The following is a 167,994-nucleotide window of genomic DNA, read 5'->3' on the forward strand; positions in this document are numbered from 1 at the left end:
ACGCGCTGGAACAACTCCCACAACTCATCCGGCACCAGCCGCTCAACGATCGAAACCACGATCGACAGGCTACCGATCCAAATGAGATGACGTCTTACTGGGGACGCAGGAGGCGTGGGCCGGGAGCCCGGTGCTGGGCAGCACCGACTGGGCCACCGTCGAGGCCAAGGGCAAGCCTCTTCGGCGGAGCTGGGCGCATTTCGCGCGGTACGGGTCGCCGAGCACCGCCGAAGTCGAATGGCCGCGATGGAATGGCGACGAGATGTCCGTCCAACGGATCAATTAGGCATCCGTACATGGGTGGACACTCCTGGCACTCGCTCGAAACCCTAAGTGGCCTGCGAAACAGACGGGTTGGCCAAGCCGAGCTTCTAGGCACCGGCAGCGAGAAGGGGCGCAGGGATTCACGGGTTCAGTGGCCGAGGTGGGGGCGCCACCGCCGGGCGCCGCGCAAGCCCTCTTCGAGGGTGGGGTGGAACCGGTCGACCGGACCGGAGTTGCGGCAGTACCAGACCGCATCCAGGCCGGGCTCCTTCGTCTCATGGCCGGCCCGGCACCGCAGCCATATCGAGTCGTCGCGCAGGCAGAAGACGATCCAGTCCTGGTACACGCCGCACCCGGGGCACGTACGAACCTCGCCGCCGATGACGTGCGGCTGCTGCCAGCGCATCATCAGCCCGGCCGCTTCCTGGCAGGACGGCACCGCACCCGCAACTCCGGCGGCGGGAGGTCACTCACCGCCGATTCCTCCGCATCCGGTGCGGGAACCGGTGTGGCCGGCTCGGGGAAGTCGCGCCACGGTTGGGTGGCCTGTAGCTGCAGCGGCAGCGCGCAGTCGGCACGCTGAGCTTCGCCGGAATGCGCGGTCCTCGCGAGCGCGTCAAAAGAACAAGATCTGTTCCTCTCTGTCAATCCTCTTCGCCCCCACCCTGGTCGGGACGATCTACGGCATGAACTTCGACGACATGCCGGAACTGGGCTGGACCTTCGGATGCCCCTTCGCGATCAGCCTGATGGGCGCGGTGTGTGTGAGCCTGTACTTCATCTTCAAGCGGCGGGACTGGCTCTGACGACCCGCGCGTATCAGCCCGTTCTCGCCCTCCGGGAGTCGGCGGCAGCACGTTGCGGAGTACGGCAGGGGGTGTCCGGCAGGTCTGTCATCGACCCGCCGGACACCCCCGTTTCACCGCGTCACCGGTCGGCGGACTCACCCGGTGAGAGCGGTCAGAGGGGAGGGGCAGGGACAGTCGTCCCGCCGTTGGTCATGCCGGGGGCCGGCCGCATGTTCACCTCGGCCCAGGCAGCGTCGCAGGTCAGGGCGGGGGTTGGCGGCCTGGGTCCCAGCGCTTGGCTGCAGAGGATCTCATAGACCCGCCCGGTTGTGGTGATGAGGTCGAACTTGAGGCGCTCACTGGTCTGGTGCTCGTTGACGGACACGCCGCAGGCGAAGCCTGTCTCTCTGCTGTTCGGGTAGTTGGTCCTGCCGCTGAGGTCGGTCCACACGAAGGGACTGGGTCGACTGCCCCGGAGGTCACGGATGCCCGCGTAGTAGATCCCGCCGGTCAGGGCGGCCCGGAGTTCGTAGTTGCCCGAGTCCTGTTCCGCGTCGATGTCGGAGCACGGTCCGGTGGGACCCCTCTCGCCATCCTCGCCGTCCTCGCCGTCCTCGCCGTCGGCTCCCGGCGGACCGGTGGGTCCGGTCGGGCCCTTCTTGCATTCGTTGCTTGCGCTGTCGCGCTCGCCCGGATAGCCCTTCTGCTTGCCCGGTCGGTCCTTGCACCAGTCTTCGGTGTGGTCGAGTGTCGTGGCCGTGTGGTCAGTCACGGTCCGCTCGGCCGCGGCGGCGGGGCCGACAAGGCCGGCTGCCATGACCAGCGCGAGGGAGGCAAGCGCGCCAACCTTCGCGATCCTGTCCCGGGCCAGCGGCCCCAGCGACGAGTTCGTCCTGCGGTCAGGACTCATCTGCATGCTCCTTGCTTCAATCGGTTCGGTGTTTCCTCCCGTTTGATCGCGAGCCTGAACCGTGCGGGCCGGGTCAACCACCGCGCTGGCCCGGACGTGTACGCAGATCAGTAAATCGGCCCAACCGCAGGCCCCGTTTGGTCTACTTTCTGCGCATTGGCAGACATTTCCGAGGTATGGGTGCCGCATAGGACGCACAACGGCCAACGAGCGGTGCTCCGGCCCCGCCCTTGGTCAGGAAGCCAACCCCGGGACCGGTGAGGCCATGAAGCAGCAGACCATCTGCCTTTGCATGATCGTCAAGAACGAGGCGCGCGTGATCGAACGCTGCCTCGCCTCTGTCCGCCCCCTGATCGACACCTGGGTGATCTCCGACACCGGCTCGACGGACGGTACGCAGGAGTTGATCCGCAAGGCGCTCGACGGCATCCCGGGCGAGCTGCACGAGGACCCCTGGGTGGACTTCGGCCACAACCGGACCCGGAACATCCAGCATGCGCGAGGCAAGGCCGACTTCCTGCTCACCATCGACGCCGACCACGTGCTGCGCCAGGACGCCCCACTGCCACGCCTGACGGCGACGTCCTATCTGCTGCGCTACGACGCTCCGGGCAAGCAGCACCGCTTCAAGCACCTGATGCGGGGCGACCGGGCTTGGCGCTACGTGGGCGTCACGCACGAGTACCCGTACACCGACGAGCCCGACGTCCAGGAGAGGCTGGACGCGCTCGTGATCGAGGATCACGCCGACGGTGGCTGCCGCGGCGACAAGTTCGAGCGGGACGCTCGTCTGCTGAGGGCCGAACTCGAGCGGGACCCCGACAACGCGCGCACTGTCTTCTACCTCGCCAACACCGAGCGCGACCTGGACCGTCCGGAGGAAGCGATCGCGCTGTACGAGCGCCGCGCCGGGATGGGCGGCTGGACCGAGGAGGTCTACTGCTCCCTGCTCGAGGCCGGCCGCCTCAAAGCCGAGAAGACAGGTGACTGGCCCGGAGCAATGGACTCGTTCTCCCGCGCCTGGGAGTCACGTCCGCAGCGGCTTGAGGCGTGCTACGAACTTGCCTCGCGTCTCCGCCGCCAGGGCCGCTATCACACGGCGCACGCCATCCTCTGCAACGCCGTCGACAGACCGGAACCGGATGACCTCCTCTTCACCAAGAGGTGGGTGTACCGCTGGGGTCTGCTCTTCGAGTTCTCGATCACGGCCTACTGGGTGGGTGACCACGCGGCCTCGCTCCAGGCTTGCGACCGGCTGTTGGCCATGCCGGACCTGCCTGAGCGAATCCGCAGCCAGACAGCCGTGAACCGCGAGTTCTCGGTCCGGCACATCGCCGCCCTCCCCGGACCGTCCTCCGCCACGAGCCGCCCGAAGACCTCCCGGGCCAGGAAGTCACCCCGCACCTCGGGCGCCGCCAAGGCCAGAAGGAAATGACGGGGGCAGGGAGAAGCGGAGGAGAAGCCTCCCGCCACAGGACACGAGGGCGTACGTGCCGCCGTGGCCCGTAGTACGAACCCGACCCAAGGTTCAAGACAACCCCTGGGAGGTCAAGGTCACAGCGGGTTCCTCTGCTGCTCACCTGTGGATCTGACCTAGCATCCGAGCATGACGGTCCTGCCTGACGACGGGCTCTCGCTGGCCGCCGAGTTCCCTGACGCGACCCATGAGCAGTGGCAACGCCTCGTGGCGGGCGTACTGCGCAAGTCGGGCAAGGAAGTCTCGGACGACGCAGCTGAGGACGCCCTGTCCACCACGCTCGAGGACGGGCTGCGCGCCCGGCCCCTCTACAGCGCACACGACTCCGCGCCTGATCCCGGCCTGCCCGGTTTCGCCCCCTTCACCAGGGGCGGCCGTGCCGAGGGCAACACCCTCGGCGGCTGGGACGTACGGCAGCGGCACACGGCCGCCGACAACTGCGCGGTCCTCGCCGACCTGGAGAACGGGGTCGCCTCGCTGTGGCTGGCCGTCGGCGCGGGTGGCTTCCCCGTGTCGTCGCTGGGCCCGGTTCTCGACGGCGTCTACCTCGATCTGGCACCGGTTGTCCTGGAGGCGGGCCGTGAAGTCGAGCCCGCCGCACGGGAGTTGCTGCGGATCTACGAGGAGCGGGGTGTCGCACGCGATGCCGCCCGGGGCAACCTCGGCGCCGACCCCCTGGGCCATGAGGCCCGTACGGGGGACGACGGATTCGACTTCGCGCCCGTCGCCGCTCTCGCGCGGCTGTGCGCCGAGGAGTATCCGGGGCTGCGGGCGCTGACGGTCGACGCGTTGCCGTACCACGAGGCCGGCGGGTCCGCGGCCCAGGAGCTGGGCTCCTCGCTGGCGACCGGTGTCGCCTATCTGCGGGAGCTGACCGGGGCGGGGCTGAGCGTCGAACAGGCCGCCGCCCAGCTGGAGTTCAGGTACGCGGCCACCGCCGACCAGTTCCTGACCATCGCCAAGCTGCGCGCGGCGCGCAGGCTCTGGGCCCGGGTCGCCGAGGTCTGCGGGGCGCCGGGCGGGCAGGTGCAGCACGCGGTGACCTCGCCGGTGATGATGAGCCGCCGGGACCCGTGGGTGAACATGCTGCGTGCGACGGTCGCCACGCTGGCCGCCGGAGTGGGCGGTGCCGAGTCCGTCACCGTGCTGCCCTTCGACCACGCCATCGGCCTGCCGGACGCGTTCGCACGCCGGATCGCCCGCAACACCTCGACGATCCTGGTCGAGGAGTCTCATCTCGCCCGGGTGATCGACCCGGCGGGCGGCTCCTGGTACGTGGAGCGCCTCACCGACGAACTCGCCCACGCGGGCTGGGAGTTCTTCCAGTCCATCGAGCGGGCGGGTGGCCAGGCGGCCGCCCTGCGGTCGGGTCTCGTCGGCGAGGAGCTGGCCGCCACCTGGGCGGCCCGCAGCGCGAAGCTGGCCAAGCGGCGTGAACCCGTCACCGGGGTCAGCGAGTTCCCGCACCTCGCCGAGCGGACGGTGGCACGCGAGCCCGCGCCCGAGCCGCCGTCCGGCGGACTCCCCCGGGTGCGCCGCGACGAGGCGTACGAGAATCTGCGCGCCCGCTCCGACGCCCACCTCGCTGCCACGGGCATCCGGCCGCGGATCTTCCTGGCCGCCCTCGGACCGGCCGCCGCCCACACCGCCCGCCTCACCTTCGCCTCCAACCTGTTCCAGGCCGGCGGCATCGAACCCGTCACCGACGGCACGTTCGAGGACAGCGGGGCCACCGAGGCCTGCCTGTGCTCCAGTGACGCGCTGTACGAGGAGCAGGCCGAGGAGGTCACCGCGTCCCTCAAGTCGGCGGGCGCCGCGCAGGTGTTCCTCGCCGGGCGTCCTGGGCAGTACCCCGGTGTCGACGCCTACGTCTTCGCGGGCTGTGACGCCGTAGCCGTGCTCTCCGCCACCCTCGACCGCATGGGAGTGTCCTGATGAAACCGACGGGACCGATCCCCGACTTCTCCGGGATCGAGCTGGGGGTCCCGGCCGTGGACGGCGGCCCCGACGAGTGGCGCGACGCCGTCAAGAAGGCGGCCGGCGGCGACGACCTCCTCTGGGAGACCCCGGAGGGCATCGCGGTCAAGCCGCTCTACACCGGGCAGGACCTGGAGGGCCTGGACTTCCTGGGCACGTACCCGGGTGTCGCCCCGTATCTGCGCGGCCCGTACCCGACGATGTACGTCAACCAGCCCTGGACGATCCGCCAGTACGCGGGCTTCTCCACGGCCGAGGAGTCCAACGCCTTCTACCGGCGCAACCTCGCGGCCGGCCAGAAGGGTCTGTCCGTCGCCTTCGACCTGCCCACGCACCGGGGTTACGACAGCGACCACCCGCGCGTGACCGGTGACGTCGGCATGGCGGGTGTCGCCATCGACTCCATCTACGACATGCGGCAGTTGTTCGACGGGATCCCGCTCGACAAGATGACCGTGTCGATGACCATGAACGGGGCTGTACTGCCCGTTCTGGCGCTCTACATCGTCGCCGCCGAGGAACAGGGCGTGCCGCCCGAGAAGTTGGCCGGGACCATCCAGAACGACATCCTCAAGGAGTTCATGGTCCGCAACACCTACATCTATCCGCCGAAGCCGTCGATGCGGATCATCTCCGACATCTTCGCCTTCACCTCGCAGCGGATGCCCCGCTACAACTCGATCTCCATCTCCGGCTATCACATCCAAGAGGCGGGCGCGACGGCCGACTTGGAGCTGGCGTACACGCTCGCCGACGGCGTGGAGTACATCCGGGCGGGCCGGGACGCGGGGATGGACGTGGACGCTTTCGCGCCCCGGCTGTCCTTCTTCTGGGCGATCGGCATGAACTTCTTCATGGAGATCGCGAAGATGCGGGCCGCGCGGCTGCTGTGGGCCAAGCTGGTCAGGCAGTTCGATCCGCAGAACGCCAAGTCCCTTTCCCTGCGCACCCATTCGCAGACCTCGGGCTGGTCGCTGACCGCGCAGGACGTCTTCAACAACGTGACGCGTACGTGCGTGGAGGCGATGGCCGCCACCCAGGGCCACACCCAGTCGCTGCACACCAACGCCCTCGACGAGGCGCTCGCCCTGCCCACCGACTTCTCCGCACGCATCGCCCGCAACACCCAGCTGCTGATCCAGCAGGAGTCCGGGACCACGCGAGTGATCGACCCGTGGGGCGGCAGCGCGTACATCGAGAAGCTGACGTACGACCTCGCGCGCCGGGCCTGGCAGCACATCGAGGAGGTCGAGGCGGCGGGCGGCATGGCCAAGGCCATCGACGCGGGCATCCCCAAGCTGCGCATCGAGGAGGCCGCGGCCCGCACCCAGGCCCGAATCGACTCCGGGCGCCAGCCGGTGATCGGAGTCAACAAGTACCGCGTGGAGACCGACGAGCAGATCGACGTCCTCAAGGTCGACAACTCCTCCGTACGCACCCAGCAGATCGAGAAGCTGCGGCGGCTGCGCGCGGAGCGCGACGAGCGGGCCTGCCAGGACACGCTGGAGGCCCTGACCCGGGCGGCGGGCGGTGAGGGCAACCTGCTGGAGCTGGCCGTGAACGCGGCCCGCGCGAAGGCCACCGTCGGGGAGATCTCCGACGCCCTGGAGAAGGTGTACGGGCGGCACGCGAGCCAGATCCGTACGATCTCCGGTGTGTACCGCAACGAAGCCGGCGCGTCCCCGTCCGTCGAGCGCACGCGCACGCTGGTGGAGTCCTTCGAGGAGGCCGAGGGGCGCCGCCCGCGCATCCTGGTCGCCAAGATGGGCCAGGACGGGCACGACCGCGGCCAGAAGGTGATCGCGACCGCCTTCGCCGACCTCGGCTTCGACGTGGACGTCGGCCCGCTGTTCCAGACGCCGGGTGAAGTGGCCCGCCAGGCCGTCGAGGCGGACGTGCACATCGTCGGCGTCTCCTCGCTGGCCGCCGGGCACCTGACCCTCGTACCGGCGCTGCGGGAGCAGCTCGCCGAGGAGGGGCGCGAGGACATCATGATCGTGGTCGGCGGGGTGATTCCGCCGCAGGACGTGCCCACGCTGATCGAGATGGGCGCCGCGGCCGTCTTCCCGCCCGGGACGGTGATCCCGGACGCGGCGTACGACCTGGTCGAGCGCCTGACCACCGACCTCGGCCACGGCCTCTGAGCCCCATGGCGATCGACCTCGACACCTATGTGAAGGGCGTGCTCGACGGGAAGCGGGCGCTGGTGGCGCGTGCCATCACGCTCGTGGAGTCGACGAGGCCCCAACACCGGGCGATGGCACAGGAGTTGCTGACCGAGCTGCTGCCGCACAGCGGGAAGGCGCGGCGGATCGGCATCAGCGGTGTGCCGGGCGTGGGCAAGTCGACGTTCATCGACGCGTTCGGGACGCTGCTCACCTCGCTCGGGTACCGGGTGGCGGTGCTCGCCGTCGACCCGTCGTCGAGCCGGACGGGCGGGTCCATCCTCGGCGACAAGACACGCATGGAACGCCTGGCCGTCGACCCGGCGGCCTTCATCCGGCCCTCCCCCACCGCCGGGACGCTCGGCGGAGTCGCGAAGGCGACCCGGGAGTCGATCGTGGTGATGGAGGCGGCGGGCTACGACGTCGTCCTGGTCGAGACGGTCGGCGTCGGCCAGTCCGAGACCGCCGTCGCGAACATGGTCGACTCCTTCCTGCTCCTGACCCTCGCCCGGACCGGGGACCAGTTGCAGGGCATCAAGAAGGGTGTCCTGGAGCTGGCGGACGTGATCGCCGTCAACAAGGCGGACGGACCCCACGAGCGTGAAGCCCGGGGCGCGGCAAGGGAGTTGGCGGGCGCTCTGCGGCTGATGCATCCCGCCGATACCGCCTGGACGCCACCGGTGCTGAGTTGCAGCGCCCGTGAGTCGACCGGCCTCGACACGGTCTGGGAGCGCCTCGAACAGCACCGCGCGCTCCTCGACTCGACCGGCCGCCTCGCCGCCAAGCGCCGTGACCAGCAGGTCGACTGGACCTGGACGATGGTGCGCGACGAACTCCTCGGCCGCCTGCACGCCGACCCCGCCGTACGAGCTCTCGGACCCGACCTCGAACAGCGGGTCAGGGACGGCGAGTTGACGGCCACGCTCGCCGCCGAGCGCATTCTGCGGGCGTTCGGCGGCGATACGGACTGAGCCGCCGGACCGGGCCGGGCTGAGCGGCACCGGGTCGGAGTGGGAAGTGCGCAACGCGTGTTCACTCCGGCCGGTGCGCCACCGGCTGAGGGGCCGGTGGCCGTTGGGGGACCAGGGCGGGCGGCGCCACAGGAGTGGGGCGGTACCCGCCCGGTTCACCTGGGCGGTGTCTCGTACGACCGTCCGGCATATGGGCAAAGTTCCGCGTCGCGCGGCCGCGCCCCCTAGGCTGGCCGGTGCAGCTGGTTCGCCCCGTCCGCCAGGCGGGATGCGTCGCAAGAGGGAACCCGGTGGGAATCCGGGACTGCCCCGCAGCGGTGAGCGAGAACGACCGCCGTCATACGCACTGGGCCCCGAGAAGCGGGACCTGGGAAGCGACGGCCAGTAGGTGTCCTCCGTACGGAGGACGTGCTCGCGAGTCCGAAGACCTGCCATCTGCCCGTACGTGACCGATCGCGTACGGACATCCCGATGACCTCGTGGGCGGGTCGGCGTACATATCCGGTGGACGACCGCGCCTTGCCGCGCGAGGTTCCTCGGCCGGGTTCGTCACCCCTTCGCGCTCACGTCCGTCCCGGGATCTCAGGGAGACATCTCGCGAAGGAGAGTTCCGTGACATCGAAGTCCGCAGCCGCGGCGGCACGGGCCACCGTGTACGGCTACCCCCGTCAGGGCAGTGGCCGGGAACTGAAGAAGGCGATCGAGAGGTACTGGAAGGGCCGCGTCGACGCCGACGCCCTCCGGGCCACCGCCGCCGAACTGCGCCGCACCAACTGGCGGCAGCTGGCCGAGGCAGGCATCCACGAAGTGCCGACCGGCGACTTCTCGTACTACGACCATGTCCTGGACACCAGCGTCATGGTCGGCGCGATCCCCGGGCGCCACCGCGCCGCAGTCCAGGCCGACGCGCTCGACGGCTACTTCGCGATGGCCCGCGGCACGCAGGACGTGGCGCCGCTGGAGATGACGAAGTGGTTCGACACCAACTACCACTATCTGGTGCCGGAGTTGGGTCCGGACACCGTCTTCACGGCCGACTCCGCCAAGCAGGTCGCCGAGCTACGCGAAGCCCTCGCCCTCGGCCTCACCGCCCGGCCGGTCCTCGTCGGACCCGTCACCTACCTCCTGCTCGCCAAGCCCGCGCCCGGTGTGGCCGCCGACTTCGACCCGCTGACCCTGCTGGACCGGCTCCTGCCGGTGTACGCCGAGGTCCTCTCCGACCTGCGGGCGGCGGGCGCGGAGTGGGTGCAGCTCGACGAACCGGCCCTGGTCCAGGACCGTACGCCCGCCGAACTCAACGCGGCCACGCGCGCCTACCGCAACCTCGGCGCGCTCACCGAGCGTCCGAAGCTGCTGGTCGCCTCCTACTTCGACCGGCTCGGCGACGCGCTGCCGGTGCTGGCCAAGGCCCCGGTAGAGGGTCTCGCCCTCGACTTCACCGAGGCGGCCGCCGCCAACCTGGACGCGCTCGCCACCGTGGGCGGGCTGCCCGGCAAGCGCCTGATCGCGGGCGTGGTCAACGGCCGCAACATCTGGGTCAACGACCTCACCAAGTCCCTCGCCACGCTCGGCACCCTGCTCGGGCTGGCCGACCGGGTCGACGTGGCCGCGTCCTGCTCGCTGCTCCATGTGCCGCTCGACGCGACCGCCGAACGGGACATCGAGCCCCAGATCCTGCGCTGGCTCGCCTTCGCCCGGCAGAAGACGGCCGAGATCGTCACCCTCGCCAAGGGACTCGCCCAGGGCACGGGATCGATCACCGGCGAACTCGCCGCCAACCGGGCCGCCCTGGCCTCCCGCGCGAACTCGCCCATCACCCGCGACCCGGCCGTACGGGCGCGGGTCGGTGCGGTCACGGACGCCAACTGCCGCCGCTCCCAGCCGTACGGCGAACGCGCCGCCGCGCAGCGCGCCCACCTGGGTCTGCCCCTCCTCCCGACCACCACCATCGGCTCCTTCCCGCAGACCGCCGAACTGCGCGTCGCCCGCGCCGACCTGCGCGCCGGGCGCATCGACACGGCCGGCTACGAGGAGCGCATCAGGGCCGAGATCCAGGAGGTGATCTCCTTCCAGGAGAAGACCGGCCTGGACGTCCTCGTGCACGGCGAGGCCGAACGCAACGACATGGTCCAGTACTTCGCCGAGCAGCTGACGGGCTATCTCGCCACGCAGCACGGCTGGGTCCAGTCGTACGGCACCCGTTACGTCCGTCCGCCGATCCTGGCCGGCGACATCTCCCGCCCCGAGCCGATGACCGTGCGCTGGACGACGTACGCCCAGTCGCTAACCCCGCGCCCCGTCAAGGGCATGCTCACGGGGCCGGTCACCATGCTCGCCTGGTCCTTCGTCCGCGACGACCAGCCGCTCGGCGACACCGCCCGCCAGGTGGCCCTCGCCCTGCGCGACGAGGTCAACGACCTTGAGACGGCCGGGACTTCGGTCATCCAGGTCGACGAACCCGCGCTGCGCGAGACCCTGCCGCTGCGCGCCGCCGACCGCCCCGGCTATCTGGCGTGGGCCACCGAGGCGTTCCGGCTCACCACCGCCGGGGTCCGGCCGGACACCCAGATCCACACCCACATGTGCTACGCCGAGTTCGGCGACATCGTCCAGGCGATCGACGATCTCGACGCGGACGTCATCAGCCTGGAGGCCGCCCGCTCCCACATGCAGGTCGCCCGCGAACTGGCCGCCCACGGCTATCCGCGCGAGGCCGGGCCCGGTGTCTACGACATCCACTCCCCGCGCGTGCCGAGCACGGACGAGGCGGCCGCCCTGCTGCGCAAGGGACTTGAGGCCATCCCGGCCGAACGGCTCTGGGTCAACCCCGACTGCGGCCTGAAGACCCGAGGCTGGCCCGAGACCCGAGCCTCCCTGGACAACCTGGTCGCGGCAGCGCACGCGGTACGCGCCGAACTGCCCACCACTGACTGATCCGACTCATCCGATCCGAACGACCGCCGGCCGGCCGGGGACATCCGTGTCCCCGGCCGTCACGTCGGCACGTCGGCACGTCGGCACGTCGGCACGTCGGCACGTCGGAGGGTCAGCCGGTCGGAGGGTCAGCCGGTCGGCAGCCGGGCGGCGCCGTGCCCCGGAGGCGCGTCCCTCCCTGCCTCCTGCGCCGCGGTGAGCGCGCGGACGACGAACACGCATGCCACGGCCGCACCCACGACGGCCGCGTCGGCCGCCATAAGCAGGTGTACATCCGTGTAGGCACGCGCGATGACCTCGTCCGTGGAGTCCGCGTACATCAGCCCCACCCCGCTCAGCATCCCGGCCAGCCACAGACCCCACCACCAGTTCACGGCACGTGGCAGCCGCGCCCCCGGGGCGCTCGCCCGGTGGATGTCCGCGACGATTCCGCGGGGTATCCACAGGTTCGCGACTGGCACGATCCAGCCCGCGTACACCCATGGCCAGGCGTATCGCGGCGGTCGTCCCGACAGGACGTGCGCGTTGTCCCGCACGCGCCACAGCCATGCCAGGAACGCGATCGCGCAGAGCACCGTGGCACCGTCCCCCAGGGAACCGACGATGTGGTAGCCGTCCTCCAGTGCGGTCAGCGGGCGGTGCTGCCCGTCACCCTGGTCCGGTGGCCCTGAGGCCGGCAGCCCGGTCGCGGCGAGGCGGAGCTGCCACACGGCACGGGCCGCCCACGCGATGCCGGCCAGCACCAGGGCGGCGACGGCGATACGAGCGCTTCCCCGCACCGGAGTCAGTGCGGGCAGGGCTGTGTGATCTTTCATCGGGCCATCCTTGCGCAGGCGGGGCCCGCGTCCGACGGACGGGGGTCACGCACCTCGGGAACCGGGCGAGGAGCGTCGGCGACGCACGGCCGCCGGAGGCGAGTTGCGCGTCTCCCCTGCCCCGTCAGGTGAGTTCCGCCGCCACCAGTGCGGCCGCCCTGGCGACCAGCGGGTTCTCCGTGGGTCCTTCGGCGGCGTGCTTGGTCGACAGGACGGCCAGCACCAGGGGCGGACGGCCGGGAGGCCACACGACGCCGACGTCGTTGGCGACCCCGTACGACGGGCCGCCGCCGGTCTTGTCCGCGAGGGTCCAGTCGCTGGGCAGGCCGGCGCGGAAGCGCTCGATGTTGGTGGTGTTGGCGATCAGCCACCCGGTCAGCCGTTCGCGGTCCTCGGCCGGGAGCGCCCTGCCGATCACGAGCCGCGCGCTGGTCTGCCCGATGGCGCGCGGGCTGGTGGTGTCGGTCCTCCGCCAGGGTTCCGCCGAGTTCAGCTGGGGCTCCCACCGGTCGAGCCGGGTGATCCTGTCCCCGGCCGAACGGGCGAACCGAGTGATCGCGGTCGGTCCACCCAGCTCGCGCAGGAGGAGGTTCGCGGCGCCGTTGTCGCTCTGGGAGACGGCGGCGGAGCACAGCTCCTCGACCGTCAGACCGTTCGCGACGTTCTCGTCCGTGCTCGTGATCGGGGCGTAGCCCGCGGCCGTGACGTACTTCTTGGTGTACCGGATGCGCCGGGCCAGGAACTCGCCGTCGCGGTCGAGGTCTCTCAGGACGGCCGCGGCCGTGAGCATCTTGAACACCGAGCACATCGGGAAGCGTTCGTCGGCGCGGTAGGCCACGGTCCGGCCGGTGGCCGTGTCGTGGGCGAAGATCCCGAGGCGCGCGGAGTACTCCCGCTCCAGGTCAGCCAGCTGTCCGGCGAGACGCTCTCCGCCGGCGCCCGAGGCGTGCGCCGCGGTCGGGACGGCGACCGCGAGCGCCGCTCCGGCACCCAGGGCCAGTGCCGTGCGGCGGCTCGGGCGCGAGCTGAAGCGGGCGGCACGAGGGCCGGGACCGAAACTGGAGCTGGAACCGGTGCTGGAACTGGAGCTGGAACTGGAGCTGGGACCGGAGCGGGATCCTGTGGTGTCCAAGGCCGTACTTCCTGTTCGTGCGGGCGGGACGTTCCTTCCGATGATCAAGACGCCACGACACGACGAACCGGTTGCCCCACACCCCATACGTCCCTTACGCCACATACGCCTCTACGCGTCGGCGGCCTCGGCGCGTTCCTCCGACGCCACGCTCTCGACGACCGCGGACGCCTCCTTCTCCGGTACGCCCGCAGCAACCAGCGTGGCGATGGCGGTCCGTGTCCCGTCGTCCTCCCACGCCCCCGTGTTGACGCTTTCGAGCAGGGAGATGGCGAGGGCCTCCAGGCCGGAACTGAGGACCACCGCCGGCAGGTGATCGTGGAACACACCCGCGCGCTGCCCTCGTTCGAGGACGGCCGTCGCCACGTCCCGGGCCGGGGCCAGCACCTCGGACACCCGCTCCACTCCAAGATCCTGGCGGGCGAGTGCCAGGAGCAGCCGGTACCGGTCTCCCACCGACCAGATCGCCAGAACGAACCGCGCGAACGCACGATCTGGTGCCTCAGCCGCGTCCGGCAAGCCGGCCACGACGCCGCGCAGGGCCTCGGACGCCTCCTCCGCGAGAGCGTCCAGCAGGGCCGCGCGCCCCGGGAAGTGCCCGAAGAGCGTACGGCGGACCACGCCGGCCGCCCGCGCGATCTCCTCCAGGGTGACGTCAGGGTTCCGCCCGAACTCCTGTCGGGCGGTGGCGAGGATGCGGGCCCGGTTGGAACGCGAATTGCTTCGCAACGGCTCACGGACCACGGGCTTGGGCACGGCACGACCTCGCGGGTGCAGGGGGTGAAAGGGCATTCCGATTCTCCCACGGTGGAGGACCACGGCTCCTGGGCCTGCCCGGACCCGTTCGTCGGGCGAGGTCGGGGTGGCCGCCGGGCGGGGTCGGGGAGAGTGGCCGCCGGGCGATCGTCGGCCGGTCCGGCCGTTCATGAGATGGGCGGTACCGGGCGTCCCCTCCCGGCACCGCCCGGGGCGTGCGCCGCTCGGGCACGCCCCGTCATGGGTGAAGGCAGGCCGGACCCGAGGTCCGGCCTCCTTGTGGCCGGCTCCGTCGGGAACCGACCCCCGCGAGCGTCCTCAGCCGACGTCCACGCGCTCCTTGGTGCTCTCTTCCGGCTTCTCCTGGTCGCGCTTCGCGGCCTTGCGGCCGGGCAGGACCGCGAGGACGATCATGGTTCCGGCGGCCATGATGATCCCGCCGATCAGGCTGGTGTGCGCGACACCGTGGGCGAAGGCCTCGTGCACCGCGTCGATCAGGGCCTGCGCCTGCTGGGGTCCGGCGGAGGGGGTCTTCGCGATCTGCTCGGCGACCGCCAGGCCGCCGCCGACCGAGTCCTTGGCCGTCTCCATCGCGGAGGCCGGCAGCTGCCCGCCGACCAGGTCGGTCAGCCGGTCCTGGTAGGCCGTGGCCAGCAGCGAGCCCAGTACGGCGATACCGAGGGAGCCGCCGAGTTCCAGCGCGGTGTCGTTGGCACCGCCGCCGACGCCCAGCTCGCTCTCCGGGAACGAGCCCATGATGGTGTCGGTGGCCGGGGACACGCTCAGACCGATCGCGAACCCGAGCATCATCATCGGCGCGACGAAGTCGGCGTACGTGGAGCCCGTGTCGATCCGGGTGAGCAGGAGCACGCCCGCGGTGCCGATCACCATGCCGGACACCACCATCGCCTTCATGCCCAGCTTCGGCGTCAGCCGCCCGGTGGCCGCGGCGCCGACGAACACCGCGCCGGCCAGCGGCAGCAGACGGACGCCGGTCTCCAGCGCGCCGTAGCCGAGGACGAACTGCAGGAACTGGGTGGAGTAGTAGATCGCCCCGAAGGTGCCGAAGAAGAAGAACAGCACCGCCAGCATCGAGCCGCTGAAGGGACGCTGGGCGAACCTGCGCACGTCCAGCATCGGGTGCGGGTGACGCAGCTCCCAGAGCACGAAGGCCGGCAGACCCACGCCCGCGACCACCGCGGCGGCGACCGGGCCGGTGCCCCAGCCGAAGTGCGGGCCCTCGATGATCGCGTAGACCAGCGCGCCGACCGAGACGATCGACAGCAGTCCGCCCACGTAGTCGATCCGGCCCGCGTTCGCCGCCTTCGACGGCGGCACCAGGACCAGCGCGCCGATCACGGCGAGGACGGCGATGGGGACGTTGATCAGGAAGGTCGAGCCCCAGGCGTGGTCCTCCAGAAGCCAGCCGGCCACCAGCGGGCCGACCGCGATGGCGAGGCCGGAGGTGGCGGTCCAGGCCGTGATCGCCCTGGCCCGCTCATGCTTCGGGAAGATCGCGACCAGCAGGGACAGCGTGGCCGGCATGACCACCGCCGCGCCGATGCCCATGATCGCGCGGGCCGTGATCACCAGGCCCGTCCCGTCGACCAGGCTGCCCATCACCGAACCGCCCGCGAAGATCACCAGACCGGCGATCAGCGCGCCACGACGACTGTACTTGTCGCCGATCGAGCCGAGTACGAGCATCAGCGCGGCGTACGGAACGGTGTAGCCGTCGATGACCCACTGCAGGTCGCTGCTGCTCAGGCCCAGGTCCCTGGTCATGTCCGGCGCCGCCACGATCAGTGACGTGTTCGCCATGACCACGATCAGCAGACTCAGACACAGCACCAGTAGGGCGGGCCAGCGCCGCGGGTACGGCCCTGTCATCTTCTCGATGGGTGTATTGGCGAAGAGCGGCATCGGAGGCTCCCAGGGGGTGAGCGGGACGAGTAGGGCGACTTAATTGCCCACTGATGTGCAGACTAGTTTATTGCCCATCGATGTGCAAATATTGCGCTCACCGCTCCCTGCCCACCCGCTCACCTGCCTGTCTGCCTGTCCTTCTGCCTGCCTGCCCGCCTGTTGTCTGCCGAGGTACCGATGTGACCAGCCCGCCGACGGCGCACGAGCCCCTCAGCCGTACGGCCCGCGCCACCCGCACACGCATCCTGGAAGCGGCCCTGCGGGAACTGGGGCGCGACGCCGACAGCAGCCTCGGAGACATCGCCGAGGCCGCGGGGGTGGCACGTCGGACCGTGTACGCGCACTTCGCGGGGCGGGCCGCTCTTGTCGGGGGGCTCGCGGCGGAAGCCGGGGAGGCGATTCGCGGTGCGATCGCCGTCGTCGACGCGTCGACTCCGCGTCGAGGTCCGGCTCCGGATGCCGCGAGTGCCCTGGCGCGCGTCGTTCTCACCCTCTGGCCGGTCGGTGACCGCTATCGCACGCTCATCGGGCTCGCCCGCCAGGACCTGGAGGCCAACCGGGTCAGCGGACTCCTGACTCCCGTCCGCGACACGGTCGCCGGGATCCTGGCCCGCGGCCAACGGCAGGGCGTCTTCCACACCGGCGTCCCGCCCGGCCCGCTCAGCAGAGGCCTCGAAGCGCACATCCTGGCCCTCCTCGACAGCGTCAACTCCGGGACCTGGGCCGACGACGGCACGGGCGCCGCCACCACGACCTTGATCGCCGCGGGCGCCGATCGCGATGTCGCGGCCTCGACGGTTCACCACCTCCGCGATGCCAACCAGCCCGGGTGCGATGCCAACCAGCCGGGGTGCGATGCCCGGTAGCCCGGGTGCCAGGCAACTCGCGCCCCCGGCAACCCCGTACACGCGACAGGAGAGTTCATGTACCGCCCCCATCCCGAATACCGCGACGACTTCGCGTACCAGGAGGACTTCTCGTACCAGGACGACTTCTCGTACGAGCCGGACGCCGCGCGGAACCACCGGCAACCGCTCGTCATCGCCCTGGCCGCCCTGTGCGCGCTGATCCTCGTGCCCGTGGTGGTCGACCGTGTCGTGGCGGCGCGGGTGGAGTCGGGTACGGCCGAGGCGTTCCAGGAGGGCATGGGTACGGCCACGCGGCCCGAGGTCCATGTGCGCGGGATCCCTGTGCTGACACAGGTGGCCTCCGGCACCCTGCGGCATGTGGACATCAGCGCCCACGACATACCCGCCGACGAGGCCATCCGCCCGCTCCCGGTGACCGAACTCGACCTGAGGCTCGACGACTTGCGGAAGTCGGACGACGGCGGCGAGGCACGGGCGCGGAGCGCCGAGGCGACCGCCCGATTGTCGTACACCGACGTGTCCAACGCCCTCGGCCTGGAGGTGTCCCAGGGCGACCGGCCCGGCCGGATCAGCGCGAGGATCGCGATGCCGTTCGGCGACGGGATCACCGTGACGGTGAAAGTATCGGCGGTCTCCGGCAACCGCATCGCCTTCGAGGACTTCCAGGTGACGAGCGGTGTACTGCCCGACGCCGGTCAGGCACTGCTCGACAGGGTCTTCGAGCAGCCAATCCAGCTGCGGAACGTCCCCGACGGCCTGCGTCTTCGCTCGGTCACCACCTCGGCCGACGGCCTCTCCGCCCGCTTCTCGGGCACGTCGGTCACCTTCCGCCCCGACAACGCGGCGCAGGGATGACCGTCCTCGTCCTCGCCCTCGCCTCCGCTCAGCGGCTGCGCAGCGCGGCCAGCGTGGCCTCCAGGTCGGCCGCGCGAGGGCGGTTGTGCGGCAGCTTGCCGAGCAGGACGGCCATGGTGCAGGTGTCGGTGAGCGCGGAGAGGACCAGGCCGCCCGCGACCCCGGCCGAGAGGAGCTGGAAGGCCGGGTGGACGAGCGGTCCCAGGGCCAGTCCGGCGAGTACGAGCGTGCCGGCGGCGAAGCGCACCTGTCGTTCCATGGCCCAGACGGCACGGGTACCGGAGTTCGCGGGGCGGTCCAGGTCGTTCCCCTGGGCGGCCCACGCGGTCGTGCCACCGGCGAGGGTCGCCGCGGCGATGCCCTCTCCGGCCAGCAGTTCACAGGCGGCCTGGGAGCGGTTGCCGGAGGCGCACACCATCAGGACGTCACCGCGCTCGGCGGCGCGCCGCAGGTCCGGAAGCGCCCGCCGCACCTGGTCCAGCGGGACGTTCAGGGCGCCGGGCACATGACCCGATACGTACTCGCCGGGCGTCCGTACGTCGATGACGGTGAGGTCGCGCAGCCGACTGCGGGCCTCGCCAACGCCGAGGACGACGGGCCTGGGGGGAACGGTCATGACTGAGGTGCTCCTGTTGTGTTCGGAGGTGCTTGGGGTACGGGGCGTACTGGAGGTACGAAGGAGTACTGGAGGTACGCGGAGTACTGGAGGTACGCGGAGTACTGAAGTGCTCGAGTAGCTGTGGCTGTCCGCTGTCGCTGTTGTTGTCCGCTGTCGCTGTTGCTGTCGCTGGAGCCGGTCACACCGCCGTGTCGATGACCATGAAGGCGGCCACCGCGAGCAGAACCAGGGCGAAGACCCGTTGGAGCGTGGGGCCGGACACCTTCGCGGCGAGGCGTCTGCCGTCCCACGCGCCGAGGATCGCGGCTCCGGCGAAGGGTGCGATGACGGCCCAGTCCAGGCCGTCGGCCGTACCGGCGCGCATCACGAGCGCGGCGAGCGAGTTGACGGTGATGACGAGCAGGCTCGTGCCCACCGCCTCCCGCATCCGCAGACCGAGTACGCCCACGAGCGCCGGTACGGCGAGGAAGCCGCCGCCGACTCCGAGTACGCCGGTGACCGCGCCGAGCCCGCCACCGGCCGCCGCGGCCCGCCCGGACCGGACCGGCCGGGCGTCGTCCGAACTCTTCCGGGAGCGCAGCATACGTACCGCCGCCGTCACCGTGACCACGGCGAAGGCGCCGGTCAGCGCGGCGTCCGGCAGCCGGCCCGCGACCGCGCCGCCCAGCAGCGCCGGGCCGATGCCCGCCGCCGCGAAGAGCGCTCCCGTACGCCAGCGGACCTGACCGTCGCGTGCGTGGCCGAACAGTGCCGTGGCCGAGGTCGCGGTGACGATGACAAGGCTCGCGGTGCCGGCCGCGGCCGGGGTGAACCCGAGCAAATAGATCAGGGCGGGGACGGCCAGGACGCTGCCGCCGCCCCCGAGCGCGCCGAGCGCCAGACCGATGACGGCGCCGGCTGTCAGGGCGAGTATGAGAGGGCTCACGCCACCGTGCCGTTCTCAAGGCTGTCGGCGCGGCCGGGAGCACGGGGCAAGGGGAGGGGGTTCGTCGGCACGGTCTCGCTTCTTTCTGGTGACGGAGGGCAGATGCCGATCGAGGGCTGAGCGCGCGCCGGAGCCGACCACACGGGGACTGGTCCTCGTACCGATGCGTGTTCAGGCGGTCCGGACAGTGAGGCCGGCCTTCGCCGCCGCGGCGAACGCGTCGTCCACGGCGACGACTTCACGGCCCGCCGCGTCCAGCAGGGACGCGGCGATCGCGGCGCGCATGCCACCCGCGCAGTGCACCCACACCTCGCCCGCGGGAATCTCGCCGAGCCGCCCGTGCAGGGCGTGGACCGGGATGTGGACCGAGCCCTCGATGAAGCCGCCGGCGCGTTCGGACGACCGCCGGACGTCCAGTACGACGCAGCCGTCGCCGGGGTGCCGGGCGGCAAGGTCGGCGAACGTGGCCCGGCGGAAGGCGGCCAGGGGCTCGCCCTCGCGTACCCATGCCGAGGGTTCACCGGTGGCCGCGGCGGCCGGGCGGTCGACGCCGACCCGAACCAACTCGCGCTGGGCGGCGGCCAGTTGTCCGGTCGATTCGGCGAGCAGTGTCACCGGTTTGCCCCAGGGGATCAACCAGGCCAGATAGGTGGCGAGTTGCCCCGCGGCCTCGAAGTTGAACGAGCCCGCGACATGCCCTTCGGCGAACGCCACCCGGTTGCGCAGATCGACCACCCACTCCCCCGCGGCCAGCCGGGCGGCGATCTCGTCGGCGTCGGCCACGGTCGGTGGAGTGAGGTCGACGGGTGCGGGCCCCGCCGCGTTTGCCGGGCCCATGTGCGCGTAGTAGGCGGGGACTTCGTCCAGCCCTGCCAGCAGATCCGCGACGAAGGTGTCCACGTTCCGGGTGAGCGCCTCGTTGGCCGACTTCTCCTTGCCGATGGTGGTGGCGGTGCCCTCGGCCCGGCCGGCGGAACAGAAGCTGCCGAAGCCGTGGGTGGGCAACACCGTTGTCTCGTCGGGGAGTTCGTCCGCGAGTCGGCGGGCGGAGGCGTGCTGGGCGCGGGCGAGGTCCTCGGTGAGGCGCGGCTCGACGAGGTCGGGGCGCCCTACCGTTCCGATGAGCAGCGATCCACCCGTGAAGACCGCGACCGCCGCCCCGTCCGCCTCCAGCACGTACGAGGTGTGGTGCGGGGTGTGGCCGGGGGTCGCGAGCGCGCGCAGGGCCAGACCCGCGCCGGCGTCGACGACCGTGGTGTCCCCGTCGTGCACGGGTGTCCGCTCGAAGGAGACGCGGGCTCCGGCCGGAACGAGGTAGGACGCGCCCGTGATCCGTGCCAGCTCCGGGCCGCCGGTGACGTAGTCGTTGTGCACATGTGTCTCGACCACATGCGATATCCGCACGCCCCGCCGGGCGGCCGCCGCGATCACCTGGTCGACGTCACGCGGCGGGTCGACCACCAGGGCCTCCCGCCCGCCGCCCGCCAGATAGCTGCGGTTGCCGAGCCCCGCCACCTCGATGGTGTCGACGAAGAACACGTCGGGCACTCCTTCCGAACGAAAATTACCCCCGGGGGTATATGAGAGACACTAGCATGTACCCCCGGGGGTATTTGAAAGCTGTTCGAAAGGGCGCGGAGAAGGTCGAGGAACGGGCCGGTCAGGCGGCCCGTTCGCGCGCCTCGAACGCGGGATCCGCGTGCCCGCCGTGCTCGCCGTGCCCGCCGTGCCCGCGTGCGGCCGACGCGTCGGCCTCGGCGAGCAGGTCGACGAGGGTGGCGCGGGCGCGGGCCACGCGGGAACGGACGGTTCCGACGGGGCAGTCGCTGAGTGCGGCCGCCTCGGCGTAGGGCAGCCCCATCAGCTGGGTGAGCACGAAGGCCTCACGGCGCTCGTCGGGCAGCGCGGCCAGCAGATCGAGGAGCGCGACCCCGTCGTCGAAGCCGGGCAGGCCGTGCGGCTGGGCGTGTTCGACCGCCAGCCGCCAGTCCTGTACGTCGGCCGGCCGCGGCCGGGCGGCGGCGTACCGGAAGCTGTCGATCACCGCGCGGCGCGCGATGGACAGCAGCCACGTACGGGCCGAGCAACGCCCCTCGAACCGGTGCAGGCTGCCGAGCGCGCGCAGGAACGTGTCCTGGGCCAGGTCGTCGGCAGCCTGCGGGTCGGCGGAGAGATGGGCGACGTAGCGCACGACATCGCGGTGCAGGGCGCGGACGAAGCGCTCGACGGCGTCCGGGTCGCCGCCACGGGCGGCCAGTGCCCAGGCGGTTATCGACTCGTCGCTTCTGTCGTGCGAAGCGGGCGGGGCTGGAGTGATCACCAGTGGTCCTTCTCGGGTCATCCGTGATCCGGACCGAGGCGCGCGTGGGTACGTGAACACGTGGGCCATGGGCGCGTGGGCGCGTTGGCTCCGCGTGGGCACGTGGACGGTCGGCGCATCGGTCCGGCGCGTGGGGGACGGCCGGCCGTACGGGGAGGTACGGCCGGTGCCCGAGGCGCGCGGGGAGGCGCCTCGGGGATCCGGCTGTCTCAGGCGACAGCGGTCCCGGCGGGCGGACCTCGCGAGGTGATCGCGTGGACGAGAAGGAGCCGCCTCGGTGAGCGCTCCGGGGCGCGGCGGCGGGGCAGCCGGGCGCACGGCCGGTGCGGCGGTGCGGGCAGGGCGTGCAGCAGTCGCAGCGGTGCGGCGAGCCGGCCGGCCACCGCCCGCAGGATGCGGAAGGCCGCGCGCTCGCCGTACGCGAGCCACAGACCGCACAGCAGCGCGGCCAGCAGGTGGGCGGCCGGCATGCCGAGCGACGACATGCCGTCCATGTCGTGTGCCAGGTGAGCCATGGGTCCTGAACCCATGTGTCCCATGTCCATGGCGTCGGTGGAACCCGTGTGTGTGGACCCCATGGGTGCGGAGCCCATGTTGGCGGAATCCATGGGCGCAGAGCCCATGTGTGCGGAAGCCATTCCACTCCCGGCGGAGCCCATCGGCATGGAGCCCCTGCCGACCGATCCCCGACCCACCGACGGCGCGGCGGACTGTGCGAAGGAGAACCCCGTGTGGAGCAGCCCTTGAGCGACGACCACCACGGTCACGATCAGCGGCAGTCCGCGTTCACGGCCGGCCAGGCACCAGCCCGCGCCGCCCGCCACGACACCCCCGGCGGCCATCGTCCACCAGGGCACGGGGGAGCCGGACATCATCACGTGCCCGAGGGCGGCGAGCACCACGCAGACGGCCGCGAACACCGCGGCCCGTGCCGTGCGTATCCCCCACCCCACGGTCATGACGGGCCTCGTCCTCGCATCCGTCGGCCGGCCGTCACGGTGAGGCACGTACATCGCCCGGGGCGACCACGACCGCCTCCACCGTGACCGGCCCGCTGCGCCGGAAGTGCAGCGTGAACGGGACCGGATCGCCGAGTTCCCACCGCGGGCCCGCCCGCAGGATCACATCGAGACCGTGCGGGGACATGGTGAGACCGCCGTGGGCGGGGACGGCGGCCGAGTCCACCGTGTCCCGGTACGCGGCGCCGGCGCCCGTGGTGCGGTGGCGCCCGAGCGTGATCTCACCGCCGCCGGGCGACTCGACACGGACGAGCCGGTCGTCCGCGTCCCCCGAGTTGGTGATCCGGAAGAACGCGGCGGTGTCCCGGGTGTCGCCGTACGGGAGGAAGACGCGTCCGGCGGTGACCTCGATCCGCGCCGGATCGCCCGCTCGGCCGGCGGCGACCCAGGTGGTCAGGGCACCGAGCGCGACGCTGCACGCGGCGACGGGCGCGAGTGCGGTGAGCAGGGTGTCGGTGAGACGGCGCCGGGTCGGACGCCAGGGATGCGGGTCGGTCGTCCGCGTCATCGTCCCCGTCATCGTGTGCGGCTCCGGGTTCGCGTCGGCTGCCAGGCGCGCAGCCGCAGGCTGTTGCCGACCACGAGCAGCGAACTCACCGACATGGCCGCCGCGGCCACCATCGGATTGAGCAGGCCCACCATGGCGAGCGGCACGGTCACCGCGTTGTAGCCGAAGGCCCACAGGAGGTTGACCCTGATGGTGCCGAGGGTGCGCCGGGCGAGTCGTACGGCGTCTCCCAGTGCCTCGATGTCACCGCGTACGAGCGTCACGTCGGCGGCGCCGAGGGCCGCGTCCGTCCCGCCGCCCATGGCGATCCCCAGGTCGGCACCGGCCAGCGCGGCGGCGTCGTTCACCCCGTCGCCGACGACCGCGACCCGTCGGCCTTCCTCTCTCAACTCCCGTACGAGGGTGGCCTTTTGCTCGGGAGTGCAGCGGGCGTGCACCTCCTCGATGCCCAGCGCGGACGCGACGGCCCGGGCCGGGGCCTCCCGGTCCCCGGTGGCGAGCACCGGCCGCACCCCCAGCCTCCGCAGCCGGTCGACGGCCCGATAACTCCCGGGCCGCACGACATCACCGATCTCGATCAGCGCCTCGGCCACACCGTCCACCAGGACGACGACCGGCGTGTACGCGGCGGCCTCCGCCACCGGCAGCGCGTCCGCGAGCGGCGGGGGCAACTCGTCGTCCGGCGCGCGAACTTCGACCAGCCTGCCCTCGACCCGGCCCCGGACACCGCGGCCCGCCTCGGCGCCGAACTCCCCCACGTCCGGCAACGGCCGCTCGGGCAGGGTCCGTTGTGCGTACGAGACGATCGCGCGCCCCAGCGGGTGCTCGGAGCCCTGTTCCACCGCACCGGCCAGCCGCAGCACCGCCTCCCGCCCGAGTCCGCCGGGCACGGCGGTGACCCTGGCGACGCTCATGTGGCCGGAGGTGAGGGTGCCGGTCTTGTCGAGTACGACCGTGTCGATGTGCTGGAGCGACTCCAGGGCCTGCGGTCCGCCGACCAGGACACCCAGTTGGGCGCCGCGCCCGGTGGCGGCCATGAGCGCGGTCGGTGTGGCCAGACCCAGCGCGCACGGACAGGCCACGACCAGCACCGCCACGCACGCGGTGACCGCCGCCTGCGGATCGGCCCCCGCACCGAGCCAGAACCCGAGCACGGTCGCGGCGAGCGCCAGCACGACCGGCACGAACACCCCGGCCACCGCGTCGGCCAGCCGCTGAGCGCGCGCCTTCCCCGCCTGAGCCTCCGTCACCAGCTTGGTGATACGGGCGAGTTGGGTGTCGGCGCCGACCGCCGTGGCCCGTACGAGCAGCAGCCCGCCGGCGTTGACGGCCCCGCCCACCACCGCCGAGCCCGGACCGACCTCGACCGGCTCGCTCTCGCCGGTGACCAGGGACATGTCCACGGCGGAACTGCCCTCCGTCACCTCCCCGTCGGTGGCGACCCGCTCCCCGGGACGTACGACGAAGACGTGCCCCGCCCTCAACTGCTCGATGGGCAGCAACCGTTCGGCACTACCCTCGCGTACCGAGACCTCCTTGGTGGCGAGTCGGGCGAGCGACCGCAGTGCCGCCCCCGTCCCGTGCCGGGCCCGCGCCTCCAGAAAGCGCCCGGCCAGCACGAACAGCGGTACTCCCACGGCCGCTTCGAGATAGATGTGCGCGGCGCCCTCCGACGCCGAGGGCAGCAGACTGAACGGCATCCGCATCCCGGGCTCGCCCGCGCCTCCGAGGAACAGCGCGTACGCCGACCATGAGAAGGACGCAACAACACCCAGGGAGACCAGCGTGTCCATGGTCGCCGTCGAGTGCCGCAGCCCACGCGACGCCCGTACGTGGAACGGCCAGGAGCTCCAGACCGCGACCGGGGCGGCCAGCACGAAGCACAGCCACTGCCAGTTGCGGAACTGCCATGCGGGCACCATCGACAGGACGAGCACCGGCACGGCGAGCAGCGCGGTGACCGTCAGCCGCTCGCGCTCCCGCCGGGCGTCTTCAGGCTCCGCCTCGTCCTCGTCCTGGCGTTCCGGTTGCTCGGGAGGGGCGGGGAGGGTGGCCGTGTAGCCGGCCTTCTCGACCGTGGCGACGAGTTCCTCGGGAGGGACATGGGCCGGATGGCTCACCCGGGCCCGCCCGGTGGCCAGGTTGACGGTCGCGGTGACGCCGTCCAGCTTGGCGAGCTTCTTCTCGACACGGTTCACGCAGGCCGCGCAGGTCATCCCGCCGACGGTCAGGTCGGTCGTCACGACGACGGCCACCGGTTCGGCACTCATCCGCCGCCGCTCCCGTGCGTGCCGCCCATGTCCATGTCCATACCGCCCCCGCCGCTGTCGCCGCCTCCACCCCCGCCGTCGTCTCCGTCACGGCTCGTTCCGGTTTCGTGCATGCCGGGCGCCACGGGACCGACGGCGGCACCGGCCGCGTACGACGCCACGAACATGAGCGCGAGCAGGAGCAGGAAGCCGCACAGCGCGGGCGGCGGCACCAGCTTCCGCAGGGCCGAGACGGCGGCCACACCCGCGCCTGCAGCTGTGGCTGTGCCCGTGCCGGCACCCGCGCTCGGGGAGGATTGTCGGGACTCGCCCATTCCGGTTCTCCAGATCGCACGGCGTCGGCCGGTCCGGGCCGTGACGGTCCAGAAGTCGGGCGCGCACCCCTGTGAGTTCCGGCGGGGGCTTGTGGCGTACGTCACTCTGGCAGGGCTGTCACCCCTCCTGGCCGGTGCGGCATCCGTACGTCGACCGCCGTGAGCGCCAACGCCAGGGGCCCCGGCGCCAGGAACGCCAGCGGCAGCAGCATCCAGGCGCACAACGCGGCCGCCGCGACGGCGAGCACGACGAGACCGCTGCCGCCCACATCCCGTACGGAGTCCCGGGCGGCCCCGCCGACGGCCGCCCGCCAGTCGGTGAGCGACTCGGGGCGCCCGCAGGCGCGAAGGCCCACGACAGCCGCGTACACGCCGATGGCGGCGGCGACGATCGCGAACAGCGGGGCACCCGGCAGTCCGGCGCGGGCCAGGGCGAGGTCCGCCCAGAGCAGCAGGACACCGGCCAGGGACAGTGCCCCGGCCACGAGGTCCCCGGCGCGCAGGCGTCGCCGCAGCATCGCCAAGTACCGTCCGGCGGTGGCCGGTCGGTCCTCGCGGGCGCCGCGCAGGACCGCGCACGCCGTGGACAGTGCCGCCGGCAGGGTGACGACCGGCAGCGACACGAGGGCCGTGCAGACGCCGACGCTCAGCACGTCCGCGAAGAGCGTCATGCGCGGTCCGAAGATCTCGCCCGTCTCGCGGGCCTGTCCGGCGCTCATCCCTTGATCCCGGAGTTCGCCATGCCCTCGACCAGGAACCGCTGGAAGGCGAGGAAGAACAGGACGATCGGGAGGAGGGCGATCACCGACATCGCGAACATCGGGCCGAACGCGGACTGGCTGGACGCGTCCACGAACGACCTGAGCGCCAGCGTGAGCGTGAACTTCTCCGGCGAGAAGAGGTAGATCAGCTGCGTGAAGAAGTCGTTCCAGGTCCAGATGAAGGTGAAGATCGCGGTCGTGATCAGCGCGGGTCGCGTCAGTGGCAGGATCACCAGGAAGAAGCTCCTGAAGGGCCCGCAGCCGTCGATCCGTGCCGCCTCCTCCAGCTCGCGTGGCAGCCCTCGCATGAACTGCACGATGAGGAAGACGAAGAACGCCTCTGTGGCAAGGAACTTGGGGAGGATCAGCGGCCAGTAGGTGTTCACCATGCCGAGCTGGTTGAAGATGATGTACTGCGGGATCAGCACGGCGTGGTGCGGCAGCATGATCGTCGCGATCATGAAGGCGAAGAGCGGGCCGCGGAAGCGGAATCGCAGCCGGGCGAAGGCGTACGCGGCCAGTGAGCAGCTCAGTACGTTCCCGACGACCGCGCCGCCCGCGATGAACAGCGAGTTGCCGAGCAGCTGCCACACGGAGACGTCGTTCACTCCGTCGAGGGCTGTCGTGTAGTTGGACCATTCCAGGCTGCTGGGCAGCAGGTCGAGGCTGGCGATGACCTCGTCGGCGGGCTTGAGCGAGGTCGCGAGCAGCCACGCCAGCGGGTACAGCATCACGAGCAGCGCGGCCAGACAGCCGAGGTGCAGGGCGATGCGACGCCAGGCAACCGGCTTGCGTACGGCGACGGTTGAGGTGGTCATCGGACGCCCCCATCGGTGTCTGACGCGTAGAAGACCCAGGAGCGCGAGGTCCGGAACAGTACGGCGGTGACCGCGCCGATGACGAGGAGCAGTACCCAGGCCATCGCGGAGGCGTAGCCCATGTGGGAGGCGACGAAGCCGCGGTCGTAGAGGTAGAGCGTGTAGAAGAGCGTCGAGTCGGCCGGACCGCCCTTGCCCGCGCTCACCGCGAACGCGGGGGTGAAGACCTGGAAGGCCTGGATGGTCTGGAGCACCAGGTTGAAGAAGATCACCGGGGAGAGCATGGGCACGGTGATGGACAGGAACCGGCGCCAGCGGCTCGCTCCGTCCACGGCCGCCGCCTCGTACAGCTCCGAGGGGATCTGCTGGAGACCGGCCAGGAAGATGACCATGGGGGCGCCGAACTGCCACACCGTCAGCAGGGCGACCGTGAAGAGTGCCCAGCCGGGTTTGTTGACCCAGCCGCCGGTGCCCAGGAGGTTGTCGACCGTGCCGCCGTCGTTGAAGATGGCCCGCCACACGAGGGCGATGGACATCGAGGTGCCGAGCAGGGAGGGCGCGTAGAAGGCGGATCGGTAGAAGCCCTTGCCGCGCCGCATGGACTTCAGGGCGAGCGCGACGACCAGGGCGAGGCCGAGTTGGAGGGGTACGGCGATGACCACGTAGGTGAGGGTCGCGACCACCGAGCGCCAGTAGCGCGGGTCCTCCGTGAACATCTGTGTGTAGTTGCGCAGGCCCACCCACTGGGGCGGGTTGAACAAGTCGTAGTCCGTGAAGGAGAGATAGAGCGAGACGGCCATCGGGAGCAGGGTCAGCACGGCGGCGCCGAGAACCCACGGGGAGAGGAACACCCAGGCGGCGCCCTCGCGTTGGCGCTTACCGGGTCGCTTCGGTGGTGTGGAGGGCTTCCCGGTGCGGGCGGGCGCCGGTATCTCGGTGGTGGTCATGACCTCAGCTCCGCCTTCGCCTCGGTGATGTAGTTCTCGGCCGCCTCGCGGGGCGACAGCCGCTCGTACGACACCTGGTCGTAGTCGCGCTGGAAGGTGGTTTGCAAGGCGCTGTCTCCCGAAGGGGGTGCCTGGGGCGGGGCGTTGAGCTTGCCTTCGAAGGGCGCCTGGTATTCGTAGATGGTCTTGTCGAAGTCCTTGAGGTCCGAGGAGATCTCGTCGCGGATCGACTCGTTGACCGGGATGCCGCGGCTCGCGCCGACGATCTTCGCCGCCTCCCTGTCGTTCAGCATGAAGTCGACGAGCTGGGCGGATTCCTTCGGGTGTCCGGTGTCGGCGGCGACGCCCATGAACATGGAGGGCTTGAAGTACTGGCCCGGTGTGCCGTCCTCGTTCGACGGCATGGGGGCGAGCGAGATCCCGTCCGGGATGAGGGCGAGGTAACCGCTGGCCGGGGCGTCCCAGTTCGTCTCGGAGAGTGCCGTGCCGCGGCCCAGCGGGGTGTTCTCGACCGAGCCGTCGAGCTGTGTCGTCTGCTCGGCGGACGAGACCGCGCCCTCGCGCCGCAGCTTGTCGGTGAAGGTCCACCAGCGCGTGAGGTCGTCGGCGGTGAAGCCGAGTTGGTTGTCCTTTGTGTACAGGGACTTGCCCTGGCCGCGCAGCCAGATCTCGAAGGCGTCCTCGCTCTGCCCCGGGTCGGTGCCGCCCGGCTTGCCGGTCCTCTCGGCCAGCTCGCGCATGGCGTCGGCCCATTCCGTCCAGGTCCAGCCCGCCTTGGGCAGCTCGACTCCGGCGGCCTTCCACTTCGTGGTGTCGTAGACCATGGTCTCGGTGCCGCGGCCCTGCGGGATGGCGTACAGCTTTCCGTCCACCTTGCCGGTGGCCAGCAGCCCCGGCTCGAACTCCCCCGTTTTGAGGACGGACCGCTGCTTGCCGAGGTCGAGGAGGACGCCGCCGGACGCGTACTGGTCGATCATGCGGTAGTCGAGCTGCATCACGTCGGGGGCGTCGCCGCCGGCGGCCTGGGTGGCGAGCTTCTGCTTGTACGGCTCGTAGCCCGCGAAGGAAGTCTGTACTTCTATGCCCGGATGTTCCTTCTCGAAGAGGTCTACGGCCTCCTGGGTTCGGGCCGCTCTGTCCGGATTGCCCCACCAGGTGTAGCGCAGCGAGACCTTGCCACCCGCACTGGTCGACTCGCCCTCGCCTGAGCAGGCGGTGAGTGCCGCGGCCGCCACGCAGAGCGCCAGGGCCGCCGCCGCCGTGCGAGGTGCCAGGGCCGCCGCCGTGCGGGGCGGCCGGGACTTGGCTGCCCTGCGGGACGGCCAGGACTTCCTTGTCCTGTTTCCGGGCATGAGTGGGTCACCTCTTTCGCTAGAAAGCGCTTCCACCCCCCTGATACGACCCTAGGGAAGGTCCTGATGTCAGAACAAGACCCGTGCATCGCTTCTGTCGCGACCGCCGCTTCCGCCGCGACCGTGGCTGCCGCCGCGACCGTCGCTTCTGCCTCGTCCGGCGCGGGGAGGCGGCGTTGTGCGGTGGTGGGGTTGGGTGCTCGTGCCCGGATGTTCACCGAGGCGATCACCGGGCCGTACTCGGACCGGATCGAGTTGGTGGGTTTCTGTGACGTCAATGGCCGGCGTATGGCCGTCCACAATGAGTGGATCGCGGCCGATCATCCTGGGCGTGGGCCCGTGGCTGCTTACACCGCTGAGGACTTCGAGGTGATGTTGCGGCGTGAGCGGGTCGATCTTGTTGTGGTGTGCAGTGTCGACCGCACCCATGACGACTACATCGTGCGGGCGCTGGAGGCGGGGTGCGACGTCGTCACGGAGAAGCCGATGACCACGGACGCCGACAAGGCCCGCCGCATTCTCGATGCCCGGCGGCGGACCGGGGGCGATGTGCGGATTGCCTTCAACTACCGCTACAACCCGGTGCATTCGGCCGTACGGGAACTCATCGCGGGCGGGGAGATCGGTGAGGTCGGGTCGGTGCACTTCGAGTGGCTGCTCGATCTGCGGCACGGTGCGGACTACTTCCGACGGTGGCACCGGGACAAGGCCAACTCCGGTGGGCTGATGGTTCACAAGGCCACGCATCACTTCGATCTCGTCAACTGGTGGTTGGGGACGGAGCCGGAGACCGTGTTCGCGCAGGGTGGGCTGTTCTTCTACGGCGAGGAGGCCGGGCGGCGGCGGGGGCTTGCTCGGCCCTATGCCCGGGCCCATGGGGCCGCTGCCGCGGAGGGGGATCCGTTTGCCGTGCGGCTTGCGGACTCGGAGGTGCTGCGTGCGCTCTATCTGGAGGCGGAGCGGGAGGACGGGTATCACCGGGACCAGAACGTGTTCGGGGCCGGGGTGAGCATCGAGGACGATATGGCTGTGCTTGTGCGGTATGCCTCTGGGGCCTCGCTGACCTATCACCTGACCGCCTATTCGCCCTGGGAGGGGTATCGCGTTGCCTTCAACGGGAGCGAGGGGCGGTTGGAGCTGTTGGTGGAGGAGTCGACGTGGGTTCGGCCCTCGGTGCGGGCCGATGGTGCGAGTCCTGTCATGCACGGCTCTGCCGTCGGCGATGAAGTCGGGCGTACGGAGTTGTTGTTGCGGCGGTTCTGGAAGCCGGCTCGTGTGGTGGAGGTCGGGGGCGGGGAGGGTGGGGCTTCGACTGAGGGTGGGCATGGGGGTGGGGATGTGCGGATGTTGGCCGATCTGTTCGGGTACCGGGCCGGTGGGGACGCCTTGGGGCGGGCAGCGGATGCGGTTGACGGGGCGAAGTCGTTGGTTACCGGGCTGGCCGCCAACGAGTCGTTCGTGACCGGGCTGCCTGTTCGGGTGCGGGATCTGTTGGATGTCGTCGGTCCGGCTTACCTCACCAAGTGACGTGCAGGCTCTGGGGTGAGCGGTGGATCAGGGTCGGGCGCATGGTGACCGGGTGGTCGTCGGTCAGGCGGAGGGTGGGGAAGCGGGTCGTCAACTGTTCCAGGGTGAGGCGGAGTTGCTCTCTTGCCAGTTGTGATCCTGGGCAGGTGTGCACGCCCAGGCCGAATGCCAGGTGGCGGCCCGGGGTGCGGGTGATGTCGAACTCGTCCGGGCGGGGGTGGCGGGATCCATCGCGGTTGGCCGCGCCGAATGCCACGAACACCGTTGATCCGGTGGGGAGTTCTGTGCCTGCGAGGGTGATCGCGCGGGTGGTGGTTCGGCGGAAGCCCTGTAGTGCCGTGTCGTAGCGGGCCGCCTCCTCAATTGCCGCGGGGATGCGGTCCGGCTCTGCGCAGAGGAGGTTCCACTGGGGCGGGTGGCGGAGGAGGTGCAGGACCGTCGTGCCGATCAGGGCTGTGGTGGTGAGGTGGCCTGCCAGGAGGAAGTTCTGCAGGTGGGCCACCAGTTCGTGGCGTTGGTCGAGTGTCAGGTCGGTGGTGGGTGGGGGCTCAGGTGTGAGGGAGGTGATCAGTTCTGTGCAGAGGTCGTTCTGGGGGGTCGTTTTGTGGGCGCGGATGAAGGCGTCCAGTGTCTGTTGCATTGCTACGACGTCCTGGGCCGCTCTTACTTGTTCGGCCTCCAGCATGGGGCGGAAGAGCAGTTCCTCTGCTCGGTAGCCTCCGTGTACTGCTTTGGGGACGTCTTTGGGGTCCAGGCCTACGATCCTGCCGATGACTTCGCCCGGGAGGCGCTGGGCGTACGCCGTCATCAGGTCGGCTTGGCCCTTATCGGCGAAGGCGTCGATGAGGGCCGATGCTCGTTCCGCCGCGTACGGGAGCACTGCGGCGACTCTGGCGGGTGACAGGCCTCGTACGATCGGGGCGCGTAGGTGCTGGTGGTGGGAGCCGTCGGCTGTGACGACCACGGGGCGGCCGCCGAAGCCGCCGCCCAGGACCGCGAGGGCGGCTGGGGCCGGCATCACGTCCGGGCGCAGCGCGTTCGCCGAGGAGAAGTCGTCCGGGCGGCGGAGGATCTCTCTGATGTCCTCGTCCCTCGCCGCCAGCCAGGCGTCCAGTTCCGGGATGAACGTCAGGCCTTTGGCCCGTCTCGCGCGTTCGTAGTGGGGGTACGGGTTGCGTTGCAACTCGTCTAGCCTGCCGTGCAGTTCACGGTCCACGGGGTCATGGTGCCGGATGGGGTGGGGCGTGGGTAGGGCGCTTCTGGTCCGGTGGGTGGGGCGGGGCCGTGCCGGTATGTCACGTTCGCGACTGCTGGGCATACGGCCCTGAGTTTCATGGTGGGCGTTTCCAGCGGGAGCCGTACGTCGCGAACGTTGACACACCGGCACGGCCCCGCCCCGCGCGCGCTGGCGGCTGCTGCGCCGTTGAGTGCCTACGATCCTGGCGTGGTTCGGTTTTGTGTGCGGCGGGACAGTGGCCTCGATGCCGGTGAGGCGTGGCGGCGGGTCACGTTGTGGGAGCGGCATGGGGATGTGGTGCCGTTGACCCGGATCACTGTTGTCGCGGGGGCGGCGGAGGGTGGGGTGGGCAGCGTGTTCGTTGCTCGGTCCGGGATTGGGGCCCTTGCGTTTGATGACCCCATGGAGGTTGTCGTGTGGCGGCCGCCTGTGGGAGGGCGGGCCGGGGTCTGTCGGCTCGTCAAGCGGGGGAGCTTTGTCACTGGGTGGGCCGAGATCGAGGTGCGTTCGGGGGGCGGTGGTGGTGGTTCGCGGGTGGTGTGGCGGGAGGAGTTGAGGGTGCGGGGAGTGCCCCGGGTTTTTGATTCCTTGGTGGGGTGGGTGGCCCGGTGGGTGTTCGGGCGGGCGGTGCGTCGGCTGTTGGGGGCGTCCTGACCGCGGTGGTCCGGGGTTCAGGAGTTACTGAATTCAGGCATTGCTGTACTGTTGGGGTGTGCTGACTGCTGCCTCCGACATCGACGTGCTGGTCCGTTTCGGCCGCGCGCTCGCCGATCCCATCCGCTGCCGGATTCTGCTCGTCCTGCACCAGGCTCCCGCCTACCCGGCCGACCTCGCCGACCAGCTCGGCATCTCCCGTACGCGGCTGTCCAACCATCTCGCCTGTCTGCGCGACTGCGGTCTGGTCGTCACCGTGCCCGATGGCCGGCGCACGCGTTACGAGCTCGCCGACGAGCGCCTCGGTCACGCCCTCGACGACCTGCGTGCGGTGGTGGTCGCGGTGGAGGCGGACAGAAGCTGCCCCGACGCCGACGCGAAGGGCTGCTGCTGATGACCGCGGTGTCCCTCGGGCCCTCGTCGGCCCGCCGTGAGACGCTCGCGCGGCGAATACGGCTACTGGTCGCCGCGACGATCATCTACAACGTCATCGAGGCTGTGACGGCCCTGACCGCGGGCATGGTTGCCTCGTCCACCGCGCTGATCGGATTCGGGCTGGACTCCGTCATCGAGGTCTCCTCCGCCGCCGCGGTCGCCTGGCAGTTCTCCGCCCGCGACCATGCGCTCCGCGAAGCCCGGGAGCACAGGACCCTGCGGATCATCTCGGTCTCGTTCTTCGTGCTCGCCGTGTACGTGACCATCGATGCCGTCCGCGCGCTGACGGGCACCGGCGAAGCCGAGCGTTCACTGCCGGGCATCGTGCTCGCCGCCCTCTCCCTGGCTGTGATGCCGTTCCTGTCCGCTGCCCAGCGGCGCGCCGGAAGGGAACTCGGCTCCGCCTCCGCGGTCGCCGACTCCAAGCAGACCCTGCTGTGCACGTACCTCTCGGCCGTGCTCCTGGCCGGCCTCGTCCTCAATGCCACCCTCGGCTGGTCCTGGGCCGACCCCGTCGCCGCCCTCGCCATCGCCGCCCTCGCCGTCAAGGAAGGCCGCGACGCCTGGCGGGGCAAAGGCTGCTGCGCCCCGGCTGTCGCACCCACGGCTGCCCCGTCCAACGACGACGCGGGCTCGTGCGGCTGCTGCTCGTGAGCATCTCGTCGAGCGAAAGTCTGTGGAGTGCGGTTGTGTGGAGTTGCGAGACTGGGACCCATGAGCGACATGGAGAGATTCCGTCGGGCCGTTGTCGCGTGGGCGGCCAGTGGGGTGGGAGCCTCGGCGGCCGGGGAAAGCGCGCGGGAGCTGGCGGTCGGGGTCGGGCTGCGTACCGTCGTGCTCGTCGAAGGCGGTAGTGATCAGGTCGCCGTCGAGGCGTTGGCCGCGCGGCGTGGTCGGGATCTGGACACTGAAGGTGTGTCGGTCGTGCCGCTCGGGGGTGCTACCAGTGTCGGCAGATTCGTCGATCTGTGCGGGCCCCAGGGACTTGGCGTGCGGCTGGCCGGCTTGTGCGATGTCGGGGAGGAACGCTTCTTCCGGCGGGCCTTGGAACGGGCCGGGCTCGGTTCCGACATCCCGCCCGACGGGCTGGAAGCGCTTGGTTTCTACGTGTGCGACGTGGACCTGGAGGACGAGTTGATCCGCTCCCTGGGCGCCGAGGGTGTGCAGCAGGTCGTGGTGGATCAGGGGGAGTCACGGCCGTTCCGTACTTTCCGGAACCAGCCCGCCCAGCGGGAGCGGACCCTGGAGCAGCAGTTGCGGAGGTTCCTGGGCACGCACAGTGGTCGCAAGGCCCAGTACGCGCGCGAGATGGTCGAGAGTCTCGATCTGGAGCGGACGCCTCAGCCGTTGGAGCGCCTCCTCGCCCACGTCTGACGCCCACGTCTGACGCCTACGTCTGACGCCTACGTCTGACGCCCACGTCTGACGCCCACGTCTGGTTCCCGGCCGCTTCTGACTCTCGCCCACGTCTGGTTCTCGGCGGCCTCGGCAGCGGCAGCTTCTGACTCTCGGCCGTGTTCGGCTCCCGGCCGTGTTTGGCTCCCGGTCGTGTTTGGGCTCTCGCCCCGGCCTGAGCAGACACGCGTCGGCCTTGGCCGCAGCCTGCGTGCAGGTGTGCCTGTCAGGCCACCGAGCCGATTCTCGCGGTGGGCTTCGGTGTTGATGAGCTGTCGTGGTGGATGGGGGTGTGCGCGCCGGTCAGTGATACTCCGGTGCCGCCTCGCCTGTTCGCGACGATCTCCGCTGCGATGGAGAGGGCCGTCTCCTCGGGCGTACGGGCTCCCAGGTCAAGCCCGATCGGGGAGTGCAGGCGGGTCAACTCCAGCTCGGTGACGCCGACTTCGCGGAGGCGTTCGTTGCGGTCCAGGTGGGTGCGGCGGGAGCCCATCGCGCCGACGTAGGCCACGGGGAGGCGGAGGGCCAGTTGGAGGAGGGGTACGTCGAACTTGGCGTCGTGGGTCAGGACGCACAGGACCGTGCGGGCGTCGACCTGGGTTCGCTCCAGGTAGCGGTGCGGCCAGTCGACCACGATCTCGTCCGCCTCCGGGAAGCGGGCCGCTGTCGCGAAGACCGGGCGGGCGTCGCACACCGTGACGCGGTAGTTCAGGAACTTGCCGATGCGGACCAGGGCGGAGGCGAAGTCGATCGCTCCGAAGACGATCATCCTGGGTGGCGGGACCGATGATTCGATGAGGAGTGTGAGGGGTGCTCCGCAGCGAGAGCCCTGCTCTCCGATTTCCAGGGTGCCCGTGCGGCCCGCGTCCAGGAAGGCGCGTGCCTCGTCCACGGCCGTCCGGTCCAGTTCGGGGTGGGCGCCGAATCCGCCCTCGTACGAGCCGTCCGGGCCGACCAGCAGGGCTCGGCCCAGGAGTTCCGGAGGTCCGGATGCGATACGCGCCACGGCCGCCGCCTCCCCTCGCGTGGCGGTGGCGAGGGCCGAAGCGAAGATCTCCCGGTTGGAGTCCTCGGTGCGTACCGGCGTCACCAGGATGTCGATGATCCCGCCGCACGTCAGACCCACCGCGAACGCGTCCTCGTCGCTGTAGCCGAAGCGTTCGAGGACCGGTTTACCGTCCGCCAACGCCTGTTGGCACAGCTCGTACACCGCGCCCTCCACACAGCCGCCGGAGACCGAGCCGATCGCCGTGCCGTCGGAATCGACGGCCAGTGCGGCGCCCGGTTGGCGGGGCGCGCTGCCGCCGACGGCCACCACGGAGGCCACGGCGAAGTCGCGCCCCTGCTCGACCCACCGGTGCAACTCTTCGGCGATGTCCAGCATGTCTCGGTCTCCTGACGGTGGTTGGGGATGGGGTCTTCGGCTGGGCGGGCGGGCCGTCGCGGACGGCCCCGCGCTGCCGCGCCCCGTCAGGGGCGCGGGGAACTGCGCGCCCGGCCACATCGGACCCGCAGACGAACCCCGCACCCCGCGGAGCGCCTAGTGGACGCCCATCCAGCTCTCGATCGGGTTCAGAGCAAAGTAGACGATGAAGATTGCCGTGAGGCCCCACATGAAGGCCCCGATCTCCCGGGCTTTGCCCTGGGCGACCTTGATGGCGACGTAACTGATGACTCCGGCCGCGACGCCCGCGGTGATGGAGTACGTGAACGGCATGATGACGACCGTCAGGAAGACGGGGATCGCGGTGGCGCGGTCGGCCCAGTCGACGTGCCGGGCGTTCATCATCATCATGGCGCCGATGACGACCAGGGCCGCGGCCGCGACCTCGCCGGGGACGATCGCCGTCAGCGGGGTGAAGAAGAGACAGGCCGCGAAGAACAGGCCCGTGATGACGGAGGAGAGGCCGGTGCGGGCGCCTTCGCCGACGCCTGTGGCGGACTCGACGAACACCGTCTGGCCGGAGGCGCCCGAGACGCCGCCGATCGCGCCGCCCGCGCCGTCGATGAACAGCGCCTTGGACAGGCCCGGCATCCGGCCCTTGTCGTCGGCCAGTTTGGCCTCGGTGCCGACGCCGATGATGGTGGCCATCGCGTCGAAGAACCCGGCGAGGACCAGGGTGAAGACGATCATTCCGACCGTCATCGCGCCGACCTGGCCCCAGCCGCCGAACTCCACGTCTCCGAAGATCGAGAAGTCCGGCATGGACACCGCGCTGCCGTGCAGCTCGGGCGCGCCACTGGCCCACTGCTTGGCGTCGATGACGTCGAGTGCGTTGAGGACGACGGCGAGTACGGTGCCGCCGACGATGCCGATCAGGATCGCGCCGGGGATGCCGCGCGCCTGGAGCATGAAGATGGCGAGCAGGGTGACGGCGAAGAGCAGGACCGGCCAGCCGGCGAGTTCACCGGTCGCGCCGAGGGAGAGCGGGGTCGCCTTGCCCTGGTGGACGAAGCCCGCCTTCACCAGTCCGATCAGGGCGACGAACAGGCCGATGCCCATCGTGATCGCGTGCTTCAGTGCGAGGGGGATCGCATTCATGATCATCTCGCGCAGCCCGGTGACCACCAGGAGCATGATCACGACGCCGTACATCACACACATGCCCATGGCCTGCGGCCAGGTCATCTGGGGTGCGACCTGCGAGGAGAGGACACCGGAGACGGAGAGTCCGGCGGCCAGGGCGAGCGGCACCTTGCCGAAGAAGCCCATCAGGAGCGTGGTGAAGGCCGCCGCGAACGCGGTCGCGGTGATCAGGGCCTTCTGGCCGAGCGTGTCCCCCGCCGCGTCCTTGCCGGACAGGATCAGGGGGTTGAGCAGCAGGATGTACGCCATCGCCATGAAGGTGGTGACGCCGCCGCGCACCTCACGCGCGACCGAGCTTCCTCGCTTGGATATGTGAAAGTACCGGTCGAGCCAGGACCTGCCGGCCGGGATACGGGTTCCTTCACCCGCATCGTCGGCGGTGGTCCTCGGCTCCAGTGACTGCTGGGTCATGTGGGCCTACTCCCAAGGTTCACAGGGGCACCCGCTGTCGCCTTCGGCGTGTGCGGGATTTGGGAAGGTGCTTCGGCCGCACGACCCGGGGGACGGCCCGAGACGAACGAATCGTGGTGCTGCACGTGGACCGGTGCCGGGGGTGCCGTTGGACGTACGGTCACCCGGTGCCGGGGTGCCGTTGTTGTGCCCACCCGTTCCGCCCTGCGGAACGCCTGCCCACAACAACGGCGGGGCGCTATGCCGTGCCGGTGAGGTGTTCCGGTCGGACCGGCGTCCTGTTGAGCTCCAAGCCCGTCGCGTTCCGGATTGCCGCCAGTACGGCCGGAGTCGACGACAGAGTCGGTGCCTCGCCGATGCCACGGAGCCCGTACGGCGCGTGGTCGTCGGCGAGTTCGAGCACGTCGACGGGGATGGTCGGCGTGTCGAGGATCGTGGGGATGAGGTAGTCGGTGAAGGAGGGGTTCCTGACCTTCGCCGTCTTCGGGTCGACGATGATCTCCTCCATGACCGCGATGCCCAGGCCCTGGGTCGTACCGCCCTGGATCTGGCCGATGACGGACAGCGGGTTGAGCGCCTTGCCGACGTCCTGGGCGCAGGCCAGTTCGATGACCTTCACCAGGCCCAGTTCGGTGTCCACCTCGACGACCGCGCGGTGGGCGGCGAAGGAGTACTGGACGTGGCCGAAGCCCTGGCCCGTACGGAGGTCGAAGGGCTCGGTCGGCCGGTGCCGCCACTCCTCCTCGACCTCGACGGCCTCGCCTTCGAGTACGTCCACCAGGTCGGCCAGTACCTCGCCGCCGTCGGTGACGACCTTGCCACCCTCCAGGAGCAGTTCGGCGGTGGCCCAGGCGGGGTGGTACGTACCGAACTTGCGGCGGCCGATCTCCAGGACCTTCTCGCGGACCAGCTCGCAGGAGTTCTTGACGGCACCGCCGGTGACGTACGTCTGGCGGGACGCGGAGGTCGAACCGGCCGAGCCCACCTGGGTGTCCGCCGGGTGGATCGTCACCTGGGCGACACCCAGCTCGGTGCGGGCGATCTGCGCGTGGACGGTGACGCCGCCCTGGCCGACCTCCGCCATCGCGGTGTGGACGGTGGCCACCGGCTCACCGCCGACAACTTCCATGTGGACCTTGGCCGTCGAGTAGTCGTCGAAGCCCTCGGAGAAGCCGACGTTCTTGATGCCGACCGCGTAGCCGATGCCTCGTACGACGCCTTCGCCGTGGGTGGTGTTGGAGAGGCCGCCGGGCAGCTGGCGGACGTCCGCCGCCTCTCCGGCCGCGAGCCACTGCTGCTCCGGCGGCAGGGGCATCGCCTTGACACGGCGCAGGAGTTCGGCGACCGGGGCGGGCGAGTCGACCAGCTGGCCGGTCGGCATGACCGTGCCCTGAGACATCGCGTTGAGCTGCCGGAACTCGACCCTGTCCATGCCCACCTTGTCGGCGAGTTTGTCCATCTGGGCCTCGTAGGCGAAGCACGCCTGGACCGCGCCGAAGCCGCGCATGGCGCCGCAGGGCGGGTTGTTGGAGTAGAGGGCGATCGATTCGATGTCGACGTCTTCGAGTACGTACGGGCCGACCGCGAGGGACGCCGCGTTGCCGACGACCGCCGGGGACGCGGAGGCGTACGCGCCGCCGTCCAGGACGATGCGGCACTTCATGTGCGTGAGCTTGCCGTCCTTGGTCGCCCCGTGCTCGTAGTGGAGCTTCGCGGGGTGGCGGTGGACGTGGCCGAAGAAGGACTCGAAGCGGTTGTAGACGATCTTGACTGGCTTGCCCGTGCGGAGTGCCAGGAGGCAGGCGTGGATCTGCATCGACAGGTCCTCGCGGCCGCCGAACGCGCCGCCGACGCCGGAGAGCGTCATGCGGACCTTGTCCTCGGGGAGGCCGAGGACCGGAGCGATCTGCTTGAGGTCCGAGTGCAGCCACTGGGTGGCGATGTAGAGGTCGACGCCACCGTCCTCGGAGGGCACGGCGAGGCCGGACTCGGGGCCGAGGAAGGCCTGGTCCTGCATGCCGAAGGTGTACTCGCCCTCGACGATGAAGTCGGCGCGTTCACGGGCCGCCTCAACGTCGCCGCGGACGATCGGCTGACGGTGCACGATGTTCGGGTGCGGGACATGGCCGATGTGGTGGTCGTCGCGGTTCTCGTGGACGAGGATCGCGTCCGGCGCGGTCGCGGACAACTCGTCGGTGATGACGGGGAGTTCGCGGTACTCGACCTTGATCTTGGCGGCGGCGCGGCGCGCGGTCTCCGGGTGGTCGGCCGCGACGATCGCGACCGGCTCGCCGTGGTGGCGGACCTTGCCGTGCGCGAGCACCGGCGTGTCCTGGATCTCCAGGCCGTAGTTCTTCACGTCGGTCGGCAGGTCGTCGTACGTCATGACGGCGTAGACGCCGGGCGTCGCGAGGGCCTCACCGGTGTCGATGGAGACGATCTCGGCGTGCGCGACCGTGGAGCGCAGGATCTGGCCCCAGAGCATGTCCTCGTGCCACATGTCGGAGGAGTACGCGAACTCGCCGGTGACCTTGAGGATGCCGTCCGGGCGGAGCGTGGACTCGCCGATGCCGCCCTTGGTCCGGGAACCCTGGGTGACCTTGGTGGGGGTGCCGAGGGGAGCGCTTTTGCCAGTCATGGTCAGACCGCCTCTCCCTGACGGGCGGCCGCCAGGCGGACCGCGTCCATGATCTTCTCGTAGCCGGTGCAGCGGCAGAGGTTGCCCGACAGCGCCTCGCGGATGTCCGCGTCGCTCGGGGTCGGGTTGCGCTCCAGCATCTCGTCGGCGGCGACCAGCAGGCCGGGCGTGCAGAAGCCGCACTGGACGGCGCCGGCGTCGATGAACGCCTGCTGGATCGGGGAGAGTTCGGTGCCCTCGCCGGCCTGCGAGTCGGACGGCCTGGCCTCCCACCGCTTGGCCGCGTCCAGGGGCGTACCGCAGGCTCCGGAAGCTCCGGAGGCACAACCCCCGTGCTCCGCGCGCTGTTTGGCGAAGTCGGCGAGGCCCTCGACCGTGACGACCTCGCGGCCCTCGACCTGGCCGGCCGCGACCAGACAGGAACACACCGGCACGCCGTCCAGGCGGACCGTGCAGGAGCCGCACTCGCCCTGCTCGCAGGCGTTCTTGGAGCCGGGAAGACCCATGCGCTCGCGCAGGACGTAGAGCAGGCTCTCGCCCTCCCAGACGTCGTCGGCTTCCTGCGGACGGCCGTTGACCGTGAAATTGACGCGCATTACGCGACTCCCTCCGAATGGGCGGCGGTGCCGCGGTACGACTCCCAGGTCCAGGTCAGCGTGCGGCGGGCCATGATGCCGACCGCGTGGCGGCGGTAGCTCGCCGTGCCCCGGACGTCGTCGATCGGGTTGCAGGCGGCCGAGCACAGCTCGGCGAACTGCTTGGCGACCGACGGGGTGATGATCCTGCCGTTGTCCCAGAAGCCGCCCTCTTCGAGCGCCGCGTTCAGGAACTCCTCGGCGGCCTTGGCCCGTACGGGTGTGGGGGCTGCCGAGCCGATGCCGGTGCGGACCGTGCGCGAGGAGGGGTGCAGGGCCAGACCGAAGGCGCAGACCGCGATCACCATGGCGTTGCGGGTGCCGACCTTCGAGTACTGCTGCGGGCCGTCGGCCTTCTTGATGTGGACCGCCCGGATGAGTTCGTCGGGAGCGAGCGCGTTGCGCTTCACGCCGGTGTAGAAGGCGTCGATCGGGATCAGGCGCGTGCCTCGTACGGACTCGGCCTCGACCTCCGCGCCCGCCGCGAGGAGGGCGGGGTGGGCGTCGCCGGCCGGGGAGGCGGTGCCGAGGTTGCCGCCGACGCCGCCGCGGTTGCGGATCTGCGGGGAGGCCACCGTGTGGGAGGCGAGGGCCAGGCCGGGCAGCTCGCCGCGCAGCTGCTCCATGATCGCCGTGTACGGGACCGAGGCGCCGAGGCGGACGGACTCCTCGCCGACCTCCCACTCACCCAGTTCGCCGATGCGGTTCAGGTCCAGCAGGTACTCGGGCCGGCGGTGGTCGAAGTTGATCTCGACCATCACATCGGTGCCACCCGCAATCGGCACAGCGGTGGGGTGCTCGGCCTTCGCGGCGAGCGCCTCCTCCCAGCTGGCGGGGCGAAGGAAGTCCATGACCGGCTCTCTTCTTCGTCTCGTGGATGGTTCTGATCAAGCCAGTTCGTGTGCGGCGGGCCCGGCTCGTTCATACGTTGTTCACGTTGATTGAAATCAGTACACAGCGCCGTCGCGCACCTGGGTCAGTCACCGAAACCATGAAGGAGTTCGCTGGCCAGGGCGCGCATCTTGTAGATTCGTATGAATGGAGGGCATCAGCAACCTCCTTGTTTTCCTCCGGAAACACCACACGCAGCCTCGGGAATGAGCGACCACCTGTCGCGAAAGCCCAGGACACGGGCCATGAGGGCCGGAAACATCGTCCACCGGACCCCTCGGGCCCACTCTGCGGAGCCCGGGAACCCGTGCACGGGGCACCCATACTCGGGTCCCTCCGGGAATCATCCAGATCCATCGTAGTTTTCGAGACAGAACGGCGGCGACGAGAATGCGGCTGCGCGCACTGCTGGACACGGACGCGCTGGGCTTGCGGCTGCTCGGCGGCGAGGACGAGCTGGACCGCACGGTCCGTGGCGTGATGACCACGGACCTGCGGGACCCCAGCCGCTATCTCTCGGGCGGCGAGCTGGTGCTCACGGGCCTCGCCTGGCGCCGCGACGCCTCCGATTCGGAGCCCTTCGTACGGATCCTCGCGAGCGCCGGGGTCACCGCGCTGGCCGCCGGTGAGGCCGAGCTGGGCCCCATCCCGGAGGACCTGGTGGCGGCCTGTGCGCGGCACCGGCTGCCGTTGTTCGCCGTCAACGAGTCGGTGGCCTTCGCGACGATCACCGAGCACGTCGTACGGCAGGTGTCGGGCGAGCGTGCCGGGGATCTGGCGGCCGTCGTGGACCGGCACCGCCGGATGATGACCTCGGGTCCCGCGGGCGGCGGCCCGGACGTGGTCCTGGACCTGCTCGGCTCCGACCTGGACCTGCGGGCCTGGGTGCTCTCCCCCGCCGGGCGCCTCATCGCGGGCTCCCCCGGTGCCGAGCCGGGGCTGCCCTCCGCGGTGTGCGCGGCACTGGCCGGCGAGCACCTGGCGGCGGTCCGCACCGGGCGGCGCGGGCCGTACCGGGTGGCGGTGGGCGGCACGACATACTCTCTCTTCCCGATCCGAAGCAGTGGGCGGGGCACGGGCACGGCAGCAGGCACGGCGGTCACAACGGGCGCACCGGGCTCGCGGGACGTCCGCGAGACCGTCCTGTCGGACTGGCTGCTCGCGGTCGAGGCCGATGCCGGGGACTGGCCTGCGGAGCGGCTCGACCTGCTGGAGGGCGTGACCCAGCTGATCTCCGTGGAGCGGGACCGGCGGGACGCGGCACGCACCGTACGGCGGCGGCTCGCACAGGAGGTCCTCGAACTGGTGCAGACCGGTGCCGCGCCCGGCGAGATCGCGGCACGGCTGCGGGTCGCGGCGCCCGTGCTGCTGCCGGGGCTCGGCGCGGCCCCGCACTGGCAGGTCGTGGTCGCCCGGGTCGAGTGGGACGGCGGGGAGATCGAGGGCGGTGCGGTGGCGCAGGCGCTCCTGGAGGAGATCCTCGTCGACCCGCTGTCGTCGGGTCCCGAACCGTCCGACCGGATCGCGGTCGCCCATACGGGTGAGGAGGCCATCGCGCTCGTACCGCTTCCGGCGGTTTCCTCGGAGCACGACGGCTCGGAGGCCGGGCTGCACGCGGACACCCTCCTGGCGGCCGTACGGGACCCGCTGTCGGCGGGCCTCGACGACGACGGGCGGCTCACGCTCGGCGTCAGCGCCTCCGTGCACTCGGCGGAGGGGCTGCGCGGCGCCCTGGAGGAGGCCCGGCACGCGCGCCGGGTCGCCGCGGCGCGGGCAGGGCGGGTGTGCGCGGCCGGGCACCAGGAGCTGGCGTCGCACGTCCTGCTGCTGCCCTTCGTGCCGGACGACGTGCGTCGCGCCTTCACGGCGCGGCTCCTCGATCCTCTCCGCGACTACGACCGGCGCCACCGCGCCGAGCTGATCCCGACCCTTGAGGCGTTCCTCGACTGCGACGGCTCCTGGACCCGGTGCGCCGCCCGTCTGCACCTGCACGTCAACACGCTGCGCTACCGGGTGGGACGCATCGAGCAGTTGACGAGTCGCGATCTTTCCCGCCTGGAGGACAAGCTCGACTTCTTCCTGGCGTTGCGGATGAGCTGAGGTCACAAGCGTGTGCGGCCGGTGGCACCAAGTGCCTCCGCCGCCGCACCCCTTGTCCCACGACTTTGTGAAATCCTTCACCCACCCCCTTGGCCGGGCGAGTGCATTCGTGCTGAGATGCCGCCACCACTCAACAGCTCAATGGCGTGCTCGGGGAGGGCAACGTGGCGCATACCGCCATGTCTGGTTACGGGACGACTGCAGGGGACGATCCACTCCAGACCGCGGTGTGGCGGCTGCGCTCGCGCGCCTGCTGGGCCGACGCGGCGGCGCTCCTCGAACCGCACACGGCATCGGCCGCGCTCCAGCGGGCCTCGCTCCTCGTCGAGCGGTGCCTCTACACCGAGCAGGGCTGGGCGGAGGCGGAGGACGCGCTGCGTACGGCTGAGGCACTGGCCCAGTCCGACGACGAGCGCGGCGCCGCGGCGTGCGAGCGCGGGCAGCTCGCCTACGCGTCCACGCTGCTCGCCGTCCGCGACCGGGCCGACGAGGCACGGGCCGCACTCGGCCGGGCCGCCGCACTGATCGCGCCCGGCGCTCCGGGCCGGGCTCTGCTCGACTTCCGGCGCGGGCTGCTCGCCGAGAACCTCGCCCGTTCCCCGCAGTCCGCGCGCGCCGCCTACCGTCGCGCCCATGCCGGCGCCACCGCCCAGGACGACCCGCTCCTGCTCTCCTTCACCTGGCGCCATCTCGCCGGACTCGCCCTGCGCGAGGGCGAGTTGGCGGAGGCCCGGCACGGCTTCGGTGAATCCCTGCGCATCCGGGAGGAGTTGGGCTATCTGGTGGGCACGGCCCCGGCGTTGGCCTCCCTGGCCGACGCGGAGACCGAGCCGGAGGCCTCGCGGCTGCGTGCGGAGGCTGGGCGTCTGTTCCGGCTGCTGGGTGGCGTACCGACGTGGCTGGCGGACCAGTTGACGCCTCCGGCTGCTACGGCCTGAGCCGTGTGGCTGCCGCCGGCTTTTGTGTCGTGTGCGGGTGCGTGGGGGCTGGTCGCGCAGTTCCCCGCGCCCCTGACGGGGCGCGGCTCAGATGCTGACGAAGTGCTCCCGCAACAGCGCCTCTACCGCCGACAGGTCCTGCGCTGACAGGGCGTCCAGAAGGGCAAGATGCTGCGCCGCGTCCGCCATCAGTTCGAGGCGGGCGCGAGCGGTCGGGCTGCCGCCGAGGGGCCACTGCGCACGCCGGTGAAGCTCGTCCGCGATACGTACGAGCTGCTCGTTGCCCGCGAGGTCGAGGATCGCCCGGTGGAAGGCGCGGTCGGCCTCGGCGTACGTCGCCCGGCAGCCGACGGCCGCCGCCCGGGCCGTCTCCTCCGCGAGCGGGCGCAGGTCCTCCCAGTCGTCGGCCGGCAGGGCGCGGGCGAGCCTCAGCATCACGGGCGCCTCGATCAGCCCGCGGATCTCGGCGAGTTCGGCCAGCTCGCGGGCGCCGCGCTCGACGACGCGGAAACCCCGGTTCGGTACGACCTCCACGGCGCCCTCGGTGGCGAGCTGCTGCATGGCCTCGCGCACGGGCGTCGCCGAGACACCGAAGCTTTCGCCGAGCGCGGGGGCCGAGTAGACCTCACCTGGGGCGAGTTCGCCGGCCACGAGGGCGGCCCGCAGCGCGTCGAGGATCTGGCCGCGGACGGAGGCTCGCTGAATCGCGGGGCGGGGGGATGCGGCCGGGGAGGGGGCCGCGGAAGACGTACGGGCGGCGGGGGCGCCTCTTGAGCCGGATCCACTGCGCGCGCCTGATCCATCGCGTGCGCCTGATCCATCGCGAACGCCTGATCCATCGCGCACGCCGGGGCCGCCGGGCGCCGCCGGTGCGCTCGGCGCTCCGAGTCCGCCGGGCGTGCCGTGGCTTCCAGGTCCCCCGAAACCGCCAGGTGCGGCGGGGGCTGCGGAGGTCCCGTGGTGCCAGGGGTCTCCGAGGGCCTCCGGGGTGCCCGGGCGGCCGGAAGCGGCCGTCGGAGTCCGGCGTGCACCGGTTCCGGGGGCGTCCGCCGAGGCCGGGATCCCCTCGCGCGTCACCCTCGGCTGCGGAATCGGCGTCTCGCTGTGCGTGTGCTCCCCGCGGGCCGTGTCCTCGGGAGGAGCGGGAGCGGGAGTGGGAGTGGCGGCGGGAGCTGAAGCCGGGGTGCCGGGTGTTGCGGCGTCCCGGGGGGCGTCCTCGCGGAACGACCGGCCGGCCGGGCGCTCCCGGCCTTCGCCCGCCGCCCGGGCCTGCTGCTGGGGCACCCGTGGCGCTCCCGCGCCGGGGGCGGTCTCCGAAGGGTCTCCTGCGGTGCCGTACGCCTCGCGCGAACCGGCCTTCTCCACGGGAGCCTCCTCCATGACGGGCAGTGGTGGTGAGTATTTCGGTCGGGGTCCGGAGCGACCCCGACAGAACAGGGTAAACCTCGATCGTATCGGGTAAGGTAAGCCTTACCTGCCACCGATCACTGAACGGGGCCCTGCATGTCCGCTCCCGCCCCGGCCGAGACCTCGCCCGGCACAGAGGAACGCCTGGTCGGCTCGGCCCTCACAGCGGCGTACACGCGGATGACCGAGGTGCTCCCGGCCCTGGGTGTCACAGAACTCGCACCGCACGAACCGGCCCCGACGGGCGACCGGTGGATCTCCGTCGCAGGGCTCGCGGAGGGCGGGGCCGACCTGGACGCGTTCCTCGCGTGGGACGACGACCAGGTACTCACGGACCACGGACGGCGAGGCCGTCCGGACGTGATCGCCAGTTTCGGCCTGCACCGGTACGCCTGGCCGGCCTGTCTGCTGATCACGGTGCCGTGGTTCCTGCTGCGCCGGGTGCCCCGCTTTCCCGTGCGGCACGTCACCTTCCAGCGCATGCCAGGCAGCATCGCCGTACGCGTCGGTGAGTTCGCCTGTCTGCCGGACGACCCGGCGGCCTCGCTGCCCGGCGCCCGAGTCGTCCCCGACGAGGAGGCCCTGCGCGCGGCCGTACGGGCTGCCGTGGCCGAGCACCTGGAACCGGTCCTCGACGGATTCGGCCCCCGGACGCGACGCCGGGGCCGTGCCCTGTGGGGCATGGCGACGGACGAGGTCGTCGAGAGCCTCTGGTACGTCGCCGGGCTCCTGGGTGAGCAGCGGCGCGCGACCGAGGAGCTGGAGCGGCTGTTCCCCGGCACGACCCGGCCGTACGTCGGCACGGCCGGCTTCCGCGAGGTGACCGGTGCGAACGGCGAGTGCCTGTCCACCCGTGACCGCGCGAGCTGCTGCTTCTACTACACGCTCGACGCCGAGGACACCTGCGCCAACTGCCCGCGCAACTCCGAGGCGGTCCGCATCGCGAAGCTGACGGCGGAGGCCGCCGCGGCGGGCTGATCCTCTGGCAACAGGCCGCTTGCGGCGGGCTGATCCTCTGGCAACAGGCCGCTTGCGGCGGGCCGATGCCGTGGCAACAGGCTGACTCCACGTCACGTAAGATCAACTCAGCACGGAACCGGGCACCTTGACGGCGGTTCGTCCGGGCCCTTTGGTTACGGTCGATTCACAAAATCCTCACTTGCCGCAAGAACTTTCCGTGGAACCACCCGTAAGGGTAATCTAACTCGAACTCAACTCCCGCTCCTCAAGCGGCAGTTCGAGGAGAATGCCGTCCTCGCGCATACCCTTGCACTCCCTTGGCGGCCTCTTGCCCCGAAACCCTCTGAGGACGCACGGGATTGGGCCACTATGGCGGGCGTTACGCCCTATCCCAATGCAAGGGACCCCAGATGAGACTGACCGACATATCGCTGAACTGGCTGCTTCCCGGCGCCGTGCTGCTCCTGGGCCTGCTGGCGGCGGTTGCGGTGCTCGCGCGTGGCAAGCGCGCCGGGGAGAAGACCCACGCCGACGATTCGTGGGAGCGCACGGAAGAGCGCCGCAGGCGCAAGGAGGCCGTCTACGGCACCGCCTCCTATGTACTGCTCTTCTGCTGTGCAGCGGTCGCGGCCGCACTCTCCTTCCATGGCCTGGTCGGCTTCGGCGAGCAGAATCTGAACCTGTCCGGCGGCTGGCAGTACCTGGTGCCGTTCGGCCTGGACGGCGCGGCCATGTTCTGCTCCGTACTCGCGGTGCGCGAGGCCAGCCACGGTGACGCGGCGCTCGGCTCCCGGATACTCGTGTGGACGTTCGCGGCCGCCGCTGCCTGGTTCAACTGGGTGCACGCCCCCAGGGGTCTCGGCCACGCGGGCGCCCCGCACTTCTTCGCCGGCATGTCCCTCTCGGCCGCCGTCCTGTTCGACCGCGCACTGAAGCAGACCCGCCGCGCCGCCCTGCGCGAGCAGGGCCTGGTGCCCCGGCCGCTGCCGCAGATCCGGATCGTACGGTGGCTGCGTGCCCCTCGTGAGACCTACGGCGCCTGGTCGCTGATGCTGCTCGAGAACGTGCGCAGCCTGGACGAGGCCGTCGAGGAAGTGCGTGAGGACAAGCGGGAGAAGGAGCAGAACCGTCTGCGTCGGCGCGACCAGGAGAAGCTGGACCGTGCCCGCATCAAGGCGATCACCCGCGGCCACCGCGGAATGATCGGACGCGGCGGCGGCCGTCAGGCGGAACTCCAGCCGGCCCCGGCGGCCACCCAGGTCGCCGCGGAGCCTGCCATAGCAACGCCGGAACTACCGGCACGCGCCGCCCGACCCTCGTTGCAGCCCGTCCGCCGAGGCACTGAGTCCTCGACGGTCGATCTCACCGCGGAGGACGACACAATGGCGCTCCCTCGTCTCGACTCCCTTGAGCGCAAGCTGAAGGACCTGGAGCAGCAGTTCGGCTGATCCGGACCGGGGCCTCCCGAGGCCTCAACTCTGGACGGGGGCACGGCAGTTCATGCCGCGCCCCCGTCCAGTTTCATGTCCGCGCCCGGCCCGGTCTCACAGGCCGGCCCGGTCGGGTCTCACGTGCCTGCCCGGTCCGGTCTCACGTGCCTGCCCGGTCCGGTCTCACGGCCTGCCCTGTCCAGTTTCATGTCCGCGCGCCATCCGGCGTCACGCCACTCCCCCGTCCAGCTCGAACCACACCACCTTCCCCACCCCATGGACCCGGACGCCCCACGCGTCCGCGAGGGACTGCACCAGGATCAGGCCTCTGCCGTGCGTACCGTCGTCGGCGTTCGGTACCCGCAGTCTCGGCCTGCGTCCCACGAAGTCCCTCACCTCCACCCGGAGTCCGCGCGGGCCGACGGTGGCTGTCAGCAGCGCGTCATGGTTGGTGTGGACGAGGGCGTTGGTGACGAGCTCGCTGGTCAGTAACTCCGCTATCTCGGATCGGCCGGGCCGCCCCCAGTGGGCGAGCAGGTCCCGCAGCGCCCTGCGGACCTGAGGCACCGCCCGGAGGTCGCAGCGCCCGAGCCTGAGCCTGAGTTGCGGAACGCCGTGCTGGTCGGTCGTTCCGTCCGCTGTGTCCCCCGCCGTCGTGGTCGTCTGTACCGTCTTCGCCGAGAAGGCCCCGGATACGACGGGACCGCCTCCTCGTGCCTGCCTCTTCATGACCCCCGCCCGCACGCCGCTGTCGATTCCCCTCCTGCTCGAACACGTTCACGGAATGCATGCCCCGGCCCGGATCACGACACTCATGTCGAATCGTCAACCACCCCTGATACGTCCGGAGATGACCTGCTGCCGTCCGGAAAAGTCCCGCGCCGAACCACCCGCCCGAGCCGCCGCCACCCGACGAACGATGACGGGTGGAGACCCGGACGCCCCGGAAGTGGAGGGCCGCAAGGTGAAGGGGCTGCCGTACGCAGTTTCGGGTGCCTCTTCAAGGTCTGACCCGCGCGATCACGCCTGATCCCCGCGTCCTCACTCGCGATGAGACAGGCCAGTACATCTGCCCGTGGGGCCGGCGGTCGGCCCGGCCGTGCCGAACTCTGTCGCGCCTACGGCCCCGGGTGCCGCGCGACCACCCACACTCGGACCAACTACCGATACCGCGCTGCCGATCCGGTCGCAGTCAACCTGACATTCGTCAGGACCGGCCGCCCGCTTCTCTTCCTAGGGTTCGAGTTCACCGACTCCACGGAGGAGTAAGAAGACATGCGCAGACTTCTTCGCGGCGCCGCCGCACTCGCTCTCGCGACCGCGGCCCTGACGGCGGTCGGCACGACGGAGGCCCAGGCGGCCGACGAGTGGGCCGGCTGCCCGTACGGCGCCGTGTGCGTCTACCCGCAGAACCAGAACCCCGCCGTCAGCCCGAGCCACATCTACTGGACGTACGGCACGCACAACCTCCAGAACCAGTACGGCAATCACTGGGTGCTCAACAACCAGTACGACGGTGCGCTCGCGATGCTGTGCTACAGCAGCGGGACGGACTGCACGGCCGACATGCTCGCCGAGGGAACGGGCGTGTACGCCGACCTCACACCGATCAACTCGATCGTCCTCAGGCCGCACCTGGACTGACCCGGCCCGCACCGTCCACCGCTCGAAACCCGCCGGTGCGGTCCCGCCAGTCGTCGGGGCCGCGCCGTTCCTCCCGGGGGAGACAACCACCATGCACCGCACCGCGCGCCTACGCGGAACGGCCGGACACGTGTGGAGAACACTTCTCGCGTCCGCCGCCGCACTCCTCATCCTGTCCTCCGGTGCGGCCACACCGGCCACCGCCGCCGCCCAGGCACCCGCCGCCGCCCAGATCCCCGAGGGCGTCACCGCCGGGGTCGCCGTCTTCGACCGGCAGACGGGAACCTTCACCGAACAGGTCAACGCCGGGACGCCCTTCCGGTCCGCCTCGGTCGTCAAGCTGCTGCTGACCCTGGACTTCCTGTGGAACCGCGGGCCGTCCTACGTCATCCCGGCCGCCGACCGGGCCCGGCTCGAGCCCATGCTGCGCAGCAGCGACGACGACGCGGCCGACTACTACTGGTCCAACTACGGCGGTTCGGCGATCATCGACCGGATGGTCTCCCGGCTCGGCCTCACCGACACCGCCGGGCCGCCCGTCGGCTACCCGGGCTTCTGGGGCTACACCGCCCTGTCGGCCCGTGACACCGTGAAGATCTACCGCTACATCCTGGACACGGCACCGGCCCCCGTGCGCGACTTCGTCATGGGCAACCTGCGCCAGTCCACGCGCTGCGCCTCGGACGACTTCGACCAGCACTTCGGCATCGCCGGGGCGTTCGACCGTCCCTGGGCCGTGAAGCAGGGCTGGGCGGGCTCCTCGTACCCGGAGGGCACGTGCGGTTCGACGGGCACGGCCGCCGCCACGCGCGCGACCTCCGACGCGCGGACCGCCGCCGCTCCGGCCGCCGATGTGAACCTCACCCGCCCGGCGCTGCACACCACCGGCACCGTGGGCGCGGGCGACCGCACCATCGTGGCCGTCCTGACGCTCCATCCGGACGGTACGTCGTACGGCAAGGCCTACACCGACATCGGCCGGCTGACCCGTTCCCTGAACGTGCCCGGCGGGGTACGGCCGACGGGCAAGTGGTACGGAACCTGGAGCGAGCACGTGAACGTCCGCCGGGACCCGTCCACCGCCAACCCGCCGATGACCCAACTGCCCGCCGGTGTCGAGGTGTTGGTGGGCTGCCAGAAGCAGGGCCAGACCGTCAGCGTGCCGCCCTACACCAACGACTGGTGGGCGTATCTGCCCCAGTACGGCGGCTACATCTCCAACATCTACATCAGCTCGCCCGACAACCGGCTGCCGGACGTGCCGAACTGCGCCGGGTCGTAGCCGAGGCGCAAGTGAGTGAGTGAGCCGGGACCCGGTCGCCTGCCGGGTCCCGGCTCACCGTTCGCAGTCGGCGAGAAGGTCACCGTTCGCAGTCGACGAGAAAGTCACCGCTCGTAGTCGGCGAGATAGCGCATCACCTTGTCCACGTGCGGCCGCACTCGCTCCGGGACACCGCGCTCCTCGATGATCGTGCGGTCACTCGTGCGGTAGCCGGCCACGACGAGCTTGACGAGGTCCTTCTCCGGCAGCCCGGCCTCCTTGAAACGCTGGTCGAGCCAGCACACGTACAGGCTCATCGTCGAGATCGCGTCGGGCGGCGACATGTGGTCCTTGTCGCCGTCGCCGTCCCCGTCCACGGCCCAGGCCCGGAACACCGAGGGCGTCCACATCGCGATGCCGAACTCCTCGGAGGCCGGGCGTGCCGCCTTCGCGTCGAACCCGCTCTCCGCCTTGAGCATGGCGGCGAGCACGATGGGGGTGATCTCCTTGTCGGTACAGCGGTGTGCGGCCTTCACGATGACCGGGCGCAGTGCCTTGGGCACGTCCGAGTCCGGCGGGATCTCCCCCGCGGCCACCGCCACCGGACTGCCGGTGGCCGTCGGCGTGGCGGACGTACCGGAGCCACCCGCGTCGTCGGCACCGCCGTCACCTCGTATCAGGAGCCCACCGGTCATGGCGGCGGCGCCGGCCAGGACGGCCGCGACGATCGGCACCAGCCGCCGGCGACGGCGGGGCGCGCCGGAGAGCCCTTCGACGCGGGCCTTGAGGACGTCGGCGGTGTACTCCAGACGCGTGGCGTGGTCCGGCGACAGACAGTCGGCGATGAGCCGGCGTCTGCTCTCCTCGATGTCGGCGTCCAGACGCAGCGGTGCGGTCCCGCGCGCGTAGGCCTGGGCGGCGAGGGAACGGGCCCTGGCGGTGGCCCCCGGGAACGGGTGCAGCCCGCCCGTGAGCACCTGGTGGGCGAGGACGCCGAAGGCCCAGATGTCAGCGGTCGTCCGGACGACCGTGCCCCGTGCGTCGGTGCGCTGCGACCACCACTCGGGCGGCAGATGGTCGAGCGTGCCGAGCGGCGGCATGTGGGCGTGGGTGCCCTCCAGTTCAGCGGCGACCCCGAAGTCGGCGAGCCACACGTCGCCGTCCGCGCTCAACAGGATGTTGGCCGGTTTCAGATCGCCGTGCACCCATCCGGCGCCGTGCATGTGCGCGAGACCGGCGGCCACCGAACGCAGTACGCGGTCCGCGTCGGGCACCGGCCGACCGGCCTCGGTGGCGTCGAGCACGTCCTGGAGGCTGCGCTCGGCACGGTCCATGACCAGGGCGATCGAACCGTCCAGATCGGGATGGTCCGGCGCCTCGACGGTGCACACTGCATGGGTCCGTACGAGGTTGGGGTGGTCCGCCTCCCGGCTGAACCGCGCTTCGCGCTGGACGAGTTCACCGAGGGCGGCCCGCTGTCCCGGAGCCAGGGCGTCGGTGCGCAGCACCTTCACCGCGACCGGGGTGCCGTCGGCGACAGAACGGGCCTCGTGGACGGTGCCCCAGGCGCCGGATCCGATGGGTGCGCCCAGCTCCCAGCCGTCGATGCGGAAGCCAGTGGGGAGGTGCGGCGAGGGGTCTGTGTGGGGGGTGCGGGGGGTCAATGCGGGGCCTTCTTCGAGGGGCGGAGGCGGGCGGGAGCCTTCGCACTGGACGACGGTGTCACGCGGGAGCTTCCTGTACGGGACGGCGGCTCGCCGTACGGCGCGGGAGCAGGGCGAGATGCTCCTCGCGTACGAGGCCGAACCGGAGCGCCGACGCCACCAGTCGGGCGCGCTTGGCACCGGTACGGCCGCCCTGATCCCCCTCCGTGTCTCCCTGGTCCAGGCGCAGTTTCGCGAAGGACAGATAGTCGATGTGGTAGTTGACCGCCGAGCGGGACAGATCGCGGCAGGAGTCCAGTGGACGCAGCCGTTCCGCGATCTCTCCCGCGCCGGGGAGCGTCGTGTCCGAGGGCTCGCGCAACCGCGGCTCGCACAGCGCCACCAGGACGAGGAAGTACTTCGACGTCTGGTCGAGGGCGAAGGGGTTCACGGTCTGGTCACCGGAGCCGGGCACGGACCGCTCGTCGAGGTAGGCGTGCTGCGGAGCGAACACCTTGAAGTCGACGGTTCCGTTCAGTGCGGGCAGCACGACACGCGAGAACTCGAAGGGGACCGGCGCACCGAGGCGGCCGGGGGCCACCGTGAGGTACTCGCCGGCGCCCTCCAGGTTCTCCACCACATAACCGGCGGCCCGGCTGAAGTTGGACAGCCGCCAGTAGTCCTCGGCGGCTTCCAGCCGTCCCGCGCGCCGTGAGACGCCCGGGTCGGCCAGGACGACGGCCAGGTCCGCGGCCCCCTGCCCGCCGCGCCCGAAATCGGCCATGTCGCCGGGCCCCAGGTGCAGCAGCCCGGGTCCGCGTCGGTCGTGCTCGTCGTCCGCCCACGACGGACCCGGTAATTGGACAATGATCGTTTCCACGACGGCTCTCCCCCGATGAGGTCGCGAGGATTGTAGTGCGCAGATCAACCACAAGCACCGGCGGCGGCCGGTTCTCGCCTCGCCCCCACCGGGTGTTGGTCGTTTGTCGGTCGGTGTCGCTCGATGTCGCTCGGTGATGCTCGTGTGGAGGAGCCGCCCTCTCACACCCCCGTGGCGGGAGGGCGGCTCCGGCACTTTCCCCCCGGCCGCGGTCAGTAGAGCTTGTTGACCGCTGTGGTCGTCGTCTTCTTGAACGCCTTCACCGGCGCGTCGGAGAAGTCACCCATCTGCCCCCAGCGCACGAGGGTCACGGCCCGCCCGTCCCGGCCGACCGAGTAGAGGTTGATGTCGGTGGCGCCCCAGGACGTCTCGGTGTGCAGGCCGTAGGCGTGGGCACCCTCCTCGACCGACAGCTTGCCGTAGTCCTTCAGCGCGGCCTCGGTCTCCGGGTCGGACTGCTCGATGCGCGTCGCGCACACCCGGAGGTCCTTGTTCAGCCGCGTGGCCAGCGCCTTGGCCTTGGCGCTGCTGCCGACGACGATCGTGAGCTGCTGGGCGTTGGTCTCGAGGTCGGTCCGGAAGTCGCGGTACCGGGAGTCGTAGCCCGGCAGGGTCTCCTGGATGCAGAACCGGACCTCGTCCGGCACGCCGTCCGTGACCTTGCCCGCCCGCCAGGAGGACGAGGGGTGCGGGGGCAGTTGCGAGGCCGACAGGAACTTCGGCGACGCGCTCGTGTCCTTCCCGGTGGCGTCGGCCGGGCCGGCGAGCACCGCACCGAAAGCGACGCTCGCGGCGACGAATGTGGTGAGCGAGGCCGCTCGGGTGCGCTTGGACATGGGTCCCCCTGTGTATGAGTGCGTGATTGATCCGCGCGGGTCGGTGAAGTGAGGTGCAGGCGGGAAGGATCCGCGTGCACGGGTGTCGACGCCGGTCCCGGTTGTGGGCTGCCACCGGGTGGTCGGTCCGGCGGCGGTCGGTGCGACACCAAGAGCATCAGCCGTCACTCGGGGCCTGCGCAACAGCCAACGCCGGATCCACGACGGTGGAACCATCCCAGGCCATCTGACGTGCAGGTACATGGAGTGCCTGGGATGCCCTCCCGGGACGGGAACCGCCCCTTCGACCAGGGGGCCACGACGAGAAGCACGGGGGCACGGTGTCGACTCGGGACGACGACGTCGAGGAGTTCGCGGCACTGCTGAGGCGCTTGAAGGCGCGCACGGACCGCAGTTACGGCGCCCTCGCGCGCCGGGTGAACATGAACACCTCGACGCTGCACCGCTACTGCGCCGGTGACGCGGTGCCACTCGACTTCGCACCCGTGGAGCGGTTCGCCGCACTGTGCGGGGCGACACCGGCCGAGCGGCTCGAACTGCACCGCCTCTGGATCCTGGCGGTGGCGGCACGGCAGAGACCGCGGGGGTCGGGGGCGCAGGAGAGTCCGGATCCGGAGTTGGATCCGGACTCAACTCCGGATCCAACTTCGGATCCGGTTCCGGCTCCGGCTCCGGTCACCGACGCGGCAGGCACCGGGACCGAGGGAAGTCACGGGCCAGAGCGAGTCGGCGGCCCCGACGGAAGCCACGGGCCCGAAGGCAGCGACGAGTCGGAGTCAGGGTCTTCGGGCGCGGGCGCGGGCGCGGACACGGTGGCCGACCCGGCATCGAGCGTGCCGACCGTTTCCAGTTCCTCCGGCGGCCCGGGTCCGCGCCCCCGCCGGGCCTGGTACCGGCGGCGGGTCGCGGTCACCGCCGCCGTGGTGACCGTACTGCTCGTCACGCTGGGCAGCCTGTCCGCGCTGTCGGACGACCGCCGGTCCGACGACGCCTCCCGGAACGTCGGCCCGAGCGAGGGCCCGACCTCGACAGACACCGGTGACCCACGTGATCGCCGGTCCACGAGCCCGTCGCCGAAGGCCTCCGGACCGTCCTCGGCCTCACCGTCGCCCGACGGCAAGGGAAAGTCGTCCGCACCCCCCGGCAAGGACGGCGAGCCGTCGGCGAACGCCGGCCGCCCGAACGGTTCCGGTACCACCGGCCTCCCGCTGGCCTGGACCGCGAACTCGCACGGCTGGACGTTCGACTGCGGCCATGAGTACGTCGTCGACAAGAAGCCGGAGGATGTACCACCGCCTCCGATCACGCAGGACGCCGCAAGGTGGGCGGCCAGCCAGAACGCGGTGCACGGGCGCGAGACGATCGTGAAGATCTCCGTACAGGGAAAGTCGTCCACCGCCGTCGTCCTGGAGGCCCTCCGGGTACGGGTCGTCGGGCGCTCGACCCAACTGCGGGGCGCCGGCTACTCCATGGACGAGGGCTGCGGGGGCGCGGTCACCCCGCGCTCCTTCGCCGTCGACCTGGACAAGGACCGGCCCATCGCACGTGCGGTCCCGGGCGGTGACGTCGACGGGGCGATCCCCGCGATGCGTATGCCCTACCGGGTGTCCGCCGAGGACCCGGAGGTGCTGCTCGTCAACGCACGGACGAACTCCTGCGACTGCCGCTGGTACCTGGAACTCGACTGGTCGTCCCAGGGCCGCACCGGCACGATCCGTGTCGACGATCACGGCAAGCCGTTCCGCACCAGCGGCGTCAAGGGCCTCCCGCGCTACTGGTACGGCTCGGTCGGTTCGGACCGCCAGTGGGTCCCCCGCACCGACTGAGCGCCGGCGCCCCGAGGAAGGCGCTTTACGGCCGCGGCACGTTGCGCAGGTTGGAGCGGGCCATCTGCACCATCCGGCCGACTCCCCCGTCCAGCACCATCTTCGACGCCGACAGCGCGAACCCGGTCACCATCTCCGCGCTGATCTTCGGCGGGATCGACAGGGCGTTGGGGTCGGTGACGATGTCGACGAGCGCCGGGCCCTTGTGCTTGAAGGCGTCCTTCAGCGCGCCCGCGAGCTGCTTGGGCTTCTCGACGCGTACGCCGTAGGCACCGCAGGCGCGGGCGACGGCGGCGAAGTCGGGGTTCTTGTTGGAGGTTCCGTACGAGGGAAGTCCGGCGACGAGCATCTCCAACTCGACCATGCCCAGAGAGGAGTTGTTGAAGAGGACGACCTTCACCGGCAGGTCGTACTGGACGAGGGTGAGGAAGTCGCCCATCAGCATGGAGAATCCACCGTCGCCTGACATCGAGACGACCTGGCGCTCCCGGTCGGTGAACTGCGCGCCGATGGCCTGCGGCAGCGCGTTCGCCATCGAGCCGTGCGAGAAGGAACCGATGATGCGGCGACGGCCGTTGGGCGTGATGTAGCGGGCCGCCCATACGTTGCACATGCCGGTGTCGACCGTGAACACGGCGTCCTCGTCGGCGAGTTCGTCGAGCACGGAGGCCACGTACTCGGGGTGGATCGGAACGTGCTTCTCGACCTTGCGCGTGTACGCCTTCACGACGCCTTCGAGCGCGTCGGCGTGCTTCTTCAGCATCTTGTCGAGAAAGCGGCGGTTGCTCTTGGGGCTCACCTTCGGGGTGAGACAGCGCAGGGTCTCCTTCACGTCGCCCCACACCGCGAGGTCCAACTTCGAGCGCCGGCCCAGGCGTTCGGGCCGTACGTCGATCTGGGCGATCTTGACGTCGTCGGGCAGGAAGGCGTTGTACGGGAAGTCGGTGCCCAGCAGGATCAGCAGGTCGCACTCGTGGGTGGCCTCGTAGGCGGCGCCGTACCCGAGGAGTCCGCTCATTCCGACGTCGTACGGGTTGTCGTACTGGATCCATTCCTTCCCGCGCAGGGCGTGCCCCACCGGGGACTTGATCTTCTCGGCGAACTGCATGACCTCGGCGTGCGCACCCGCGGTGCCGCTGCCGCAGAAGAGGGTGACCCTGTCGGCCTCGTCGATCATCGCGGCGAGCCTGTCGATCTCCGTGTCGCCGGGGCGGACGCTGGGGCGGGAGGTGACGAGGGCGGTCTCGACGGGCTTGTCGGGGGCGGGCTGGTCGGCGATGTCGCCCGGCAGCGTCACGACGCTCACGCCGCTCTGTCCGACCGCGTGCTGGATGGCGGTCTGGAGCAGCCGGGGCATCTGCTTCGGGTTGGAGATCATCTCGCAGTAGTGGCTGCACTCGCGGAACAGCTGGTCGGGGTGGGTCTCCTGGAAGTACCCGAGGCCGATCTCGCTGGAGGGGATGTGCGAGGCGAGGGCGAGAACCGGGGCCATGGACCGGTGGGCGTCGTAGAGGCCGTTGATGAGGTGGAGGTTGCCCGGACCGCAGGAGCCCGCGCAGGCGGCGAGCCGGCCCGTGATCTGGGCCTCCGCTCCCGCCGCGAAGGCGGCCGTCTCCTCGTGGCGGACGTGGATCCAGTCGATGGCCGAGTTGCGTCGGATGGCGTCGACCACCGGGTTGAGGCTGTCGCCCACGACTCCGTACAGGCGTTTCACGCCCGCGCGGACGAGGATGTCGACGAACTGCTCGGCGACGTTCTGCTTGGCCATGAGTCACGCGCCCCTTTAGCTGTCTTCGGCCGACACCCTGCCTTCAGCCGACATCCGGCCTTCGGCCGGCTCTGCCTTCGGCCGGCTTCCGCTGTCACAGGTGCCCTTTCCTGTCCCATGAATTCACAGCGGGCGCGGTTACGCCTCCCAAACGGCCGCCGCCGTCCGGTCGTCGGCGTATCCCTTGACCCGTACCAGGGTGTCCGCGAGGAACGCCGCGAGGCCGGGCGGATCACCGTCCGACCAGCGGGAGGTGAGGTGTTCGGCCAGGGCGGGTTCGCCGCGCAGGGGTTCGGCGAGACCGCTGGTGCACAGCAGGAGGGTGTCGCCCGGGCGGGCGACGGAGGCGCGGAAGCGGAACGGGTCGCGGGGCGGCGGCTCGGGGGCGGGTTCGTACGGGCTCGGGGGTGTGGTGATGCCGAGGTCCATGGTGAGCCGGTCGCCGTCGGGGGTCTCGTGCGGCAGCGATCCGAAGCCGACGACGGCCTCGCCCGCCGTGTCGGCGACATGCGGCTCGATGTCCTGCCACTCGCCGTCGCGCAGCCGGAAGAGGCCACCCGCTCCGACGCCGAAGAAGACGCGCGTCCGGCACTCGGGGTCGGCGGGGAGCAGGAGGCAGCGCAGGCTCGCGGTGTACTCCTCCGGTTCGATGCCCTGCTCGGCGGCGCTGGCCCGCAGTTTGCCGAGGCTGCGGTCGGTGAGCCGGTGCAGCCCCGACTTCAGGTCGCCGCGCCGGGCGGCCCTGATGTCCTCGGCCAGCCGCGCGTGGCTGCGGCCGACGGCCCGCCCGATCCACTGGCACGCCTCGGCGGCGGCCCGGTGCGCGCCGGGGGTGGCGCGGGCCCCGGTCGCCATCGCGACCAGCACGAGGGCGCCGTCCCCGACGCCGAAGCGCGCGGTGAGCAGGGAGTCCCTGCGCGGCTCGCCCCGGTAGCGCGCGGAGTCCCCGCGTACGGACACGGCCCGCAGCGTGGACGTCCCGTACGCCGCCCCGTCCAGCACGGTGTCCGCCACGAGATCGTCGAGATCGTCCGCGTCGGCGGGAGGCAGAGCGGTCGGCTCGGCGTCGTAGGTGGGCGGTCCGGAGCCGACGTAGTCGACGGGGGTGGGGAGGTCTGGGGCCTGTACGGAGGCTTGTACGGGTTCCTCTACGGGGGCCTGGTCCGAGGGGGTGCCGGACGGGGCGTCGACGAGGGTGGGGGGTGGCGTGGCGTGCGGGGAGGCGCCGACGGGCGGCGGCGGTGCGTCGGAGGGGGTTCGGGACGTGGGTGTACCGGCGCCGGGCGCCTCCGTGGACGTACCGCTGCGGGGCGGTGCCGCATGGGCCCCCGGCGGTTGGGGGGACGGTGGCTGAGTGCCAGGTGACCGGGGAGCCGGTGACTGGAACCCGGGCGGCGGAGGGCTCGGAGGCTGCGGGGCCCGCTGCTGTGGGCTCGGCGGGAAGGAGGTCTGGGCCGGGGGTTCGGCGGGCGGGGTCTCCCAGGGCGCCCGCTGCCGCTGAAGCCCGCTCCGCCGCAGCGGGTCGCTCTCCGGCCCGCCGGGCCGGAGCGCCTCTCCGGCGGTCCCCGGTTCGCCGCCGGGCGCGGGCCCGCGTGGGGCACCTGCCCACGGTCCGTGAGCCGCCCATCCGGCCGTGGGCCCGGCGGCGGCAGCCGGGCCATCGACCGTAGGTCCGCCGACTGCGGGCCCATCGGGCACAGGCCCGCCGGCTGCGGGCCCATCGGGCACAGGTCCGTCGGCTGTGGGCCGATCGGGCACGGCACCCCCGGGCACGGGCCGATCGGGCACTGATCCGCCAGGCGCAGGGGCGCCGGGTGGTGGCCCGCCTGCCGCTGGTCCGGGCGCGTGCCCATCGGCCGCAGGCCCGCCGGGCACCGGCCCACCGACCCCAGGCCGGCCGGGTGGGGGCCCGCCGGGCGCGGATCCGCCGGCCGCAGGTCCGGGCGCGTGCCCATCAGCCGCAGGCCCGCCAGGCACCGGCCCACCGCCCCCAGACCGACCGGGTGGGGACCCGCCGGGCGCGGATCCGCCGGCCGCAGGTCCCCCGGGAGGCCGCCCGCCCGTTGCTTCCGGCTGGCGGTCGCTCGGGCCCCAGCCCGCCACCGGCCAGCCCGTGCCGAAGCCGGTGACCGCGGGGCCGTCGGCGACGAGGCCGTCGGCCGTGGGTCCGCGGTCGGCAGGGGCGTCGCTCCCCGGATCGGCCGGTTCCGAGCCGCTGCCGAGGCGGCGGCGTTCGGCCGGTGTTCGGGTGCGGGGCGGCGGGATTCCGGCGCCCGTGACGGGCGTGGGCGGGGGCGCGTCGTCCGGGGCACCCACGGTGTCCGACGCCGAGGCGAAGCGGTCGTCGAGGGAGTCGGCCGCGGCCGCGGGCCCCGTGTCCCCCGTGGAGTCGTCGTACAGCTGCCCCCACCAGTCGTCCTCATGACCGGTGGGCTTCTCCCCCTGCTGGCTCATGCCCCTAATTGTCCACCGCGGAGGCCGGATGAAAACGGTGCATCCGGAAAAACCGGCCACGGGGTTGGGCGTCGAACGGTGATACGAAACCGCCGGGCGATCCCACCCCCCACGGGAGAACCGCCCGGCGGCGCCGGTGTGACCGCGGGCCCCGGCGCACGCCGTACGCCCGGATCACGGTCTGAACGGCCGGGTTCCCCAGTTCTCCTGGGAGTCACCCGGTTTGCCCTGAGTGTGACGCCCCTCCCTGAGGGACAGCTGTGCCCGGCGGTCACGGCCCCGTCCGCCGCCCCGCGCACACCCACCGCGTACTCGGCCCCCGGTCCGTGGCGGGTCCTCGCCACGGCCCGCGCGTAATGCTGCGGTGGCGCCACCTTGGCAGAGAGACGCAGGGTACGGCGATGATGTGCCGAGGCGGTTTTACGCCGTGGCCGTTTTCCGCCACGGCCGGGTCTTCGGGGAGGGGCGTCGCCGCATGCTGGGAGCGACAGGTCTGGCAGCGATAGGGCTGGACGAGACACACGAGTCGGCCTACCGGGCACTGGTGTCCGTGGGCGCCGCCGACGTGCCCGATCTGGCGAGGCGGCTCACGCTCGGCGAGCACGACACCGAGCGCGCGCTGCGCCGGCTGGAGCGGCACGGCCTCGCCGCCCAGTCCTCGGCCCGGCCGGGCCGCTGGGTCGCGGCGCCACCGGGTGTCGCGATCGGCGCGCTGCTCACCCAGCGCCGCCATGAGCTGGACCAGGCGGAGCTGGCGGCCGCGCTGCTCGCCGAGGAGTACCGTGCCCGGGCCGTCGAGCCCGCCGCGCACGACCTGGTCGAGGTGGTGACCGGCGCGGCCGCGGTCGCCCAGCGGTTCCTGCAGCTCCAGCTCGGCGCGAGCACGGAGGTGTGCGCCCTGGTCACCGGGAACCCGGTCGTCGTCGCCGGCACCGACAACGACGCGGAGGAGCAGGCCGCCGACCGGGGCGTCCGCTACCGCGTGGTCGTCGAGCGGTCGGTGCTGCACCTGCCGAACGGCATCGCCGAGCTGTCCGCCGCGCTCGGCCGCGACGAGCAGGTACGGGTCGTCGACACGGTGCCCACCAAGCTCGTGATCGCCGACCGGGCCCTCGCCATGGTGCCGCTGACCTCGCGGACCCTGGAGCCCGCGGCCCTCGTCGTGCACGCCAGCGGGCTGCTGGAATCGCTGTCGGGCCTGTTCGAGGCGGTGTGGCGGGACGCGCTGCCGCTGCGTCTGGGCGCGCCCGACGCGGTCACGGAGGAGGAGCGGGACGGGCCGGACGGCACCGACCTGGAGATCCTCTCCCTGCTCCTCGCCGGGCTGACCGACGCGAGCGTCGCCAAGCAGCTCGACCTGGGCCTGCGTACCGTGCAGCGCCGGGTCAAGCGGCTGATGGAGCTGACGGGCGTGACGACCAGGCTCCAGCTGGGCTGGCACACGTACGAGAAGGGCTGGGTGGCCCGGGAGCGACAGGACTGACCTGCGGTTTCGCCCGCTCTCCCGCACTCTGGACAGATGGGAGCGTGGGAACTCCTGCTGGTCGGGGTGGTGCTGCTGCTCGGCCTGAGCGGAGTGCTGGTACCCGGCGCGCCGGGGTCGTGGCTGGTGTGGGCCGCGGTCCTGTGGTGGGCGTTCGAGGATCCGCAGACGCTCTCCTGGGCCGTGCTCGTGGGCGCCACGGCCGTCCTGTTCCTCGCCCAGGTGATCCGCTGGCAGCTGCCGCCGCGCCGGCTGCGCGCGAGCGGCGCCACCCCGCGCATGGCGGCGTACGCGGGTGTCGGGGCCCTGCTCGGCTTCTTCCTCCTGCCTGTGCTGGGCGCGATACCCGGCTATCTCGGCGGCGCCTATCTCGCCGAACGGCTGCGGCTCGGCGGTCACGGGGAGGCGAAGGCGTCCGTCCGCTCGGTGATGCGGGCGGGCGGGACCAGCGTGCTGGTGGAGCTGTTCGCCTGCCTGCTGATCACGGGGGCGTGGCTGGGAGCTGTGATCTGGGGACCGTGATCCCGGGCCGCACGCTTCATCCGCCCCACTCCATGCATCGGAGTTCTCCCTTCACATTGACGCCATCTCGCACCGGCAAGGGTGACCGGCCTGATCGGCGACGGGCCTGATCTGCGCATCGTTCCCGTCGAGCCGAACGAGGAAGCCTCGCGGTGGGGGCTGCCGGCCGCCTCCGCTCCGTGAGCTATTCCGCCAGGGCCTTCAGGTCGATGCTGTCGGCGAGCGCCCGCATGCCCGCGTCGTTGAAGTGAAGATGGTCGCCGGGGTCGTAGGCGGCCAGCATGCGGGACGGCCGGGACGGGTCGCGGACGACGGCGTCGAAGTCCGCGACCGCGTCGAACAGGCCGCCGCCGCGGATGAGCCGGTTGACCTCCTGCCGTACGCGCTCCCGCTTGTCGGTGTATCCGCCGTAGCCGCCGAACGGGGTGAGCGTGGCACCGATGACCCGGATACCGCGGGCGTGGGCGCGCCGCACGATCTCGCGGTACGCGGCGGCGAGGGCGGTCGGATCGGTCTGGTTCGGTGCGCTCTTGATGTCGTTGATGCCCTCCATCACGATCAGCGTGCGTACGCCGGTGCGGGAGAGGACGTCGGCGTCGAACCGGGCCAGGGCGCTGGGGCCCCGGCCTTCGAGCAGCAGTCTGTTTCCGGCTACTCCCGCGTTCAGAACGCCCTGTTGACGGTGCGCGGGCTGGGCGCGGAGGCGCTCTGCCAGGCGGTCGGGCCAGCGTCTATTGGTGCTCGGTGTGGAGCCGGAGCCGTCGGTGAGGGAGTCTCCCAGCGCGACCACGCTTCCTGTGGGCTCCGGGCGTCGTACGTCGACTCCTGTCACGTAGTACCAGGAGCGCGTGGTTGCCGTGAACGCCGTGCCTCTCGTGTTGGCGACGCGATTGCCTTTCGGGGCGATGAAGTTCGTCTGCAGGGCGTCTCGGTGGTACGTGGCCGGGCCCGAGTCTCCCGGCGTGTGGAGGGTGACGAGGAGGTTGGTTGATGCCGGGACGGTCAGTGTCACGGAGTCGCTCACCGCGTCCCTGCCCACCGGCACGGTGACCTTCTTCCGGCCGCCGAATGTGAGTGTGCGCATCGTGCCGGGGAGGGCATCGGGGCTCTTGGGTGCGTTTCGCGCCTGCCGGGCGAGGGTGGCTCCGCCGAGTCTCAGCGGGAGACTGCCGAGGCGGTTCGAGATCCGTACGCGGACTGCCGTGCCGCCGACGCTTGTGTGGACGACGTTACGGATCGAGGCGCCGGGGAGGGCGGGTGTGGTACCGGAGGCCGAGCCTTCCCAAGTGCCGGTCCAGTGCGCGGGAGCCGTCCGCGCGAGGGGTTCCCGGCCTCCGTGGGCGACCCCCGTACCCATCAGCGTGAGCGTCAGCGCTCCGGCCACGGCAACCAGCGTCTGTCTGACCATGCGTCACTGCCTTCCGCCGACGGAGCCCGGCCACCGTGCGGGTCTCCGGACCTAGGGCCAGGATCCGATGCGCGGGGCGTGAAATCCGTGTTTGGGTGCAGCTATGACCGCATTCAGTGAAGCCGAACGGGTGTACCTAAATTCCCAGCGGCTGGGGCGGCTGGCCACCGTCGATCAGCGTGGGCAGCCGCAGGCGAACCCTGTGGGCTTCTTTCCGCAGGACGACGGCACGATCCTCGTGGGCGGATACGCCATGGGCACCACCAAGAAGTGGCGCAACCTTCAGAAGAACCCCAAGGTCGCCCTCGTCGTCGACGACATCGTCAGCCTCCGCCCCTGGAAGGTGCGCGGCGTGGACATCCGGGGCGAGGCCGAACTCCTCACGGGGCCGCACGAGTTGGGTCCGCACTTCAGTGAGGAGCTGATCCGGATTCACCCTCGGCGGATCCACAGTTGGGGGTTGGAGGAGGGGTGAGGGGTGGGGGTGAGGGCTAAGGGGTGAGGGCTGAGGGGTGGGGGCTGAGGAGTGGGGGCTGAGGGGTGAGGGGTGAGGGCTCGGCGGGTCGCTATTGTCCTTCCAGCCTCAGCAGTTGGAGCTTTCGCTCCAGGCCGCCCGCGTAACCCGTGAGCGATCCGTCCGCGCCGATCACCCGGTGGCACGGGCGGACGATCAGCAGCGGGTTGGCGCCGATCGCCCCTCCTACGGCCCGCACGGCGGCGCGCGACGCGCCGATCCGTGCGGCGATCTGTCCGTACGTGGTGGTCGACCCGTACGGGACCGAGTCGAGCGCGTTCCAGACCTGCTTGCGGAAGTCGGTACCGCTCGCCTTCAACTCCAGCTGGAACTCCTTCAGTTCACCGGCGAAGTAGGCCACGAGCTGCTCTCTGGCGTCCCGGAACAGCTCGGGCGCGGGGCGCCAGTCCGGCTGGACCGTGCGGCCGCCCTTCTGTCCTGGGACCGAGAGGGACGTCAGGGCCCCGGACTCGTCCGCTGTGAGCAGGAGTTGGCCGACGGGGCTGTCGAGCTGGGTGTATTGGATGTTCGTCATGATCGGTGCTCTTCCAGCTCGCTCGTGGTGGGTGGTGTGTGGGCGGCCGCCCTCAGATGGTGCAGGGCGTAGGAGCGCCAGGGGCGCCAGGTGTCGGGGACGTCCTCGTCCGGTGGTGCCACGTCGGGGTCGCCCAGGGCTCGGGTGCGGATGACTGCCACGGTCCTTGGATCCATGCCGGGCAGGGCCAGCAGTGCGGTCTGCGCCTCCTCTCGGTCGGCGCCCGGGTCCAGCCGCAGGGTGCCGTCTGCCAGGGCTGTGGCCAGGGCGCCCAGCGTGCCGGGCGTCTGTGCGAGTGCGGCCGGCTCGGGGAAGACATGCGTGAGCGTTCCGCAAGGCGCGTCCAGCAGCTTCCCGTACGCCCTCACGAGGCGCTCGGCCTCGTCCCGGCCGAGCAGGGCCCGTACGGCGAGTTCCTCCGGGTCGGCGGCCCCGGGCGAACGCAGGCCGGGCCTGGCCGCCACCAGCGGGGCCAGTCGGTCGTCTGCTCCCAGGCGCTCGTCCACGGCGTACGGATCGGAATCCAGGTCCAGGAGCCGTCGCAGCCGTTGCACTGCCGTGGTCAGATCGCGCAGGTCGGTGAGGTGCAGTCTGGCGTCCAGCCAGCCGCCTGCGTGGGCGGATGCATCGGGCAGTCGCTCGCCTACGGCGACAATGCCGGTGCCGTACGGCAGCCGCAGGGTCCGGCGATAGGTACGGAATCCCGCGTCACCGGTCACTTCTTCAACACCGGCGACAGTCTCGGCGGCCAGCAGGTCGAAGACCGCACCGGCTTGGTACGGGCCTCTGTAGGCAAGGCGCAACGGGATTCCCGCCGACGGAGTGGCCGCGCGACGCGAGGCGGCGGCGCGGCGGGGTGCGGCGGCGCGCAGCTCGGTCGGGGTCGAGGCGTACACCGTACGGATCGTGTCGTTGAACTGCCGTACGCTCGCGAACCCGGCCGCGAACGCGATCTCCGTGATCGGCAGCTCCGTCGTCTGGAGCAGCACCCTCGCGGTGTGGGCCCGCTGGGCCCGTGCCAGGGCGACCGGGCCTGCGCCCACCTCCGCGATGAGCTGGCGCTGGACCTGGCGGGCGCTGTAGCCGAGCCGCACGGCGAGCCCTGCGACTCCCTCGCGGTCCACGACGCCGTCGCCGATCATCCGCATCGCGCGTCCGACGACGTCCGCGCGTAGGTTCCACTCTGCGGAACCCGGTACGGCGTCCGGGCGGCACCTTCGGCAGGCCCGGAACCCGGAACTCTGCGCGGCGGCGGCTGTGGCGTAGAACCGGACGTTCTCCCGCTTCGGCGTGACCGCGGGGCAGCTCGGCCGGCAGTAGATCCCTGTCGTCTCCACCGCGAAGAAGAACTCCCCGTCGAACCGGGCGTCCCTGCTTCGCACGGCTCCGTACCTGGTCTCTTCGTCAATCACCCCTCCAGTCTGCGCCACCGCCGAGCGGTCGACTGGCGGAAATCGGACGTGACGCTCGACGTCGGTGGGTGGGGCGGGGCCGTGCCGGTATGTCACGTTCGCGACTGCTGGGCATACGGCCCTGAGTTTCATTGGTGACCGTTCCCAGCGGGAGCCGTACGTCGCGAACGTTGACACACCGGCACGACCCCGCCCCGCGCGCATCGGCGTCTGCGGCCCGGCGAAAACGACCGACCTCGGCCCCACCCACCCAGGGGCGCGAGGAACTGCGCGCCCAGCCACGACGAACCCGCAGAAACACACCGACCTCAGCCCCCTCTCACCCAGGGGCGCGGGGAACTGCGCGACCGGCCACGGACGGCCCGCAGAAACACACCGGCCTCAGCCCCCACATTCAGGGGCGCGGGGAACTGCGCGACCAGCCCCCACGCGCCCGCAGACGTAAATCAGCGCCCCTGAACCCCCCGCTTCACCTCCATCGCAGCCCTCCCCTCCGCACCCCGCCGCTTCCACTCCTTCCGAAGCTCCGCTCGGACCCGCGCATCCGTCTTGGCCACGATCCGCTGGTTCTCGCGAAGCAGCTTCCGGTAGCTCTCCAACCGCCGCTCAGGCAAGACCCCGGAGTCCGCGGCAGCGAGCACCGCGCAGCCGGGCTCGGCCTCGTGTGCGCAGTCCTGGAATCGGCAGGAGGCGGCCAGCTCCTCGATCTCGGAGAACACCTGGCCGACGCCGCTCTCGGCGTCGAAGAGTCCGACCCCGCGCAGACCCGGTGTGTCGATCAGTACGCCCCCGCCGGGGAGGACGAGCAGGTTGCGGGTCGTGGTCGTGTGGCGGCCCTTGCCGTCGACGTCCCGTGCCGCCTGGACGGCCATCACGTCCTCGCCGAGGAGGGCGTTCGCCAGCGTCGACTTTCCGGCGCCCGACTGTCCGAGGAGGACGGACGTCCCGCCCGACACTACGGCGCCGAGGACGTCAAGGCCGTCGCCGTAGGTGGAACTGACTGCAAGCACTTGTACGCCCGGTGCCGTCGTCTCGACGTCCTGGAGGAGGTAGGACAGGCCCAGCGCGTCCGGTACCAGGTCCGCCTTGGTGAGTACGACCAACGGTTGTGCGCCGGATTCCCAGGCCAGCGCCAGGAAACGTTCGATCCGGCCGAGGTCCAGCTCCACCGCCAGGGAGACCGCGATGATCGCGAAGTCGACGTTGGCGGCGAGGATCTGGCCTTCCGAGCGCTTGGAGGAGGTCGACCGTACGAAGGCGGTACGGCGTGGGAGGTACTGCTGTACGTAGCGGGGGTCCCCGCCTGCGTCGACTACGGCCCAGTCACCGGTGCAGATGACGCGCAGCGGGTCGTGCGGTGTCACGAACTCGGTGTCGACCCGGACCAGTCCGTCGGGGGTGATCACGTCGCACTGGCCGCGATCGACCCGTACGACTCGGCCCGGGACGAGGCCCCGTTCAAGATGGGGGGCGAATTCGGCAGCCCACTCGTCGTCCCAGCCGTAGGGGGCGAGCGGGTGAGCGGAGGAAGCGAGTGGAAGAGAAGAGGAAGACAAGGGGTGGCCCTTCGCAGGGTGGCCCCGGCCGCGCGCGCTCGGGCGCGGAGAAGGAGGTTGTCAGCCGGTGACCACAGAGGTGGAATCGATGAACTTCCGGATGCGGGCAGCGCCCAGCTCGATGACAGCCATCGATCACACCTCCTTGATCACGCCAGCGACGACGTCTGCGGTGGAGAACCACCGTGAGAACGGTCAGAACCTTAGCCTGCTCCTCCGTCCCGGCCAACCGATTTTTTGCGACGTTCAGCTGTGGGTGCAGCTGCGGCCGTTCAGCATGAACTCGTCCGGTGCCGCGTTGCCGTTGCCGGCCTTCCAGGAGCCCAGGAAGCCGACGGCGAACGATCCGCCCGCGGCTACCGACTTGTTGTAGTCGGCGGCGCTCGCGGTGACCCTGGAGCCGTCCTGGTCGAAGTTGCCGTCCCACATCTGGGTCACCTTCTGGCCGTCGGGGAAGGTCCAGCTGACGCGCCAGTTGTTGAGGGCGTAGTCGGACTTGACGGTGACGGTGGCCTGGAAGCCGTCGGGCCACTCGTTGACCAGTTCGTAGCGTGCGTGGCAGACGGCGGGTTCGCTGGGGTTGGGGTCGGCGCCGTCCTCCTCGGCCGAGGAGGTGGAGTCGCCCTGGGGCTCCTTCTCCGACGCGGAGCCCGTGCCTGCGTTCTTGTCGGTCTTCTCGGTGTTCGACTCGGACGCCTGCGGGGAGGTCGTGGAGGATGCGGTCGAGCCGATCCCCGATGCCGATGGCACAGGGTCGTACGAGGGGAGCTGCTGGCCCACGGGCTCCCGGCCCGCCGTTCCTTCCAGGGAGCCGGAACCCTCGTCCTCGCCGAACGGCGCCAGCGTGACCGCCAGTGCCAGGAGGGAGACTCCGACAGCGGCGGCGATCAGTCCGGCCCTGCCTATCCGGGCGCGGCGTCCTTCTGCCGCGTCACCGTCCGGCGCGTCCGGGTCGTCGTCGGCCGCGCCTCGGCTGAGCCCCGACTCGACGGCCCTGCGGCGTCGTTCGAGGTAGGCGAGTCCGCCCCAGCCAATGACCCCGCTCGCAAGCGCGGTCGGCAGTCCTCCGCCGGCCAGCCGCAGACAGGCGGCGGCCTCCGCGCACTCGACGCAGCGCGCGAGGTGCCACGACAGGTCGTCCGGTACCTCGGCGGCGGGCGAGCGGGTGACCGCGTCGAGAAGCCGGGCGTAGCTGCGGCACTCCTCGGCGAGCGGTGTGTCGAGGTGGTTGCGGTGGCAGCGGTCGCGGAACACCCCGCGCACCTGGTGCAGTTCCTCGGCCGCGCCTTCCGGGTCGAGGCCGAGCCGGCGGGCCACGGAGGTGGCCGGCAGCGCCTCGACCTCCGCCAGCCACAGCAGCGCGGCATCCGGTTCCTGCATGTCCCGCAGCCCGCGCAGGGCGAGCGGCCGGTGCAGGGGCGGTCCCGAAAAGCGGGCGGCCTTCTCGGAGTTGAGCCACAGGCGGAGTTCGGGGTCGAGGCGATCGCCCTGTCCCCTCGCTTCCCAGATGGCGGTCGTCTGGCGTACGGCGGTCAGGAGCAGCGGTATTCGGGGCAGCCGGGTTGTGCGGGCCCGGCGCCCGAAGCTCCTGCCGCCGGACTCGTTCTCCGCGGCACGCGCTTCGCGTATGCCGAGCGAGAACGCCTCGGAGGCCAGTTGGCGGGCATGGGTGGAAGCGCCGGTACAGAGATCGGCGTACGAAAGGACCGCGTCCCAGCACTCCGAGAACAGAGTGGCCTCGGCGGCATCCTGAGGGGTCGGCAGGTCTGGCATGGGTGGGGACTTCACCTGCATCCACAAGCGGGGTCAACTCACCTGGGTAGTACGGGAGTTGAGGGGACGTCAGCGACGGAACCAGAGTTTTTCACGGTTCCTGCACAACTGACAAGCGGCACTTGCACATCCGGTTACCGCGGGGCGCACGTCCCACCAGGCCCCGCAGCCTCAGTCGTGCTTCAGTCGTACACCAGTTGTACGTCCCGGCAGCCCCAAATGACTCAACCGAGTGTCACTGGAACTGCCGTACGTCCCTATCCGCCCCGATAACTCAGACCGCCGGCACCTCTTCCGTCACCTCGTTCGCCGGCAGGCTGTCCATGAACGAGCTGACGGAGAAGACCGCGTTGCCCGGCCCGGGCGGACCGTATCCCGGCGGGGACTTGAGCCCGAAGTCCTCCATGGTGGCGCGGTAGGCCTCCAGCAGGCGGATGTGGTACTCCAGCGGGGCGCCCTGCGGATTCGCCTTGCCCAGCGGGGTCGTCGGCTCCGGGCACCAGGTGGTGAAGCGGGGCGTGATGCCCTGCGACATGAAGAAGCGCAGGCCCTCGGTGGTCGACGCGATGGCCTCGTCGACCGTGGTGAAGCCGAACGGCTCCGCCATCTCCACGCCCGCCACGAAGTTGGGGATCACATTGCGCGCGCCGAAGATCTCCGCCGAGTCGAGGATCCGCTTGTGCCACTCGTCGCGGCCGACGTACCGCTCCTTGCCCGGGCAGTACATCTTGAAGAGGTACTCGTCCCACACCTCGTAGTTGGGGTGGTAGATCTGCACGCCGTAGTCCTTGAAGCGCTGTACGTCGTCCCGTGGGAGTGCCTGGGCCACGACCTTGCCGATCCACCGGCCCGGGAAGTGCTCCTCGATGGCCTTGGCGTACATCCCGTAGAAGTCGGCCTCGTCACGGCCCTGGAGCCTGGAGGTGATGGCGCCGCCGGTGAGGGTGTACGCGGTGGACGCCTTCGCCGTGTCGTAGCGGTCGATGATCTCCAGGGCTTCCAGGACCTCGTCGACGTCCTTGACGCCGGTGTAGGGCCGCCCGGCCGCCTTGTGCTGGCGCCAGTTGTGGTTGATGTCGCAGTACTGGCACTCCTCCTTGGCGCCGAAGTACTGGCACACCCGGAAGACGGTCAGGTAGATCAGATAGCCCCACTGGATCGTCGGGGCCACCTCCATGACGGACTTCCCGTTGGCCAGCTTGTGCCGGTAGTACTCCGGCATCGGCGGGACCCCGACGTCCGAGATCCGCTTCCCGTCCAGATAGAGGCCCAGCACGCCGTCCTCGCCTGCGGCCACGCGGTACGGCGAGGATGGGTTCACGCGCACGGACACCACGGTCCGGCGCAGGTCGTACGGGCCGCCGGTGAGGATGATCTCCTCCGGCGGGCGGCGCAGCGCGGCCGCGCCCAGCTCGGGCAGGGTGCCGTGGTCGAAGGAGAAGATGAAGTACGACTTCGGTTTGACGTCCCCGTGCTCGTTGTCGCTGAGTGCGGAATCGTCGAAGGCCACGCCCCCACGGAGCAAGTCCTCCTTGAAGACGGCTTCCCGCGGTACGTGCGGGAACCTCTCCATCAGGTCCTCGACCAGCGCGGTACGGCTGCCCATCCCGTCCTCCTAGCTCCCGGTAGTCCCGGCTGCTGTGCTCGACTCCTCACGGTATGCCCCTCCTCCCTGACTCGTGGTGCCGGGTCCCTCCTGGTGGCCGGGCCGCGTCTAGAGTCACCTCCGTGACCACCACCTCCCCACCCGTAGCCCTCCACCACACGGACCACCCCGGCACCGACCCGGCCCTCCTCCTGGTCCACGGGTGGGGCGGCGACGGCGGGGACTGGGCACCCACCCTCCCGTACTGGCGGCACCGGGTGATCGTCCCCGACCTGCGGGGCCACGGCCGCTCCCCCAAGCCGCCGAGCGGCTACGGGCCGCGCGACTTCGCCGCCGACCTGGCCGACCTGCTGGGCCGGCTGGACCCGGGCCCGGTGATCGCCGTCGGCCACTCGATGGGCGCCCAGGCGGTCACGGCACTCGCGGTGGAACACCCGGATCTCGTACGCGCGTTGGTGGTCGTCGACTCCGCGTACGGGGCCGACGAGAGCGAGGCCGTACGCCTTCCCGGGGAGCAGGAGGAGCTGCGGAGGGAGGGTGCCGAGTGGGCCGCCCGTTTCGTGGACAGTGCCTTCCGGCCGGGGGTGTATGACCAACTACGCGATCGACAGCGGAAGTTGATGGCCGGCATGGACCCGGAGGTGCTGGCTCAGTGCCGCGACGGCATGTACCTGGCCCCGGACGCCTTCGGCCTGCGGCCCGCGACCCGCGCGTACCTGGCGCGCCGCACCCACCCCGTGCTGGCCGTATACGCGACCACCACCGCCGCCGACTTCGAGCGCAGCACTCTCACCCGACCAGGCTCCCGCATCGAGGTGTTCGAGGACTGCGGCCACTACCTGCACGAGGAGCGCCCACGGCAACTGGTCTCCCTCGTAGAGGAATGGTCCACCACCCTCGCCCCCTAAGGGGCGCGGGGAACTGCGCGACCAGCCACAGCGAACCCGCAGATCTCACCCCTCATCAGGCAGCTGATACCAGAACTCGATCTCCCCCACATTGCAACGCCCGTTGTGCCCGTCGTAGACACGGATCCGCTCGTACGACACCCGCTCGGCGAGCCGGAACTCGTACCACCGGGCCGTGTCGACCCCGCCGACCGTGTGGAAGTCGGTCCAGTCGGCCCCGGTCTCGTCAGAGCCGCGGAACACCGTGCCGTTGGCGCGGCCGAGTTGGTCGACGCGAGGGTGCAGGCGGATGCGGTCGACGGTGATCGGGCCCGCGGCGCCCGCGTCGATGTCGATCCAGCTCTCAGCGGCCGTGGTGTCGGTGTAGGTGGTGGTGTCTCCGTCGAAGGCCCGCCAGCCCGCGGCCTCCTTGGTTCCCGTGCCGGGCCACTGGGTGGTGGAGGCCACCACCATGGACGGGGTGACCTGGAACTTCCGCAGCAACGTGTCGACGGAGACCAGGAGTTCATGGGCCGCGTAGACGGCGTCCACTCGGGCGGACTCTGGGTCGCCCGTTGAATTTTCGATGCGGTCGAGTTCGGTGGTGAAAGCCGCGTACGACTTCTTCGTCCACTCGGCGGGGTCTGACCTCCGTGCCCGGGCGAGCACCTGGGCGAAGGTCTCGGCGACCGCCACGGCCACGGCCGAGTCTCGGGTACCTCCGCCGACCAGGGCCGCCGTCACCTTGTAGGAACGGGTGCCGTGGCGCAGGCCCTTGTCCTCGTAGGCGTACTCGCGCGTGTCCTTCCTCAGAACCTCCCACTTACCGTCGGCAGTTGAGCGCGAGAGCGTGAAGGCCAGGGCGTCGTCCGGCTTGTTCCAGCGGACGGTGGCGGTGTCGGCATCGCGCTCTACGGAGAGCAGGAGCGCGTTCGCGCCGAGGGCGTCCACCGCCACCTTCGTGAACTCCGCGTCGCCCGTAGCCGCGAAGCCCGCGTGGACCGCGTGCGGGAAGGGTGTGAAGAGTGTCGCGACCGTCAGCCAGGTGGTGCCGTCCACCGACACCTGGCCGTGCACTCGGTGACTGCCGGTGTCCCGGACGATCCGCAGGTACGGCGTCGCGGCCAGGGTCTGCCCGTCGAGTCGGCGGGTGATGGGTGAGCGCAGGTCGTCCTGCCAGTCGTGGCGGCTGTCGCGGGTGCGGTTGTGGAAGACGAGCTGTCCGTCCTTGTCCGCGCCGAAGAACAGGTGGCGGGTGTCGGCGGCGATCCGGTCGCGGAGCATCAGTCCGGTGAGCGGCCCGCGTGCCCCCGTGATGTGGGTGGCGAGGGTGAAGCTGCCTGTCAATGGGCGGCTCACGTAGTGGAGTTGGTCTTCGATGTCGCGCGAGGGCACTTTGTAGTCGTCGCCCTCACCGAGTCCGTCGCCTCGTGCGCCGAGCACTCGTATCGTCGCGCCGCGTACCGCCGTGCTGCCCGGTCTCGCCTTGCGCAGGGCGTCGTCTCGCCAGCCCGTGTTTCTGAGGCCGGGCGAGGCGGGCTTCGGGAGTTCGGTTCGGATGGTGTGCGAAGTCCAGCCTGGGCCTTGGCCGTTGACTGCGGTGACCGTGTAGAAGTACGTCTCGCCGGGGTGGGCGGAGGTGTCCGTGAAGTGTCGGCCCGTCTCCTTCGAGGAGATGACCTTGTACGGGCCCTGCTGTCGGGTCGCCCGCCGCACCTCGTAGTGGGAGGCGCCCGCGGTCGTCTGCCAGGTCACCGTGACCGCACCGTCGCCGGGGAGCGTGTGCACGAAGTCGACGTGGGCGGGCGGGAGTTCGGGCTCCAGCGGCGTCGGCAGCTTCAGCACCAGGCCCGTCTTCGGCGGGACCTTCACCTTGCCGCCGCGCACCGGGAGCTCCTTTCCGCTCACCAGGTCCAGAACCGCCCTGTCGGTCGAACCGGTCGAACCGGTACGGCCCGTGGCCGAGGGCACCTCCACCTCGTACGACCGCTCGTTCCCATATGTCTTGCGGGTCGTGTTGAAGACGAAGAAGTAGCGGCCGTAGCGGGCCGTTAGCAGGTCCGGGTAGCCCGAATAGGCGTGGTCTGCCTCGAAGTTCTCGCGGTGGACCGTGCCGACGCCCGGCTGGAAGGTGATCGGTGCGATTTCGCCCGCCAGGGCCTGGAGAGCCGTGGAGTCGCCGGTCTGCTGGTCCTCCATGAAGTCGACGTCGATGTTGTCCATGCGGGCCCAGTAGTCCTCGTACCGGAAGCGTGCGTTGGTGTTGATCTGCACGATGTGGTCGCGGTTCGCCTGCCGGACGTGCAGGCGGCCGTTGCGGGCGAACCCCCGCTGGCGTTCGTTGAGTTGGGCCCACAGGTGGAGGTCGCCGTCCCTGAGCGAGACGAACATGCAGTCCACGTCGACCCAGGCGAAGCGCTCGTAGTCGGCACGGTTCACCGCCAGTGCGGTCAGTTCCGCGGGCGTGTAGTGGGCGAAGTCCGTGTGCGGGTGGACTGTTCCGGTCGGCTCGTGGGCCTTGAGGAAGGCGTAGGTCTCGCCGAGTGTGAGGTCGTACTTGTTCTTGCCCGTGACGGAGGCGAAGGAGTTGAAGTACTGGTGGTCGGCGAGCTGTTGCTGGGCGAAGCCGACCGCCTCGCGGGCGAAGGAGCGGGTGGCCGCCCAGCGGCTTCCGGTGTACCGGTCGGTGTGTTCGGCCATGTGCCGGGCCAGGGAGACGTAGTTGAGGATGCGGCCCTCGGAGATGCGCAGTACGTAGCCTGGAAAACCTGGGTAGTTGGTGTTGCGCTCGTCGATCACCATCTCCATGCGCATCGTGCGCTTGAGGTTGTCGTCGAGGTCGGTCATCCGGGCCAGGGAGCGGGCGTGCAGGTTGCGCAGCGCGATCTCCAGGATGCGATCGTTCAGGTCCTCGTCGCCCTTGTGGCCCCAGGTGCGGTGGAACCACTCGGGCAGGTAGTTGGTGGCCTCGCCGTAGTTGGCGACATAGCCGTTCTCGCGGGTGTGGCCCGCCTCGGTGATCGTGGTGTAGTGCTTGCCCAGCGGCAGGCGGCGTACCAGGTTGCCGGCCTTGTCCAGCTTGGACCTGGCCAGGCCCTTGATGACGTACTTGATGTAGTCGTCCGTCCAGCGGGCCGTGGTGTCGTGGTAGAAGAGCGAGTGGAAGAGGTCCAGGTCCTGGCCGTCCGGGCCGACGAGGACCTCCTCGCCGAGGAAGGGCAGCCAGCCGAGCGCCTCCCCCGCGATGCGGTGGCTGCGCGCCTTGCCCTCGTAGAACTCCGAGCCGATCACCCGCAGCCCCTCGTGGGCCTCCCAGGCACCTTCGTACGTGTACATCACCTGGTTGTAGATGTACGAGAGCCGCGAGCGGGCGTAGTCGAAGTTGGCCTTGAGGACGCGGCCCCAGGCGGCCCGGCGGGTCAGTGGTGAGCCGTCGAAGTCGACGTCCTTGAGGGAGGTCCTGCTCTCGCTGGTGCCTGTGGTGAAGGGCTCGTCCAGGAATGCCTCGAAGGATTCGCGGCCGAGGACGTCCTTGTCCGCTATGAGGTTCTCGACGATGTAGAGGGCCTCGCCGAGTGCTCCGTAGTAGCCGCCCCAGTCGCCCTGATGGCCGCCGCGGGCCAGAAGTCTCGTGTCGGCGTAGTAGTCCTTGGTGTGGTTGTCCACGCACTTGAAGACCCGCCGCAGGGCCGTCCGCCGGTCGGTGGCCGTCCTTGCGGGGCACCAGGCGGCCTGGGTCAACGCTGAGGCGTAGAAGCGGAGTTCGTCCTCGTAGCGGACGATGCTGAGCCTGGCCGTCGCCGATGCGTCGATCTTCGCCGAGTGGTCGTTGAAGAGTTTCACCTGGGAGGCCACATAGCCGTCGACGAGTGCCTGCTTCTGCGCGTCGGACAGGTCCGCGACCGTGTCCGTGGGCGGTGTGAAATCGGCCTGCGGGTCGTCGCTCACGTCGAGGTACGCGCCGGTGTGGGTGTACGCGCGGTAGTAGCCGCGGGAGTCGGCGGTGACCTTGGCGGTGAACGCCGCGTCGTAGGTGCGCAGGGTGATCTCGGCCTGCTCCCGGCCCTTCGTGTGTTCCAGCGGCAGCATCACCGTGGCGTAGAAGAAGCGGCCCGGCAGCGGACGGACCGTGCCGGTGTTCAGCGCCTCGTAGTCGCCGGAGCGGCGGTAGCCGATCTGCTCGCCGTTGATGTACGCGATCGTCTTGTACGGGGAGGTGTCGCCGCCCCAGAACTTGACGGTGAGGTAGTTCTGGTGGAGGGGGTCCACCCGCATCGTGAAGCGGAGGTCGCCGGTCTTGATGTCGGGGGTGGCCAGGGGTTTGGCGATTCGGGCCCGGTCGCCCGCGTGGCCCTCGACGGCGGCGGAGTCGGGGGCGTTCAGGCCGTGCGCCGTCTCGGAGTCGGGGTCGCCGAAGTCGACGAGGTCGAGGCGTCTCGCGCCGTCGGCTTCCTCGGCCCCCGCGGCGGACGCCTGCTCGGCGGCGGTCCAGGACCAGCCGGTCAGCGCGAGGGCACCGGTGCCGGCGGCGGTACCGGCCAGGACGGATCTTCTGGTGACGGACATGCGGGATCCTCACGGCGGCGAAGGGGAACCAGGAAGAGGGAGGAAGGGGAGGAAAGGGAAGAGGGGGGAGGGGAAAGGAAGGGGCTGCGGGCCGGTCGGCGTCGGCTACGACCGGCCGCGCGGGGCTCGGACTACTTGAGGGAGCCGAGCGTGACTCCGGAGCGCCAGAAGCGCTGCATGGAGATCATCAGGATCACCATGGGGATGAGGGACAGCAGCGAGCCCACGACCACCATGCCGGTCAGGTCGGCGGACGTGTCGACCTTGACCTTCAGCCAGGAGTAGAGGCCTACCATCACGGTCCACTTCTCCGGCGTACGCAGGAACACCAGGGGTCCGAAGAAGGAGTTCCAGGAGCCGACGAAGCCGAGCAGGAAGATCGTCGCCGCGCCCGTGGACATGAGGCGGGCGCCGACCGTGAAGAAGATGCGGTACTCCCCCGCGCCGTCGATACGGGCCGCCTCCAGGAGTTCGGGCGGGATGGCGCCCTCCGCGTACACCTTGGCGAGGTAGACGGAGAAGGCGTTGAACAGGCTCGGCACGATGATCGCCGACGGGGTGTCGACCATCCGCAGGTCCGTGAAGAGGAGGAAGGACGGGATGGTGAGGAGCGCGTGCGGGACGAGGAAGGACCCGATGATGCAGCCCATCAGTACGCCCCGGCCGCGGAACTGGTACATCGCCAGGCCGTATCCGCAGGCGACGCAGACCAGCGTCATGCCGGCGGTGCCGACGACTCCGTAATAGAGCGTGTTCCACAGCCACTTGAGGAAGATGCCGTCCTGGTAGGTGAACAGCGCCTTCAGGTTGTCCGTGAAGTGCAGGTCGGAGAACCACAGGCCGTTGGTGGTGTAGAGGTCGGACTGGTTCTTGGTCGCCGAGACGATCAGCCACCACACGGGGGCCAGCGAGTAGAGGGTGAAGAACACGACTCCGCCGAGGACCAGGGCCTTGGTCCGCCGGGAGTGCCGGACGGGGCCGGTTCCGGCGCGGGACGCGGTGGCACCGCGCTTCGGGCGCGGGGGTGTGGTGGTGGACCGGTCGATGGTTGCGGTCATGAAGGGGAGACCTCGCTCGTGGGCCGAGGAACGGACACACCGCCCGCGCCCGCCGCGGCGGGCGCGCGCCGCGCGACGCGGAGGGGCACGGCCGGGACAGCGGTCGTGGGCCTGCCGCTGACGGCGGTCATGACGTGGGCGCCTTGTTCGTGAGTCGGTAGAACAGCGCGGACGCGGTGCCGACGACCAGGGCGAGGATGATCGAGAGGGCGGAGGCGTAGTTGAAGTTGCCCTGCTGGAAGGCCCAGTCGTAGATCGCCATGATCGGGGTGAAGTCGCGGGTGACCGTCTCCGGTGCCATGGACTTGAAGAGCATCGTGTCGCTGAAGATCTGCAGGGTGCCGATGATGCTGAGCACGGTGGTGAGCACCAGGGAGCGGCGGACCAGCGGCACCTTGATCGACCAGGCGATCCGCCACTCGGAGGCCCCGTCGATGCGGGCGGCGTCGTACACGTTCGCGTCGACCGACCGCAGCGCCGAGTAGACGATCAGCATGTTGAAGCCGATCCCGCTCCACGCCATCAGGTTGCCGATGGACACCCAGATGAGTTCGCCGCCGTAGAAGTTGGCGTCGATACCGAAGAGGTCGAAGAACGGGGTGAGCGGGCCGACGACCGGGCTGTAGAGGTAGATCCAGATCAGGGTCGCGACGATGCCCGGGATCATGTACGGGATCAGCAGCGGGATACGGAACCGGTCGGCGACGCGTTGCGAGGCCGCGTCGAGGAGCAGCGCGAGACCCACGCTGGCGATCTGGATGACCGGGATGCTGATGACCGCGAAGAGGCCGACGCGGAGCATCGAGGCCCAGAAGCGGCCGTCGCCGAAGCCCTCGACGAAGTTGTCGAGGCCTACGAACTCGACGGTCTTCTCGCCGAATCCGAGCCCGGAGCCCTTCTCGCTGTAGAGGCTCTCCTTGAGTGCCATGACGAGTGGGGTCACGGTGAACAGGAGGAACCCGAGGAAGAAGGGGACCGTGAACGAGGCGCCCTTGAGGGCCATGATCCGCCGCCATCCCAGGCGCGTGGCCCGGGACGGCGGTTCGGTGACGGCTGCCATGGGTCAGCCCTCGACGTTGATGTTCTTGGACTTCAGGTCGTCGACCGTGAACTCCTGAAGGTGCTCAAGGGCCTGCTTGACCGTCATCTTCTTGGTGACGATCTTCGCCCACTGGTCCTGCAACTCGGCGAAGACACCTGTGTAGTTGGGGCCGACCGTCCAGTTGCTCTTCGCGTGTTCGACGGACTTGAGGATCACTCCGCGCGCCTCGGACTTGTGGGTGCCGAAGAGCTTGTCGGTGACCACCGAGTCGACCCAGGGGGTGACGTCCTTGACGGCGCCCGGCCACTCGTACTGCTTGGTGTCCTTCTGGTAGGTGGAGTCGATGCCGGTCTTGTCGGTCTTCATCCACACCGCCGCCTCGACGGCCTCCTTGACGTGCTCGCAGCCCTTGGGGACGAGTACGCCGTTGTTGGCGCTGTAGGAGGGGGTGGTGAACTCCGTGGCGTCGGCGAACTGGGGCAGGTCGATGGGCTGCCAGTCGCCGAGGGACTTCTTGTAGTTCAGTTCGTAGTTCTGCAGCTGCCAGGTCTGGGTGGGCAGCGAGACCATCTTCCCGGAGTCGAAGTAGCTGATCAGGGCGGGCCGGTCCTGGTAGGTCTGGTTGGCGACCAGGCCGCCGTCGACCAGTTGCTGGACTATGTCGGCCGCCTTGAGTGACTCGGGTGACAGGAAGTCGATCTTCCAGCTGTCGCCCTTCTGCTCGTACCAGGTGCCGCCCGCCTGCTGGACCAGGTTGACCAAGGTGGACGGGTCCTCGCCGGCCAGGTTCATGACGTACACGTCGTGCTTCTTGAGCTTCTTGCCCGCGGCGATCACGTCGTCCCAGGTCTTGGGGACGTCGACGCCGTACTTGTCGTACACCGAGCGGTTGATCATCATGAAGGTCGGGTTGAAGCCGGTCGGGACGGCGTAGTAGGTGCCGCCCGCCTGGACGCTGGGCAGGGCGGCCGGGTTGAACCGGTCGAGGTACGGCTTGAGTTCCTTGTCGACGCTGCTCAGCAGGCCCTCGCCGACGAGACTCGGCACCTCGCCGAAGTTCTGCACCAGGCAGGGGACGTCCTTCTTCGCGGCGACCGCGTTGCGCAGGTTCTGTGCCGTGCCCGGGTTGTCGGCCTGCTTGACGAACTTGAGCTTGATGCCGGGGTGCGTGCTGTTGAACTTGGCCACCACGGGGTCGACGTTCTTCGTCTCCGACCAGCTCCAGTACTCCAGCGTGACCGGCCCCTTCGACTGGTCCGAGGAGTCGTCGGAGTCACCGCCGCAGGCGGTCGCGGTGAGGGCGAGCACGGTGGCAAGCGCGGCGGCGGACAGGGTCGCGCGGTGCGGGACACGGGGCTGGGGCATGGCGGCTCCTGAGGGGACTGGAACAGGGGGGACCGTCCGCCGCTCGGGTTCTGCCGTCCGAGGGCGCCATAGAAATCGGTCTCTATGGAAGCTAGAACCGGTCCCGGACGTCGGCAAGACATCGGGCAGAGAAAACTGGGGAACTGGGCCAACTCACCCCGAACTGAACGGGATTTCGAACAAGTAACCGGATAATGGGTGCCTACCGGACAGCCGGTTCTCTAGAGACCGGTTGTCCAGGATGCGCGCAGAACGCTGCGGGGCGGAACGGGGAAGTCAGGGGCGGGACGGGGGAAGCCGGGGACGGGACGGGGGAAGTCGGTGCCCGGATCGCCGCCTCGGCCGGGGAATGTCGGTGCCCGGGGCCTCGTGCCGGCCAGGGCCGGTCGGTGTGTGCCCGGACGCTTGTGTCGACCGGGGATGGTTAGTGCCCGGAAGCCCGTGTCGACCGGGGAAGGTCAGTGCCCGGGTCGCCGTGTCGAGTCCCGCAGGACGATGTGGGTGCCGAGCACCAGGTGCTGGCTGCCGGGGAGTTCCTCGCGGTGCAGGGCCAGCCGGACGGCCGCGCGGCCCAGTTCCTCGTGCGGGACGTTGACGGTGGTGAGGGCCGGGAAGAGGTCCAGGGCCAGCGGCACGTCGTCGTAGCCGACCACGGACACCTCGTCGGGGACACTCACGCGCGCTTCGCGCAGCGCCTGCAGCGCGCCCGCCGCGACCATGTCGGTGCCCGCGAACACCGCCGTGAAGTCGGCGCCGGAGGCGAGGAGTTGGCGGGCGCCCTGATAGCCGTGCGAGCGGCTGAACGTGCCGTCCAGGATCAGCTTCGGGTCCGGGGCCAGCCCGAGCAGCTCGTGCGCGCGCCGGAAGCCGCTGATGCGCTGGTCGCTGGTGGACAGGCCCGGCACCCGGCCGAGGTAGGCGATGCGCTGGTGGCCCGAGGTGAGCAGATGGGTGGTCATCGCGAAGGCGCCGCCCTCGTTGTCGTACTCGACGACCGTGGCGGGCACCCCCGGGCCGAGCGGCGGCCTGCCGACGAGGACGAGCCGTGAACCCACCCGGTCCAGGGCGTGCGCGAAGTGAGTCATCCGGTCCTGGTAGGCCTTGTCCTCCCAGGCTCCGCCGACGACGATCACGGCGTCGGCGCGCTGTTCGCGCATGGTCTCGACGACGGCGAGGACGCGCTGCGGATCGCCGTGTGTGGTGCACAGCATGCAGAGCCTGCCCTCGGCGGACGCCTGTTCCTCCACGCCGCGTGCGATGTGGGCGTAGAACGGGCCGGTCACGTCGTCGACGACGAACGCCACCGTCTTGTTGGTGGAGCCGCCGAGCGCGCGGGCGTGCGCGTTGACCACGTAGTCGAGCTCGCGCATCGCCTTGAGCACCCTGGCGCGGGTGCTCGCGGCCACCGGGTAGGTGCCGCCCAGGACCCGGGAGACGGTCGAGGCGGAGACCCCGGCCCGTGCGGCGACGTCCCGGACCGTGGAGGCGTCATTGCCCATCACGGGCTCCGTCTTCTTGGCCACCGGTGGGCTCCCCTTCCCTGCTCTCTACCGGTCACCCTATGGGGTGGCCGGGTTCTCCTACGGCCTGGTCGGGCCCTCCGTCGTCCTGCCGCACGAGCACCACCGACCAGGGCGCGAGCCGCCGTTCGTAGGTCAGCTCGCCCGCCGCGTCGGCTCGTACGGTCTCCGTGCGTGGGGCCGTTCGACGTAGGGCGGCGATGTCCTCGCGGGAGAGCGGGTCGGGAGCGCCGCGCTCGCGCCAGGCGGCGAGGGTGTCGCCGCCGGACGCGCTGCCGGGTTCCAGGATCTCCACGGTGAAGGCGGCGTCGGCCGGCAGTCCGGTGAGGCTCAGGGTGTACGGGACGGGGGAGCCCAGGGCCAGTGTCTGCTCGGCGACCGTGCGGTCCGGTGTCGAGAGGGGGACGGCGAGGGGCATCTCGGGCGGGTAGTGGTAGGTGAGGGCGGTGATCCGGCCTGTGGCCCCCTCCCTGGTGACGACCGTGCCCGGCTCGTGGACGAGGAGTTCGTCGCCGAGCGCGTGCAGGAACCGGTAGGCGTGGTAAGTCGGCTTGGGTATGCCCTGCTGGTTGAGGAGTCCGAAGCCGCCGTGGAAGGCCGTGTCCCCGGCGCCCATCTCCTCGAAGACGTCCGTGAACGTCCAGTACGCGAGCGAGTCGACGAGGCCGATCGACTCCAGGTTGGCCCGGACGACGAAGGTCGCGGCCTGGGGGTGGTCGTGGGTGTGGTCCCGGGACGAGGGGGTCGAGCTCCACTCGGTGAGGTGGATCTCGGCGTCCGGGAACGGGCTCTTGCCGACGATGTCCCGGACCGTCGCGAGGTCCCTGCGGGTGGCGTCGGCGCCGCGTGTGTAGTGGGCGCCCTGGCCGTGGTCGTCGAGTGCCCAGTCCGTGGGGTACGGGTGGCAGGAGACGAAGTCGACGGGCAGCCGCTCGCGGGAGCAGTGGTCGAGGAAGTGCTCCAGCCAGACGGGCCGCCACTCCAGGGCGTCGAGGTTGTCGGCGGTGACCGTGACGTGGCCGCTCTTGTCCTCGGTGTCGCCGTCGAAGCGGGCGTCCGGCACGAAGTTGCTGGTGGCCGGGCCGCCGACGCGAAGGTCGGGGTCGATTGCCTTGAGGGCGTGGGCCGTTGCCGCGTACAGGTCGTAGTACTCGGCTCGGGTGCCGCGGAAGAACGGGTCGAGGTTGGGCTCGTTCCACACCTCGAAGTACCACTGGCGGACCTCGTCGATCCCGTACCGGGCGACCCAGTGGCGGACGGTCGCGGAGACCAGGCTCGCCCAGGCGACCAGGTCGGTGGGCGGGGAGCCGTGGGCGCCCCACCAGAAGATGGTGCCCTTCTCGCGGGCCAGGTCACCTGGGCTGAAGCCGAGTTCGACGAAGGGGCGCACTCCCGCGTCGAGGATCCGGTCGAACAGGTCGTCCACGTACTGGAAGTTGAGGACCGCCTGTCCGTCCCCGCCGAGCCTGTACACGAACATGTCGTCGTGGAAGAGGCCGTGGAAGCGTACGTAGCGGAAGCCGCAGCCCTCCGCGACCTGGCGCAACTGCTCCTGCCAGGAGGCGCGCAGGCCCTCGGCCGCGCGGCCCGCGCCGGCGCACACGGACCAGAAGTGGTGCAGGGGCTCGCCCGCGGCGGCCGCGTCGGCCCGCGGGGTCAGGACCGAGGTCACGCGGTGCGCTCCAGTACGGCGTGGTCGATCGCGTGGGCCAACTCCCGTCCGGACAGCAGCCGTTCAGCCTCCTCCGTGACGGCGAGACCGAGCCGGGCCACCTCGTTGCCCTGTGAGCCGGCGAGATGCGGGGTGATGAACGCGTTCGGCAGGTCGAAGAGCGGCGAGTCGACGGGTAGCGGTTCCGGCTCGGTGACGTCGAGGATCGCGCTGAGCCGGTTCGCGCGCAGCTCCTCGACGAGGGCGTCGTGGTCGAGGAGGGCGCCGCGGGCCGTGTTGACGAGTACGGATCCCGTCGGCATGAGGGCAAGTTCGCGGCGGCCGATGAGGTGGTGGGTCTCGGGGGTCTGCGGGGCGTGGACGGTCACGATGTCGCTGGTGGCCAGGAGGTCGTCGAGCGGCAGCAGGGGTACGCCGAGGGCGGCGGCCTCCGTCGCGTCGACGTACGGGTCGGCGAGGGTGACCCGCAGGTCGAAGGGGCGCAGCAGTTCGATGAGGCGGCGGCCGATCCGGGAGGCGCCGACCACGCCCACGCGGCGGCCGAAGTTGCCGATGCCCGGCATGATCTCCCCGTAGGGGAAGGCGCGTTGGGCGCGGAGGCGGTCGCGCTGGGCGAAGAGGTCCTTGCCCGCCAGGAGGATCATGGCGAGCGTGTACTCCGCCACGGGGAGGGCGTTCGCGCCGGCCGCGGAGGACACGGTGATGCCGCGGTCCCAGACCGCGGGCGAGGTGAGTCCCTTGACCGAGCCGGCCGCGTGGAGGATCGCCCGCAGCCTGGGTGCGGCGTCCAGGACCGCCTCGTCGATGTGGGGGCAGCCCCAGCCGGTGATCAGGATCTCCGTGTCGGCGAGCGCGTCCCGTACTCGGGGGTCGGTGAAGTTCTCGGCCGTGAGAGTGGGATCGATTTCTACCGCGTTGCCCAGACGGGCCAGTACGTCCGGAGGGAAGATGTGGGGCACGTTCTCGGCTGTCATGGCGAAAAGTGCGGCGGGGCGTGGGCGCAAGGTGGGGTGGCCTTCCGGATCGGTGACGCGTTTATAGCAACCGGTCTCTACGGTAGGTCTCGCGGAGTGAGAGGGTCAATGGACGGGGCGCCCGACGGTTTGTGGGTGGGTGCGGGTTGGTCGTGGCTGGTCGCGCCCACGCGGCGGAGCCGCATGGTGTCAACGTCCCGCGCCCCTGGGGTGGGACGGGGCCAGGTAGGTTCCAAGGGAAACCGTTTCGCCGGTCGACGAAAAAATTTCCGGAAGGACCCACGGATGGCAGAGGCTCTGACCAACTGGGCGGGGAACATCACGTACTCCGCCAAGGAGCTGCAGCGGCCGCGGTCGCTCGACGCGCTGCGGGTGCTCGTCTCGCGTGCCGACCGTGTGCGGGTTCTCGGCAGCGGGCACTCGTTCAATGAGATCGCCGACCCGGGCAGTGAGGGTGTGCTCCTCTCGCTGACCGGGCTGCCGCCGTCGGTCGAGGTGGACGCCGTGGCCCGTACGGTCAGAGTGGCGGGCGGGGTGCGGTACGCGGAGCTGGCCCGGGCGGTGCACGAGCGGGGGTTCGCGCTGCCCAACATGGCCTCGTTGCCGCACATCTCGGTGGCGGGTTCGGTGGCGACCGGCACGCACGGCTCGGGGAACGCGAACGGCTCGCTGGCCTCGCCCGTACGGGAGGTCGAGCTGGTCCTCGCCGACGGTTCGGCCCTGACGATAGGCCGGGGTGACCCCCGCTTCAGCGGGGCCGTGACCTCGCTGGGCGCGCTCGGTGTCGTCACCGCGCTCACGCTCGACCTGGAGCCGGACTTCGAGGTCGCCCAGCATGTGTTCGGCCGGCTGCCGCTCGCGGAACTGGACTTCGAGACGGTGTCCGCGTCGGCCTACAGCGTGAGTCTGTTCACCGACTGGCGGCGGTCGGGCTTCGTCCAGGCGTGGGTCAAGCGGCGTACGGATGTTCCGTGGGACGGGTTTCCGTGGGCCGAGCCGGCCACCGAGGCGATGCACCCGGTGCCGGGGATGCCCGCCGGGAACTGCACGCAGCAGTTCGGGGTGCCCGGGCCCTGGCACGAGCGACTGCCGCATTTCCGGCCGGAGTTCACGCCGAGCAGCGGCGCGGAGCTGCAGTCGGAGTACCTGCTGCCGCGCCCGCACGCCACGGGTGCCCTGCGTGCGCTCGACGCGATCCGGGAGAGGATCGCGCCGGTGCTGCAGGTCTGCGAGGTGCGTACGGTCGCGGCCGACCGGCAGTGGCTGAGTCCGGCGTACGGGCGGGACACGGTGGCCCTCCACTTCACCTGGGTCGAGAACACGGCGGCCGTGCTGCCCGTGGTGCGGCGGGTGGAGGAGGCGCTGACGCCGTTCGATCCGCGGCCGCACTGGGGCAAGGTGTTCACGATGGCGGCACCGGTGGTGCGCGGACGCTATCCGCAGCTGGCGGAGTTCAGGAACCTGGCCGCGGAGCTGGACCCGATGGGCACGTTCCGCAACGCGTTCGTCGGTGAGGTGCTGGGCGAGGGTTCGGTGCTGGGCGAGTGACGGACGGCTCGATCCCCACTCCGCCCGCTGTGAGCTTCGGGGACTTTGTACAGCCCCTTTCCTAACCCCTTGTCGAAAGTCCTCGGGCGGTCATAGCCTTGCGCCGCGCCGGGGCCGTCGGGGATCGCCATGGCCCGGCGGGGACCGAGGGGGCACATTCTGGTGAAGCGCACATCACGCGACATCCGCACGGCGAACCGCTATGGGGTGCTGCGCCAGATCATCGCCCATTCGCCCACGTCCCGCCAGGAGCTGGCCGCAGCCACCGGGCTGAGTCTCGCGACGATCGCCACGCTGGTCGGTGAGCTGCTCGACCTGGGGATGCTGACGGAGGTCGGGTTCGAGGACTCCGCGGGTGGCCGCCCGCGGGGCCTCGTGGCCGTCAACGCGTCGGGGGGCGCGTTGATCGGCGTCGACATCGCCGAGACGTACGTCCGGGTCGAGCTGTTCGACCTGGCGCTGGGCGTGCTGGCCCGTGCCGACGAGGACATGCGCCCCGGTGAGATCCGTCCGGAGCAGGTCGTGGGTCATGTCGCCTCGGCCGTCGGTTCGGTGGTCGCGCAGGCGGGTATCGAGGGCGGCCGGGTGCTCGGGGTCGGGGTCAGTGTGCCGGGTCAGGTGGACCGGGAGGCTGGTGTCTCGGAGTACGCGCCGAACTGGGACTGGCACGACGTGCCGCTGCTCGACCTGCTCGCCGAGCACATCGCGTATCCGCTGTATCTGGACAATCCGCTGCGCGCCTGCGCGGTCGCCGAGCTGTGGTTCGGGGCGGCGCGCGGGCGCGGGGACGCCGTGGTGGTGAACCTCGGGACGGGTGTCGGTGCCGGGCTCGTGCTGGGCGGCGGGCTGCACCGGGGGGTGAGCAACAGCGCCGGCGAGTGGGGGCACACCACGCTCGTACTGGACGGGCGGCCGTGCCACTGCGGCAACCACGGGTGCGTGGAGACGTATGTCGGGGCGCCCGGAATCATGCTGAATCTCCGCGAGTCGAGCCCCGAGAGCACCTTGCTGCATCCCGAGGACCAGACCGCGACGATCAACGCGCTCGCCCGCGGGGTCGCCGCGCAGGATCCGGTGGCGACCGAGGTGGTCCAGGACACGGCGCGCTATCTCGGCGCCGCCATCGCCGACCTGGTGAACCTCCTCAATCCCGAGGTGGTCGTACTGAGCAGCTGGGTCGCGGCCACGCTCGGTGAGCCACTGCTGTACGAGGTCCGCGAGGCCGTGGCCCGGCACGCGCTGAGACGGCCGCTGTCCAGCACCGAGATCGTCCTCTCCCCCATTCCCACGGACCCCGTGTGCCTGGGCGCGGCGACGTTCGCGCTGGAGGGCGCCCTCAGTTCGGTGGGCCTGAGACCCGGCGGCGGCAAGGCCTCCGCGACTCGTCGTGTCTCCCCCGCGAAGAGTCGTACGGCACCGTCTTCCTGACGTCTGAGCCCTGTCACGTCCGGTATTCCGGACGGGGCACAACGCTTCGAACAGACTTCGCCCAACCCCTTGCCGAAGCATTAGCCGAAGGTTAACGTCCCGCCACCGCACAGCGATTTCGAGCCGCAGCCGTACTCGAGACAAGGACGTCAGAATGTCGGCACTGAGCAACAGCAACTGGGACCGTCGATCCATCCTCCGGGCCGCAGCAGGCCTGTCCGCCGCGGGCGCGCTGACCGCGTGCGGCGGTAACAACGGGCGATCCGGCGGGGGAAGTTCGGGCACGAACCTCACGCAGTACTTCCACGCTTACGGTGAGGCGGGCACCGAGCAGGCCATCAAGAAGTACGCCAAGGCCTACGACAAGGCCAACGTGACCACGCAGTGGATCACCAGCGCCGACTTCGAGAGCAAGCTCTTCGCGACGCTGCTCACCGACAACGCGCCCGACGTCTTCGAGTTCCACCCACAGATCCAGATGATCAAGAGCGGTCAGGTGGCGGACCTGACCGACATCGTCGACCCGGTCAAGGCGGACTTCAACCCGGCCGACATCAAGTCCCACACCGTTGACGGCAAGATCTACGGCGTCCGCATGATCGACGATCCGCAGTTCTTCTTCTACCGCAAGTCGATGCTGGAGAAGGCCAAGGTGGAGGTGCCGACCACTCTCGACGAGCTGACGGAGGCCGCCGCCAAACTCACCACGAGCAAGGTCAAAGGCCTGTACATGGGCAACGACCTGCACAGCGTCATCAGCCCGATGATCTGGTCGGCCGGTGCCGACACTCTCGACGAGAAGAACCAGATCGCTTACCACACCCCCGGTGTCATCGAGGGCATCAAGAAGATGCGCAAGCTGTTCACCAGCGGCGACCTTCTCCTCGGCGCACCGACCGAGTCCTGGGACCCTTCGTCGCTCAACCAGGGCCTGTGCGCCATCCAGTTCTGCGGCATGTGGGCGATGCCCGCCATCCAGGCCGCGCTCGGCGACGACTGGGGGGTCTTCCCCTTCCCGAAGACCGTCGACTCCGGTAAGCAGTCGGTCTACAACGGCGGCTGGTCGATGTTCGTCAACGCCAAGGGGAAGAACGTCGAAGCGGCCAAGGAGTACGTCAAGTGGCTGTGGATCGACCAGAAGCAGTACCAGGAGGACTGGGCCACCTCCTACGGCTTCCACATCCCGCCGCGCACCTCGCTCGCCCAGACGGCCACCAAGCTCAAGTCGGGCAACGCGGCTGAGGGCGTCAAGCTGTTCAACGAGTTCGGGCACTTCGACAACATCGGCTGGACCCAGGCCATGATCACCTCCCTTGAGGACGTCTTCGCCAACTCCGTCCGCAAGGACATGGACCCGGAGAAGGCCCTCGACAAGGCCGACGCGGCCGTCAACCGTGAGCTCAAGAAGCTGTTCGGATAGGCCGCGGGACGGACCACGACATGTCGACGACCAAGACGCGCGACCTCGCGCGACCCGCCCCGGCGAAGGCCTCACCGGTCAAACCTCGGCGGGCCTTGCGGGGCAGCCCCACCTTCAACTTCTGGCTCTTCACCGGGCCGTTCCTCATCGGTCTGGCGATCTTCGTCTACGCACCGATCCTCTGGAGCCTCTGGCTCAGCTTCTTCGAAGCCCGCTTCACCGTCACGCCCGACAAGTTCGTCGGCTTCGAGAACTACACGTACATGCTGACGAACGACGACTTCGTCGGTTCGCTCGGTACCTTCACCGCGTTCGCCGCGTTCATCGTGCCCACCACCTGGGCGCTCTCGCTGGGCCTGGCCCTGCTGGTGAACCGGCTGCGCTTCATGCGGGCGTTCTTCCGGTCGGTCTTCTTCCTGCCGACCGCGTGCAGCTATGTGGCCGCCTCACTGATCTGGAAGATGTCCATCTTCAGCGGCGTCCGGTTCGGCCTGATGAACACGGTCCTCGGCTGGTTCGGGGTCGAGAACATCGCCTGGCTGGCCGACCCCAGTCCGCCCTGGTACTGGGTGGTCATCGTCAGCGCACGTCTGTGGCTGCAGTCCGGCTTCTACATGATCCTTTTCATCGCTGCGCTGCAGAACATCCCGGGCGAGCTGTACGAGGCCGCCGCCATCGACGGCGCCAAGCCCGGCTGGCAGACCTTCCGTTACATCACCCTGCCCCAGCTGCGCGCCACGTCCACCGCGGTGATCCTGTTGCTGCTGATCGCCGCCTACCAGGCCTTCGACGAATTCTTCAACCTCCTGTCGAAGACCACCTGGGGCCGTCCACCCCTCGTCGAGCTGTACTACAAGGCCCTGGGTGAGAGCCAGGACTACGGTGCCGGCAGCGCGGGCGCGGTGATCCTGACCGTGCTGATCTGTGCCGTGACCCTGCTCCAGGGCAAGTTCATGGGCTTCGGAAGGGGTGAGGAGTCCAAGTGACCACCACGATGCCCGAGGTACGGGAATCCGCTCCGCCGCCGGAGAAGCCGCGTCGCGTCAAGCGCGGCGGCGGCGTGATGAGCTCCACCGGGCTCTACATCGCCACCGGGATCGCCGGCTTCTTCTTCCTGGTCCCGTTCTACCTGCTGATCCGCAACGCCCTCTCCACGGACGCCGAGATCACCGGAGAGAACTGGAAGTTCTTCCCCACGGACATCCAGTGGGGCAACATCAGCGAACTGTTCAACGACGGGACGGTGCCCTTCGCCCAGTCCCTGTGGAACTCGGCGGTCGTCGCCACCCTGCACACCGTCGGCGTCCTGCTGGTGTGCTCCCTCGCGGGCTACGGTCTGGCCCGCATCCCGTACAAGCACGCCAACAAGGTCTTCTACGCCGTGCTGGGTACCCTCATGGTCCCGACAGCGGTCACCTTCGTCCCGAGCTTTGTGCTGGTCTCGTCCCTCGGTTGGGTGGACACCTACCGGGGTCTGATCGTCCCGGGCCTGTTCAGCGGTTTCACCTGCTTCCTGTTTCGGCAGTACTTTCTGGGGTTCCCCAAGGAGCTGGAGGAGGCGGCGCGCGTGGACGGGCTGGGCTACTGGGGTGCGTACTGGCGCATCGTGGTACCCAACTCGCTGAACTTCTTCGCGGCGATGGCGACCATCACCTTCATCAACGGCTGGAACTCCTTCCTGTGGCCGCTGGTCATCGGTCAGAGTCCGGAAGCGTGGACCGTTCAGGTCGCGCTGTCCAACTACATGACCAACCAGACCGTCGTCTTCCACATGATCTTCATGGCCACCGCCTTTTCCATCCTGCCCCTGGTGTTCGTGTTCCTCTTCCTCCAGCGCTGGCTGGTACAGGGGATCGCCCAGACCGGCATCAAGGGCTGAGCCGCCTATCGGGCTGAACTAGGAGACCGATGTCCTTCCGCACCACGGCCACCTCGACGGACTACGTCGAGGACGTCTCACCCGGCAGCGGAGCCCTTCCGCCCCGCGCCTGGTACCCCTCCTCGGACGCCGCCTCCCTTTCCCTGAACGGTAGTTGGCGGTTCGGGCTCTCGGCGACGGCCGATGCCGAGGACGAGTCGTTCGCCGCCGAGGGATTCGACGCCGGGGCCTGGCCCGAGGTGCGGGTCCCCGGGCACTGGGTCCTCCAGGGTGACGGACGCTTCGGGGCGCCGATCTACACCAACCACCGCTATCCGTTCCCGGTGGATCCGCCGCGGGTGCCGACGGAGAATCCGACCGGCGACCATCTGCGGGTCTTCGACCTGCCGGACGGCTGGCCGGCGGAGGGTGGGGCCGTGCTCCGTTTCGACGGGGTGGAGTCGTGTGCGCGGGTGTGGCTGAACGGGACGGACATCGGTGAGTTCAAGGGGTCCCGGCTGGCGCACGAGTTCGCGGTCGGGCACCTCCTGAAGGCGTCGGGGAACGTGCTCGCCGTCCGGGTGCACCAGTGGTCGTCGGGCTCGTACCTGGAGGACCAGGACCAGTGGTGGCTGCCCGGCATCTTCCGGGACGTCACGCTGCTGCACCGGCCGGCGGGCAGCGCGCTCGACTTCTTCGTGCACGCCTCGTACGACCATGTCGACGGGCTCGGGACCCTGCGGGTCGACTCCGACGTCGACGGGCGGGTGACCGTGCCCGAGCTGGACATCGATGTCGCGACGGGCGAGTCCGTGACCGTGCCGGTCCGGCCGTGGACCGCCGAGACACCGCGCCTGTACGACGGGACGCTGGTCACCGAGGGCGAGCGGGTGCCGCTCAGGATCGGTTTCCGTACGGTCGTGCTGGCGGACGGCCTGATCAAGGTGAACGGCACGGCGGTCCTGTTCAAGGGCGTCAACCGGCACGAGTGGCATCCCGAGCACGGCCGCGCCCTGGACCTGGAGACCATGCGCGAGGACGTGCTGCTGATGAAGCGGCACAACATCAACGCCGTGCGCACCTCCCACTATCCGCCGCACCCGGCCTTCCTCGACCTGTGCGACGAGTACGGGCTGTGGGTCATCGACGAGTGCGACCTGGAGACCCACGGCTTCACCGAACAGGCCTGGCGGGACAACCCGGTGGACGACGACCGCTGGACGCCGGCGCTCCTGGACCGGGCGTCCCGCATGGTCGAGCGCGACAAGAACCACCCGTCGATCGTCATCTGGTCGCTGGGCAACGAGGCGGGCACCGGGCGCGGGCTGACCGCGATGGCCGAGTGGATCCGTGGCCGTGACCGCTCACGGCTCATCCACTACGAGGGCGACTGGAACTGCCGCGACACGGACATGTACTCACGGATGTACGCGGACCACGCCGAGGTCGAGCGGATCGGCCAGGGCCTGGACGGCGGCCCGCTCAAGCGGCGCCAACTCCCCTTCATCCAGTGCGAGTACGGCCACGCGATGGGCAACGGCCCGGGCGGACTCGCCGACTACCAGCGGATCTTCGAGGCGCACGACCGGATCCAGGGCGGCTTCATCTGGGAGTGGATCGACCACGGCATCAAGGACGAGCGGTACGGATTCGCGTACGGCGGCGACTTCGGGGAGGAACTGCACGACGGGAACTTCGTCTGCGACGGGCTGCTCTTCCCGGACCGCACGCCCTCGCCGGGGCTCGTCGAGTACAAGAAGGTGACGGAGCCGGTCCGCATCGAGGGCGCCGGCACAGACGGCACAGGCGGCACGGACGGCACGGTCCGGATCACCAACCGGTACGACTTCGCGGACCTGTCGGCGCTGGCCTTCGAGTGGTCGTACGAGGTCGACGGAGAGGTGGCCGAGACGGGCACGCTGTCGGTGCCCGCGCTCGCGCCGGGCGAGTCGGCCGAGGTGAAGCTGCCCGCGCCTCCGTCGGACGCGCGTGAGCCGCAGGGGCGCGCCGGTGTCGAGACGTCGAACGCGCGGAGGCCCGAAGGGTCGAGCACGATCGGCGGCTCGACACCGGCTGTAGCGCCCCGGAGGCGAACCGAGCCCGACAAGAGGGGCGCCGAGACCCGGTGGACGGTCCGGGCGACGCTCGCCGACGAGACGGCGTGGGCGCCGAAGGGGCACCTGGTGGCCTGGGGCCAACTGCCGGTCGTAGAGCGCCCGTCGGTGACCGTTCCCGCGAGTGAGCGGCCCGTCCTCGACGGGCAGGGGGGCATCACGCTCGGGCCCGCCGTCTTCAACGCGCGGACCGGTGAGCTGGCGACGATCGACGGGATCGACTTCTTCGAGCTGAAGCTGGACGTGTGGCGGGCGCCGACCGACAACGACTTCGGCGCGGCCTGGCAGCCGGACATCCGCTACGGCGTGCTCTGGCGCAAGCTCGGCCTCCACCGGATGCAACACCGGCTGGACTCGGTCGAGTTGACCGACGACGCGTTGACCGTACGGACGCGGGTGGCGCCCGCCGCCGCGGAGGTGGGCCTGCGCACGGTGTACCGGTGGACGTCCGACGGGACGCGGCTGCGGCTGACGGTGTCCGTGACACCCGAGGGCGACTGGAAGGTGCCGCTGCCGAGGCTCGGCATCCGTCTCGGGCTGCCCGCCGGTGACCGGGTGAAGTGGCACGGCGGTGGTCCCGGCGAGGCCTATCCGGACACCAAGTCCGCCTCGATGCTGGGGCGTTGGGAGTCCACGGTGGACAAGCTGCAGACCCCGTACGTGCGCCCGCAGGAGAACGGTGCCCGTGCCGACGTCCGGTGGGCGGAGATCGGCTGGTGGGATGGCGTCGTCGCGCTGCGTGTCGAGGGCGAGCCGGAGTTCTGGTTCACCGCCCGGCGCTGGAGGAGCGAAGAACTCGACGCCGCCGAGCATCTGACGGATCTGAGGCCCGGCGACACCGTGTGGGTCAACCTCGACCACGGTCAGCAGGGAATCGGTTCGCAGTCGTGCGGTCCGGGCACGCTGCCGGAGTACCAGCTGCGAGTTCAGCCCGCTGAATTCTCCTTTGTCTTCTCGGTGGTCGAGGACTAACAATGTTACCGGTCACATGGCCGTCCGGCTCCCCGGCGGACGGTCATGTCCGTGTGTCCCAGGCTCCCCCCGGAGGTTCCCCGCGTGAGTGGCTCCATCGAGGTCAGCGGTCTGTCCCGCACCTTCCACACCACTGTCCGGCGTCCAGGGTTCGCGGGCGCGCTCAGGTCTCTCGTCAATCCGGAGCGGGTCGCCAAGGACGCCGTCTCCGACATCACCTTCGAGGTCGCCCCCGGCGAACTCCTCGCCCTGCTCGGGCCGAACGGCGCGGGCAAGTCCACCACCATCAAGATGCTCACCGGCATCCTCACCCCCACCTCCGGCGAGGCGCGGGTCGCGGGCGTGGTCCCGTACCAGGAGCGCGAGCGCAACGCGCGCAACATCGGGGCGGTGTTCGGGCAGCGCACCCAGCTGTGGTGGGACCTGCCGGTGCGGGAGTCCTTCGCGATCCTGCGTGACATCTACGACGTTCCCGAGGCCGAACACCGCACGAGACTGCGGGAGTTCGACGAGCTGCTGGACCTGTCCTCCTTCTGGGACACCCGGGTACGGCACCTCTCGCTCGGCCAGCGCGTGCGCTCCGACCTGGCCGCCGCGCTGCTGCACGATCCGCGCGTGGTGTTCCTCGACGAGCCGACCATCGGCATGGACGTGGTGGTCAAGGAGCAGGTCCGCGAGTTCCTCCGGTACCAGGTGGAGCAGCGCGGGCGGACGGTGCTGCTCACCACGCACGACATGACGGAGGTCGAGCGGCTCGCCGAGCGGGTCGTCCTGATCAACCACGGGCGGCTCGTCCTGGACGGCACGCTGGACGAGATCCGGCGGAAGTTCGGCTCGACCTGGCAGGTGCGGGTGACGCTCGCCGACCCGCACACGCCCGTCGAGGCGTTGCCGGGGATGGTGCTGGTGCGGCACGAAGGCCCGCAGGTGGTGTTCGGACCCGACGGGCCCGCGGCGCCGGCCATGCACGAGGCGCTGAAACAGGTCATCGAGCGGTACGAGGTGACCGACATCGCCCTGGACGAGGCCGACTTGGAGGACGTGATGCGTGCCGCGTACGTCCAGGCGGGGGGCGAGTGACCGTGGCCGTCCTCCAGGGCTGGCGGGCCGCCCGCGTCACCCCGCTCGGCGAACTCCACACCCCGCCGCGCATGACCGCCGCACTGCTCCGGCTCACCGTGCAGGTGGTGCTGGTCGCCTCACTGTGGCACGGCCTGTACGCGGCCACGGGCACGACGGCCGGGCTGACCAAGGACCAGGCGGTCACCTATGCCGTACTGGCCGTACTGGCCACCCGGATAAGGGAGTTGGACCAGTACGCGGGCCGGGACACCGTGCTCCAGCACATGCACTTCGGCACGATCATCTACTGGTACCTGCGCCCGCTCCCGCCCCAGCGCTACTACGCGCTGCGGGCGCTCGGCGAGCAGCTGTACGGCCTGGTGTGGGTGCTCGCCGGATACGTGATCTGCCTGGCCGCCGGGGTCGTGGAGCCGCCCAAGTCCGCTGCTGTGGCAGGGGTGTTCGCGGTCAGCGCGTTCCTGGGGCAGTGGGTTCTCTACTACGTGATGCTCGCCATCGACCAGCTCTGTTTCTGGACGCTCCGCAACGGCGCGGCGATGCTGATCCTGATCTTCGCGCAGAACCTGCTGTCCGGGGTGTACGCGCCGCTGTGGTTCTTCCCGGACTGGTTCATCACCATGAGCGGCTTCCTGCCGTTCCAGGCGACGCTGAGCGTGCCGCTGTCGCTGTACGTCGGCCGCATCGAACTGTCCGACGCGGGCCCGCAGTTGGCCGTACAGGCCGCCTGGGTGGTGGCCCTCGCCCTGCTCACCCGGCTGCTGTGGCGGCGGGCCGCCCGGCGCGTGATCTCGCAGGGAGGCTGACATGTCGACCAAGGCTCTTCGCGTCGTCTGGCGCATCACCCGGCTCAACTTCCGTGCCCAGCTGGAGTATCGCTCCGAGTTCCTGATGATGATCGCGATCGGCGCGGTCTGGCAGGTGTCGGTGATCGTGTTCGCGACCGTGCTGCTCACCCGGTTCAGCGGGATGGGCGGCTGGGACAGCTCGGACGTCCTGCTGATCCCGGCGACACGGATGCTGGCACACGGACTGTTCGTGCTGTTCCTGGGGCGGGTGCACGGTCTGGCGCGGCACATCCAGGAGGGGGTGATCGACACGTATCTGGTCCGCCCGATGCCGGTCTACCGCCAGCTCCAGCTCCAGTACTTCCCCACGAACGCAATCGGTGACCTGACGGTGGCGGCGGGCCTGATGGCGGGCGCGCTGAGCCGCAGCGACCTGGACTGGACGGCGGCCCGGATCACGTACCTCGTCGTCTGCGTACTCGGCGGAATGCTCCTGGAGGCGGCCATGTTCACGGCGGTCGCCTGCGCCTCGCTGCGCTTCCCGGCCGCCGACTACTGGGGCCGCTGGCTGGAGGAGCTGCTCGGCACGTTCGGCAGTTACCCGCTGAACGTGCTGCCCAAGGCGGTGGGCGGCTTCCTCACGTTCGGGCTGCCGCTGGCGTTCGTCGCGTACTTCCCGGCGGCGGTACTGACCGGGCACGACACCGCTGTCCCGTACTGGCTGGCGGCCGTGTCACCCCTGCTCGGCGCGGCGGCGTATCTCGGGTCGCGGCTGCTGTGGCGGTGGAGTCTGCGGCACTACACGGGGGTGAACGGATGACGACGAAGTGAACCGCCCCGGGTCGAACGGAGGCAACAAACCCGGGGGCGGTTCAAAGCGCAGGTCGTGATGCAGGCGGTCGAGCAACGGAGCTTGCGGAGGAGCCGCCAGGGCTTGAGACCGGCGCGCCCTCGGCTTCAGACTTCTGACGGTTGTGTCAGGTAATGGATGCAGCTATCGGGCTTCCGGGCGATCTCGTCGCGCAAGCTGCGACTCCACTGTCGCGAGTCGTGCCGAGAGCTCCCTGCAGAGGCTCTCAAGTCGCGCTACTCGGTGAGCGAGTTCATCAGCTGATTCCGGCCCACCCCTCTCTGCGCCAGGGTCCAGGATGAATGTCTCCAAGTACTCATCGTGAAGCTGCAGACACCCCGCGCGTCGAAGGTGCTGGATTCCTTGTCGCACCTCATCTCTGGTGGCACCGTAGAGCTCTTGAAGTTCCGACTCCGAAGGAAGGACATCTCCGAACCTGTAATGCCGACTCCTCAAGCCTTCCTTCACGTGCCGAATCAAAGCTTCGGCACTCGGTGTCGCATCGTCTCCGCCACGCCCTGGAAGCTGAACCGGCAGTAGGTCCGGCGGCCGCTCTGTCTTCACTTCCGGCATATCTCATGGCCTCTCGTCAGTGGAAGCAACAGTCCCACGTCGAAGCGTTTCCCCAACGCTGAGGGTGGCCGGCACCGTGATGTTCAGACTCCGCGGGTGGCCGAAGAGAGCTGACTCGAATCCGATGGGGTAGCCGGTTTCAGGGTCAAAGAGAACGGACTCCCTTTGCGTGCTGCCCTGGTATCCCTCGCTCTGGGACACGGCGAGGACATGTTGACCTTGCCACGTCATTGTGGTCGCCACATCCAGACCGAGGGTCTGGGCCAGAACTCTCAGGGCGGCGGCACGGAGGCGAGGAGGCACCGGGCCAGAGCGCGCTGCATAGTTGAGCAGATCGCTGACACCATTGGCGATCAGGCCGCCTTCCCAGTTCACCTCGTTCAGCTGCTTCACCAGTTCGCGAGGGTTCGTGGAGAATGGGGCGATCTTACCCCATTCATCACCTTCTGTAGTGGGGACCTTTCCGAGACCGTAGTAGCGGTCCTCCACCCCGGTCCCGGCGATGAGACCGGCTTCTTTGGCGACCTCGCTCTGCTTCGGGTTGGGATAGATGGGCTCACCGTATTCGCTCCGCTGCCGACCTGAACCGTCCTTTGTGATCCATGACTCGGTCACAGTTGGTACGGCGACACTCGCCGTACCCCCAGGGACGTCGCCGGCGGTGTTGAGCCACCATCCCCAGGTCTTGGTGTAGCTATAGGCACCGTGCGCGCGTTCCTGCGGCAGTTTCTCGACCCGTGCGGCGAAAGCCAATAGGTATTCGCTTGCCGACTGGTCTTCAACAGGCTTCAAGGAAAGCACGGGAGGAGTGAAGGCAACCGTCTGTGCGTCTTCCCGCCGAGGGATGAGCTGTTGACCGCCGACGATCAGTGCGGCACCGACGCCTGCAGCGCCCGCACCGACCAGAATCCGGCGGCGCGTGAACACACGTGTGGGCTCCACAGAGGAAGCTGCCCGTTGACGCATCTCCACCAGCTCACGCTCAGCACGTGGCGAGAGAACGCGGCCGTCACACTCTGCGGCGGCGGGGTCACTACTGGAAGGCAGCAACTCCCGCACCCGTTCTGCGTCCTTGCTCATCCCAAGCCCCCTTCTGGCAGGGCAGAGGTCGCGCCGGCTGCGACACGACTGGAGTCATCTGTGATCGCTCGTTCCAGTCTGCGGCGAGCCCGATGCAGGCGAACAAGGAACGCTCCTCTGCTGCAGCCCATCACGCGGGCAGCTACTGGCGGTTCGAGCCCATCCCATGAGACGAGCATCAGCACCTCGCGATCTCGGTCGGACATCTCAGCCAGCGCCCTCACGGCTCTCACGCGTGCCAGCGCCTGAGCCTCAGCAGCAGGCATCACATCATCCCGAATCTGATCTCGGAGCCGCCCTTCCAACTGGCTGGCGCGCTCCTGAGCGCGTCTCATATTCGCGGCCACGAGCCGGGCAATGCCATAGAGCCACGGCAAGGCCTCACCGCGTTGGTCTCCCCCGCCGCTGCCAAGCGATCACGAAGGTCTCGGCGGCGGCATCTTCAGCATGTTGAGGTGGCAGCCTTCGGCGCACAAAGCGCAAGACGGGCATGTAGGAGGCACGGTAGACCGCCTCAAACTGATCCCATTCATCCAAGCTTTCGCCCACACAGCCCTCCCTATCACTGCCGTCACACCAAGTGTGTGTCCGCCACTCCACCGGGATTACACCCGTGCAGCAAGAAACTTGCGGAGGCAGCGGAGTTTGCCCCCGAGGTGCCAGTCGGCGCGGGCGGGTTGAAGTCCCCCCTGCGGCCGGACAGCGCGCGGTTACGCTGCGGGGTGAAGTTCCGCTGGAGCAGAGCCCTCGTTTCGAGCGGGGTGACGTACCCGTACTCGGAGTGTCTGCGGAGCCGGATGTGGTTGTACTCGATCTCGATATAGCGGAAGACGCTGGCGCGGGCGGCCGCGTGGGTCTCCCCGACGGTCGTTCCGACCTCGGCCTTGAGTACGGCGAACCGACTCTCCGCGACAGACCCTCCTCACAAGAAGCGGCACGCCTCATCAACTGCATCGTGTGCAACTTGCACATCTCGGTGCGGAATTCGTCACTCCTGTACTCGCTGCCGCGATCCGTGTGCATCACGCAGCCGTGCTCCAGACCGCGCGTCCAGCGGGCCATTTGCATGGCGACCACGGGCAGCTGAGCGGCGGCGGTCACTCATCGCCCAGCCGATCACCTCCCGCATCCCGAGATCGATACAGGTCGTCAGGCACAACTTCCCTTCCAGCATGACGAGTTCGGTCATGTCACCGAACAGCACTATCCCGTGGCGGCACGCGGCGAAGCCGCGGCCGATCAGGTCGGCGGCGAACACCGCCCGCTTCGCCTGCCAGGTGAGTCCCCAGGCGTCGGCGGCACGTGATCCCGGTGATGGCATGCTCACGCATCAGCCGCTCGATCCTCTTCAGATTGATCACCCGGTCGGCGAGCCGCCGCGCGGGGCGCCGTAGACGCCGCTCGATCCGGCGCGCAGCACCCTGATCTCGCCCACCAGTGACACAGAGCCTCTGCTTCGTAGCCTCTTTCGCTCGGCACTCACATCGAGCCCGCCGGCGTCATCGGTCGGCGTCCTGACCGATGACAGCAACAGATCGACCGCGCCCCTCTTGAACTCGGCCGTACACCGCTTACTCGTATTGATCTTTGCTGCTCGTGAACGAAACGACCACTAGCAGAAACGGAATTCCTTCTACCACCGGAATCACCCTTCTCAGTTTCGAAAATTTCCTGCAACACCTCTCACAATTCCCCCACTACACATACGGCGTTCGAGTCAACGATCGAAAGGAAACGAACAGTGGGTAGATCCATCCGTTTGTCTGTCGCGCCTCTCGCAGCCGGTGTTGCACTGGTCGCTTCAACGCTGGCCATCGGCGCACCAACGGCTGGCGCGGAAGAGGCGAAGCCACTGCCGCCGGTCGCAGCCTCGGACAGCAGAGCAGAAATCGAGAGCCTCACACTCAACGATCAGCAAGCACTCCAGGCTGAAGTCGATGCCAAGCTCGCCGAAACCAACAATGGCGGGAAGCAGATCAGCGCGAACGAGATCTCATGGAACGACGGCGAAGCGATTCTAACGCTCCCTCTCCCCGGAGAGGAAAAGACTCCGCTTCCATCCGAAGCCTCGCTGGCGCTCAACGGTGTCGATGCGGCAGAGATGGATGAGGTCACGGCTGCGGCGGTGGACTGGGAGGGCTGCCCGGCCGGAGCAAACGACAATCGCTGGTACTGCTTCTACCAACTCCCGGACTTCAAGGGGCAGAGGGTCCAGTGGAACTGGGCGCACTGCTCGACCGGCATCAATTTCTCGGACGTCGGGTTCAACAACAAAACTACGGGGATCGTCAACACAACGAAAAACATAGAGTACTGGGGAATGAATCTGACCGCGTACCACGATTGGTTCACGGGCAATGCGCTCCGCATTCTTCCGTATTACAAGATCTCGAACCTGGACTCGTTCCACGACAACAAGTTCAGCAGCTTCAAAGCCTGCCGTAAGTCGTAGGCGGGGCGGCTGGAAAGGGAAAATTCACTCTGGGGTAAGCAGTTCCGGCTGTATACCCTCGAGCCAGGAGCATTGTACGATTGCGACTGGCCTGGCTCGCCGGTCTCGTGTTTTCACGAGCCCTGCTCGAGCGAGCCGTCGACACCCTCAATTCTTGGCGGCTCCTCCGAAATCTCCGCTGCTCGACTCGACCACCCTCATCACGACCCTCGTCCAGGCAGCCCTCTGCCCGCGTCCGGCCAGCTCAGAGTGAAGTTGGAACCGGTCGCCTGAGTCGCATGTCACGGGCTGTCTGACCGTATTCCGCCGTGAGAGCTCGGGCCAGGTGCCGCGGGTCGTGGATGCCCCAGCGGGCGGCCACGGCAGCCGTCGTACGGCCGTCCTGGGCCGGGTCGAGCAGGTCGCGGCGGATGCGGGCGAGGCGTTCGCCGCGCAGCCAGGCCGCGAAGGGGGCGCCGGTGCGGTGGAAGAGGCGGTGGAGCTGGCGGGCCGAGATGCCGTGGGCCGCCGCGACCGAGTCGACGCACAGGGACGGGTCGGAGATGTTCGCCAGTACGTAGACGCGGATACGGTCGACCAGTTCGGTGGCCGTGTCCATCCTGCCCGGCTCGGTCTCCGTGAAGGCCGCGAGGAGGAGCGACACCAGGGCGTCTCCGGCGTGGGCCTGCGCCGGTCCCGCCAGTTCGTCGAGGTGGCGGCCCAGCCCCTGGAGGAACGCGGCGAGCACCGCCTGCGCACCGGTGTCGGCGGGCAGGCGACAGGCCGCCCGGGCGGCCACGGTGTCGGCGTGCCGCCCCAGTTCGGCGCGCGGGATGCCGACGGCCATGACATCGCAGCCGTCGGCGACGGCTAATCGGTACGGGCGTGTCATGTCGAAGACCACGAAGTCGCCGCTGTGCGCCCGGGATTGGGTGCCGCCCTGGTCGGCGGCTGCCGGCTCGGCCGACCTGTGCAGCGTGATTTTCAGCAGCTCCGGGTCCGTGGACGAGATCGCCCGCGCCGACCGCTCTACCAGATGCCCGGAGCCCCGGATCCGCGCCACCGCCGCGCGCCCGACGGCCGCCGCGTCGATGTCGGCCCGGAACGCGCTCGTCTCGTCCTCAGGCCCAACTCCCGCTTCTGCTCGCGCTCTTGGGGCCGTCACCGCGAGTGGCGCGAGGACCGTGGACGCGGCCGTCTGTAACTCTCCGACAGTGGCCTGGTGTACGTGTAAGGCGCCACCGCTCATGGAACCGCTCCCTGACTTGCCCGGGCATTTATCGGTATATCGATTGACTCACTTGAGAGTTACCCGCTTTCCGGGCGCGAATCGGAGACGGTCCGGGCAGGAAGTGGAGACTCGTCACGCCTCCGCTTCCGTACCTTCTTCCTTGGGGGAGCGACGTCGGCTGGGACCCTCACCACAGTTCCAGCCGGCTGCTCCGTCACCGGCGTCACCGCCACGGCACCCGGACCTCCGCCCACACCACCTTGTACGTTCCGCCCAGGCACAGGTCCGTACCCCACTTCTCGGCCAGCGCGGCCACGATCAGCAGCCCGCGCCCGCCCTCGCCCGACGGCTCCTGGAGTACGGGCCGCCGCTCGGTCCGCCCGTCGGCCACCTCGATACGTACGACATCCTCGTCGTCCCGCAGCACCAGCCGTACGCGGAAGTCGCGGCCCCGCACCCGCCCGTGCCGCACCGCGTTCGCCGCGAGCTCGGCGACGACCAGGGTCACGGACTCACTCGCCTCGCTGTCATAGTCGAACCCCCACACGTCCATCCGGTTCGCGACCAGCCGCCGCGCGAGCCGGGCCCCTCGCGGGGTGCAACTGAACAGCTGCGTGAACGTACGTACGGTGTCGGGCACTTGGACCCGGATGTCTCCTTGCATGGGTCAACGGTCCCGGGAGGCAGGGCGGTCGACCAGTTACGCCACTCGTACGCTGCGCGGCGTACGAGTTCACTGTGTGGACAGTACGGGTGACGTTCCGTGACTATGGCGGCATGACCAACAGCACGACGAACGAGCCCGAGCCGTCGGACAGTTTGAAGACGTTCGGGCTGGTCCACAAGGCTTTCCGCAAGCGGGCGGGTCTGACGCAGGAGGAGTTCGCGCCGCTGGTGCGGTACCAGCCGTCGACGGTGGCGTCGATCGAGCAGGGGCGGCGGTTACCTCCGCGGGTGTATGTGGAGCGGGCGGAGGAGGTGTTGGACGCGTTCGGTGTGCTGCGGGCGGCTGCGAAGTACGCGACGCGGCAGCCGGGGTTGGCTTCTTGGTTCCGCAAATGGGCGGACCTGGAGGAGCAGGCGATCAGTCTCTATACCTTCGAGAACCGACTGGTACCGGGGCTCCTGCAGACGGAGGAGTACTCACGCACACTCTTCAACGAGCGCGTGCCCGTGCTGACCGACTCGCAGATCGAGGCTCAGCTCGCTGCCCGGGCGGAGCGCCAGCGACTGCTCGCCGAGCGGCCCAACACGGTGTTCAACTTCATCGTCGAGGAGCACATCATCAAGCGCGGGACGGGCGGCACGGAGGTCACGCGTGAACTGATCGACCACATTCTGACTGTCACGGAACTACGCAACGTGGAGCTGCAATTGATGCCCATGGCGCGTGGGGTCCACGCCGGTCTCGACGGCCCCATCCGGCTGCTGGAGACGCCCGAGAACGAGTGGTTCGGCTACTGCGAGGGGCAGCGAAACGGCCAGTTCATCGCCGACCCTGAAACGATCAGTGTCCTTCACATGCGCTATGCGAAACTGCGTTCACAGGCTCTAACGCCGGACGATTCCCGGAGCCTGCTGGAGCGGACGCGAGGAGCACTATGAGGACCACCGAGCTGGCCTGGTTCAAGAGCAGCTACAGCGGCAGTGACGGCGACGACTGCGTCGAAGTCGCCGCCTCCCCCGCCGCCATCCACGTCCGCGACTCCAAGAACAGCCGCGGGCCCCAGCTCGCCCTTTCCCCCACCGCCTGGGGCGACTTCGTCGCGTCGGTCAGTGGTCCGCGCAGCACGGCGTAGGGTCCGGGACCTCGAACGGGACCAGTACCCCTCCCACCGCCGCCATGAGGGTCAGGACGAGTTCGCCGTCCTGCCACTGCGGGCGGACGTGATCCCTCGTCACCACCCTCTGGTCCGCCGGGGGTTCATCCGCCGACCCCAGCACGGTGACGCGGTCGATCGCGGAGCCGGACAGCAGCTCCGCGATCGTCACCGTGCCGGTCAGGGTGGCCGACCCGGGGTAGACGACGGCCCGGCCCACCTCGTCGGGTGCGCCGGTCGTCACCTCGTACCCCTTGGCCATGAGCAGGCGGGCGGCCTCCCCGGACGCTGTCGCGAACGACAGCACGACCCGGGGCCGCTCCCCGCGGACCAGGTGGGTACAGCCGAACCCGCCCTCCGAGAGGGCGAGTTCGGCTGCCAGCTCCAGCAGCAGGTGGTCGGCCGCACGCAGGTCGCGTACGTCGGTGTCGACCGTGATGACGTGCTGGTTCACGCGGGCAGGACCCACACGGGGTTCGAGTAGAACCACAGGTCGTTCCACGGGTCGGCGTCGCCGACGACGTCGATCGCGGGGCCCGCGGGGTCGACGGCCGCACCCCGCGCACCGACGGCGGACCGCTTGCCGTCGGAGCCGCGCAGGCGGACGTAGAGCGGGCGGTCGACGCGGCCGAGGGAGTACGTGATCCGGGCCGTGCCGGTGGACTTGTCGACCTCGTACGACTTGACGACCTTGGCGGTCGGCGCGGTGAAGGTGTCCTTGTCGGCGACGGGACCGGTGACGTCACCCTGGATGACGTCCACGCGGGCCAACTTCGGTGTGAAACCGGCCCAGTTGGGGCCGTCCGCGAGGGCGATGTCCACGGTCAGCGTGACGTTCGTGCCCTTCTTGACGTGCAGGGCGCCGCCGAGGGTGGCCCAGCGGCTGCCGCCGGAGAGGCGGACGTCGAGGCCGCTGAGGAGCTGGCCGTGGTCGACCCAGACGCGGCCGGCGCGTATGCCGTCCATGACGGCGGCGTACGAGAAGCCGTCGGAGCCGACATGGGTGCGGCTGTACTGGCCGGGCCAGTAGTCGCCCTGGGTGATGTCGATCTTGCCGCCGTAGACCGGGTCGTCGTAACGCCCGTTGGCGTTGAAGTCGCCGCCGCCGCGCGCGGCGGTATCGGCGTAGACCTGGTGGGAGTCGGAGTTGGCGCTGATCCACCAGGCCTTGCCCTCGGCGAGGAGGCTGTCCCACAGGCCGCCGACGGTGGCGGTCATCCAGTCGAAGCCGCCCCAGGTGCGGTAGCTCTCCGGCGGGTAGCCGGCGAAGGAGTCGACGCTCGGGTCGTTGTCGTAGATGCCACGGGCCCGGCCCATGCCGAGGGGCGCGGGCAGACCGGCCGCCTGGTGGCCGGGCGCGCCCTCGAAGCCGACGGCGATCTGGTGGCTCGCGGGCGTCGCGTCGCGCCAGGCGCGGATCTCGTGCGGGGAGTCGACACCGCGCCGCGCGGGGTGGTTGGCGAGCATCAGCGCGTCCTTGACCTTGCGCCGCTTCACCTGGTCGCTGAGGAAGGCGAGACCCGCGATGGCGAGCGCCTCGTTGGCGGGCGAGGAGCCGGAGGCGTTCTTGACGCTGCCGTCGTAGTCGGTCTCGAACTGCTTCAGGACGGAGACCTCGTTCTTGCCGGGGTGCACGAAGACCGTGCCGTGCTCGGCGCCCGGGATGTTCCACTCCAGGCCCTGGAAGACGAGGGTGTCCTCGTAGGCGTCACGGGCCGCCTTGATGTCCGGGTTGACCTTGTCCACACCGATCTTGGCGTGTGCCGTGCTGCCGTGGTCGGTGATGACCAGCCAGTCCATGCCGTGCTTGGCACCCTGGCGGACCTGGTCGACGACGGCGTACTTGCCGTCGCTGCTGTACTGCGTGTGGATGTGGTGGTCGCCGGCCAGCCAGAGGAAGCCCTTCTTTCTCCGGCCACCGGACGCCGGCTGGGCGGCGGCCGTCCCGCTCGTCGCGCCGCCGAGGACTCCGGCGGTCGCCAGGCCCGCGCCGAGCAGACCCGCGCGGCGCAGCATGGATCGGCGCGACCGCTGGTCGGGGGTCAGGGCCTCGTCGGGCACGGAGGTGTCGAAGGCGGCCGGAAGGCTCGTTCCGCCCTCGTGAGCGTGGTCGTGGTCGTGGTCGTGATGGCGGTGCCCGTGTCCGTGTCCGTGGCTGTGCCCCATGTCGGCCTCCTGAGTCCGGCGCCGCCGGTGCGGACGCGCGGTATGGAGACTCGATGCGAAACATGAACTTTGGTCAACGCCACGGTGATCGCAGGGCGACGCCGACACGGCAGGTAGCCTCGTCTCTCGCTGTTCCCCCAACTGCCCTTGTCCGTCACACTGGTTGACCTCGAACCTGAACAGCGTTCAACTTTCTTTCGACCGCCCGGACCGCCCCGATCACCCCGATCTCCCCGATCGGCCGCGATCCACCGAATTGCGCGAACCCCCCGCTCCGCTCCCTGTTTCCTCCGACTGGAGACACCCCCACCATGAAACGACTCATCGGCTCCCTGATGGCCGGCGCGCTGGCCCTCGCCGGGCTCACCGCCGTCGCCTCGACCCCCGCCGCGGCGGCCGCCCCCTCCTCCGGCACCTTCAACGTCCTCACGTACAACGTGGCGGGCCTCCCGGAGTTGCTGAGCTCCGGGAACCCGGAAGTCAACACCCCGCTGCTCGCCCCGCGTCTCGGGGCGTACGACATAGTCAACGTGCAGGAGGACTTCAACTACCACGCGGCGCTGTACGCGGGCGACAACCACCCGTACCGCACGGCGACCAGTGGCGGTGTGCCCTTCGGAGACGGTCTCAACACCCTCTCGGACTACACGTTCGACGACTTCGAGCGGGTGCAGTGGAACGACTGCACGGGCACCAACTGCCTTACCCCCAAGGGCTTTTCGCTCGCGCGGGTCCGGCTCGCCGAGGGCGTCTTCGTCGACCTCTACAACGTGCACACCAACGCGGACGACACGGACGAGGCCCACGCCGCCCGCCGAGCCAACGTCACGCAGCTCTCGGACTTCATCACCGCGAACTCCTCGGGCAACGCGGTGATCGTCATGGGCGACACCAACACCCGCTACACGCGCGCGGGCGACAACATCCGCCTGCTGTCGACCGCGAACGGTCTCACCGACGCGTGGGTCCAGCTGGTGCGCGGCGGCAGCGCCCCGGCCCAGGGCAGCGACGCGATCGTCTGCCCGACCACCGCGCCGACGAACACCTGCGAGGTCGTGGACAAGGTCCTCTACCGGGGCAGCGACCTGGTGAACCTCTCCGCCTCCCGCTACAACAACGAGTGGGCGAAGTTCCTGGACTCGGCGGGCGGCAACCTCTCCGACCACTTCCCGCACACGGTCGACTTCTCGTGGACGCTGCCCGCCAAGCTCCGGGCGAGCGACACGTTCGGCGGCCCGCACGGCACGGCGTTCAACGACTCGGACGACCTTCCCGCCACGCCCTCGCCTCGCACGCTGACGCTGCGCGGCGGCTCCCGCCTCGACGCGGTGTCGCTCACGCTCGACGGCGGTACGTCCCTGACGCACGGCGGCACGGGCGGTACGGCCGCCTCGCTCACCCTCGCCGCCGGTGAGCACCTCACCTCGGTCAAGCTCACCCGGGGCCAGAAGGACGGCCGGACGCGGGTCTTCTCGGCAGCCTTCACCACCGACAAGTCCCGTACGGTGACGGCCGGTTCGGCCACCTCCGACGCGGTGACCTACACGGCTCCGGCCGGCTGGCAGATAGTCGGCTTCACGGGCCGCTCGGGCGACGAGATCGACAAGCTGGGTGTGGTGTACGCGCCGATCGGCTGATCCGACCCGAGGCCGGCGACGGCGAACCTCCGCCCGGACAGGTGCTGTACGGCCTGTCCGGGCGGCTGTGTGTGCGGGTGTGTGGCCGGCGTGTGTGGTGTCCGTGCGGGTGTGTGCGGGCTGTTCAGGGCTCGGCCGTGGGGCCGGTTCAGATCCTCCAGCCCAGCAGGGGGATGCGCGCTCCGGTGAGCAGGCCCAGGAACATCACCAGCGAGAGGGCCAGGGCCACGGCGAGGCGCACGACGATGACGTTGTCCAGGGTGCCGCGCAGGCCAGGCGGTGCGACCTTGCCCAGGAGCCAGGTGACCGGGACCGAGCAGGCGAAGACCAGGGCGAGCAGCTCGATCTGGTCGTCGCCGGCAGGCTGGACCGGGGCGCTGGGATCGAGGTCGTAGCCCTCCGCGTACATCGCGAAGGCGAGGATCTTCCAGCACAGGGCGCAGAAGAGCGTGGCGGCGGCTTCGACGGGGACGAGACGCGCCCGGAGCCCTTCCGGGAGGTGTGACAGCAGCATGGTTGCCTTCGGGGACGCGGGAGATGTGAAGGGGCAGCGGTGACGGTGACGGCGGGACCGGCCTCGTATTCCGGTCGGCCCCGCCTTTGTCGTCAGCCGGTCCCGGTGGCGAAGGGGCCGCCGGCGCCGAAGACCAGCCGTGCGAAGTTCTCGCCGATGCGGCGGTGTCCCGCGGGGTCGGGGTGGATCGCGTCGGGCAGTGGGAACTCGGCGTGGTCCTTCTCGCCGTAGAGGTCACGGCCGTCGAGGTAGTACAGGTTCGGGTCGTCGGCCGTCCGCTGGTCGACGATCCGGGCGAGTTCGTCGCGGATGACGTTGAGCGTCAGCCGTCCGGCGGCGCGTTCGGCGGGATCGCCCGTGGCCTTGAACCGCAGGGTGCCGCCGTCGAAGTCGGGCGCGAGGGGGCCGGGGGTGTCCTCGTGGACCGGGCACAGGACGGGGGACACGACGAGCAGCGGCGTGGTCGGATGCCCCTCGCGGACGGTGTCCAGGAAACCGTGGACCGCGGGGGTGAAGGCGCGCAGACGCATCGCGTCGGCGTTGACGACGTTGATGCCGATCTTGAGGCTGATCAGGTCCGCGGGGGCGTCCCGCATCGCACGCGCGGTGAACGGGTCGAGCAGCGCGCCGCCGCCGAAGCCCAGGTTGACCAGCTCCACCCCGCCCCGACTTGCGGCCAGGGCGGGCCAAATGGCGGTCGGATGGGCGGCGTTGGAGCCGTGGCTGATGGAACTGCCGTGGTGCAGCCACACCTTGCGGCCGTTGACCGGCGCCGGCTCGACGGGGGCATCGGTGCGCAGCGCGATCAGCTCGGTGATCTCCGTGTGCGGAAGCCAGATCTCGATGTCCTTGTCACCCACGGGCAGTTCGGCGAACCGGGCCGTGCCGACGGGCCCCTCGGTCAGCTCGGCGGACTGCGTGACCATGTCGACGATCGTGCGTACGTTGCCGCCGGCCACCGTGGCCTGCGCGGCGAGACGGCCGTCGACCAGCAGGTCGTACACGCCGTCCGCCGGGGCGGGGAGACCTCGGTAGACCCGCTTGGTGGGCAGCGTGTCCAGTTCGACGGTGGTGGCCCGGGTGCGGAAGACCAACCGCACGCCGGAGGGCTGGGCCTCGGCCACCGCGAGTTGGGCGTCGGGGATCTGCCGACGGGCCCGGGCGGGCAGGCGATGCGGCAGCAGGCCGTGTGCGGTCGGTTCCAGATCGAGGAAGCCGCGCAGCATGTCCGCGGTGACGGGTGTGGTGATCCAGTCGTGATCGGTGTTCATAGCCTCGTTCGCTGCCTCGTCCACTGCCTCGTTCATAACCACGTTCGCTGCCTCGTTCACTGCTCGTTCGCTGCCTCAGCCTGTTGATCAAGGATTTCGGATGGTCCAGGTGCGTAGGAGGGTGTCGAGGGAGTCCAGGGTCCAGGCCCAGGAATCCTGCGAGTCGACAGCGGTGTGGCTGAAGCTTCCGGCCATCTCCAGGCTCACGTAGCCGTGGAAGACGCTGCCCATCATCCGGACCGCGTGCGTCTGGTCCGGCTCCGTCAGGTCGTAGCCGCGCAGGATCGCCCGCGTCATCTGCGCGTGCCTCACCCCGGCGCCGGCGGCCGCCGTCTCGGGGTCGAGCCTGAGCCGGGCGGCGTCGTAGCGACCGGGGTGCTCCCGGGCGTAGTCGCGATAGGTGTCCGCGAACGCGACCAGGGCGTCCTTGCCTGCCCGTCCGGCAAGCGCGGCGGCGGCCCGGTCGGCGAGTTCCTCCAGCGCGAGCAGGGCGATCCGGGTCTTGAGGTCCTGCGAGTTCCTCACGTGCGAGTACAGACTCGCGACCTTGACGTCGAACCGCCGGGCGAGCGCCGAGACGGTCACCTGGTCGAACCCGACCTCGTCGGCCAGCTCCGCCCCCGCCCGGGTCAGGCGCTCTGTGGTCAGCCCCACTCGAACCATAACCGTCCTCCCTATCACCGACAAGTATTATGCATTTGCCTAACATCTTTAGGCAAATTAGCCTGCCTCTCATGAAACCACTGACCGAGCAAGAGATCCGTAAGGCGTTCGTGAACTGCACCAAGGGCGAGTCCAAGCGCCTGCCCGTCCCCCGCGACCTGGCCGAACGGCCCTGGGACGAGCTGGACTTCCTCGGCTGGCGCGACCCCCAGGCCCCCGACCGTGCCTACCTCGCCACCGAGCTGGACGACCGCCCGGTGGCGCTGGCACTGCGCAGCTCCGGTGCCGCTTCCTGGCAGACGCGGCGCAGCATGTGCTCGATATGCCTGACCACCCACACCGGGGGCGTCTCGCTGATGGTCGCCGCGAAGGCGGGCAGGGCAGGGAAGCAGGGCAACTCCGTGGGCGCCTACATGTGCAGCGACCTCGCCTGCCCGCTGTACGTGCGGGGCAGGAAGGACGCGGGCGTCTGCGCGCGGCTCCCCGAGTCGCTCACCCTGGAGGAGAAGATCGAGCGGGCCGTCGCGAACCTCGGCGCGTTCATCGCCAAGGTCACCGCGTGAAGAGCCGGCCGCGCAGCGTCGACCTGACCGGGAACCAAGGCCGGGATCCGCTGCCTTGATTGCTATCATCTCCAGGTTTTTGGCTAGAAGTCCTAGGAGATGGTTGATGATGGCCCGTGCCGGGATCACGGCCGACCGGCTGGTCGAGGCCGCCGCCGATCTCGCGGACGAGGTCGGCTTCGAGAGCGTCACGCTGTCCGCGCTGGCCCGGCGGTTCGGCGTGAAGGACGCGAGCCTGTACTCGCACGTCAGGAGCCTGCACGACCTGCGCACCCGGGTCGCACTCCTCGCGGGCGGCGAGATGATCGACCGGATCTCCACGGCGGTGGCCGGGCGGGCCGGCAAGGACGCGCTGGCCGCCTTCGCCAACGCCTACCGTGCGTACGCGCTGGAGCGGCCGGGCCGGTACGCGGCCACCCAGATCCGTATCGACCAGTCCCTCGTCGCCGCCTCCCCCGCCTTCGCCCGGACCGCCGAGGTCACGTACGGGATGCTCCGCGCGTACGGCCTCGACGAACCCGATCTCACCGACGCCGTCCGGCTGTTGAGGAGCACCTTCCACGGCTACTGCGCACTGGAGGCCTCCGGCGGCTTCGGCGCGCCCCGTGACGTACAGACGTCCTGGAACCGGACGATCGACGCGCTCCATGTACTGCTGGAGAACTGGCCGACGACGAACGCCCCGTAGCCGCACGGGACTCCGACCGCGGCTCCGCCGCGTGGGCACGACCGGCCACGACGAACTCACGCCTTTCACCCACGAGTTGCCCTTGAGTTGCCCTACCCCAGGTGCCCCCCTGACCACTTAGACTGGAAACTTCGCCGGTTTCAGGTGCCGGCCCTGGGGGAGGGAGCGCGCAGTGTCCCAACAGCAGCTCCGACGGGGTCCGTCCAGGCCTGATCCCGATCCGCACCTGCCCCATGGCCCGCGCCCCGCGCGAATCGTGCGCTGGCTGGGCGGATTCGGCTGCGCGGCCGCCGGCTACGCGGTGTTCCAGTCCCTCGTCGGGGTACTGCCGGACAGCATCGACGGAGATTCCGCGCGATACTCGATCGCCGCGGTGAGCGGGCTCGCGACGGCTGTCGCGGCCTGGCTGTCGGCGGCGGTGCTCCGGTCCCGGTACCCGGACTCGGACAACACCCCTGTATTGACTGGGCAGTTGACGGGCCCTGCCTCCGCTCTGTCGGGGCCGGGACCGCTCCCCGCACTCTTCTCCGCCGCGTACGACACCCTCGCCGAACAGATCTGCGTGGCCGACGATCCGGTCCGCGGGCGGCTCACCGGGTGGTCGCACTCCCTCGGCGAGAGCGGCCCCGGCCGGCCCACCTCGGTGGGCACCGCGTACGGCCTGCACATCATGCTCGATCTCGGGATGCCCGAAGGGCGGATCGGTGCGGGCGACCTGGTGGACACGCTGTGGCGGCTGCGACTGCCCGACGGCGGCTGGTCGGCGCGCTCGCAGGGCTCCGAGGCCCGCCCGGAGGTGACCGCCCTGGTGCTGGGCGCGCTGGCCCGGGCAGGTGCTTCGCGGGAGCGGCTGGCGGCCGAGGTGGCGGTCTGCGAGACGGGCTTCACCCATGAACTCGACCGTACGGGGCGGGAGTTGACGCATGTCGTGACGACCGTGCTGCGCGGCCTGCTGCGCGCCGCGCCCGGTTCGGACGCGTTGCCACTGCTGCGGGACGCCCTCGTCGAGGGCGCGGTCACCGATCCGCGTCGCGAGCACCGGCGCTGCTGGGGCTACCGGCTCGCCCCCTTCCACGGACCGCCGTCGCCGCTGCACACCGCACAGGCCGTGGTCGCCCTGGACCGTGCGGCCCGGGTGCTGGGCGGCGAGAGCGCCAACGGCCGCGCGGCCCGTGAGGACGGCGTCCGCTGGCTGCTGGCCTGCCCGGACGCCCCGCACGACGCCTGCCTCGACCTGGCCAACCTCCGCGAGGAGGTGCGCAGGCCCCGCACCGACGACCCGACCCGCCACGAGGTCCTGAACGTACGGCACTTCACCGCTTCCTGGGTCGTCCGCGCCCTGCTCACCCCCGGCGCCCGGGACATCGCCCGCGAGGACGGCCTGGAGGAGGAGTGGCGGGAACGCCTGAACGGCGCGGTGAGCGCGGTGTGGGCGGGGCAGACGGACGGCATATGGACCTGGGTCCGCGACGACACCAGCGAGCTGCGCCGCCCCATGTGGATGACCTATCAGGGTCTTTCGGCGCTGCGGGCGCATGCCGTATGGGTATACCAACCGAATGGCTGAGACAGGAGAAGCGTGCATGGGTGGTCGGCAGGTCCTGGCGGCACGGAGGCTGCTCGCCGAGGCACTGGACGGCGAACTGCCCGAACACGAACGGGTGTTGGCGGCTCGATCGGTCGTCGCCGAACTGGGCTCCCCCGACCGCCTGTTGGAGCTGACCGCCGAACTCGCCTCCGGCGAGGGCGATCCGGACGGCTGCGCCCGCCTCTCGTACCGCCATGTCCTCGGCTTCGACAAGCTCCTGCTCATCGACGGCGGCCCGCACCACATGCTGCGCGCCCATCTGTGGCACGCCGGCCGCGGTGCCATCGGCAAGGAGGACATCCACAACCACCGCTCCCCGCTTGCCTCTTATGTCGTACGGGGGCGGCTGGCGATGGAGCTGTACGCGCCCCGGGAGGGCGGCAGCGTAGCGGCGGACCGCTACCGGGAGTCCCTGGCGGACGAGTCGGCCGACTGGCTGCTCGAGCCGACGGGCCCGGCCCGGCTGCACCTCACGCAGGTCGCGGAGTACGCGGCGGGCAGCACCTACGCCCTGCCCGCGCACACCCTGCACCGGGCGTGGTGCGACACGGCCGAGCCGACGGTGACTCTCTTCCTGGAGACGGGGAACGGCCGGCGGCAGCACACCGACGTGTTCACGGCGGCGGGGCCGCATCCGGGGGCAGTGCCGAAGGTGCCGCTCGACGTGGCCGACTATCTGGCCGAACTCGACGCGCTGGCGGAGTTGCTCAGAAGCTCGTGAGGGTCAGACGCTCGCGAAGGTCACGGAGGCTCGGGAGGGTCAGAAGTCCGTGAGGGCCTGTAGGACGATGTCCAGGTTGTACGCGTCGATGTCGACGCTGTGCAGCTCGGTGGGGCTCAGCCAGACGTACTTCTGATCCGGCTTCTGGAGGGTGATGTGCCAGGAGAGGGGCCTGACCAGGAAGTTGTCCTGCCAGTTCTTGATCTCGTGCCCCTGGTACTCACTCACGAACGACGATTCGCCGACCTTCCGGACGACCTCGCCGAGCAGGCCCGTCTCTTCCTTGAGCTCCCGCAGCACCCCGTCCTCGGGACTCTCGCCGGGCTCCAGCTTTCCGCAGGGAACGCCCCACACCAGGGGCAGGAACCGCTCGGTCTCACTGCGGCGCACCAACAGCACACGGCCTTCGTGCATCACGACGGCGGCCGCCAGTCGCTTGTCGCCGGGGATCTCCATGTCCATGGTTCCTCGGTCCCTCGGTTCCTCGCCGGTCGGAGTCCACAGGGTTCTATACCCACGAAAGCATCAACGCTACCAGGGTCACTCAAGGGTGTCCGGCCGTTGGGAGCCGGGCCGTACGAGCGCCTGCACCTCGCCGTACGTCGGTGCGGGCCCCTCGAAGGACCGGCCCGCGCGGATCAGGGCCGCCGTCTCCACCGCCGCGCCCAGCGCCCTGCGGAAGAGGAGCGAGCCGAGGCTGATACGGCGTACGCCCAGGTCGGCGAGGGCGGGCACGGTCGGACCCGTCGGCGAGTAGAGGATGTTGAGGGGAACGTCCAGGGTCTTCAACAGGGCGGTGATCCGGGACGGTTCGGAGAGACCCGGGACGAACACACCGTCGGCGCCCGCCTGTTGATAGGCGTCGAGGCGGCGGTTCGTGTCGCCCATGTCACCACCGCCATCGCCCGCGCCACGGCCGCCGTCGCCGTCGCCCCGCCAGTGGGTGTCGGTCCGGGCGTTCACGAACAGGCCCGGTACGGCGGACTTCACCGCCGCGATCTTCGCCGCGTGGAGTTCGACGGGGGCCAGGGTGCCGTCGGGGCGGCCGTCCTCCAGGTTGATGCCCACGGCTCCTACGGCGGCCAGTTCGCGGGCCATCCCGGCGACCTCGTCCGGGTCGTCGCTGAAACCGCCCTCGGTGTCGACCGAGAGGAGGAAGGGGCCATTGCCCAGCGCCAGGGCCAGGTTCAGCGTCGCGTCACGGGTCGCCGCCGCCCCGTCGGGCAGTCCGGCGGCCGCGGCCACTCCCAGGCTGGTCGTGCCGATCGCCGCGAAGCCCTGGGCCGCCAGCGCCGTGGCCGAGGCGTGGTCCCAGGCGTTGGGGAGCAGCAGCGGGGAGTCGGCGTGGTGGAGTGCGGCGAAGTCGGTCACCGCGCGCCGCCCAGGTCTCCCACGGTGTCGGCGTAGTACGTGGATCCCGTGAGGTGGAAGGCGAGTTGGCGGAAGGTCCAGCCCTCGCCGGGCGAGTGGTCGAGCTGTTCCTCGGTGAGCGCCGACAACCGGTTCGCCCACATCCGGGCCAGCCGGACGAGCCTGCTGCGGGCCTCGTCCAGGTCCTCCTGGGTGAAGGGCGCGAGATCGGCCGGTGTGGTGGTCGCGGAGGCATGCCAGTGGTCGGGCAGCGGGCGCTCGCCGACGAGCCGGGCCTCCAGTTCGGCGAGGTGGTCGACCAGGTGGTCGGCGACCCTGCGGACGGCCTTGTGCGGGGTGTAGACACGGTCGTCGACCTGGGCGGGTGTCCCGTCCCAGGCGGTCCAGGTCGCGGCCAGGGCGAGGACGTGGTCGACCATGGCGGTGAGGGCTTGGGCGGGGTCGCGGTCGTCGGTGGCCGGGGCACCCTCCACCGGCGCCGCAGGTGCTGTCGGGGCTGCGGGGGCTAGTGGCGCTCCGGGTACTGGGTGTGCTTCGGACGTGGTCATACGGCAACGCTAGGGGCGGAACGCTTCGGCCCCCGCCGAACAGTCCGGGGTCCTGAGGCGGACCCGCTCCCTCCGTGCAACCCCTGCCGGGACTCGGGCGTCTCAAACAGCGCCGGGCACCCCTGTGTGCTCAGTACGGGGGAGGACGGCGCGATGGCCGACAAGGGGAAGCAGGGTTTCGTCCGGAGCGTGCGGCGGTTCTTCTGGCTGCCCCGGGACATGCCACGCCGTCCGGCCGCGGCGATGCCTCTGGTGCGGGCGTGGCTGTTCGGGCTGGCCGTGGGGGCCTTCTTCGCGGTGTTCACCCCGGACGACGAGGCCTTGACGCCGTCGATCATGACGGTCGTCGTGTTGGTGGCCACGCTCGACGACGTGATCAATGGTGTGCGGCACCGCTGGCCGGCCTTCCTGACCTCGTGGGTGGTCTGCTGGGGTCTCGCCTGGCTCCTGTCCGCGACAGTGCCGGGTCTCGGCGATTCCCATTGGGACGAGTTCGCCGTCTTCGCTCCGGCGACGGCGGCGTCCGTGGCAGCGTTCGTCGGGATCACACGTCTGCCGCAACACCGACGCCTGTGACCCGCACCCTCAGGCGCCCGGTCGGGAGGTCCTGACCGCGACCGCCCCATCGTCCAGCCTGACCCGCACCTCGCGCCCACCACTCCAGCGGACGTGGATCTCGCCCGTCCCGTCCACGACGGTCACGGCCACCGACTCCCCCAGCGGGACCGGTTCCGGTTCGGCGGTGAGACGGGCGAGCGCGACGAAGACGGTGTCCGTGGCGGCCGTGTCCACGGCAGACGTGTCCACGGCGGCCGTGACGCCGGTCAATCCGTCGGATGCGCTCAACAGGCCCTGGACGGGCTGGAGTTCGGCACGCGCGCCGCTGTCCCCCGCCTCCCATCCCGTGACCCGTACCGCCGTCCCCTCGGGCGCGCCCGACACCCGGAATGCCCGTACCTCCACAGCGCCCTCGGCCAGCACGAGGCTCGTGACGCGGGCGCCGGAGGCCGTCGTGTGCCGGGAGGCCGCCCAGCCCTCGCCCACGCCCAACGGCTCGATGCCGGTACGGTTCGGGTCGTCTCCGACGATCACGCTGTTGTCGTACGACGGTGAGGGCGTAGTCACCGTCGAGTACGCGAGGCGCGTGTAGTACGGGTCGTAGCGGACGTCCTCGCTTCCGTGGTTGTGGAGTCGGACCAGGCCGTCCGAACTCGTCGACTGGAGAAGCCAGTTGGGCGGGCCGATCGGGTGGGACTCGTCGGCCCGGTCCGTCGGTCGGGGCTCCTCGGTCGCGGTCCACACCTCGTGGTCCGGAGGGAGCAGCAGGCCGAGGAAGCCCTTGCTCGCCCAGTACGGGGAGGCGGGGCCCGAATAGCCTTGCAGGACCGCCGAGTTGGGGCCGTGCCAGCCGAGGGTGAGCAGGCCGTGGTCGTCGACGGCTCCCCGGTCGAGGAAGTACTTCAGCGCGCCGGACGCCAGTCGCCGGGTCTCGCCCGGCGACAGGGGCGTACGGCCGGTGAGCGCGCCCAGCCAGAGGGGCGCGGTTGTCGCGAAGCGGTAGGTCAGTGAACGGCCCTGGTGCATCGGCGCGCCGTCGCCCCCGAACAGGCGGGCGTAGTCGGCGAGATGGGCCGCGAGGCGGCCGCCGTAGAGGTCCAGCAGCCGTTCGTCGTCGGCCAGCCAGGCGTGCAGCACCGGGTACAAGTGCATCGCCCAGCCGTTGTAGTAGTCGAAGGCCTGCCCGTCGCCGTCGGTGTACCAGCCGTCGCCGACGTACCACTGCTCGATGCGGTCGAGGCCCCGGTCGATCGCGGCACGGGACAGCGTGGGCTCGTACCCGATCTCCTCCAGGAAGCCGCCGACCGTCACCGGGAACAACTCCCAGTTGCAGGGCCAGGGTTCGGCCGTCAGCGCGTCGCCGAGCCAGGCCGCGGACCGCTGGCGTACGCCGTCGTCGAGGCGGTCCCAGAGGAGGGGCCGGGTGAGGCGCAGGGCGAGGGCGATGGAGGCGGCTTCGACGAGAGGCTGGCTGCGGTCCTCGATGCGCGGCCAGACGCCGGCGGTTCCGGCGGCGAGGCCTTCGGCGTACCGCTCCAGGGCCTTCTCGTCGCGGCGGAAGGCCGCCAGCATCAGCGTACGGGCGTATCCCTCCAGGCCGTCGGAGAGGCGGCCAGACCAGCTCGTGTGCTCGCCGGGCAGGTGGTAGAAGGCGCGGTCCTCGGTGGCGTACGGCTCCACGGCCGCGAGCAGGGAGTCGGCCGCCGCCTCCCAGTGGGCGCGCGTGTAGCCGGTGTGCGGGCTGAGGGCACGGTCCTCGGGGACTCCGGTGGGGCCTGCGGGGCTTGAGGAGCCTGCGGACATCGGTCGGGCTTCCTGTCTCGATCGGGTGGAACGGGTGGTACCTGGGACGCCCCGGTTCCGGACGGGACGCCCCAGGAGTCCAGCTCACCTCAACAGGCGCTCGGGCACCAGGTGTTGGGCAAGTAGTTCGTCGCGGACCAGTTCCGCGTACGCCGTCGCGCCGTACGCGGAGGTGTGCGTGTTGTCCCTCTTCTCGTTGTAGAGGTAGAGCGCCTTGGAGCCCTCGACACCCAGTGACTCGACCAGGGCCTTGGTCCTGGCCGTGAGGTCGATGAGCGGCACGTCGTGGGCTGCGGCGACCGAGCGGGTGACGGCCGGATGGTCGACGCCGAGGCCGTTCACCAGCAGGGCCGTGCCGTTGTTGAGAGTGCCGTCGCTGTTGAACCAGCGGCGGACGATCGGGGTGACCAGAACCGGTCGCCCACCCTTGTCCCGTACGCCCGCGACGAGCGTTTCGAGGTTCGAGCGGTACGTCGCCTCGTCGGTCTGCTTGTCGTTGTGGGCGAGCTGGATGAGGACGAGGTCACCCTTGCGGATCAGCGGCTGGACGGTCCCGAAGAGCCGCGGGTCGGCGAGGTAGGTGACCGTACTCTCCCCGGAATCCCCGTAGTTGGCGACCGAGACGCCCTTGCGGAGGTACTGCGGGAGTTGCTGGCCCCAGCCGGAGTAGGGGTCGCCCGGCTGGTCGCAGACCGTGGAGTCGCCGACGAGGAAGATCTGGCGGGTGTGCCGATGCGCGGCGGCGGCCGGAGTGACGCGGATGTCGGCGAGCGCGGGCGCCGCGCCCCCGATGACCAGGTCGAGACCGGGCGTGCCCTCGGCGCCGGTGGGTTCGCCCTCGGGGGTGCGGACGTTGACGGTGAAGGTGCGGGTCACCGGCTCGCCGGCCCCGGTGAGCGTCTCGGCGAGCAGCGTGCGGCGCGTCTCTCCCGTGATGCCGGTGCTCGCCGCGGTGTCACCGCCGAGCCGGACGCGTACGTCGTACGTGCCGGGCGGGACGTCGAAGTGGCATGCACTCGCGGTGCAGTTCTCCATTCCCATGCCCGTCCCCGTCCCGCGGTCGTGTGCGTGGGCAGGGACGGCGGACAGGGCCGTGGCGATGGTCAGCGTGGCCAGCAGGGTGATTGTCATGCGTCTCAACGCGACTCCTCGATTCCGTCAAGTCCCTCGGGTCCACTGCTGGTTGGTCGCCCCGCTGCACGTGTACGTGATGATCGCGGCGGAGTCGGCGGTGGACGCGCCGTTCACGTCCAGGCACTCGCCACTCGCGCGGGAGGTGATGGTCACGTAGGAGCCGCTGGTGGTGAGCGACCACTGCTGGCTGGTCGCCGAGGAGCTGCAGTTCTCCTGGGTGACCGTGCTGGCGTTCTCCTGGACGCACAGGGAGCTGCCGCGCACGTTCAGCTGGTAGTAGCCGCTGCCCAGGGACTTGAACCAGTACTTCTGGTTGTTGCCGCCGTTGCAGGTGTACTGCTTGATCTGGGCGCCCGCCCAGAGCGACTGGCTGGTCACGTCGGCGCACTTGGAGGAGTGGCGAGCGATCAGTGTGTTGTAGGTGGCGCTGGTTCCGGTGACCGTCCCTGCGGTCGTGTCGACGGTGACCTCCGGGGACCAGGACATGGACATCGTGGTCGAACTCGGGAAGGTCAACGGCAGCCACACATAACGGGAGTCGTTGACCGTGCCGCCGAACGCGTTGCCCCAACGGTCGCCCATATAGAGGTACGAGGTGCCCGAACTCCCCTGCACGGGAAGGACGTACGCGGTCTGCGAGCCGTAGGTCGTCGAGTCGCCGACGTTCGTCATCGCCGTCCAGGGGCCAGCGATCGAGGTCGCCGTGGCGTACTGCTGCTGGTTGGGGTTCCAGCCCGTGGCGCCCGAAGTCAGCATGAAGTAGACGCCGTTGCGCTTGAAGAGGGCCGGGGCCTCGCGGTGGCCGCCGTGCCAGGGGTCCGCGACCAGGCTCGCGATGCCCGTGTAGTCGGCGGTCAGGCGGTAGATCTGGAGGTCGTAGTTCTCGCGGGCCGCGGAGATCATGTAGCCGGCGCCGTCGGTGTCCACGAACACCGTGATGTCACGGGACATGTGCGTGCCGAGCGGCCGGAAGCTGCCCTGCCAGGCGTAGTTGCCGTCGACGGTGTCCGAGACGGCGACCGCCGCCCGGGCCTCGCCGTAGTCGACGCCGTTCTCCTTGTGCATCCACATCACGAACTTGCCGGTGGACGCGTTGTACATGACCTTCGGCCGCTCGATGTTCGCGGTCGCCAGTTCGGGATCGCTCGCCTCGGTGAGGACGTGGTTGCGGAACTCCCAGTTCTTCAGGTCCGTCGAGCGGTAGGCGTCCACGTACCGGAACGTGTTGTCGGTGTTCCGGTTCTCACCGAACCAGTAGTAGTACGAGCCGACCTTGATGACCCCGCCGCCGTGCGCGTGCAGGGGGTTCCCGCTCGTGTCGGTGAACTGCGTGCCGTTGGTGACGGTCTGGGGTGCCGCCTGGGCCGGACCGGCCGTGGCGAGTGCGCCGGCCAGCGCCAGACAGAGGGCCAGGAGTACCGCGTACGCGCGTCTCATCTCAGACACTCTCCTTCGAGGTGTCGGCCACGGGGATGCCGAAGTCGGGGGTGCCGTCGGGCTTCCAGCCGAGCCGTTGAATGCGGGTGTGCCGGTTGGGGTCGTTCAGCGGGTCGCCGACGATGTCCTTGTACTGGCGGGCGTGGTAGACGAGGACGTCGGTGCGGCCGTCCTCGGCGACGGTGAAGCTGTTGTGGCCCGGGCCATACTGCTTGGTGGTGTCGTTGCTGGTGAAGACGGGGGTCGGCGACTTGGACCAGATCGCGGGGTCCATGAGGTCGCTGCGGGCGTCGGCGGTCAGCAGGCCCATGCAGTAGTTGAAGTCGGTGGCGCTCGCCGAGTACGACATGAAGACGCGGCCGTTGCGCTTGATGACCGACGGGCCCTCGTTGACCTTGTAGCCGATCACTTCCCAGGGCAACTCCGGTGTGGTGAGCCTCACTTGAGGACCCGTCAGGGTCCAGGGGCTCGCCATCTCGGACAGCCAGATCGCGGTGTTGTTGTCCATGCCGGGCTCGTGCTGCGCCCAGGCGAGATAGCGGGTGCCCCGGTGGGTGAAGGTGGTGGCGTCGAGGGAGAAGGTCTCCCAGGCCGTCCTCAACTGGCCCTTCTCGACCCACTCCCCGTGGAAGGGGTCTCGGCTCGCGTTCTCCAGCACCCAGACACGGATGGCCCAGATGTCGTTCGCGGGCGCGGCGGCGAAGTAGATGTACCACTTGCCGTCGATGTGGTGGATCTCCGGCGCCCAGATGTGCGCGCCCATGTCACCGCTCGCGTGCTTCGTCCAGATCACCGACTCGGCGGCGCCGGTCAGTCCGCGCAAGGTCCGGGAGCGGCGCAGGATGATCCGGTCGTACTCGGGGGCCGTGGCCGTGAAGTAGTAGTGGCCGTCCCGGTGTCGGTGGATGTGCGGGTCGGCGCGGTTGCGGACGAGCGGGTTGACGTACCGGCCGCCGGGTCCGGCTCCGTCCGTGGCGGCCTCGGCGGCTGCGACCCCGGTCCCGGGGACGGCCGTGAGGGCGCCCGCGGCCAGGGCGCCCTTCAGGAGGAGTCTGCGGCTGGGGACTTCGGACGGGTCGACGTCGTCATTGCGGCTCATGCGTGTGCCCCTCCACGCTCATGTTCACAATTTCGAACAACATCTGACATTAAGAAACGCCGAAACCGTAAGGGTGCGTTCCGGGGAGGTCAACGGTTCAGGAGAGAACCGGGGAGCGAAACTTTTGCGACCGAAGTTTCTGTTATCGGCCTCCGGCCGGACCCGTCTCCACGGACGTGAACAAGAACATCCGCGTACCGGCGGCAGGGATTCGCGTACGGGCGGCAGGGATTCGTGGACGGGTGGCGGGAGTCGGTGGGGCGCTCGCCGTCGTCGTCGCGACCGGAGTCGTGGCACCGGGGGCGGTCGCGGCGCCCGCCGGGGCGAAGGACGTCACCGCGGCGGTGCTCGCCGACCGGGACGTGACGCTGAGCGGCGACTCCGTGGTGACCGTGCCGGCCGGGGAGACCACGTACGACGGGGTGTTCCGGGGCGAGGGCACGCTCACCGTGCGCGGTTCCGGCACCCTGGTCCTGGCCAAGGACAGTGACTTCACCCTGCCCAAGTCCCGGCAGCGGCAGCGGGTCGCCACCCAGGGCGGCAACCACCCGTACACCACCGTGAGCAACCCGGACCCGCCCGCGATCACCGTCGAGCGCGGGGCGACCCTCCAGTACGGCACGGGCGGCGGCACGGGTCTGATCGGGCACTTCCCGTACAACACCCCGGGCTACCAGCTGAACCAGCTCAATGTCAGGGTCGACGGAACCCTGCGGCTCTCCCTCGTACGGACCTTCAACCTCGGCACGATCAGCGGTTCGGGGCTGGTCAGCCAGCCGCGGTTCATGTGGGGCAAGCTCGACCTCGCGGGCACACACCCTTTCACCGGGGTGATCGACAACGGCACCGCGATGGACGCGGGCAAGTCCGAGTACCCGGTGTCCCTGCCGAACGCCCGCGCCGTCCTCAACCAGGGCACCTGGACCGTCGACACCCCGCTCGGCCAGACGGTCGCCCTGCGGCAGAACTTCTACCAGCGGGAGTACGGCAGCGACATCAACGTCCAGTCGCGGCCCGGCAGCAAGGTCGTACTCACCGGCCAGTACAGCTGGTCGAACCAGGGCGGCGACACCAACCCCTCGCTCAGCGACCCGGCGCTCAACTGGCGGCCCGCGACGAAGAACGTCAACAAGCGCGGCACCAACATCAAGGGTGCCGACGTCCAGTGGGGCGACGGGACCACGAACAAGATCTTCATGCCGGGGACGGCCGAGACCGTCTACATCAACCTGCTTGCCGCCAGGGCCCGTTCACTGCTCACGTTCGACTACAACGGGCCCGTGACCCTTGGTGCCCCCATCGGGGGCGGCCGCTTCCACGACACCCTCTCCGCGCCCGGCGCCGGTGACATCGTCATCAAGGGGACGAAGGGCAACGACGTCACCTTCGCGGCCGTCCAGTACTACAACGGCTCCACGACCATCCAGAAGGGCGCGGTCCTGCGGCTGGGCAGCGGAAAGGCGGGCGGCGACGGCGGGCTGTACACCAAGGGTGACCTCTACAAGGTGGTCAACGACGGCTCGCTGGTACTCCGCAACACCTCCAAGTCGCTGGCCGTGTCCCGGATCAGCGGCAGCGGGTCCCTCACACAGTCGGGTGCGGCGACGACCACGCTGACGGGCCCGGCGGTGACGTACACCGGGACGACGACCGTCACGAAGGGCACACTCGCCCTCGACGGAACGGGCCTGGCCCGCAGCAGGGCGATCCGCCTGACGACCTCCGGCGCACGTCTCGACGCCCGCAAGGCACCCGGCGCGACCCTGAACCTGACGACCTCCCTGTCCGGCAAGGGCACGGTCGTCGGCTCGGTGACGAATACGGGCAAGGTCTCGGGCGGAGTGACGGTGACCGGGGACTACACGCAGCGCTCGGGCGGTCAACTCGCCATAGGCGGCGAGGCGTTGAAGGTCGGTGGCAAGGTCGCACTGGCGGGGAAGCTGGACGCCCGCCCGGCTTCGGAGCCCGGGACGGAGACGGAGACCAAGACGGAGACGGTCACGCTGATCGACCACACCGGCGAGGCGAAGACGACCGGCACATTCACCGGGCTGAAGGAAGGCGCCGCGGTCAAGGTCGGCAAGACCAAGTACCGGATCAGCTACCGGGGCGGCGACGGCAACGACGTCGTTCTGACCGCCACCACCGCAAGCCCGTCCGCCACCGCCCGCACCGCCGCCACGGAATCGGCCGCGCCGAAGGCCGCGCGCACACAGAACGCGGCCGACGAGAGCCCCATACCGCGCGCATGGTGGCTGGTCGCCGCCGCGCTGGGACTGCTGGCCACGTTGATGATCCCGGTGACAAGGCGTCGGCGGGGGCGGGGGCGCGGGAGGGGCGGGCGGCACGCGTCGGCGCGGTGATCCGCAGTGATCCGCGGTGAGGGGACACCCGGCTCCACTCACCTGGTGGGGCTCGGCGGGCGACCGTGTTCAGCGGGGGAAACCCAGGTCGTCCGCGAGCCGCCGCGCCTCGTCCGCCCAGTCCGCCAGGAACGCCAGCACCACTCCGCGTTTCCGGTAGCGGCGCTCGGCCTCGACGGTGCGGCCGCCGCCGTAGTCGAGCTGCCGTTCGTCGCTCGCGCGGGACAGCATCAGGGCGGTGAGCCAGTCGTACTTGACGGCGGAGGCGCACACACCGAGGCGGACCAGACGCTCGTCGCCCTGCCAGCCGCCCGCGCGCAGGCCGCGTACATAGGCGTCGTACACGGCGGTCGCCAGCTCGGGGAGTCGGGCGGCGGGCAGGAACAGGTCGAAGACCGTGTCGGGGATGTAGTTGCCGATGTCCTCGCCGAGCGCGCCGTCGCCTGCGAACGCCCAGTCCAGCAGGACGCTTTCGCCGTGGTGCGAGACGAGGTTGGCGGGCCACTGGTCGAGGTGGCTGAAGACCCGGGGCAGCGACTCCATGGTCCGCAGGAACCACTCGCGTTCGTGGTCCAGCCGCACCATCCGCTCGCGCAGTCCGACGGGGAAGTGGTCGCGTACAAGGGGCTGTTGCCATGCCCTGTCGTCGTCGAGCAGCTCCCGGCCCACCGTCTGAGCCGAGGTGTAGTCGCGCAGGAAGCGGCGGCTGAGCCAGGACCGGTCGAGGACCACGCCGTCCACCAACGCCCTGCCGTGGGCCGCGCCCAGCCGCTCGGCGTGCCCGGCATGCCCCGCGATCGGCCATGCCGTGGCGGGTTCGCCGTCGCGTACGTCCTCCAGCCACAACGCCACGTCTCCGTCGGGCCGTTCGACGGACGCCAGCAGGTCGGACGCGGTGATGCCCCACGGCTGCCAGGCCCGGGCGACCCCCTCCTCATACACATGGGCCTCGCGCCGCCAGAAGTTCCAGTGGCGTGGGTCCTCCGAGGCCGCCCAGGTCTCGGTGGTGTCCTTGGCGCGGGTCAGCACCTTGAGGACGGCGGAGCGCCCGCCGGCGGTGACGCGCCAGACGCCGGCCGTGACGCCGTTCCTGGGGTTGTGCGTGAGGGGCTCGAACTCGGCCTGCCCCGGCGGGAGTTGGAAGACCTCGCGGACCTCGTCGGCGAGCTGCTGGGTGAGCGGTGCGACGTCACTCATGCGGTGATCCTAAAAGGCCGCGCGGGCCGGGGCCGGGCGGACGGCACCCTGCGGCTGGGACGACGAGCCCCGGCCGGTGCGCGGAGAAAACCCCGCGCGCACTCCCCCGGCCCCTTGCTACCGTCCCCGTCATGAAGCGCGCCCATATGACGACGACGCCGGAGAGTGTCCCGGCGCGCTGACTCATGAGCCAGTCCGAAGCCCCGGGGCGAGTGCCCCGGGGCTTCGGCGTTCCCGGTCGCTCGCCCGGACATCTTCCCGTCCACGAGGAGACCGCCACCATGAGCGACGACGACCGCATCCACGGCCAGAACCACGGCGACAGCCAGGACCACAGCAGCCCCCACGACCGCAGCGACCGCAGTCAGGCCCACGGCGGCCGTCACGACCACCGCAGGCTCGGCCGGGAGCTGGACCTGTTCGATACCGATCCGCTGATCGGGGCGGGGCTGCCGTACTGGCTGCCCGACGGTGCGACCGTGCGGCACACCCTGGAGGAGTACATCCGCGGCGAGGAGCGGCGGGCCGGCTACCGGCATGTGTACTCGCCGGTGCTCGGAAAGCGGGAGCTGTACGAGATCTCGGGGCACTGGTCGCACTACAGCGAGGACATGTTCCCGCCGATGGAACTGGGCTCGGAGCAGGTCGTGCTGCGCCCGAGCCTGTGTCCCCACCACGCGGTGATCTACCGCTCTCGACCGCACAGCTACCGTGAACTCCCGTTCAGAATGGCGGAGTTGGGCGGCATGTACCGTTCCGAGCTGTCCGGCGTGCTCGGCGGTCTCACCCGCGTACGGGCGATCCAGCTCAACGACGCGCACATCTTCTGCACCCTGGACCAGGTGGCCGACGAGGCGGGGGCGGCGCTGGAGATGATCCGCCGGGCGTACGAGGCGCTCGGGATCAACCCGGTCCGGTACCGGCTGTCCCTGCCCGGGCCCGGCGGCAAATACGTCGCCGCGCCCGAGCTGTGGCGGCGGTCCACCGCGCTGCTGACCGAGGTCCTGGACAACTCGGGGCTGCCGTACGAAGCGGCCGAGGGCGAGGCCGCGTTCTACGGTCCGAAGATCGACGTCCAGGTCGCCGACGGCGCGGGCCGGGAGTCCACCCTCTCCACCGTGCAGGTCGACTTCCACCAGCCCGAGCGGTTCGGCCTGCACTACATCGGCGCGGACGGCGGCAAGCACCGGCCGGTCATGGTCCACCGCAGCATCATCGGCAGCGTCGAGCGTGCCGTGGCACACCTCGTCGAGCAGCACGGCGGCGCCTTTCCGCCCTGGCTCGCGCCGATCCAGCTGGTGATCCTGCCGATCTCGGACGCGGAGCTGCCGAACGCCGACTCCCTCGCCCGGCGCTGCGCCGAACGGGGACTGCGGGCCGAGGTCGCCGGCCCGGAGAGCGGCAGCCTGGGCGCCCGTGTCCGGGCGTCCCGTCTGGTCCCGTACCAGGCGGTGATCGGCGCGAAGGAGGCCGTGGACGACCGGGTGGCAGTCCGGCTGCGCGACGGCCGCCGTCTCGAACCGCTACCGGCCGAGGAGGTCGTCGACCGGGTCGCGGCGCTGACCGGGGCCCACAGCACCGAGCTGTGGGACGGCTCGGCCTGAGCAGGGCCTTTGGGTCAGCTCGTGCCGGAGGTCGCGGCCGGTAGTTCCACCGTGATGCGGATCCCGCCGTCGGGGCGTGGGGAGAGGGTGAGTGTTCCGTCGTGGGCGTGGGTGATGGTCTTGACGATGGCAAGGCCGAGGCCGACGCCCGCGTGGTCGGTGTGTACGCGTTCGGTGCCGCGCTGGAATCGTTCGGTGAGTGTCGATGCCTGCTGCGGGGTGAGCTTCTCGCCGGTGTTCTCGACCGTGAGGACGACCGTGTCGGGGCGGGCGCTGGTGTCGACCCACACCGTGCCCTGTTCGGGCAGGTTGTGGACGATCGCGTTGTGCACGAGGTTCGTGGTCAGCTGCAGCAGGAGCGCGTGCGATCCGAGGGTGGGGGCGATGTCGCCGGAGGTTTCGACGGTGACCCCACGCTTTTCGGCGAGGGGGAGGAGTGTCTCGGTGGCTTCCTCCGCCAGGAGGGACAGGTCGACGTGTTCCCGGGTGAAGGACCGCTGGTCGGCGTGGCTGAGCAGCAGCAGTGCTTCGGTGAGGTCGATCGCCCGGGTGTTGACGACGTGGAGGCGGTCGATGACCTCGCCGGCGTCCCGGTTCGGATCGGCGCGCGCCACATCGAGGAGTGCCTTCGAGACCGCCAGCGGGGTGCGCAGCTCGTGAGAGGCGTTGGCCGCGAATCTCTGCTGTTCGGCGACGTGCGCTTCGAGCCTGGCGAGCATCGCGTCGAAGGCGTCGGCGAGTTCACGGAACTCGTCCTTGCGGCCCGGCAGCCGGATCCGGTGGGAGAGCGATCCCTTCGTGGCGGTGCGGGTGGCGTCCGTGATGCGGGTCAGCGGGGCGAGCATGCGGCCGGCGAGGATCCACCCTCCCAGGAGACCGAAGCAGAGAAGGAACACCAGGACCGCTGCCGCCCTCGGAGCGAAAACGCTGAGGAGGACGGATCGGATGGGGAAAACACCATTCGTGAGCGTTTCATCGTCGTCGGTGTTGAGCATCGCCCGGTCCGGGACATAACGCAGGAGGAACACCCACACCGCCCCGAGCAGCAGGACGCCGGCGATCATGAGGAATCCGGCATAGCTGAGGGTGAGTTTGAGGCGGACGCTCATTCCGGGCCGCCTATCCACGGTCTTCTCCCCCGTGTCCGGGCCCGTGCCCAGCCTGGTACCCGGCCCCGTGCCCAGCCCTGTGCCCAGCCTCCGGTTGCGTGTCGATGCGGTAGCCGACGCCCGGCACGGTGGCGATGATCCAGGGTTCGCCGAGCCGCTTGCGCAGGGCCGAGACGGTGATGCGTACGGCGTTGGTGAACGGGTCGGCGTTCTCGTCCCACGCGCGTTCCAGGAGTTCCTCGGCGCTGACGGTGCCGCCTTCGGCGGCGACGAGGACTTCGAGCACGGCGAACTGCTTCCGGGTCAGCGCGACGTAGCGGTCGTCGCGGTAGACCTCCCTGCGGAACGGGTCCAGGCGCAGACCCGCGATCTCCCGCACGGGCGGCCTGTTGTGGGCGCGTCTGCGGTCGAGTGCTCTGAGCCTGAGCGCGAGTTCCCGGAGTTCGAAAGGTTTCGTGAGGTAGTCGTCGGCGCCGAGTTCGAACCCGGAGGCCTTGTCGTCGAGCCGGTCGGCGGCGGTGAGCATGAGGATCGGCATGCCGCTGCCGGAGGCGACGATGCGTTTGGCGATCTCGTCACCGGAAGGGCCCGGGATGTCGCGGTCGAGGACGGCGATGTCGTACGTGTTGATGCTCAGCAGTTCCAGAGCGGTGTCGCCGTCACCCGCGAGGTCGGCCGCGATCGCTTCCAGGCGCAGGCCGTCGCGGATGGCTTCCGCCAGAAAGGGCTCGTCCTCGACGATCAGCACACGCATACGCCCGATGCTACGAGCCGACGCATATCGCCGACATATCGAAAACCGCATACGTGCCCGCAACACCACCCCGCCTTGACTGGGGGCATGTCCAGCAGCGAACCAGCAGGAACAGGAGCTGGCCGTCGTACCCGATCGACCGCCCTGCGATCGACCGCCCTGCGCACGATCCAGAACGACGATCCCGGGCAGTGCCGGCCGGGCCCAGCGGGAGCCTCCACGCGATGACGACCACCCCCCAGCAGGACACTCAGGAACCCGTGGCCGCCGACGCGCGGGACACGGCGGAGACAGGACAGGAGGATGCCGGCGCCCGGGATGACGGCTCGCCGGATGGCGGCTCCCTGGATGGCCGCTCCCCGCATGGCGGCTCCGGTGCCTGGCGCGCCGGCATGCACCGGGCGATCCGCGCCGTCTCCCGGCCGGAGCCGTGGAAGCGCGGCCCGGTGCTCGCGGCGCTCGCGCTGCTCCTCGGCCTGCTCATGCTGCTGCACGCGAAGATCCCGGACGGGCTGAAGAACGTCGGCAGCCTGGTGGAGACCTTCCTGCCGTGGTTCGGCCTGTTCGTCCCGGTGCTGCTGGCCGGAGCGCTGTGGCGCCGCTCGGCCTCCACCGTGGTCGCGCTGCTGCTGCCGGTCACGGTGTGGCTGAACCTCTTCGGCGGCGTGCTCGGCGACAAGTCCCACCCGGGCGGTGACCTCACCGTGGTCAGCCACAACGTCGGCGCCGGCAACTCCGACCCGGCCGGCACCGCCCGCGACCTGGCCGCCTCCGGGGCGGACGTGCTGGCACTGGAGGAGCTGACCCAGGAGGCCCGGGGCGCGTACGAGAAGGGGCTGGCGAAGGAGTACCCGTACCACACGGTCAAGGGCACGGTCGGGCTGTGGAGCAAGCACCCGCTGTCGGACACCCGGACGGTCGACGTCGCGATGCTGGGCATGGTCGGACCACTGGCGAGGAACCTGTCGACCGAGGAGAAGGCGGCCACGCCCCGCGCGCTGCGCACCACGGTGGCCACGGACCAGGGTCCGCTCGCGGTGTACGTGGCCCACCTCGGGTCCGTACGCGTCAATCCCAGGGCGGGCCTGTCGACGAGCCAGCGGGACGACGGCGCGCAGAAGCTCGGCGAGGCCGTCGCGGCCGAGCAGAACGAGCGGGTGGTGCTGCTCGGCGACCTGAACGGCACGACGGACGACCGCGCGTTCGACGGCCTCACCTCGCAGCTGCGCTCGGCCCAGGAGACGGCCGGGGACGGCTTCGGCTTCAGCTGGCCGGCGGGGTTCCCGGTCGTACGGATCGACCAGATCCTGGTCCGCGGCGTGGAGCCGCAGAGCTCATGGGTACTGCCGGACACCGGCAGCGACCACCTGCCGGTGGCGGCGAGGATCAGCTGGTGAGCACCGAGTTCACCTGAACTGTCGGCCAGGTGCTGTCGACCAAGCCGTGTCAGCGCTCGCAGAACTCCGTCTCGACGGCCGCGTCCTCCAGTCGCTGCTCGCCCCAGTCGCCGTTGCGGTTCATCGTCATGACGCGCCGGCCGTCCGCCGAGGCGAGCGTCCGGGTAGCGGAGCCGGGGATCATGCCGCCGTGGCCCCAGGCCCAGCAGCCCGTCTTGAGCTTGAAGTGCCGTATGCCGAGGCCGTAGCGGTCCTGCGGACCACCGTGTCCCTTGTCCCCGTCCACGTGGACCGTGTCGAGCAACTGCCGCTGCTGGGCGGGCGGCAGCAGCTCACCGGCCAGCAGCTTGGACAGGAAGGTGTTCACGTCTCCGACGGTCGAGATCAGCTGCCCGGCGGAGAAGGAGACGGTGGGGCTGAACTCGGTGACGTCACGCACCTTCGCCTCCGGCCCGTCCTCGAACAGCGTGGAATAGTGCCTCGCGTGCGGTGCGGGCAGTCGGGGCGAGGTGCCCGGCACACTCGTGCCGCGCAGGCCCAGCGGCCGGACGACCAGACGCTCGACCGCCTGCGCGTAGGTGCCGCCGGAGGCCGCCTCGACGACCATGCCGGCGAGGACGTAGTTGGTGTCGGAGTAGTCCCACCTGCCCGGCCTGCCGGGGCTACTGCCCTGCTCCGGCTGGAAGTTGGGCGGATGCGCGAGCGCGATGCCCACCAGCTCTTCCGGGGACCACCTGTTGTAGCGGTTCCGCTCGAACTCGTCCCCCGCGTACAGGGCGCGGAAGCCCTCGTCCATGTTGTAGTCGAAGACGCCGCTCGTGTGGTTGAGCAGCTGCCGCACGGTGATGCTCCCCGGCCGGTAGCCCTTGCCGCGCACCACCCCGGGCAGCCACTGCTCCACACTGTCGTCCAGCGAGAGCCTGCCCTCGGCTTCGAGCGCGAGCAGCACCGTGGCGGTGAAGGTCTTGGTCACGCTGGCGATACGGAACTTCTCGCCGGTACTCCTCGGCCGCTCGGCGACCAGGTCACCGACACCGGCCCGGCCGTCCCAGACACCACGCGCGTCCCTGACCTGGGCGATGACACCGGGGGTGCCCTGCGCGACGATCTCGTTCAGCACGGCCTGGGTCCTCGCGTGCGCGGCCTGGGTGTTCGGGTGTAATCGGGGCGGGGCGTGGTGGGTTGGCCCGGCCGGTCCGGCGGTGACGGCGGCGGTGGCGGTGGCGGTGGCGGTGGCGGTGGCGGTGGCGGTCAGCGTTCCCAGGGCGACGGCTGCGACGGCAAGGGCGACGGGGAGTCCACGAGAGGACTGTTGACGGCTCATGGGAACAGCCCACCAAGTGCCCGCTCCCCGCACCATCGGGAACACCCCGGAAAGGGGTCGGGGACACGACCTAGGGGTCGCTGCCGGCACGAGCCTAGGGCCGCTGCCTGCACGAGCCCGTACGACAGCCGCCAATCGCACCGGAGGGGAACACCAGTGCGGCAGGATGGGGCCCATGATCCGTGCCCTGCGTGCCCAGCGTGTTCTGCGTGCCGTGCGTGTCCTGCCGCTGCTGCTCCTGCCCCTGTTGCTTGTTTCCTGCGGTACGGAGGAGGCGGGGGCCGGGGCCGGCGCGGGCGGCACTGCCGATACCGGCACGGACACGGCAGGCGCTGACAAGGGCACGGGCAGCTCGGCCGATGCCGCCGATCCCGCCGAACTCGCCGCCCGTGCGGGGGCCTTGGGGATCGCGCCGGAGTTCGTCTACGTCACCGAGGCCCCTGGATTCGCCGTCGCCCAGCAGTCGGTGGGGGTGTTCGGGGGCGACGGGTTCCATGCCGCGTACTTCTCCAAGAAGACCCACGCCCAGTTCGAACTCTTCGTGGACCGGGGCACGTTGACCGCGGAGAACTGCGCGAAGACCCAAGTGGGGCAGGGGTCGGCCGAGTCGGTCGCCTGTGAGCGCGACGGGGACGCCTGGTACCGCAAGGCAGGTGGCCAACACGAGTACGCCCTGCCGCGCGACGGCCACGTGATCCGGCTCGTCGGTGACGCGAACCGGTTGGACCGCGCCGTTCTGCGCGAGGCCGCGGAAGCGACCCACCACCCGGACGCCGCCGAACTGACCTCCCTCCTGCCACCGGCGCCCGAGGGCACCGCCACCGAACCGGTCGAGCGCGGGGACCTGCCACCGGTCGGCGACGGGGCGCCCAACAACGAGGTGGGCGCGTCGGGTTGAGCGCAAAAGAGTGCCGCTCGGCATGCCCGCCGGACCGAAAATTTCGGACTCCCGTCTGTGTGGCCGACCCTCCGACCCGCGCACCGGCGCACCATAGAGTCGGGCCCCATGGCAGCGCAGCACCTCGAACCCCGTGTCCTCGTCCACACCCGCACCACGGACTACCGCCACGAGTCGATACCCGACGGCATCGCCGCCGTGCGGTCGCTCGGGGCCGCGCACGGCTTCACCGTCCACGCGACGGAGGCCCCCGACTTCTTCGACGCTCCCGTCGGCCCGTACGCGGCCGTCGTCTTCCTCTCCACCAGCGGCGACATCCTGACGCCCGCGGGCCGGGAGCACCTCGCCGCGTACGTCGAGGCGGGCGGCGGCTTCGTCGGGGTGCACGCGGCGGCCTGTACGGAGTACGACTGGCCCTACTACGGCGAGTTGCTCGGGGCCAGGTTCGCGCGGCACCCCGAACACCAGCCGGGCAAGGCGGTGGTGGAGGACCGAGAGCACCCCGCCACCCAACATCTGCCCGCCGTCTGGGAGTTCACCGACGAGTGGTACGACTTCCGCACGAACCCGCGAGGCTCGGTGCGCGTGCTCGTCTCCGCCGACGAATCCTCGTACGACGGAGGCGGCATGGGCGACGACCATCCGCTCGCGTGGTGCCGCGAACAGGGCGCGGGCCGGGTCTTCTACACCGCCCTCGGCCACGCCTCGGAGGCCTACGTGGATCCGGCCTTCCGGCAGCACCTGCTCGGCGGAATCGGCTGGGCGGGGCGAATCCGCACCCTGTGAGGGGCGGACGACCCCTCGATACTCTGTGAGAGGCGGGCGCCCCTCGGTCGTCACCCCCGCCGCACACCTCCCGGCCTCCGAAGCCGCCGCACGACCGACAACGGCACCGCACCCGGCCTCTGTGTCTTCCGGTCGGCAGGGTCGGCCGGGTCGGCCGCGACCTCCGAGGCGGCGAACTCGGCCTCCCACAGGGCGAGTTCGCGATCCCGCGGCCCGTGCACGACCGCGGGCTCCCCCGCCCCGAAGACCCGTACCGGATGCGTGTCGTCCCACACCTGCCACCCGGGGTCCCCCTCGACGGCGAACCGCACCCACGCCGAGTGCATGTCATCCGCAAGAGACTGCGGAGCCCCCCGCCCCGCGAGCTTCGCGGCCTCGGGCACGTCGGCGGTGTCGAAGACGAAGCCGAGCTCCAGGGCGTGGCAGGCGCCGAGGCCGGGGACGTTGGAGGGCCAGGCGAACTCGTAGACGTACGAGGGCGCGGGGTGGGCGTCGGCCAGGCGGTGCAGCGGGACGCGGAGGAGATGGTCGGTGACCAGCTGGCCCACCAGGTCGGCGGTGCTCGCGTCGGGATGGGCCAGCCGGTAGCCGCGCGGGACCTCTGGGCCGCAGCGGCAGCGGGCCATCGCGCCGGCCAGGGCGACCGGGCCCAGCCGGTCGATGCGTTCCAGGAGGCCGGTGGGCGCGAGCCACAGCCGGTACTCCTCGCTGGTCCAGCCGAGCAGCAGGTCGACGTCCCGGGCCGCGTCGCCGTCGAGCAGCGCCTCCAGCGGGTCGCGCGGCACGAGGTCTCCGTCGACGACGATGCCGAACGCGGGGCCCCCGAGGACCGGGCTGGCACGGCGGCCGACCTCGGCCTGTGCCTCGGCCAGGGCGGCCCGGTCGACTGCGGCGAACGCCTCGGCGGTCGCGGGGATCTTCAGCCGGGTGGCCATACGCCGCACCAGGCGCCGCACCTTGTCCCGTTCCGTCACCTCGGGCGGGCCGCTCTGCAGCGCGGCCCGCCGGAACAGCCCCTGGGCGTGCGGGCTCGCCAGCAGCGCACCGATGCTGATCGCGCCCGCGGACTCGCCGAAGACGGTCACGCGGTCCGGGTCCCCGCCGAACTCGGCGATCGCGTCCCGGACCCGCTCCAGCGCGGCGAGCTGGTCGCGCAGGCCCGGGTTGGCGGGGGCGTCCGGGAAGAGGCCGTAACCCTCAACGCCCAGGCGGTAGTTGAGGGAGACGAACACCAGGCCGTCGCGGGCGAAGGACCGGCCGTCGTACACCGGGACCGCCGAAGAGCCGCGGGTCAGCGCCCCGCCGTGGATCCACACCATGACGGGCAGGCGGGCGCCGGGGCCCGGCTCGGGCGTCCACACGTTCAGGTTGAGGATGTCGTCGCCCGGCACGACCGGGTCGGAGAGCAGCTTCGCGAAGGCCTCGGAGTACGGGGGCTTGGGCGGCGTCGGCCCGAACCGACCCGCGTCGCGCACGCCGTCCCACGGCTCGGGCGGGACGGGCGGCCGGAAGCGGCGGGGGCCGAAGGGAGGGGCGGCGTAGGGGATGCCTCGGAACACGGCGAGGCCGTTCTCGTAGCGGCCTCGGACGGCACCGTAGGGGGTGTCGACCACGGGACCCTCGGTCATTCGACCATCTCCTCACCTGAGCGGGATCCACAGGCTCCTCACTTGAGCGGGAACCACAGGGCCTGCCCCCTCAGCGCATCACACAATCCCTGTGTCACGCAGCCCCACAGCTGTCCCAGGGCAGTTCGGGGCGGTCCCCGTCAGGGCGAAATCCGCCGCGCGACCACCCGACCGACAAAGCGGGACAACACAGCCAACCCGCCCATGACCTGCGTGTTCGACATTTCGAAAGTTTCGACTCCGCGAAATTCCGTTGAATACCGGCTCTTCCACGGCGTGTCACCGCGGCCTTACTGTAGGAAGCGCTTTCTACCCGAAACTTTCGACGGCCCTCGGGACGGGGCCTGGAGAGGTGGGCTTCCATGGTGCGTACCGGAAGCGTGGCCGGGCCGACCCTCGCGGTCGTCGCACGCGAGGCGGGCGTTTCCGTACCGACGGCCTCCAAGGTCGTCAACGGCCGTGAGGACGTGGCGCCGGAGACCCGCCGCCGGGTGACGGAGGCGCTCGACCGGCTCGGCTATGTCCGCAGACCCCGGTTCGACGCGGTGAAGTCGCCCGGTCTGGTCGACCTCGTCGTCCACTCGCTGGAGAACTCCTGGTCGGGCTCGATCCTGCACGGCGTGGAGGAGGCGGCGCACGACGCCGGCCTGGAGGTGGTGGTCTCGGCGGGCCTGACCAGGACCCGGGGCGGCCGTCCGGAGCGCGGCTGGCTGGACAAGCTCTCCACACGCGGCTCCTCCGGGGTGCTGTTCAACCTCGCCGAGCTGACCGCGTCCCAGTACGCCTGGCTGGACCAGCACCGCATCCCGTTCGTGCTGATCGACCCGGTGCTGGAGCCGCCACCCGGGGTCGTCTCGGTGGGCGCGGCCAACTGGCACGGCGGGGTGACCGCCACCGAGCATCTGATCTCCCTCGGCCACGAACGCGTAGCCGTCATCGCCGGCTACCGCCGCAAGATGTGCAGCACCGCGCGCGTCGCCGGCTACCGCTCGGCGCTCGCTGCGGCCGGCCTGCGCCACCGCCCCGACTACCTGCGCTACGGCAACTTCGACGAGAGTGCCGCGCACCGGCGAATGCTGGAGCTCCTCGATCTGCCGGAACCGCCCACGGCCGTCTTCGTCTGCTCGGACCGCATGGCCCTGGGCGCGTACCGGGCGCTGGCCGAGCGGGGCCTGTCCGTCCCGGACGACGTCAGTGTGGTGGGCTTCGACGATCTGCCCGAGGCCCACTGGGCCTCACCGGCCCTGACGACCGTCCGCCAGCCGCTCGCGGAGATGGCGGCGACGGCGCTGCGCCTGCTGGTGCGGATGATGGCGGGCGAGCAGCCGGAGGGGACGCGTACGGAGCTGTCCACGCGGCTGGTGGTACGGGCGAGCACGGCACCGCGCTGACGCCCCACGGTCACGCGGAGCCGAGCGGGTTCGGCGAGTTCGGCTAGTTCGGCGAGTTCGGCGAATCGAGTGAGCCGACTCGGCCGAGTGCCTCCGCGATCCCGGTGATCGCCGTCGGCCCGACCCGGCAGCACCCGCCGATCAGCCGGGCCCCGGCCCGCTCCCAGCCGGCGACCTGTTCGGGGGTGAAGGTGGAGCGGCCGGTCCAGGCGCGCGCCTCGGCGTCCCAGGTCTCGCCGCTGTTCGGGTAGACCACGACCGGCTTGCCGGTGACGCGGGCGGCGGTCTCCACCGCGGCGTCCACGTCGTCGGGGGCGCAGCAGTTGACGCCGACCGCGATCACCTCGTCGGAGTCGGCGGCGAGCGCGAAGGCCTCCTCCAGCGGCTGCCCGGCCCGGGTCCTGCCCCCGGCGACGCTGTACGACAGCCACGCCGGTACGCCGAGGCCGCGCACCGCCCGCAGCAGCGCCCGCGCCTCGTCGGCGTCGGGCACGGTCTCAAGGGCCAGGACATCAGGACGGGCCTCGGCCAGCACCTCCAGCCGGGGCCGGTGGAACCGCTCCAGTTCGGCGACGCTCAGCCCGTACCGGCCGCGGTACTCGGACCCGTCCGCGAGCATCGCCCCGTACGGGCCCACCGACGCCGCCACCCACAACGGCTCGCGCACGCCCTTCGCCCGGGCCCGCCGGACCGCCTCGCGGGCGAGTTCGACGCTGAGCCCGAGCAGTTCGGCCGCGCGCTCGCGGGAGATGCCCCGTCCCGCGAAGCCCTCGAAGGTCGCCTGGTAGCTGGAGGTGATCGCCACGTTCGCGCCCGCCTCGAAGTACGCCAGATGCGCCTCGACGATCGCCTCGGGCCGCTCCGCGAGCAACCGCGCCGACCACAGCTCGTCACTCAGGTCGTGCCCGGCCGATTCCAGCTGGTTGGACATACCACCATCAAGGACGACGGAGCCGGCGGCGAGCGCCTCGGCGAGAGTGCGCGGGTCGGTGGGAGAGGGATCGCGGGTGGTGTCGCTGCTCATGTCACGACGCTAGTCGAAGGCGTGGCGGACACCCCTGTGCGTCCAATGTGTGAACAGATCGCCCAGCATGTGGGATGTGGGGATTACGGTCACGGCCTCCCCACCGCGCTGGCGGTCCCAGGGCGGGCGTCCGGGATCACCAGGCGATGACGCCGTCGTCCTCGAAGAACGAACCGGTCGAGCCGCCGTCGGGCCGCGTGGCGAGCCGGATCGCCGTGGCCGCGCCCTGTTCAGGGATGCGGAGTCCATGGAAACCGGTGAAGTCGGTCGCGACCAGGCCCGGGCAGGCGGCGTTGATCAGGATGTTCGTGTCGGCGGGCACGAACGCGGAGCGAGCGGGTGCCACGGGACGGGAGGCCCTGTCCGATTCGTTCAAGACCAGCGTCCATCCGCCTCCCTACGGTGGCCCCATGACTCCACGATTCGACCTCATCGGCCTCGTCGTCTCCGACATGGCCGCCTCCCTGACCTTCTACCGCCGCCTGGGACTCCAATTCCCCGAGGGCTCCGAGAAGCAGCCGCACGTCGAGGCGGACCTGCCCGGCGGACTGCGCTTCGCCCTCGACACGGAGGACACGATCCGCTCCTTCCACCCGGGCTGGCAGCCGCCGACGGGTGCGGGAAGGGTCGGCCTGGCCTTCGCCTGCGACACCCCCGCGGACGTCGACGCCACCTACGAGGAACTGCTGGCAGCCGGCCACCCGTCCGAACTCAAGCCCTGGAACGCCGACTGGGGCATGCGCTACGCAGTCGTACGCGACCCGGACGGCAACGGCGTGGACCTGTTCGCACCACTGAGCGCCACGACGTAGCGGGTGGACGGGAGGGCGCCCTGATCTCGTAACGAATGGCCGGGCTGATCTCGTGAGGAACGGATCGGCCGGCCGAGCGAGGAACACGCCGACCGACGCCCCTTTCAGAAACGCGGCGACCAACGCCCCTTCCAGGCACGCGGCGACCAACGCCCCTTCAGGGGCGCGGGGAACTGCGCGACCAGCCCCCACCCACCCGCACGCGCCCACTCACGGAACCGGCCACACCCTCAACGCCGCAGCAACTCCCCCAACGGCGCCCCCGCCAACTCCCGTACGTCACGCGCCAGGTGGGCCTGATCGGCGAAGCCGGCCCGCGCGGCGGTGTCCGCCAGAGGCACCCCGTCCCGCGCCAGCCCCAGCGCCCGCTGCAGGCGCAGAATCCTGGCCAGCGTCTTCGGTCCATAGCCGAAGACGCCCCGCGCACGCCGGTGCAACTGCCGTTCGCTGAACCCCACCGCGTCCGCGACCGAGGCGACGGAATGTCCCGCGGACAGCCCCGCGACAGCGCCCCGCACCCACGGTTCGGGCGGATCCACATCGCCCGCCCGCGCCACGGCCATGGCCTCCAGCGCGGCGGCGGGGTCGGCCGCCGCGTCCACCCGCTCGGTCAGCCGCCGGACGGCCCCCGCGCTCCAAAGATCGGCGAGGTCGACCCGCCGGTCGCGCAGTTCGTGCGCCGGGACGCCGAGATACGCGGGCGCCGTCCCGGGGAAGAACCGGACGCCCGCGAACCGGGTCCCACCGGGCGCATGGCTCACGTACGCGCGGGTGTCGGGCCCGGCGACGAAGAGCCGCCCCTCGGTCCACAACAGGTCCATGCACCCGTCGGGCAGCACCGGCGCCGAGTCGCCCGGCACGGCGGTACGGGTCCAGACGACCGCGCCCGGGAGCCGTGACGCCCACTCCCGGTACGGGTCCGGCGACACGGCCAGTTCCGCCTTGTCCACGTACGACTCGTGCACGTACGACTCGTCCACGTACGGCTCCGCCACAGGCAAAACGCTACGCCGCCCTCGTCCGGTGTTCCTGCGGGCTGACCCCGTAGACCCGCTTGAAGGCGCTGGACAGGGCGAACGCGCTGCCGTAACCGACGTGGCGGGCGATCGCCTCCAGGGTGTCCTCGGTGCCGCGCAGCCGGTCGGCGGCGAGGGCGAGGCGCCAGCCGGTCAGGTACGTCATCGGGGGCTCGCCCACGAGTTCGCTGAAGCGGCGGGCGAGCGCGGCCCGTGAGACGCCTGCCTTCGCGGCGAGGGAGGCGACCGTCCAGGGGTGCGCCGGGTCGTCCTGGAGCAGCCGCAGGACCCGGCCCACGACGGGGTCGGCCAGTGCCTGGTACCAGGCGGGCGCCTCGGCCTCGGGGCGGGAGAACCAGGCCCGCAGCGCGGCGATGACCAGCAGGTCGAGCAACCGGTCGAGGACGACCTCCTGGCCGGGCTCGTCCCGCACGATCTCTTCCATGATCAGCGGGGTGAGCGGGCACTCCCACACGTCGGAGGGGAGGGTGAGGAGGGCCGGCAGCGCGTCCAGCAGCCGTCCGCTGACCTCGCCGTGCATCGGATACGTCCCGATCAGCATCACCATCGAGCCGTCGATCCGCGCGCCCCAGGTGCGAACACCCAGGTCCATCCGGCCCTTCAGCGAACGGCCGTCCGGGTAGGTGCACACCTGGTTCGGCAGGATCACCGCCTGCGGCGCGGTCGACGGGTCGTCGGCGCAGGTGTAGGGGTCGGGCCCGCGTGCGATGGCGAGGTCGCCGGCCCGCAACCGCACCCGCTCCCCCTCCTCGGGCATGATCCAGGCATGCCCGCGCACCATGAGCATCACGGTGAGCGGGGCACGGTCCTCGATGCGCAGGGACCAGGGCGGCTCGAAACACGCTCGGATCATGAAGGCGCCACGCGCGCGTGGACCTTCCAGAAGGCCTGCGAGTGCGTCCATGACCTCAGGGTAGACGCGCCCTTATGGGAACGAGAGCTTCAGCGATGTTCCCTTTCTGCGCGACGCCGTTGACTGGGCTCATGACGGAAAACACGCGGAACGAGACGGTGTTGGTGACGGGGGCCTCGGGCAAGACGGGGCGTCAGGTGGCGGAGTCCGCGAAGGCCGCCGGGTTCGAGGTACGGGCCGCTTCGCGCAGCAGCGAGGTGCGCTTCGACTGGTACGACTCCTCGACATGGGCGGAGGCGCTGCGTGGCGCGGACGCGGCGTATCTGGCGTACACGCCGGACATCGGCGCCCCGGGTGCCGCGGAGAACATCGCGGCCCTCGCGCGGCTGGCCCAGGAGCTCGGCGTACGCCGTCTGGTGATGCTGTCGGCGCGCGGCGAGCGGCAGGCGGAGCCGGCCGAGCGGGCGCTGCGGGAGTCGGGTGCCGAGTGGACGGTCGTGCAGGCCGACTGGTTCTTCCAGAACTTCAGCGAGGGCCTGCTGCTGGAGGGCGTGCGGAGTGGTGAGTTCGTGTTCCCCGCCGGTGAGGTGAAGGTGCCGTTCATCGACACCCGGGATCTCGCGGACGTCGTCGTGAAGGCGCTGACGGACTCCTCGTACGCGGGTCGGACCCTGGAGATCACGGGGGCGCGGCTGCTCAGCTTCCGGGAGGCCATGGCGGAGGTCTCCGCGGCGGCGGGCCGGGACATCCGCTATCTGCCGGTGTCGACGAAGGAGTACGGGGCGATCCTGGCCGGGTTCGGGCTGCCGCCCGAGGAGGTCGCGTTCATGGAGGAGGTCTTCGACGGGCTGCTCGACGGTGGCAACGCCCAGACCACGGAGACCGTCCGGCAGGTTCTGGGGCGTGCGCCGCGCGATTTCACGGGCTTCGCGCGGGAGCTCGCGGCGACCGGCGTGTGGAAGGTCTGACGGCCGCCGGCGTACCCCCGAAAGTTCTCGGAGCGCGCCCTGGCGCCCCCGTCGCGGTCACTGCGGCGGGGGCGTCTCGTCGTGGTCACTGCGGCGGAGCCGTCTCCTCGTGGTCACTGCGGCGGAGCCGTCTCGTCGCCGTTCTTGGGGGTGGTCTTCGCATGGGTCCGCAGCCGGGAGGTCACGTCCTCCGGGGGCAGGAAGCGGGACCAGCGCTCCGGGAACTCGGAGGGCATGTCCGGGTCATCCGGGTCGTCGTCGAGGTGGGCCCTCGCCGCGGCCGCGCGGGCGACGATGTCGGCGGCCTGCGCGGCGCGGAGCCGTTCGTTGACGGCACGCGCGGCGGCGGTGGCCGCGGCCGGCCAGACACGGTCGATGGCCGCGTTGACGGCGGCGCCGACGAGGACCGCGAAGGCGGAGACACCGATCCACAGCAGCACGGCGACGGGCGCGGCCAGGGAGCCGTAGATGCTGGGGCCCTCGACCGTGTTGGTCAGGTAGATGCGCAGCAGGAAGCTGCCCAGCACCCACATGGCGAGGGCCACCAGGGCGCCGGGCACGTCCTCGACCCAGGGCGAACGCACCGGTACGGACACGTGGTACAGCGTCGTCAGGAAGGCGATGGACAGCACGATGACGACGGGCCAGTACAGACCCTGTACGACGTTCTCCGACCAGGGGACGACGTCCACCACGGCGTCCGGGCCCGCGACGACCAGCGGCAGCACGATCGAGCCGATGAGCAGCGCCGCGAGGAACAGCGCGAAGGCCACGAGCCGGGTCTTGACGATGCCGCGCACGCCGTCGAGGCCGTACATCACGGTGATGGTGTCGATGAAGACGTTCACCGCCCGCGAGCCGGACCACAGGGCGAACAGGAAGCCGAGGGAGATGACGTCGGGGCGGCCGCCCTCCATGACGTCGTGGAGGACGGGCTCGGCGATCTGTGTGACGCCCTTGTCGGTGAGGATCGTGCGGGACGCCTCCAGGAGGTTGGCCTCGACGCTGGCGATGGTGTCGGCGCCGGTCCAGTCGTCCACGTAGACCAGCAGGCCGAGCATGCTGAGCAGCAGCGGCGGCACGGACAGCAGCGTGAAGAACGCCGCCTCCGCCGCGAGTCCGAGGATCCGGTACTCGATGCACGAGTTGACGGTGTCCTTGATCAGCAGCCAGGCGGTCCTGCGCTTGGAGACGTTCCGATAGAGGGCACGGGCCCGATGGAGACGGCCGGACGCGCTCTGAGGGGGTTCACTTGCTGGCTGCACGCCCTAAAGGTATCCGCCGGGCGAGGTCGCACTCATCCCGCGGTACCACGACCGGGTCCGACGTGCCCGGCGGTGCGCTTCCGCCCCTCCCGGTTCCGTCATACGAAAGAAAAGCGGCAGCAACCCGACAGAAATCGTAAAGGAAAATCGAACCGGCTTTCTGTCATGACCGCGTTGGCCGAATTACTCACCCTCCAGAAGCGGAACACGCGACAGCATATACGCCACCCATAAGGTGAGTTCCCCGGTCGCACGTACGGAGGGGACGGTTCAGAGGTGCAATCGACGAAGGTTCGAACGGCGAGAAAGCGCCATAGGCCGAAACGCCCTTGACCCGTTCATGAGCACACAGAAACAATTCGGATTGCATTCCGCTGGGCACGTGGGGACGGCTCAGTGCACCACGACACGGGGGACTCAGAAAGGCCTGGACCAGGGCCCGACACAGCCGCGTTACCCGTGATCCGCGTGGGAACCACGCGGATCATGCCGTGCTGCTCTGCACCTTTTCACGCGGCCACTCCAGACACTCGGCGAACTCGGCGAACAATCTCCTCCCGTCTGCCATCCCATTTACATTGAGCACAATTCTTCCTTCCGGCCCGAGCCTTTCTTCCGGAACAACTCTTTCTTCCGGCACACCGGAATCACATCGGAATCACCCTGGTTCACCCACGCCTCAGGCATAGCCAATTCGGCTTCCCGATGAAACTGCGGGCGTGATTCCTTCGTATTCCCATCCGGAGTACCAATCACTCCGAACAGTCCACAAGTAGCAGTAATCATCAGCAAGGAGATCAAGTGGTGGTAAATCCAGGTGAGGTCACGACCGCCGCTCCGGCCGGCTCCCTGACCACCCACGCCCCGGCGAACGGCACCGAACACGTCCTCGCGGAGGTGCTCGCCGGCGTCGTACGCGTCGAGCAGGTGCCCGTCGACAGCCACTTCTTCGACGACCTCGGTGCCAACTCCCTGGTGATGGCCCACTTCTGCGCCCGGGTCAGGAAGCACCCCGACCTGCCGGCCGTGTCGATGCGGGACGTCTACGGCCACCCGACGATCCGGGGGCTCGCGGCGGCGCTCGCCGAGGTCCCGGACGAGCCGCCGGCGCCCGCGCCCGAACCGGCCGCACCCCCGCCACCGGGCAGCACCGCACGCTATGTCCTGTGCGGAGCACTCCAGTTCCTGGTCTTCGCGGCGTACTGCCTGCTCTCCGGGTTCGTCACCGCTCAGGGGTACGACTGGGTCTCGGCCGGCGAGGGCGTGGTGGACGTCTACCTGCGGTCGGCCCTCTTCGGCGGTGCCGTCTTCGTCGGGGTGTGCGCGCTGCCGGTGGTGGCCAAGTGGGTGCTGGTCGGCCGCTGGAAGGAGACCGAGTTCCCCGTCTGGAGCCTCGCCTATCTGCGGTTCTGGACCGTCAAGGCGCTGCTGCATGCCAACCCGATGGTCCTGTTCGCCGGCAACCCGCTCTACGTGCTCTATCTGCGGGCGCTCGGGGCGAAGATCGGCAAGGGCGTCACGATCCTCTCCCCCTCGGTCCCGGTCTGCACGGACCTGTTCACCGTCGGCGCGGGCACGGTGATCCGCAAGGACTCGTACTTCCTCTGCTACCAGGCGCACGCCGGCCGGATACGCACCGGCCCGGTCACCCTGGGCCGGGACGTCTTCGTCGGCGAGAAGACCGTCCTCGACATCGGCACCTCCATGGGCGACGGCTCCCAGCTCGGCCACTCGTCCGCGCTGTACGGCGGCGCGTCGGTGCCGGACGGGCAGCGCTGGCACGGCTCCCCCGCCCAGCGCACGGACGTCGACCACGTACGGGTCGCGCCCGCCGACTGCGGCACCGCGCGGCGGGTGGGCTACGGCCTGGCCACCGTGCTGCAGACGCTGTTCCTCTACGTGCCGTTCCTCGTCGGGGGCACGTACATGCTGCTCACGGTGGCGCCCTCGCTGGAGGTGCTGCTCGACCGGGAGTCGCAGCACATCACGTCGGCGCGGTTCTACGCCGAGGCGCTCGGTCTGTCGCTCGCGCTGTTCGTGGGCTTCATCCTGATCGGCTTCGCCACCGTGTCCGTACTGCCGCGGCTGCTGAACCTGGTCCTCGAACCGGACCGGGTCTATCCGCTCTACGGCTTCCACTACTCGGTGCAGCGGGCCGTCGCGCGCCTGACCAACGTCAAGTTCTTCAAGTGGCTGTGCGGGGACAGCTCGTACATCGTCCACTACCTGCGAGCGCTCGGATACGACCTCTCGCACGTCGAGCAGACCGGCTCCAACTTCGGTACGGAGGTGGGGCACGAGACGCCGTACCTGGCCACCGTCGGCAGCGGCACGATGGTCGCCGACGGACTGTCGATCATGAACGCCGAGTTCTCCGGCACCTCGTTCCGCGTCTCGCGGACGTCGATCGGGGCGCACAACTTCCTCGGCAACCACATCGCCTACCCCGCCGGGGGCCGCACGGGCGAGAACTGCCTGCTCGCGACGAAGGTGATGGTCCCGCTCGACGGCGAGATCCGTGAGGGGGTCGGCCTGCTGGGCTCGCCGCCCTTCGAGATCCCGCGGACCGTCGAGCGCGACACCCGCTTCGACCACCTCCGTGAGGGCGACGAGCTGCACCGCCGCCTGGCCGCGAAGAACCGGCACAACCTGCGCACCATGGGCCTGTTCCTGTTCATCCGGTGGTTCGACTGGTTCGCGCTCACGGTCCTCGGCTTCGCCGCCTTCGACCTGTACGGGGAACTCGGCACCGCGGGCGGTCCGCTGATCGGCGCGTCCCTGATCGTCGGCCTCGCGTTCACCACCGGCTACTACGTGCTGGTGGAGCGGCTGATCTGCCGGTTCCGTCCACTGGAGCCCCGGCTGCACTCCATCTACGACCCGCTCTTCTGGCGCCACGAGCGGCTCTGGAAGATCCCCGACACACACATCGGCATCTACAACGGCACTCCGTTCAAGAACCTGCTCTGGAAGCTGCTCGGGGTCCGTATCGGCCGCCGGGTCTTCGACGACGGGGCCTACATCACCGAGCGGACGCTCACCGCCATCGGGAGCGACAGCACGCTCGGCGCGCACAGCAAGGTGCAGTCGCACTCGCAGGAGGACGGCACCTTCAAGTCCGACCACATCGAGATCGGCGACGGCGTGACGCTCGGCGTCGGCGCGCTCGTCCACTACGGGGCGTCGATGGGAGACGGCGCCGTACTCGCAGCCGACTCCTTCCTGATGAAGGGCGAGGAAGTACCGGCGGGGGCCCACTGGGGCGGGAACCCGGCGGTCGCTCAGCGGCGCTCCTGACGGCGCCGCGGCACGGCCAAGTTCCGCGGCACGGACAGGCTCCGCGGCACAGAACAAGAAGGACAACAGGGGGAAGCAAGACCATGGAAACGATCCCGAAGTGGACGCTCGACCCGGTGCCGGGCACCGCGGAGTACGAAGTGCCGTTGCCCGAGGGCCTGTTGCGGGAACCCCGCGCCCTCCTGGCCGCACACGCACGGGTCCTCGCCGCACTGTCCGGCGAGCGCGAGGTGACGGTCGGGTACGTGGCGGCGAAGGGCGAGCGGCCGAGGCCGTGCCCGCTGACCGTCGGCACCGGCTCCTGGCACGACCTGCTGGAACACATAGGCGAGGCCGTGACGGACCTGGCCGCGCAGGGGGCGGAAGACGAACCGTCGGCCTTCGAGACCGTGCTCGATCCGCACGGGGGCCGGGGCCCCGAGGACACCGTGCTGCACGTGGCGTTCGAGGAGCACACCCTGCGCCTGCGCTACCGCACCGACGTCCTCGACGCGGACGCCGCCGCCCGGATCGCGGGCTACCACCTCACCGCGCTCACCCAACTCGACACCGACCCGGGCAGCGAGCCCGGCCGGCAGAGTCTGCTGTCGGACGACGAACTCCGCTTCCAACTCGACGGGTTGGCGGGTCCGCACCGCGAGCTGCCGGACTGCCGGGTCCACGAGCTGTTCGAGGCAAGGGTGTTGGCCCACCCCGACGCCGTCGCGGCCGTGCGGGGCGACCAGGAGTGGACGTACCAGCAGCTCAACTCCCGGGCGAACCAGCTCGGTCGGGCCCTGCTGGCCCGCGGGCTGCGCCGCGAGGACGTCGTCGCCGTGGTCATGGAGCGCGACCTGGACTGGATGGCCGCCGTCCTCGCCGTCCTCAAGGCGGGCGGCGTGTATCTGCCGATCGAGCCGCACTTCCCCGCCGAACGCATCGCGGCCACCCTGGCACGCTCCGGATGCGGACTCGTCCTGACGGAGGACGGCAGCACCACCACCCTGGACGGGGCCGACACCGGCGCCCGCATCCTGCACGTCGACACGGCCTACGCGGAGAACCATCCCGACAGCGACCTCGGCATCCCCGTCTCCGCGGACCAACTCGCCTACATCTACTTCACGTCCGGCTCCACCGGCGAGCCCAAGGGCGCGATGTGCGAGCACGCCGGTTTCCTCAACCACGTCCACGCCAAGCTCGACGACCTGGGCGTCGGCGAGGGCCAGGTGGTCGCCCAGACCGCACCCCAGTGCTTCGACATCTCGCTGTGGCAGCTGGTCTCCGCACTCCTGGTCGGCGGCCGGACCCTGCTGGTCGCGCAGGAGGTGATCCTGGACGTCCCGCGGTTCGTGGACACCATCACCGGCGGCCGGGTCAACGTCCTCCAGGTGGTCCCGTCGTATCTGGAGGCCGTGCTCGCGGAGTTGGAGCAGCGCCCGCGCGAACTGCCGGACCTGCACTGTGTGTCGGTCACCGGGGAGGCGGTGAAGAAGGAGCTCGTCGAGCGCTGGTTCGCGGCCGAGCCCGGCATCCGGCTGGTCAACGCGTACGGGCTGACCGAGACCTCGGACGACACCAACCACGAGGTCATGTCCCGGGTGCCGGACCAGGACCGGGTCCCGCTCGGGCGGCCGGTCGCCAACGTCCGGGTGTACGTCGTCGACGAGGACCTGTCGCCCGTACCCCTCGGTGCACCCGGCGAGATCGTCTTCTCCGGCGTCTGTGTCGGCCGCGGCTACGTCAACGACCCCGAGCGGACCAGGGCGGCGTTCACCACCGACCCGTACCGCCCGGGTGAGCGGCTCTACCGCAGCGGTGACCACGGCCGCTGGCTGCCCGACGGCAAGCTGGAGTTCCTGGGCCGCCGGGACAGCCAGGTCAAGATCCGCGGCTTCCGTATCGAGATCGGCGAGATCGAGAACGCGCTGCTGCGGGTGCCCGGGGTCCGGGACGGCGCCGTGGTGGTCGTGGGCGGCACACGGCTGGTGGCGTTCTGTGCCGGGTTCGCCCGGTTCGGCTCCGCGGCCGTGCGGGAGCGGCTGGCCGTGTCGCTGCCCGCGTACATGGTCCCCTCGGCCGTCCACTGGCGGGAGAGCCTGCCGCTGACCGCCAACGGCAAGACCGACCGGAAGACGCTGACGAGGCTCGCCGGGGAGCTCGACTCCGCCGGGAACGGCTCGCCTGCGGCAGAGGGCTCGCACGCGCCCGGCACCGCGAGCGAACGCCGGGTGGCGGCGGCCTGGGCCCAGGTGCTCGGCATCCCCGGCGACCGGATCGGCCGCCGGGACCACTTCTTCGACCGCGGCGGCACCTCGCTCGCGGCGGTGAAGCTCGCGATCGCCCTGGACCGGGCGATCACCCTCAAGGACGTCACACGTCATCCGGTCCTCGCGGACCTGGCGGGGCTCCTGGACTCCGCCGCCACCTCCTGACCACGGCCGACCACACGGAAGAGACGGAACCGAAGGCACCCACGACACCCATGACCGGAACACCGCACACCCGCACGACCGAACACCGCAAGGCCGAAAGGAAGCACCTGATGTCGTCTTCATCTCCGACGTTGCTGCCGGACGTCGACCTGCGCCCCGGCAGCCCTCCGATCCTGCGCGCCGACGCCGCGGGCGACACGGCGGGCTGGGCAGCCGAACACCGCGACGCGCTGCGGGCCGTCGTCGCCGAGCACGGCAGCCTGCTGGTCCGCGGCCTGGGGCTGCGCGACCCGGACACGACCGCGGCCGTCTTCCGCCGGCTGGCCACCGCCCTGATGCCCGACCGGGAGTCCTTCGCGCCCCGGCGGACCTACCAGGACGGCGTGTACTCCTCCTCCAAGTGGCCGCCGAACCAGCAGATGTGCATGCACCACGAGCTGAGCTACGCGCTGGAGTTCCCCGGCCTGATGCTGTACGCCTGCCACGACGCACCCGACCAGGGCGGCGCCACCGCGGTCGCCGACGCGCCCGCCGTGCTCGACGCGCTGCCCGCCTCCCTCACCGCACGGTTCGAGCGGGAGGGCTGGCTGCTCACCCGGACGTACAACGACGAGATCGGGGCGAGCCTCGCCGAGGCCTTCGGCACCGAGGACCGCGCGGCCGTCGAGCACTACTGCCGTACGCAGGCCATCGAGTTCGCCTGGCAGAGCGACGGCTCCCTGCGCACCCGGCAGCGCCGCAGCGCCGTGGTCCGCCACCCGGTCACGGGGCGGCGCTGCTGGTTCAACCAGATCGCGTTCCTCAACGAGTGGACGATGGACCCGGAGGTGCGCGAGTACCTGGTGGACGTCTACGGCTCCGACGGGCTCCCCTTCAACACCCGCTACGGCAACGGCGACCCGATCGACGAGGACGTCGTACTGATCATCAACGAGGTGTACGGGGCCCACACCGCACGCGAGCCGTGGCACTCCGGTGACCTGCTGCTCGTCGACAACATCCGCACCGCGCACAGCAGGGAGCCCTTCGAGGGGCCCCGTGAGGTGCTCGCCGCCCTGGGCGACCCGGTCCGGCTGACCGACTGCGCACCGACCATCGAAGTGAGGGCCGCATGACCACCACGGACGAGAACGGTACGACCACCACGGACCGGAACGGCATGACCACCACGGAACCGGGGACGCTGACGGCTCCCCCGTTCTCCGTCATCTCCGGCACCCAGGTCCACGAGGCCCTGCACGGGCGGGAGTCCGAGATCGTCGACCTCGTGGAGGCCGTGTACCGGCTGCACGGCGAGGGCGACTCGGTGAACCCGCCGTCGTACTTCCTGCGCTTCCCGGACCGTCCGTCGTCCCGGATCATCGCGCTGCCCGCCTCGATCGGCGGGTCGGTGGGGGTGGACGGCCTGAAGTGGGTCTCCAGCTTCCCCGGGAACACGGCGAGCGGTCTGCCGCGTGCCTCGGCCGTGCTGATCCTCAACGACCACGCCACGGGCTATCCGTTCGCGTGCCTGGAGAGCTCGATCATCAGCGCCACCCGGACGGCGGCCTCGGCGGCCCTCGCGGCCGACCGGCTCAGCCGCGACCGCGTCCGGCCCACGCGGGTCGGGTTCGTCGGGACGGGGCTGATCGCCCGCTACATCCACACCCATCTGGCCGCCACCGGCTGGTCGTTCGAGGAGACCGGGGTGTTCGACCTGTCCGCGGACAGCGCGGCCGGCTTCAGCGGCTATCTGGAGCGGTCGGGCGCCAAGGGCCGGATCACCGTGCACGACAGTGCCGAGTCGCTGGTCCGCTCCAGTGACCTGCTGGTCTTCGCCACCGTCGCGGCGAAGCCGCACATCCACGACCCGGCGTGGTTCTCCCACGCCCCGCTCGTGCTGCATGTGTCGCTGCGCGACCTGGCGCCGGAGATCCTGCTCGACTCGGCCAACTTCGTGGACGACGTCGAGCACTGCCTCAAGGCGGACACGTCACCGCATCTGGTCGAACAGCTCACCGGCGGCCGCGACTTCCTCGACGGCACGCTGGACGACGTGCTCTGTGGGCGGGTGACCGTACCGGCGGACCGGACGGTGGTGTTCTCGCCCTTCGGCCTCGGGGTCCTCGACCTCGCGGTCGGCAAGTTCGTCCACGACGAGGTGGCCCGAAGGGGCGAGCCGCACGTCGTCGACGGCTTCTTCCACGAACTGCGCCGGTACGGCTGACCGGCGGGCACCGCGCCACGCGAGAAGCGGGCGCGGTGCCGCATGAAAGAGGGGGGACATCATGCCCGTCATATCCGAGCCCACACAGTTCAACGAGGACGAGCTCTACGTCGACCTGAGGGCGGCACTGGGGCTGCCGCTCTTCCTGAAGTGCGAGGGGTTCAACTTCGCCGGGTCGATCAAACTGAAGGCCGCGACCGAGATGGTCAACGCCGCCGAACGCGAGGGCACCCTGCGACCGGGATCCGTCATGGTCGAGTCGTCGTCCGGGAACCTCGGCGTGGCGCTGAGCATGATCGCGGCGAGCCGTGGTTACGGGTTCCTGTGCGTGACCGACTCGCGCTGCAATCCGGCGACCCGGCGGATGATGGAGGCGCTGGGGAGCGTCGTCCACGTGATCGACGAGCCCGATCTGCACGGCGGCTTCCTGGGCGCGCGGATCGCGTACGTGAGCGCGGTGTGCGCCTCGGACGACCGGTACGTGTGGCTCAACCAGTACGCCAACGAGGGCAACTGGCGCGCCCACTACCGCACCACGGCACCGGCCATCGCCCGCCGTTTCCCGCACCTGGACGTGCTGTTCGTCGGGGCCGGCACCACCGGCACCCTGATGGGCTGCGCGCGCTGGTTCTGGCAGCAGCGGCGCCGGGTGCGGATCGTGGCCGTGGACACCGTCGGGTCGGTGACCTTCGGGGGGCCGCCCGCTCCCCGGATGATCCCCGGTCTGGGCATGGCCGTCCGTCCGCCGCTGCTCGACGAGTCCTACGTGGACGACGTGGTGCACGTCCCGGAGCCGGACACCCTGCGTGCCTGCCGCCGGCTGGCCGCCCGGGGCTTCCTGTTCGGCGGCTCCACCGGCACGGTGGTCAGCGGCGCGACGGACTGGCTGGCCCGCCACGGGCGGCGCAACACCACTGCGGTGGCGATCGCCCCGGACCTCGGCGAGCGCTACCTCGACACGGTCCACAGCCCGGGCTGGGGGGTGAACGTGCACGGCGAGGACACACTCGGCGGCTCCGGCGAACTGGCCGCCCTGTCGCACCCCGCCTGACCGGTACGGCGGGACGAGAGGGACGCGGCCCGGTGCGGCGGGAGTTTGGTGACGACCGCCGTACCGAGGGGTAGGTTCGGGAACATGGCAGCCAGCACCCACACCGTGACCAACCAGGCTCCGCCACTGGTCTCGTACGACGTCTTCAACGCCGACCGTGCCCTCGTCGAGGCGGTCGACCGGCACCTCGACCCACAGCTGCTCGACGAGGCGCACGGCGATCTGTCGGCCCTCGGGCGGACCTCCGGATCGGCGCAGGTCCAGACGTGGGGGGCGCTGGCCAACGAGAACCCGCCGAAGCTGCGCACCCACGACCGCTACGGCAACCGGATCGACGAGGTCGAGTTCCATCCGTCCTGGCACCGGCTGCTCGGCAAGGGAGTCTCGGCGGGCCTGACGGCGGCGTGGTCACGGCCCGGCGGGCATGTGCGGCGCGCGGCCGCCTTCGTCGTCTGGACGCAGGTCGAGGCGGGCAACGGCTGCCCGCTGTCGATGACCCACGCGGCGGTGCCCGCGCTGCGCACCGACCCGGCGCTCGCCGCCGAGTGGGAGCCCCGGCTCACGTCCATGGTCTACGACCAGGATCTGCGGCCCGCCGGGCAGAAGGCCGGCGTGCTCTTCGGGATGGGCATGACGGAGAAGCAGGGCGGCAGCGACGTACGCGCGAACACGACGACCGCGCGACCGCTGGCCGAGGACGGGACGTACGAGCTGACGGGCCACAAGTGGTTCTGCTCGGCGCCGATGTCGGACGGTTTCCTGGTGCTGGCCCAGGCACCGGGCGGGCTGACGTGTTTCCTGGTGCCGCGGGTCCTGGCGGACGGCACCCGGAACGTGTTCCGCATCCAGCGGCTCAAGGACAAGCTGGGCAACCGGTCGAACGCGTCGGCCGAGGTCGAGTTCGACGGCACGTGGGCGCGCCGGGTCGGGGACGAGGGGCGCGGGGTGCGCACCATCATCGGAATGGTCGCGGCGACCCGGCTGGACTGTGTGCTCGGCTCGGCGGGGCTGATGCGGCAGGCCGTCTCGCAGGCCGTCCACCACTCCACGTACCGCGAGGCGTTCGGAGGCAGGCTGATCGACAAGCCGCTGATGCGCAACGTCCTCGCGGACCTGGCTCTGGAGTCGGAGGCCGCGACGACGCTCGGGCTGCGCCTCGCGGCCGCGTACGACGACGGGGGCGAGCAGGCGCGGGCGTTCCTGCGGATCGCGGTACCGGCCGCGAAGTACTGGGTGACGAAGCGGTGCACGCCGGTCGCGGTGGAGGCCCTGGAGTGCCTCGGCGGCAATGGTTACGTGGAGGAGTCGGGCATGCCGCGGCTGCTGCGCGAGTCTCCGCTCAACTCCGTCTGGGAGGGCGCGGGCAACATCCAGGCGCTGGACGTCCTGCGCGCCCTGCAACGCGAACCGGCGGCGCTCAACGCCTACTTGCAGGAGGTCGGCAGGTCCCGTGGCGCCGACCACCGGCTGGACGGCGCGATCAAGAACCTGCTGACCGAACTCGCCGACCTGGAGGGCATCGAGGGACGCGCCAGGCGTCTCGTCGAGCGGATCGCGGTGGTGCTCCAGGGCTCGCTGCTGGTCCGGTTCGCGCCGCCGGAGGTCGCCGACGCGTTCTGCGCCTCACGCCTGGGCGGGGACTGGGGAGCGTCGTTCGGGACGCTGCCGCACACCCTGGACCTCGGCTCGGTGGTCGAGCGCGCGCGGCCCGTTTCCTGAGCCGCCGTCAACTCGCGTACGGGGCACGGGGGTGGTGCTGCGCCGACACGGCACCACCCCCGTTCCATGGCCCCGTTGAGCGGAGCACGCACACCGCGCGAGGCGGCGTTGCGCCAATTTTTGGACATACGGCGGAAGTTCACCAGGGTTGCAGGGGGTTGCAACCTCTCCGCACCCTGCGTGAAATCTCCCCCTCGCGTCCGGACTGTCGCCCTCCGCGACGGACAGACGGCACTATGAAACGTGCAGTCAGTACGGGTTTCGGGTCCCTCGGCCGGACGGCCGGGACCGGTTGCCCGCTCAGGCTCTCCGGGAGGACCCAGTGGTGTACTCGCCGATGGACGTGACGCGGCTCGCCGCGGTGGACACAGCGCAGGCGGCACGGGTGCTCGACGAGGTGCGCAACGCGACCCTGGCCGGAGAGCGCGCCCGGCTCGACCCGCGGCCGGTCATCGGGGAGTCCTGGGGGCGGATGCTGCGCTCCGGCGTCGACCCCGACCACGACTTCCGGGCCGGGCTGCTCGGCCCCGACGAGGTCGAGCGGCGCCGGCGCGACTCCCCGCTGCGGCACGTCCTTCCGGTGCTGCGGCAGGGGCTGTTGTCGGTCGCGGACATCACCCACCACATCATGGTCGTGGCGGACGCGCAGGGCCGGGTGCTGTGGCGCGAGGGCAGCCGGCCGGTGCTGCGCAAGGCCGACGGGTTCGGCTTCGAGATCGGCGCGGACTGGGGCGAGGAGGTCGTCGGCACGAACGGTGTGGGCACGCCCGCCGTCGTCCGCCGCCCCGTCCAGGTCTTCGCCGCCGAGCACTTCGTACGCACCCACGCCACCTGGACCTGCACGGGCGCGCCCATCACCGACCCGCGCGACGGCCGGCTGATCGGGGTCGTGGACATCAGCGGGCCCTGGGAGACCATGCATCCGGCGACGCTCGCCTGGGTCGACTCGGTCGCGAAGCTCGCCGAGGCGCGGCTGCGGGAGCGGCATCTGACCGCGCTCGACCGGCTGCGCGCGGTGGCCGCTCCGGTCCTCGCCCGGGTCACCGGCCGCGCGCTCGCCGTCGACAAGGACGGCTGGACCGCCGCGATCACCGGTATGCCGTACGTGGACAGGCTCGCGCTGCCCAGCACGATCGGCGCCGACCGGATCTGGCTGCCCACGCTCGGCCGGTGCTCGGTGGAACCGCTGCCCGGCGGCTGGCTGGTGCGTGCCACGGACGAGGAGCCCGCGCCCCGCGGCGCCACCCGGATCGCCCTCGACCTGTCGCAGCCGCGCCGCTGGTCGGTGACCGTGACGGGCGTCACCGGCACCTGGACCCACGAACTGAGCCCGCGGCACGCCGAGTTGCTCTGCCTCCTGGCCCTGCACCGCACCGGCCTCAGCGCCGCCGCCCTGGCCGACGACCTGTTCGGCGACCCCGCCCGCACGGTGACCGTACGCGCCGAGATGTCCCGCGTACGCCGATATCTGGGGGCGGTCCTGGACCACCGGCCGTATCGTTTCTGTGAATCGGCGGAGGTCCAACTGCTCATGCCGGACGACCCGTTGGAGCTGCTGCCGCACTCGACGGCTCCCGGGGTGCTGAACGCGCGGGTGGCGCGACAGCGCTGAAGGGAACCACCCCTGGCATGCGTCCGCGCCTCTTACGCTGTCCTTCTCTGGAGGGTCGGAGGGCACAGCGACATGCAACACCCCAACAGCCACAACATGGTGGGCGACTGCACAGTGGCGGGTTCGGTCGTGCAGATCGGGTCGGTCGACCGACTGATGATTCAGCAGGCCACGTCGGCGGAAAGGTCCGCGTCGGCCACCGAGGACGGCTGGGCGGCACACGCACGCGGTTCGAGCGTCTGGGAGCATGTTCCAGAGAGCCGTGATACCGCCCGCTACCGGGAACTGGCCGCGTCCGCGGCCACACGCCTCGCCGTCCTTCGCGACGAGGCAGAGCCGACTGTGGCCGAAGACCCCTGGCAGGAGCCGGGGTTCGCGCCCCGGTTCGCCGAACGCATCGAGTGGCTGCTCGGCGAGCCGGGCAACGGCACGGCTCTCGACCTGTATCCGGCCGAGGCCGCACTGCTCGTACTCACCCCGTACCTGTACCGCGTCCATGCCTTGCAGACCGCCGTGCGGCGACTGGACGTACGGCCTTGGACGCTGGAACCCGTGGCGGACGCCGGCGGGTCGGAGCGGAACTCGTTCGAGGCGTTCGCCCACGAGCACGGTCTCCTGGTACAACGCGCGCTGCTGCGTCGGGAGTCGGAGAACCCGATCGGCTGGTGGCTGTTCCACCGTTGGCTGGTGCGGCAGGACGCGTACGGAGACGACGGCTCGGTGGTGCGGCTGCTGCGGGCCATCGGTGAACCCGCCGACGCGTTGGGCGACGCACTCGACGCGACCCGTGTGAGCAGGCTGCTGCACGGGCTCCGGCGAGGTCCCGACGTCTGCAACCCCGAGTACCTGGACGCGCTCCCCGTGGACGATCGGCTGCGCGGGCCCGGCCACCAGCGCGTCCGCGACCAGCGACTCGTACTCGTGACCGCCCTGGCCTACGCGGTGTCCGTCGAGATGACGGCGCTGCCCGACATCGTGGCCGAGCATCTGGGCATCCCGCACCCGGTCGACCTGTCCCGGCTGCGGAGCACCCTGGAGGGATCGAGCTGGGGCGGAGCGCCCGATCTGCCGGTGCTTCGGGCGGACTGTGCGCACGAGGCGGTCATCGAGGGTCTGCGGGCCCACACGGCGCGGGCCGACGAGCTGCTGCACACCGTCAGCCGCACGGTCCGGGTCCGGATCAACCAGCCGATGCCCGCGCTCCCCAGCCGCCTGTCCTGCGACGGTGTACGGCCCTCGGACGGCGCCTTCACCGCCTGGGCCGGCTTCCGCCTCGACGAAAGGCGCATCCGGGACCTGCTGATGGGGGTCCAGCTCTACAAGGACCGCGACCTGGCGGTGCGCGAGCTGTACCAGAACGCGCTCGACGCCTGCCGCTACCGGCGGGCCCGCACCGAGTACCTCGACCGCTCCGACTCGGCCGCCTCGTACACGTATGAGGGCCGCGTCTCCTTCGACCAGGACACCGACGACGAGGGCCGTGCGTACCTGGAGTGCCACGACAACGGTATCGGCATGGGTGAGGCGGAGCTCCGCGGCGTCTTCTCCAACGCCGGCGCCCGCTTCGCCGAGCAGCCGGACTTCATGGAGGAACGCGCGGCCTGGGGCCGGCTCGACCCACCGGTGGCCTTCCATCCCAACAGCCGTTTCGGCATCGGCGTGCTCAGCTACTTCATGCTGGCCGACGAGATCCGAGTGACCACCTGCCGGATGGGTCCGACGGGTACACCGGGTCCGGTTCTCGAGGTGTCGATCTTCGGGCCGGGGCACCTGTTCCGGATTGTGCGGGTGGCGGAGCGGGGGGACGAGCCGGGCACCGTCGTCCGGATCTACCTGCGGCCGGGTGAGGAGCGGTCCGAGGAGGAAGGCTCGGCCTGGTCCTGTACCGATGTTCTGAGCCGGCTGCTGGGGATCGCGGAGTTCCCGACGGTGGCACGGCACGGAAGCGATGTCCTCCACTGGACGCCTGGGGAGCTGAGCGGCCGTACGCGGCCGGACGGAGAACTGTTCGGTCTCGACGCTGCCGGCGTCCAAGTGCCCTGGCCGGACGCGCCCGCGGGGGCGCAGGTGATCTGGTGCGGGCACGGCGGCGATCTGCTGGTCGACGGGCTGGTGGTCCAGCCGGCGGCACGCGGTGATGTGCTGTCGTCGCAGCCGTCCGGACTGACCGGCGTCGTCGTCAACCTGTCGGGGGCCTTCTCGCCCGAGCGGCTGTCGGCGGACCGGTCCCAGGTGCTCGACGACCTGCGCCACACGGTCCGAGAGCTGCTGACCGGCGCGTTGGAGTGCCTCGTGTCGGACGGCGCGTCGATCCTGGACTTTCCCTGGTTGTGCGATGTCGCCCACGGCAGCATGGCAACGGCCGACCTGATCGCGAAGAAGTGCATTTCGACAGGCCATCGGCTCCGCGGTGGCAAATCGTTCTTCGACACCGCCCGTACGGGGTTCCTGCCCATGGATGCCCACCTCATCCGGAGGGACCTGGTCCCCTACTCGTCACAGCAGCCCAATCCGCTGCTGAAGGACACGTCCGCGGTGCCCGATCATGTCTTCCTGTGGCGGCTACTGGCCCACCGACCGCACCAGACGGTGAACCAGCTCGCCGAGCTGTGCCCGGAAATCACGCTCGTGGCCTCCGTGTTGCCCGCCCTGCCCTCCGACCACCACCTGCTGGCCATGGGACTGAGGATGGACGACTACCCCCAGGACAGACACGAGCGACTCACGGCAGCGGCTCTGACCCTCGGGACGACGCCTCGCGAAGTCGCCCTGCGTTCGGCCCGGTTGGGCCTGCACGACCTGCCGTCGGAGGCGTTCCCCGACGTCCCGGTGTCCCCGGGAACCGTCAAGAAGCTCGTCCGGAACGCACAACGTGAGACCGCCGCGCGCAGAAGGACCGTCACGGTGTCCTCACTGGTGCGTGAGGCGGCGAACACCGGGGCCACGGTCGGCGATACGGCAGACCTATGGCGTGAGCGGGGCGTCGTGGTACCGGACGAGGTGTACGTGACTGCCGCGGCTGTCGAGAGGGACGAGGTGCTGCTCGCCCACCTGAGCCAGGACAGAGTGTCCTGGCTCGTGCCGGGTACCCCGGTCCACTGCGCGGACATAGTCTCCACGGCCTTGGAGCTCGGTATCACGGTTCCCGATCTCTGTGACCGCCTCGTGCGATGCGGCCTGGAGGCGGACGGAACGCATCTGCCGACGGAGCCGACGGAGGAGTTGGCCGCACTGTTGCGCGAGGCACTCGGCTATCTGGGACACGACGTCGAACCGGGGTTGTCTCACACCGAACCGGTCCCTCCCCTGCACGTTCTGCTCGCCGCCGAGGAATTGCAGCTCACTCCCGCCGAGGCCGTCGAGTGGTACGAGCAGCTCGGGTTCCTTCCGCCGAAGCCGTTTCCCGACGAGATCGAGCCGACGGACGAGCGTCTAGTGACCGACCACTCCGACGACTACGGCGGCATCGAGGCGCCTCTGCGACCGGGCGGCCCCGTCAACTACACCCACCTGTTGTACACGGCAAGTGAACTGGACATGACAGTGTGGGACGTTGCCGCCCGTCTGCGCGAGTTCGGTCTCGACATCCCGCTCCAGGAACCCCGTTCGTTCTCAGCGTTGGACCCGGAGTTGTTCACCGAAGACGGGCCCCTTTCCTGGTTCGGCGTGACGACCTCAGAGGGCATGCCCTTCGCCCATGTGCTGGCTGCCGCGCGCAGGCTCCTCACCAGCCCGGAGGAGATCGCGGCCCGACTGACCGCGCACGGCATCCAGTTGTCGTGTTCGAAACTGCCGGAAGGACTCTCGTACCCGAACGCACTGATGCTTCTCAGCACGAACGAAGAGGACATGCTGCTGTCGGCCGACCAGCACGTCTCCTTCCAGAACCTGCTCTCGCGGGCCCAGTTGATGCACGAGCCGATCGAACGGGTGCACCTCTGGCTGACGGAGCTCGGACTCTCGGTCGACGACCCCGTCGAAGTGATCCGCACCGCCCTCCCGTTGGTCCCGCTCGCCGACGGATGAGTCCGCGCTGTCGCCCTGGGCGGTTTCCGCCGGGCCGGCCTGGGCGACCGCCGCCGAGCACAAGTGAGCATCCCACGGCGCGAACACCGGCCACGGTCAGCGCTTCGAGAAGCGCGATCCCTACCGAATCCGGCGTATTCGACCGGGCCACCCACCCTCTGACGTACCATCCTTCCCACGGCCCCCCACATCTGCCGCCTCCGGCGCTCAACCGCCGGATCACAGGAGGCAGTTGGCCGACGACGGGAGGACCTATGACGTATCGAGGCAGACACCGCCGCCGGAAGAAGGGGCGTGTCCTGCGGGCCACGCTGTCCGGGACCGCCCTCGCCCTCACCGCCGCCGCCACCATCATCAGCACCTCGCAGGCCGCGGGGAGCGACAACCCGGGCCCGCTGACGTCGATCACCTCGTCCTCCGGGGTCAACAAGCTCCAGCTGCACGAGAACCTGGTCAGCGGCACGACGCTCGACACGCTCCAGAGCGGAATGGGCGGGAACGTCGGGGTCGACGCGGTCCTGGAGAGCGCCAACCACCCGATGCGGAACAAGGCCGACTGCGACGCCACCGAGTCGGCCGCCCTGCCCGTCGAGCCGACCGCCACCCGCGCCTACTGCTGGGACAGCGGGGACGCGACGACACAGAAGTGGCTGCCGCAGTCCGTCACCACCTCCGGGGACGCCGACAACGACGGCAAGTGGGGCAACGACCGGGTCATCCTCGCGGGCTGGACGCACAACGACCACAAGGCGGGCGAGCCCGCCGACGACAAGGGCCTCGCCCGGGTCGCGTTCATCGACGCGAACGACCCGAAGAACCTCAAGTACCGCTGGGTCCTGCTGGTCGCCCCGCTCTCCGGCGGCAAGGACTTCGGAGCCGTCCGCTCCCACATCGGCGGCATGGTCTGGTACCAGGACAAGCTGATCGTCACCGCGAAGAACGGCGCCGACCACAACAACGCGCTGTTCGTCTTCGACATGAACCGCATCCTGCGGGCCGACGTCAACAGCACCGAGATCGGCAAGGTGAGCGGCGGCTGGTCGGCACGCGGCTACCAGTACGTGATGCCGGCCATCGGCTCCTACAACCTCACCGGCGGGGCCTGTTCCGCGAGCAACGACAACGCGGTCCCCTGCTTCGGCTCGATCTCCCTCGACCGTACGTCGACACCGGACAGCCTGGTCGCGAACGAGTGGTTCAGCTCGGGAGGCAGCGAGCCTGCCCGCGTCTGGCGCTACCACTACAGCACCGCGAGCGACCGTACGGGCCTGCTCGGCAGCAACGCCAGTGGCAACGTGAACGCCGACGAGGCGTACGAGACCGAGGCCGTCGGGCTGCAGGGCGTCCTCTCCCACAAACCGAGCGGCGCGAGCAAGGCCGACTGGTACACGGGGTACGCGCCGGGCACCCGCGACCGGCACGGCACGCTCTGGCGGCAGACCGAGAGCACGGCCAAGGCCGCGAAGTGCGGGGGCGGCGGGTCGTACGCCTGCTGGGGCCAGCACACCGAGTCCCTGTCGTACTGGCAGGAGACCGGCGAGCTGTGGACCCTCACCGAGTGGGCGGCGAACAAGGACAACGAATGGGAGCTGCCCGCGATCCCGGAGCGGGTCCTGTACGCGGTCCCGCTGTCGGAGGTCGACGGCTCGGTGGAGTGATCCGAGCAGCCCCCGGTGACCCGCGGCCCCGGGCGTCAACAGTGAGCCCGCGGCAGCCGTCAACGTGAGCACCCCCGGAGGCGGGCCCCGCTTTGGAGCGGGGCCCGCCTTCGTGGTTCTCTGGCCCGCATGAGCATCGCTGTGACCACGTGGTCCCTGGAGCAGGTCTCCCCGGCCGACCAGCTGCCCGCCGCCGCACCCGACGGTGACGTCCGGATCGTCCGCGCCGAGGTGCCCTCCCCCGAGTTCAACCGCTATCTGTACGCGGCGGTCGGCGGCGACATCCGCTGGACGGACCGGCTCGGCTGGACGTACGCGCAGTGGCAGGAGGACCTGGAGCGGCCGGGCGTGGAGACCTGGGTCGCGTACGACCGCGGGACGCCCGCCGGGTACGTACAGCTGGAGCCGCAGGACGACGGCGTCGTGGAGATCGTCTACTTCGGTCTGATCCCCGCCTTCCGGGGCCGGCGCATCGGCGGGCACCTCCTCTCCCACGGCGTGGCACGGGCCTGGGACCTGGCCGACCGCTGGCCGGGGCGGGCGCAGACGAAGCGCGTCTGGTTGCATACATGCAGCAAGGACGGCGAGCACGCGATGGACAACTACCTGCGCCGCGGCTTCAAGCTCTTCGACACCAAGGTCGAGGAGGAGCCTGACGTGACGGCACCCGGGCCCTGGCCAGGGGCGCACGTAAGCTGACCTGGCAGGACGTGGCCGGATCCCGGCCGTGCGACCGGCCGTGTGACCGCCGTGTGACCGACACCACCCTTGTCTCGCGTACCGAGACAAGGGTGTCCACATCGTGGACGAAGCTGGACTGTGTCCAGATCGCCGTGACACGCTTCCGTCATGTCTGGAACTGGAATTGCCTTGGTGAGTCGGCGGCACGTCGACCTCGGCCGCATGTCCAGCGCCATCTGTCCGGCCTGCTGACACAAGGCACCGGGGGCCTTTGACCCCGAGCCCAGCACTGCCGACATCCCCTTTGTCTCGCCTTGCGCAAAGACGCGCACGTATGCCCGTACGCGCGCATACACGCAGGTCGAAGCCGCATCCGCCTGTCCCGAAGGACGTAGAACCATGGCCGCCACCCCACAGAATCCCGCTGCCGCAACGCCCCGCCGCAAGGTGAGCCGTCACCGCGGCGAGGGTCAGTGGGCCGTGGGTCACTACACCCCGCTCAACGGCAACGAACAGTTCAAGAAGGACGACGACGGTCTCAACGTGCGGACACGCATTGAGACGATCTACTCCAAGCGGGGCTTCGACTCGATCGACCCCAACGACCTGCGCGGACGCATGCGCTGGTGGGGCCTCTACACCCAGCGCAAGCCCGGGATCGACGGCGGCAAGACCGCGATCCTGGAGCCGGAGGAGCTGGACGACAAGTACTTCATGCTGCGGGTGCGGATCGACGGCGGACGCCTCACCACCCAGCAGCTGCGGGTCATCGGCGAGATCTCGCAGGAGTTCGCGCGGGGCACCGCGGACCTCACCGACCGGCAGAACGTCCAGTACCACTGGATCCGTATCGAGGACGTCCCGGAGATCTGGGAGCGCCTGGAGGCCGTCGGGCTGTCCACGACCGAGGCCTGCGGTGACACGCCCCGGGTGATCCTCGGCTCGCCCGTCGCCGGGATCGCCGAGGACGAGATCATCGACGGCACCCCGGCCATCGAGGAGATCCACCGCCGGGTCATCGGCAACAAGGACTTCTCGAACCTGCCCCGCAAGTTCAAGACCGCGATCTCCGGCTCACCGCTGCTCGACGTGGCGCACGAGATCAACGACGTCGCGTTCGTCGGCGTGAACCACCCGGAGCACGGCCCCGGCTTCGACCTCTGGGTCGGCGGCGGCCTCTCCACCAACCCGAAGATCGGCCAGCGCCTCGGCGCCTGGGTCCCGCTCGACGAGGTCGCGGACGTCCACATCGGCGTCCTGTCGATCTTCCGCGACTACGGCTACCGGCGCCTGCGGACGCGTGCCCGGCTGAAGTTCCTGGTCGCCGACTGGGGTGTCGAGAAGTTCCGGCAGATCCTTGAGGACGAGTACCTGAAGCGCAAGCTCGTCGACGGCCCGGCCCCCGACCAGCCGGTCGCCCGCTGGCGCGACCACGTCGGTGTGCACCGTCAGCAGGACGGCCGCTACTACGTGGGCTTCGCCCCGCGCGTGGGCCGCGTGGACGGCGCGACCCTCACCAAGATCGCCGAACTGGCCGAGGCGCACGGCTCCGGCCGGCTGCGCACCACCGTCGAGCAGAAGATGATCGTGCTCGACGTGGAGCAGGACCGGATCGACTCGCTGGTCGAGGGCCTGGAGTCGCTCGACCTGACCGCCAAGCCGTCGCCCTTCCGGCGCGGCACGATGGCCTGCACCGGCATCGAGTACTGCAAGCTCGCCATCGTCGAGACCAAGGCCCGCGGCGCCTCGCTGATCGACGAACTGGAGCGCCGCATCCCCGAGTTCGACGAGCCCATCACCATCAACATCAACGGCTGCCCGAACGCCTGCGCCCGTATCCAGGTCGCGGACATCGGCCTCAAGGGCCAGTTGATGCTGAACGACCAGGGCGAGCAGGTCGAGGGCTACCAGGTACACCTCGGCGGCGCGCTCGGCCTGGAGGCCGGCTTCGGCCGCAAGGTCCGTGGCCTGAAGGTCACTTCGGACGAACTCCCCGACTACGTCGAGCGCGTCCTGAAGCGCTTCGAGGAGGAGCGCGAGGACGGCGAGCGCTTCGCCACGTGGGCCACGCGGGCTTCTGAGGAGGCGTTGTCATGAGTGAGCGTGCGGCGCCCTTCTACTGCCCCTACTGCGGCGACGAGGACCTGCGTCCCAGCGAAGCCATCGAAGGCAGCCACGGCGCGTGGGAATGCGCGGCATGCAGTCGAGCCTTCCAACTGAAGTTCCTCGGGCTGCTGTCCCGAGGGGTTCAGCGCAACGACGGTGGAGGGGACGAGATATGACGACCGTTCAGACCGATACCGATACCGATACCGGCAGCAAGAATCAGACGGACCTTGAGAGCGGCCGGGACGCCGAGTTCAAGGCTCTCGCCGAGCAGGCCGGCCGCGACCTGGAGGACGCCTCCGCCCTGGAGATCCTCCAGTGGGCGGTGGACACCTTCGGCAAGCAGTTCTGCGTGACCTCCTCGATGGAGGACGCGGTGGTCGCCCACCTCGCCTCCCGCGCGAGGCCCGGCGTTGACGTCGTCTTCCTCGACACCGGCTACCACTTCGAGGAGACCATCGGCACCCGGGACGCGGTCGAGGCCGTGATGGACGTCAACGTCATCACGCTCACCCCGCGCCAGACCGTGGCCGAGCAGGACGCCGAGTACGGACCGAAGCTGCACGACCGCAACCCCGACCTGTGCTGCGCGCTCCGGAAGGTCAAGCCCCTCGAAGAAGGGCTCACCAAGTACAGCGCCTGGGCGACGGGCCTGCGCCGCGACGAGTCCCCGACCCGGGCGAACACCCCGGTCGTCGGCTGGGACGAGAAGCGCCGCAAGGTCAAGATCTCGCCGATCGCCCGCTGGACGCAGGACGACGTCGACGCGTACGTCACCGAGCACGGCGTACTCACCAACCCCCTGCTGATGGACGGCTACCCGTCCGTCGGCTGCGCCCCCTGCACCCGCCGGGTGCTTGAGGGCGAGGACGCGCGCGCCGGCCGCTGGGCGGGCCGCGCGAAGACCGAGTGCGGACTGCACGGCTGACCATGGCTGCTACCTCGATGAATTCGATGAACCAGGAGATTCAAGTGACCGGAGCCACCATCTGGCTCACGGGTCTGCCGAGCGCCGGCAAGACCACCATCGCGTACGAACTGGCCGGACGGCTGCGCGAGGAGGGCCACCGCGTCGAGGTGCTCGACGGCGACGAGATCCGTACGTTCCTGACGGCGGGCCTCGGCTTCAGCCGCGAGGACCGGCACACGAACGTACAGCGCATCGGTTTCCTCGCCGACCTGCTGGCCCGCAACGGCGTGAAGACGCTGGTGCCGGTCATCGCCCCGTACGCCGACAGCCGCGAGGCGGTGCGCAAGCGCCACCAGGCGAGCGGGGCCGCGTACATCGAGGTGCATGTCGCCACTCCGGTCGAGGTGTGCAGCGAGCGGGACGTGAAGGGCCTGTACGCCAAGCAGGCGGCGGGCGAGATCTCGGGTCTGACCGGGGTCGACGACCCGTACGAGGAGCCCGAGTCGCCCGATCTGCGCATCGAGTCGCACACCCAGTCCGTGCAGGAGTCCGCGGCAGCGCTTCACGCGCTGCTCGCCGAGAGGGGTGTCCTGTGAGCGACGCACGCGTGGCCACCGGGCCGCGGACGACGACGATTGCCGCACCTCTGCGCCGCGCGAGCGGAGAAGCGAACGAAAGGGATGCAGCATGACGACGACCGTTGCCGATGTCTCCGAGGAGGGGACCGACAGCCCGTACGCGCTGTCGCATCTGGACGCTCTGGAGTCCGAGGCGGTGCACATCTTCCGCGAGGTGGCGGGTGAGTTCGAGCGGCCGGTGATCCTGTTCTCCGGCGGTAAGGACTCCATCGTCATGCTGCACCTGGCGCTGAAGGCGTTCGCGCCCTCTCCGGTGCCGTTCTCACTGCTGCACGTGGACACCGGGCACAACTTCCCGGAGGTCCTGGAGTACCGCGACCGCACGGTGAAGAAGCACGGGCTGCGGCTGCACGTGGCCTCCGTGCAGGAGTACATCGACCGCGGTGCCCTCAAGGAGCGCCCGGACGGGACGCGTAACCCGCTGCAGACGGTGCCGCTGACGGAGAAGATCCAGGCGGAGCGGTTCGACGCCGTGTTCGGCGGCGGGCGCCGGGACGAGGAGAAGGCCCGCGCCAAGGAGCGGGTGTTCTCGCTGCGGGACGAGTTCTCGCAGTGGGACCCGCGCCGCCAGCGGCCGGAACTGTGGAACCTCTACAACGGTCGGCACGCGCCCGGCGAGCACGTCCGCGTTTTTCCGTTGAGCAACTGGACCGAGCTGGATGTGTGGCAGTACATCGCCCGCGAGGGGATCGAACTGCCCGAGATCTACTTCGCGCACGAGCGGGAGGTCTTCCAGCGGGCCGGTATGTGGCTGACCGCGGGCGAGTGGGGCGGCCCGAAGGAGAGCGAGAGCGTCGAGACCCGTCTCGTCCGCTACCGGACCGTCGGTGACATGTCCTGCACGGGTGCCGTCGACTCGGACGCCACCACGCTGGACGCCGTGATCACCGAGATCGCCGCCTCCCGGCTGACCGAGCGGGGCGCCACCCGCGCCGACGACAAGATGTCCGAGGCCGCGATGGAAGACCGCAAGCGCGAGGGGTACTTCTAACCATGACGAGCACCACTGAACCCACCGTGCCGCTGTCGGTCGAGCAGTTGTCGGCGACCACCCTGCTGCGCTTCGCGACCGCGGGATCCGTCGACGACGGCAAGTCCACCCTCGTCGGCCGGCTGCTGCACGACTCCAAGTCGGTCCTCACCGACCAGCTGGAGGCCGTGGAGCACGCCTCGCGCAACCGCGGCCAGGACACGCCCGACCTCGCGCTGCTCACCGACGGCCTGCGGGCCGAACGGGAGCAGGGCATCACGATCGACGTGGCGTACCGTTACTTCGCCACGGCCCGGCGCCGGTTCATCCTCGCCGACACGCCCGGACACGTGCAGTACACCCGCAACATGGTGACGGGTGCCTCCACGGCCGAGCTGACGGTGGTCCTCGTCGACGCCCGCAACGGCGTCGTCGAGCAGACCCGGCGCCACGCGGCGATCGCCGCGCTGCTGCGCGTCCCGCACGTCGTCCTTGCGGTCAACAAGATGGACCTCGTCGAGTACAAGGAGTCCGTCTTCGCGGCGATCGCCGAGGAGTTCACGGCGTACGCCTCCGAGCTGGGCGTTCCCGAGATCACCGCGATCCCGATCTCCGCGCTCGCCGGTGACAACGTGGTGGACCCGTCCGCGAACATGGACTGGTACGGCGGCCCGACCTTCCTGGAGCACCTGGAGACGGTCCCGGTCAGCCACGACCTCACGACCTGCCACGCGCGCCTGCCCGTGCAGTACGTGATCCGTCCGCAGACCGCCGAGCACCCGGACTACCGGGGGTACGCGGGCCAGATCGCGGCCGGTGCCTTCCGTGTCGGCGAGTCGGTCACCGTGCTGCCCTCCGGCCGTACGTCGCGGATCTCCGCGATCGACCTGCTCGGCGAGCCGGTCGACGTGGCCTGGACCACGCAGTCGGTGACCGTCCTCCTGGAGGACGACGTCGACATCTCACGCGGCGACCTGCTCGTGCCGACCAAGGACGCGCCCGCGACGACGCAGGACATCGAGGCGACCGTCTGCCACGTCGCCGACGCGCCGCTGACCATCGGCCACCGCGTGCTGCTCAAGCACGGCACCCGCACGGTCAAGGCGCTGGTCAAGGACATCCCGTCCCGGCTGACGCTCGACGACCTGTCGCTGCACCCCCACCCGGGTCACCTGGACGCCAACGACATCGGCCGCGTCAAGATCCGTACGGCCGAGCCGTTGCCCGTCGACTCGTACGCCGACTCGCGGCGCACCGGTTCGTTCATCCTGATCGACCCGTCCGACGGCACGACGCTCACCGCGGGCATGGTCGGCGAGTCCTTCGCCTCCCCGGAGCCGGTCAAGGCCGAGGCGGACGACGACGGTTGGGACTTCTGACATGGCTTCCCACGACTTCGACGCCACCGGCTTCCACTCCATCGACTTCTACTCCACGTTCGCGAAGGAGGGCGGTCGCGTCGGCAGCGGTGCGCTCGGTAGCGGGCAGGGCGGGGTGGCGCGATGTGCGGCGAGGTGACGGCCCCCGTGGGGCTTGAGCACGCGCACTGTCTGTGCGTCATCGCTCCCCACCGCCTGCGAAAGCGAAGACCAGCCGACCTCCCGGCCACGACCTGAGAGACGTGACCGCCGGGCCGACGAGAGGAACACCTCCCGTGCCTGCCACCCGAAGCAAGCTGCGCCGCGGCCTCGCCGCCGTAGCCGCTCTGCCCCTTCTCGCGCTCGCCGCCACCGCCTGTGGCTACGGGTCCGAGGCCAAGGGCGGTGACACGTCGAAGGTCGCCGCCGTGGGCAAGAAGGTCGACGGGCTCGACTCCGTGCGGATCGGCTACTTCCCGAACCTGACGCATGCCACGGCGCTCGTGGGCGATCAGGAGGGGCTGCTGCAGAAGGAGCTGGGCGGCACGAAGGTCTCGTACTCGCAGTTCAATGCGGGGCCTGCGGAGATCGAGGCGTTGAACTCGGGTTCGATCGACATCGGCTGGATCGGTCCATCGCCCGCGATCAACGGCTACAGCACGACGGACGGGAAGGGTCTGCGGATCATCGGGGGTTCCGCGTCCGGTGGGGTGAAGCTCGTGGTCAACCCGGACAAGGTCACGTCGCTGAAGGACGTCAAGGGCAAGAAGATCGCCACCCCGCAGCTGGGCAACACCCAGGACGTGGCGTTTTTGAACTGGATCGCCGAGCAGGGCTGGACG

The 167,994-nt window shown here is 70.3% G+C and carries 139 protein-coding genes, 3 pseudogenes and 1 riboswitch; of the genes and pseudogenes, 70 read left to right on the forward strand and 72 right to left on the reverse strand.

The window, feature by feature from the left end; all coding sequences use genetic code 11:
* Positions 1–412 precede the first annotated feature (412 nt).
* Positions 413–703, reverse strand: a complete 291-nt coding sequence (locus ACIBEI_RS34705; protein WP_398894330.1) for a hypothetical protein — start codon at positions 701–703, stop codon at positions 413–415.
* 187 nt (positions 704–890) lie between these two features.
* On the opposite strand from ACIBEI_RS34705, the pseudogene ACIBEI_RS34710 reads away from it, so the two are divergent.
* Positions 891–1,070: pseudogene (locus tag ACIBEI_RS34710) on the forward strand (CorA family divalent cation transporter); the annotation flags it as partial.
* A gap of 154 nt (positions 1,071–1,224) precedes the next feature.
* On the opposite strand, the gene ACIBEI_RS34715 reads toward ACIBEI_RS34710, so the two are convergent.
* The gene (locus ACIBEI_RS34715) at positions 1,225–1,962 is read right to left on the reverse strand and encodes a hypothetical protein (RefSeq protein ID WP_398894331.1); all 738 of its coding nucleotides are present in this window, start codon (positions 1,960–1,962) and stop codon (positions 1,225–1,227) included.
* Between the two features lie 265 nt (positions 1,963–2,227).
* On the opposite strand from ACIBEI_RS34715, the gene ACIBEI_RS34720 reads away from it, so the two are divergent.
* From ACIBEI_RS34720 to metE, 5 genes are all read left to right on the forward strand, one after another.
* Positions 2,228–3,397 (forward strand): glycosyltransferase, encoded by a 1,170-nt coding sequence (locus ACIBEI_RS34720; RefSeq protein WP_398894332.1) that lies wholly within the window; start codon positions 2,228–2,230, stop codon positions 3,395–3,397.
* Positions 3,398–3,568: 171 nt separating this feature from the next.
* A complete protein-coding gene (locus tag ACIBEI_RS34725) occupies positions 3,569–5,374 on the forward strand; it encodes a methylmalonyl-CoA mutase family protein (RefSeq protein WP_398894334.1) in 1,806 nt (601 codons plus the stop codon).
* The gene (scpA, locus tag ACIBEI_RS34730; protein ID WP_398894335.1) at positions 5,374–7,560 is read left to right on the forward strand and encodes a methylmalonyl-CoA mutase; all 2,187 of its coding nucleotides are present in this window, start codon (positions 5,374–5,376) and stop codon (positions 7,558–7,560) included. Before ACIBEI_RS34725 ends, scpA begins: the two co-directional genes overlap by 1 nt.
* 5 nt (positions 7,561–7,565) lie before the next feature.
* Complete coding sequence (gene meaB / locus ACIBEI_RS34735; protein ID WP_398894337.1) at positions 7,566–8,552, forward strand: methylmalonyl Co-A mutase-associated GTPase MeaB; 987 nt, start codon at positions 7,566–7,568, stop codon at positions 8,550–8,552.
* Positions 8,553–8,778: 226 nt separating this feature from the next.
* A riboswitch (cobalamin riboswitch) is annotated at positions 8,779–9,003 on the forward strand.
* A 161-nt stretch (positions 9,004–9,164) separates the two neighbouring features.
* Positions 9,165–11,486 carry a 5-methyltetrahydropteroyltriglutamate--homocysteine S-methyltransferase gene (metE, locus tag ACIBEI_RS34740; RefSeq protein WP_398894338.1) on the forward strand — a complete coding sequence of 774 codons (2,322 nt, stop codon included), beginning with the start codon at positions 9,165–9,167 and terminating at the stop codon, positions 11,484–11,486.
* A gap of 128 nt (positions 11,487–11,614) precedes the next feature.
* Here the strand turns inward: metE and ACIBEI_RS34745 are convergent, their stop codons facing one another.
* From ACIBEI_RS34745 to ACIBEI_RS34760, 4 genes are all read right to left on the reverse strand, one after another.
* Positions 11,615–12,301, reverse strand: a complete 687-nt coding sequence (locus tag ACIBEI_RS34745) for a DUF4328 domain-containing protein (RefSeq protein ID WP_398894339.1) — start codon at positions 12,299–12,301, stop codon at positions 11,615–11,617.
* Positions 12,302–12,425: 124 nt separating this feature from the next.
* Positions 12,426–13,301: a class A beta-lactamase gene (gene bla, locus ACIBEI_RS34750; protein ID WP_398894473.1), complete on the reverse strand. Its 876-nt coding sequence runs from the start codon at positions 13,299–13,301 to the stop codon at positions 12,426–12,428.
* A gap of 243 nt (positions 13,302–13,544) precedes the next feature.
* On the reverse strand, positions 13,545–14,189 hold the full coding sequence (locus ACIBEI_RS34755; RefSeq protein WP_398894340.1) for a TetR/AcrR family transcriptional regulator: 645 nt from the start codon (positions 14,187–14,189) through the stop codon (positions 13,545–13,547).
* A gap of 318 nt (positions 14,190–14,507) precedes the next feature.
* Positions 14,508–16,112 (reverse strand): MFS transporter, encoded by a 1,605-nt coding sequence (locus ACIBEI_RS34760; RefSeq protein WP_398894341.1) that lies wholly within the window; start codon positions 16,110–16,112, stop codon positions 14,508–14,510.
* 182 nt (positions 16,113–16,294) lie between these two features.
* Between ACIBEI_RS34760 and ACIBEI_RS34765 the strand changes: the two genes are divergently transcribed.
* Positions 16,295–16,981, forward strand: a complete 687-nt coding sequence (locus ACIBEI_RS34765; protein WP_398894342.1) for a TetR/AcrR family transcriptional regulator — start codon at positions 16,295–16,297, stop codon at positions 16,979–16,981.
* A 57-nt stretch (positions 16,982–17,038) separates the two neighbouring features.
* On the forward strand, positions 17,039–17,839 hold the full coding sequence (locus tag ACIBEI_RS34770) for a DUF2993 domain-containing protein (protein WP_398894343.1): 801 nt from the start codon (positions 17,039–17,041) through the stop codon (positions 17,837–17,839).
* 28 nt (positions 17,840–17,867) lie between these two features.
* Here the strand turns inward: ACIBEI_RS34770 and ACIBEI_RS34775 are convergent, their stop codons facing one another.
* The 12 genes from ACIBEI_RS34775 to ACIBEI_RS34830 form a co-directional block, all read right to left on the reverse strand.
* Positions 17,868–18,455 (reverse strand): rhodanese-like domain-containing protein, encoded by a 588-nt coding sequence (locus ACIBEI_RS34775; RefSeq protein WP_398894344.1) that lies wholly within the window; start codon positions 18,453–18,455, stop codon positions 17,868–17,870.
* A gap of 181 nt (positions 18,456–18,636) precedes the next feature.
* Entirely contained in the window at positions 18,637–19,383 is a 747-nt protein-coding gene (locus ACIBEI_RS34780) for a sulfite exporter TauE/SafE family protein (protein WP_398894345.1), read from the reverse strand.
* A 171-nt stretch (positions 19,384–19,554) separates the two neighbouring features.
* Complete coding sequence (locus ACIBEI_RS34785) at positions 19,555–20,922, reverse strand: rhodanese-like domain-containing protein (protein ID WP_398894346.1); 1,368 nt, start codon at positions 20,920–20,922, stop codon at positions 19,555–19,557.
* Between the two features lie 121 nt (positions 20,923–21,043).
* Complete coding sequence (locus ACIBEI_RS34790) at positions 21,044–21,724, reverse strand: sigma-70 family RNA polymerase sigma factor (RefSeq protein WP_398894347.1); 681 nt, start codon at positions 21,722–21,724, stop codon at positions 21,044–21,046.
* Between the two features lie 188 nt (positions 21,725–21,912).
* Entirely contained in the window at positions 21,913–22,662 is a 750-nt protein-coding gene (locus tag ACIBEI_RS34795; RefSeq protein ID WP_398894348.1) for a hypothetical protein, read from the reverse strand.
* 34 nt (positions 22,663–22,696) lie between these two features.
* Positions 22,697–23,230: a copper chaperone PCu(A)C gene (locus ACIBEI_RS34800; protein WP_398894350.1), complete on the reverse strand. Its 534-nt coding sequence runs from the start codon at positions 23,228–23,230 to the stop codon at positions 22,697–22,699.
* Positions 23,231–23,238: 8 nt separating this feature from the next.
* On the reverse strand, positions 23,239–25,500 hold the full coding sequence (locus ACIBEI_RS34805) for a heavy metal translocating P-type ATPase (protein ID WP_398894351.1): 2,262 nt from the start codon (positions 25,498–25,500) through the stop codon (positions 23,239–23,241).
* Positions 25,497–25,742, reverse strand: a complete 246-nt coding sequence (locus ACIBEI_RS34810; protein ID WP_398894353.1) for a hypothetical protein — start codon at positions 25,740–25,742, stop codon at positions 25,497–25,499. The genes ACIBEI_RS34805 and ACIBEI_RS34810 overlap by 4 nt, the downstream gene beginning before the upstream one ends.
* A 173-nt stretch (positions 25,743–25,915) precedes the next feature.
* A complete protein-coding gene (locus ACIBEI_RS34815) occupies positions 25,916–26,533 on the reverse strand; it encodes a hypothetical protein (RefSeq protein ID WP_398894354.1) in 618 nt (205 codons plus the stop codon).
* Positions 26,530–27,393, reverse strand: a complete 864-nt coding sequence (locus ACIBEI_RS34820; protein WP_359723282.1) for a carbohydrate ABC transporter permease — start codon at positions 27,391–27,393, stop codon at positions 26,530–26,532. Before ACIBEI_RS34820 ends, ACIBEI_RS34815 begins: the two co-directional genes overlap by 4 nt.
* On the reverse strand, positions 27,390–28,340 hold the full coding sequence (locus ACIBEI_RS34825; RefSeq protein WP_398894355.1) for a carbohydrate ABC transporter permease: 951 nt from the start codon (positions 28,338–28,340) through the stop codon (positions 27,390–27,392). Before ACIBEI_RS34825 ends, ACIBEI_RS34820 begins: the two co-directional genes overlap by 4 nt.
* A complete protein-coding gene (locus ACIBEI_RS34830) occupies positions 28,337–29,692 on the reverse strand; it encodes an ABC transporter substrate-binding protein (protein ID WP_398894357.1) in 1,356 nt (451 codons plus the stop codon). The genes ACIBEI_RS34825 and ACIBEI_RS34830 overlap by 4 nt, the downstream gene beginning before the upstream one ends.
* Positions 29,693–29,758: 66 nt before the next feature.
* On the opposite strand from ACIBEI_RS34830, the gene ACIBEI_RS34835 reads away from it, so the two are divergent.
* Positions 29,759–31,219 (forward strand): Gfo/Idh/MocA family protein, encoded by a 1,461-nt coding sequence (locus tag ACIBEI_RS34835; protein ID WP_398894358.1) that lies wholly within the window; start codon positions 29,759–29,761, stop codon positions 31,217–31,219.
* Here ACIBEI_RS34835 and ACIBEI_RS34840 read toward each other — a convergent pair.
* Positions 31,209–32,435, reverse strand: a complete 1,227-nt coding sequence (locus ACIBEI_RS34840) for a cytochrome P450 (RefSeq protein ID WP_398894360.1) — start codon at positions 32,433–32,435, stop codon at positions 31,209–31,211. The genes ACIBEI_RS34835 and ACIBEI_RS34840 overlap by 11 nt on opposite strands.
* A gap of 228 nt (positions 32,436–32,663) precedes the next feature.
* Here ACIBEI_RS34840 and ACIBEI_RS34845 point away from each other — a divergent pair, with 228 nt between their 5' ends.
* The 4 genes from ACIBEI_RS34845 to ACIBEI_RS34860 are packed head-to-tail and all read left to right on the forward strand — an operon-like array spanning position 32,664 to position 34,919.
* Positions 32,664–33,110: an SRPBCC family protein gene (locus tag ACIBEI_RS34845; RefSeq protein ID WP_398894475.1), complete on the forward strand. Its 447-nt coding sequence runs from the start codon at positions 32,664–32,666 to the stop codon at positions 33,108–33,110.
* 58 nt (positions 33,111–33,168) lie between these two features.
* Positions 33,169–33,504 (forward strand): ArsR/SmtB family transcription factor, encoded by a 336-nt coding sequence (locus ACIBEI_RS34850; protein ID WP_398894361.1) that lies wholly within the window; start codon positions 33,169–33,171, stop codon positions 33,502–33,504.
* Positions 33,504–34,199 (forward strand): cation transporter, encoded by a 696-nt coding sequence (locus ACIBEI_RS34855; protein ID WP_398894362.1) that lies wholly within the window; start codon positions 33,504–33,506, stop codon positions 34,197–34,199. The genes ACIBEI_RS34850 and ACIBEI_RS34855 overlap by 1 nt, the downstream gene beginning before the upstream one ends.
* Positions 34,200–34,259: 60 nt before the next feature.
* A complete protein-coding gene (locus ACIBEI_RS34860) occupies positions 34,260–34,919 on the forward strand; it encodes a TOPRIM nucleotidyl transferase/hydrolase domain-containing protein (RefSeq protein WP_398894364.1) in 660 nt (219 codons plus the stop codon).
* A 247-nt stretch (positions 34,920–35,166) separates the two neighbouring features.
* Here the strand turns inward: ACIBEI_RS34860 and ACIBEI_RS34865 are convergent, their stop codons facing one another.
* The 5 genes from ACIBEI_RS34865 to ACIBEI_RS34885 all read right to left on the reverse strand — a co-directional run bounded on the left by ACIBEI_RS34865 (position 35,167) and on the right by ACIBEI_RS34885 (position 42,062).
* Complete coding sequence (locus ACIBEI_RS34865) at positions 35,167–36,324, reverse strand: XdhC family protein (protein ID WP_398894365.1); 1,158 nt, start codon at positions 36,322–36,324, stop codon at positions 35,167–35,169.
* Between the two features lie 156 nt (positions 36,325–36,480).
* Entirely contained in the window at positions 36,481–37,938 is a 1,458-nt protein-coding gene (locus tag ACIBEI_RS34870; RefSeq protein ID WP_398894366.1) for an NCS2 family permease, read from the reverse strand.
* A gap of 238 nt (positions 37,939–38,176) precedes the next feature.
* The gene (locus tag ACIBEI_RS34875) at positions 38,177–40,576 is read right to left on the reverse strand and encodes a xanthine dehydrogenase family protein molybdopterin-binding subunit (protein WP_398894367.1); all 2,400 of its coding nucleotides are present in this window, start codon (positions 40,574–40,576) and stop codon (positions 38,177–38,179) included.
* Between the two features lie 2 nt (positions 40,577–40,578).
* Positions 40,579–41,172 (reverse strand): (2Fe-2S)-binding protein, encoded by a 594-nt coding sequence (locus tag ACIBEI_RS34880; protein ID WP_189840756.1) that lies wholly within the window; start codon positions 41,170–41,172, stop codon positions 40,579–40,581.
* Positions 41,172–42,062, reverse strand: coding sequence for an FAD binding domain-containing protein (locus ACIBEI_RS34885; protein WP_398894368.1), 891 nt, complete (start codon positions 42,060–42,062; stop codon positions 41,172–41,174). The genes ACIBEI_RS34880 and ACIBEI_RS34885 overlap by 1 nt, the downstream gene beginning before the upstream one ends.
* A gap of 430 nt (positions 42,063–42,492) precedes the next feature.
* Here ACIBEI_RS34885 and ACIBEI_RS34890 point away from each other — a divergent pair, with 430 nt between their 5' ends.
* Complete coding sequence (locus tag ACIBEI_RS34890) at positions 42,493–44,202, forward strand: PucR family transcriptional regulator (RefSeq protein WP_398894369.1); 1,710 nt, start codon at positions 42,493–42,495, stop codon at positions 44,200–44,202.
* A 164-nt stretch (positions 44,203–44,366) separates the two neighbouring features.
* Entirely contained in the window at positions 44,367–45,140 is a 774-nt protein-coding gene (locus tag ACIBEI_RS34895) for a hypothetical protein (RefSeq protein ID WP_200395138.1), read from the forward strand.
* Between the two features lie 87 nt (positions 45,141–45,227).
* On the opposite strand, the gene ACIBEI_RS34900 is transcribed toward ACIBEI_RS34895, so the two are convergent.
* Positions 45,228–45,986, reverse strand: a complete 759-nt coding sequence (locus ACIBEI_RS34900) for a GntR family transcriptional regulator (RefSeq protein ID WP_398894476.1) — start codon at positions 45,984–45,986, stop codon at positions 45,228–45,230.
* A gap of 657 nt (positions 45,987–46,643) precedes the next feature.
* Here ACIBEI_RS34900 and ACIBEI_RS34905 point away from each other — a divergent pair.
* Both ACIBEI_RS34905 and ACIBEI_RS34910 read left to right on the forward strand, forming a co-directional pair.
* A complete protein-coding gene (locus tag ACIBEI_RS34905; protein ID WP_398894370.1) occupies positions 46,644–47,525 on the forward strand; it encodes a (2Fe-2S)-binding protein in 882 nt (293 codons plus the stop codon).
* Positions 47,526–47,917: 392 nt separating this feature from the next.
* Complete coding sequence (locus ACIBEI_RS34910; protein WP_055615044.1) at positions 47,918–48,955, forward strand: DUF2637 domain-containing protein; 1,038 nt, start codon at positions 47,918–47,920, stop codon at positions 48,953–48,955.
* 210 nt (positions 48,956–49,165) lie between these two features.
* Here ACIBEI_RS34910 and ACIBEI_RS34915 read toward each other — a convergent pair whose 3' ends face one another.
* Positions 49,166–49,666, reverse strand: a complete 501-nt coding sequence (locus ACIBEI_RS34915) for an ATP-binding protein (protein WP_055615043.1) — start codon at positions 49,664–49,666, stop codon at positions 49,166–49,168.
* 546 nt (positions 49,667–50,212) lie between these two features.
* On the opposite strand from ACIBEI_RS34915, the gene ACIBEI_RS34920 reads away from it, so the two are divergent.
* Both ACIBEI_RS34920 and ACIBEI_RS34925 read left to right on the forward strand, forming a co-directional pair.
* Positions 50,213–50,581 (forward strand): hypothetical protein, encoded by a 369-nt coding sequence (locus tag ACIBEI_RS34920; RefSeq protein ID WP_307629271.1) that lies wholly within the window; start codon positions 50,213–50,215, stop codon positions 50,579–50,581.
* Between the two features lie 91 nt (positions 50,582–50,672).
* A complete protein-coding gene (locus tag ACIBEI_RS34925; RefSeq protein WP_398894371.1) occupies positions 50,673–51,863 on the forward strand; it encodes a hypothetical protein in 1,191 nt (396 codons plus the stop codon).
* 104 nt (positions 51,864–51,967) lie between these two features.
* Here ACIBEI_RS34925 and ACIBEI_RS34930 read toward each other — a convergent pair whose 3' ends face one another.
* The 3 genes from ACIBEI_RS34930 to ACIBEI_RS34940 all read right to left on the reverse strand — a co-directional run bounded on the left by ACIBEI_RS34930 (position 51,968) and on the right by ACIBEI_RS34940 (position 55,201).
* Positions 51,968–53,506 carry a serine/threonine-protein kinase gene (locus tag ACIBEI_RS34930; protein WP_398894372.1) on the reverse strand — a complete coding sequence of 513 codons (1,539 nt, stop codon included), beginning with the start codon at positions 53,504–53,506 and terminating at the stop codon, positions 51,968–51,970.
* A gap of 58 nt (positions 53,507–53,564) precedes the next feature.
* Entirely contained in the window at positions 53,565–54,365 is an 801-nt protein-coding gene (locus ACIBEI_RS34935; RefSeq protein WP_398894373.1) for a serine/threonine protein kinase, read from the reverse strand.
* Positions 54,366–54,577: 212 nt separating this feature from the next.
* Positions 54,578–55,201, reverse strand: coding sequence for a hypothetical protein (locus tag ACIBEI_RS34940; RefSeq protein ID WP_398894375.1), 624 nt, complete (start codon positions 55,199–55,201; stop codon positions 54,578–54,580).
* 320 nt (positions 55,202–55,521) lie between these two features.
* Between ACIBEI_RS34940 and ACIBEI_RS34945 the strand changes: the two genes are divergently transcribed.
* Entirely contained in the window at positions 55,522–57,027 is a 1,506-nt protein-coding gene (locus tag ACIBEI_RS34945; RefSeq protein WP_398894377.1) for a helix-turn-helix domain-containing protein, read from the forward strand.
* A 25-nt stretch (positions 57,028–57,052) separates the two neighbouring features.
* Here ACIBEI_RS34945 and ACIBEI_RS34950 read toward each other — a convergent pair whose 3' ends face one another.
* The gene (locus ACIBEI_RS34950) at positions 57,053–58,795 is read right to left on the reverse strand and encodes a pyruvate dehydrogenase (protein WP_398894379.1); all 1,743 of its coding nucleotides are present in this window, start codon (positions 58,793–58,795) and stop codon (positions 57,053–57,055) included.
* Positions 58,796–58,933: 138 nt separating this feature from the next.
* Entirely contained in the window at positions 58,934–61,249 is a 2,316-nt protein-coding gene (locus ACIBEI_RS34955) for a protein phosphatase 2C domain-containing protein (RefSeq protein WP_398894380.1), read from the reverse strand.
* 475 nt (positions 61,250–61,724) lie between these two features.
* Here ACIBEI_RS34955 and ACIBEI_RS34960 point away from each other — a divergent pair, with 475 nt between their 5' ends.
* Positions 61,725–62,732 (forward strand): helix-turn-helix domain-containing protein, encoded by a 1,008-nt coding sequence (locus ACIBEI_RS34960; protein WP_398894382.1) that lies wholly within the window; start codon positions 61,725–61,727, stop codon positions 62,730–62,732.
* Between the two features lie 36 nt (positions 62,733–62,768).
* Positions 62,769–63,254 (forward strand): DUF456 domain-containing protein, encoded by a 486-nt coding sequence (locus ACIBEI_RS34965; RefSeq protein WP_398894383.1) that lies wholly within the window; start codon positions 62,769–62,771, stop codon positions 63,252–63,254.
* A gap of 184 nt (positions 63,255–63,438) precedes the next feature.
* On the opposite strand, the gene ACIBEI_RS34970 is transcribed toward ACIBEI_RS34965, so the two are convergent.
* Complete coding sequence (locus ACIBEI_RS34970) at positions 63,439–64,662, reverse strand: SGNH/GDSL hydrolase family protein (protein ID WP_398894384.1); 1,224 nt, start codon at positions 64,660–64,662, stop codon at positions 63,439–63,441.
* Between the two features lie 103 nt (positions 64,663–64,765).
* Between ACIBEI_RS34970 and ACIBEI_RS34975 the strand changes: the two genes are divergently transcribed.
* Positions 64,766–65,137, forward strand: coding sequence for a PPOX class F420-dependent oxidoreductase (locus ACIBEI_RS34975; protein WP_398894385.1), 372 nt, complete (start codon positions 64,766–64,768; stop codon positions 65,135–65,137).
* A gap of 91 nt (positions 65,138–65,228) precedes the next feature.
* Here ACIBEI_RS34975 and ACIBEI_RS34980 read toward each other — a convergent pair whose 3' ends face one another.
* From ACIBEI_RS34980 to ACIBEI_RS35000, 5 genes are all read right to left on the reverse strand, one after another.
* A complete protein-coding gene (locus ACIBEI_RS34980; protein ID WP_398894387.1) occupies positions 65,229–65,711 on the reverse strand; it encodes a methylated-DNA--[protein]-cysteine S-methyltransferase in 483 nt (160 codons plus the stop codon).
* Complete coding sequence (locus ACIBEI_RS34985; protein WP_398894477.1) at positions 65,708–67,120, reverse strand: bifunctional transcriptional activator/DNA repair enzyme AdaA; 1,413 nt, start codon at positions 67,118–67,120, stop codon at positions 65,708–65,710. Before ACIBEI_RS34985 ends, ACIBEI_RS34980 begins: the two co-directional genes overlap by 4 nt.
* Before the next feature lie 449 nt (positions 67,121–67,569).
* Positions 67,570–68,679: a ribosome small subunit-dependent GTPase A gene (gene rsgA, locus ACIBEI_RS34990; RefSeq protein WP_398894389.1), complete on the reverse strand. Its 1,110-nt coding sequence runs from the start codon at positions 68,677–68,679 to the stop codon at positions 67,570–67,572.
* Positions 68,680–68,925: 246 nt separating this feature from the next.
* The gene (locus tag ACIBEI_RS34995; protein ID WP_398894390.1) at positions 68,926–70,452 is read right to left on the reverse strand and encodes a cellulose binding domain-containing protein; all 1,527 of its coding nucleotides are present in this window, start codon (positions 70,450–70,452) and stop codon (positions 68,926–68,928) included.
* A gap of 274 nt (positions 70,453–70,726) precedes the next feature.
* A complete protein-coding gene (locus ACIBEI_RS35000; protein WP_398894391.1) occupies positions 70,727–72,058 on the reverse strand; it encodes a radical SAM protein in 1,332 nt (443 codons plus the stop codon).
* A 122-nt stretch (positions 72,059–72,180) separates the two neighbouring features.
* Between ACIBEI_RS35000 and ACIBEI_RS35005 the strand changes: the two genes are divergently transcribed.
* Positions 72,181–72,966, forward strand: a complete 786-nt coding sequence (locus tag ACIBEI_RS35005) for an alpha/beta fold hydrolase (protein ID WP_398894393.1) — start codon at positions 72,181–72,183, stop codon at positions 72,964–72,966.
* Between the two features lie 45 nt (positions 72,967–73,011).
* On the opposite strand, the gene ACIBEI_RS35010 is transcribed toward ACIBEI_RS35005, so the two are convergent.
* From ACIBEI_RS35010 to ACIBEI_RS35040, 7 genes are all read right to left on the reverse strand, one after another.
* Positions 73,012–77,511, reverse strand: coding sequence for a Tat pathway signal protein (locus tag ACIBEI_RS35010; RefSeq protein WP_398894394.1), 4,500 nt, complete (start codon positions 77,509–77,511; stop codon positions 73,012–73,014).
* 131 nt (positions 77,512–77,642) lie between these two features.
* On the reverse strand, positions 77,643–78,569 hold the full coding sequence (locus ACIBEI_RS35015; RefSeq protein ID WP_398894395.1) for a carbohydrate ABC transporter permease: 927 nt from the start codon (positions 78,567–78,569) through the stop codon (positions 77,643–77,645).
* A gap of 127 nt (positions 78,570–78,696) precedes the next feature.
* Entirely contained in the window at positions 78,697–79,629 is a 933-nt protein-coding gene (locus tag ACIBEI_RS35020) for a carbohydrate ABC transporter permease (protein ID WP_398894396.1), read from the reverse strand.
* 3 nt (positions 79,630–79,632) lie between these two features.
* Positions 79,633–80,976, reverse strand: coding sequence for an ABC transporter substrate-binding protein (locus ACIBEI_RS35025; protein ID WP_398894398.1), 1,344 nt, complete (start codon positions 80,974–80,976; stop codon positions 79,633–79,635).
* Positions 80,977–81,434: 458 nt separating this feature from the next.
* Complete coding sequence (locus ACIBEI_RS35030; protein ID WP_398894399.1) at positions 81,435–82,499, reverse strand: LacI family DNA-binding transcriptional regulator; 1,065 nt, start codon at positions 82,497–82,499, stop codon at positions 81,435–81,437.
* 31 nt (positions 82,500–82,530) lie between these two features.
* Positions 82,531–84,168, reverse strand: coding sequence for a beta-xylosidase (locus tag ACIBEI_RS35035; protein ID WP_398894401.1), 1,638 nt, complete (start codon positions 84,166–84,168; stop codon positions 82,531–82,533).
* The gene (locus tag ACIBEI_RS35040) at positions 84,165–85,172 is read right to left on the reverse strand and encodes a hydroxyacid dehydrogenase (protein ID WP_398894402.1); all 1,008 of its coding nucleotides are present in this window, start codon (positions 85,170–85,172) and stop codon (positions 84,165–84,167) included. Before ACIBEI_RS35040 ends, ACIBEI_RS35035 begins: the two co-directional genes overlap by 4 nt.
* A gap of 255 nt (positions 85,173–85,427) precedes the next feature.
* On the opposite strand from ACIBEI_RS35040, the gene ACIBEI_RS35045 reads away from it, so the two are divergent.
* The 9 genes from ACIBEI_RS35045 (at position 85,428) to ACIBEI_RS35085 (ending at position 97,170) form a co-directional block, all read left to right on the forward strand.
* A complete protein-coding gene (locus tag ACIBEI_RS35045) occupies positions 85,428–86,690 on the forward strand; it encodes an FAD-binding protein (RefSeq protein WP_398894403.1) in 1,263 nt (420 codons plus the stop codon).
* 129 nt (positions 86,691–86,819) lie between these two features.
* Positions 86,820–88,118 carry an ROK family transcriptional regulator gene (locus ACIBEI_RS35050; RefSeq protein ID WP_398894405.1) on the forward strand — a complete coding sequence of 433 codons (1,299 nt, stop codon included), beginning with the start codon at positions 86,820–86,822 and terminating at the stop codon, positions 88,116–88,118.
* A gap of 154 nt (positions 88,119–88,272) precedes the next feature.
* Positions 88,273–89,538 carry an ABC transporter substrate-binding protein gene (locus tag ACIBEI_RS35055; RefSeq protein ID WP_398894407.1) on the forward strand — a complete coding sequence of 422 codons (1,266 nt, stop codon included), beginning with the start codon at positions 88,273–88,275 and terminating at the stop codon, positions 89,536–89,538.
* 20 nt (positions 89,539–89,558) lie between these two features.
* A complete protein-coding gene (locus tag ACIBEI_RS35060) occupies positions 89,559–90,524 on the forward strand; it encodes a carbohydrate ABC transporter permease (protein ID WP_398894408.1) in 966 nt (321 codons plus the stop codon).
* Positions 90,521–91,417 carry a carbohydrate ABC transporter permease gene (locus tag ACIBEI_RS35065; RefSeq protein WP_398894410.1) on the forward strand — a complete coding sequence of 299 codons (897 nt, stop codon included), beginning with the start codon at positions 90,521–90,523 and terminating at the stop codon, positions 91,415–91,417. The genes ACIBEI_RS35060 and ACIBEI_RS35065 overlap by 4 nt, the downstream gene beginning before the upstream one ends.
* Before the next feature lie 29 nt (positions 91,418–91,446).
* Positions 91,447–94,482 carry a glycoside hydrolase family 2 TIM barrel-domain containing protein gene (locus tag ACIBEI_RS35070; protein WP_398894411.1) on the forward strand — a complete coding sequence of 1,012 codons (3,036 nt, stop codon included), beginning with the start codon at positions 91,447–91,449 and terminating at the stop codon, positions 94,480–94,482.
* An 84-nt stretch (positions 94,483–94,566) separates the two neighbouring features.
* Positions 94,567–95,562, forward strand: coding sequence for an ATP-binding cassette domain-containing protein (locus tag ACIBEI_RS35075; protein ID WP_398894413.1), 996 nt, complete (start codon positions 94,567–94,569; stop codon positions 95,560–95,562).
* Between the two features lie 2 nt (positions 95,563–95,564).
* Positions 95,565–96,368: an ABC-2 family transporter protein gene (locus tag ACIBEI_RS35080; protein WP_200395173.1), complete on the forward strand. Its 804-nt coding sequence runs from the start codon at positions 95,565–95,567 to the stop codon at positions 96,366–96,368.
* 1 nt (position 96,369) lies between these two features.
* The gene (locus ACIBEI_RS35085) at positions 96,370–97,170 is read left to right on the forward strand and encodes an ABC transporter permease (protein WP_398894415.1); all 801 of its coding nucleotides are present in this window, start codon (positions 96,370–96,372) and stop codon (positions 97,168–97,170) included.
* A 174-nt stretch (positions 97,171–97,344) separates the two neighbouring features.
* On the opposite strand, the gene ACIBEI_RS35090 is transcribed toward ACIBEI_RS35085, so the two are convergent.
* The 4 genes from ACIBEI_RS35090 to ACIBEI_RS35105 form a co-directional block, all read right to left on the reverse strand.
* Positions 97,345–97,773 carry a GntR family transcriptional regulator gene (locus ACIBEI_RS35090; protein ID WP_398894416.1) on the reverse strand — a complete coding sequence of 143 codons (429 nt, stop codon included), beginning with the start codon at positions 97,771–97,773 and terminating at the stop codon, positions 97,345–97,347.
* 3 nt (positions 97,774–97,776) lie between these two features.
* The gene (locus tag ACIBEI_RS35095) at positions 97,777–98,853 is read right to left on the reverse strand and encodes a CU044_5270 family protein (RefSeq protein WP_398894418.1); all 1,077 of its coding nucleotides are present in this window, start codon (positions 98,851–98,853) and stop codon (positions 97,777–97,779) included.
* Complete coding sequence (locus tag ACIBEI_RS35100; protein ID WP_398894478.1) at positions 98,850–99,188, reverse strand: RNA polymerase sigma factor; 339 nt, start codon at positions 99,186–99,188, stop codon at positions 98,850–98,852. The genes ACIBEI_RS35095 and ACIBEI_RS35100 overlap by 4 nt, the downstream gene beginning before the upstream one ends.
* A 653-nt stretch (positions 99,189–99,841) precedes the next feature.
* Positions 99,842–100,111: a hypothetical protein gene (locus tag ACIBEI_RS35105; protein WP_398894420.1), complete on the reverse strand. Its 270-nt coding sequence runs from the start codon at positions 100,109–100,111 to the stop codon at positions 99,842–99,844.
* 483 nt (positions 100,112–100,594) lie between these two features.
* Between ACIBEI_RS35105 and ACIBEI_RS35110 the strand changes: the two genes are divergently transcribed.
* Positions 100,595–101,305, forward strand: a complete 711-nt coding sequence (locus ACIBEI_RS35110) for a hypothetical protein (protein ID WP_398894421.1) — start codon at positions 100,595–100,597, stop codon at positions 101,303–101,305.
* A gap of 116 nt (positions 101,306–101,421) precedes the next feature.
* Positions 101,422–101,558: pseudogene (locus ACIBEI_RS35115) on the forward strand (IS5/IS1182 family transposase); the annotation flags it as partial.
* Here ACIBEI_RS35115 and ACIBEI_RS35120 read toward each other — a convergent pair.
* Both ACIBEI_RS35120 and ACIBEI_RS35125 read right to left on the reverse strand, forming a co-directional pair.
* Positions 101,550–102,533 carry a helix-turn-helix domain-containing protein gene (locus ACIBEI_RS35120; protein WP_398894422.1) on the reverse strand — a complete coding sequence of 328 codons (984 nt, stop codon included), beginning with the start codon at positions 102,531–102,533 and terminating at the stop codon, positions 101,550–101,552. The pseudogene ACIBEI_RS35115 and the gene ACIBEI_RS35120 sit on opposite strands and share 9 nt — an antisense overlap.
* Positions 102,534–102,738: 205 nt before the next feature.
* On the reverse strand, positions 102,739–103,155 hold the full coding sequence (locus tag ACIBEI_RS35125; RefSeq protein ID WP_398894423.1) for an ATP-binding protein: 417 nt from the start codon (positions 103,153–103,155) through the stop codon (positions 102,739–102,741).
* 137 nt (positions 103,156–103,292) lie between these two features.
* Between ACIBEI_RS35125 and ACIBEI_RS35130 the strand changes: the two genes are divergently transcribed.
* Together ACIBEI_RS35130 and ACIBEI_RS35135 are read left to right on the forward strand one after the other, a co-directional pair.
* The gene (locus ACIBEI_RS35130) at positions 103,293–104,120 is read left to right on the forward strand and encodes a Scr1 family TA system antitoxin-like transcriptional regulator (protein ID WP_398894424.1); all 828 of its coding nucleotides are present in this window, start codon (positions 103,293–103,295) and stop codon (positions 104,118–104,120) included.
* Positions 104,117–104,314 carry a DUF397 domain-containing protein gene (locus ACIBEI_RS35135; protein ID WP_398894425.1) on the forward strand — a complete coding sequence of 66 codons (198 nt, stop codon included), beginning with the start codon at positions 104,117–104,119 and terminating at the stop codon, positions 104,312–104,314. The genes ACIBEI_RS35130 and ACIBEI_RS35135 overlap by 4 nt, the downstream gene beginning before the upstream one ends.
* On the opposite strand, the gene ACIBEI_RS35140 is transcribed toward ACIBEI_RS35135, so the two are convergent.
* Both ACIBEI_RS35140 and ACIBEI_RS35145 read right to left on the reverse strand, forming a co-directional pair.
* Positions 104,289–104,789 (reverse strand): hypothetical protein, encoded by a 501-nt coding sequence (locus tag ACIBEI_RS35140; protein ID WP_398894426.1) that lies wholly within the window; start codon positions 104,787–104,789, stop codon positions 104,289–104,291. The genes ACIBEI_RS35135 and ACIBEI_RS35140 overlap by 26 nt on opposite strands.
* Entirely contained in the window at positions 104,786–106,501 is a 1,716-nt protein-coding gene (locus ACIBEI_RS35145) for a PHP domain-containing protein (protein ID WP_398894427.1), read from the reverse strand. Before ACIBEI_RS35145 ends, ACIBEI_RS35140 begins: the two co-directional genes overlap by 4 nt.
* 311 nt (positions 106,502–106,812) lie before the next feature.
* Between ACIBEI_RS35145 and ACIBEI_RS35150 the strand changes: the two genes are divergently transcribed.
* Positions 106,813–108,138: a jacalin-like lectin gene (locus tag ACIBEI_RS35150; RefSeq protein WP_398894428.1), complete on the forward strand. Its 1,326-nt coding sequence runs from the start codon at positions 106,813–106,815 to the stop codon at positions 108,136–108,138.
* Between the two features lie 148 nt (positions 108,139–108,286).
* Here the strand turns inward: ACIBEI_RS35150 and ACIBEI_RS35155 are convergent, their stop codons facing one another.
* From ACIBEI_RS35155 to ACIBEI_RS35165, 3 genes are all read right to left on the reverse strand, one after another.
* On the reverse strand, positions 108,287–108,652 hold the full coding sequence (locus ACIBEI_RS35155) for a hypothetical protein (protein ID WP_398894430.1): 366 nt from the start codon (positions 108,650–108,652) through the stop codon (positions 108,287–108,289).
* Positions 108,653–108,744: 92 nt separating this feature from the next.
* Positions 108,745–109,923 carry a GDSL-type esterase/lipase family protein gene (locus ACIBEI_RS35160; RefSeq protein ID WP_398894431.1) on the reverse strand — a complete coding sequence of 393 codons (1,179 nt, stop codon included), beginning with the start codon at positions 109,921–109,923 and terminating at the stop codon, positions 108,745–108,747.
* Between the two features lie 87 nt (positions 109,924–110,010).
* A complete protein-coding gene (locus tag ACIBEI_RS35165) occupies positions 110,011–110,586 on the reverse strand; it encodes a TetR/AcrR family transcriptional regulator (RefSeq protein WP_398894432.1) in 576 nt (191 codons plus the stop codon).
* 71 nt (positions 110,587–110,657) lie between these two features.
* On the opposite strand from ACIBEI_RS35165, the gene ACIBEI_RS35170 reads away from it, so the two are divergent.
* The 4 genes from ACIBEI_RS35170 (at position 110,658) to ACIBEI_RS35185 (ending at position 114,146) form a co-directional block, all read left to right on the forward strand.
* Positions 110,658–111,149, forward strand: coding sequence for an FBP domain-containing protein (locus tag ACIBEI_RS35170; RefSeq protein WP_398894433.1), 492 nt, complete (start codon positions 110,658–110,660; stop codon positions 111,147–111,149).
* A 109-nt stretch (positions 111,150–111,258) separates the two neighbouring features.
* Entirely contained in the window at positions 111,259–111,837 is a 579-nt protein-coding gene (locus ACIBEI_RS35175) for a TetR/AcrR family transcriptional regulator (RefSeq protein WP_398894480.1), read from the forward strand.
* A gap of 172 nt (positions 111,838–112,009) precedes the next feature.
* Positions 112,010–113,404, forward strand: a complete 1,395-nt coding sequence (locus tag ACIBEI_RS35180) for a hypothetical protein (RefSeq protein WP_398894434.1) — start codon at positions 112,010–112,012, stop codon at positions 113,402–113,404.
* A 16-nt stretch (positions 113,405–113,420) separates the two neighbouring features.
* Positions 113,421–114,146 (forward strand): hypothetical protein, encoded by a 726-nt coding sequence (locus tag ACIBEI_RS35185; protein WP_398894436.1) that lies wholly within the window; start codon positions 113,421–113,423, stop codon positions 114,144–114,146.
* Between the two features lie 39 nt (positions 114,147–114,185).
* Here ACIBEI_RS35185 and ACIBEI_RS35190 read toward each other — a convergent pair whose 3' ends face one another.
* From ACIBEI_RS35190 to ACIBEI_RS35200, 3 genes are all read right to left on the reverse strand, one after another.
* The gene (locus tag ACIBEI_RS35190) at positions 114,186–114,608 is read right to left on the reverse strand and encodes an NUDIX hydrolase (RefSeq protein WP_398894437.1); all 423 of its coding nucleotides are present in this window, start codon (positions 114,606–114,608) and stop codon (positions 114,186–114,188) included.
* Between the two features lie 78 nt (positions 114,609–114,686).
* Positions 114,687–115,517: an isocitrate lyase/phosphoenolpyruvate mutase family protein gene (locus tag ACIBEI_RS35195; RefSeq protein WP_398894438.1), complete on the reverse strand. Its 831-nt coding sequence runs from the start codon at positions 115,515–115,517 to the stop codon at positions 114,687–114,689.
* Positions 115,514–115,936 (reverse strand): hypothetical protein, encoded by a 423-nt coding sequence (locus tag ACIBEI_RS35200; protein WP_398894481.1) that lies wholly within the window; start codon positions 115,934–115,936, stop codon positions 115,514–115,516. The genes ACIBEI_RS35195 and ACIBEI_RS35200 overlap by 4 nt, the downstream gene beginning before the upstream one ends.
* 282 nt (positions 115,937–116,218) lie before the next feature.
* On the opposite strand from ACIBEI_RS35200, the gene ACIBEI_RS35205 reads away from it, so the two are divergent.
* A complete protein-coding gene (locus ACIBEI_RS35205; RefSeq protein ID WP_398894439.1) occupies positions 116,219–116,641 on the forward strand; it encodes a hypothetical protein in 423 nt (140 codons plus the stop codon).
* Between the two features lie 9 nt (positions 116,642–116,650).
* Here ACIBEI_RS35205 and ACIBEI_RS35210 read toward each other — a convergent pair whose 3' ends face one another.
* The 4 genes from ACIBEI_RS35210 to ACIBEI_RS35225 form a co-directional block, all read right to left on the reverse strand.
* A complete protein-coding gene (locus ACIBEI_RS35210) occupies positions 116,651–118,426 on the reverse strand; it encodes a DUF2264 domain-containing protein (RefSeq protein ID WP_398894440.1) in 1,776 nt (591 codons plus the stop codon).
* An 84-nt stretch (positions 118,427–118,510) separates the two neighbouring features.
* Entirely contained in the window at positions 118,511–119,557 is a 1,047-nt protein-coding gene (locus tag ACIBEI_RS35215; RefSeq protein ID WP_398894441.1) for a rhamnogalacturonan acetylesterase, read from the reverse strand.
* Positions 119,558–119,584: 27 nt separating this feature from the next.
* The gene (locus tag ACIBEI_RS35220) at positions 119,585–120,997 is read right to left on the reverse strand and encodes an RICIN domain-containing protein (RefSeq protein ID WP_398894442.1); all 1,413 of its coding nucleotides are present in this window, start codon (positions 120,995–120,997) and stop codon (positions 119,585–119,587) included.
* A 1-nt stretch (position 120,998) separates the two neighbouring features.
* Positions 120,999–122,096, reverse strand: coding sequence for a family 43 glycosylhydrolase (locus ACIBEI_RS35225; RefSeq protein WP_398894443.1), 1,098 nt, complete (start codon positions 122,094–122,096; stop codon positions 120,999–121,001).
* Between the two features lie 230 nt (positions 122,097–122,326).
* On the opposite strand from ACIBEI_RS35225, the gene ACIBEI_RS35230 reads away from it, so the two are divergent.
* Positions 122,327–124,459, forward strand: coding sequence for an autotransporter (locus ACIBEI_RS35230; RefSeq protein WP_398894482.1), 2,133 nt, complete (start codon positions 122,327–122,329; stop codon positions 124,457–124,459).
* Between the two features lie 69 nt (positions 124,460–124,528).
* Here ACIBEI_RS35230 and ACIBEI_RS35235 read toward each other — a convergent pair whose 3' ends face one another.
* A complete protein-coding gene (locus tag ACIBEI_RS35235) occupies positions 124,529–125,656 on the reverse strand; it encodes an aminoglycoside phosphotransferase (RefSeq protein WP_398894444.1) in 1,128 nt (375 codons plus the stop codon).
* Positions 125,657–125,937: 281 nt separating this feature from the next.
* Between ACIBEI_RS35235 and thrS the strand changes: the two genes are divergently transcribed.
* A complete protein-coding gene (thrS, locus tag ACIBEI_RS35240) occupies positions 125,938–127,260 on the forward strand; it encodes a threonine--tRNA ligase (RefSeq protein ID WP_398894445.1) in 1,323 nt (440 codons plus the stop codon).
* Positions 127,261–127,274: 14 nt separating this feature from the next.
* Here the strand turns inward: thrS and ACIBEI_RS35245 are convergent, their stop codons facing one another.
* Together ACIBEI_RS35245 and ACIBEI_RS35250 are read right to left on the reverse strand one after the other, a co-directional pair.
* Positions 127,275–128,369 (reverse strand): sensor histidine kinase, encoded by a 1,095-nt coding sequence (locus ACIBEI_RS35245; RefSeq protein ID WP_398894446.1) that lies wholly within the window; start codon positions 128,367–128,369, stop codon positions 127,275–127,277.
* 10 nt (positions 128,370–128,379) lie between these two features.
* Complete coding sequence (locus ACIBEI_RS35250) at positions 128,380–129,123, reverse strand: response regulator transcription factor (protein ID WP_398894447.1); 744 nt, start codon at positions 129,121–129,123, stop codon at positions 128,380–128,382.
* A 392-nt stretch (positions 129,124–129,515) separates the two neighbouring features.
* Between ACIBEI_RS35250 and ACIBEI_RS35255 the strand changes: the two genes are divergently transcribed.
* Positions 129,516–130,520, forward strand: a complete 1,005-nt coding sequence (locus tag ACIBEI_RS35255; protein WP_398894483.1) for an endonuclease/exonuclease/phosphatase family protein — start codon at positions 129,516–129,518, stop codon at positions 130,518–130,520.
* A 49-nt stretch (positions 130,521–130,569) separates the two neighbouring features.
* Here the strand turns inward: ACIBEI_RS35255 and ACIBEI_RS35260 are convergent, their stop codons facing one another.
* Complete coding sequence (locus ACIBEI_RS35260) at positions 130,570–131,844, reverse strand: serine hydrolase domain-containing protein (RefSeq protein WP_398894448.1); 1,275 nt, start codon at positions 131,842–131,844, stop codon at positions 130,570–130,572.
* Positions 131,845–132,019: 175 nt separating this feature from the next.
* On the opposite strand from ACIBEI_RS35260, the gene ACIBEI_RS35265 reads away from it, so the two are divergent.
* Complete coding sequence (locus tag ACIBEI_RS35265; RefSeq protein WP_398894449.1) at positions 132,020–132,742, forward strand: hypothetical protein; 723 nt, start codon at positions 132,020–132,022, stop codon at positions 132,740–132,742.
* A gap of 108 nt (positions 132,743–132,850) precedes the next feature.
* Positions 132,851–133,528 carry a ThuA domain-containing protein gene (locus tag ACIBEI_RS35270; protein ID WP_398894450.1) on the forward strand — a complete coding sequence of 226 codons (678 nt, stop codon included), beginning with the start codon at positions 132,851–132,853 and terminating at the stop codon, positions 133,526–133,528.
* Positions 133,529–133,578: 50 nt separating this feature from the next.
* Here the strand turns inward: ACIBEI_RS35270 and ACIBEI_RS35275 are convergent, their stop codons facing one another.
* Positions 133,579–135,156, reverse strand: coding sequence for a carboxylesterase/lipase family protein (locus ACIBEI_RS35275; RefSeq protein WP_398894451.1), 1,578 nt, complete (start codon positions 135,154–135,156; stop codon positions 133,579–133,581).
* Between the two features lie 362 nt (positions 135,157–135,518).
* Between ACIBEI_RS35275 and ACIBEI_RS35280 the strand changes: the two genes are divergently transcribed.
* Positions 135,519–136,547 (forward strand): LacI family DNA-binding transcriptional regulator, encoded by a 1,029-nt coding sequence (locus ACIBEI_RS35280; protein WP_398894452.1) that lies wholly within the window; start codon positions 135,519–135,521, stop codon positions 136,545–136,547.
* A gap of 43 nt (positions 136,548–136,590) precedes the next feature.
* On the opposite strand, the gene mmuM is transcribed toward ACIBEI_RS35280, so the two are convergent.
* Positions 136,591–137,571 carry a homocysteine S-methyltransferase gene (gene mmuM / locus ACIBEI_RS35285; RefSeq protein WP_398894453.1) on the reverse strand — a complete coding sequence of 327 codons (981 nt, stop codon included), beginning with the start codon at positions 137,569–137,571 and terminating at the stop codon, positions 136,591–136,593.
* Between the two features lie 136 nt (positions 137,572–137,707).
* Positions 137,708–137,887, reverse strand: a pseudogene (locus ACIBEI_RS35290) (dehydrogenase); the annotation flags it as partial.
* A gap of 94 nt (positions 137,888–137,981) precedes the next feature.
* Between ACIBEI_RS35290 and ACIBEI_RS35295 the strand changes: the two are divergent.
* Entirely contained in the window at positions 137,982–138,383 is a 402-nt protein-coding gene (locus ACIBEI_RS35295; protein ID WP_398894454.1) for a VOC family protein, read from the forward strand.
* Between the two features lie 230 nt (positions 138,384–138,613).
* On the opposite strand, the gene ACIBEI_RS35300 is transcribed toward ACIBEI_RS35295, so the two are convergent.
* The gene (locus ACIBEI_RS35300) at positions 138,614–139,333 is read right to left on the reverse strand and encodes a helix-turn-helix domain-containing protein (RefSeq protein WP_398894484.1); all 720 of its coding nucleotides are present in this window, start codon (positions 139,331–139,333) and stop codon (positions 138,614–138,616) included.
* Positions 139,334–139,388: 55 nt separating this feature from the next.
* A complete protein-coding gene (locus ACIBEI_RS35305) occupies positions 139,389–140,324 on the reverse strand; it encodes an AraC family transcriptional regulator (RefSeq protein WP_189840686.1) in 936 nt (311 codons plus the stop codon).
* Positions 140,325–140,404: 80 nt separating this feature from the next.
* Between ACIBEI_RS35305 and ACIBEI_RS35310 the strand changes: the two genes are divergently transcribed.
* Positions 140,405–141,241 carry an NAD(P)H-binding protein gene (locus tag ACIBEI_RS35310; RefSeq protein ID WP_398894455.1) on the forward strand — a complete coding sequence of 279 codons (837 nt, stop codon included), beginning with the start codon at positions 140,405–140,407 and terminating at the stop codon, positions 141,239–141,241.
* A 113-nt stretch (positions 141,242–141,354) separates the two neighbouring features.
* On the opposite strand, the gene ACIBEI_RS35315 is transcribed toward ACIBEI_RS35310, so the two are convergent.
* Positions 141,355–142,506, reverse strand: coding sequence for a YihY/virulence factor BrkB family protein (locus ACIBEI_RS35315; RefSeq protein WP_398894456.1), 1,152 nt, complete (start codon positions 142,504–142,506; stop codon positions 141,355–141,357).
* 801 nt (positions 142,507–143,307) lie between these two features.
* On the opposite strand from ACIBEI_RS35315, the gene ACIBEI_RS35320 reads away from it, so the two are divergent.
* The 19 genes from ACIBEI_RS35320 to ACIBEI_RS35410 form a co-directional block, all read left to right on the forward strand.
* A complete protein-coding gene (locus tag ACIBEI_RS35320; RefSeq protein WP_398894457.1) occupies positions 143,308–145,803 on the forward strand; it encodes a Pls/PosA family non-ribosomal peptide synthetase in 2,496 nt (831 codons plus the stop codon).
* An 83-nt stretch (positions 145,804–145,886) separates the two neighbouring features.
* Entirely contained in the window at positions 145,887–148,217 is a 2,331-nt protein-coding gene (locus ACIBEI_RS35325) for an amino acid adenylation domain-containing protein (RefSeq protein ID WP_398894458.1), read from the forward strand.
* 110 nt (positions 148,218–148,327) lie between these two features.
* Positions 148,328–149,332: a TauD/TfdA family dioxygenase gene (locus tag ACIBEI_RS35330; RefSeq protein WP_398894459.1), complete on the forward strand. Its 1,005-nt coding sequence runs from the start codon at positions 148,328–148,330 to the stop codon at positions 149,330–149,332.
* A gap of 44 nt (positions 149,333–149,376) precedes the next feature.
* Positions 149,377–150,423, forward strand: a complete 1,047-nt coding sequence (gene sbnB, locus ACIBEI_RS35335) for a 2,3-diaminopropionate biosynthesis protein SbnB (protein WP_398894485.1) — start codon at positions 149,377–149,379, stop codon at positions 150,421–150,423.
* Between the two features lie 61 nt (positions 150,424–150,484).
* Positions 150,485–151,474, forward strand: coding sequence for a 2,3-diaminopropionate biosynthesis protein SbnA (gene sbnA / locus ACIBEI_RS35340; RefSeq protein ID WP_398894460.1), 990 nt, complete (start codon positions 150,485–150,487; stop codon positions 151,472–151,474).
* A gap of 84 nt (positions 151,475–151,558) precedes the next feature.
* On the forward strand, positions 151,559–153,193 hold the full coding sequence (locus ACIBEI_RS35345; protein ID WP_398894461.1) for an acyl-CoA dehydrogenase family protein: 1,635 nt from the start codon (positions 151,559–151,561) through the stop codon (positions 153,191–153,193).
* A gap of 337 nt (positions 153,194–153,530) precedes the next feature.
* On the forward strand, positions 153,531–154,805 hold the full coding sequence (locus ACIBEI_RS35350; protein ID WP_398894486.1) for a GAF domain-containing protein: 1,275 nt from the start codon (positions 153,531–153,533) through the stop codon (positions 154,803–154,805).
* 72 nt (positions 154,806–154,877) lie between these two features.
* Entirely contained in the window at positions 154,878–158,831 is a 3,954-nt protein-coding gene (locus ACIBEI_RS35355; RefSeq protein ID WP_398894462.1) for an ATP-binding protein, read from the forward strand.
* Between the two features lie 254 nt (positions 158,832–159,085).
* Entirely contained in the window at positions 159,086–160,489 is a 1,404-nt protein-coding gene (locus tag ACIBEI_RS35360; RefSeq protein WP_398894463.1) for a hypothetical protein, read from the forward strand.
* A gap of 129 nt (positions 160,490–160,618) precedes the next feature.
* Complete coding sequence (locus tag ACIBEI_RS35365) at positions 160,619–161,188, forward strand: GNAT family N-acetyltransferase (RefSeq protein WP_398894465.1); 570 nt, start codon at positions 160,619–160,621, stop codon at positions 161,186–161,188.
* Between the two features lie 150 nt (positions 161,189–161,338).
* Positions 161,339–161,422, forward strand: coding sequence for a putative leader peptide (locus ACIBEI_RS35370; protein WP_313904670.1), 84 nt, complete (start codon positions 161,339–161,341; stop codon positions 161,420–161,422).
* Positions 161,423–161,569: 147 nt separating this feature from the next.
* A complete protein-coding gene (locus ACIBEI_RS35375; RefSeq protein WP_398894466.1) occupies positions 161,570–163,267 on the forward strand; it encodes a nitrite/sulfite reductase in 1,698 nt (565 codons plus the stop codon).
* On the forward strand, positions 163,264–163,452 hold the full coding sequence (locus ACIBEI_RS35380) for a hypothetical protein (protein WP_361068922.1): 189 nt from the start codon (positions 163,264–163,266) through the stop codon (positions 163,450–163,452). Before ACIBEI_RS35375 ends, ACIBEI_RS35380 begins: the two co-directional genes overlap by 4 nt.
* Complete coding sequence (locus ACIBEI_RS35385; RefSeq protein ID WP_398894467.1) at positions 163,449–164,204, forward strand: phosphoadenylyl-sulfate reductase; 756 nt, start codon at positions 163,449–163,451, stop codon at positions 164,202–164,204. Before ACIBEI_RS35380 ends, ACIBEI_RS35385 begins: the two co-directional genes overlap by 4 nt.
* Before the next feature lie 26 nt (positions 164,205–164,230).
* Positions 164,231–164,782 (forward strand): adenylyl-sulfate kinase, encoded by a 552-nt coding sequence (gene cysC / locus ACIBEI_RS35390; RefSeq protein WP_398894469.1) that lies wholly within the window; start codon positions 164,231–164,233, stop codon positions 164,780–164,782.
* Positions 164,783–164,873: 91 nt separating this feature from the next.
* On the forward strand, positions 164,874–165,815 hold the full coding sequence (cysD, locus tag ACIBEI_RS35395; protein WP_398894471.1) for a sulfate adenylyltransferase subunit CysD: 942 nt from the start codon (positions 164,874–164,876) through the stop codon (positions 165,813–165,815).
* Between the two features lie 2 nt (positions 165,816–165,817).
* A complete protein-coding gene (locus ACIBEI_RS35400) occupies positions 165,818–167,173 on the forward strand; it encodes a sulfate adenylyltransferase subunit 1 (protein ID WP_055616315.1) in 1,356 nt (451 codons plus the stop codon).
* A 1-nt stretch (position 167,174) separates the two neighbouring features.
* On the forward strand, positions 167,175–167,312 hold the full coding sequence (locus tag ACIBEI_RS35405; protein WP_398894487.1) for a hypothetical protein: 138 nt from the start codon (positions 167,175–167,177) through the stop codon (positions 167,310–167,312).
* A 136-nt stretch (positions 167,313–167,448) separates the two neighbouring features.
* Positions 167,449–167,994, forward strand: a 546-nt coding sequence (locus ACIBEI_RS35410) for an ABC transporter substrate-binding protein (RefSeq protein ID WP_398894472.1), incomplete at its 3' end; no start/stop codon positions are given.

Origin of the sequence: Streptomyces sp. NPDC050988 (assembly GCF_044456225.1) — a bacterium.
Classification (GTDB): domain Bacteria; phylum Actinomycetota; class Actinomycetes; order Streptomycetales; family Streptomycetaceae; genus Streptomyces.

What these genes read in the sequence shown, in the direction of transcription:
- ACIBEI_RS35380 (WP_361068922.1), top strand. Translation starts at nt 163,264, where the DNA reads ATGAGTGAGCGTGCGGCGCCCTTCTACTGCCCCTACTGCGGCGACGAG.
- ACIBEI_RS35205 (WP_398894439.1), top strand. Translation starts at nt 116,219, where the DNA reads ATGGCCGACAAGGGGAAGCAGGGTTTCGTCCGGAGCGTGCGGCGGTTC.
- ACIBEI_RS34820 (WP_359723282.1), bottom strand. Translation starts at nt 27,393, where the DNA reads ATGACCACCTCAACCGTCGCCGTACGCAAGCCGGTTGCCTGGCGTCGC.
- ACIBEI_RS35225 (WP_398894443.1), bottom strand. Translation starts at nt 122,096, where the DNA reads ATGAGCCGCAATGACGACGTCGACCCGTCCGAAGTCCCCAGCCGCAGA.
- ACIBEI_RS34865 (WP_398894365.1), bottom strand. Translation starts at nt 36,324, where the DNA reads ATGCTGGACATCGCCGAAGAGTTGCACCGGTGGGTCGAGCAGGGGCGC.
- thrS (WP_398894445.1), top strand. Translation starts at nt 125,938, where the DNA reads ATGAGCGACGACGACCGCATCCACGGCCAGAACCACGGCGACAGCCAG.
- ACIBEI_RS35070 (WP_398894411.1), top strand. Translation starts at nt 91,447, where the DNA reads ATGTCCTTCCGCACCACGGCCACCTCGACGGACTACGTCGAGGACGTC.
- ACIBEI_RS34890 (WP_398894369.1), top strand. Translation starts at nt 42,493, where the DNA reads ATGCGGCTGCGCGCACTGCTGGACACGGACGCGCTGGGCTTGCGGCTG.
- ACIBEI_RS34925 (WP_398894371.1), top strand. Translation starts at nt 50,673, where the DNA reads ATGCACCGCACCGCGCGCCTACGCGGAACGGCCGGACACGTGTGGAGA.
- ACIBEI_RS34720 (WP_398894332.1), top strand. Translation starts at nt 2,228, where the DNA reads ATGAAGCAGCAGACCATCTGCCTTTGCATGATCGTCAAGAACGAGGCG.
- ACIBEI_RS34825 (WP_398894355.1), bottom strand. Translation starts at nt 28,340, where the DNA reads ATGACCACCACCGAGATACCGGCGCCCGCCCGCACCGGGAAGCCCTCC.
- ACIBEI_RS35330 (WP_398894459.1), top strand. Translation starts at nt 148,328, where the DNA reads ATGTCGTCTTCATCTCCGACGTTGCTGCCGGACGTCGACCTGCGCCCC.
- ACIBEI_RS35130 (WP_398894424.1), top strand. Translation starts at nt 103,293, where the DNA reads ATGACCAACAGCACGACGAACGAGCCCGAGCCGTCGGACAGTTTGAAG.
- ACIBEI_RS34725 (WP_398894334.1), top strand. Translation starts at nt 3,569, where the DNA reads ATGACGGTCCTGCCTGACGACGGGCTCTCGCTGGCCGCCGAGTTCCCT.
- ACIBEI_RS34940 (WP_398894375.1), bottom strand. Translation starts at nt 55,201, where the DNA reads ATGTCCAAGCGCACCCGAGCGGCCTCGCTCACCACATTCGTCGCCGCG.
- ACIBEI_RS35275 (WP_398894451.1), bottom strand. Translation starts at nt 135,156, where the DNA reads ATGACCGAGGGTCCCGTGGTCGACACCCCCTACGGTGCCGTCCGAGGC.
- ACIBEI_RS35100 (WP_398894478.1), bottom strand. Translation starts at nt 99,188, where the DNA reads ATGAGACGCGCTCAGGAGCGCGCCAGCCAGTTGGAAGGGCGGCTCCGA.
- ACIBEI_RS35085 (WP_398894415.1), top strand. Translation starts at nt 96,370, where the DNA reads ATGTCGACCAAGGCTCTTCGCGTCGTCTGGCGCATCACCCGGCTCAAC.
- ACIBEI_RS35045 (WP_398894403.1), top strand. Translation starts at nt 85,428, where the DNA reads ATGGCAGAGGCTCTGACCAACTGGGCGGGGAACATCACGTACTCCGCC.
- ACIBEI_RS35055 (WP_398894407.1), top strand. Translation starts at nt 88,273, where the DNA reads ATGTCGGCACTGAGCAACAGCAACTGGGACCGTCGATCCATCCTCCGG.
- ACIBEI_RS35210 (WP_398894440.1), bottom strand. Translation starts at nt 118,426, where the DNA reads ATGTCCGCAGGCTCCTCAAGCCCCGCAGGCCCCACCGGAGTCCCCGAG.
- ACIBEI_RS34920 (WP_307629271.1), top strand. Translation starts at nt 50,213, where the DNA reads ATGCGCAGACTTCTTCGCGGCGCCGCCGCACTCGCTCTCGCGACCGCG.
- ACIBEI_RS35170 (WP_398894433.1), top strand. Translation starts at nt 110,658, where the DNA reads ATGAAACCACTGACCGAGCAAGAGATCCGTAAGGCGTTCGTGAACTGC.
- ACIBEI_RS34860 (WP_398894364.1), top strand. Translation starts at nt 34,260, where the DNA reads ATGAGCGACATGGAGAGATTCCGTCGGGCCGTTGTCGCGTGGGCGGCC.
- ACIBEI_RS35295 (WP_398894454.1), top strand. Translation starts at nt 137,982, where the DNA reads ATGACTCCACGATTCGACCTCATCGGCCTCGTCGTCTCCGACATGGCC.
- ACIBEI_RS34770 (WP_398894343.1), top strand. Translation starts at nt 17,039, where the DNA reads ATGTACCGCCCCCATCCCGAATACCGCGACGACTTCGCGTACCAGGAG.
- cysD (WP_398894471.1), top strand. Translation starts at nt 164,874, where the DNA reads ATGACGACGACCGTTGCCGATGTCTCCGAGGAGGGGACCGACAGCCCG.
- meaB (WP_398894337.1), top strand. Translation starts at nt 7,566, where the DNA reads ATGGCGATCGACCTCGACACCTATGTGAAGGGCGTGCTCGACGGGAAG.
- ACIBEI_RS35050 (WP_398894405.1), top strand. Translation starts at nt 86,820, where the DNA reads ATGGCCCGGCGGGGACCGAGGGGGCACATTCTGGTGAAGCGCACATCA.
- sbnA (WP_398894460.1), top strand. Translation starts at nt 150,485, where the DNA reads ATGCCCGTCATATCCGAGCCCACACAGTTCAACGAGGACGAGCTCTAC.
- ACIBEI_RS34910 (WP_055615044.1), top strand. Translation starts at nt 47,918, where the DNA reads ATGAGACTGACCGACATATCGCTGAACTGGCTGCTTCCCGGCGCCGTG.
- ACIBEI_RS34775 (WP_398894344.1), bottom strand. Translation starts at nt 18,455, where the DNA reads ATGACCGTTCCCCCCAGGCCCGTCGTCCTCGGCGTTGGCGAGGCCCGC.
- ACIBEI_RS35385 (WP_398894467.1), top strand. Translation starts at nt 163,449, where the DNA reads ATGACGACCGTTCAGACCGATACCGATACCGATACCGGCAGCAAGAAT.
- ACIBEI_RS34805 (WP_398894351.1), bottom strand. Translation starts at nt 25,500, where the DNA reads ATGAGTGCCGAACCGGTGGCCGTCGTCGTGACGACCGACCTGACCGTC.
- ACIBEI_RS35165 (WP_398894432.1), bottom strand. Translation starts at nt 110,586, where the DNA reads ATGGTTCGAGTGGGGCTGACCACAGAGCGCCTGACCCGGGCGGGGGCG.
- ACIBEI_RS34870 (WP_398894366.1), bottom strand. Translation starts at nt 37,938, where the DNA reads ATGACCCAGCAGTCACTGGAGCCGAGGACCACCGCCGACGATGCGGGT.
- ACIBEI_RS35365 (WP_398894465.1), top strand. Translation starts at nt 160,619, where the DNA reads ATGAGCATCGCTGTGACCACGTGGTCCCTGGAGCAGGTCTCCCCGGCC.
- ACIBEI_RS35095 (WP_398894418.1), bottom strand. Translation starts at nt 98,853, where the DNA reads ATGAGCAAGGACGCAGAACGGGTGCGGGAGTTGCTGCCTTCCAGTAGT.
- ACIBEI_RS35270 (WP_398894450.1), top strand. Translation starts at nt 132,851, where the DNA reads ATGGCAGCGCAGCACCTCGAACCCCGTGTCCTCGTCCACACCCGCACC.
- ACIBEI_RS34800 (WP_398894350.1), bottom strand. Translation starts at nt 23,230, where the DNA reads ATGACGCGGACGACCGACCCGCATCCCTGGCGTCCGACCCGGCGCCGT.
- ACIBEI_RS35400 (WP_055616315.1), top strand. Translation starts at nt 165,818, where the DNA reads ATGACGAGCACCACTGAACCCACCGTGCCGCTGTCGGTCGAGCAGTTG.
- ACIBEI_RS34995 (WP_398894390.1), bottom strand. Translation starts at nt 70,452, where the DNA reads ATGCCAGACCTGCCGACCCCTCAGGATGCCGCCGAGGCCACTCTGTTC.
- ACIBEI_RS35135 (WP_398894425.1), top strand. Translation starts at nt 104,117, where the DNA reads ATGAGGACCACCGAGCTGGCCTGGTTCAAGAGCAGCTACAGCGGCAGT.
- ACIBEI_RS34955 (WP_398894380.1), bottom strand. Translation starts at nt 61,249, where the DNA reads ATGAGCCAGCAGGGGGAGAAGCCCACCGGTCATGAGGACGACTGGTGG.
- ACIBEI_RS34875 (WP_398894367.1), bottom strand. Translation starts at nt 40,576, where the DNA reads ATGACTGGCAAAAGCGCTCCCCTCGGCACCCCCACCAAGGTCACCCAG.
- ACIBEI_RS34815 (WP_398894354.1), bottom strand. Translation starts at nt 26,533, where the DNA reads ATGAGCGCCGGACAGGCCCGCGAGACGGGCGAGATCTTCGGACCGCGC.
- cysC (WP_398894469.1), top strand. Translation starts at nt 164,231, where the DNA reads ATGAACCAGGAGATTCAAGTGACCGGAGCCACCATCTGGCTCACGGGT.
- ACIBEI_RS34835 (WP_398894358.1), top strand. Translation starts at nt 29,759, where the DNA reads ATGTCAGAACAAGACCCGTGCATCGCTTCTGTCGCGACCGCCGCTTCC.
- ACIBEI_RS34950 (WP_398894379.1), bottom strand. Translation starts at nt 58,795, where the DNA reads ATGGCCAAGCAGAACGTCGCCGAGCAGTTCGTCGACATCCTCGTCCGC.
- ACIBEI_RS34715 (WP_398894331.1), bottom strand. Translation starts at nt 1,962, where the DNA reads ATGAGTCCTGACCGCAGGACGAACTCGTCGCTGGGGCCGCTGGCCCGG.
- ACIBEI_RS34795 (WP_398894348.1), bottom strand. Translation starts at nt 22,662, where the DNA reads ATGACCGTGGGGTGGGGGATACGCACGGCACGGGCCGCGGTGTTCGCG.
- ACIBEI_RS35280 (WP_398894452.1), top strand. Translation starts at nt 135,519, where the DNA reads ATGGTGCGTACCGGAAGCGTGGCCGGGCCGACCCTCGCGGTCGTCGCA.
- ACIBEI_RS34905 (WP_398894370.1), top strand. Translation starts at nt 46,644, where the DNA reads ATGTCCGCTCCCGCCCCGGCCGAGACCTCGCCCGGCACAGAGGAACGC.
- ACIBEI_RS35360 (WP_398894463.1), top strand. Translation starts at nt 159,086, where the DNA reads ATGACGTATCGAGGCAGACACCGCCGCCGGAAGAAGGGGCGTGTCCTG.
- ACIBEI_RS34745 (WP_398894339.1), bottom strand. Translation starts at nt 12,301, where the DNA reads ATGAAAGATCACACAGCCCTGCCCGCACTGACTCCGGTGCGGGGAAGC.
- ACIBEI_RS34760 (WP_398894341.1), bottom strand. Translation starts at nt 16,112, where the DNA reads ATGCCGCTCTTCGCCAATACACCCATCGAGAAGATGACAGGGCCGTAC.
- ACIBEI_RS35255 (WP_398894483.1), top strand. Translation starts at nt 129,516, where the DNA reads ATGCACCGGGCGATCCGCGCCGTCTCCCGGCCGGAGCCGTGGAAGCGC.
- ACIBEI_RS34880 (WP_189840756.1), bottom strand. Translation starts at nt 41,172, where the DNA reads ATGCGCGTCAATTTCACGGTCAACGGCCGTCCGCAGGAAGCCGACGAC.
- ACIBEI_RS34855 (WP_398894362.1), top strand. Translation starts at nt 33,504, where the DNA reads ATGACCGCGGTGTCCCTCGGGCCCTCGTCGGCCCGCCGTGAGACGCTC.
- ACIBEI_RS35150 (WP_398894428.1), top strand. Translation starts at nt 106,813, where the DNA reads ATGAAACGACTCATCGGCTCCCTGATGGCCGGCGCGCTGGCCCTCGCC.
- ACIBEI_RS34975 (WP_398894385.1), top strand. Translation starts at nt 64,766, where the DNA reads ATGACCGCATTCAGTGAAGCCGAACGGGTGTACCTAAATTCCCAGCGG.
- ACIBEI_RS35015 (WP_398894395.1), bottom strand. Translation starts at nt 78,569, where the DNA reads ATGACCGCAACCATCGACCGGTCCACCACCACACCCCCGCGCCCGAAG.
- ACIBEI_RS34885 (WP_398894368.1), bottom strand. Translation starts at nt 42,062, where the DNA reads ATGGACTTCCTTCGCCCCGCCAGCTGGGAGGAGGCGCTCGCCGCGAAG.
- ACIBEI_RS35200 (WP_398894481.1), bottom strand. Translation starts at nt 115,936, where the DNA reads ATGGTCGACCACGTCCTCGCCCTGGCCGCGACCTGGACCGCCTGGGAC.
- ACIBEI_RS34830 (WP_398894357.1), bottom strand. Translation starts at nt 29,692, where the DNA reads ATGCCCGGAAACAGGACAAGGAAGTCCTGGCCGTCCCGCAGGGCAGCC.
- ACIBEI_RS35350 (WP_398894486.1), top strand. Translation starts at nt 153,531, where the DNA reads ATGGACGTGACGCGGCTCGCCGCGGTGGACACAGCGCAGGCGGCACGG.
- ACIBEI_RS35405 (WP_398894487.1), top strand. Translation starts at nt 167,175, where the DNA reads ATGGCTTCCCACGACTTCGACGCCACCGGCTTCCACTCCATCGACTTC.
- ACIBEI_RS35120 (WP_398894422.1), bottom strand. Translation starts at nt 102,533, where the DNA reads ATGAGCGGTGGCGCCTTACACGTACACCAGGCCACTGTCGGAGAGTTA.
- ACIBEI_RS35060 (WP_398894408.1), top strand. Translation starts at nt 89,559, where the DNA reads ATGTCGACGACCAAGACGCGCGACCTCGCGCGACCCGCCCCGGCGAAG.
- ACIBEI_RS35145 (WP_398894427.1), bottom strand. Translation starts at nt 106,501, where the DNA reads ATGGGGCACAGCCACGGACACGGACACGGGCACCGCCATCACGACCAC.
- ACIBEI_RS35235 (WP_398894444.1), bottom strand. Translation starts at nt 125,656, where the DNA reads ATGAGTGACGTCGCACCGCTCACCCAGCAGCTCGCCGACGAGGTCCGC.
- ACIBEI_RS35190 (WP_398894437.1), bottom strand. Translation starts at nt 114,608, where the DNA reads ATGGACATGGAGATCCCCGGCGACAAGCGACTGGCGGCCGCCGTCGTG.
- ACIBEI_RS35185 (WP_398894436.1), top strand. Translation starts at nt 113,421, where the DNA reads ATGGGTGGTCGGCAGGTCCTGGCGGCACGGAGGCTGCTCGCCGAGGCA.
- ACIBEI_RS34790 (WP_398894347.1), bottom strand. Translation starts at nt 21,724, where the DNA reads ATGACCCGAGAAGGACCACTGGTGATCACTCCAGCCCCGCCCGCTTCG.
- sbnB (WP_398894485.1), top strand. Translation starts at nt 149,377, where the DNA reads ATGACCACCACGGAACCGGGGACGCTGACGGCTCCCCCGTTCTCCGTC.
- ACIBEI_RS35370 (WP_313904670.1), top strand. Translation starts at nt 161,339, where the DNA reads ATGTCTGGAACTGGAATTGCCTTGGTGAGTCGGCGGCACGTCGACCTC.
- ACIBEI_RS35250 (WP_398894447.1), bottom strand. Translation starts at nt 129,123, where the DNA reads ATGCGTGTGCTGATCGTCGAGGACGAGCCCTTTCTGGCGGAAGCCATC.
- ACIBEI_RS35325 (WP_398894458.1), top strand. Translation starts at nt 145,887, where the DNA reads ATGGAAACGATCCCGAAGTGGACGCTCGACCCGGTGCCGGGCACCGCG.
- ACIBEI_RS35245 (WP_398894446.1), bottom strand. Translation starts at nt 128,369, where the DNA reads ATGAGCGTCCGCCTCAAACTCACCCTCAGCTATGCCGGATTCCTCATG.
- ACIBEI_RS35010 (WP_398894394.1), bottom strand. Translation starts at nt 77,511, where the DNA reads ATGTCCGTCACCAGAAGATCCGTCCTGGCCGGTACCGCCGCCGGCACC.
- ACIBEI_RS35375 (WP_398894466.1), top strand. Translation starts at nt 161,570, where the DNA reads ATGGCCGCCACCCCACAGAATCCCGCTGCCGCAACGCCCCGCCGCAAG.
- ACIBEI_RS35345 (WP_398894461.1), top strand. Translation starts at nt 151,559, where the DNA reads ATGGCAGCCAGCACCCACACCGTGACCAACCAGGCTCCGCCACTGGTC.
- ACIBEI_RS35260 (WP_398894448.1), bottom strand. Translation starts at nt 131,844, where the DNA reads ATGAGCCGTCAACAGTCCTCTCGTGGACTCCCCGTCGCCCTTGCCGTC.
- ACIBEI_RS34970 (WP_398894384.1), bottom strand. Translation starts at nt 64,662, where the DNA reads ATGGTCAGACAGACGCTGGTTGCCGTGGCCGGAGCGCTGACGCTCACG.
- ACIBEI_RS35355 (WP_398894462.1), top strand. Translation starts at nt 154,878, where the DNA reads ATGCAACACCCCAACAGCCACAACATGGTGGGCGACTGCACAGTGGCG.
- ACIBEI_RS35215 (WP_398894441.1), bottom strand. Translation starts at nt 119,557, where the DNA reads ATGACAATCACCCTGCTGGCCACGCTGACCATCGCCACGGCCCTGTCC.
- ACIBEI_RS35000 (WP_398894391.1), bottom strand. Translation starts at nt 72,058, where the DNA reads ATGGGCAGCCGTACCGCGCTGGTCGAGGACCTGATGGAGAGGTTCCCG.
- ACIBEI_RS34960 (WP_398894382.1), top strand. Translation starts at nt 61,725, where the DNA reads ATGCTGGGAGCGACAGGTCTGGCAGCGATAGGGCTGGACGAGACACAC.
- ACIBEI_RS35155 (WP_398894430.1), bottom strand. Translation starts at nt 108,652, where the DNA reads ATGCTGCTGTCACACCTCCCGGAAGGGCTCCGGGCGCGTCTCGTCCCC.
- ACIBEI_RS35265 (WP_398894449.1), top strand. Translation starts at nt 132,020, where the DNA reads ATGATCCGTGCCCTGCGTGCCCAGCGTGTTCTGCGTGCCGTGCGTGTC.
- ACIBEI_RS35310 (WP_398894455.1), top strand. Translation starts at nt 140,405, where the DNA reads ATGACGGAAAACACGCGGAACGAGACGGTGTTGGTGACGGGGGCCTCG.
- ACIBEI_RS35160 (WP_398894431.1), bottom strand. Translation starts at nt 109,923, where the DNA reads ATGAACACCGATCACGACTGGATCACCACACCCGTCACCGCGGACATG.
- ACIBEI_RS34965 (WP_398894383.1), top strand. Translation starts at nt 62,769, where the DNA reads ATGGGAGCGTGGGAACTCCTGCTGGTCGGGGTGGTGCTGCTGCTCGGC.
- scpA (WP_398894335.1), top strand. Translation starts at nt 5,374, where the DNA reads ATGAAACCGACGGGACCGATCCCCGACTTCTCCGGGATCGAGCTGGGG.
- ACIBEI_RS35305 (WP_189840686.1), bottom strand. Translation starts at nt 140,324, where the DNA reads ATGGACGCACTCGCAGGCCTTCTGGAAGGTCCACGCGCGCGTGGCGCC.
- ACIBEI_RS35025 (WP_398894398.1), bottom strand. Translation starts at nt 80,976, where the DNA reads ATGCCCCAGCCCCGTGTCCCGCACCGCGCGACCCTGTCCGCCGCCGCG.
- ACIBEI_RS34915 (WP_055615043.1), bottom strand. Translation starts at nt 49,666, where the DNA reads ATGAAGAGGCAGGCACGAGGAGGCGGTCCCGTCGTATCCGGGGCCTTC.
- ACIBEI_RS34980 (WP_398894387.1), bottom strand. Translation starts at nt 65,711, where the DNA reads ATGACGAACATCCAATACACCCAGCTCGACAGCCCCGTCGGCCAACTC.
- mmuM (WP_398894453.1), bottom strand. Translation starts at nt 137,571, where the DNA reads ATGAGCAGCGACACCACCCGCGATCCCTCTCCCACCGACCCGCGCACT.
- ACIBEI_RS35175 (WP_398894480.1), top strand. Translation starts at nt 111,259, where the DNA reads ATGGCCCGTGCCGGGATCACGGCCGACCGGCTGGTCGAGGCCGCCGCC.
- ACIBEI_RS35090 (WP_398894416.1), bottom strand. Translation starts at nt 97,773, where the DNA reads ATGCCGGAAGTGAAGACAGAGCGGCCGCCGGACCTACTGCCGGTTCAG.
- ACIBEI_RS35020 (WP_398894396.1), bottom strand. Translation starts at nt 79,629, where the DNA reads ATGGCAGCCGTCACCGAACCGCCGTCCCGGGCCACGCGCCTGGGATGG.
- ACIBEI_RS35220 (WP_398894442.1), bottom strand. Translation starts at nt 120,997, where the DNA reads ATGAGACGCGCGTACGCGGTACTCCTGGCCCTCTGTCTGGCGCTGGCC.